Raw genomic sequence first — 227,409 nt, 5'->3', positions numbered from 1 at the left:
CGGCCCGCGGGCCCGGCGGACCGCCCAGTTGCGCCCCTCCGTCCGATCTGGCACATACCAGGTGCGAGACCACTTCTGCATGGCAGATGCCGGTGAATATCGGGCGACAGGCGCGTATCGGCGAGCCCTTCCGGGTATCGACCCTCCGGGTCGCAAGGGGCGGCCCGGGAGGGAACGCCGATGAGCAGCCCTGTCAGACCCGCAGTCCGCTTCCACGGCCGGCTCGAACTGCCGCTGGAGCTGACCGTCGACGAGCTCCGGGCGCTGCCCGCCCACCGTGTCCGGGTCACCTTCGACTGCCTGGGCAGCGGCCCGCAGGAGCACGGCTTCGAGGGCCCCAGGCTCTGGGACGTGCTGCGCGCGGCCCGCCCCCGGGTCGACCTGCGCGGCCGCAGGCAGCGGCTGCGGCTGCTGCTGGACGTGGCCGGTGCCGACGGCCACCGCGCGGTGCTGTCCTGGGCGGAGATCGACCCGGAGTTCGGCGGCCAGCAGGTCCTGCTGGCGACCAGCATCGACGGCACGCCGCTGGACGACGCCGGTCCGCAGCTGGTCGTCCCGGCGGACGTCTGCGGGGCGCGCTACGTCAGCGGCATCACCGAGGTCTGGGTCGGCGAGCCGCAGCACTGACCGCACCGCCCGCCGCCGGTCCGAGGGGCGGGCTCAGGGCAGGTCGACGGCCCGGACGCAGAGCACGTCCGGCAGGTGCGAGGCGACCATCGACCAGGTGTCGCCCTCGTCGGCGCTGGCGAACACCTCGCCGTTGCGGTTGCCGAAGTACACGCCGACCGGGTCCGCGTCGTCGGTGCACAGCGCGTCGCGCAGCACCACCCCGAAGTGCGGCTGGTCCGGCAGACCGGCGGAGAGCGGCTGCCAGGTCTCGCCGGCGTCCCGGGTGCGGAAGACCCGGCACCGGTTGCCGACCGGCAGCCGGGAGAAGTCCGCGTTGAGCGGGAAGAGGTACGCGGTGCCGCCCGTCCGCGGGTGGGCCGCCAGCCCGAAGCCGAAGACGGCGGGCAGCCCGGCGCCCACGTCCGTCCAGCTGGTGCCGTTGTCGTCGCTGCGGTACACCCCGCCGTGGTTCTGCAGGTAGAGCCGGTCGGGGTCGGCGCCGTCCCGGGCGACCTTGTGCACGCACTGGCCGAACTCCGGGAAGTGGTCCGGCAGGAACTCGGCGCGGATGCCGCTGTTGGACGGCGACCACGTCCCGCCGGCGTCCTTCGTCCGGTAGACGCCGCCGGTGGAGACGGCGACGGTCACCGCCTGGGCGTCCCGGGGGTCGGTGAGCACGGTGTGCAGGCCCTGGCCGCCGAAGCCGGCGTTCCACTCGCTGCGCTGCGGGTGGTTCCAGAGCGACTCGACCAGCGCGAAGCTCTCGCCGCGGTCGTCGGAGCGGAACAGGGCCGCGGGCTGCGTCCCCGCGTAGACGGTGTCCGGCGCCTCGTCGCCGGCGGGCTGGAGCTGCCAGACCCGCTCCAGCGAGGTGCCGGTGTGTGCGGGGAACCGCACCGCCGGGGCGGCCGGCTCCTGCCAGGTCGCCCCGAGGTCGTCGGACCACCACACCGACGGGCCCCAGTGACTGGAGTCGGCCCCGGCCAGCAGCCGCACCCGGCCGCCGCGGCGGTCGATCCCCACCGAGTACACGGCGTTCATCGGGAAGTGCGGCCCGGTGAACTCCCAGGTCCTCCGGTCGGCGCTCCGGCCGAGGAAGAGGCCCTTCTGGGTCCCCACGGCCACCAGCAGTTCTGACATCCCTACCACCTGGTCCCGGACGGTCCACGGCCCCCGGGCCAGTCTGCTACCCGGGCGGGGGCCGCGCACGCCACCGCGCCGGGGCCGACGCAGCGTCACCTGCCGTCGCGGTACGCCTCCAGCAGCCGCAGCCAGACCTCGGAGACCGTCGGGAAGGCCGGGACGGCGTGCCAGAGCCGGGCCAGCGGCACCTCGCCGACCACCGCGACCGTGGCGGCGTGCAGCAGTTCGGCGATGCCGGGGCCGACGAAGGTCGCGCCGACCACGACCTCGCGGTCCAGGTCGACCACCATCCGGGCCCGGCCGGTGTACCCGTCGGCGTACAGGCTCGCGCCGGCCACCGCACCGAGGTCCTGGTCGACGGCGCGCACCCGCAGCCCGGCCCGTTCGGCCGCGGCCAGGGTCAGCCCGACCGAGGCGGCCTCCGGGTCGGTGAACACCACCTGCGGCGGGCCCGCCGGGTCGGCGCTGGCCGCGTGCACGCCCCAGCGGGCGGTGTCGGGCCGCTCGCCGCGGGCCCGGGCGGCGATCGCGGCGCCCGCGATCCGCGCCTGGTACTTGCCCTGGTGGGTCAGCAGCGCCCGGTGGTTGAGGTCGCCCGCCGCGTACAGCCAGCCGCCGGGCACGTCCGCCACCAGGCAGTCCTCGCCGACCGCGGGCCAGGAGCCCGGCTCCAGCCCGACGCTCTCCAGCCCGAGATCGGCGGTCTGCGGGCGCCGCCCGGTCGCGTACAGCACCTCGTCGGCGACGATCTCGTCGCCGTCGTCGAGGGTGAGCCGGACCTTGCCGGACCGGCCGGCGGCGACCACCTCGGTGAACCGGCGGATCTCCACGCCGGCCGCGGCGAGCCCGTCCGCGACCAGCTCGCCCGCGAACGGCTCCATCCGGCCGAGCAGGTGCCCGCCGCGGACCAGCAGGACGACCTCGCTGCCGAGCGAGCGCCAGGCCGCCGCCATCTCCACCGCCACCACGCCGCCGCCGACCACCGCGAGCCGCCGCGGCACCATGGTCGCGCCGGTGGCCTCCCGGTTGGTCCACGGGCGGGCGTCGGCGAGCCCGGGGTGTCGGGCAGGTCCGGCACGCTGCCGGTGCACAGCGCCACCGCGTGACGGGCCGTCAGGGTGCGGCCGTCGTCGACCCGGACGGTCCGTTCGCCCACCAGTCGGCCGTGCCCGCGGACGAGCTCGATGCCCGCCCCGCGCAGCCAGGCGACCTGGTCGTCGTCCTTCCAGTGGTCGGCGAAGGCGTCCCGCCGGGCCAGCACGGCCGCCGCGTCCAGCGTGTCGCCGACCTCGATCCCGGGCACCGCCCGGGCGTGGGCGGCCGCCGCGCCCGGGCGCAGCAGCGCCTTGCTCGGCATGCACGCCCAGTAGGAGCACTCGCCGCCGACCAGCTGCTGTTCCACCAGCACCGTGCGCAGCCCCGCCGCGGCCGTCCGGTCGGCGAGGTTCTCGCCGGTCGGGCCGCCGCCGACCACCACCACGTCGTACTCGTCCGCCGCGTACCCGTCCGTTGCGCCCACCCTCGTCCTCGCTCTCCGCCGCCGCCGTGTCCCGGCCCATCCTCGCGGGTGGCCGGGCGCGGCGGCGGGGCTTTCGGGGGCGTGTCGGGCCGGTCAGAGCACCGCCGGTGCCGGCTCGTCGCCGAGCGGCCGTTGCGGATCGGGGTCGCGCATCAGCCGCTGCGGGCGGCGCAGCAGCAGGTAGCCGAGACCGGCCAGGCCCACCACGCCGGTGCCCAGCAGGGCGGCCCAGACCTGGTACCAGGGCGCGCCGGGCGGTGCCAGCACGGCCCGCGGCCAGCAGATGTTGACCACCTCCAGGCCCGTCCAGAGCACAGCGAGCACGTTCAGCGGGGTGCCCCACCGCCCGTACGAGACCTCGCCGGCCGGGCGCCAGGTGCCGCGCAGCCGGGCGGTCAGCGACACGGCGGTGAGCAGGAAGAACGGCACGAAGGTGGCGGCCGTGCCGAAGGTGATCAGCGACCCCATCGCGGCCGACCGCAGGCCGAGCGGCAGCGCGGCGCAGCTGACCAGGGTGGCGGCGACCAGGCCGCCGATCGGGGCCTGGTGCCGGTTGACCTTCCGCACCTGGGCGGAGAACGGGAACACGCCGTCGCGCGCCAGCGAGTACAGGCCGCGGGCGGCGCCGCCCTGGGAGGCCATCAGGCAGGCGGTGAAGCTGACGAGCACGACCAGCACGAAGGGCTTGGCGGACCAGTCGCCGAAGCCCGCGGTGACCGCGGTGGTGACCGGGTCGAGGTCCTCGCCGGAGACCACCTTCGCCGGGTCCGGGTGGGCGAGCCCGACCGAGACGGCGTTGAGGATCACCACCGCGCCGACGCCCAGCAGCGACCAGCGCATCGCCCGGGGCACCTGGCGGGCGGCGTCCTTGGTCTCCTCGGCGGTGGAGACGCAGGCGTCGAAGCCGATGAACGCCCAGCCGCCGACCGCGACCACGGCCAGGAAGGACATCGCCGGCGTGCTGCCGGTCGCCGCCGGCGCGCCGAGGGTGTCGGTGAGCAGCCCGAAGCCGTGCTGCCGGAAGAACAGCAGCAGCGCCAGCCCGACCAGGACGGAGGCGACGGCCTCGGCGGCGATCCCGAGCGAGACGAACCACCGCAGCAGGGTGATCCCGTACGCGTTGACCAGGGTGCAGGCCAGCAGGAAGCCCACCGCCGTCAGGACCAGCTCCGCCGGGCCGGGCACGGCACCGAACAGGGCGAAGAACCACGGCGCGGCCAGGTAGGCGACGGTGGTGTTGGCGAACATCACGGCGAACTGCCACAGCCAGCCGGTCATCCAGGCGAAGGACGGCCCGGCGAGGCGGCGGCTCCACTGGTAGGCGCCGCCGGCCAGCGGCCACTGGGAGGCGAGTTCGGAGTAGACGCAGACCACCAGCAGCTGGCCGAGCAGGCAGACCGGCAGGGCCCACACCCAGGCGCCGCCGTCCACGCTGGTGCCGACCTGGGCGACCGCGTACAGGCCGACCACGGGCGAGACGACGGCGAATCCCATCGCGATGTTGCCGAGCACCCCGAGGCTGCGGCGCAGCTCCTGCCGGTAGCCGAGGGCCGCCAGCCGCTCCGCGTCGCCGGATGCCGGGGGTCTGGGTGGGGTGGGGTTCATCAGCGGTCCGCCTTCCCGTCGACTAAAACTAACTTTGTTAGTCCAGGACCGTAGCCGCTGCCCACCGCCGACGGAAGACACCGACACCAGGCTGTAACGTGGCCGCCCGGGCGCACCGCATCCGGCCGGGCGCAGGACGGAGGGCGGCGCCGTGGGGCGACCCGGCAGGGCACTGCTGAGCAGGGCGGCCATCGCGCGCGCGGCCCTCGACGTGGTCGACGAGACCGGCGCCGACGGCCTCACCATGCGGGCCCTCGCCGACCGCCTCGGCGTCAAGGCCGCCTCGCTCTACAACCACGTCGCGAGCAAGGACGAACTCCTCGACGCCCTCGCCGAACTCGTCAACGCCGAGATCGACCTCGGCCCGCTCGACGACCCCGACTGGCGGGCCGGCCTCACCGGCTACCTCCGCGGCTACCGCGGCGTCTTCCTGCGGCACCCGCACACCATCGCGCTGCTCGCCCGCCGCCGGGTCGAGGCCGACCGCCAGCTGCTCACCTACGACGCCCTGCTCGCCGCGCTCGGCCGCGCCGGACTCACCCCCGCGGACGCGGCCGAGGCGGCCGCCGCCCTCGACTACCTCGTGCTCGGCTCCGCCCTGGAGACCTTCACCGCGGGCTTCACCCGCCCGGCGGCCGACTACCGGCCCCGCTACCCCGCCCTCGCCGGCGCCCTGGACGCCTCCGCCGTGCGCGGCCCAGGGCTCGACGACCGGGGCTTCGAGCTGGCCCTCGGCCTGCTCCTCGACGGCCTCGCCGCCCGCGCCCGGAGCACCTGACCGCCGCCGCGCCCGCCCGGCACCCGGAACACGGACGCGCCGCGCCCCGGACGGCCCGTCCGGGGGCGCGGCGCGTCGGCTGCGGCGGCGCGGTCAGGCCTGCGCCTCGGCCTCGGCCTTGGCGCGCGCCTTCGCCACCCCGGCGTGCACCTCCGCCATGTCCAGCGTGCGGGCCTGGCCGATCAGGTCCTCCAGCGCGTTCTCCGGCAGCGCACCGGGCTGGGCGAACACCAGGACACCCTCGCGGATGATCGCCAGGGTCGGGATCGACTGCACGTCGAAGGCGGCGGCCAGCTCCTGCTGCGCCTCCGTGTCCACCTTGGCGAACACGATGTCCTCGTGCCGCTCCGACGCGCGGTCGAAGATCGGCCCGAACATCCGGCACGGACCGCACCACTCGGCCCAGAAGTCGATCAGGACGAAGTCCTTGCCCTCCGGACCGGGAACGATGTCGTCGAAGTTCTCGGTGGTCAGTTCGACCGTGCTCATGGTGTCCTACCTGCCCTTCGGGAGTGGGTCCGGTGGCGTCAACGGACCCGGCGTCGGGGGTATTCCGGACGGCCGCCGGGGCCGCCGCCGGGAAAACACCGCCGGGACTGAGTCGGACGCCCCGCGAATCCGTATCCCCTGGTGCGGGCGCGCCGTACACGCCCGGACCGAACCCACCCCGACCGTCTGGGGGAATCCGCCATGACCGTCTCCCGCCGTGCCGCCCTGTTCGCCGCATCCGGCGCCGCCGTCGCCGCCCTGGTCGCCGGGTGCGGTTCCAGCGGTTCCAGCGGCTCCGGTTCCGCAGCCTCCACCGTCCCGGCCGCGCCGTCGGCCCCGTCCTCCGGGTCGGGCACCGCCACCGGATCGGGGACGGGGCAGAGCACCGGCGCCACCGTCCTGAAGACCGCCTCCTCGGCCTACGGGACGATCGTCACCGACGGCAACGGCTTCACGCTCTACCGCTTCGACCACGACACCGCCTCGCCGCCGGCCTCGAACTGCAACGGCGGCTGCGCCACCCTCTGGCCCCCGGTGGTCGCCACCGGCGGCACCCCCAGCTCAAGGGCATCGACGCCAAGCTGGTCTCCACGGTGACCCGCGCGGACGGCACCAGGCAGGTCACGCTCAACGGCTGGCCGCTCTACCGCTACAGCCAGGACAGCAAGCCCGGCGACACCAAGGGCCAGGGCTTCGGCGGGATCTGGTTCGTGACCGCGCCGAACGGGTCGAAGATCACCGCCGCGGCGAGCCCGTCCGGCGGCTCCTCCGGCGGCTCCTCGGGCGGCGGCTACGGCTACTGACCGGCCCCGCACCGGGGCGGACGACGACAGCAGGGGCCCCGGTGGGAGGGCCCACGGAGCCGGGCCGCCGAACCGGCACTCGACCTGGAGGTGCGTGTGCGCAAGGATGGCGCTGTGACCGAGCATCCGTCCCCGTGGCGGCCGGGAGCCGACGGTCCGCAGCAGCGCGCGGATCCGTCGCGGGCGCCCGACGAGGAACTGATGCGGGCCCTCTACCAGGAACACGCCGGCCCGCTGTTCGGCTTCGTGCTCCATCTGGTCGCGGGCGACCGGCAGCGCGCCGAGGACGTCGTCCAGGAGACGCTGCTCCGGGCCTGGCGCAACATCCACCGCCTCGACCCGACCGCCGGCGGGTCCCTGCGCCCCTGGCTGGTCACCGTCGCCCGGCGGATCGTGATCGACGGCCACCGCAGCAGCCTGGCCCGCCCCCGCGAGGTCGACCCCGCCCCACTGGAACTGCTGCCCGCCGAGGACGAACTCGAGAAGGCCCTGCGGCTGATGACGATCTCCGACGCGCTCGACGACCTGACCGACGCGCACCGCGAGGTCATCGTGGAGACGTACTTCATGGGACGTACCGTCAACGAGGCGGCCGCCGCGCTCGGCATCCCCGGGGACGGTCAGGTCGCGCATCTTCTACGGGCTGCGAGCCCTGAAGATCGCGCTGGAGGAACGAGGAGTGACATCGTGACGCCGCACCACGAGCACGACGGCGCGGACGACCGCGAGGGCCGCGCCGACCCGGGCGTCCCCGACAGCCCGCACGTCGACGTCGGCGCCTACCTCCTCGGCGTCCTCGACCCCGAGGACCACGAGCGCTTCGAACGCCACCTCGTCGCCTGCCCGGCCTGCAACGCCGAGATCGACGAACTCTCCGGTGTCGCACCGCTGCTCGCCGAACTCGCCGGGACGGGTTCGGTGGCCCCCGGGCCGCCGCCCCAGCTCCTGGACCGCCTGGTGGACGAGGTCACCGCCACCCGGCGCCGCCACCGCGTCCGCCGCCTCGCACTGGTCGCGGCCGCCGCCGTGCTGGTGGTCGGCGGCCCGCTGGCCACCCTCGCGGCCACCGGCCACGACCAGCCCAGGCCGCCGGTCGCCGCCGCGCAGTTCACCGCCACCGACCCGGCCACCGGTGTCTCCGCCGCCGTCGGTGTCCAGGGCGAGGCGTGGGGCAGCCGGATCAGCCTCGCCCTGAGCAACGTCCGCGGCCCGCAGACCTGCGACCTGGTCGCCGTCTCCCGGACGGGCGAGCGGCAGACCGTCACCACCTGGTCCATTCCGCCGATCGGCTACGGCACCGAGGCCCTCAACACCAGCGGCGGGGCCGCGTTCCACCCCTCCGACATCGACCACTTCGAGGTCCGGGTGCTCGACGGCGGCAGCCTGCTGGTCTCCGTCCCGGCCCACACCGTCTGACGGCCGGCGCACCGGCGCACCGGCGCACCGGCGCTCGGGCCGGCGGACCGGTTCAGACCGGGGCGAAGACCCTGGCCAGGACGGCCGCGAGCCCGGCCGGGTCGGCCGGCCGGACCCGGGCCGCCAGGTAGCCGTCCGGGCGGATCAGGAACGCCTCGCCGTCACGGGCCGCGTAGGCGGTGCGGAACTCGTCGCGGCCGTCCTGGACAGCGGCGACGGGCAGGCCGTCCAGGACCGCGTCGGCGGGCAGCACGGCGTAGTGGTCCAGTTCGCCGTGGGTGGCCCGGCGGGCGGCGTCGGCGCAGGCGGCGAGCAGGTCGGGGTCGGCGTCCGGGCCCGGGTGCATCAGGAGGGTGTGCCGGGTGCCGCGCAGCAGGTCGAACAGCCGCACCGGGTGGGCGGCCAGGGCCTGGCGCAGCCCCCGCAGTCCGGCGCCCGGTCGCCCGGCTGCACGTCCCCGCCGCTGCCGTCCGGCCCGGTGAGGGGCCCGCCGCGGTAGTTGACCAGCAGCTGGGCCTCGCGCAGCAGCACGGTCTCCAGGCTCTCGCCGTCCGTCCCCACGCCGGCCCGCGCGTGCCGGACGGTCCGCCCCACCACCTCCTCGCCGATCGGGTGGCGCTCGGCGTGGTAGCTGTCGAGCAGGCGGTCGCCGGCCCGGCCGCGGACGGCGAGCGCGAGCTTCCAGCCGAGGTTGTAGGCGTCCTGGATGCCGGTGTTCATGCCCTGGGCGCCGGTCGGCGGGTGGATGTGGGCCGCGTCCCCCGCGACGAACACCCGGCCCGAGCGGTAGCGGTCCACCAGGCGGTGACTGATCCGGAAGACCGACGACCAGCGCAGCGCCGAGGCGGTGGTGGGCTGCGGGGAGAGCCGGTCCAGCACCGCCTGGATGTGCCGCAGCTCCGGGGTGCGGCCCGTCTCCAGGCCGTGTGCGACGCCGTCGCCCGCATCGTCGTCCAGCAGGTCGGGGGCCACGACCATGGACATCCGGTAGCGGCGTACGCCGGGGAGCGGGATGCAGACCAGGATGTCGGGGGCCGCGCCGTCCGGGGCGTGCCGGGTCGACCGGACGCCGTAGCCGGCGGGCAGGTCCCAGTCGACCTCCACGTCGCCCAGCATGTACTGCTCGGTGAAGGCGCCGCCCTCGAAGGCGAGCCCGAGGATCCGCCGCACCCGGCTGTGCGCGCCGTCGCAGCCGACCAGGTAGCGGCAGCGGACGGTCTCCCGGCCGCCGGCGCCCGCCAGCACGGCCTCGACGCCGTCCGGGTCCTGCTCGAAGGAGACCAGCTCGGTGCCGCGCTCCACCCCGGTGCCGTGGCGGGCGAGCAGGTCGGTGAGGAGTTCCTCGGTCGTGTACTGGGGCAGCGCGGCGAACCGGTAGGGGATCCCGGGCGGCAGGTCGAGCTCGATCCGGGGCCCCGGCCGGCCGTCGACGAACATCAGCTGGCCGCGCATCGGCACGGCCGCCGCGAGCGCAGCCCGGGCCAGGCCCATGGTGTCCCAGATCTCCAGGGTCCGCGGCTGCACGCCGACGGCCTTCGCGTAGCGCAGGGGCTCGGCGAGCCGGTCCACGATCCGGCACTCGACGCCCCGCCGCCGGAGCTCGACCGCGGCCGTCAGCCCGACCGGCCCCGCGCCGACCACCAGTACGTCCGTGTCCACCATGCGCGTCTCCCGGGCTCGGGGCTTCCCCTCCAGCCTGCGCAGCCGCACCGGTCGCCGCCACTCGCGCCGGTCGCCGTCACCCGCCCCGGGACCGGCGCCCCGGCGGGCCGGGGCGCCGGCCCGCCTCGGCGGCGACGAGGCGGCGCAGGGTCCGGCCGCAGCGCCGGGCGTACGCCCGCTGGGCGGGCGGGACGAGCGGGCCGGCCAGGCGGGTGTACCAGCGGCCCGGGCGGCTGAAGGCGACGACGGTGAACCAGACCGTGCCGTCGTCGGCGAGCTCGACGGTGAACGACTCCTCGCCGCACTCGGGGTGGCCGGCCAGGGTGCCGTAGGCGAAGCCGGTCAGGGTCGGCCCGTAGGCCGTCCACACCACCTCGCAGGGCGCCGTGATCCGGACGGGGCCGAGGCCGATCGTGCAGGTCACCCGGGTGCCGAGGGCGGCCCGGTCGGCGTCGGCGGTGATCCGGACACCGGCCGCCCGGTGCATCCGCCACGTGGTGACGGCCCGCCCGGCCGCGGCGAGTGCGGCCGGGCCGTGGCCGACCGCGGTGCGGTGGCGCAGGTGGTGGTAGCCGGCCGGCAGTGGGCCGGGGCGGGTGACCGCGCCGACCTCGGGATAGCTGAGGGTCATCGGTGGTCCTCCTGGAGCCGGCGGCGGGTCGAAGGCGCCCGAGGCGGCCACTGCCGACTCTACGGGCAGAAATGAACGTGTTCAATATTTCAGGTGCGCCGACCGCGCCAGGCGCACACTGGGGGAGGAAGGAGGCCACGCCCGCCCCTGCCGGGCCGGCCCGGAACCCCCGGTGCGACCGGTGGCCGGGAACGCGGCGTGGACGCCCGCCATGGCACCGAAACCGCTGATCTGCCCCCGCTGCGGCAGGGAGCAGCGCGTCGTCCCCGGAGGTCCCCAGCGCGCGGCGAAGGTCGTCCACGCCGACACCGGACGCGAGGACTGCGCCGCCGCCGAGGCCGGGGCTCCGGGCACCCCCGGCCGCTGAGCCCCCGCGCCGTCGCCCGTCCGCCCCCGGCCGGGATTGGCGGCGCACCCGCCCGCGGCGCACGCTGGAGAGGAAACCTCAGGAGGTGGCGGCCATGCACACACTGGTCGGATGGCACATCGAGCTGGAGTTCGAGGAGGAGGGCGACCGGACGAAGGCGGTTGCACTGGTCCGCCTCTCCGACGGCTCGGAGGTCCGCTCGCACGGCTACAGCACCCGGCATCACGCCGACAGCCCGCAGCCCAGGGTCGGCGAGGAGGTCGCCGGGGCCAGGGCCCTCAACGACCTCGCGATGCAGCTGCTCACCAAGGCGCACGGCGAACTGAAGGCGGGCGCCGAGCCCACCGGTCCGCTGATGTAGCGGGGCCCGGGGTCAGCCGGCTGCGCCGACCGCGGCCGGCCGGTCCCCGGCGGCCCCGGCCCGCGACCGTTCGGCCCGGCGCACCGCCGGCACCGTCGCCGCCCCCGCCGCCGCGAACACCGCGCCCAGCACCAGCCAGCCGGGCGCGCCGCCGCCGAGCACCAGCCAGGTCAGCAGCAGCGGCCCGACGGTGCGCGCGACGGCCACGCCCGTCCCGAAGAAGCCCTGGTACTGGCCCTGGCGGTCGGCCGGGGCCAGCCCGAAGCCGATCTCCCACGACCCGGCGCCCAGCATCAGCTCGCCCGCCACCTGCAGCGCCGCGGCGACCAGCAGCGCCGCGGCGGCCGCCCACGCGGAGGAGCTCGCCGCCGACACCGCGAACACCGCGCAGGATGCCGTCAGCAGCGCCCCGGCCCGGCGGACGAAGCGGGCCGCCGACGCCAGGCCGGTCACCCGCCGCGCCACCCGGACCTGGCAGAGCACCACGGTCAGCGTGTTCAGCACCAGCAGCGCCGCCGTGAGCCAGTCCGGCGCCGCTGTCCGCTCCACGATCCACAGCGGCACGATCAGCGACAGCAGCGGCATGTAGAGCAGCAGGGCCGTGTTGAGCAGGGCCACCACGGCGTACGGGCGGTCGCGCAGCACCGCCAGCCGGGGCTCGCCCGCGGCCCGGGCGGGCGCCGGGGGCACCGGCGGCAGCCGGACGAGCAGCACCGCCGCGACCAGGAAGCCCAGCACGTCCATCGCCAGCACCGCGCGGTACCCCGCGGGGGTGTCCAGGTGCAGGGCCACGCCGCCGACCGCGGCGCCGACCGCCAGGCCCGCGTTGACCGTCGACTGGAGGTGGGCCCGGATCTCCGTCCGCCGGGCCGGCTCCACCAGGCCGGCCAGCAGCGCCTGCCGGGCCGCCGACAACCCGCTCTGCGCGCAGCCGTACAGCACCGTGCCGACCAGGAACAGCGGGAACGACCCGGCGGCCAGGAAGACCCCGACCGCGGCGGCGGTGCCGACCGCCAGCATCGCGGCCACGCCGCGCGGGCCACGCCGGTCCGCGAGGTGGCCCAGCGGCACGCCGGCCACCGCGCCGACCGCCCAGCCGAGCGTCAGGCCGAGGCCGACGCCGGTCGCCGACAGCCCCACCACCCGGGTGAAGTACAGCGCCGAGCAGACCAGGTAGGCGCCGTCGCCGATCGCGTTGGCGAGCTGCGCGCCGGCCAGGGCCCGCCCCGGGCCCGCCGGCGGGATCAGCCTGCTCGCTGCCATGACGGGCCCCCGGGTGCCGGATGCGGACGGATCAGGTTGCACCCTAGGGCACACCGCCGACACCCGGCAGCCCGGTCCGACGAGCCGTCAGCTCCGGCTCGCCGGACGGATCATCCGGCGAGCTCCGCCAGCGGCACGTCCGGGTCGGCGAGCCGGTCGGCGTCCACCTGCCGCCCCGAGCGGACGAGTTCGCGGATCGGGTCGGTGACGTCCCAGACGTTGACGTTCATCCCGGCCAGCACCCGGCCGCCGGACAGCCAGAACGCGATGAACTCCCGCCCCTCGACGTCCCCGCGGAACACCACCCGGTCGTAGCCGTCCGGCTCGACGTAGCCGGTGTACTCCATGCCGAGGTCGTACTGGTCGGTGAAGAAGTACGGCACCCGGTCGTACACCGCGTCCCGGCCGAGCATCGACCGGGCGGCCGTGGCGGGCTGGTTGAGGGCGTTCGCCCAGTGCTCGACCCGGATCGGGCGGCCGAACAGCGGGTGGAAGGCGTTGGCGACGTCGCCCGCGGCGAACACGTCCGGGTGCGAGGTGCGCAGGTGCTCGTCGGTGCGCACGCCGTTGTCGACGGTGAGTCCGGCCGCCTCGGCGAGCGCGGTGTTCGGGCTGATGCCGACGCCCACCACGACGGCGTCGGCCGGTACGAGCGTGCCGTCGCCGAGCCGGACACCGCCGTCCTCCACGGCCGCGACCTGCACCCCGAACCGCAGGTCCACACCTTTCTGCCGGTGCAGGTCGGCGAAGACCCGGGCGACCTCCCGGCCGAGCACCCGCAGCAGCGGCAGCTCCGCCATCTCCAGCACGGTGACCTCGGCGCCGGCCAGCCGGGCCGCGGCGGCCGTCTCCAGGCCGATCCAGCCCGCACCCACGATCACGATCCGGGCGCCCGGCCGCAGGGCCGAGCGGATCCGCTCGCTGTCGCCGACCCGGCGCAGCGTCAGTACCGACGGGCCGTCGCCGCCCGGCACCGGGAGGCGACGCGGCGAGGCGCCGGTGGTCAGCAGCAGCTTGGCGAAGCCCGTCCGGGTGCCGTCGGCCAGCTCCACGGTGCGGGCCCGCGGGTTGATCGCGGTCACCCGGGTGCCGAGCCGCAGCGTCACGTCGTGCTCCGCGTACCAGGCCGCCGGATGGACGTCGAACTCCGCGCGCGGCGTTTTGCCCTGGAGGTACCCCTTGGAGAGCGGCGGCCGCTCGTAGGGGAGTTCGGTCTCCTCGCCGATCAGCTCGACCGGCCCGCCGTGCCCCTCGGCGCGCAGCGCCTCGGCGGCCTTCGCGCCGGCCAGGCTCGCCCCCACGATGACGTACGGCTGCTCCATGCTCGCTCCTCGCTCGGTCTGCGGCGGCCCCGTCCTCCCGGTGCGGCGGATACCCGCCGCGGAGCCCTCACACACGGGAGCATGCGGCAGCGCGCCCGTCCCGGCGCCGACGACACCCCGGCCGCGGGCCGCGCACCCGCCGCCGCGCGCTGATGCGCCGCGAACCGTCCGACACGCCCTAGGCTGGTGCGGGCCACGAACCGGAAGGAGTCGCTCGCATGGGTGAGCCGAGGGCCAGGGTGCGATGCGTTCCCGCGGTGCCGTGCTGGGTCAGCCTGATGGCACGGGACCTGGACGTCGCGCAGTCCTTCTACGGGCCGCTGCTCGGCTGGACGTTCCAGCCCGGGCCGGACCGCTGGGGCCCCTACCTGTGGGCTGTCGTCGACGGTGTCGAGGTGGCCGGGATCGGTGTGGCGGCGGGCGACTGGCAGCCGCCGGTCGCCTGGACGACGTACTTCGGCACGGACAGCGCCGACCGTGCCGCCGAGGGCGTCCGGGAGCGCGGCGGGACCTCGGCGGTCGGGCCGCTCGCCTTCGACCAGGGGCGCATCGTGCTGGCCGCCGACCCGGCGGGCGCCGCGTTCGGCGTCTGGGAGGGCGAGCCCGGGGTGGAGAACTGGATGAAGGACCCGGGTGCGCCGGTCTGGATCGAGCTGCGCACCCCGGACCCGTTCGCCGCCGCGCTCTTCTACGGCGAGGTCTTCCGCTGGGACGACCAGGACATCGACCACTTCGGGGTGCAGTACGAGCACGAGCGGGTGGTGCTGCGCTCGGAGGGCCGCACCGTGGCCGCCCTGTGCGCGGTGCCCGGGGCCGCACCGCACTGGGAGGTGTTCTTCTCCGTCGCGGACACCGACCGGGCCGTCGAGGAGGCGGTGAAGCTGGGCGGCGGCGTCGCCTCGCCGGCCGAGGACACCCCGTACGGGCGGGCGGCGCGGCTGCGGGACGTCGAGGGCGGCCTGTTCTCGGTGATCGCGCCCACCGCGGGCTTCTGACCCGAGCGGACGGCGGCCGGATCGGCCGGCCGGACCGGACACGCCGAGCAGCGGGCGGCCGGGCCGAATCGGCCGGCCGCCGCGTGGGCGAAGAGGCGTTCCAGGCGGAGCAGGACGTGGCCGGCGGCGCGCCGGTGCGGGAAGAGCGCCTCGATCCGGGCCTCGGTGGCCTGGGCGAGCAGTGTCAGGCACCCCTCGGCGGCGGCCCGGCCACGGATCCGGTGCGGCATCGGGACGGGGGCGACGTCCACCGCGTCGATCTCGCCGGTGAGCCGGGCGTCGCGGGCCAGGACGGTGATCCGGTGCAGCGGCGAGGACTCCTCGACGAGCACGGCCAGCGCCCCGTCGGGGAGGACGGCGCAGCTCACGACCGGGGGATCCCGGGGCGTTCGGCCAGGTCGATGCCGGGCACGTCCAGCACCACGGAGGAGCCGAACTCCAGCAGTGTGCGCAGCCGTTCGGCCGCCGTAGGGGCGCCGTCGGCGGCCCGGGCGGACCTGCGGGCGGCCCGGTTCGCGGTGTCGGACATGCTTCCTCCCTGGTCGGTCAGGTGAGCCCAACCTCATCAGGGGAGCTGTCATCGGGCCGCCGCGGCGGGTCGACGCTCGCCGACGATCCGGCCGTCGGCGAGCTCCACCACCCGGTCCGCGACCTCCATCAGGTTCTGGTCGTGCGTCGCCACCAGCACGGTGACCCCCTCGCTGCGGACCACCGCGCGCAGCAGCTCCATGACGGAGCGTCCGGTCTCGGAGTCCAGCTGCCCGGTCGGCTCGTCCGCGATGATCAGCGACGGCTCGTTGGCCAGCGCCCGGGCGACGGCCACCCGCTGCTGCTGCCCGCCGGAGAGCTCCCCGGGCCGCTGATCGGCATGGCCCGCGAGGCCGACGAGCGCCAGCAGCGTGCGCACCCGCTCCTCCCGCTCCGCCACCGGCGCCCGGCGCATCCGCAGCGGCACCCCCACGTTCTCCGCGGCGGTGAGGATCGGGATCAGCCCGAAGGACTGGAAGACGAAGCCGATCCGGTCCCGCCGCAGGGCCAGCCGGCCGTCCTCGTCCAGGTCGCCCAGGTCCGTGCCGTCCAGCACGATCCGCCCGCCGGAGGGCCGGTCCAGACCGCCGACCAGGTTCAGCAGGGTGGTCTTGCCCGACCCCGACCGGCCCTTCAGCGCCGTCAGCTCGCCGCGCGGGATCTCCAGCGACACCCCGCGCAGCGCGTGCACCGCCCGCGGGCCGCTGCCGAAGCTGCGCCGCACCTCCTCGACGGCCACCATCGGTGCCGCCGGGTCGGCCGGCCCCTGTCGCTGTGTCATGTCGTCCCCTCGTCCCTCGGCCGGCGCGCCCGCCCCGGCCGCACCAGTGTGCTCACCGGCCACCTGGTTCGCGCAAGACCCTTCCCATCGATCAGCCGATCTGACAATATCGTCCGCTATCCGGTGAACCGGTGACACTGCGGCCGGAATCCGGGGGATGTGCGTGATGGGTTTCGTGGTGCGCAGGCTGCGGGGGCGCCTGCCACTGGCCGCTGCCGCGCTGCTCACCGTGCTGACCACCACCTGTGTGCTGACCGCGCTGCTCGTCCTCGCCGACGGCGCCGACCGCACCGGGCTGCGGCGCAGCCTGAACGGTCCCGGCGCCACCCGCGCCGCCGTCCTGGTCACCGGTGACCGGGAGATCGCCACCCGCGCTGCCGACGACACCGCGGTGCAGCGGTTCGCCGACGACCTCTTCGGACCGCTGCCGTCGGCCGTCCGCACGGTGGCCCGCAGCCGTGCGTACGCCCTGCCCGGTGCCCCGGCCGGCCAGGACCCCGACCTCACCCTCCTCGCCGCGCTCGACCGCAGCCGCACCCGGCTCGTCGCCGGCCGCTGGCCCGCACCGGCGGCCGCCGGTGCGACCGTCGAGGCCGCCGCGCCCGAGGCCGCCCTGCGCGGCATGGGACTGACCGCCGGACGGCTGCCCGCCACCCTCGCGCTCACCGACCGCTTCAGCGGCGGCAGCCTCACCGTCCGCGTCACCGGCGTGTACCGGCCGGCCGACCGGGGCGACCCGTACTGGCGGCTCGACCCGCTCGCCGGCCAGGGCGCCCGCAGCCTCGGTTACACCACCTACGGACCCCTGCTCACCGACGACTCCGCGTTCACCGCGGGCCCGGTCGCCCAGGCCGGCCGCAGCTGGCTGATCACCGCCGACTTCTCCGGGATCGACCGCGACCGGGCCGACGCCCTGCGCGGGCGGGCCACCCTGCTGCCCGCCCGGCTCCAGGCCGCCGCCGCCGTCCGGATCGACACCGACCTGCCCGCGCTGCTCGACGAACTGGCCTCGGACGCCCTGGTGTCCCGCTCCACCCTGCTGGTCGGCGCGCTCCAGCTCGCCGTCCTCGCCGCCGCCGTGCTCCTGCTCGTGGTGCACCTGCTGGCCGAGCGGCAGGCCGACGAGAACCGGCTGCTCGCCGCACGCGGCGCCTCCCGCCGCCGGATCGGCGCCTTCACCGCCACCGAGATCGCCCTGCTGGCCCTGCCCGCCGTCGTCCTCGGGCCGCCGCTCACCCCGGCCCTGCTCGCGGTGCTCCGCCGGGCTGCCCCCGCCGCGGGCACCGGCACCGGACTGCCCTGGTTCGCCTGGCCCGCCGCGGCGCTCTGCGCGCTGGCCTGCGTGCTGCTCGCCACCGTCCCCGTGCTGCTGCGTGCCGCCGGGGCCGCCGTGCTGCGCCGGGCCGGCCGCCGCCACGCCGCGATCCCCGCAGCCGCCCGGATCGGCGCGGACGTGGCCCTCGCCGCGCTCGCCGTGGTCACCTACCTCCAACTCGCGGGCCACACCGGGGGGCTCACCCCGGACGCCGGCGGCCGACTCGGCATCGACCCGCTGCTGGTGGTCGCGCCGGCCCTCGCACTCTGCGCGGGCACCGTGGCCGTCCTGCGCGTCCTGCCGCTCGCGGCCCGGCTCGGCGAACGCCTGGCCACCCGCGGCACCGCGCTGGGCCCCGCCCTCACCGGGTGGCAGCTGGCCCGGCGGCCGTCCCGCGCCGTCGGCCCCGTCCTGCTGCTGGTGCTCGCCGTCGCGATGGGCATGCTGGCGCTGGGTCAGCGCGCCTCCTGGGCCGAGTCCCAGCGCGACCAGGCCGACTTCGCCACGGCGGGCGGACTGCGTATATCCGGCTCGACGGCACCGGTGGCCGCCCAGGGCGAGCGGTACACGGCGCTGCCCGGCGGCGACCGGCTCATCCCGGTCGCCCGCACCGAACAGCGGCTGCCGGACGGCAGCGGGGCCGACATCCTGGCCCTGGGCAGCACGGCGGCCGCGCAGCACCTGCGGACGGCGCCGGAAATCCTCGGCGGCCGCACCGCCGCCGAGGTGTTCGGCCCGCTCGCCGCGGCCCCGGTCACCGGCCCGCGGGCCGGCCTCCCGCTGCCCGGACGGCCGCGCCGGATCGAGGTCGACCTCGACGTCCGCGTCCTGTCCGAGCAGCCGCTGGAATCCGGCGACGCCCCGCAGGACGGCCAGGACAACCACCAGGTCGGGGTGGAGCTGCTCGTCCGGGACCGCTTCGGTGCCGATGTCTGGGTCCGGCTGCCGGCCGTCCCCGACGACACCCGACGGACGGTCTCCGCCGACCTCGACGAGCTGACCGGCCCGTCCGGGACGTTCGCCGCCCCGCTGACCGTCGTCGGCGTCGCCGTCGACAGCGGAGCCGTCCCCGACTCCGCGACCGCGCGCCGGGTGACGCTCCACCGGATCGCGGCCGGCGACACCGCGACCGGCCCGGCCACCGCCGCCGCCGTCCCGGACGGCCTCGGCTGGTCCGTCCGCGGCTCCGCGCACCCCGGCGCGACGACCCGGGCCGCCGCGACGGCCGACACCCCGCTGATCCTCGACGCGACCACCCTGGGCGCCGACTCCGCGCGGATCGAACTCGCCCCCGCCGACCGCGCGGGCACCGCGGCCGCCGTTCCCGAGGTGAAGGCCGTCGCGACCCGCGGCTACCTCACCGGGCTCGGCGCCTCGGTCGGCGACCTCGTCCGGGTGCCGTTCGGCACCGGCGACGTCCAGGTGCGGGTCGCGGCCGTGGTGGACGCCCTGCCGACCACCACCCGCGCGGCCCTGGCCGTCGACCTCGCCACCCTCGACCGCTGCCTCGTCGCGGCCGGCGAGCGGGGCTGGGCCCCTCCGAATGGTGGCTGCCGGGCACCGGCCCCGCCGACCCCGTGCCCGGCCGGGCCGCCGAGGCGCTGCGCGGCGACCCGACGGCCACCCAGAGCCTGCAGGTCCGGGACGAGATCGCGGCCGCCCTGCGCGCCGACCCGTACGGCGCCGCCGCGCAGGCCGCACTGGCCGCCCTGGCGCTCGCCGCCGTCGTGCTCGCCGCGATCGGCTTCGCCACCGCGACGGCCGGCTCCGCCGCCGAGCGCGCGGGGAGTTCGCGGTGCTGACCGCGCTCGGCGCACCCCGCCGCGCGCTGACCCGGACCGTGCCCGCGCAGCAGGCGGTACTGGGCGTGCTGGGCCTGACGACCGGTCTCGCCCTCGGCGCCCTGCTCGTCCGGCTGGTCGTCCCGCTCGCCGTGCTGACCCCGCAGGCCCGCCGCCCGGTGCCCGCGGTCGTCGTCCAGCTGCCGCCCGGCCAGGTGGCCGTGCTCGCCGCCGTGGTCTGCCTCGCCCTGCTCGTCCCCGCGGTGCTCACCGGCCGCCGCCACGCCGAGGCCGCCGCCCGGCTCCGCCACCTGGAGGACATGTGACCGAGCGTCACGGCCGCGCCGTCGGCCCGACGCCCTGGGTGCGGGCACGGCTGCGGGCCGCACCGGGGCCGCGCTGCTGGCGGCCGCCCTGGTCTTCGCGACGGCCTTCCTCGCCACCGCGCTGCCGCGCACCCTCGACCGCTCCGCCGACGGGGCGCTGCGTGCGCTCGTCCGCGCCAACGGACCGACCGCCGGTGCGCTCGTCGCCACCGCGACACCGCTGCGCGGCAGCCACGACCTCGCCGCCGACCTCGACACCCTGCGCGCCACGGTGAGCGGACTGGTCGACGACCCGCTGCGGCTCCAACCCGGCCGGACGGTGACCGGCTCCCGCACCCTCGTACCCATGCCGCTGCTCGGCGCCGGACTGCCCCGGCCCGGCGGCGAACCCCCGAGCTCGGCCTCTTCTTCCTCGACGGCGCCGACCGGCACGCCCGGCTCGCCGCCGGGCGCTGGCCGGGCGGTTCCCCTCCGCCGCCGGCCCCGCGGTCGAGGTGGCGCTCGCCGAGCCGACCGCCGCCGTGCTCGGCCTGCACGTCGGCTCGGTGATCGACGGCGGCAGCGTCCTCCAGCAGCAGCGCCTGGCCACCGTGGTCGGCCTCTTCCGGGCCACCGACCCGCAGGACCCGTTCTGGGCCGGCACGGCGTGCCTGACCGCGGCCTGCCCCGTCGCCCGCACCGTCCAGGGCGAGTCCGTGCCGTACTGGCTGACCGGCGCCCTGGTCGGCCGCGGCCGGCTCGCCGCCCTGTCGTGGTGGTCCGACCGGGCCGAGGACTTCGTCCAGCTGCCGCTGGACCCGACGGTGCTGCGGGCCGACCGGACGGCCGCCCTGCAGGGCAGCGTCGGCGCGTTGCTGGCCGGCCCGAAGGCCGACGCGGCCGCCGCCGAGTCCCGCCGCATCGACCTGCACGTCACGTCCGACCTGCCCGCCCTGCTGACGCTGGCCGAGCACCGCCGGGCCGCGGCCGCCCCGCTCACCGCGCTCGGACCGGTCGGCGCCGCCGGGGTCGCGCTCGCCGTGCTCTGCCTGGCAGCCGCCCTGGCCGTCGAGCGCCGTACGGCCGAACTGCACCTGCTGCGCGCCCGTGGCGCCTCCCGCACCGCGCTCGGCCGGCGGCTGCTGGCCGAGGGGGCGGTGACGGTGCTGCCCGCGGCCGCCGTGGCCACCGTCCTGGCGCTGGCCGCGCTCCCCACCCCGCGCTGGGGCGCCGCCGTGGCGGCCGGCGGCGCGGCCGCCGCCGTCGCCCTGCTCGCCCTGCCCGTGCGCGCCCTGCTCGCGCTGCCCGCCGACGCCCGCCGGGGCGCCCGGCAGGAAGCGGCCGCACACCGCTCCGGGCGCCGCCGGGCCGTCGCCGAGGCGGCCGTCGCGGCGGTCACCGTCGGTGCGCTGGTCGCGGCCCGGCGGCGCGGTGTCGCGTCCGGCGCCGGCGTCGATCCGCTGCTCGTCGCCGCGCCCCTGCTGATCGCCCTCTCCGGGGCCCTGCTGCTGGCCCGCTGCTGGCCCGCGCTGGCCGGCCTGGCCGCCCGGCGCGCCGCCCGGGGCCGCGGGCCCATCGCCTTCCTCGGGCTGGCCCGGGCCGCCCGGGGAAGCGGCGGACGGCGCAGGCCGAGCGTCCTGCCGCTGCTCGCCCTGCTGCTGGCGGTCACCACGGCGGGATTCGGCGCCACCGTCCTCACCGCCCTGCACGCCGGACAGCAGCGGGCCGCGCTGACCGCGGTCGGCGCCGACGCGGTGGTCTCCACCCCCGGCGACCCGCTGCCGGCCGGCTTCGCGGACGCCGCCGCCGCCCTGCCCGGCGTCGTCTCCGGGCTCACCGCCTGGCGCGACGGCGACGCCGCGATGGCGACGGCCGACCGCAGCCTCTTCCCGAACGTGACCGTGCTGGTGGTCGACCCCGTCCGCTACGCGGCGCTGGCGGAGAAGTCCGGGACGGGCCGGTTCGACCCGGCGCTGCTCGCCGCCGGCACCGCCGACGGCGCGGTGCCCGTCCTGGTCACCCCCGGGCTCGCCGCCCGCCTCGACGACAGCCCCGCCGGGATCCACCTCGGACCGGGCGAGATCGAGGCCCGGATGGTGGGCGTCATCGACGGCGCCGTCGGCGTCGGCGGCGGCGAGATCGCCGTGCTGCCGGCCGCACCGGCCGCCGCCGCGCTCCCCGCCGTCGGCCACCCCAACCTCTGGTTCGGCACCGGCCGGATCGAGCCCGGCCCGCTGGGCGACCTGCTGCGGCGGCTCGACCCGGCAGCCGGGAGCACGGCCGTCCAGGCGGCCTCGGCCGGCCCGGCGCGCTACCACGTCGCCACCGCCGCGGCGGAGGCGCGGCGGCTCGCCGCCGACCCGGCGCCGCGCGCGGCGGCCCGGCTCTTCGACACCGCGGTGCTCGCCGCCGACGCCTTCGCCCTGCTGGCCGTCCTGCTCACCCTGGTGCGGGCGACACCGGAACGGACGGCGCTGCTCGCCAGGCTGCGCACGATGGGGCTGCGCCCGCGGGCCGGGCTGGCGCTGATCCTCGCGGAGGCGCTGCCGCAGGCCCTCGCCGCCGCGGTGGTGGGTGCCGCCCTGGCCGCGGCCGCCGCCCTGGTCCTCGGCCCGGCCGTCGACCTGGCCGCCATCATCGGTGCGCCCGTGCACGCCACCGTCGCCTTCGCCGCCGGGCCGGTGGCGGTGCAGGCCCTGGCCCTCGCGGCGGCCGCGGCGGCCGCGGTGTTCGCCGAGGCGGCGTACTCGGCCCGACGACAGATCAGCACCGAACTCCGAGCGGGGGACGACCGATGACCAGCGACACGGCCGGCGTGGCACCGAGCTACCAGGACCTGCAGCGGGCCGCGCTGGCCGCGGCGGAGCCCGTCCGGTACGGCGCGGACGCCGCGATCGTCTGCGACCGGCTGGTGCGGATCTTCACCGCCGACCGGGTCGAGGTGCAGGCCCTCCAGGGGCTCGACCTGGTGGTGGACCGCGGCGACCTGGTGGCCCTGGTCGGCGCCTCCGGCAGCGGCAAGTCCACGCTGCTGGCGATCCTCGCCGGGCTCGACGTGCCCACGGCCGGCTCCGCCGCCGTCGGGGGCTGCGACCTGCTCGCGATGAACGCCGGCGAGCGCCTGCGCTACCGCCGCGAGGTGGTCGGGTTCGTGTGGCAGCAGACCGCCCGCAACCTGATGCCGTTCCTGACGTCCGCGCAGAACATCGCCCTGCCGCTGCAACTGCGCGGCGGGCGCCGCGGCCCGGGGGCCAAGCGGCGGCACCGGGCGCGCGTCGCCGAGCTGCTGGAGGCGCTCGGCATCGGTGACCTGGCCGACCGCCGCCCGGCGGAGCTCTCCGGCGGCCAGCAGCAGCGGGTGGCGATCGCGGTGGCGATGGCCAACGATCCGGCCGTGCTGCTCGCCGACGAGCCGACCGGCGAGCTCGACTCCGAGACGGCCGCGGGCATCTTCGAGGCCTTCCGCACCGTCAACCGCGAGCTGGGCACCACGGTGGTGATCGTCACGCACGACCCGATGGTGGCCGGCGAGGTGCGCCGCACGGTGGCCGTCCGGGACGGCCGGACCAGCACCGAGGTGCTGCGGCGGACGGTCACTGCCGAGGACGGCTCGGAGCAGGTCAGCGAGCGGGAGTACGTCGTCCTCGACCGGGCCGGGCGGGTGCAGCTGCCGCCGGCCTTCCTGCGGGCGCTGGGCATGGAGCGCCGGGTCGCGGTCGACCTGGCCGCCGACCACATCGCCGTCCGGGCGGACGACACGGACCGCTAGCGGACCCAGGGACAGGGGCAGGGGGCCGGTCAGGCGGCCGGGCCCCCGAGCATCCGCAGGACCAGGACGCCGTAGCGGCGGCCCAGCTCCTCCGGGGTCTCGGTCGAGCGGTCGGTGTACCAGCGCGCCACGTCGATGCCGAGCGAGGTGACGGCGCGGGCGGCCGTCCGGGCGTCCAGGACGTCGAAGTCGCCGACCGCGACGCCGTGCTCGATGATCCGGCGCACGGTGTCCTCGATCCGGATCCGCAGGCCGGCGACCTCGGCGAAGGCGTCCTCGGGCAGCGCGTACAGCTCGTGGTTGACGATCCGGCCGACCGTGTGGCCGCGGGCGTGCCAGACGGTGAAGTCCTCGACCAGCTGCCGCATCTGGTCGACCGGCCCGGGTGCGGAGGCCTCGGCGCGTTCGACGAGGTCCAGGGTGGCCCGGTGGCCCGTCCGGCTGATCTCGGCGAGCAGGGCGGCCTTGGACGGGAAGTGGATGTACAGCGCCGCCGGGCTCATGCCGGCCGCGGTGGCGATGTCCCTGGTCGTCGTGGCGTGGTAGCCGCGGCGGGCGAAGGACTCCACACCGGCGAGCAGCAGCCGCCGGGCGGTCTCGGTGCGCTCCCCGGACCACAGGTCGGCGGTGGCTTGGTCGGTCATGGCGTCAATCCTCGCAGACGGATCACGGACGGCGGCGCCCGGCTGTTGACAGTGTGGCCCGTCGGCAACATGCTAAGCAAGCGCTTAGTCACCATCCTCGTGCTCGATCCGCGCTCCATCCGTGCTCCACCTGTCGACAGACGTACGGCGAAAGGTTTTGGCGATGACACCCTCGTTCAAGGGCCGGGTGGCCCTGGTCACCGGCGCCAGTCGGGGCATCGGCCTCGGCATCGCGCGGGAGCTCGTCCAGCGCGGCGCGAAGGTCTGCATCACCGCCCGCAACCCCGAGCCGCTCGCCGACGCCGTCCGCGACCTCGGCGGCCCGGAGGTCGCCATCGCGGTCGCCGGCAAGGCCGACGACGCGGCCCACCAGGACGAGGCGGTGAGCCGCACCATGGAGGCCTTCGGCCGGCTCGACTTCCTGGTGAACAACACCGGCATCAACCCCGCCTACGGCCCGGTGCTCGACACCGACCCCGCGGTGGCCGCCAAGATCATGGCCGTCAACGTCCTCGCGCCGCTCGCCTGGACCCGCCGCGCGCACGCGGCCTGGATGGGCGAGCACGGCGGCGCGGTGGTCAACGTGGCCTCCATCGCCGGCATCCGCTCCTCCGCCGGGATCGGCATGTACGGCGTGAGCAAGGCCGCCGTCATCCGCCTCACCATGGAGCTCGCCGCCGACCTCGGCCCCGGCATCCGGGTCAACGCGGTGGCGCCCGCCGTCGTCAAGACCAAGTTCGCCGAGGCGCTCTACGAGGGCCGCGAGGAGAAGGTCGCCCGCGCCTACCCGCTCGGCCGGCTCGGCCTGCCCGAGGACGTCGCCGGCGCGGTCGCCTTCCTGCTCTCCGACGACGCCGCCTGGATCACCGGCCAGAACCTCGTCGTCGACGGCGGCGTGACCCTCGGCGGCGGGCTGTGACCGCCCCCGCGGACAGCGGCCTCGCGGGCCGCGGCGTCGTCGTCACCGGGGCCGGCCGCGGCATCGGCGAGGCCCTGGCCGCGGCCTTCGCCGCCGCCGGCGCCCGGGTCGTCGTGAACGACCTGGACGCCGACGCCGCCAAGGCCGTCGCGGACCGGATCGGCGGCACCGCCGCCCCCGGCGACGCCGCCTCGGCCGAGGGCGTCGCCGACCTGCTCGGCGCTGCCCGCGCCGCGCTCGGCGCCGTCGACGTCTACTGCGCCAACGCCGGCATCGCCCCGATCGGCGGGGCCGACGCCGGCCCGGAGGTGTGGGCCCGGGCCTGGGACGTCAACGTGATGGCGCACGTCCGCGCGGCCGAACAGCTCCTGCCCGACTGGCTGGAGCGGGGCGAGGGCCGCTTCCTCGCCACCGTGTCCGCGGCCGGCCTGCTCACCATGCTCGGCTCTGCGCCGTACGCCGTCAGCAAGCACGGCGCGCTCGCCTTCGCCGAATGGCTCTCCGCCACCTACCGGCACCGCGGGATCCGGGTGCACGCGCTCTGCCCGCAGGGCGTGCGCACCGACATGCTGAAGGTCACCGGCGCGGCCGGCGACGTCCTGCTGCGGCCCACCGCGATCGAGCCCGGGGAGGTGGCCGCGGCCACCCTCCGGGCCATCGCCGAGGAGCGCTTCCTCGTCCTGCCGCACCCCGAGGTCGCCGACTACGCCGCGGCCCGCGCCACCACCCCGGACCGCTGGCTGGCCGGGATGAACCACCTCCAGCAGGCGATCGAGAACTCCCCGGGAGGCACCGCATGAAGGCCTGGCAGGTACGCGAACTCGGCGAGCCCGCCGCAGTGATGGTGCAGGCGGAGACCGACCGTCCGGTCCCCGCGGCCGGACAGCTGCTGGTGAAGGTCCGGGCCGCCGCCGTCAACTTCCCCGACGCGCTGATGTGCCGCGGGCACTACCAGGTCCGGCCGCCGCTGCCGTTCACCCCGGGCGTCGAGCTGTGCGGCGAGGCCGCCGGCGGCGACCGGGCCGGGGAGCGACTGATCGGCACCGCCCTGCTGCCCGCCGGCGCCTTCGCCGAGTACGCCCTGATGGACGCCGGATCGGTCTTCGCCGCCCCCGCCGCCCTCGACGACGCCGAGGCGGCCGCCCTCCACATCGGCTACCAGACGGCCTGGTTCGCCCTGCACCGCCGGGCCCGGCTGCGGGCCGGCGAGACCCTGCTCGTGCACGCCGCGGCGGGCGGCGTCGGCAGCGCCGCCGTCCAGCTCGGCAAGGCCGCGGGGGCGACGGTGATCGGCGTGGTCGGCGGCCCGGCCAAGGCGGCGGCCGCCACCGCGCTCGGCGCGGACCTGGTGATCGACCGGCACAGCGAGGACTTCGTCGCGGCGGTCAAGCAGGCCACCGGCGGCCGCGGTGCGGACGTCGTCTTCGACCCGGTCGGCGGCGACGCCTACACCGGCTCCACCAAGTGCATCGCCTTCGAGGGCCGGATCGTCGTGGTCGGCTTCGCCGGCGGCACCATCCCGGCGCCCGGTCTCAACCACGCCCTGGTGAAGAACTACGCCATCCTGGGCCTGCACTGGGGTCTCTACAACACCCGCGACCCGCAGGCCGTCCGGGACTGCCACACCGAACTCACCGGGCTCGCGGCCAAGGGCGTCGTGAAGCCCCTCATCGGCGAGCACCTGACCCTGGACCGCGCCGCCGAGGCCGTCCAACTGGTCGCCGACGGCGCCTCGATCGGGCGGCTGACGCTGCACCCGTGAACCCTGCCGACGGCCTTCGCCACCGTCCCGCCAGGCACTCGGTGTCCGGCGGACGAGTGGCGGGGGCCGCTGCGCTTGACCGGGAAGCGGATCCCCGCAGACTGAACCCATGACCTCCTCCGCACCCGGCCCGGTTCCGCCCGCGGCCGGCGAATTCGCCCCCGCACCGGCCGCCGACGACAGCCTGGCGGCCGATCTGCGCCGCACCGCCGCGGAGTTCGGGCTCGCTCTTCCCGCGCCGGAGGAGAAGGGGAGCGCAGCGTCGAGTTCCGCGACGCCGACGGCCGTCGGGTGACCGTGATCGCCCTCCGGGCCGAGCCCGGCTACCGGGTGCGCTGTGGCCGGCAGGGTGCCTCGCTCGCCGCGGGAACGACCGAGGACCTGGCCGCCGTGGCCAGGGCCGTTGCGGCCTGGATGGGCGGCGCCGGTCTCGAACGCACCCGGGTGGCGGCCCCGTTCATCCGGTTCAGGCCATGGGCGCTCGACCACGAACGCGAGCCGTTCGACCAGGTCGAACTGGCTTGGAGACACAAGCTCGACCGGTTCCACATGCTTCCGGGACGGCGCCGTCCCCATGTTGAGGCACTCGTGGAGGCGGCGCACGCCCAGCCCGCCCTCCGTCGGCTGATGCCGGTCACCAGCCACTTCGTGCTCTGGTTCTCCACCCGCGTCAACCACCCGTACGAGCGGGTCGGATACGCGATCGATCCGCAGGGCGACGGGCAGTACGTGGTGCGGGACCTCGGCGAGGTCATCGCCTGCACCACCACCCCGGAAGAAGCCGTCGCCCTCGCCGTGGCCGCCCTCCCGGAGGGCACCGGCCCGGCGCACTGACCGGGTCGGTCCGGCGCGCCGTCCTCGCCGAACCCGCCGAGCACCGGCGCCCGGCGCTTTCCGCGGAGCTGTCCTCCGGCGCCCACCGCCGACCCGCAAGCGCCTGTGCCCCGGACGGTCGGACCGCCGGGGCACAGGCAACTGGCATGCCGTCAGCCCGAGACCGGGGCCGGCAGGTCCACCAGGCGGGCCAGGGAGGCGCGGTGGGCGCCCGGGGTGCCGAGCGCGATCTGGTCGGCCTTGGCGCGCTTCAGGTACAGGTGGGCCGGGTGCTCCCAGGTCATGCCGATGCCGCCGTGGAGCTGCACGCACTCCTCCGCGGCCCGCACCGCCAGCGCCCCGCAGTGCGCCTGGGCCAGCGCCACCGCGACCGGCGCGTCCGCGTCGCCCCGGGCCAGCGTGTCCGCCGCGTACCGGGCGGCCGCCCTGGCCCCGACCGTCTCCAGCCACAGGTCGGCCAGCCGGTGCTTGATCGCCTGGAACGAGCCCAGCGGGCGGGCGAACTGGGTCCGCTCCTTCAGGTACGCCACGGTGGTGGCCAGGCACCACTCGGCGATGCCCAACTGCTCGGAGGCCAGCAGCCCGGCACCCGTCAGCAGGGCCCGCTGCAGTGCCGCCTCCGCGTCCGGTCCGGCCGCGAGCAGCCGCCCGGGCACCCCGGCCAGCGTCACGTCCGCCACCGGCCGGGTCAGGTCCAGTGATGTCCGCGGCACCACGCCGAGCCCGGCCGCGCTCGCCTCCACCGCGTACAGCGCGGCCCCCTGCGGGCCGGCCGCCGGGACCAGCAGCACGTCGGCGGCCGAGGCATCGGCGACCGCGGTGATCCGGCCGCCGAGCGTGCCCGCGCCGTCCACCCGGACACCGGCCGGGAACGCCGACCCGGGCGCCGTCGACAGCGGCACCGCCAGCGCCGCCGTGCGCGCTCCCTCCGCCAGGGCGGCCGTCAGCGGGTCCGCCGGGCAGGCCGCGAGCAGTGCGGTGGTCGCCAGCACGACGCTGCCGAGGAACGGCACCGGCGCGACGCTGCGGCCCAACTCCTCCAGGACGACCGCGGTTTCGCGCAGTGAGGCGCCCGCACCGCCGGCCGCCTCGGGGACGTGGAGCCCGGCGGCGCCGAGGTCGGCGGCGAGCTTGCGCCACAGCGCCGGGTCGTACGGGGCCGGGCCCTCGCAGCGGGCCAGCACGGCGGCGGTGGTGCAGTGGTCCGCGAGCAGGGCCCGCACGCTGGCGCGGAGCTCCTCCTCGACCTCGGAGTACAGCAGGTCGGCGGTCATCGCGGCAGCTCCTTCCAGGGCACGTTCTTGTCGGTGCGCGGCTCGCCGGGCAGGCCGAGCACCCGCTCGGCGATGATGTTCCGCAGGATCTCCGAGGTGCCGCCCTCGATGGAGTTGCCCTTGGCCCGCAGGTAGCGGTAGCCGGCCTCGCGGCCGGTGAAGTCGACGTGGTCGGGGCGGCGCATCGTCCAGTCGTCGTACGACAGGCCTTCCTCGCCGAGGAGTTCGACCTCCAGGCCGCTCAACTCCTGGGCGAGGCGGGCGAAGGCGAGCTTCATCGCGGCGCCCTCGGGGCCGGGCTGCCCGACGGTGAGCTGCTGGCGCAGCCGTTCGCCGGTGAGCCGGGCGACCTCGGCCTCCACCCAGCCCTTGAGCAGCCGCTGGTGGAGGTCGTGGGTGCGCAGCTCGGGCCGGGCCCGCCAGGTCTCGGCGACGACGCCGACCATCCCGGCCTCGCGCGGTGCGGCCTGGCCGCCGATGGCGACCCGCTCGTTGTTGAGGGTGGTCTGGGCGACCTGCCAGCCCTCGCCGACCGCGCCGAGCCGGTGCGCGTCGGGGATCCGGACGCCGGTGAGGAAGACCTCGTTGAACTCGGCCTCGCCGGTGATCTGGCGCAGCGGCCGGACGTCGACGCCGGGGTCGGTCATGTCGCAGACGAAGTAGGTGATGCCCTGGTGCTTGGGCACGTCCGGGTCGGTGCGGGCGATCAGGATCGCCCAGCGGGCGGTGTGCGCGCTGGAGGTCCACACCTTCTGGCCGTCCACCACCCAGGTGTCGCCGTCGAGGACGGCCCGGGTGCCGAGGGCGGCGAGGTCGGATCCGGCGCCCGGCTCGGAGAACAGCTGGCACCACACCTCCTCGCCCGTCCACAGCGGCCGCAGGAAGCGCCGCTTCTGCGCATCGGTGCCGTACTTGAGGATCGTGGGGGCGGCCATGCCGAGGCCGATGCCGATCCGCCGGGGGTCGTTGCCGGGGGCGCCGGCGGCGGCCAGTTCGGCGTCGACCACGGCCTGGAGGCTGCGCGGGGCGCCGAGGCCGCCGAGGCCCTCCGGGAAGTGCACCCAGGCGAGGCCTGCGTCGAAGCGGGCCTGCAGGAATGCGAGCCGGTCGGTGTCGGCGGGGTCGTGGGCGGCGAGCAGCGCGGCGGTGCGCTCGCGGAGTTCCGACTCCATGTCAGCTCTCCTTCTGCTGGTAGCGCTTGAGTTCGCGGTGGGCGAGGGACCTGCGGTGGACCTCGTCGGGGCCGTCGGCGAGCCGCAGGGTGCGGTTGCCGGCCCAGAGCTGGGCGAGCGGGGTGTCCTGGCTGACGCCGGCGGCACCGTGCGCCTGGACGGCCTTGTCGAGGATCCACTCGACGGTCTGCGGCACGATGATCTTGATGGCCTGGATCTCGGTGTGCGCGCCGCGGTTGCCGACGGTGTCCATCAGCCAGGCGGTCTTGAGCACCAGGAGGCGGGCCTGCTCGATGCGCACCCGCGACTCGGCGATCCAGTCCTGGACGACGCCCTGGTCGGCGAGCGGGCGGCCGAAGGCGATCCGGTCGGTGACCCGGCGGCACATCAGTTCCAGGGCGCGCTCGGCGATGCCGATCGCCCGCATGCAGTGGTGGATGCGGCCGGGGCCGAGCCGGGCCTGCGCGATGGCGAAGCCGGATCCCTCCTCACCGATGAGGTTCGCCGCCGGCACCCGGACGTCCTCGAAGATCACCTCGGCGTGCCCGCCGTGGTCCTGGTCCTCGTACCCGAAGACGGTCATGCCGCGCTTCACGGTGACGCCGGGGGTGTCGCGCGGGACGAGGATCATCGACTGCTGGCGGTGCTTGGGCGCGTCCGGGTCGGTCTTGCCCATCACGATGAAGATCCGGCAGTTCGGGTTCATCGCACCGGTGATGTACCACTTGCGGCCGTTGACGACGTAGTCGTCGCCGTCCCGCTCGATCCGGGTGGTGATGTTGGCGGCGTCCGAGGAGGCGACGTCCGGTTCGGTCATCGCGAAGGCGGAGCGGATCTCGCCGGCCAGCAGCGGCTCCAGCCACTGCTTGCGCTGCTCCTCGCTGCCGAACTGGTGGAGCACCTCCATGTTCCCGGTGTCCGGGGCGGCGCAGTTGAGGGCGGCGGGGGCGAGCAGGACGGAGCGGCCGGTGATCTCGGCGAGCGGCGCGTACTGGAGGTTGGTGAGCCCGGCGCCCGCGTCGCCGGGCAGGAAGAGGTTCCACAGGCCGCGGTCCCGGGCCGCCGCCTGGAGTCCGGCGACCACCTGCGGGACGGTCCACGGCTCGCGGGCCGGGTCGGCGAGCTGCGCGGCCAGCACCGGCTCGGCCGGGTACACCCGCTCGTCCATGAAGTCGAGCAGTTGGGAGCGGAGTTCCTCGGTGCGGGAGTCGAAGGCGAAGTCCACGGGTCAGCGCTCCTTGAGTGAGGTGAGGCCGAACGAGACGAACAGCGGCACGAGTTCGCCGACCCGGTCGAAGCCGGCGCCGACCGTGCGGCCCTGGGTGAAGCGGTAGTGGATGCCCTCCAGCACGACGGCGAGCTTGAAGGAGGCGAAGCCGACGTACCAGCCGAGGGCGGAGACGTCCCGCCCGGAGCCGGCCGCGTACCGGCCGACCAGTTCGGCGGTGGTGGGGAAGCCGGGGGCGAGGGCGGCGCCGGGCAGCGCGCCGTCGAAGCGGCGGGCGAGCTCGGTGTACATCACGAGCAGGCCGACGTCGGTCAGCGGGTCGCCGAGGGTGGACATCTCCCAGTCGAGCACCGCCCGGATCCGGTCGTCGTCGCCGACCAGGACGTTGTCGAGCCGGTAGTCGCCGTGCACCAGCGCGGGCGCGGGGGAGTCGGGCAGGGTGCGGGCGAGCTGCTCGTGCAGGTCGTCGATGCCGGCCACCTCACGGCTGCGGGAGGCGTCGAGCTGCTTGCCCCAGCGGCGCAGCTGCCGCTCCAGGAAGCCCTCGGGCCGGCCGAAGGCGGCGAGCCCGACCTCGTCGGGGTCGACGGCGTGCAGGTCGACGAGGGTGTCGACGAGGTGGAGGCCGAGGGCGTGCACCCGCTCGGTGCCGAGAGCGGCGAGGGCGGCGGCGTCCCGGTGCGGGGTCCCGTCGACGTGCTCCATCAGGTAGAAGGGCGCGCCGATCACCTCGGTGTCCTCGACCAGCAGCAGCGGCCGGGGTACCGGGACCCGGGTGGGGTGCAGGGCGGCGAGCACGGTGTACTCGCGGGCCATGTCGTGGGCGGTGGCGAGCACGTGGCCGAGCGGCGGGCGGCGCAGCACCCAGCGGGAGGTGCCGTCCTCCAGCAGATACGTCAGGTTTGACCGGCCGCCCTCGAAGAGCCGGGCGTGCAGCGGTCCGGTGACGGTGCCCGGCAGGTCCGCGTCGAGCCGCTCGCGCAGCCGTGCCAGGTCGAGACCGGGTGGGGTCTCGGGGGTGTCGCTCATGGGCCCTCGCCTCGGTAGGAATCTACTGACTAAGCGCTTGCTTAGCTTCGCCGGGAGGGCTGCCGTTGTCAACGGCCGCCGGGCCCCCGCGGGCACGCGGCGAGCCGCCCCGGGGCGGTCGGTGCGCGGGGCGGCTCGTGGTGCCGGGCCGCGCGGTGGCGGGGGCGGCCGCCGCCGACGGCCCGGGCGATCCGGGCGCCGGCCCGGCCCCGGTCGTCGTCCTCCCGGTGCAGCGGGTACGCCCGACGGCTCGACAACCGGAGGGGGACGGTGCCGGGACGGCCGCGAGCCCGGCCGGGTGTGGGTCCGGCCGGGCTCGCGGGGTTTCGGGGGAGGGGAGGGGTCAGTGACCGCCCTCGTCGACGACCTCGACGCCCTCGATGTTCTCGTCGATCAGGTCGGCCGGCAGGGCCACCCGGATCGCCCAGTGGTAGATGCCGACGGAGAACGCGGCGACCAGGGCCATGTCCCACCACATCGGGATGGCGCCGGTGCCGTCACCGAAGCCGCCCTGCCAGGAGATCAGGCCGAGACCCACCAGGTAGACGGGCAGCCACTGCGCCGGGCGCCAGTCGAGGCGCGGCGCGTTCGGCAGGCCCTTGCGGGTGGCGTACGCGGCGTAGCCGCCGAGCAGCAGGTAGCCGATGACGATCGCGATGCCCAGGCGGGCCAGGGTGTGCCAGCCGGTCCAGTAGATGATCAGGCTGGCGACCACGAACGACAGCGGGGCGATGACCTCGCCGAACGGCAGCCGGTAGGAGCGCTCGCGGTTCGGCAGGCGGCGGCGCAGTGCGCCGAAGGCCAGCGGGGCGCCGGCGTACATCAGCACCGAGGCGGAGGTGATGAAGCCGACCAGCTCCTGCCAGCTCGGGAAGGGCAGGAAGCAGATCACGCCGGTGACGAACGAGATGGTCAGGCCGAACCACGGCACGCCGCGCTTGTCGATCCGCTCGAACAGCTGCGGGGCGTAGCCGTTCTTGCTCAGGCCGTAGGAGATGCGCGAGGTGGAGGTGGTGTAGATCAGGCCGGTGCCGCCGGGCGAGACGATGGCGTCGAAGTACAGCACCCAGGCGAGCCAGCCGAGGCCGACCAGGGTGGCGAGGCCGGCGAACGGGCCGCTGATGCCGGGGAAGTCCAGGTTGCCCCAGCCCTTGGCGAAGGCGGTGCCGGGCAGCGCGGCGATGAACACGACCTGCAGCAGGACGTAGATCAGGGTGCCGATGGCGACCGAGCCGAGCACGGCGCGCGGGATGTCGCGCTTGGGGTTGCGGCTCTCGCCGGCCAGCTGGATGGCCTGCTCGAAGCCGAGCAGCGCGAAGATGATGCCGCTGGTGCTGATGGCGGCGAGCACGCCCTTGGCGCCGAACGGCGCGAAGCCGTGCGAGGTGAAGTTGCTGCCGTGGAAGTTGCTGACCGCCAGCACGAAGATGGTGAGCAGCGGGACGAAGATCTTCAGCCAGGTCGCCACCGAGTTGGTGTGGGCGAGGACCCGGACGCCGAGGAAGTTCACCGCGACGAACACGCCCATCAGCAGCACCGCGACCACGAAGCCGCTGGTGGTGAGGGTGCCGTTGTCGTTGAGGAAGCTCTTGGCGAACTCCCAGTGACCGGCGTAGCCGATCATGGCCTCGACCTCGATCGGCGCGACCGTCGCCGCCTGGAGCCAGGAGAACCAGCCGAAGGACATGCCGGCCAGGCCGCCGAAGGCGTAGTGCGGGTAGCGGGCGGTGCCGCCGGCGACCGGGAACATCCCGCCCAGCTCCGCGTGGACGAAGGCGAGCAGCACGATCGCGACCGCGCCGATGCCCCACGAGATGAGGGCCGCCGGGCCGGCGACCATGACGGCGTTCTTCGCGCCGTAGAGCCAGCCGGAGCCGATGATCGAGCCGACGGACGCCCAGAGGAGCCCGATCAGGCCGACTTCGCGGCGGAGCGAGCCGCCGCTCTTGCCGGTGGGAGGGGCGCTCGTGGGGGCGAACTGGTCAACAGAAGCCATGGGTGGAGTGGACCTCTCGGACGAATGGCAGGGGTTGAGAGTTGCCCAAGGCTAGGCGGATGGATTTGTCGAACAGAACCCCATGAATCCGAATAGTTATCTTCGCCCGGCGCGGTCGATCATGAAATATTGTCAAAGTTCACTGATGCCAAGGGAGTTGGCATCTGTGCAGGTCGTCGGGATGTTTTGAGATTTGAGGATCCCTTGAGGAATTCCGTGACCAGGTATCGCCACCCGCCCGACTGCATAGTCATGAGGCGGTCCGGGGATATTTCGGGGATGGATTGTGGATGAGTATGCAGGCATCGAAATTGGTGCAGACCATCATTCAGCGCGGTTCGGGCGCTGCCGATCCGGTCCTGTCCGGTATTACCCGCCGGTCACCTTGTCGCCGAGCGCGTCCACCGCGAACCACTGGTCGATCTGCTCGCCGGACGCGTCGCCCGCCTGGGTGTCCTGGGCGTTGTAGTAGAGCGGGTGACCCTTGTAGAGCACCTGCGAGGCGCCGTCGGTGCGCGGACCCACCCCCAGCAGCCCGTCGTCCACCCCCGTGCCCGCCACCGGGAATCCCGCCGTCGTGAGCGGTGGCCACGCCGCGGCGCAGTCGGCGTAGCAGGTCGACCGGGTCGAGGTGTCGCCGTCGAAGAGGTAGAGGGTGCGGCCCTGGGAGTCGACCAGGATCGGTCCGAGCCCGGCGTCCTCGGCCAGCCCCACCTGGGTGCCGGGCCGCTCCGGGCTCGCGCTCTGCTCGGGGCTCGGGCCCTGGCTCGGACTCGCCGACTCCTGCCGGGGCTCCCCGGGCAGCGGCGCCGGCGTCGGGTCGCCGGGGGCGCAGCCGGCGGCCGTCGCCGCGCACAGCAGGGCGAGCAGGGCGGCGGCGAGGGCGGCGGCCGGGCGGGGCTTGAACATCGCGGACTCCTTCACCGGGCGTGAGCGGTCTGCTACCACTACCGCCCCGCGCCGTCCGCCCGGCCACTCCAGAGGCCCGCCGGTCGGCGGATGGAGTGGCCCGATTGCCCTGGACGGCCCATGCCGGGCCCGCCCGCGGGTCAGTCCGCCGCCGACCACACCGTCCGGTCGCCGCCCCGCCAGCCGACCAGGTCGGGGTCGTCCAGATCGGGTTCGGGCACGCCTGCCCGGCGGATGTACTCCGCGACGTCCTCGGCGCTGCGCGCCTCGCCCACCGGGCGGCCGTAGATCTCCACCTGCCGGTAGGGGCGGTCGCCTGGGGTGGGAGGCCCTACGACGACCGGCGGGTGGAAGATGTCCCCGTCGTCGGCGGCCATGTCCGGTGACGCTGCCATACCTCCAGTGTCACCCGCCGTGGGCCGGACCGGACGGCCGCACCGCCCGGATCCCCCGCCCGGCCCAACCGCTCCGCCCGCCCGGCCGCCGCTCGGCCCTGCCGGCGACCGCCCGCCCGGCCGCCGCTCGGCCCTGCCGGGGGCCACGCCCTGCCGGTCAGGCCCGGGGTTCCGGCGGGGGATCGGTGAACAACGGGGCCCGTCCGAGCGACGGGGGTGCACCGGGCAGTCCGGCCAGCATCCAGTAGTGCCGCACCATGAGCCGGAGGATGCTGCGCACCCGCAGCAGCAGGGCTGCGGCCAGCGGCAGCTCGATCAGCAGCGCGGCGCCCAGGCTCTCCCAGATCTCGTCCGTGCCCCAGGACAGCATCACGTCGAACCAGGCGTCGCAGACCAGCAGGACGGACGCCGCCAGCGCCCACGGCACCATCAGCCGGCGCCGCCGCCAGCCGTACCAGGCGGTCGCCCCGAGGGCCACCAGCAGGCCGAGGTCGAACCCGACCCACGCCAGCCGCCACTGCCGGGCCTCGTAGTGCACCGGCAGGGTCGCCGCCAGATAGCCGATCCACGGGAGCAGTGCCACGCAGCAGACCAGCAGCAGACCCAGGCCGCGCCGCCGCCGGCGGTCGATCAGCCGCAGGGTCTCCTCGCCGAGCAGGGCCCGCCAGCCGACGGGGCCGGGGCCGGGGCCGGGAGTGGGTGCGGGCGCGGGGGTGGGGGCCGGGTGCTCGGTGTGGTCGCGGCCGTCCGGGCCGCCGGGACGGTGCTGCGCCATGGCGTCCTCCCGGTCGCTGGGCCCCTCCGGCATTGTCCCGCCGTCCGGGACGGGCCGCAGGGCCCGTGCCCCCGCCCCGGGGAAGGGGACGGGGGCACGGGCCCTGCGGGTGGTGCCGCTGTCGGTACTGCCGGTCTCAGTGCTGCCAGACGCGCACGTAGTCGACCTGCATGTCGGCGGGGGCGGAGGTCACCGCGGGGGTGGTGCTGTCCACGCCGTTGTTCAGGATCAGGTACTGCGGGGCGGTGGTGATGCCAGTGGTGATCCTGCCCACCTGGACGCCGTCGTAGTAGTAGGTGACGGAGCCCGGCGCCCACTCGGCGCCGTAGGTGTGCCAGCCGGTGAAGTCACCGGAGGCGCAGCTGCCGGGGCCGCCGGCCGGGGAGTGGAAGTGGTAGCAGGCCTGGCCGCCCAGGCCCTCCATGACGTCCATCTCGCCGTCGGCGGGCCAGCTCTGGCCGTCGGTCCAGAAGGCCGGCCAGTTGGAGATCTTGGAGCCGGTCGCCGGCAGGTAGATCCGGGCCTCGAACGCGCCGTAGCTGAACTGCGCCTTGCCGTTGCTCTGCACCATGCCGGAGCGGTACGGGTAGGTCTTGCCGTTGACGGTGGTGGCCTGCTGGACGGCGGTCAGGTGCAGGCTGCCGCCACTGACGGTGGCCTGGGACGGCGCGTAGGCGGCCGACTCGTAGCCGCTGTTCACCGGCGGGGTGGTGCAGGTCGCACAGCCGAGCCAGTTCGCCGTCCACTTCGAGGAGTCGACCGAGGAGCCGTTGAACTCGTCGGCGAACACCGACTTCCAGCTGCCCGCGATGCCGCGCGGACCGCTGCCGGAGCTGCTCGCCGAGGCGGACGCGGACGGCGACGCCGACGCGGACGGGCTCGCCGAGGTCGAGGGGGAGGCGGAGGCGCTGCTGCTCGGCTTCGCCGTGGCGCTCGCCGAGGTGCTCGGCGCCGACGTCGGAGTGGCGCTCGTGGTGGGCGACGCGCTCGTCGGGGCAGCCGTCGCGGACGGGCTCGCGGTGCGGGTCGCCGACGGCGTGCCGGGGGCGGCGGTGGTCGGGGCCGCGCTCGGGGTCGACGGCGCGGAGGCGCTGCTGGACGGCGAGGGGCTGGGGGTCACGGTCGAGCCGTTGGAGACGAACGACCGTGCCGGCGCCAGGTTGTGCCACACGTTCCCGGCCTTGTACGCGACGAAGGCGGTGTAGCTGCCGGCCGGGAAGGTCCGGGCCTGCGGCGCGAACGTCCGCTGTGCGGAGTCCAGCGTCGCCGCGGTGGCGCCGGAGAAGTCGTAGTGGGCGCCGTTCGCGGAACGCACCGCGACGGTGAGCGCCTGGACGGAGGTGGCGCGGGTGGCGTGCAGGACGGCCTTGGCCGTGACCGAGGTGCCGGTGGCCGGCGTGGTCGGCGTCAGCGTCAGGCTGTCCACGACGACCTGGTCGGTGCTCGCGGTCGCGGTGGCCGGTGCGGCCCAGGCGGCGGCGCCGATACCGGTGCCGACGGCGGCCACGGCGAGTCCGAGTGCGGTCAGCCGACGTCCGGAGATCTGTCGGCTGCGACGGTGCTTGGGGTGTCGGGGCATGGCGGCAGGGGGACCTTTCGTACCCCCTCGATGGACGTGGTCCGCCGCTCCGTCGGACGGAGTGGGCGGACCGCTCAGCGCCAGAGCCTGCGCGACGGTCCGCCCACGACGCAAGCCCGCTGCCCGTCCGGGAGGTGGTCCGGACGGCGTGTACACGCCCGAATTCCCTGGCAGGGCTGGGTCGTGACGGGGTTGCTGTGACATCGGGCACAGGCCCGGCGCGACAGGCGGCCAAGTGTGCCCGTAATGCCCGATTTGAGGTAATTGGTCGACCTGTTGGGCGGGTTGGCGGAGGGGCCGGCAGCTGCCCCGGCGGCCCGTGACGCCGGTTCAGCCCGACCGCGGGACCGCACGCGCCCCCTGTGCCGCCCGCGCGCTCCCGTGCACCCGTCCCTGCGCCTGGCCCGTGCACCGGCCCGCACGGTCCCCTTGACCTGCGCCCGGGGGCGGTGCGGAAGTCCCCGCCACCCGGGCGACCAGTCACCCCGCGCGGCCGTGCCGGCCGCCGCCGTCCCCGGGTCAGGCCAGCAGGTTGACGCCCGCCTCGAAGGCCCGGGGCAGCCTGGCCGCCAGCGGCACGATCCGCGGCGCCAGCGCCGGCCGGAGCCGCGCCCACAGCAGCGCACCCGTGAGCAGCCGGTAGCCGCGCGAGGCCCGCCGCCACGCCTGCTCGTACGCCTCGGGCCGGCCCTCGCGCAGGCAGCGCACCAGCTCGCCCGCGCAGGCGAGGGCGACCGACAGGCCCTCGCCGGTGAGGGCGTCCAGGTAGCCGGCGGCGTCGCCGACGAGCAGCGCCCGGCCGGCGACCCGGGCCCGGGACCGTTGCCGCAGCGGGCCGGCGCCGCGCACGGGTGTGCCCGGGCCGCCCGCCAGCCGGGCCGCGAGCAGCGGGAAGGCCGCCAGTTGCTCGTCGAACGGCGCCCGGTCCGAGGTGAGCAGCGCCACCCCGACCAGCTCCGGTCCGAGCGGGGTGACGTACGCCTCGGCCCGTGCCGACCAGTGCACCTCCACGCGGTCGGACCACGGTGCCAGGGGGTAGTGGCGGCGCAGCCCGTACCGGGCGGACGGCCCGGCGGGCGTGGGCAGGTGCAGTCCGAGGGCCCGCCGGGTGGGGGAGTGGAGCCCGTCGGCGACCGCCAGGTGGCGGGCGGTCAGCCCGCCCGCGGTCACCGACTCCGGGCCGAGGCGGACATCGGTGACCCGGGACGGCACGACGGTGACGCCGAGTTCGGCGGCGCGGGCGGCCAGTGCGGCGTGCAGCACGGTGCGCCGCACGCCGAGCCCGCCGCCCCGCCGGAAGGCGGCCTCGGCGCAGCGGCCGGTGGCGGCGTCCAGGTAGCGGATGCCGTGGAAGGGCTGCCCGGCCGGGGCGACCCCCAGTGCGGCCAACTCCCGTACGGCGGGCGGCATCAGGCCCTCGCCGCAGGCCTTGTCCACCGGGCCGGGGCGCGGCTCCGCGACGACCGTCTCCAGCCCGGCGAGAGCGGCGTGCACGGCGGTGGCCAGCCCGGCCGGGCCGCCGCCCACCACCAGCAGGTCGATCACGGCAGCGCCGCCGTGGCCCGGACGAGCGCCGTCTCCTCGCAGCGGATCCGGACGGCCAGCAGGGCGAGGTTCAGGCCGGTGAAGCAGAGCGCGGTGACCCAGGCGGAGTGCACCAGGGGCAGCGCGAAGCCCTCCGTCACCACGGCGACGTAGTTGGGGTGCCGCAGCCACCGGTACGGTCCGCCGGTCACCAGCGGCAGGCCGGGCACGACGATGACACGGGTGTTCCAGCGGCGGCCAAGGGTGGCGATGCACCACCAGCGCAGCCCCTGCGCGCCGAGCGCCAGGGCCAGCATCGGCCAGCCCAGCAGCGGGACGAACGGCCGGTCGGCGACGGCCGGTTCCAGCAGGCAGCCGACGAGCAGGGCGGTGTGCAGCAGTACCATCGGCGGGTAGTGCCCGCGGCCCGACTCGGTGCCGCCGCGGGCCAGGCTCCAGGCGGCGTTGCGGCGGGCGACGACGAGTTCGCCGATCCGCTCGGCGGCGGTCAGCGCGATGAGCAGGGTGTACCAGGGCATCGTCGGATCACCAGCGCAGCAGGACGAGTTCGGAGGCGAAGCCGGGGCCCAGGGCCAGCATCAGGCCGGTCGAGCCCGGAGCCGGGCGCCGTGCGGCCTGGACGTCGCGCAGGATGTGCAGCACGGAGGCGGAGGAGAGGTTGCCGGCCGCCGCCAGCGACCGGCGGCTGGCCGCGAACGCCGCGTCGGGCAGGCCGAGCGCCTCCGAGAGCGCGTCCAGCACCTTCGGGCCGCCGGGGTGGCAGATCCAGGCGTCGACGTCGCCGGGCTTGAGGTCGTGCTCGGCGAGGAAGGCGGCGGTCTCCTCGGCGACGTGCAGCCGGGCGAGTTCGGGCAGGTCGCTGCCGAGCACGATCCGGAAGCCGCGGTCGCCGATGTCCCAGCCGAGCAGGTGCCCGGTGCCCGGGTAGAGCCGGCTGCGGCTGGCGACCACGGTGGGGCCGGGGGCCGTGTCGTGCAGCGGGTGTCCGGCGCCGACGGCGAGCAGCGCACCCGCACCGTCGCCGAACAGCGCGGACGCCACCAGGTTGGCCGGCGAGGCGTCCGAGCGCTGCAGGGTCAGGGAGCAGAGCTCGGTGGAGAGCAGCAGGGCGGCGTGGCCCGGATGCCCGGTCAGGTGGTCGTCCAGGCGGGCGAGCCCGGCCGCGCCGCCCGCGCAGCCGAGGCCGAACACCGGCAGTCGGCGGACGTCCTGGCGCAGGCCCAGCGGCCCCGCGAGCCGGGCCTCCAGCGAGGGGGCGGCGATGCCCGTCACCGAGGTCGAGACGACCAGGTCGATCCCGTCGGCGGTCAGGCCGGAGCCGTCGAGCGCGGCGCGGACGGCCTGTTCGCCCAGGTCGAGGGCGGCCGCGATGAAGGCGTCGTTGGCCCGCCCGAACCCGCCGAGGTCGGCGTACGCCTCCAGCGGGAGCGCCAGGTGGCGGGTGGTCACCCCGGCCCCGGCGTGCAGCCGGTGCAGCACGGCGGGATCGGCGCCCGGCGGCAGGACCAGTCGGGCGAGGGCCTCGGCCAGCTCCTGCTGCCGGTACCGGTGGGGTGGCAGCACCCCGCTCACCGCCACGATTCTGGTCATCCGTTCAGCATAGGGACGAACAGGAGAACCCTCCTCAACGGAACACTCCGGGCGTGCCGTCCGCGACTGCGTCCCGCAGCCGGGCGCCGGCGGGCCCTACCCTGACGCCATGTCGAACGAGCTGACCGGGCCGGGGGCGCGCGTCGCCGCGGGCCGCGGGACACGGGCCGCCGCCGGGGCGCTGCTGGCGAGCTGTCACCCCGCGCCGGCCGCCGCGGTGACGGTGTTCGCGGCCGCGCTGGCGGCGGCCGCCGGGCGGGGCGTGGGCGGCACCCTGCTGACCGCGGCCGCGGTGGCCGCCGGGCAGCTGTCGATCGGCTGGTGCAACGACCGGGCCGACCTGGCCCGGGACGTCGCCGCCGGGCGCCGGGACAAGCCGCTCGTCCGCGGTGACGTGCCGCCCGGGGTGGTGGGCGCGGGCGCCGGCCTGGCACTGCTGGCGGCGGTGCCGTTGTCGCTGGCCTGTGGTGCGGCCGCCGGTGCCGCGCACCTGACGGGGGTCGCGGCGGGGTGGGCGTACGACCTCGGGCTGAAGCGCACGGTGCTGTCCTGGCTGCCGTACGCGGTCGCCTTCGGACTGCTGCCGGCGTTCGTGACGCTGGCGCTGCCGGGCGCCCCGTGGCCGGCCCGGTGGGTGACGGCGGCGGCCGTGCTGCTGGGCTGCGGCGCGCACCTGGCCAACGTGCTGCCGGACATCGCGGACGACCGGGCGGCGGGCGTGCTCGGGCTGCCGCAGCGGCTCGGACGGCGCGCGTCGGCGGCGCTGGCCGCCGGCTGCCTGGCGGCGGCGACCGCCGTCCTGGTGCTCGGCCCGCCGGGCCCGCCGGGTGCGGCCGGGCTCGCCGTGCTGGTGACGGCCGGTGCGGCCGCGGTGCTGGCACCGGCGGCGCCCGGCCGGGTGCCGTTCCTGGCGGCACTGGGGATCGCCGGCCTGGACGTCGCGCTGCTGCTCCTCCGCGGCGCCTCACCGACCGGGTGACGGGGGCTCAGGGCGGCCCGGACACGCGGACGGGGCCCTGCGCGGGCACACCCGGTGCCGGATGAGAGGCTCCTCCCATGGAACAGCGCGTACTCGGCCGCACCGGCCGCCCCGTCTCCGTCGTCGGCCTCGGCACCTGGCAGCTCGGCGCGGACTGGGGTGATGTCCGGGAGGAGGACGCGCTGGCCGTCCTCGACGCCTCGGTCGAGGCCGGGGTGACCCTCTTCGACACCGCCGACGTGTACGGCGACGGCCGCAGCGAGCAGTTGATCGGCCGGTACCTCGGCGGGCGCCCGGACGCCGGCGTGTTCGTCGCCACCAAGTTCGGCCGCCGCACCGAGCAGCGGCCGGAGCACTACAACGTCGCCAACTTCCGTGCCTGGGCGGACCGTTCCCGCAAGAACCTGGGGGTGGACCGGCTCGACCTGGTGCAGCTGCACTGCCCGCCGACCCCGGTCTACTCCTCGGACGAGGTGTTCGACGCGCTGGACACCCTGGTCGCCGAGGAGCGGATCGCCGCGTACGGCGTCAGCGTGGAGACCTGTGCCGAGGCGCTGACCGCGATCGCGCGTCCCGGCACGGCGAGCGTGCAGATCATCCTGAACGCGTTCCGGCTGAAGCCGCTGGAGCGGGTGCTGCCGGCCGCGGCGGCCGCCGGGGTCGGCGTCCTGGCCCGCGTCCCGCTGGCTTCCGGCCTGCTGAGCGGCAAGTACACCGCCGACACCGTCTTCCCGGCCGACGACCACCGCACCTACAACCGGCACGGCGAGGCCTTCGACCAGGGCGAGACCTTCTCGGGCGTGGACTTCGCGACCGGGGTGGAGGCCGCGGTGGAGTTCGCGGCGCTGGCCCCCGAGGGCGTCACCCCGGCCCGCACCGCCCTGCGCTGGATCCTCCAGCAGCCCGGTGTCACCACGGTCATCCCCGGCGCCCGGAACCCGCAGCAGGCCCGCGCCAACGCGGCCGCCGCCTCGCTCCCGCCGCTGCCGCAGGCCACCCTGGCGGCCGTCCGCGACCTCTACGACCGCCGGATCCGGCCGCAGGTGCACGACCGCTGGTGAAGCGGCCCGGCGCAGGCCCCCGACCCAGGCACTGGGGCGCCTCCTTCGGATCTTTCCGGGTGCGCCGGGATCCGAAGGGGAAGCCCTAGGCTGGCACCGGGGCGGCCGTCGGGTGCCGCCCGCCCGGCGAGGAGGCGCAGCCATGACCGAGCCGACGGCCGACCGGCCGCACATGCCCGGGTACGGGATCCTGGCCGCGGACGAGGGCGGCGGGCTGCTGCCCTGGGAGTGGGCGCGGCAGCGGATCACCGACTCGCACGACTACTGGGTGTCGTCCGTCCGCCCGGACGGGCGCCCGCACGTGATGCCCGTGTGGGGTGTCTGGCTGGACGGGTCGGTGTGGTTCAGCACCAGCGTGCAGTCCCGGAAGATCCACAACCTGGCGGAGCATCCGGACTGCGTGGTCACCACCGACGACGCGCGCGACCCGGTGATCGTGGAGGGCCGGGCCGAGGTGGTCGCGGAGCCCGCCGCGATCGCCGCCTTCCTGGCGGCGCTCAACACGAAGTACCAGACCGCGTACGGTGTCGACTTCCTGGACCCGGCGGTGAACGCCGTCGTGGTCGTCCGCCCGGCGCAGGCGATCGGCATGCTGCACACGGACTTCCGAGGGTCGCCGACCCGCTGGCGCTTCCCGGCCGGCGGACTCTGATCCGTCGGCCGGGCCGCGGCCGGGCCGGGTCAGGACTGCGGTGCGTCCGCCGGATCGGCCGCGCTGACCGGCACGTCCGGGCGCCGGAACCACGAGCCCTGGACAGCCCACTGCACCAGCATGAGCAGGAAGCCGAGCACCAGGGCGCCGATGCCGATCACGGTGACACCGCCGGTCTGGCCGAAGATCGGCAGGTCGATCGAGGTGCTGCCGTAGTTCGGGTCGGCGTAGACGTCGAACGCCCCGTAGCAGAAGAAGTACAGCAGCATCAGGCCGCCGAGCAGCGGGGCCACGCCCTTGAAGACGAAGTCCCGGACGCTGCGGGTCAGCACCCTGCGGTAGTACCAGACGCAGGCGAAGCCGGTCAGCCCGTAGTAGAAGGCGATCCCGAGGCCGACCGAGGCGATCGAGTCGGCCAGCACGTTGCCGCTGATCGCGGTGAGCAGCACGTAGAAGGCGATCGAGACGACGCCCATGCCGATCGTCGACCAGGTCGGGGTCAGGTGGCGGCGGTGGACCCGGGCGAACTGGGTCGGGATCGCCTTGTGCGCGGCCATCGAGAAGCTCGTCCGGGCGGTCGGCAGGATCGTGGTCTGGGTGGAGGCCGCGGACGAGGTCAGCACCATGAAGATCAGCAGCTTGCTGAGGAACCCGCCGAATCCGGTCGTGCCGAAGACCGCATCGCCGAGCCCCGACAGCACGTCGCCGGAGTTGTCCTCGTTGCCGAGCCCGATGCCCTTGGTGCCGATGCCCGCGAACGCCTGCGCCGAGACCGACACCAGGGCGTAGATGACCAGCAGCAGCACGGTCGAGATGACCGCCGCCCGGCCGGGGGTGCGGGCCGAGTCGGCCGTCTCCTCGTTCACGGAGACCGCGGTGTCCCAACCCCAGTAGATGAAGACCGCGGCGAGGATGCCGGCGGTGAACGCCGAGGCCGAGGAGATCTCGAACGGGTTGAACCACGACCCGCTGACGTGCACGGCCGTCGACGGTGGGCTCGACCCGTACACCTTGACCAGCGCGGTCACCGACAGCAGCACCAGCATCACGACCTCGACCGCCAGCAGCCAGCGCTGGAGGGCCGCCGAGATCTCGATGCCGACGTAGCAGATCGCCGTCATCACGATGATCCACACCACGCCGGCCAGGGTCGTCCAGGTGCTGGAGTTCGCCAGCGAGTCCAGGCCGACCAGCTTGAATCCGTAGATGCCGGCGATCTGTGCCAGGTTCGCCATCACGATGATGTCGGCGACGATGATGCCCCAGCCGCCCATCCAGCCCGTGCGCGGGCCGAAGGCCCGGGCCGCCCAGGTGAACGTCGTCCCGCAGTCCGGGTCGGAGGCGTTCAACTCCTTGTAGGAGTAGGCGATCAGCAGCATCGGGATGAACGCCAGCATGGTGACGATCGGAGCCTGGAAGCCCACCCCGACGACGATGATCCCCAGCGTGGCGGCCAGGCTGTACGCGGGGGCCGTGGAGGCCAGCCCGATGGCGACGGACGAGACCAGGCCGAGGGCGCCGGTCTTCAAACCCTTCTCGCCGGCGCCCGAGCCGGTCGTCGGGGGTGGGGCGGACGGGGCCGGGCTACTGGGAGGCATCGCCACCTGACCCACCCCCTTCTCTCCTGCCAGGAGACCGTAGTGGGCGCCGCAAAGGGCCTGTTCTGGCCACCATCGTACGCCGCGGGGCCTCGCCCTTCTCGGCGTCAAGTCCGGCTCTCACCTGGGATGACGTCCCGGATTGGGCCGTTCGGCGGCATCCGGGCCGCCCGCCGGCCCCCGCGAGCGGCCGGGCCGGGGCGGCCTGCCGCCGGGCCGCCGGCAGCAGGACCTCGACCTGCCGCCGGGCCGCCGGGACGTCCGGGAGGACCCCGGTCCGGCCGCGTCCGCCCACGTGGGGCGGCCGGAGGAACCGGGCCGGGCCCGGACATCGCCGGGTGCTCCCGCACCCGCCGGTGCCGCCGCCCGGAACGCCGTCCGGTCGTCGTGGCGGCGGCCGGCGGTGGTCCCGGACATCGCCCGTCCGGCCCCGGACACGCCGTCCCGCCGTGACTCGGCCGTTCGGTGCGGTGCGGCTGCGCTGGACGGGGCCGGTGGTCAGCCGCGGCGCGGCTCACCCCGGTACGTGCCGAAGTACCAGTGGTTGCCCTCCGGGTCCCGGGCGGCGAAGTCCCGGGAGCCGTAGTCCGTCTCGTGCAGGGCGTCGGTGACGACGGCGCCCGCCGCCACCGCCCGCGCGTGCACCCCGTCCGGGTCCGCCGTCACCACATAGGCGCTGAACAGGCCCGGCGGCGTCGGGCCGCCCTGTGCGGGCCCGTCCTCGCGGACGGACCCCAGCATCACCCCGCCGCCCTCCGGCCAGGCCAGCTCCGCGTGGCGCACCAGCTCGTCGTCGCCGTACACCGCGGTCTCCTCGAAGCCGAAGGCCTCCACCAGGAACGCGATCAGTGCCCGTGCGTCGTTCGCCCGCAGCGTCGGCCACACCTGCGGCCGCGGTGCCTCGGCGTCCTGTTGTGCCGCGCTCATCCTGCCCACCTCCGAACCGTCCGGGCGGCCCCGGTCCGGCCGCTCCCACCGTCAGAGTGCCCCGGCCGGCGCCGCCGCGGCTTGGACGAATCGGAACTCCTCCGCCAACCACACGCTCGGCGCAACGCCCGCCAGCGCCCGGAAGTCGCGGGCCAGGTGTGCCTGGTCGAAGTAGCCGCACTCCGCGGCGAGCTCCGCCAGCCGCCCGCCCCCGGCCGCCGCCCGGCGGCGCGCCCGGTCGAAGCGGACGACCCGTGCCGCCTCCTTCGGCGACAAGCCGGTCTCCCGGCGGAAGCGTGCCGCCAGGTGCCGTTCGCTCCACCCCACCTCGGCGGCCAGCGCCGACACCGGCACCCGGCCCCCGAGCGCCGCAGCCGCCGCCACGCCTCCCGGACCTCCGGCGGCACCTCCGGGCCCGGCCGGGCCGCCCGGGCGAGCAGCCCGTCCAGCACCGCGAACCGGGACGGCCAGTCCGCCGCCGCCAGCATCCGCTCCCGGATTTCCGCCGCCAGCGGCCCGAGCAGCGTCTCCGCCGGCACGTCCAGCCCGGCCAGCTCGCCGGCCGGCAGCCCGAGCAGCGCCCGCGCCGCCAGCGGATCCAGCCCCACCTGCACCCCGGACTGCCGGCCCGGGTGGGTGATCAGCGCCGGCACCGTGTGCAGCCCGCCCACCAGCGCCCGGTACGTCGCCGGACCCCGGCCGGACTCCGGGTGCATCGCCACCGTCAGCGGGTCGTCCAGGGTGAAGATCAGGGTCAGGTACGGCGACGGCAGGCCGCGGTGCCGCCCGGGCGGCAGACCCGCCTGGCGGTACCCCGAGTACCAGGCCGCGTACCCGGCCATCGGGCCCGCGGGCCGCACCCGTGCGCTCTCGTCGACGACGTCCGGCCCGTCCACACCAGCCAGTATCGTCCGGCTGTGGCGCCGCACACATCCGGGCGCCGGATGTCACACCCCGGGCCCCCGCCGGACTCTTGGATGGCAGCAACCGCGACAGGAGGCGCCACGATGACCGACCCCGGCGACACCGCACCCGCCGGCGGCCCCGGGACACCCCGGAGTCCGCGACCCGGCTCTTCACCGACCACCGTGAGCTGCTGTTCTCCATCGTCTACAACATGCTCGGCAGCGTCGCCGACACCGAGGACGTGCTCCAGGAGACCTGGCTCGCCTGGGCCGGCCGCGAGAGCGGCCCCGACCGGGCGCCGATCGAGATCCCGCGGGCCTACCTGGTGCGGATCGCGGTGAACAAGGCGATCGCCCGGCGCACCGCCCTCAGCCGCCGCCGCGAGAGCTACGTCGGCCCCTGGCTGCCGGAGCCCCTGGTCAGCGGCCTCGACCGGGCCGACGCGCCGGAGAGCACCGCCGACCTCGCCGAGCGCGCCGAGTCGGTGTCCATGGCCCTGCTGGTCGTCCTGGAGACGCTCGCCCCGCTGGAGCGGGCGGTGTTCGTCCTGCACGAGGTGTTCGGGTACCCGCACACCGAGATCGCCGGGATCCTCGGCCGTACACCCGCCGCGGTGCGGCAGCTCGCCCACCGCGCCCGGGAGCACGTGCACGCCCGGCGCCCCCGCTACCGCGCCGACCCGCACCTGCGCCGCCAGGTCACCGAGCGGTTCGCGGCCGCCGTCGGCGGCGGCGACCTGAACGCCCTGATGGAGCTGCTGGCACCGGAGGTCACCCTCTGGGCGGACGGCGGCGGCAAGGCGGTCGCGGCGGGGCTGCGCCCCGTGCACGGCCGGGAACGCGTCGCCCGCCTGCTGCTGACCGGGCCGCGCCGGGCCGGTGCCCAGCTGGAGGTCCGCTGGGCGTGGGCCAACGGCGACCCGTCGGCGCTGCTGTTCCGCGGCGACACGCCGTTCGGCGTCCTCGTCGTGGAGCTGACCCCGGACGGCGGCCGGGTGGCCGGCATCTACTTCGTGACCAACCCCGACAAGCTCGCCCACGTCGGCTGAACCACCGCGTCGTCCCCGCCCGTCGCGCCCGGGCCCGCTCCGGCATGCCCGCCGGCGGCCCGGCCGGGCGGACCCGCACCACCCACCGCCCGTGCCGAAGGAGAGAGACCATGATCCTCGTGACCGGAGCGACCGGCCTGGTCGGCCGCCCGCTCGTGACCGCCCTGGCCGCCGAGGGCCGCGCCGTCCGCGCGGTGACCCGCGACCCGGCCGCCGCCGCCCTGCCCGGCGGGGTCGAGACCGTCCACGGCGACCCGTCCCGTCCGGACACCCTCGCCGGCGCCCTGGAGGGCGTCACCGCATTCTTCCTGCACCCCCGGGCCGCCGGCGACGCCGCCGCCGAACTCGTCGCCCTCGCCCGCGACCGGGGCGTGCGCCGGGTGGTCGCCCTGGCCGCCCTCAACATCGACGAGGCCCTGGACGACCAGCCGTCCCGGCACCGCGGCGACCGCAACAAGGAGGCGGAGCAGGCCGCCGCCGGCAGCGGCCTGGAGTGGGCCAGCCTGCGCTCCGGCACGTTCGCCGCCAGCAGCCTGCACGCCTGGGGCGCCCAGATCCGGGCCGGCGATGTCGTCCGCGGCCCGTACCCGGAGTTCGCCGAGGCACCGATCCACGAGCGGGATCTCGCGGCCGTCGCCGCCCGCGCCCTGGTCGCGGACCGGCCGCTCGGCCGCCTCGACCTCACCGGGCCGCACTCCCTCACTCACGCCCGGATGGTCGAGGTGATCGGCGAGGTGCTCGGCCGCCCGCTGGCCTACCGGGGCGTGCCGCCCGAGGCCGCCGCCGAGGGCCTCGTCCGGCAGGGCGCGGGCGAGCCTTTCGTCGCCGCCCTGATGGCCCGCTACCGACGCGAGCTCGGCCGGCCCGCCCCCGTCACCGACACCGTCCGGCGGGTGCTCGGCCGGCCGGCCCGCGACTACGCGACCTGGGTCGCCGACCACGCCGACGCCTTCTCGGCCCGGCCGGCCGCCGCGGCCTGACCGCCCCCGACCATCCGTTCGATCCTCCGGAGGAGGAAGCCGTGAAACTCACCGTGTTCGCCGCGACCGGCGGCATCGGCCGCCAGATCCTGGACCAGGCGCTCGCCGCCGGCCATGAGACCACTGCCGTCGTCCGCAATCCCGCCCGCCTGGCCGTGGACGGGCAGCCGCCGGACGCCGCCCGCATCGTCACCGCCGACCTCGCGGCCGCCGACCCGGCGGTCCTCGAAGCCGCGGTGGAGGGCGCCGACGCGGTGCTGTCCGGGCTGGGCGCCCGGTCCACCGCCGAGGCCGGCGTCGCCCAGCGGGGCACCCGGGCCATGATCCGCGCCATGCAGGCCACCGGCGTCCGCCGGCTCGTCGTGGTCAGCGCCGCACCCGTCGGCACCGTGCCCACCCCGGCCCGTCCGGCCCCGCCCCGGCACGACCCCGGCGACGGTTTCGTCATGCGGCACGTGCTCAACCCGATGATCAAGACGATCCTCCGCGCGCACTACGCCGACCTCGCGCTGATGGAGGAGGCCGTGCTGGCGAGCGGACTCGACTGGACGGTCGTCCGCCCGCCCAAGCTCACCGACCGGCCGCCGACCGGCGTGTACCGCACGGCCGTCGGGCGCAACGTCCGCGGTGGCTGGTCCGTCCCGCGGGCCGACGTCGCCCACCACATGCTCCAGGTGCTCGACGAGCCGCAGACCGTGCGGCGGATCGTCTCCATCGCCGCCTGACCGATCGGTCCCGTGCTGGACGATTCGCCGGTGCGTCCGGGCTGGGGGCACCTCCCGGCCGAAGGCTGGGGAGACGCCCGGCGTCGTACGCGCGGCGGGAGTTGTCGGACAAGCCCTGGTGCCGTGCTCCGTCGGCGCGATCCCGATCCGTCCGCGGGTCGGCGACCGCGCCGTCGGCCCGCCCGGCCTCCCCGGTCGCCGCCCGGCCTCAGAAAGTGTTGGGTAAGCGGGGGACTACTCGGTTTTGAGGTCGTCGGCGAGGCGGCGGGCTGCTTCGGTCTCGATGGGGCCGCGCGGTTCGATCTCCTCGCCGGCGAGGCGAGCGGCCATGAGCCGGATCATCGCAACCTTGATCATCGCCTCGGCGTGCGCGGTCTTGCGTTCGTAGTCCCGTGCCAACCGTCTGCACCGCCCCAGCCAGGAGAAAGTCCGCTCCACCACCCACCTGCGGGGCAGCACCCGGAAGCCTTTCACATCGGCGTTCCGCGGCACCGCGACGATCTCCAGGTTCTCGTGCTCCGCCGCCCAGCCGACCAGGCTGGCATCGACGACATTGACGTAGCCGCCGTCGACCCAGACCAGCCCGACCTGCGGAAACAGGTTCCGGATCCCGGCAAGGACCAGCTTCGCGCCCGCCCGGTCCTGCACCGAGGCCGAGTGCACGACCGCCCGCAGCACGAGTCCACAGGTGTCCACCAGCAGGTGCCGCTTGCGGCCACGCACACGCTTGCCCGCGTCGTAGCCGATCGCCTGCCCGCCCTGGTGACTGCGAGCCGACTGCGAGTCCAGCACCGCCGCCGACGGCTGCGGATCCCGGCCGTCCGCCAGCCGGACCCGCTCGCGCAGCGCGTCGTGGACCCGGTCCCAGGTCCCGTCCGCCGTCCAGGCACGAAACCACCGATAGGCCGCGTCCCACGGCGCCAGGTCATGCGGCACCAGCCGCCAGGCACAACCGCTGACCAGCACGTACAGCACGGTGTCCACAATCAGCCTGCGCGGGAACTTCAACGGACGGCCACCCCGACGCAGGTCCCGCTCCGGCAGCAACGGCTCGATCACCGCCCACTGAGCATCCGTCAACGACGATTCATAGGACGGCTTACACGAACAGACACACATGGCGGCGATCTTCGCGGACACCTCGCCCGCGAAGATCACAACCCATGCATCACTCCATGCAGCTGATCAATTACCCAACACTTTCTCAGGCGGACCGGGCCGGACGCAGCGCCCGCCGCGGCGGCGGCACCACCGCAGGGGTCGCCGCCCGGCCCGCCCCGGCCGCGGCAGGCACCGCCAGCCCGGCCCGGACGGCCGCCTGCGCCGCCCGCGCCAGCTCCCGGCGGCCGCCGTGGCGTCCGGCCGGGATCGCCGGAAGCAGCACCAGCTCGGCCACCAGGCCGCGGCTGGCCACCACCCGGCCCAGCGACGGCAGCAGACCGTCGTCGCCCACGAACGCCGCCACCGTGGTCGGCGCGCCGTCCGCCGCGGTGTACCGGATCGCCACCGGCTCCACCGCCGCACCCGACCGGACGGCCGCCTCGAACAGCGCCGGACGGAAGCGCCCGCCGCCCCGGCCGCACCAGGTGCTGCCCTCCGGGAAGACCGCCACCCGCTCGCCCCGGCCGAGCGACGCCGCGACCTCGGCGACGGTGCCCGGCAGCGCCCGCAGGCCGTCCCGGTCCAGGAACACCGTGCCGCCCCGGGCCGCCAGCGGGCCCAGCAGCGGCCACCGCCGCACCTCCGCCTTGGCGAGCATCCGGCCCGGCCGCACGGCCGCCACCAGCAGGATGTCCAGCCAGGACACGTGGTTGGCCGCCAGCAGCGCCCCGCCCGTCCGCCCCGCCGGGGCTCCCGGGCCGTCACCCGTCACCCGGAGCCGGACACCGAGCGAGCCCAGCAACAGCCGGGCCCACAGCCGCACCGCCGCCTCCCGCGACCGGGGACGGAGGGCCCGCACGAGCGGCATCAGCGCCACGCCCGCCACCAGCAGGGCTGCGCACCCCGCGCAGCGGGCCGCCCGCACCGCCGGGCCGACCGCCGGGCCGGGGGCGGCCACGCAGTCCTCCGGGGTGCACGGCGCCGTCGGGAGCCAGACGCTCACGGCTGCGCCCCCGCCGACAGGAAGTGCCGCAGGTAGCGCGGGTCGGTCCGCTCCAGCGACAGCAGCACGTACAGGTCGGCCACCGAGAAGTCCGGGTCGTACGCCGGCTCGCCGCACACCCACGCACCGAGCCGCAGGTAGCCGCGGAGCAGCGGCGGCATCGCCGTCCGGCCGGTGTGCTGCGGCCGGACGACGCCGGAGTGGTCCCACGGGCGCAGCGGACGCACCCGGTACTCCGGCGGCGAGAGGTGCCTGGCCGCGACCGTGTCCCACACGCCGGCGGCTGTCGTGCCGCCGTTCGTGAGCGGCACCGAGCAGCAGCCGGCCACCCAGGTGTTGCCGGTCTGCGCCAGGTAGCGGGCGATGCCGCCCCACATCAGGTTGATCACCGCGCCGTCCCCCCGGTGGTCGGGGTGGATGCAGGAGCGCCCGACCTCGACCAGGCCCGGCCGCAGGCCGGCCAGCGCCGACAGGTCGAACTCGGTGTCCGAGTACAGCCGTCCGGCCCGCTGCGCCGCCTGCGGCCCGAGCAGCCGGTAGGTGCCGACCACCTCCTCCGTACGGGTGTCCCGGACGAGCAGGTGGTCGCAGAACGCGTCGAACGGGTCGGCGTCCAGGCCCGGCAGCGCGCTGTCCAGCACGGCGCCCATCTCCCGGGCGAAGACCGCGTACCGCAGCCGCTGGGCGGCCCGGACGTCGGCCTCGTCGCGGGCCAGCGCCACGGTGTAGGCGGGGGGTGAGGCAGGGGCGTGGATCGTACGGGCGGGGGCAGTGGTCATGGCGGACTCTCCGTGGTCGTGGACGGGCCGGGCGCGGGTCGCCGCACCCGGCCCGGGCGGCGGCCGTCAGGCTCATGACGGGTCACCCGTATGTGTTCCGCTTCAGACCGGCGGCGAGGTGACCGTCCGACGGAGCGCAGATGTGGACCGGCTGAACGCCTGGCGCGCGCCCTCTCCCGGGCGTCCCGGCGGCCCCGCGCGCCCCTTGCGCGGCCCCGCGGGGCCGGGGCGCGCGCCCCGACGGGTAGCGGCCGCCCGCAGCGGGGAAGGACAGCGGTGCGGCCGGTCGGGGGCGGGGCGTGCCCGTCCGCGGCCGCGAGGGAGGACCGTTCCGTGCACAGTGATCTCCGCCGGCGCCGGGAGGCGCTGGAGAACGCGTGGTCCCGCTGGGTGCCCGGCCGTCCGTCCGGGCCCGGGCCCGGGGCGGGGGCGGGGACGGCGCTCCGCCCCGAGGTCGCCGACTCCTGGCAGCGTTCGCTGCCCACCGTCGACCCCGGCCGCACCTTCGCGCCGGTCGCCGAGGGCGGCGCCCCCGACCCCCGCTGGGCCCGCTCCCCGCTGCACGACCCCGTCGGCCGGCTCGCCGCCGACCTGCGCAGCATCGCCGAGGACGCCGGCTTCGTGGCCGCCGTCACCGACGAGAGCGGCACCATCCTGTGGACCTGCGGCGGCCGGGTCATGCAACGCCAGGCCGAGCGGGTCAACTTCGCCCCCGGCGGCCGCTGGGACGAGTCGGCGATGGGCACCAACGCGCTCTCGCTGGCGCTGCGCACCGGCCGCCCGAGCACGGTGTTCTCCGCCGAGCACCTGGTCTCCGCCCTGCACGGCTGGGTCTGCTACGGCGCGCCGATCCGCCGCCCGGACGGCCGGATCCTGGGCGTCCTCGACCTCTCCACCACCTGGGACCGCTCGCACCCGCTGGCGCTCTCCACCGTCCGGGCGCTGGCCTCCGCCGTCGAGGCCGGGCTGCCGCCGGAACACCCGGCGCCCGCCGGGGGACTGCGGCTGCGCTGTCTGGGGCGCGCGGCCGCCTCGCGCGCCGGGCTGCCGCTGCGCCTCCCGCCCCGCAGGCTGGAGATCCTCACCCTGCTCGCACTGGAGCCGGACGGCTTCACCGCCGACCGGCTGCACACCGCCCTCTACGGCGACCGGCCGGTGTCCGCGGCCACCGTCAAGGCCGAACTCTCCCACCTGCGGCGGGCCCTGGGCGGGGCCGTCGCCGCCCGCCGCTACCGGCTCACCGAACCCGTCGACTGCGACGCCGTCGCCGTGCTCCGGGCCCTGGGACGCGGCGACACCGCCGGCGCGCTCCGGCACTGGACCGGCCCGCTGCTGCCGCAGTCCGAGGCGCCGGGCATCGTCGAGCACCGCGTCTGCCTGGAGGTCGCCGTCCGCTCCGCGGTGCTCGCCGCCGCCGACCCCGGGCCGGCCCTGCGCTACGGCGAACTCGCCCCGTACGACGCCGAGGTGCACGAACACGCGCTGTGCGTCCTGCCGTCCGCGGACGCGCGCCGGGCGATCGCCCTGGGCCGGCTGCACGCCGCCCGGCGGGACTGACGCGCCCCCGCCCGCGTGTCGCCAACCTTTCACCAACCCGAAGGGGTGAGAGTGACCTGCGTCATGGCGGTGGACGGCCGCGTGACGCCCCCGAACGCGCCTTTCGACGAGGAGAGTCGCCATGGTCTACGCCCAGCCCGGAACCGAAGGCAGCATCGTCAGCTTCGCCCAGCGCTACGACAACTTCATCGGCGGCAAGTGGGTCGCCCCGGTGGACGGACGCTACTTCGACAATCCCTCGCCGGTGACCGGCGCGACGTTCTGCCAGGTCGCCCGCTCCTCCGCGGCCGACGTCGAACTCGCCCTGGACGCCGCGCACAACGCCGCCGACGCGTGGGGCCGCACCTCGGTCACCGAGCGGGCGGGCATCCTCAACCGGATCGCCGACCGGATCGAGCAGAACCTCGAGAAGCTCGCCGTCGCCGAGACCTGGGAGAACGGCAAGCCCGTCCGCGAGACGCTGGCGGCCGACCTGCCGCTCGCCGTCGACCACTTCCGGTACTTCGCGGGCGTGGTGCGGGCCCAGGAGGGCAGCATCGCGCAGATCGACGACGACACCGTCGCCTACCACTTCCACGAGCCGCTCGGCGTGGTCGGCCAGATCATCCCGTGGAACTTCCCCATCCTGATGGCCACCTGGAAGCTCGCCCCGGCCCTCGCGGCCGGCAACTGCGTGGTGCTCAAGCCCGCCGAGCAGACCCCGGTGTCGATCCTGCTGCTGGTCGAACTCATCGCCGACCTGCTGCCGCCCGGCGTCCTCAACGTGGTCAACGGCTTCGGCGTGGAGGCCGGCAAGCCGCTCGCGTCCAGCCCCCGGGTCGCCAAGATCGCCTTCACCGGCGAGACCACCACCGGCCGGCTGATCATGCAGTACGCCAGCGAGAACATCATCCCGGTCTCCCTGGAGCTCGGCGGCAAGAGCCCGAACATCTTCCTGCCCGACGTCACCGCCGCCGACGACGACTACCTCGACAAGGCCGTCGAGGGCTTCGTGATGTTCGCCCTGAACCAGGGCGAGGTCTGCACCTGCCCGTCCCGCGCGCTCGTCCACGCGTCCATCTACGACGAGTTCATGGCCCGCTGCATCGCCCGCACCGAGGCCATCGTCTCCGGGAACCCGCTCGACCCCGCCACCATGATCGGCGCCCAGGCCAGCAACGACCAGTACGAGAAGATCCTCTCCTACCTGGACATCGGCCGCCAGGAGGGCGCCGAGGTCCTCACCGGCGGCAACCCCCGTACGGTGCCCGGCCTGGAGGGCGGCTACTACATCGAGCCGACGATCTTCCGCGGCACCAACGACATGCGGATCTTCCAGGAGGAGATCTTCGGCCCGGTCGTCTCCGTCACCACGTACGAGAACGTCGAGGAGGCGCTGCACATCGCCAACGACACCCTCTACGGGCTCGGCGCGGGCGTCTGGACGCGTGACGGCAATGCCGCCTACCGGCTCGGCCGGGAGATCAAGGCCGGCCGGGTGTGGACGAACTGCTACCACGCGTACCCGGCGCACGCCGCCTTCGGCGGGTACAAGAAGTCCGGCATCGGGCGCGAGACCCACAAGATGATGCTCGACCACTACCAGCAGACCAAGAACCTCCTGGTCAGCTACTCCGCGCAGAAGCTCGGCTTCTTCTGATGCCCGTCGCGCGGGTCGAACTGACCCCGGCTGCCGAGGAGTTGCTCGGGAAGCTGGCGGCGCTGAACGGGCCGGTGATGTTCCACCAGTCCGGCGGGTGCTGCGACGGCAGCGCCCCGATGTGCTACCCGCGCGGCGAGTTCCGGGTCGGCGCCGCCGATGTCCTGCTCGCCCGGCTGCCGGTCGGCGACACGCCGTTCTGGATGAGCGCCGACCAGTACGCGTACTGGCGGCACACCCACCTGACGGTCGACGTCGTCCCCGGGCGGGGCAGCGGCTTCTCACTGGAGGCCCCGGAGGGCGTCCGCTTCCTGATCCGCTCCCGGCTGTTCACCGATGCGGAGAGCGGGGCGCTGGCCGCCGAGGGCCCGCCGCGCACCGGGGCCGACGAGCTGTAGCGGCCCGTCGGAAGGGGCCCGCACGGCCCGGGCGTCCGCGACCCGTTCGGACGCCCGGCCGTGCGGCTGCCGCCCGGCCCGGCCCAAGGTGGGGAGCGGACGGGTTCGCACCGGCCCGTCCCACCGACCGCAGGAGGACCCGATGGGCGCAGGAGCCGGACAGGCCGGCGACGACATGGCGGCCGGCCGGACCAACCGCAGTCAGGAACGGACGGTCCTCCTCGCGACCGGCGACGACCCCGCCGGCTACCAGGAGGACTTCGTCCTCAAGATCGCCACCGTCGGCGACCACGTGCCGACCGCCAACCCCGAGGGCGTCGACGCCCTGCACGCCACCGGCACCGTCGCCTTCCCGACCGGCGGTGCCGCCGGCACGATCCCCGCCGGCAACGGCGTGGTGGCCCGCGGCATGAACGGCCTGGTCGGCTACGTCCACGCGGTGGCCCGGGACCGCACCGACGAGCAGCAGACCCAGGCCGGCGTGCTCGGCGTGGGCGGCAGCGGCTCGCCGGGCCTGTTCGGCCGCGGCGGGAGCGGCGTGCTCGGCTACGCCGACGGCACCTCCCGCGATCCCGCCTTCGAGGCCGTCGAGCCGGGCGGCGTGGTCGGGCTCGCCGACACCGGCACCGGGGTCCGCGGCAAGGGCGACACCGGCGTCTCGGGCGAGGGCGACGCGGGCGCCGGGGTCATCGGCCGCAGCAGCCTCGGCCCCGGCGTGGCCGGCATCGGTGACCAGGGCATCGGCGTGCTCGGCGAGAGTTCCGGTGGGCAGGGCGTGTTCGGGCTGTCGAAGACCGACAACGGCGGCGCGTTCCAGTCCGAGGCGTGGGCCCAGGTCTGGCTGATGCCCCGCGAGGCCGAACCGCTGCCGCCGGCCGTGCCGCACACCCCGGACGCCGTCCCGATCGACGAGCGCCACCCCGGCCCCGCGCTCCCCAGGAACGGGCGGGCCGGCGAACTCACCGCCCTGGTCGACCGGGACGGCCGCTGCACGCTCTGGTTCTGCACCGGCCCCGCACCCTCCGGCCATGCCCGCTGGGCCCAACTCCTCGTCGGCACCGCGGTCGAGGGCCGCGCCTGAGCGGAGCACCGGCCGTCCCGCCGCGGCGCGGACGCCGTTGCGGCACCGGTCACGGCGCGGTGAAGGCGTCCAGGCCCTTCAGGCTGAGACGGGCGTAGTGGTCGAGGCCGTGCCGCCGCGCGAGGTCGAGCGTCTCCTGCCAGTACCGCCTGGCCGCCGCCCGGTCGCCGTGCTCGAAGTGGGTGCGCGCGAGGGCTTCCAGGGTGTCCGCGATCCCGCCGTGGCTGCCCAGCTCCCGGCGGATCTCCAGGGCCTCGGCCAGCACCTCCAGGGCCTCCTGCGGCCGGCCCAGGCCGCGCAGCGAGTCCCCGAGATTGGTCAGCGAGATGGCCAGGTACGGGCGGGACCCGAGCGCCCGCCACCCGGCGACGGCCGAACGGTAGGCCCGCTCGGCCCCCACGAGGTCGCCGGCCCCGAAGAGCACGCCGCCGAGCGTGGCCAGATCGGTCGCGGTGGGCTGGGCACTGCTCATCCGCGCCGCGAGCTCGGCCGCCTGCTCGGCGTAGAGCCGGGCCTGTTCCACGTCGCCGTTCTGCTGATGGGCGTTGGCGAGGTTCCCCAGGACGGTCTTCTGGGCCGCCGTCTCGTCGACGGCCCGGAAGCACTCCAGCGCCGTCCGCAGGTGCTCCAGGCTGAGCTCGTTGCGCTGGGCCAGACCGTGCGCGACACCGAGGCGGCCGTGCAGCCAGCCCTGCCCGAGCACGTCCCCGCCGCTGGTCGCCGCGGCCAGCGCCTCCGTCAGGCACTCGGCCCACTCGCCGTTCCACCAGTAGGTCAGCCCGTAGCCGAACAGCGCGGCCGCCAGCCGCCAGGCGATGTCGGGCCGCGACAGCTCCGCGGCCCGCCGGACGGCGGCCCGGATGACGGGCAGCTCCTCGACGCACCAGTCGAGCGCCGCGTCCCCGTCCGCGAACTCGGGCAGCTCGAAGTCCTCCGCGTCGTCGAGCGGCGGGATCGGCAGCGCCTGCGGCGTCACCCGGCGGTTCGCCGCCGAGACGGCGGCCGCGTACCAGCCCAGCAGGCGCAGCTGCGCGGCCGTCCGGGCCTCCTCGGGCTCCTCCGCGCGGGCGCACTCGGCCGCGAACTCGCCGAGCAGGTCGTGGAACCGGTACCGCCCGGGTGCGGCGACGTCCAGCAGATGCGAGTCGACCAGCGCGTCGAGCACGTCCAGCGTGTCGTCGACCGGCGCGCCGATCAGCGCGGCCGCCGACTGGGCACTGTGGCGGTACGCCGGCCACAGCCCCAGCAGCCGGAACGCCTGGGCCGCCTCCCGCTCCAGCGGCCGGGCACCGGCCTGCAGCGAGCTGTAGCTGAACGAGAAGGCGTCGCGGACGGCCAGGTGGTCGACGGCCAGGGCCCGGAGCCGGTCCGTCCGCCCCAGCCGCCGGGCCAGCTCGCCCAGCTCCCACGCGGGCCGGTGGGCCAGCCGGCTGCCCGCGATCCGCAGCGCCAGCGGCAGCCCGGCGCAGGCGGTCATGATCCGCCCGGCCGCCGCCGGGTCGGCCGCCACCCGGTCCTCCCCGCACATCGCCTCCAGGAGGCTGCGCTGCTCGTCCGGGCTGAGCGGCCCGAGCGGGATCCGGGTGGAGCACGGCAGGCTCGGGAGCTTGTGGCGGCTCGTCACCACCACCGCGGACCGGCCGCTGCCGGGCAGCAGCGGCAGGACCTGCCGGGCGTCCCGGGCGTTGTCCAGCACCACGAGCAGCCGGCGTTCGGCGAGCAGCGCCCGGTACGCGGCGGCCCGGTCGTCGGTGTGCTCCGGCACGGACGGCCCGGGCACGCCGAGGTCGGTCAGGAAGCGGCCGAGCAGGTCGTGCGGCGTCCGCGCCTCGGAGAGCCCGTACCCCTGCAGGTCGGCGTGGAGCTGCCCGTCCGGATAGTCCTCCCGGACGGTGTGGGCACCGTGCAGCACCAGCGAGGTCTTGCCGACCCCGCCCATGCCGGTGACGATCACGACGCGCGCCGCCGCACCCGGTTCGCCGGGCCGCAGGTACAGCGCGAGGGCGTCCAGCTCGCGCTGCCGCCCGGTGAAGTCGCCCGGCGCCACCGGGAGCTGGGCCGGTGCGGGGGCCGCCGCGGGCGCATCGTCCGCGACCCCGGCGCCGGGAGCGGCCACGGCCGCCCCCGGCGGCGTCGCCCGGGGAGCCGTCCGCGTCGAGCACCTCCTGGTGCGCACGCCGGACGGCCTCGCCCGGCTCGATCCCGAGTTCGTCCACCAGCGTGCGGCGCAGCGAGCGGTAGGCGGCCAGCGCGTCCGCCCGGCGACCGGCGCGGTGCAGCGCCAGGACCAGCTGCCGGTGGAAGGACTCCCGCAGCGGGTGCTCCGCCGCGAGCAGCGACAGCTCGGCGGCCAGACCCTCGTGCCGGCCCAGTTCGAGCTCCGCGTCGAACCGCCACTCGAACGCCTGCAGCCGGAGTTCCGCGAGCCGGGCGGCCTCCGGTGAGCCGTCCGGGAGCGGCAGGTCGCCCGCACCCCCGCCGCGCCACAGTGCCAGCGCGGCGGCACTCTCCCGCAGGACATGCGGCCACTCCCGGTCCGCGTGCGCGGCCCTGGCCCTGCGGAGGTGCGCCGCGAAGACGGCACTGTCGAGCTCCTCCTCCGCGACCCGCAGCAGGTACCCGGACGCGGTGGACTCCAGCCGGTCCTCCAGTCGCGGGCCGAGGCTCCGCCTCAGCCGGGCGAGGTGGTTGTGGAGCGAGGCGCCGGCGGTACGTGGCGGGTGCTCACCCCACACCACGGCCACCAGGGCCTCGGCGGTGACCGGGCGGTCCGGGTTCACCAGCAGGTGCGCCAGGAGCGAGCGGTGCGTGGGGCTGGTGACCGGCCGCGCCTCGACACCGTCGTGGACGGTCAGCGGACCGAGCAGGCCGAACAGGACTGGCATGGGCTCCCCAGCTCGGAATTCTCTGTTGGCGGCATGTTAGTTCGCTGTGGCCGACGGCCTGCAGGCTGGTCCGCAGGACGCCACACGCCGCACCCGCCCGGGCGCGGCCCACCACGGGAGGAACACCGATGACACGTCGATCCGACGGCCGGCCGGCAGCAGCACGCACCGACACCGGGTGGGGCTAGAGATTGTGGGCCGGTGGGTGGCGCGGGCCGGCCCCGGGACGGGGGCCGCCGCCCCCTGTCCGGAATCGCCGGGCGGGGTTAGCCTGCTCCGCATGGCACCACGGCCCCTCGTGCCCGTCGTCCTGCACGGCCGGTATGTCCGGCTGGAACCGCTGACCACGGCGCACGTCCCCGATCTGCACCTTGCCGGCAGCCGCGACGACGGTCTCTGGCAGTGGCTTCCCGTGGTCACGCCCTACACCCTCGGCGAGATGCACATGCTGGTCGAGCAGCGGCTGGCCCAGCAGTCCGCCGGCGGGGCGGTGCTCTTCGCGATCATCCCCGCGGGAACCAACCGGGCCGCCGGATGGATCGCGTACACGGACATCTCGGTCGTCGACGAGCGCCTGGACATCGGCTGGCACTGGGCCGCACGCTCCACCTGGGAGACCCCGGTGGCGGTCGAGACCCACCTCCTGCTGCTCCACCATGCCTTCGAGAACCTGGGCTTCGGCCGCGTCCAGTGGCAGATCGACCACCTGGACGTCCGCTCCCAGCTGACGCTCTCCGGTCTCGGCGCCGTCCGGGAGGGCCCCTGCGCCGCCACGCCCGGCGCTCCGACGGCACCTGGCGGGACACCCTCGTTTACGCCGTGCTCGCCACCGAGTGGCGCAACGGCACGACCGGCGGGCTCATCTGAGCGCCGCCGGCCGTGTCCGTGTCCGTGCCCGTACCCGCTACGCGGTGGCGGGCCCGGGGCGCTCCTGGACGGGACGGTCACGATCGCCTCGCTCTTCACGAGCCACGCGACACCGAACGCGAATACCGACACCGCCTCGCCCAGGTAGGTCAGGGTCAGCGGGAAGTCCCAGGCGAAGTGCAGCACACCGGCCGCGGCGATCACCACGATGGAGCCGACGATGACCCAACCGCACACCCGGTAGACCCAGTTGTGGACGCGCGCGTCCTGGCGCTCGCGGGGATCCCGGGTATCGCGGAACAGTCGCAGGCAGAAGAACGCGAGCACGCCGAACAGCCCGGCGGCGAAGCAGAGATGCAGGACGCCGAGGGTCGTCTGCGTGCCGCTCGGATGCGGCGTGAGGGAGCTCGGCGGGAGGGTGGGGAAGAGGGCCACCAGGATCGCGAACACACCGGCCAGCGTGCTCAGCCGGTCCTCGCGCCGGTCGTGGCGGTAGCAGATCAGGAAGACCCCGATCGCACACAGACTGCCGACGAAGACGTTGCGCATGTGCGTGTAGTACGACGCGCTCATGGAAGCGAGCAGCACGAACCGCGCCGAGGTGATGCTGTTCCCGACCAGGAGGACGATCGGCAGGAGAGAGCCGATGACGCCGACGCCGAAGCGGAGGCGCTGCACGGTCTGCGGATCCTGATCCGGAAGGTCGATGGGCTCGATTGGGTCGATCGTGGAGTCACGGTGGGTCATGGGACGCCCCCTCAGCCACCCGAAATGCTCAGTACCTCCCGATTTTCCCGTTGCCGCACATCCCGAAACCGCGTCGGCCGCAGGCCCGGTGCCCGTGGGCACGGGCAGGGCCTGGACACCTCGCCGGGCTCGGCCTAGCATCCGGACCACCCGATCGATCCGTTGCCACCGAGAGGCTGCACCGTGCACCCCTTCCGCAAGGCCGTCGAGGCCCGCGACATGGACGCGGTCGCCGCGCTGCTGGCCGACGACGTCGTCTTCACCAGCCCGGTCGCGTTCAAGCCCTACCCGGGCAAGGCCATCACCGCCGCGATCCTGCGCGGCGTGCTGCGGGTCTTCGAGGACTTCACCTACGTCCGCGAGATCGGCGAGGAGGACGGCCGCGACCACGCCTTGGTCTTCACCGCGACGGTCGGCGGCAAGGCCGTCCAGGGCTGCGACTTCCTGCACCTCGACGAGGACGGCCGGATCGACGAACTCACCGTCATGGTCCGACCCCTGTCCGCCGCCCAGGCCCTCGCCGAGGCGATGGGCGCCCAGTTCGACCGCATCGCCCGGGAGGCGGCGGGGAGTGAGCCGGCCGGCCGGCCGTGCCGGGAGTCCGTGAACGACAGGAGCGGCGGCGGCCCGAGGGCCGCCGCCGCTCCCGATCACCTTCGGCGCTCGGCTAGTTCACGTCGAAGTAGTAGTAATAGGTGTCGTACACCTTCCCGTGCGCATCGGTCGCGTAGGCGTAGAGGATGTGCGGGCCGCTCGCGTCCGGGGCCCAGGACACCTGGGCCGTGCCGGTCGCGTCCGGGGTGACGGTCGTCTCCGGATTCCAGTCGAACGAGTAGGTGTAGGACGCCACGTCCGGCACCTTGGGCGCGAAGGTGAAGACGCCGGTGACCCCGACGCCGCCGGCGCTCGCGGGAGTGTCCGTCTCCTCCGCGTAGATGTCGGACGTGACGGTCGGCGTGGTGTCGACGGTGGCGAACCAGCGGTACGGATTGCTCACCCAGCCGTTCGTGCTGTGGCTGCGCACCTCGACCTGGGTGGTGCTGTTCAGCGTGATCGCCACCGACGCCGTGCCGTCCGCGGCGGCGGCCACGGTCTGCGCCGCGCCGTAGCCCACCTGCACGGTGTAACTGTCCACCGGCTGGACGGCGGCGTTCGGCGCCAGGTGGAGCGTGACGGGCACCCCGACGCGCGGGCTGGGCGTGTCGGGCGTCACGACGGGCGAGGTGTCGCGGACGTAGAAGCGGTAGGTCGTGACGGCCGAGGAGGCGAACGCCCGGTCGAAGCTGCGGACCGAGAGGGTCTGCGGGCCCGAGTCGGGCGGAATCAGGGTGACCGAGGCGGAACCGCCGGGCGTGGCGGTGCGGACGAAGCCGGGCCCGGCGAACGGGTCGGTCCACTGCGGCACGCCGTAGGGGCCGATGTTCGTCCCGACGACGCCGAGGCCGGGGCCCCACGCGTACTGGTAGGCCGCCACGTCCGACACGCCGTTCGCCGTGAAGGTGAACTCGGCGGGGGTGCCCCCGGCGCTCCACTCGTCCGGCGGGTAGTTCGGCGCCGTCACCACGGGCGCCGCGGACGGCCGGACGGCGTCGACGTGGAAGTAGCAGGGCTTGGACCAGGCCGAGGTGTCGGTGCCGTCGCCGCCCTGAACCTGCCAGGCGTACGTCCCCCCGTCGGCGAGGACACCCGCCGGAACGTGCGTGCTGCGCACCCAGCCACTGACCATGCTGCTCTCGGTGAACTCCGTGCGCCGGTCACGGTGGCCCACGGGCCAGACGGCGAAGCGTCCGGTGAGCGTGCTGTCACCGGAGCCGGCATCGGCGTCGTGGAGCATGGCCGAGAGCTCCGGCGTCAGTTCGCCCATGGACGGGTACGGCTTCGCGGTGGCGCACGGCTGGTTGTCGTTGAAGAGCTGGGTGGGCGCCCCGGGCGGGGTGTTGTACGTCGCGTACAGCCGGACCCCGCGCGAGCCGCTGAGCCGGCGGCCCAGCGAGACGTTCCCCTCGTCGGACGCGGGCAGCCGCAGTTCGACCGACAGCGTGGTCTTCTTCGCGGCGGCGGCCGCTGCGGCCGCGCTCGTCAGGTCGAGCTGCAGGTAGGACGCCGGGCAGGTCTCGCTGCCGCCGACGGTGCCCAGCAGCTGCTTCTCGGCCGGGGCGTTGCGCCAGGTGAGGGGGCCGGCCTTCGTCCCCGTCTGCCAGACCTCGATGGCGCGCTGCGCACAGGAGTCCGCCTGGGACTCACCGAAGGAGAGGCGGGCGCTCAGCACGTGCGCGGCCGCGAATCCGGCCAGGTCGAAGGTCGCGTAGACCCGGGACGTGTGCGTGGTGCCCGAGTCGTCGAGCCAGGCGCCGAGGGGAAGGTCCCCGGAGGTGACCGGGTGGGCCGTCGTGGGCGCCTGCGCATCGGTGTAGGCCAGGGCAACCTGGGGGGCCTGCGCGACCACGGAAGCCGCCGCCGCGGGCGAGGCGGGTACCAGCACGCCCACCGACCCCAGTGCAGCCGCCGCGGTGCAGGCCGCGGCAGTGCGTATGCCCAATCGTCGTCTCAAAGCAGAGAACTCCTCTCCAGGCCCCGGAGGGCGCCGTCATCGGCGGCCACCCTAGCGTCAGGGCGTGTGCGGAGCACGGGAATTGTTCGTGGGTCGGCGAGGGGCCCCGACGTGCCGTCGGACGAGCCCCGGGCGCCGTCAGCGGTGGTCGGAGGCGCGTCGGCGCCTCGTCCGCCGGCCGACGAGCACGGCCGCTGCGGCGGCCGCGGCCGACAGGACCGTGCTGCCGGTGCCCCCGCCGCCGGCCGCGGCGCCGCCCGTCGCCGAGGCGTCGATCGTGGATCCCGTCGGGTCCGGGGCCGGCGCCGGGCCGCCGGAGGGCACGGCGGTCGCGGAGCCGGAGGCGGTGGGCGCGGGTGAGCCGGTGGGGGCGGGTGAGCCGGGCGCGGTGGCCGTCGGGGCGGTCGGCCCGCCCGTACCGGGGGTGCCGGGGCCGCCGGGCGTTCCCGGGGCGGCCGGGCCGGTCGTCGTGCGCGGCGGCGTGATGTCGAACGACGACACGACGTCGTTCTGTCCGGTGTTCAGCGTGCACGGCACGTCGACCCTGCCCGGGCCGGTGACCTTGCCGTTCGCGTCCTCCGGGACGAGGTGCAGGGTGAAGTTGCCGGCGGTGATCCGGGCGGTGCCCGGTCGGGTGAAGGTGAGGGTGGGTGCCGTGCCGGTCGCCGGGATGTCGAAGGAGCCGGAGGCCGGGATGCTCGTCCTGGTGATGGTGAGGTGCACGGGGACGCCGATCCTGCCCTGGGGTGCGGCGATGTCGGTCTCGGCGTCCAGGGTGCCCTCCATGATGCGCACGCCGAGGAGGTAGCGCAGTCCGAAGGTGAAGGTCGCGTCCACCGTGGCCGCCGCGTGGATGGCGAACCGCGGGCTGGACTCGCCGACCGCGAGCGAGGTGGGGATGTCGGTGGATATGCGCGCGGTGATGGGCTGTCCGCCGATCGTCGGGAACGTGCAGGTGTACTGCAGCGTCGGCGAGGCGGGCTGTGCGGCCGCGGGCCCGGCCCCGAGGACACCCGCGATGCCGCTCGCGGCCCCCCATGCCGTCGCGACCCGGAGCGCGGTCCTCGCCCTCCGGCTTTCCCCGTGGCTGGCACTCATGGTCCACCTTCCCCTTGCGCGTCTGCGGTGCCCGAACGACTCATGCGGCCTGTGCCCGGTCCTCGCCGCCCGGCGATCCCCGTCGGCGGGGCTCGTGGCGTTCCTGGTAGGTCCGGCTCAGGTGGCTCTGGATCCGGGCGTGCCGGAACTGGTACACCGCGCCGGCCTGGCGGAGCACACCCCGCCGGTGGGCGTCGTCCAGGAAGGCGATCAGGGCCCACGGCAGTCGTCCGGTGAGCGGCAGCCAGATCCGGGACAGGGCCACCCACTGGCCCCAGGCGGTGAGGCTGAGCCCGTAGCCAAGCCCGGCTCCGAAGGCGGATTCGAGTCCGAACACGGTGCCGACCTCCAGTCCGCGCAGCGGCCCGTACGCGATGGCGTTGAGGCTTCCGACCTCGAGTCCGATCACGAGCGCCCAGACGACGAGGTGGAAGGCCACGTTCCGGCGGTCCAGGTCCAGCAGATCGGCGGGGCTGACGACCGTTTCGGTTCTGATGGGAGCTTCGAGCAGGGCTATCAGGCCGAACACGAGCCCGGTCGCGAGAGCGATCGCGGGGAGGAACAGCAGCGCGGTCGTGAGTCCGTCGCCGCTCTGGCCGTCCCCGAGCCCGAGCGGCTCGACCACGCCCTGGTCGATGACCACCAGCATGGCCATGGCCGCCAGCCCGCCGCCCAGTCCGACCATGAACCGGGCGCGGACCTTCCCCGGCGTCCGCCCGGCGCCGCCGGAGAGCCTGATGCGCACCGGCGACGGTCTGAAGGCCTCGCGCGCGGACGCGTGCCAGTACACGAGGCCGAAGAGCAGCCCGGCGGCGATCCCGTGCAGGAGCCCGACCACGAGTCCGCGCACGATCGCGAACCCGAGCCCGTGCGAGGTCGCGACCAGGTCCACCGGCACGTTCCCGACGGCGGTCGTGACGCCGAAGGCCAGCCCCGCCAGGAACCCGACGACGAGGGTGCGCGAGGAACGGCGCATGCTGGTGCCCAGTTCCCACCAGGCGAGGTCCTGTCGCTCCCGGTCGAGCCGGGCCAGGTGATGGGCGAGGTAGCCGAGCCACCGCTGGGCGCGCTCCGGGTCCCACTGCGGGCGGTGGGGGCGGCCGTTGTCGGGCCGTTCGGGGGCCCGGGGCCGGTAGACGGTGGGGACGAAGCCCGCGAGGAGGTGTTCCTCGATGGCGTGCGCGTCGGGGAACCGGGTGGTGTCCAGGAGTTCGCCCGGTGTGCGTTCGGGGTCGTCGCTGTACATCGTCCGGGCGAGGGCGATCATCAGCGGGGTGCTCAGTGCGGCGGCGAGGTGCGCGCCCCCGGCGCTCTCCGCGAGCTGCGCCTCGTCCAGGACGGCGTCCCAGGTGGCGCCTGTGCCGTCGGCGCCGCGGGGGCCGGGGAACGCCGGATCGGTGCGGGGCAGGTAGTTGCGCAGGTCGTCGAGGGTCAGGTCGCGCAGTTCGAGGACGACGGCCGAGGCGAGCGGCGCGTGGGTGGCCCGGACGGCACCGGCGAACTCGTCGTGACGACTGGTCAGGACGAGCGGCAGCGCGGAGCGGTTGAGCGCGTCGAGCGCCTCGCCGCGCAGGCCCTCCGCGATCTCGTCGAATCCGTCGAGAACCGGCAGGACGAGATCGTCGTCGAGGAGGTCCGCGGCGAGCGACTTCCCGCTCGGGACCCGGCGGGCCAGGTGCGGGTGGTCGCGCAGCAGCCGGTCGATCAGCCAGTCGCGCAGGGCGACGGCGGACGGGTCCCAGGAGCCGAGGCTGAAGATCACCGGCACCCGCTCGGAGCGTGCCCGGGCGTCCAGCAGGTCGAGGGTGAACCGGATCGCCAGGATCGACTTGCCCGAACCGGCACGGCCCAGGACCACCAGCCGCCCCGACCGGATCCGCCGGTAGACCTCGGCCACCCGGCGCAGGTCCCCGCTCAGGTCCTCCTCGGACGAGGCGTCACCCGGGGCCAGGCGCTGGGTGTTCTCCGACCGGTCGGACACCTCCGCCGGCGCCCGCCGCCACCGCACCGGCAGGGCGAAGGGGTGGTGCACCCGGTGCTGGGCCTCCTCGCGCCGCCACCGCCGCCTGCTCTCCCGGGCCAACTCGTCGGCGGCGTCGGCGAGCGGGCCGTACGCCCGGGACGCTGCGGACGGGGCGGACGGGGCGGACGGGGCGGACGGGGCCTCGGGCGGCTCCGGCGCTGGTAACTCCCCGGCGCCGTCGAGTGCCGTCAGCCGCTGCCGGTCCTCGGGGCCGGCGCCCAGCGCGTCCGCGAGCCGTGCGACCGTTCCGAGCCGGTGGTCGAAGGGCTTGTCGTTCTCGATCCGGCCGATCGTGCGCTCGCCCAGCTCGGCGCGCTCGGCCAACTGAAACTGCGTCATGCCGGCCTGCTTGCGCAGCCGGCGGACCAACTCCCCGAGCGATTCCCCCACAGCCCGGCCCTTCTCCCCGTGATCCGGAACAGGCGTGAGCCTACCCTGACAACTGGTCATCCATGACCAGTGCTTTGACCTGTGCACTTCCCCGCGGGGACGCCAGCATCAGCGGTGCGGGCCACTCGTTCCTGCGGCCCCGGCGGTCCCGTCCGCGGCCCCGGCGGCGACGCCCGCACCGTCCGTGCAGGGAAGTGAAGGAGGCGAATTTCTGATGGCGGAGACGAAGGGCGTCCTGCTGCCGGCCTACGTGGTGGCCGACGAATCGGGCTCGATGGCGCCGTACCGGAGCGAACTGGGAGGCGGCGTGGCGTCCCTGTGCGAGGGGCTGCGCGCGGAGCCGATGATCGCGGCCAAGCTCCGGCTGGCCGTGCTCGGCTTCGCCGACGACGTACAGGTCCGGCTCGCGGTGGCCGACATGCGCACCGAGACCGGCGTGCCCCAGGTGGCGATCCGCGGAGTGACCAACTACCGGGCCGTCTTCGACGACCTGCTGCAGCGGATCCCCTCGGACGTGCAGTGGCTGCGCGGCGAGGGCTGGAAGGTGCACCGCCCGGTGGTCTTCTTCCTCAGCGACGGCCAGCCCACCGACGGATCCGCGTGGCGCGCGCCGCACGCCGCCCTGACCGACCGGCGCCGGACCCCGGCCGCCCCGAACATCATCGCCTGCGGCATCGGCGACGCCCGGGCGCAGACCATGGTCGAGGTCGCCACCAGCCCCCAGTTCGCCTTCGTCGCCAAGTCCGGTGCCGACGTGGGCCGGGCGATCTCGGAGTTCTTCCACTCGCTCACCGCGAGCCTGGTGGCCTCGGGTCAGGCCCTGAACTCGTCCGATCCGCACCTGGTCGTGAACCGCCCGGACCAGTTCACCATGGCCATCGACGAGGTCGGCCTGTGACGCCGGCCCACCGGGGGACGGGGCCCACCCGGCACCCGCACCCGGCCCGCCCGTGCCGCCACCGCCGCTCCTTCCCCCGACCCCGGCCCTCCCCACGGCCCCGCCCCCGGCGGTGTCCGGGCCGGGTGCGGCGCCGTGGCGGCGGATCGCGGTGGGCGTCCCGGGCATGGAGTTCGAGGCCCGCCCGCCCAGCCAGTACGCCTTCGACTTCCCCGACAGCGAGTGCGACGGCTGGTCCACGGACGCCCTCACCCTCCGGTTCGCCTCGGTGCGCGGCGCCAAGCACCGCTACTACCGCCAGCCGCGGCAGGACGCGGCCCGAGCGGCCGTGCACGAGGCCACCGACAGCATCGTGTTCGCCGTCGCCGACGGCGTCTCCAGTGCCTCCGAGTCGCACCAGGGCGCCGTCGAGGCCTGCCGGGCCGCCGTCGAGCGGATCCTGCACCTGCTCGACCGGACACCGGGCCCCCTCGACCCCGCCGACGTCGCCGCACACGCCGCCGAACGGCTGCGGCAGCTCGCGCAGTGGCGGCTCGGCGTCACGGAGCCCGGGCCCGCCGACGTGGCCCGGCTGTACGCGACCACCCTGGTCGCCGGCGCGGTGCGTCCCACCGCCGGGGGCCTGGACGTCGAGCTCTTCCGGATCGGCGACTCCGGCGCCTGGATCCTCGACCGGGCCACCGGCGGCTACCGGCCGCTGTTCGACTCGAAGACCGGATCGGACACCCTGCTGGTCACCAACGAGGTCTCCCCGCTGCCGCGGATCCCCGACCGGCTCGAAACGGCCACCGCACGGCTGGAGGCGGCCGGGGCACTGCTGGTCGGCACGGACGGCTTCGGCGACCCGCTCGGCGAGGGCGACGGCCGGGTCGGTGCGCTGTTCGCCCACTGCCTCGGCGCCCCGCCGCCACCGCTGTGGCTCGGGCACGTACTGGACTTCACCCGGGAGACATTCGACGACGACCGCACCCTGCTGGCCCTCTGGCCCCGGAGCGAGGCGGAACCGCGGTGAGCAGCGAACCCGCGGCGCCGGTCGACGTCGCCGCCCTGGCCCTGGGGCACCGACTCGGTCAGGGCGGCCAGGGCACCGTCCACCAGGTGCTCAACAAGCGCATCAACGAGGGCGCCGCCGACGGCGACTGGGAAGTGGTCTACAAGGAGTACGGCCCCGCCGTCCTGCCCGCTGTCGACGCCGCCGCGCTCGCCGCCCTGGCGGCCCTGCCCGGCACCCTCGGCGGAGCACAGGCGCGCTGGCTGTGCGAGAAGACCGCATGGCCGGCCGCCGTGGTCCGGCGTCAGGGGCAGCCCTGCGGGTTCCTGATGCGCGCGGTGCCCGACCGCTTCCACTTCATGCTCCGGACGCTGACCGGCGCGAAGACCGGCTCCCGGCGGCTGGCCAGCATGGAGTACCTCCTCAACGACGACACGTACATCGCCGGGATCGGACTGGCCGTCAGCGACCGGCACCGGCTGCTCCTGCTCGCCGACCTGGCCACCACGCTGGACCGGCTCCACCGGATCGGGGTCGCCGTCGGCGACGTCTCCCCGAAGAACCTGCTCTTCGGCCTGGCGCCCGAGCCCGCGTGCTTCCTGATCGACTGCGACGCCGTGCGCCTGCACGGCGCGACGGTGCTGCCGCAGGCCGAGACCCCCGACTGGCAGGTCCCCGCAGGTGAGGAGCGGGCCACCCGGGCGAGCGACGTCCTCAAACTGGCTCTGCTCGCCGTTCGGATCTTTGCCCGCGACCAGACCGCCACCGAGCCCACCGCCCTGTCCGCCGTCAGTCCCGCGCTCGGCGACCTGGCCCGCGCCTCGCTCGACCCCGACCCGGCACGACGGCCGACACCCGCCGCGTGGGCCGAGCGACTTGCCGCGGCTGCGGTCGGCGCGTCCGCCAGGACCGCGCCGAGCGCCTCCCGGCAGCCGAGACGGTCCCCTGCCCGACCGGGCCCCGGCCGGCCGCCCGCCACCCCGGGGACGCCGACACCGTCCGCCACCGCGGCGGCCAAGGCCGGCAAGGTGCTCGGGGCGGTCGCCGCCGCCCTGGTCCTGCTGCTGGTTGTCGTGAGCAACCAGCACTCCTCCCGGGCCGACGCCTCCGGGGCGATCGGCGGCCGGCCGGCCGTCCTCGACACCTCGGGATCCTTCCACGGCCTGCCGTGGACCCCGGCCCCCGATCCGGTGACGACCACCGTCGACCCGGACACCCCGACGCCGACACCCACACCCACACCGACGCCGACACCCACACCCACACCGACGCCGACACCCACGCCGACGCCGACGCCGACCGACCCCGTCGCCACCGCGCGGGTCGGCGACTGCTTCCACGACAGCGGGACCGGCGGCCACGCCGAACTCTCCGCCAGCGACTGCGTCCCCGGGGCGTTCGAGGTCGTGCGGATCAATGCCGGCAGCACCGACCTGAACAGTTGCGACGGCGTCGCCAACAGCGACGAGAGCGTTTCGTCCAGCCTGTACAACCGCGTCCTGTGCCTCAGCTACCGGAGCTCCGGCGGCACTTCCTACCATGCCCGCCAGGGCGACTGCGTCTTCGGGGCCGCCGGCGCCGACGCGTGGTCGACCCAGGCCTGCCAGACCGGCAACTTCAAGGTCCTGGCGGTCTACCGCGGCACCTCCGACCACTCCAAGTGCGACAGCTGGCCGCACGACAACTCCTGGCGCACCATGCCCGCCGCCGGGCACCCCGGGCTCGACGTCCTGCTGTGCCTGTCCATGAACTTCCCGGACGACGCGGGCTACGCCACGGTCAACGAGTGCCTGTTCAAGTCGGGCTCCACCTTCACCAACGTCGGCAGCTGCAGCAGGTCCAACGTCTACGTCACCGGGCGCACCAGCACCCCCGACGACCCCGCCTTCTGCGGCACCAGCGGCTCCACCTACTGGCGATCCGCCGACTACCCCGCCTACGGCTACACCGTCTGCTGGCGCTGGCGCTGACCCCGGGTGCCCGCAGCGGACAACCCTCCATCGGAACAAGAGAGTCGAGGAACTGACATGGCATACCGCTACCGGTGCGGCGAGTGCGGCTTCAAGACCTCCTGGGGCACCCAGTCCCAGGGCGAGCAGCAGCAGATCGCGCACTACGCCGACCGGCACGCCGGCATCGTCCCCGGCGGCCAGGTGGAGACCAACACCAAGAACCCGGACGGCGGCAGCGGCTGCCTCGCCTTCGTCGTCGTCGCGATCCTGCTCCTCCTGCTCGCCTCCTCGTGCCACCACTGACGCCCGTCCGACACCACGGCCGAGGCACCGCCGACGGACCGCAGCGCCGGCCGGCCCACCACGACAAGGAGCACGGCATGTCCAAGCACTACTGGGGTCCGGGCCCGGCGGCCCCGGCGCCCCCACCTGGCAGCAGACCCCGAGGGCGGTGCCGCCGCAGTTCGCCCGGCCCGGCCCCGCGGCACCGCCCGCGCGCAACGCGGCGCCCGGCACCCCGGCACAGCCCGCCCCCGTCCACGGCACGCCGCCCCCGCCCCCGCCGCAGCCGGCGGCGGGGGCCCCGCAACCGTCGCGTCCGCAGACTCCCCGCGCACGCCGAGCCGTTCGGGCCCTGCGTCACTGGCGGCTGCTGTCGGCCGCGGTGGTGCCCTGCCTCGTGCTGGCCGGCGTCGGATGGTGGGTCTGGCCGCGTCAGCCGGCAGCCATTGCGCCGCGCATCGTCGCGGGAACCGTCCAGGCGGACATCCTCCCGCCCGAGGCTGTCAGCCGACTGGCCGGGGCGACGCTCGTCCCCGGCCCCCGGTCGGACCGGCCGCACGCCGCGATCGAGGTGTCCCCGGCGGACTGCGCCGTGGCCGTGGGACCGGCCACCCAGTCGGTCTACGGCCGCGCGTGGACGGCGTTCCTGTCGGCGACCTACCAGGACGCCGGGAGCAGCGGCGCCTACACCGTGAACCAGGTCGTCGGGGTGTTCCCGGACGGGGCGAAGGCCGGCGCGGCCCTCCGGACGCTCACCGCCGGTCTCGGCCGCTGTCCGTCCTCGACGCGCACCGACCAGGCCGGCCGGACCACAACCTGGGCCTACGCGGCCTACCCGGCCACCCCCGTCGCCGTCGTCTGGACCGCGACCCAGAACACCGTTGCGGGATGGGCCTGTTACCACCAGGCACGGGTGAAGGGCGCGGCGCTGATCGAGGTCGCCGTCTGCGAGGCGGGCGACGGTCGGCCGACCGCCTCGAAGCTCGCCGACGCGCTCGCCGGGCAGGTGAGCGCATGACCGGGCGGAAGCGGCGGAGGGCCGCTCGCCCGGGGCGGGGCGCGCTGCGGATCGCCTGCGTGCTCCTGGCGGCGGCCCTGGCGCCGGTCGCGGGTCCGGCGGCGCGAGCGCGTGCGGACACCGGGGTCGCGGCCGTCGCGGCCCGGCCCGGCACGGTCACCGCACTGTCACCCCCTGCGGACATCGAGGCGGCCTCCGCGGCCTTGGTCCGGGAGGTCGAGGACTACAACCGGCGCGAGGCGGAGACGGCCCGGCAGGCCGCGAAGCTGGTCGCGGAAGCGGAGCAGATCACCAAGGAGTCCGCGGCCTGGAACAAGGAAGCCGACACGTACAACGGCAAGGACTCCGCGGTGGGCAAGGAGATCGACGCCTTCAACGCCCGTTCGAGGGATCTGGATGCGAGGATCGCCGCCCACAACGGCAGACAGAGCACCTTCGAACTGCCCAGGGAGGCCGCCGCGTCCGCCGCGTACCGCGCCGAGGCGGACGCGCTCAACGCCGAGAAGGCGGCGCTCGAAGCCGAGCAGAGCACCATCCGGGGCGAGCAGTCCCAGCTCGACGAGGAGGAGGCCCGGCTCGGCGCCGGGAAGGAGCGGCTCACCTCCGCCATGACGGCGCACAACGCGCAGGTGAGCGCCCTGCAGCGGGATGAGCAGCAACTGGAGTCCCGGGGGAGGGACTTGCTCCAGCAGATGGCCACGGCCGTGCAGAGCCTCGCGGACAATCCGCCGGACGCGGCGGCGGCCATGGACCAGGGCGGTGACGCGGCCGGCCCGCCGCAGCAGTCCGACCGGTCGGCGGGCCAGGGGGCCGACGACCCCGCCGAGGGCGGCGACAGCGCGTCGAGGCTGCCGCAGCAGGCCGCACTGCGGGCCTATGCGGAGCGCACCGGCGCCACGGTCGACATGCGGCCGGGGACGGCGTTCCTCTCGCCCGGCGCCATCGCCGCGCTCCCCGCCTCCCAGGCGGCGCCGCTCACCAGCCCGGCCGTCAGCTACGACGGGCTGGTCCGCAACGGGAACGGGACGTACACGGCACTGGAGGTGCAGACCCCGGGGGCCGCGAGTCCGGCCCGTGCGGCCCTGACGGCCGCCACCGGGCGGGGAGGACGACCACGGTCACGATCCGCGGCAAGAAGTACGTCATCGCCCATGTCACTCCCGTCCCGGCGGTCGCCGTCCCCGCACCGGCGGCCGGTGCCACGCCGTCCCCGACCTCCGGCGGCAAGGCCGACTGCGTGGCCCATCCCCGCGGGGTCGTCAGCGGCGGCGGATGGATCCTCAACACGTCCGAGAACGTGGACCACGTCAACAAGGAGATATCCCCCCGGGGAGGGCCCGGCACCCGGGCCGGCGAGGCCCAGGCCTGCCTGGCCGCCCCCTCGGCACGGACGGGACCGAGGCCGGGGGCGACATCACCGGCTGGCAGGACGCGACCGCGAAGGCGCCCGCGGGATCCCTCGCCCGGTGCCACCTGATCGCCCGGCAACTCGGCGGGAAGGGCGACAGGCAGTCCTGGTCGAACCTCTTCCCGTGCCGGCAGCTCGGGGCGAACATCACCAGCTACGGCATGCGGCCCTACGAGACACTGGTGGCGAAGGCGGTGCAGCGGGTCGGCGCCTATGCGGCCCTGCCCGCGGGCGCGGCGGTGAAGTACGTGGTGAACCCCTCTACAAGGACGACACCAGCACCATTCCGTGGGCCGTCTCGATGACGGCCATGATCCAGCTGCCCGACGGAGCGACCTGGCCGCTCTTCTTCGCGGACACCGTCGAGAACGTGCCGGAAGGCGGCGGAGCCAACCTTGGGAACTGAGAACCGCAACGGCGCGCGGGGCGGTGCGTCCCGCACCACCCCGCCGCGGCCGGCCGACATCGCGGCGGTCTTCCCCGGCTGGCGCCGCTGGCCCGCGCGGCGACCCGGCTGCACCCGCGGCCCGGGTCGCCGTCCCGGCAGGACAGCTCCGTCGGGGGCCACTGCTCTGGCCGGCCGACGAGCCGTGGCCGCACTGCGACTGCCCGCATCGGGTATCGCCCCTGCTGCCGCCGACTTCGCCGGGGAGGTGCGGCTGCAGCGGGAGGTCCGAGCCGGCGCCCGGGGCCGGCCGCCGGGCGACACGGGGTGGCCTCTGCGGATGGTGCCCGCGACGGCCGGGGCCGGGGCCGGCCGTCCTCCGGCCGGACCGGTCGCCATGCTGGCCCTCGCCCAGCTGTACGTGCGCGACGTGCCCGCCCTCCGGCCGCCCGGCCGGGCGGACCTGCTCCAGGTGCTGTGGTGCCCGTTCGACCACCGACCGACGGGCCTTCCGAGGACGGCGCTGTTCTGGCGGTCCGTCACCGCTGTCGCCGAGATCCTCACCGCGCCCCCGGAGCCGGCCGCCGTCCAGTACGACGACTACGTGCCCGAGCCGTGCCTGCTCGCCCCGGAGCAGGTCACCGAGTACCCCGTGGCGGCGGAACTCGAGCCGGACCTGCGCGCGGAGGTCCGCGCGTGGAGCGCCCGGCAGGCCGTCGCCGCGGCGCCGGGCAGCACCGGTGCCGGGGGAGGTGACGACGCCTACTACGACCGCGAGCTGGCCGTCTCCCCCGGCTGGAAGGTCGGTGGCCTGCCCTCCTGGAGCGCCACCGACCCGCGGCCGCTCCACTGCTGCGCGTGCGGCAGCCGGATGCAGCCGATGCTGACCGTCGCCTCCTACGAGTGGCAGCCGAACGGCCCCGGCTGGATCCCGTACGAGGACCGGGCCGCCGCCGCGGCGCCCACCGGCTACCCCGCTCCCGCGACCCCCACCATGATCGGCCTCGCCGGCGGCTGCAACCAGCAGATCTACGCCTGCCCCGCGTCGCCGGACCATCCGCACGCCGAGCTCCTGCAGTAGCGGCGTCCGGCCGGGATACCGCCCGGGGCACGGATCGTGACCGTGAGGGTCCGCCGGTTCACCGGCGGACCCTCACGGCTCGTCGGGGTCAGAGCCCGGCTTCGAGGACCTCCTGGAGGCGCTTGGTGCGCTCCTCGACGTGGTGGGTGTTGGTGTCCGACTTGTGGTCGAACGTCAGCACGCCGTCGGTGAAGGAGATCCCGGTCGGGCTGAAGTACTCACCCGTGTTCCTGACGACGACCTTCGAGACCCCCTCGCGGAGCGCGTCCTTGCCCATGTCATCGGCGCCGACCGCGCTCAACGCGTCCACCAGCGGCTGGAAGTACACCTGGGGGAAGTACTCGGCGTAGCTGTCGGCGTAGTCGGGGACGGCCAGCTCCTGCCACTCCACCTCGATCGGCACGTCGAACCCTGCCGCCGCGTCGATCCGGGACTTCCAGCCCGGGTAGTCGTCGTTCTTGAACCGCTCGACGCTGCGGCGTTCCGCCAGGCCCATACGAAGCCTCCAAATTGTCCGTTGTGGTTCTGCTGCTCGAAGCAGAGCGCTGATGTCCTCGACGCGCCCGCCCGGCAGCGTGCGGGGCGAGCAGGGCCATGGGCCGGGTCGAGTTCTTCGCTCGCGGTGATCCTTTCCGGTCGGAGGGAGGGCCGGCATCCGTAGGATCACGGAAATCCCCTACGCAGCACCCGGCTCGGTGGCGTCACCGCTCAGGCGGCGTCCAGGAGGCCGAGGGCACTGGTCAGCCCGGACCGTGACGTGACGTGGAGCTTGCGGAAGATGCGGGTCAGATGGCCTTCGACGGTCTTGACGGAGATGAAGAGCTCGGTGGCGATGGCACGGTTGCTCCGGCCGCGGCCGACGAGCTCGGCGATGCGGCGTTCCTGTTCCGACAACGCGGGGTGGGCGGGGGCACGCAGGCCGGGGCGGGGGCGGTGACCGCCGATCCGCCGCTGGGCATGGACGGCGAGGACACCGAGATGGGCTGCTCCGCAGGCGTCGGCGAGCTGCTTCGCCCGACCGACGGCGAGCGCGGCCTCGTCGAGCCGGTGGCCGTCGGCGAGGCTGCGGCCGAGCAGCAGGCGGGCCCGGGCCTCGGCGGGGAGAGGCCGGCGGCGGCGAACAGGTCGGCTGCGGAGCGGCAGAGTTCGGCTGCGGCGTCGGGGTCGTCCGTCCGCACGCAGGCCTGGGCGAGTGCGGCGTAGCCGCGCTGGCCCGGCAGTTCCACGGCCTCGGCCGCCTCGGTGGCGGCCGCGGCCCAGTGCCGGGCCGCGGCACGGTCGCCCCGGGTCGCCTCGGCCCGGGCGGCAGTACTGCACCACGCGGCCCGCAGGGCGGGCAGGGGCACCGGACGGCCCGGTTCGGCCACGGCGCGGACGAGGTCCAGGCAGTCGTCGGGGTGGCCCTGCGCCAGGCGCAGCTCGGCCAGCAGGCCGGCGGACGCCTCCCAGAGCCGGCCGCGACGGCCGACGGTACGAAGGGCCTGCTCGACGGTTCCGGCCGCCGAGGCGGGTCCGGTCCGCAGGGCGGCCGCCGCGGCCCGCAGGGTCAGTGCGAAGACGACGAGGTTCGGCAGGGCGAGCCGGCGTGCCGTCTCCTCGGCGGTGCCGGCCGAGGCCGCGCCGCCCTCCAGCTCACCGGTCGCCTGCCGCGCGTACGACTGGCACAGCAGCAGATGGGGCAGCAGATGGGTCTGTTCGGTCCGCCGGGCGACCTCGACGGCGCGGGTGGTGTGGCGCACGGCATCGTGGTGGCGCTCGGACAGCGCTTCGGCCCAGCCCAGCTGGGCGGCCCCGTCGAGGCAGGCCGCCAGCTCCCGGTCCGTCATGGCGCCGAAGGAGGCGGCCGCTTCGGCCGCGAGCGTCCGGGCCGGCTCCTGGCGTCCGGTGTACGCGGTGCCCAGGGCGCGGCAGGCGGCGACCGCGCTGCGTGTCCTGCGATCGGACGTGCTCGGCCCGAGTGCGTCCAGCAGGCCCTCGGCCTCGTCGAATCTGCCCTGCGCCGTGCGCACGATGGCGAGTTGCAGCCGGAGCGGGTCGGCTCGGGAGTCGGACTGCGGCCAGCAGGCCAGTTCACGTTCCAGCACGCGGCCGTTCGACCCCGGGGTGAGGGTGCGTTCGACCGCCGAACCGGCCGCCACCAGCGGCACCCGCAGCTCGGGCCGGTCGGGTGGCACCAGGTCGAGGGCCTGACCCAGGCTGTCGCGGCACCCCGTCAGGTCACCGGTCATCGCGACGGCTTCGGCCAGCCCCAGCAGCAGGCCGACCCTGAGCGGGAGCACCGGCCCGGAGCAGTCCGTGGCGGACAGCCGCAGCGCGGCGCGCAGCCACCTGGCGGTGGTGCCGGGGGAGCGGTGGCGGGCGGCCGCGGCCGCCTCGACCAGGACCGCGACGGCCGCGCCGTCCCCGGGGCGAGCCGAGTGCGCGAGGTGGGGAGCGCGTTCCAGCGGGCCGGCCCCGCTGTCGCGCAGGGCCAGGTCGGCGCGGCGGTGCGCGGCCAGGGCCCAGCCCGGTGGGGTGTCCCTGGACACCGCCTCGCGCAGCACGGCGTGGCGTGACCGCAGCAGCCGGTGCCCGTCCGACGGCGGCCCGGTCGGGTCGGCGGCTCGGACCAGGTCGAGGGCCGACAGTCCGTCGAGGGCGTCCAGGGCCCGCTGGTCGGGGAGGTCGGCCACCGCCGCGAGGAGCTGCGGGTCGAAGGGGTCGCCGAGCACGGCGGCGGCGCGCAGCACCGCGAGTTCGTCGCCGGAAAGCACCGCGGTCTCCCGGATCAGGGCGGTCCGGACGGTCGCCGGCAGGCCGGCGGCGGCGTTCTGGTCCAGTTCGCCCAGCAGGTTCAGGTAGAGCGGGTTGCCCTCGCCGGCCGTGCAGAGCCGGTCCCGGTCGTCGGAGGTGTACTCGGGGCCGAGCACGGTCTCGCAGGCGGCCCAGTCCAGCGGCGCGAGCGGGAGGCGGAGGACCCGGTAGTGCGCGGCCGGGTGCTGGAGTGCGGCCAGGAGCCGTGCCGGGGACTGCCGCGGCCGGTGGGCGCAGGCGAGGAGCAGCGGGGTGCCGGGCGCGGTGCGCAGCAGGTCGTGCAGCGGGTCGAGCACGGATGCGTCGGCCCGGTGCAGGTCGTCCAGGCAGAGCAGGACCGCGCGGCCGCGGCCGGCCGCTGCAAGGGGCCGGGCGGGGTCCGGGTGCGGCCGGTGACGCCCGGGGTCCTCCGGCGCCGGGGTCCGGAGCAGGTCCAGCACGAGCGGGTCCCGCCGTTCGAAGGCTCCGGAGCAGTCGGCGGGGACGGTCAGCCCCTCGGCCCGGGCGAGCCTTTCGAGTTCGGCGAGCAGCGTGGACTTGCCCAGGCCGGGATCGCCGCTGATCTCGACGACGGTGGACGCCCCGTCGGCGCAGGCGGTGACGGCTGATCGCAGGACCGACATCTCGTGCTTCCGGCCGGTCGGCGGCGGGTGCTGTTCCCTCATGGGCATCCCCTCTGACGTGCTGAGGCCTCGTGGGTCCGATCGTCGGCCACGGCCCGCCGCGGCAGCTTCCGTGGAACTACGCGAGCCCCTTACGCAACTGCCGGGACCGAGGGTGGAACGAGGGTCGCACCCTCATGCTCGTCCCCCCGGTCCGCTGCCAGATTGGCCGTCAAGGTCGCTGCCGAGCGGCAGGTCGTCGGATGGGGTAGTCACGTGCATGACTTTCGCTTGCAGTGGGTGGTGGAGTCGGTGCTCGCCGAGCACGGGCTGGAGGGCTGGGCGTTCGCCGAGGACGAGGTCTGGTGCCGGGTGACACCGGCCGGCGAAGGGGGCGTCGACCGGATCCAGGGGTGGAAGCTGCACGTCTCCGCGACGCGGCTGTCCGCGCCGGAGGTGCTGCACCGGGTCGCCGACGTGCTGGTCCCGCGCGGTGTCCCGTTCAAGTTCTCCCGGAGCATCCGGATGGTCGAGGAGATGACCGGCGAGCGCTACGACCGGGCCCAGTGCGGCAAGGTCATCGCCGTCTACCCGTCCGACGAGGACGAGTTCCGCGAACTCGCCACCGCGCTCGACAAGGCCACGGCGGGGCTGCCCGGGCCGGCCATCCTGTCCGACCGGCCGGTGCGGCCCGGCAGCCTGGTGCAGTACCGGTTCGGGGCGTTCCGGGGCGTTCCGGTCCTCACCGACGACGGGGTGTTCGAGATCCGGGTCGCCGGTCCGGACGGAATCCCGGTCGAGGACGTGCGCAAGCCGTGGTTCTGCCCGCCGTCCTGGGCGGAACTGCCGTACCCCGCCCCGTCGAAGAAGGCCCAGGCGGGCGCGCTGCTCGCCGACCGGTTCGAGGTGCGCCAGGCGATCCGCCACTCCGCCCGCGGCGGCGTGTACCGGGCGCTGGACCACCGGACCGGCGAAGAGGTCGTCGTCAAGCAGGCCCGGGCCTTCGTGGGCGGGCGGCTGAACGGCGAGGACTGTCGCGGCGGCCTGCGCAACGAGTGGCAGGCCCTGAAGACGCTGGCCGGCATCGGGCCCGAGCCGGTGGACCTCTTCGACCTCGACGGCCACACCTTCCTGGTGGAGTCCCTGATCCCCGGGGACACCCTGGCCCAGTGGCTCGACCAGCAGGTCGCGGAGGGCGAGGGACAGGGCGGCCTGGCGCCGGCCCGACTGCTGGACATGGCACGGAAGCTGACCGAGCTGCTGGCCGAGGTCCACGCGCGGGGCCTGGTCTTCCAGGACTTCACCCCGCTCAACATCATGGTGACCCCGGACGGCGGGCTGAAGCTGATCGACCCGGAGATGGCGCGGGTGCCCGGTGAATGGGGGGTCCGGGGCCACACGGTCGGCTTCGCCGCCCTGGAGGTCGTGCGCAACCCCGGCGAGGGCTGGGTGCCGCAGCAGACGGCCGACCTGTTCTCGCTGGGCGCGGTGCTGCAGTTCCTCGCGGTGGGGACGGCGCCGGTGTTCGGGCAGGACGACCCCCGGCCGCTCTCCGTGCACGACCGCCTCGACGCTGTGCTCCGGGCGGCCGGCGTGCGCAGCGCCGCGGCACGGATGATCGCGCCGGCGGTGCGCGGCCTGACGGCCGACGACCCCGCGCAGCGCTGGTCGTTCGACCGGCTCCGGGAGTTCCTCGCCACCTGCACGGTGCCGGACGCCGTGGTCGTGGCCGACGGGGTGCTGCCGCTGCGGACCGGCTGTCCGACACCGACCGGCAGCGCTTCACCGACGACGGTCTCGCCCACCTCCTGGCGACCATGGCCGCCCCCGGCGACGACGACCGGCGGCTGTGGCCGAGCACCGACTTCGGCGAGGGCACCGACGCCTGCAACGTCCAGCACGGCTCGGCCGGCGTCCTGGGCCTGCTCACCCTGGCCGACCGTCACCTGCGGCGGGAGGACCTGCGCGCGGCCGTCGCCCGGGCGGCGGACTGGACCGCTCGGCGCCGCGACAAAACTCCCCGGCTGATGCCCGGCCTGTACTTCGGGCGCTCCGGCACCGCCTGGGCGCTCCACGACGCGGCCCGCCACCTCGGTGACGAGGAGTTGGCGCAGCAGGCGGTCGAGCTGGGCCTGTCCGTCCCGGTGGAGTGGCCCAACCCGGACGTCTGCCACGGCGTCGCCGGCTCCGTGCTGGCCCAGCTCCACCTGTGGCGCGGCACCGGTCGCGGCGAGTTCCTGGAGCGGGCGACCAGGGGCGGCGACGCCCTGCTGGCGGCTGCCGAGCCCGGCGACGGCCGACTCTACTGGCCCGTCCCCAAGAGCATGGACTCCCTGCTGGCGGGCATCAACCACCTCGGCTTCGCCCACGGCGTCGCCGGAGTCGGGTACACCCTGCTGGCGACCGCGCAGGCCACCGGCGACCAGCGGTACCTGGAGGCCGCCGTGGCCGCCGGGAACACCCTGGCCTTCGAGGCCGAGCGCGGCCCGTCGGGGGCGTACTGGCGCAACGACCGCAGCGACGAGCCCGGCACGGGCATGCGCTTCCACTGGTGCAGTGGTTCCTCCGGGGTCGGCACCTTCCTGCTGCGACTGTGGCAGGCCACCGGCGACGCCGAGTACCTGCGCCTGACGGAGCAGGCCGCGCAGGCCGTCCACCGGGCCCGGTGGTTCTCGGGAACGGCGGCCTGCCACGGTCTGGCCGGCAACGGCGAGTTCCTGCTCGATCTCGCGGACGCCGTCGGCGGCCCGTACCGGGGTGGGCCGAGGAGCTGGCCGCCTCGATGGTGCTGCGCCACGGTGTCCACGGCGAGCGGCTGGTGATCCCCGACGAGTCCTCGCAGGGCGTGGCAGCCGACTACAACGTCGGCCTGAGCGGCGCGGTGGGCTTCCTGCTGCGCCTGGCGCACGGCGGGGGCCGGCCCTGGATGGTCGACGGGACGGCGGAGCAGGCGGCCGACGGCGCCCGGCGCTCGATGCAGCTGGTGACGCGGTGACGACCCCCTGGCAGGGGTACATCGACGACACCACCGTGACGTCGAGGATCAGCTTCCGGTTCTCCGCCGCCGGCACCCGGGCCGCCTGCCTGGCCGCCACCGAGTCCGGCCGGCACCGGGCCGAGAGCTGGAGCCTGCGGCAGGACGGGCCGGTCCTGGACTTCTCCGCCGAGCTGACCTGCGACCCCGCCTACACCATGGTCCTCCCGCTGGACGGCGGACGGCTGTTGGTCTCCCGGCACGGCTCCGAGGACACCCAGTCCCTGGATCTGCTCCACGACGACGGGCGGCTCACCGCCCTGGGCAGCACGCGGCACGCACCGCTCGCCCTGCTGGCCCTACCGGTGGAGGCCCCCGGCCTGGCCCTGGCCTGGTCGGGTCGCGGAGCCGATCCGGGTGCGGCGGACGAGGGGACGACGGTGTACCGGGTGACCACCGGAACCCCGTGGCTCCAGGAGCTGGTCCGCCTGCCGGGGCCGGTCCAGGACGTGACGATCTGCGGCTCGCGGATCCTGTTCGCCGTGGAGGCGGCGTCCGGCCGGGTGCGCCTGCTGGTCGATCCCCGCGACGGGACCGCCGTCCCGGTGACGTTCCTAGACGACACCTCCCGGGTGCTGGCCGGCACCGAGCAGCACCTGCTGGTCGCCCTGCGGGGTCCGCAGGGACCGGCGCTCGCCCGGGCGGACCTCACCGACGGGAGCATCCGCGCGCTCGAGCCGGACACTCCCCCGCGGGGGTCGTCCACCCGCTGGCGCTGGATCCGACCGGGACGTATGCGGCCGTCCTGGAGACCGCCGGCGCACGTTCGGAGCTCAGCTGCTGGAACACCGAGACCGGGGCGGTGCGGCGGATCGTGGTGCCGGAGGGCGAGATCCTCCCGCTCGCGGCCTGGACCCCCGCCGGGCTCTGGCTGCCGCACTCCGACCCCCGACGGCCCCGGACCATGGCCTGGCTGCCACCGGGCTCGCCGGACCTGCGGGTACCCACCGCACCGGTGGGGCCCTGGCGGCCCGGCCGGGTGGAGTCCTTCCCGGGGGCGCAGGGGCCGGTCGAGGCCGTGGTCTACGGGCCGGACTGGCGCACCAGCCCCCTGGTCGTGGTCACCCTGCACGGCGGCCCGACCAGCCGTTGGACGCTCGGCTTCAACCCGCTGTTCCAGCTCCTCGCGGCGGCCGGCATCGCGGTCGTGGCACCCAACCAGCGCGGCAGTACCGGCTACGGGGCCGAGCACACGCTCGCCCTGGTCGGAGCCTGGGGCGTGCCCGACCTCGCCGACGTGTCGGCCGTCGGGGCGTTCGTCCGGGCCTGCCGCGCGCCGGGACTGGAGCGCCCCGCCGTGCTCGGCGTCAGCTACGGCGGCTACCTGGCACTGCTGGCCGCCGCCACCCGACCGGACCTGTGGTCCGCCTGCGTGGCCGTCGCCCCGTTCCTGTCCGGACCAAGGCTGCACGCCGAGGGCTTCGTGACGGTGCGCGGCATGGTGGAGCGCCTCGACGGGCTCACCGAGGCGACCGACGCCCTCGGGCCGCGCGACGTGACCCGGTTCGCGGCTGACCTGCGGGCCCGGCTGCTGCTGGTCCACGGGGCCCGCGACGAGTCCACGCCGGTGGCCCACTCCCGGGAGCTGGTGTGCCAGTTGGCCGGCCTCGGCCGCCGTGAGGGCACGGACTTCCGCTATCTCGAACCCCCTGACCGCGGCCATGCCGTTCTCGGTGCGTCCGTCCGGGACCCGGTCGCCGCCCTGGTGGCCCGGTTCCTCGCCGACGGCGAGCCGGCCGCCCGACCCGCCCGCGTACCCGCCCACGAAAGGAGGTGATGACCCATGGACTTCGACATCGAGGCCCTGCAGGAGCTCGTCGCGCAGGAGGAGCAGGCGGTCGGCGCTTGCGACTGGACCTGCAACAAGACCTGTCGCCTGACGATCTGCCCGGCGACCTGCGCGGCCACCGATGGCTGACGGCCCCCTCGGGCCGAGTCCACCGGAAGGAGGTGATCATTCATGGACTTCGACATCGAGGCCCTGCAGGAGCTCGTCGTGCAGGAGGAGCAGGCCGTCGGCGCCTGCAGCCCGAGCTGCATCAGAACCTGCGGCCTGACCCTGTGCCCGCAGACCGCCGCGACGATCGGCAACTGACGGTTCGTCCGGCCCGACTGCCAGCCCCTTGAGAGGAGGTGATCATTCATGGACTTCGACCTCGAGGCCCTCCAGCTGCTCGTCCCGCAGGAGGCGCAGGCCGCCGCCGGCTGCGTGCGGACCTGCTCCCCGACGATATGCCCGCGCACCTGCACGACCACCGGCGAGTGACAGTCGCTGTCACCCGTACCGACTCGATCCACAATCCGGAAGGACATGCCATGGAGTTCGACATCGAGGCTCTGCAGGAGCTCGTCGCGCAGGAGGAGCAGGCGGTCGGAGCGTGCGCCGTGAGCTGTGGCAGGAGCTGCCGCCTGACGGTGTGCCCGGCCACCTGCCAGATCACCAACGACTGACAGCCCTTCGGCCCGCGTACCAGCCCCTCGAGAGGAGGTGATCATTCATGGACTTCGACCTCGACGCCCTCCAGCTGCTCGTCCCGCAGGAGGCGCAGACCACCGCTGCCTGCAACAAGAGCTGCCAGCCGACGGTGTGCACGTTCACCTGCCGTGTCACCGATGCGTGACAGCCGCTGTCACCCGCACGACACGATCCGCATCCCGAAAGGACGTCGTATGGAAATCGACCTGGACGCCCTGCAGGAGCTCCCCGCGCAGGAGGAGCAGGCCAACTACTGCAGGTTCTCCTGCAACATCTCGATGAAGTGTCCGTCCTCCTGCTTCCAGAGCGGCGGCCAGTAGGGCCTTGCCGGTACTCGGCAGGACCCACCCACACCAGAAGGGACACCGCATGGAACTCGATGCGCTGGACGCTCTGCAGGAGCTTCCCGCCGAACAGGAGCAGGCCGGCTGGTGCAGGGCGACCTGTTCCGGCACCTGCCCCGCGACCTGCCCGGTCACCGGTGTCTGACGACCCGTCCGACACCTCGACCACCCCTGCCGACCTGCGAACCGAACCGAGGAGGTGACCACTCATGGAACTCGACCTGGACGCACTGCAGGAACTGCCCGCCGACGAGGAGTTGGCCGGCGCTTGCGGGTACAGCTGCTCCGTCAGCTGCCCGTCCACCTGCCACTCGACGGGCGTCTGACGCCCCGCCCCGAGACGCACCGCCGGCCGAAGGGACGACCGTGACCGTCTGATCGGCACCCGGCAGGCCCCTGCCGGTCCGCGGTGTGCGAAACCGCGGTGCCGGAGCGACTCGGCTCCGGCACCGCGGCCGCTCGGTGCAAGCGGCCGACCGCCTGCCCGAGCACCGGAAGGTCGTGCCTCGCCCGTACCCCTGTCCCCCCGGAGGTCCCATGCCTGCCACACCCGGTGGCCGACTGCTGGCCGCCACCGCGGTCCGCCTGCGCACACGCCTGGTCCTGCTCGCCGTCGCACTCGGCATCCAGGTGGGCGCGGGGCTGGCCCTCCCGGTCCTGCTCGCCCGGGCCGTGGACGCCGTCCTGCGGCACGGCGACACCCTTGGGCCGGTCGCCGCGCTTGCGGCCGCGCTGGCCGCCGGTGCGATCGGCGAGACCGCCATGCTGCAGCTCTCGGTGTCCACCGGTGCCCACGGAACCGCCTGGATCCGGATGCGGACGGTACGCCGGTTGCTCGGGCTGGGGCCGCGTTCGCCCTTCCCGGCCGGGGAGGCGGTGACGCAGGTGGTCCAGGCCGCCCCCAGGCGGCCAACCTGCCCGCCCAGGCGGTCGAATCCGCCGTCTCGACCGTCGGGTCGGCCGTGGCACTGGTCGCGCTGTGGACCGTCGACTGGCGGGCCGGCCTGGTCTTCACCCTGCTGTTCCCGCTCACCGCCCTGGTGGCCCGCAGGTTCATCACCGAGGCCGGCGATGCCGAGGCCCGCTACCTGGCCGCCCAGACCGGCATGGCGACCCTGCTGGTGAACGCGCTGGCCGGCGCCCGCACCATCCGCGCGGTCGGCACCCTGGCCGTCGAGACCGAACGCGTGGTCGCCCCGCTCCCGGAGCTGTCCGCCGCAGGCCACGCGATCTGGCGCATCCAGCGGGACGTCGTGTGGAAGATCGGGCTGCTGATGCCGCTGACGCAGGTCCTGGTCCTGGCCACCGCCGGACCGGACCTGGTCGCCGGACGCATCAGCCCCGGCAGCCTGCTGGCCGTCACCGGCTACCTGACCCTGGCCTCGGGCCTGCTCGACCAGGTCGACGTGTTCCTGGGCCTGGCGAGCGCCCGCGCCGGCGCGTCCCGGCTCGGCGAGATCCTGGACCGGCCCGTCATCGAGGGCGGACCGCTGCGCACACCGCCACCCAGCGGGGCCCTGTCACTGCGCGGCGTCACCGTTCGACGCTCCGGCACCGCGGTCCTGGACCGGCTCGATCTGGACATCCCCGACGGAAAGTCGGTGGCCCTGGTCGGCGCGACCGGATCCGGCAAGAGCCTGCTGGCCGCGCTGCCGGGCCGGCTGGCCGACCCGGACCAGGGGAGGTGCTGCTGGGCGGGGTGCCCGTCGCGGACCTGGCCCTGCACACCCTGCACGGCGCCGTCGCCTACGCCTTCGAACGCCCCGCACTGGCAGGCGGCACCCTGCACGAGGCGATCGCCTTCGGACGCCCCGACCTCCCGCGCCGCACGGTCGAGGACGCCGCCCGCGCCGCGCAGGCCGACCACTTCGTGCGCTGCCTGCCCGACGGCTACGACACCCCCCGGGCCTCGCGCCGATGTCCGGGGGACAGCTCCAGCGCATCGGGCTGGCCCGCGCCCTGGCCCGCCCGGCCCTGCTGCACGTGCTGGACGACGCCACGTCCGGCCTGGACACGGCGACCGAGACCCTGGTGAGCGAGGCCGTCACCGAGCGGCTCGGCGGCAGCACCCGTCTGATCGTCACCCACCGCCCCGGCACCGCCGCCCGCTGCGACCTGGTGGCCTGGCTGCACAACGGACGCATCCGCGCCCTCGGCCCGCACGTCGCGCTCTGGGCGGACCCGGCCTACCGGGCCCTGTTCGCCCACGCCGACGAACCCACCGGCCCCACCGACGACGACCTCCACGGCAAGGAGCAGCGATGCACAGCCGACCGCTGACCGGCGCGGCACCCGAACCGGCCGACCCCGAACCGGCCGCCGCCGCACCACGCCCCAGGAGGACACCGCGCCTGGGCCTGACCCCGACCGCGGCGACGCTGCTCACCGACGGCCTGCACGGGAGCCGGCGAGCACTGCTGCGCATCGCCGCGCTGTCCGCGGTCGAGGCAGCCCCGGCACTCGCCTCCGGCTGGGTCACCGCCGCCGCTCTCGACCACGGATTCCTGGCCCACCGCCCCGGCACCGGACTGGCCTGGCTCGGCATCCTCGCCCTGCTGTACCTGGTACGCGCATGCGCCGAGCGCGCCATGTTCGACTCACTGGCCGCCGTCGTGGAACCGCTGCGCGACCACCTCACCCGCCGGGTCGTGCACAACACCCTGCGCCAGGCGACCGAGCTGGGCCGCGACCCGGGCACGGCGAGCGTGTCCCGGCTCAGCAGCCAGATCGACGCCACCCGCGGCCTGCTCGCGTCACTGCTGCGCACGGCGCGCCCACTGGCGGCCACCCTCCTCGCGGCCCTGGTCGGACTGGCCGGACTCGACCCGCTCCTGGCGCTCCTGGTACTGGTCCCGCTCACCGCGGCGCTGGCGCTCTTCGCCCGGTCCATGCGCCGCCTGACCGCACTGCGCCGGGACACCCTGCTCGCCTCGGAGGAGGTGGCGCACCAGATCGGCGCGGTCCTCGGCGCCGCCCGCGACATCACCTCCTCGGGGCCGAGGAGCACGCGGCCGCGCTCGTCCAGGCGGAGTCGGACCGGGCCCGCCGCGCCCTGCTGCGCGTGGGCCGCGCCGTCACCCTGCGCATCCCGGTGGTGCTGCTCGGCGGGTACGTCCCGCTGCTGGGCCTGCTGCTGCTCGGCCCCCACCTGGTCGACGGCCGCACGATCACCGTCGGCGCCCTGATCGGCGCGGCCCTCTACGTGGCACAGTCCGTCGTCCCGGCGCTGCAGCTGCTGACCGGCACGGTCGGCGGGTACTGGAGCCAGCTCGGTGTGCTGCTGCACCGCCTCGGCGAGGTCGCGCCGCAACGCTCGGCGCCCGCCCGACGGGAACCACCCCGGACGTCGCCCGACGGCTGCGCCGAGCCCTCGCCGACGCCGGACCTGACCGTCGACCGGTTGTGCTTCGCCTACGGCGTCGGCGCGGCGCCGGTCCTGCGGGACCTGAGCCTGACCGTTCCGTACGGCGACCATCTGGTGATCACCGGAGCCAGCGGCATCGGGAAGTCCACCCTCGCGTCCCTGCTCGCGGGCCTGCACGAGCCGACCCGCGGCGAGGTCGCGTTCGCCGGCCGCCGGGTCACCGCGCTGCCGCAGCACACCCGCACCCGGCTGGTCGTCCTCGTCCCCCAGGAGGCGTACGTGTTCCCCGGCACGGTGAGGGACAACCTCCGCTACCTGGCCCCGCTCGCCGATGACGCCGCCGTCGTCCACGCCGCCCGGTGCGTCGGGCTCCATCCCCTGCTCACCCGGCTCGGCGGCCTCGACGCGCAGGTGGGCGACCCGGCCGACCTCTCCAGCGGGGAACGCCAACTCCTGGCGCTGGTCCGCACCTACCTCTCACCCGCACCGGTCGTCATCCTCGACGAGGCCACCGCGCACCTGGACCCGGTCGCCGAGGAGCGGGCCGAACGGGCCTTCCGGGCCCGCCCCGGCACGCTCATCGTGATCGCCCACCGCGCCGGCTCCGCTGCCCGCGCCCGACGGATCCTCCACCTCGACGGCGACACGCACCGGCTGACGACCCGTGAGCTACCACCCGCCCTGGCGCGGGCCGCCGCCCCGTCCTGAGTGGGCACACGGCTACTCCTGGGACCGCCGGGCACCGGCGGCCAGCCGCGCGAGCAGGCCGGCCGCGTCGGCGGTCAGGCGCGCCGAGCCGCACTGGTCGGCCAGCACCGCGGCCCGCCGCAGCCAACCGCCCACCGCGTCGGTCCGCCCCGCGTCCAGGGACACCGCCGCCGCCATGAGCAGGGTGCGGACCAGCTCGATGCGGTCACCGGCGTCCGCGAAGTCCGCGATCGCGTCCGGGGCGCAGCGCAGGGCGCCGTCGGCGTCCCCGCGCACCGCATGGGCCCGCATGCGTGCGCGCAGGGCGAAGCCCCGCCGGCCCACCGAGGGAAGCTGTGCGACGCTCTCCTCGGCGAGCCGCGCCCAGCGCCCGGCGGCGGCCGCGTCGCCGTCTGCGGCTGCCGCCTGCGCCAGCAGGTCGCACCAACGGGGCCTGCGCCACGCGGTCAGCCTGGGCAGCTCCGCCCCGCCCGCGACGTCCAGCAGCTGCCATCCGGCGCGGACCGGGTCGCCGGTGTGCAGCACGAACTCGGCGTGGGCACAGCGGACGGAGACCGCCCACGAGGTCAGCGTGCTGCCGACAGCCGCCCTGGCGCGTTCGGCCGTGGCGGCCGCCTCCTCCAGGTCGCCGGGGCCGTCCCGCCAGAGCAGCGTCTCGGCCCGGAGTGTCATCAGGACCGCCTCGACCGAAACGTCGCCGATCCGTCTGACGTGCTGCTCGGCCTCGTCCAGCGTGGCCAGCGCACCGGACAGGTTCCCCGCACGCAGCCGGGCGTTGCCCAGGACGGTCAGCATCTGCGGATGGATGTAGGTCTGCCCGGTGCGCCGGGACAGGTCCGCACCACGGGCGAGATGGCGCTCGGAGTCGGCCAGCCGTCCCATCATCCCCTCCGCGATGCCTACCTGGAACGCGGCTTCCAGGTAGGCCACGAGCATCGTGTCGGGAACGGTGTCCAGGATGTCGGTGGCCCTGGCCAGCGTCGCCAGCGCACTGGTCTGGTCCCCGGAGAACAGGTGGCCCAGTGCCGCCTTGCCCAGGGCGTTGGCCTCGCCGACCTGGTCGAGGTGTTCACGCGCCAGCCGGGCGGCGGTCTCGGCGTGCTGCCGGGACGTCTCGAAGTCCTGTACGTCGTAGGCGTGGTCGGCCAGTTCCGCGTGCAGGGCCGCGGCGGTGGCCGAGTCGTCGTCGGTCAGGGCGGCGAGCCCGGCGCGGGCGAGGGCGCCGGCCTCGGTGGACCGGCCCATGCGACGCTCGATCCGGCTGGAGTCGGCGAGCGCGGTCGCACCGCCGGCCGGGCCGCCGGGTATCTCCGAACGCAGCGCCTCCAGCAGCGCCCGGCCCTCCGAAGGGTCCCCGGTCAGCAACCGGGCCCGCGCGAGCAGGACCTTCGCCTCGTACCAGTGCTCCCCGCCTTCCTGCAGCAGCGACAGTGCGGCCTGCAGGTGGCCCGCTGCCACGACCGGAGCGGAGTAGAGCATGCCACGGGCCGCCGCTATCAGGGTCGTCGCGTGTTCGGGTCGCCAAGGGTCCGCGGCCCGCGCGACGTGGTGGGCACGCTCCGCGATCGGTGCCGCCCGCCGGGCGAGTTCGGCCTCGGCGCGCTGGTGCAGGGCGAGGCGGCGGCTGGGCTCCAGCCGCTCGTAGACGACGTCGGCGACCGCTCGGTGACGCAGGGACAGCCGCGGCGCGGGCTCGGCCGGGCGGACCAAATCGAGCCGGGTCAGGGCGTCCAGTGCGGCCATGGCCGCCGGCAGGTCCAAGTCCGCTACGGCGGCGAGGAGTTCCGGGTGGAACGAATCGCCGAGGACCGCTGCGACCTGGACAACCGTCAGTGACACGGCGTCGAGACCGTCGAGTTCGCCGAGGATCGCCGTCCCGGCATCGGCCGCCGTCCCACCATCGGCGGCCAGTACCTTGAGGTACTGCGGGTTGCCCCCGGCCAGGCCGTGCAGCTCCTCCAGGTCCGGCCGGTCGCCGAGCAGTTCGCGGGTCTGTTCCGGGGAGAGCGGTCCGAGGTTCCACACCTCCAAGAGCCCGGCGGACGACGCACGGGCGAGCACCGCCGCGAGCGGGGACGAGAGCCGGCGCTGCCGATAGGCCATCAGGCACAGCACCGGACCCGTGACGGTGGCCGCCAACAGCCGCTCCACGTCGTCGATCCGCGCGGGTGCGAGATCGTGCAGGTCGTCCACCACCGCCATGACGGCGGAGCGGTCGCCGGTGCGCGCCGCCCGCTCGTGGACGTCCGCGATGTCGGGTCCTGCGGGCAGCGGAGGCAGCGGCGGGTGCGCGCCGTGCGCGGCGAGCACGGGGACGCCCTGGGCGCGAGCGTGCGCAGAGGCCGTCCACAGCAGGGAGCTCTTTCCGATGCCCGGCTCGCCGACCAGCACGACCGCCCGGCCGACGCCCGCCTTGAGGTCCTCCAACGCCCTGGTCAGCGAGTCGAGTTCGGCGTCCCGGCCGAGAAGCCGGGGCGTGTCGGCCACGGCCCGCGGCGGCGCGGGCGACAGCTCGCCGGCTTCGGGGCCGTCAGCCCGCAGCGGATCCTCGGGGGCAGGCCGGGGCACCTTCAGGTACGCCTGTTGCGGCCCGGTGTTGCGGCTCACGATGACGGCCAGCGCGGCGCGACTGGAGACGCCGGTCTTGCGGTAGATCCGGGCGATGTGGGATTCGACGGTCCGTGGGCTGAGCACGAGCTTGTCGGCGATCGCGACGCTGGTCAGGCCCTCCGCGACCAGTTCGGCCACCTCCCGTTCGCGGCCGGTCAGGGAGACCAGCTCGCCCGCCGGTTCGGCCGGGGCGGCGAAGACCGCCGGCCGGATGCTTTCGGCGAGGCCCGTGAGCAGGCGCGCCCCTCCCTCCGAGGCCAGACGCGCTCCTCGGTGCCACATCTCGGCCGCACCGGTGCTGTCGCCCGTCGCCCGCACGTGCGGGGCGGCGAGGAGCAGTGACTGTGCTTCGCGGAGCGTCGCCCGGGACCGGACGCTCTGCTCCGCCGCTGCCGTGAACATCCGGGCTGCTGCGGCCGAGTCGCCGTGGTACGCGGCGATCCGGCCGAGGCTGCGCTGCGCCGCGCCGTGCTGGGCCGGCAGACCGAGTTGCTCGGCCTCCTTGCGGGCACGCTCCGCCCAGCGCACGGCGGCGTCGGTGTCGCCGACGGCGAGGGCGGCGCCGCTGAGCAGCTCCAGACAGTTGGGGCGCGTCGTGGGTTGCAGCCGGCGCAGGTCGCTTCCGCCGCCGGCCCGCAGCAGGATGTCCGTTGCCCGGTGCGGATCGCCGGCATCGAGTGCGGCGGAGGCGAGCATGCACCGGGCCAGGGTCGCCCACCAGTGGTCGTTGCTGCCCGCCGCGGCCGCGGCCTCCTCCGCGACGGCCAGTGCGTCCGGCGGTGCCGGTCGGCAGGCCTGCTGCAGGATCTGGGACTGGAACGCCAGGGTGAAGGCGAGCAGCTCGTCACTGCCCACCGCGCGTGCCAGCGGCTCGGCCTCCTCGGCCAGTTCCAGCGCGCTGGTGATCCGGCAGGTGCTGAAATGGGTGTAGGCCTTCGCGGTGAGGAACTGCGGTACCAGATAGGCCTGTCCGGTGCGCCGGGCGATCTCCAGCCCGCGGTCCAGGTGGCTTTCGGCACCGACGTAGTCCTCCAGGAACGCCTCGGCCCAGCCCAGCGTGCACAGCGATTCGCACAGCTCGGCGAGATCGGAGTCGGCCAGGGTCTGCGCGAGTGCGGCTGCTGATGCGGCAACGGTGCGGGCCGTGCCCATCTCGCCCTCGTAGGCCTCGCCCAGGGCGATCCGAGCCAGGGCACCCAGTTCGCCGATCGCGTCGCCCAGCGAACGCGCCGCGACCAGAACCTCGTTGATGTCGGCACGGGCCTGCGGATAGCGGGCGGCGGACAGGATGCAGGAGCACAGTTCGAGGCCGATCCGGACCGCGTGAGGCGCGGACGGTCCGGGGAGCGGGCCAGTTCACGGCGGAGCATCGCCTCGGCTTCCTGGTGCCGCCCGAGCTGCCGCTCCAATTGGCCACGCAGCGTGGCTGCGGCGGCGCGGATCTCGTCGTAGCGGTCCGGGGCCGGCATGTCCATCACCTGCTGCAGGAGGTCCCGGCCCGCCAGCAGTCCGCCGCTCACGCCGAGTGCGCGGGCTCTGAGGAGCGTCAGTTCGCGTCGGGTGGCGAGGTGTTCCGAGCCGTCCGGCAGCAGTCCCAGGACGACGCCGAGCCAGTGCGCGGAGGCGGCCGGAGCGGTCGCGGCGCTCTGCTCGGCGGCCGCGACGAGGACACCGGCCGCCTGCGGATCCCAGTAGGTCACCGACCGCTCGACATGGTAGGCCCGCTCGATGACGGTGGCTCCGGCGGCGGCGATCTCTGCCGAGGCCCGGCGGTGGAAGTCCTCCCGCAGCCACGGGTCGATGTTCTCGTGGATGAGCTCCCGGACCAGCGGATGGCGCAGTGCCAGCCGTCCGCCGTGTCCTCGCCGCAGAAGATCGCGCTGCATCAGCCCCTGCAGTGCGTGGATGACCTCCTCGGAGCCGGACCCGGTCAGTAGACCGATCATCCTCGGGGTGGTCCGGTCCCCCAGGACGGCGGCTGCCTCCAGGACCCGGCGTTCCACCGGGCTCAGGGGTGCCAGCTCGTCCAGCAGCAGCGCGCCGAGCCCGACCGGCGGGCCGCCCGGTTCTCCCGACACCGCTCGGCCCGCGAGGGGGAGGTGCGCCCTGGTGCCTTGCGGGCGTCGCGGTGGGCCTGGAGGAGGGCGAGGAAGTACAGCGGGTTGCCGTCGCTCGCCGCGTACAGCTCCGAAGCCTGCGGCAGCGGAAGATCTGCGGCCAGGCCTTCGACGCAGTCACGTTCGGCCAGGGGGCCCAGGGCGATCCGGAGCACGACCCCGGAGTCCACGCCACGCGTGAGCGACGTGGTCAGTAAGGGCGGAGTCTGCCGACCCCGGCGCGCGACGACCAGGAGGAGCGGAGAGCGCACGGGATGGCGTACCAGGTGGTCCACCAACTCCAGCGACACCGGGTCCGCCCAGTGCAGATCGTCCAGTACCACGGCGAGCCCGTGCGGGCCGAGCCGGCCCAGCAGGGCCGCAGTGGCCTGGTGCAGGGCGAACCGGTTGCCGCCCCCGGGGCGGCCGGCGTGTCGGCGACGCCCCGCAGGGCCGGCGACAACTCCGCCAGCGCGGGGAAACGGCGCAGCACCACGGGGCTGAGGTCGGCGAAAGCATCGGCGAACGGCCGGAACGGACTGTGCTGTTCGTACTCGGTGGCCTGCCCGCTCAGCACGGTCATCCCCCGACTGCGGATCCGCGCACCGAACTGCGCCAGCAGTCGGCTCTTGCCGATCCCGGCCTCACCCGTGACGTCGACGACGGCCGGTCCGCCGCCCTTGAGCTGATCCAACACCGTGTCCAGCAGACCGACTTCGGCAGCTCTGCCGACGAACGGCACCTGACCGGCGCGCTCCTGTCGTCCGCCGTACGCCTCGACCACGGGTGGCTCCCTTCAGACGGATCCTCCGCAAGGCCCAGGGCGCCGCATTGCGAGGGTGCCGAAGCCTCGGATCTTTGACACGGGTTCTGTGGCTGGCAGCAGCGTAGTTGATGGTCCCGTCACCGGAACGCGTCCCCGAGGCCGAGCGCCCAGGAAGCGGACGAGCTGACTCTGACGGATAGTCAGGGAGATGAGTACCGGAGATCGAACCCCTGGCGCCGTCAGTGCCGGTCGCCCGCCTGATGTGCGAGCGCGGCCTGGCCGGCCGGCACCTGCGGCGCACGGTGCGGACCACGGTCGCGGGCCGCAGCGCGCCCCCGGCGCCGGACCTCACGCACAACGCAAAATGCAGGTCAGGATTGCTCCTGACCTGCATTCCCTCGCCGACAATGTCGGCGAATAGGTGGTGTCCGAGGGGGACTTGAACCCCCACGCCCGATAAAGGGCACTAGCACCTCAAGCTAGCGCGTCTGCCATTCCGCCACCCGGACCGGGTGTGTTGCCTGGGGTTTCCGTTTCCTTCGCCCCCTGGCGACAGAGAGAACACTACCAGGCTGCGGGACTGCTTCTCACCTGCGTTTCTACCGCCGGACGGGGGTATCACCGGACGTTGTGGGGTCAATGGGTATGGATCACCGCAGATCGGGCATGCGGAGGGAAGCGCCGGACGGCGCGGCGGACGGGCTGGAGGCATCGTGCTGGGGCGACGGAGGGCGGAGGTCGGGCAGGCGGCGCCTGAGCGCGGGCTGCGACGGAGTTTCGGGGTGCTGGTCGGGCTGGGCGTCCTGCTGGTGGGTGTGGCGGTGGTGGGGCTGCTGTACACCGCGTTCGCGACGCTCACCGGCATGCTGCTGTTCGGCTGGCTGCTGCTGATCGGCGGGGCCGTGGGCCTGGTGCACGCCGTGCTGGGCCGGAAGGGGAACTTCTTCTGGCTGGGTGCGGCGGTGGCGGCGCTGAACATCGCCGCGGGCGTGGTGCTGGTGGTCCGGCCGGAGGCGGATCCGGAGGGGCTGACGCTGTTCGCGGCGCTGCTGTTCCTGAGCGCCGGCACGTTCCGGCTGGTGGGCGGCCTCGCCGTGCGCGGTCCGCAGGTCGGCTGGACGCTGCTGCTCGGCGCCCTCGACCTGCTGCTGGGCGTGCTGGTGCTCGCGCAGTGGCCCAGCGGCTCCCGGTACACGCTCGGGCTGTACTTCTCGCTCTGGCTGCTCTTCGACGGGCTGGGCCTGATCGCCGTCGGCGCGGGCGGCCGGCAGGTGATCGGGATGGTCGGTGAGGCCCGCGCCGCGGCGGAGGCCGACGTGGCCGCGCAGGCCGGCACCGCGCCGTACGGATCCGACGGGCCGGGCCGGCAGGGCGGGGCGAGCGGGTCGAACGGATCGGTCGGGCCCGAGGGGCCGGGCGCGGCCGGCGGGCCCTCCGTGGAGGCCGTGGAGGCCGACCGTGCTGATCTGGGAAAACCGCCTGCGGGCTGATCGATCCGCTGGTACAACGAATCGTGACCGGACTCGATCGGTCCGATTGCGTGCGCATGTGGTCGGAAGAGTTCACCCGCAGCCAAGTTCCAGTCCCTTCACCAGGGCCGGACGGGTGCTCTCCTAGCCTCTGTGGACCAAGGGAGCCTTGAGCGGAACGCCCGATTCCCGACATGCCGCCGGCCGGCGGCGCCCCGTGCGTGCGGCTGGACGGACGAGCCTCCCGTCAATGTGCGAAGGGTGGCGTGACGTGGAACAGACCAGCGGGGCTGCCGAGACGACGGCGCGGAGGCCGGGGCCCAGACGCCCGGGCGACGCGCCCGAGCCCGGTGTGTGGCGGTTCGTGGCGGCGGCCGAGGAGGCGTCGGTGCCGCAGACCCGCCATGCGGTGCGCGACCGCCTGCTCGCCCAGGGCATGGCCGGCGAGCGGTACCAGGAGATGATCGACGATCTGCTGCTGATCGTCTCGGAGCTGGTGAGCAACGCGGTCACCCACGCCGCCGTGGTCTCCCCGCACCTGGCCACCGAGCTGGCGATCGGCGACGGCTGGGTGCGGATCTCGGTCGAGGATGCCCATCCGTACCGGCCGAAGGCGCTGGAGAGCGACCTCGGGAAGTTGGGCGGCCGCGGTCTGCTGCTGGTCAAGAGCATCACCCTGCAGGCGGGTGGCGTCTGCGACGTCGAGCGCACGGGCGAGGGCGGCAAGGTGGTCTGGGCCTCGCTGCCGATCCCGGCCCCCGGGTGCCGGCGCCGGACGACCGCGCCTGGCACCTCTGAAGCCGTCGATCACCTCGCCCCGGGCGGCCCCCGTCGTCGGAGCCGCCCGCAGCCGTCCCGCGCCGCGGCCGTTGTGCCCGCAGCCGTCTGGTGCTCGTTGCCGGGCCGCTACCAGTCGCGTCCGCCGGTGATCTCGCGGATCCCCGGCAGCGCGGCCTCGAAGACTGTCCGGAACCACACCGAGAAGGGGCGGTCCTCCTGGAGCTGCTTGAGCTCCTGGGCCGTGACGAACCGGGTGTCGGCGACCTCGGCCGGGTCGGGCGCGGGCTCGGCGGTGACCAGGCCGACGAACAGGTGGTTCCACTCGCGCTCGATCAGGCCGGAGGCCTCGTCCGGCAGGTCGTAGCGGACCGTCCCGGCCTCGCACAGCAGCGCGGGCGCGACACCCAGCTCCTCGGCGGTGCGGCGGGCGGCGGCCACGAACGGCTGCTCGCCGGGGTACGGGTGCCCGCAGCAGGTGTTCGACCACACACCGGGGGAGTGGTACTTGCCGAGGGCGCGCTGCTGGAGCAGCAGCCGGCCGTGCTGGTCGAAGAGGAACACCGAGAACGCCCGGTGGAGCCGGCCGGGCTGCTGGTGGGCCCAGTGCTTCTCGGCGGTGCCGATGGTCACGCCCTCGTCGTCAACGAGCTCCAGGAGGATCTCCCCTCCCGGGAGGGGCTGCGCGGCACCGAGACCGGAGTCGTTCTCCGTGGTGTCCGTGCGGCTGGTCGACGAGGTGTCGGGCATGGGGTCCCCTTCGCAAGTGGCGTCGGGGCCCAAGTCTGCCCCATGTCGCGGACCGCTGTCGGAGCGACGCACGCCGGGCCCGGGAAGAGGCAAATGATCAGCCGATATGTTCGATCGGTGATCGAGTTCGTTGCGAAGTCTTCACGTTGTGTCCGTTCGATGATCGGACATCTGCCCGATATCCGCCGGTCAGCGGCTTGAAGGCGGGGCGGCTGTCCGGAATGATGATCCGACGGCCCGACCGTGGCTCCCGCCCGTCGGTTCCGTCACCCCTGACTGCATCCGCTGTCCGCATCCGCGCTGCCCGCCGCCCCGGCCGCCTGCCCGCGCGGCCCGGGACCGCCCGTTTTCGGGGGTAAATGGACCGTCCGGTAGCCTCAACCGGTGCGCCGGGCCCCGCAGCCGCGGCGCAGTCATATGACATCCCGTCCCACCGCACTCCGTTGTGGCCGGACCGCACACCACGCCAGGGAGTGAGTCCCGCTGTCCACTGTGATCGTGACCGGCTCCGAGCCGGCCGCCGCCTACGAGGCCGCAGGCCCGCTCCAGCTCGCCGGGACGGGGGCCGCGGGCTCCACCGGACCGGGCACCACCGCCACCGCCACCGTGCCGATCCCCGCGCAGGCCGGACCCGGCCGCCGCACCGCGACGGCCCCGGCCGGCGGTCTGGCCGCCGACCTGGCCGCGCTGGGCTTCGACCGCGTCCTGCACGCCCGTGACGCCGCCGAGCTCGCGGAGCTGCTCACCGCCGAGCGGGCCGAGCGGATCGCGGTGCTGGACGCGGCGTTCGTCGGCCACCGCCACGCGCTGCGGCTCGCTCTCGTCGACCCCCGCTTCCCGGCCGGTGCCGTGCCCGGCGCGGTCGCCGTCGCAGGCGCCCCCGCCCGCGAGGCCCTGCTGGCCGCCGCCCTCGACCTGGCCGCCGACGGGCCCGCCGGCCACGGCCGGCCGCTGCCCGACGCGCTGGCCGACGCCCTCCCGCGCAGCGGCGTCGCCGTCCAGCGTCCGGAGCTCGGCACCCTGGTCGCCACCGTGCCCGGCACCGAGGCCGAGCAGGCCGCCGCCCGCGCCGCCGTCGCCGCGGTGGACGAGGAGGCCGTCCGGCTGCGCCGCGCGGTGAAGGGCCGGGACGGCTTCTTCACCACGTTCTGCGTCAGCCCCTACTCGCGCTACCTGGCCCGCTGGTGCGCCCGCCGCGGCCTCACCCCGAACCAGGTCACCACCGCCTCCCTGGTCACCGCGCTCGCCGCGGCCGCCAGCGCGGCCACCGCGACCCGCCTCGGCTTCGTCGGCGCCGGCCTCCTGCTGCTGTTCTCCTTCGTGCTCGACTGCACCGACGGCCAGCTCGCCCGCTACTCCCTGCAGTACTCCACGGTCGGCGCCTGGCTGGACGCCACCTTCGACCGCGCCAAGGAGTACTCCTTCTACGCGGGCCTGGCGATCGCGGCCGGCCGCAGCGGCGACCACGTGTGGGCGCTGGCGCTCGCCGCGATGGTGCTGATGACCTTCCGGCACAGCGTCGACTTCGCCTTCATGGCCGCCGACCAGGAGACCGCCCGCAACCCGGTCACCGCCGGCACCAAGACCCAGACCGGGAACACCAGCCCCACCGCGCAGCTGTCCAACCGTCTCGACCGGCTCGGCTGGACGGTCTGGGCCCGCCGGATCGTGGTGCTGCCGATCGGCGAGCGCTGGGCCCTGATAGCCCTGCTCACGGCCGTCACCACCCCCGCACCACCCTCACCGTGCTGCTCGTCGGCTGCGCGCTGGCCTGCTGCTACACCACCGCCGGGCGCGTACTGCGCTCGGTCAACCGCCGCCGCCCGCGCACCGACCAGGCCGCCCGCGAGGTGGCGATCCTGGCCGACGGCGGCCCGCTCGCCGAACTGCTCGCCCCGCTGCTGCGCCCCGTCGCCCGCCGGCTGCCCGCGCTCGCCGTCCCGGTGCTGGCCGCGCTCGCCGCGGTCGGCCTGCCGGCCGCCGTCTACGAGCTCGGCGGCACCTGGGCCTCGGTCGGCGCGGCCGCCGGGTACGTCCTGCTGAGTTCGCTGGTGCTGGCCCGCCGGCTGAACGGCGCGCTGGACTGGCTGGCCCCCGCGTTCTTCCGGGCCGGCGAGTACCTGACGGTGCTCGCGCTCGTCCTGCGCCTGGACACCGCCGCCCTCCCGGCCGCGTTCGGGCTGGTCGGAGCGGTCGCCTACCATCACTACGACACGGTGTACCGCCTCCGCGGCGGCACCGGCGCGCCGGCCCGCTGGCTGGTTCGCGCGACCGGCGGACAGGAGGGACGGGCGCTGCTCGTCACCCTCTGCGCCGTCCTCGTGTACGGCGCGGCCCCCACCGGGGCCGTCGGTCACGAGGGGCCCGGAGCGGCCGCCCTGCAGGGCGTCCTGGTGGCGCTCGCCGCCGTCCTGGCCCTGGTCGTCGTCGCCGAGTCCATCCACTTCTGGGTGTTCGGCGACGCCACGGCAGAACACGATGAATCAGGAGACACCGCATGATCGGCCTCGTCCTGGCTGCCGGTGCCGGCCGCCGGCTCCGCCCCTACACCGACACCCTGCCCAAGGCGCTGGTGCCGGTCGACGGGGACCGGACCGTCCTCGACCTCACCCTCGGCAACTTCGCCGAGGTGGGCCTGCGCGAGGCCGCGATCGTGGTCGGCTACCGCAAGGAGGCCGTGTACGACCGCAAGGACGCGCTGGAGCAGAAGTACGGCGTCAAGCTCACCCTGGTCGAGAACGACAAGGCCGAGGAGTGGAACAACGCCTACTCCCTGTGGTGCGCCCGTGAGCTGTTCGGCGAGGGCCTGCTGCTCGCCAACGGCGACACCGTGCACCCGTCCTCCGTGCAGCGCACCATGCTGGACGGCAACGACCGGCTGACCAAGGAGGGCGCCGCCCCCGGCATCCTGCTCGCCCTGGACACCGTCAAGAAGCTCGCCGACGAGGAGATGAAGGTCGTCGTCGACCCCGCCCTCGGCATGCGCCGGATCACCAAGCTGATGGACCCGTCCGAGGCCACCGGCGAGTACATCGGCGTCACGATCATCAACCCGTCCGCCAAGGACGCCCTCGCCGACGCCCTGCGGGCCACCTTCGAGCGCGACCCGCAGCTGTACTACGAGGACGGCTACCAGGAGATGGTCGACCGCGGCCTGCGGATCGACGTGCAGCCGATCGGCGAGGTCTCCTGGGTCGAGGTCGACAACCACGACGACCTCGCCCGCGCCCGGGAGATCGCGTGCCAGTACTGACCCGTCTGCTGCCCTCGCCGGTGTTCGTCGAGATCCGTCCGGGCGCGCTCGACGCGCTCGGCGGGATCCTCGCCGACCAGCGGCTGTCCGCCTCCGGGCGGATAGCGGTGGCGATCAGCGGCGGCTCCGGCGCGGTGCTCCGGGAGCGGCTCGAACCGCTGCTCCCGGGCGCCGCCTGGTACGAGGTCGCGGACGGCACCCTGGACAGCGCGGTGCGCCTCACCGACCAGATGCGCGGCGGCCACTACGACGCGATCGTCGGGCTCGGCGGCGGCAAGATCATCGACGTGGCGAAGTACGCCGCCGCCCGGGTCGGCCTGCCGCTGGTCGCGGTCGCCACCAACCTGGCCCACGACGGCATCTGCTCGCCGGTCTCCACGCTCGACAACGACGCCGGCCGCGGCTCGTACGGGGTGCCCAGCCCGATCGGGATCGTGGTCGACCTGGACGTCATCCGCAAGGCGCCGCAGCGCTTCGTCGCGGCCGGCATCGGCGACGTCGTCTCCAACATCTCGGCCTGCGCCGACTGGGAGCTCTCGCACCGGATCACCGGCGAACCGGTCGACGGCCTGGCCGTCGCGATGGCCCGCTCGGCCGGCGAGAACCTGCTGCGCCACCCCGGGTCGCTGGAGGACGAGGACCTCCTGCTGGCCCTCGCGGAGGCCCTGGTACTGTCCGGCATCGCGATGAACATCGCTGGCAGCACCCGGCCCTCGTCGGGTGCCTGCCACGAGATCTCGCACGCCCTGGACGTGCTGTACCCCAAGCGGTCCGCCCAGCACGGCGAACAGTGCGGCCTCGGCGCAGCGTTCGCCAGCTTCCTGCGGGGCGAGCGCGAGCTGTCCGGCCTGATCGTGGAACGCCTGGCGTCCCACGGCCTGCCGGTGACCGCAGACCAGATCGGCTTCACCGAGGCGGAGTTCACCGAGGCGGTGCACTACGCCCCGAACACCCGCCCGGGTCGCTTCACGATCCTGGAACACCTCGACCTCTCCCCATCCGACATCAGGGACGCGTACGCCGACTATGTCCAATCAGTCCACCGCTGACCGCCCCCCGGTCGACCTGACCCGCCGGCCCTCGATCGAGGAGCTGCGCGCCGTCATCCACCCGGAGGGCATGCTCCAGCGCCGCAGCGCGGAGCACTGGGCCGGCCGCCTGTACATGCGGAAGATCTCGCTGCGGATCACCCGTGTGCTGAGCACCGCCACCTGGATCACGCCCAACGGGCTGACCTACCTGATGATGTTCACCGGCATCCTGGCCGGTGCCGCGCTGGTGATCCCGGGCCTGGCCGGCGCCGTGCTCGGCGCGCTGCTGATCCAGGTCTACCTGCTGCTCGACTGCGTCGACGGGGAGGTCGCCCGCTGGCGCCGGCAGACCTCGCTCACCGGCGTCTACCTCGACCGGGTCGGCCACTACATGTCCGAGGCGGCGCTGCTCACCGGTCTCGGCCTGCGCGCCACCGACCTGTTCCACCAGGAGGGCGCCTCGTCCGCCTGGCAGTGGGCGTTCCTGGGCACGCTGGCCGCGCTGGGCGCGATCCTGATCAAGTCGGAGACCGACCTGGTCGACGTCGCCCGGGCCCGGAGCGGGATGACCGCCGTCGAGGACAGCGCCTCGGTGCCGCGCTCGGCCGGTGTCGCCAAGGCCCGCAAGGCCGCCTCGCTGCTGAAGTTCCACCGGCTGGTGGGCGCCGTCGAGGCCTCGCTGTTCATCCTCGCCGCGGGCATCGCGGACGCCGTCCACGGCGGCCTGTGGTTCACCCGCCTCGCGGTGGTGGTGCTCGCCGCGATCGCCGTGCCGCAGACCGTCCTGCACCTGCTCAGCATCGTGCTCTCCAGCAGGCTGCGATGAGCGGCGACCTGCGGCTGGGCGCGGTCGTCATCACCATGGGCAACCGGCCGGCCGAGCTGAACGCGCTGATCGACTCGGTGCTGGGCCAGGAGGGCCCGGCGGTCGAGCTCGCGGTGGTCGGCAACGGCGCCCCGCTGCCGCCGCTGCCCGCCGGGGTGCGCACGGTGGAGCTGCCGGAGAACCTCGGCATCCCGGGCGGCCGCAACGTCGGCATCGAGCTGTTCGGCCCGGACGGCCGGGACGTCGACGTGGTGCTGTTCCTGGACGACGACGGCCTGCTGCCCGGCAAGGACTCCGCCCGGCTGCTGCGCGAGGCGTTCGCGGCCGACCCGGGGCTCGGCATCGTCTCCTTCCGCATCGCGGACCCGGAGACCGGTGTCACCGCCCGCCGGCACGTCCCCCGGCTGCGCGCCAGCGACCCGCTGCGCTCCTCCCGGGTGACGACCTTCCTGGGCGGCGCCTGCGCGGTGCGCACGGCGGTGTTCCCGAAGGCCGGGCAGCTGCCCGCGGAGTTCTTCTACGCGCACGAGGAGACCGACCTCGCCTGGCGCGCCCTGGACGCCGGCTGGTCGATCGACTACCGGGCCGACGTGGTGCTGCACCACCCCACGACCTCCCCGGCCCGGCACGCCACCTACTTCCACAACGTGGCCCGCAACCGGGTGTGGCTGGCCCGGCGGAACCTTCCGGCCCCGCTGGTGCCTCTCTATCTGGGGACGTGGTTCCTGCTCACCCTGGCGCGCCGTCCCTCCGGCGACGCGTTCAAGGCCTGGGTGGGCGGTTTCAAGGCCGGCTGGCGCGAACCCTGCGGTCCGCGGCGGCCGATGCGATGGCGTACTGTATGGCGATTGACCAGGTTGGGTCGGCCGCCCGTTATCTGATGGCAGGAGCCGGCAGCCCCACTGCCGGTCGGAATATTCACCGTGATCCCTGTGGATCAACCCCCGGACCGCCCTGCGGAACGGACTTCCGATCCCGTGAAGGACGAATGTGTCGACAGTGAGTGACCAGGTCAACCTCTCCACTCCGTTGGGGGCTGACGCGGGTCTGACCCCCAAGGAGCTGGCCGTCAAGTACGGCCTGACGGTCAGCGGTGCCCGTCCCACCCTGCCCGCGTACATCCGGCAGCTGTGGGCCAGGCGGCACTTCATCGTGGCGTTCGCCACCGCCCGCCTGGTGGCGCAGTACACGACCGCCAAGCTCGGTCAGCTGTGGCAGGTGATGACCCCGCTGCTGAACTGCGCGGTCTACTTCCTGGTCTTCGGCGTCATGATGAAGACCCGCGGCGGCATCCCCGAGTACCTGCCGTGGCTGTGCATCGGCGTCTTCGTCTTCCAGTTCTCGCAGAGCGCCATCCAGTCGGGCACCCGGTCGATCTCCGACAGCCTGGGCCTGATCCGCGCGCTGCACTTCCCGCGCGCCTGCCTCCCGGTCGCGTTCACCGTCATCCAGCTCCAGCAGCTGCTGATCTCGATGGTCGTGCTGGTGGGCATCGTGACGGCGAGCGGCCAGATGCCGAGCATGTCCTGGCTGCTGATCATCCCGACGCTGATCCTGCAGTGCCTGTTCAACACCGGCCTGGCGCTGATCATGGCCCGGATCGGCTCCAAGACCTCGGACATCTCGCAGCTGATGCCGTTCCTGCTGCGTACCTGGATGTACATCTCCGGCGTCATGTACAGCATCCAGGGCGCCATCGCGAACTGGCCGCCGCTGGCCAAGACCCTGCTGTCGTGGAATCCGGCCTCGATCTACATGGACCTGATGCGGTTCGCGTTCATGCCGACGACCTTCAGCAAGCACTACTACCCGCACCGCCACCTGACGCTGCCGAACCACGTCTGGGCGATCGCCCTCGCCTGGGCGGTCGGCGCCTTCGTGGTCGGTTTCGTGTTCTTCTGGCGCGCCGAGGAGGAGTACGGCCGTGGCTGACACCATTTCCACCCCCGTTCGAGGAGCCGACGCCGTCATGGGCCAAGCGACCAGCGACACCCGTGTGCCCACCGTGGTCGCCGACGACGTGCACATCGTCTACAAGGTGCACGGTGCCGGTGCCGGCAAGGGCAGCGCGACGTCGGCGCTCAGCCGGATCGTCTCCCGCCGGAAGTCGCCGGCCATCCGCGAGGTGCACGCCGTCCGCGGCATCAGCTTCACCGCCTACAAGGGCGAGGCGGTCGGCCTGATCGGCTCCAACGGCTCGGGCAAGTCGACCATGCTGGCGGCGATCGCGGGCCTGCTGCCGACCGAGCGCGGCGGCATCTACACGAACGGCCAGCCCTCGCTGCTGGGCGTCAACGCGGCGCTGATGAACGACCTCACCGGCGAGCGCAACGTCGTGCTCGGCTGCCTGGCGATGGGCATGTCCCCCGCCGAGGTGAAGGCGCGCTACCAGGACATCGTCGACTTCTCGGGCATCAACGAGAAGGGCGACTTCATCTCGCTGCCGATGCGCACGTACTCCTCCGGCATGGCGGCCCGTCTGCGGTTCTCCATCGCCGCGGCGAAGACGCACGACGTGCTGCTGATCGACGAGGCGCTGGCCACCGGTGACCAGCGCTTCCAGCGCCGCTCCGAGGCCCGGATCCGCGAGCTGCGCAAGGAGGCCGGCACGGTCTTCCTGGTCAGCCACAACAACAACGCGATCCGCGACACCTGTGAGCGCACGATCTGGATCGAGAAGGGTGAGCTCATCATGGACGGGCACACCGACGAGGTCGTCCGCGCGTACGAGAAGCACAACCAGGGCTGATCGCAGCCCGTGACGGGGCCGGTGTCCGGGGTCAGCCCGGGCGCCGGCCCTGTGCCGTGCGGCGGTCCGGGGATGCCCTGACCGGGTGCGGGAGGCGTGTCCGAGGCGGACGCGGCGGCGGCGCCGGTGTAGAACGGGGGAGTGACGGCAGTGGCGGCTTCGGCCAAATCAGACAATAGGACAGACGGCATTCGGGTGAACGGCGACCTGGTGGACGACACCCAGACGGACGGCACCACCCTGGACAAGGCCGACCTCGAGAACTTCCCGGTCGCACCGGCCTTCCTGCCCGCCGCCTGGCGCACCGACCTGATGGCGGTGTACGGCTTCGCCCGGCTGGTGGACGACGCGGGCGACGGCGACCTGGCCGAGCCGGAGCGCGTCGCCGCCCTGCTCGGCGCCGACCCGGCCACCGCCGCCGACCCCGACCCGACGCCCTTCCGGCTGGCCCTGCTGGACGCCCTGGAGCGCGACCTCGACCGCGCTTTCGAACGCGCCCTCGACGGCGGCGCCGAAGAGCCCCGGCACCCGCTGATACGCGCCCTCGTCCCCCTGGTGCAGCGGCAGCCGGTCACCCCCGAGCCCTTCCGCCGGCTGATCGAGGCCAACCGGGTCGACCAGACCGTCGCGCGGTACGCCACCCACGACGACCTGGTCGGCTACTGCACGCTCTCCGCCGACCCGGTCGGCCGCCTGGTGCTGGCCCTGGCCGGCGTCGCCACCCCCGAGCGGATCGCCCTCTCCGACGCGATCTGCACCGGACTGCAGATCGTCGAACACCTCCAGGACGTCGCCGAGGACCTCGGACGCGGCCGGATCTACCTGCCCGCCGAGGACCTCGCGCGCTTCGGCGTGACCGAGGCCGACCTGGCCGCGCCCACCGCCTCGCCGGCGGTGCGTGAACTGATCGCTCACGAGGCCGACCGGGCCCGGACCCTGCTGGACCGCGGCGCGCCGCTGGTGGGTACGGTTCACGGAAGGCTACGGCTGCTGCTCGCGGGCTTCACCGCAGGCGGGTACGCGGCCCTGTCGGCCGTCGAGGCCGCCGGGTACGACGTGCTGGCGCAGCAGGCGAAGCCGGACAAGCGCCGCCTCGCACTGCGGGCGGCGGCACTCTTCGCGAAGGGAAGGTGAGCGCCCGCGTGGCGGCATCACCACTGGCGTCGGCGCCGGTCATGGCGGCCTACCGGTACTGCGAGGCCGTGACCGGCCTCCAGGCCCGCAACTTCAGCTACGGCATCCGGCTGCTCCCGGAGCCCAAGCGGCTGGCCATGTCCGCCCTCTACGCACTGGCGCGCAGGGTGGACGACATCGGCGACGGCGAGCTGTCCCCCGAGCGCAAGGCCGAGCAGCTCGGCCGCACCCGCGCCCTGTTGGACGAGGTCCGGACGGGATCGGTCGGCGAGGACGACACCGACCCGATCAAGGTCGCCCTGGCCGACGCGGCCCGGCGCTTCCCGATCCCGATCGGCGGCTTCGACGAGCTGATCGACGGCGTCGAGATGGACCTCAAGGGCGTGGAGTACCGGACGTTCGACGAGCTCAAGGTCTACTGCCGCTGCGTCGCCGGCTCGATCGGCCGGCTCTCGCTGGGCGTGTACGGCTGCGACGACCCCGAGCTCGGCGCCCAGTACGCCGACACCCTCGGCCTCGCCCTGCAGCTCACCAACATCCTCCGCGACCTGCGCGAGGACGCCGCCAACGGCCGCACCTACCTGCCCACCGAGGACCTCGTCCGGTTCGGCTGCGAGGAGGGCTTCGGCGCCGCGACGCCGGCCGCCGGAGCGGACTTCGCCGGGCTGGTCGCCTTCGAGGCGCAGCGGGCCCAGGCCGCGTTCGAGGAGGGCCTGCGGCTGCTCCCGATGCTGGACCGCCGCAGCCGGGCCTGCACCGCGGCGATGGCCGGCATCTACCACCGGCTGCTCGGCCGGATCGCCGCGGAGCCGCAGTCGGTGCTGCGCGGGCGCGTCTCGCTGCCGGGTTGGGAGAAGGCCTACGTGGCGCTGTCCGGGCTCGCCGGAGGGCGTTCTTGATTCTTTCGCCAGTTATGTCACGCTGTGTCAACAGGGAATCACAGGCGAGTGCCATGGTGTTGTCGGAGAACGAACGACCGGAGACCGGCAGGGGGTGCGGAGCATGACGGCAGGGGCACGGACGCCGGCTGAGCGCCCTGCCGCCGTGGTCGTCGGCGGCGGCCTGGCGGGCATCACGGCCGCCCTGCGGCTGGCCGAGGCCGACCACCGGGTGACGCTGCTGGAGACCCGGCCGCGCCTCGGCGGCCTGGCCTTCTCCTTCCGCCGCGGCGACCTCACGGTCGACAACGGCCAGCACGTCTTCCTGCGCTGCTGCACCGCCTACCGCGGTCTGATCGACCGGCTGGGCGCGGGCCGGATGGTTGATCTTCAGCCCCGGCTCGACGTGCCGGTACTGAGCGTCACCGCCGACGGCCGGCGCACCTTCGGCCGGCTGCGCCGGGCCGGGCTGCCCGTCCCGCTGCACCTGGCCGCCAGCCTCGCCGGGTACCCGCATCTGGGCCCGGCCGACCGGCTGCGCGTGGTGCGCGCCGCGCTCGCCCTGAAGGCCCTCGACCTGGCCGACCCGGCGCTGGACGAGCTGTCCTTCGGCGAGTGGCTGCGCCGCAACGGCCAGACGCCGGCGACGGTCGCCGCGCTGTGGGACCTGGTCGGCGTCGCCACCCTGAACGCGACCGCCGAGCAGACCTCGCTGGCGCTGGCCGCGATGGTCTTCAAGACCGGCCTGCTCTCCGACCCGGGCGCCTCCGACATCGGCATGGCGAACGTGCCGCTCGGCGCGATCCACCACGACGCCGCCCTGGCCGAGCTGGAGCGCGCCGGTGTGCAGGTCCGGCTGCGCACCCGCGCCGTCGAGCTGAAGAGCGCCGAGCGGCACGCCGTCCGGCTGGAGGGCGGCGAGCTGCTCACCGCCGACACCGTGGTGCTCGCCGGCGCCCAGGACGCCGCCGCCGCGCTGCTGCCGCCCGGCGCGATCCCCGGCGAGCACCGCCTGGCGGAGCTCGGCACCGCGCCGATCCTCAACGTGCACGTGGTCTACGACCGCACGCTGCTGAAGCAGCCGTTCTTCGCCGCACTGGACTCCCCGGTGCAGTGGGTGTTCGACCGGACGCCGCACTCGGGCCTGGCGGTGCCCGGCGCCCAGTACCTGGCGCTCTCCCAGTCGGCCGTGCAGGCGGAGATCGACCTGCCGGTCGCCGAGCTGCGCGAGCGCTACCTGCCGGAGCTCGCACGGCTGATTCCGGGGGCCCGCGAGGCGCGGGTGCTGGACTTCTTCGTCACCCGGGAGCGGACGGCCACGTTCGACCCGGCGCCGGGGACGGCCGCGCTGCGGCCGGCGGCCCCGACGGGCGTGCCCGGCCTTCTGCTGGCAGGGTCGTGGACGGCCACCGGGTGGCCCGCGACCATGGAGAGCGCGGTGCGCAGCGGTCACGCCGCGGCCGACGCCGCGCTCGCCGGCACCGGTCGGCGGCTGCCCGTCGACCGGGGCGACGGGCGGTGGCCGCGATGACGGCCCGCCCGGTCACCACTGAGATCGCACCAGGCCTGCCGGCGGTTCCGGCCGGGCCTTCGCATGGAGAGGGAACGTTCGTGGAGGCTCGCACCCAGGCCGCCGGTTCGGTGCAGGACACCCCGTCGGTGCTCGACCTGCTGGCGCGCGGCCGGACCATGTGCACCCCGTCGTTGCGCGCGGCCGTCGCCCGTCTGGCCGCACCGATGGACACCGTCGGGGCGTACCACTTCGGCTGGATCGACCGGGCCGGCAACCCGGCGGCGGGGGACGGCGGCAAGGCCGTGCGGCCTGCGCTGGCCCTGCTGTCGGCGGAGGCGGTCGGCGCATCCGCCGAGGTCGGAGTGCCCGGCGGGGTCTCCGTTGAACTGGTGCACAACTTCTCGCTGCTCCATGATGATCTGATGGACGGTGACGAGACCCGGCGCCACCGGGCCACCGCGTGGACGGTCTTCGGACCGGCCCAGGCGATCCTGGTCGGCGACGCCCTGGCGACGCTGGGGACGGAGGTGCTGCTGGACGCCGCGGTCACGGGCGGGGCGAGCGCCGTGGACGCCGCGCGCGCCGTCCGGCTCATCACCACGGCCACCCGCGGGCTGATCGACGGGCAGGCGATGGACGTCGAGTTCGAGAAGCGCGACGTCGTCACCGTCGAGGAGTGCCTGGAGATGGAGGGCGGCAAGACCGGAGCGCTGCTCGCCGCCTCCGCCGCCATCGGCGCGGTGCTGGCCGGCGCGGACGACCGGGTGTCCGGGGCGCTCCAGCGCTACGGCCACCACCTGGGCCTGGCCTTCCAGGCCGTCGACGACCTGCTCGGCATCTGGGGCGCCACCGAGGTCACCGGCAAGCCGCACTGGGGCGACCTGCGCCAGCGCAAGAAGTCCCTGCCGGTCTGTGCCGCGCTGGCCGAGGGGGCACGGCGTCCCGCCGGCTCGCCGACGAGCTGGCGGACCCCAAGGGCCGGGGCGAGGAGAGCGAGGAGCAGCTCGCCGCCCGCGCCGCCCTGATCGAGGAGGCCGGCGGCCGCGCCTGGACTCAGGACGAGGCCCGCCGCCAGCACCAGACCGCCCTCGCCGCACTGGACGAGGTGCCGATGACCGACGCGGTGCGCGAGCACTTCGTCGCACTCGCCGAATTCGTGGTGGTACGAGAGAGGTGACGTGAATTGACAGCAACCGCGGGCGGCCGGCTCGACCCCGAGTACGATTCCGAGCCGGTCGCGGTGGGCGACCGCCCCGCGGCACCTGAACGGGTGGCAACCCGCCAGGTGCCCGTCCCGGACGGCCCCGTCCCGCCCCCGACGCCGTACGGCCCACCGACGGCTCAGCCGCGGTAGGACGATCGGACGATGTGCCCGTCGAGGCGGTGCTCGCCAGGGCCACTGCCCACCTGCTGTCACTGCAGAACCCGGACGGTTGGTGGAAGGGCGACCTCGAGACCAACGTCACCATGGACGCCGAGGACCTTTTACTGCGGGAGTTCCTGGGCGTCCGCACCGCGGACCAGACCCGGGCCACGGCAGCCTGGATCCGTTCACAGCAACGAGAGGACGGCACCTGGGCGACCTTCCACGGCGGGCCGCCCGAACTCTCCACCACCGTCGAGGCGTACGTCGCCCTGCGACTCGCCGGGGACGACCCCGGCGCCCCCCACATGCAGGCAGCCGCCCGGTACGTCCGGGAGGCCGGCGGCATCGCCGCCACCCGGGTCTTCACCCGGATCTGGCTCGCGCTCTTCGGCTGGTGGCCGTGGGAGAGACTCCCCGAGCTCCCACCCGAGATCCTCTTCCTGCCCAGCTGGGCCCCGCTCAACATCTACGCCTTCGGCCAGTGGGCCCGGCAGACCATCGTGCCGCTCACCGTCGTCTCGGCCCACCGCCCCGTCCGGCCCGGCCCCTTCGCGCTCACCGAGCTCCACGCCGACCCGGCAGACCCGTACCCCGCCCGTCCGCTGGCCCCCGCCGCGACCTGGGACGGCATGTTCCAGCGCCTCGACCGGCTGATGCACCAGTACCACCGCTTCGCGGTCAAGCCGCTGCGCCGGGTCGCGCTCGCCCGGGCCGGCCGGTGGATCGTCGACCGGCAGGAGGCCGACGGCTGCTGGGGCGGCATCCAGCCGCCCGCCGTGTACTCGCTGATCGCCCTCCACCTGCTCGGCTACCAGCTCGACCACCCGGTGATGAAGGCCGGCCTCGACGCGTTCGACGGCTTCACCGTGCAGACCGAGGACGGCCGCCGCTGGCTGGAGGCCTGCCAGTCCCCGGTCTGGGACACCTGTCTGGCCACCGTCGCGCTGCGCGACGCCGGCCTCCCGGGCGACCACCCGGCGCTGGTGCGGGCCGCCGACTGGATGCTCGGCGAGGAGATCACCACCCCCGGAGACTGGTCGGTCAAGCGGCCCAAGCTCGCCCCGGGCGGCTGGGCGTTCGAGTTCCAGAACGACACCTACCCCGACATCGACGACACCGCCGAGGTGGTGCTCGCCCTGCGCCGGGTCGCCCACCCGGAGCCCGAGCGGATGGCGGCCGCCGTCCGGCGCGGCGTCGAGTGGAACCTCGGCATGCAGTCCCGCAACGGCGCCTGGGGCGCCTTCGACGTCGACAACACCAGCCCGTTCCCGAACAAGCTGCCGTTCTGCGACTTCGGCGAGGTCATCGACCCGCCGTCGGCGGACGTCACCGCCCATGTCGTCGAGATGCTCGCCGAGGTCGGCCGGGCCCGCGACCCGCGCACCCTGCGCGGCATCGCCTGGCTGCTGGAGAACCAGGAGGCCGACGGATCCTGGTTCGGCCGCTGGGGCACCAACTACATCTACGGCACCGGCTCGGTGCTGCCCGCCCTGGTCGCCGCCGGGCTTGAGCGGGACCACCCGGCGATCCGCCGCTCCGTCCGCTGGCTGGAGAGCCGGCAGAACCCGGACGGCGGCTGGGGCGAGGACATGCGCTCCTACGAGGACCCAGCCACCTGGGCCGGCCGGGGCGACTCCACCGCCTCGCAGACCGCGTGGGCCCTGATGGCCCTGCTCGCCGCCGGGGAGGGCCCCGACGGAGCCGGGGCCGAGAGCGTCGAGCGCGGCGTGCGCTGGCTGGCCCGCACCCAGCGGCCGGACGGCACCTGGGACGAACCCCAGTTCACCGGGACGGGCTTCCCCTGGGACTTCTCGATCAACTACCACCTGTACCGCCTGGTCTTCCCGGTGACGGCGCTCGGCCGGTACGTGACCGGGCGGCCGCTCGGTGCGGGGGGCGGTGACCGGTGAACGGGCAGCAGCACCGGGCAGCCGAAACGTCACTGCCCGACCGATCGAACGGAGGAACGGCATGACGGGCGGTCCCCTGCTGGTGCTGTGCGCGCTCGGCCCCGAGGCCTGGGCGCTGCGCGGTGGTGACTGGGCCGGCGGCGTCGGCGGCCCGCCGGTGCTGGTGCGGACGGGGATCGGGCGCCGGCGCGCCGGCCGCAGCGTCCGCACGGTGCTCGCCCGCGGCGGGTACGGCGCCCTGGTCGTCGCCGGCTTCGGCGCGTCCGTGGCCCCCGGAGTCCGTCCCGGCGACGTGGTGGTGGCCGACGCCGTCCGCGACACCGAGGGCCGGCAGTTCGGCCTCGACACCGCACGGTCGATGGCCAAGGCCCTCCAGGCGCACGGCCTGACCACGCACATCGGCCTGCACCACACCGCCGACCACGTCGTCCGCGGCGCCGAGCGGCAGGCCCTGCACCTGCGCGGCGCCCTGGCCGTCGACATGGAGGCCGCCGGGGTCCTCGCGGCCCGGGCCGACACCCGACCCGACCTGCCCGCCGCCGTGCTGCGGGTCGTGGTCGACACCCCGGAGCACGAGCTGCTCCGGCCGGGCACCCTGCCGGCCGGTTTCCGGGCGTGGCGGACGCTGCGCGCGGCCGTCCCGGCGCTCACCGAATGGCACCGGCTGGCCGCAGCAGCGGTCGCCGACCAGGCCGGCCATGCCGACCTCGCACAGTCCGAGCCCCACCCACAGCCCTCGACGCTCCCCCAGGAGGCGAGTTAGCCATGGCCATGCCGCTGCGCCAGTCCCTTCGCGTCAGCACCTACCTGTTGCAGCAGAAGCTCAAGCGCCGCGAGAAGTTCCCGCTCATCGTCGAGCTGGAGCCGCTGTACGCGTGCAACCTGGCCTGTGAGGGGTGTGGCAAGATCCAGCATCCGGCCGGGGTGCTGAAGCAGAGAATGCCCGTGGCCCAGGCGGTCGGCGCCGTCCTGGAGTCCGGCGCGCCGATGGTCTCCATCGCCGGCGGCGAGCCGCTGATGCACCCGCAGATCGACGAGATCGTCCGCCAGCTGGTCGGCCGGCGCAAGTACGTCTTCCTCTGCACCAACGCCCTGCTGATGCGCAAGAAGCTGGACAGATTCACCCCTTCGCCGTATTTCACCTTCACCGTCCACATCGACGGCCTCCGCGAGCGGCACGACGCGTCGGTGGCCAAGGAGGGCACCTTCGACGAGGCGGTGGAGGCGATCAAGGAGGCCAAGCGCCGCGGCTTCCGGGTCACCACCAACTCGACGTTCTTCAACACCGACACCCCGCAGACGATCATCGAGGTGCTCGACTACCTCAACGACGAACTGAAGGTCGACGAGATGATGATCTCGCCGGCCTACGCCTACGAGAAGGCCCCGACCAGGAGCACTTCCTCGGCGTCGCGCAGACCCGCGAGCTGTTCCGCAAGGCCTTCGCCGGCGGCAACCGCAGGCGCTGGCGGCTCAACCACAGCCCGCTCTTCCTGGACTTCCTCGAAGGCAAGATCGACTTCGAGTGCACCGCCTGGGGCATCCCCAACTACTCGCTGTTCGGCTGGCAGCGGCCCTGCTACCTGATGGCCGACGGCTACGTCCCCACCTACCGGGAGCTCATCGAGAAGACCGACTGGGACAAGTACGGCCGCGGCAAGGACCCGCGCTGCGAGAACTGCATGGCGCACTGCGGCTACGAGCCCACCGCCGTCCTCGCCACCATGGGCTCGCTCAAGGAGTCGCTGCGCGCCGCCCGCGAGACGCTCGGCTCCGGACGCGTCAACTGACCGCCCCGTCCGGTGCGCGCCCACGGGCGCGCACCGGACGCGGACAACAGGCGCGCCGTCCCCGGCGGCCGCACCCTGGACACAGACGGTCATCGCCCTCCTTCGAGCCGCGAGGTGAAGCCATGTCACTCCTGTCCACCATCACGGGGCCGGCCGACCTCAGACGGCTGCCCGACGACGACCTGCCGGTGCTGGCCGACGAGATCCGCGACTTCCTGATCGACGCCGTCACGCGCACCGGCGGCCACCTCGGCCCCAACCTCGGCGTCGTCGAGCTCACCATCGCGCTCCACCGGGTCTTCGACTCACCGCACGACCGCATCCTCTGGGACACCGGCCACCAGGCGTACGTCCACAAGCTGCTCACCGGCCGCCAGGACTTCTCCCGGCTGCGCGGCAAGGGCGGCCTGTCCGGCTACCCCTCGCGCGCCGAGTCCGAGCACGACCTCATCGAGAACTCGCACGCCTCCACCGCGCTCGGCTACGCCGACGGCATCGCCAAGGCCAACCAGCTGCTCGGCGCCGACCGGCACACCGTCGCCGTCGTCGGCGACGGCGCCCTCACCGGCGGCATGGCCTGGGAGGCCCTCAACAACATCGCCGAGGCCCAGGACCGCCCGCTCGTCATCGTCGTCAACGACAACGAGCGCTCCTACGCCCGCACCATCGGCGGCCTCGCCCACCACCTCGCCACCCTGCGCACCACCCGCGGCTACGAGCGCTTCCTCGCCTGGGGCAAGGAGGCGCTGCAGCGCACCCCGATCGTCGGCCAGCCCATCTTCGGCGCCCTGCACGGCGCCAAGAAGGGCTTCAAGGACGCCTTCGCCCCGCAGGGCATGTTCGAGGACCTCGGGCTCAAGTACATCGGTCCGATCGACGGCCACGACATCGCCGCCATGGAACAGGCGCTGGGCCGCGCCCGGCATTTCGGCGGCCCGGTGATCGTCCACTGCATCACCCGCAAGGGCCGCGGCTACCGGCCCGCCGAGCAGGACGAGGCCGACCGCTTCCACGCGGTCGGCGCCATGGACCCGTACACCTGCCTGCCGGTGTCGCCCTCGGCCGGGCAGTCCTGGACGTCCGTCTTCGGCGCCGAGATGGTCGAACTCGGCAGCGACCGGCCGGACGTCGTCGCCGTCACCGCCGCCATGCTGCAGCCGGTCGGCCTCGCCGACTTCGCCGCCGCGCACCCCGACCGGACCTTCGACGTCGGCATCGCCGAGCAGCACGCCGTCGCCAGCGCCGCGGGCCTGGCCACCGGCGGTCTGCACCCGGTCGTCGCGGTCTACGCGACCTTCCTCAACCGGGCGTTCGACCAGGTCCTGATGGACGTCGCCCTGCACCGGCTCGGCGTCACCTTCGTGCTCGACCGGGCCGGCGTCACCGGCAACGACGGCGCCTCCCACAACGGCATGTGGGACATGTCGATCCTCCAGGTCGTCCCCGGGCTGCGGCTCGCCGCCCCGCGCGACGCCGAGCAGCTGCGCACCCAGCTCCGCGAAGCCGTCGAGATCACCGACGGGCCGACCGTGCTGCGCTTCCCCAAGGGCGAACTCGGGCCCGCCGTCCCCGCCCTGCAGCGGATCGGCGCCGTGGACGTGCTCCAGCGCACCGGGCCCGCGCCGGAGATCCTGCTCGTCGCCGTCGGCGCGATGGCCCCGGCCTGCCTGGATGCCGCCGCCCTGCTGCTCGCCGACGGCTTCTCCGCCACCGTCGTCGACCCGCGCTGGGTCCGTCCGGTGGACCCGTCCCTGGTCGAACTCGCCGCCGCCCACCGCCTGGTGGTGACGGTGGAGGACAACGGCCGGACGGGCGGCGTCGGTTCGGCGATCGCCCAGGCACTGCGCGACGCGGACGTGGACGTCCCGCTGCGCGATCTCGGCATCCCGCAGGAGTTCCTGGCCCACGCCGGGCGGGGAGAGATCCTGGAGGAGATCGGTCTCACCGGCACCGGCGTCGCCGCCCAGACGGCCGCCTTCGCCAAGCAGTTGCTGACGATCAGAGGAGCGAACCCGCACAATGCCGGCTGACCGTCCCACCCCGGGACTCGACCTCGCCGCGCTGCTCGCCGACCGCGGCGCCGAACGGTACGAGCTGCACGCGCGTCATCTCAACCCGCAGCTGCCGCGAATGCTGCGCACCATCGGCTTCGACCGGACGTACGAGCGGGCCCGGGGGCCGTACTTCTACGACGCCGAGGGCAACGAGTACCTGGACATGCTCGCCGGGTTCGGGATCTTCGCGCTCGGCCGGCACCACCCGGTGGTGCGGGCCGCCGTCCAGCAGGTGATGGACCTCGACCTGCCCGACCTCACCCGGTTCGACTGCGCCCCGCTGCCCGGCCTGCTCGCCGAGCAGCTCCTCGCCCTCGCGCCCGGCATGGACAGGGTGTTCTTCGGCAACAGCGGCACCGAGGCCGTCGAGACGGCACTCAAGTTCGCCCGGTACGCCACCGGCAGGCGCCGGATCCTCTACTGCGACCACGCCTTCCACGGTCTGACCACCGGCTCGCTCTCGGTCAACGGCGAGAGCGGCTTCCGCAAGGGATTCGATCCACTGCTGCCGGACACCGCCATCCCGCTCGGCGATCTCGCAGCGCTGGAGCGCGAGTTGAAGAAGGGCGACGTCGCGGGCCTGATCGTGGAGCCGATCCAGGGCAAGGGCGTGCACGAGGCCCCGCCCGGCTGGCTGCGCGCCGCCCAGGACCTGCTGCACGCCCACAAGGCACTGCTGATCTGCGACGAGGTGCAGACCGGCGTCGGCCGCACCGGCGACTTCTTCGCCTACCAGCACGAGGACGGCGTCCGCCCCGACCTGGTCTGCGCGGCCAAGGCGCTCTCCGGCGGCTACATCCCGATCGGCGCCACCCTCGGCAAGGGCTGGATCTTCGAGAAGGTCTACTCCTCGATGGACCGGGTGCTCGTCCACTCGGCGAGCTTCGGCTCCAACGCCCAGGCGATGGCCGCGGGGCTCGCCACCCTGCACGTCATGCGGGAGGAGCGGGTGGTGGAGAACGCCCGCCGGATCGGCGACCTGCTCCGGCTGCGGCTGGCGGCGCTGATGGACAAGTACGAGCTGCTCGCCGATGTCCGCGGGCGCGGGCTGATGATCGGGATCGAGTTCGGCCGGCCCCGGTCGCTGAAGCTGCGCACCGGCTGGACGGCCCTGCAGGCAGCCCGCAAGGGGCTGTTCGCGCAGATGGTGGTGGTGCCGCTGCTCCAGCGCCACCGGATCCTCACCCAGGTCTCCGGCGACCACCTGGAGGTCATCAAGCTCATCCCGCCGCTCATCATCACCGAGCGGGACGTGGACCGCTTCACGGAGGCCTTCACCGAGGTGATGGACGACGCCCACCGCGGCAGCGGCCTGATGTGGGACTTCGGCCGCACCCTGGTCAAGCAGGCGGTCGCCAACCGCTGACCGGCGGCGGGGCCGGGAGCGCGGCTGTCGGTGCGGGCCGTTCGGCGGCGGGGCGCGGGCGGGCCGTGCCCGGGGAACGGCCCGCCCGGGGCTCAGCGCGGTGGCTCGATCCCGGTGAAGGGGCCGCCCAGCAGCCGTGCGTCCACGCCGTCGGGCGGCAGCTCGCCGTGCTCGGCGATGATCTCGGCGGCGTACTCCTCGGCGTCGTCCCGCGGCTCGTAGCCGAGGGCCCGGGCCGGGGCGAGGTCCCACCAGCCGCGGGTGTTGGCGCTGATGCCGTTCACCACGACGTGGCCCGTCACCGGCGCGGTGAGCGCGGCGTGCACCAGGCGGGCGCAGTCGGCCGGGCTCAGCCAGGTGGAGAGCATCCGGGTGGTGGTCGGCCGGGGGAAGCACGAACCGATCCGCACCGAGACGGTGGTGACGCCGTACTTGTCGGCGTAGAGCTGCGCCAGCCCCTCGCCGAACACCTTGGACAGGCCGTAGTAGGTGTCGGGACGGGGCGGGATCGCGGTGCCGATCAGCCCTGCGCCGCCCGGCCCGCGGCCCTCCAGCGGGGTGAATCCGACGGCGTGGTTGGAGCTGGCGAACACCACCCGCGGCACGCCCTCCTGCCGGACGGCCTCGTAGACGTGGTACGCGCCCTCGATGTTCGCGCCGAGGATGGCTTGGAAGGTGTCCTCCTGCGAGATCCCGCCGAGGTGGACGACCGCGTCCACGCCGCGGACGGCCTCCCGGACGGCGTCGGCGTCCCGCAGGTCGAAGACCAGCGCGTCGGGTTCGTTCGGGACGGCGACGAGGTCGGCGCAGCGCAGCCGGTGGTCGAACGCCGGGAGCAGGTGGCGCAGCATGCTGCCGACACCGCCGGCGGCGCCGGTGAGCAGGATGGTCTGGGGCATCGTCAGTCCGTGGTGGTCGTGGAGCACGTGGCATGGCGCGTTGCGGCGTTGGTCGGCGGCGGTCGCGCCGGGACCCGTGTCGTCCGGAGGCCCGGACCCTGCCATGGTCGTTCATCGCAGGGACGATCCGGTGCAGGTGGGACGGCACGGCGTCGAAGTCGGTGTGCACCGGCGGTCCCGCGGACGTCGTCGTGGGTGGTGTTGCGGCTTTCGCCGTGGGCGCCGTCACGGGCGGCAACGGACGAGCCCCACCGGTCGGCCGGTGGGGCTCGCTTCCGCAGCGTTGCCGGTGTGCGCTCAGCGGGCTCCGGGGCAGAGCCCGGCCTGCACGGCGGCCAGGATCCGCTCGGACTTCTCCGGCCCGAAGCCCTGCGGGTGGTCGGGCGAGGTGAAGGTCTGCTGGGTGAGTCGGAGCAGCCGGTCGTGGTCCTTCGGGTAGTGGTAGACGGCCTGGCACTGGGTGCGGGCGGAGGCGACGGCCTTGGCGGGATCCTTGGCGATCGCCGGGTCGATGGCGTTCAGGGCGGCCACCAGCTTCGCGGTGGCGGCGGCGTCCGGCAGCGGCGGGAGCCCGGCGTCGCTGGGCTGCGCGGGCTTGGGGCCGGTCGGTGCGGCGTCGGTCGGGGTCGCGGCACCGGATGCCGTGGCGCTCGCCGCGGCGGAGGGGGCGGTGCCGGCGGCGGGGGCCGTGTCCGAGCCGGAGCCGCCGGAGCTCGAACAGGAGGCGAGGCCGAGGACGGCGGCCGCCATGACGGCCACGGTGAGGGTACGTGTGCGCATCCGCACAGCCTGTCAGGTCCGCGGCGACCTGGGGAGAGGTGTGACAGGGTCGTGACACCCGCAGCCCCGTCCCACCCTGGACGGTCACCACCTGCCGGTCACCACCTGCCGGTCACCGCCTGCCGGTCACAGCTCGGTGCGGCGCCGCCGGACCACCACCCAGAGGTCGACCGCCGCCAGCAGGGTCAGCACGCCGCAGCAGACCGCGAACACCACCAGCGTGCCGCGGCCCGGTACGTCGGAGGACGTGCTGCGGGATGCCCAGAGCGCGAAGCCGGTGGTCATCAGCGCGAACACGGGCAGGAACAGCACCGACAACAGGAACCGCAGCTTGAGGTCACTGCGCGCAGTGACCGGCTCGGTGCCGCTGCGCCAGTACCGGGGTGTCCTGGCCGGGCGTATGCCGCTCACCTCCTGCCCTCGCGGGCTCCCTTCCAGGGTAGGACCGGCCGGCCGCCGCCGGGCGGATCGGCACGGTTCGGCTGGTGGCCACGGTGCGGCGGGAGGCGCCGGCCCTGGGGTGGTGCGGCGGGAGGGGTCAGCCCTGCGGTGGTGGGGCGGATTCCGGCCGGGTGGCGGCGGGCCCGCGGTACAGGGCGACGATCCACCGGTCGACCGCGTCCACGAGCGGTTCGGCGAACGGCAGGGCGAGCAGGACGAGCAGCCCGGCCGCCCAGCCCGCTACCACGTCCGACACCCAGTGCGTCCCGAGGTAGACGGTGGTCAGGCCGATCGAGACGGCCGTCAGACCGGCCAGCAGGGTGCCCGTTCGCCGCCACCGTACCGCCAGGTACGCCAGCACGCCCCAGGTCACCACCGCGTTGGCGGTGTGCCCGGACGGGAAGATCGTCCCGCCGGCGAACAGCTCCGGCGAGTCGATGACGTGCGCGTAGTGCGGCCCCAGCCGGCCGGTGAGGATCTTGATGCCGCCGACCGTGACGTTGAGGAGCAGCAGGGCCGTCCCCATCACCAGCAGCGGCCGGACGGTGCGGTCGCGGTACGAGCGCCAGCCGAGCCAGAGGCAGGCGATGATCGCGGACGGACCGCGCTGCCCGGCGACGATCCACACGTCCAGCAGCGGCTGGATCTCGGGCCAGCGCTTGTACGGCTTCAGCAGTTCGAGCGACCAGTCGAGCCGGACCAGCGGGGTGTCCACCAGCACGCCGGCCACGACCACGGCGTAGACCAGGGCCGTGACGGCGATCAGCGGTACGCGCCACCGGCTGCTGCCCGGCCGCGTCGGCCGCACCGCCGGGGCGGTTGCGGCGGCCGCGGCGGTCGGGGCGGGGGTGTCGTCGCAGGGTCGGGTGGAGGCTCGCACGCACCGACCCTACCTGCCGTCGTCCGGCGGCCGGTCCGGGTCCCGGTCCAGCGGCCGGATCGCCGGGGCGGCCGGGATGTGCGGGGATGTCCGGGGCCTGCCGGCAGACGCCGGGAGGCCCCGCGCGGGATGCGGGGCCTCCGGGTGCTGCGCGGGCGAGGATCAGGGGAGCAGGCGCTCCACGGCGACCGCGCCGTACTTCTGGAGGTCCTGCCGCGCCTTCTCGATCAGGGCCGGCGTCGGCGTGCGGCCGGAGGCCATCACGAGGTCCTCGGGGTCGACCGGGTGTTCCGAGCCGGTGTGCAGCAGGTGGTCCGGGGTGGGCATGGATCGGCTGTCGATGGACTCGCTCATCAGGGCCTCCGGTGGGTTGGAGCGTCGGCCGGGCCGCGGGGCCCGACCGGTTCCGGATCCGTCGCCCGGCACGGACGACGGAGGTCTGCTACCGAGTGTGTACCTACTCCGGCCCTGATCGCACGGCGAACCTCCGGTGAGGTCGGTATCCTCCCGGCCCCCGACCTCCGGCGGGCTCAGTCGAGCGGGCCGCCGGCGACGTAGACCACCTGGCCCGAGACGAAGCCGGCACCCTCGCTGGCCAGGAACGAGATGGTGTGCGCGATGTCCTCGGGGGTGCCGACCCGGTTGACCGGGATCTGCGTGGCGGCCGCCTGCTTGAAGGCCTCGAACTCCATGCCGACCCGGGCCGCGGTCGCCGCGGTCATGTCGGTGGCGATGAAGCCGGGCGCGACCACGTTGGCGGTGATGCCGAACTTGCCGAGCTCGATCGCCAGGGTCTTGGTGAAGCCCTGGAGGCCGGCCTTGGCGGCGGAGTAGTTGGCCTGGCCGCGGTTGCCCTGCGCCGAGGAGGAGGAGAGGTTGACGATGCGTCCGAAACCGGCGTCCACCATGTGCTTCTGCACCGCACGGGTCATCAGGAACGCCCCCTTGAGGTGCACGTTCATGACGGTGTCCCAGTCCGACTCGGACATCTTGAACAGCAGGTTGTCGCGGAGCACGCCCGCGTTGTTGACGAGGACGACCGGCGTGCCCAGCTCGGCGGCGATCCGGTCGACCGCGGCCTGCACCTGTGCGGCGTCGGACACGTCGGCGCCCACCGCGAGCGCGCGGCCGCCCGCCGCGGCGATCGCGTCGACGGTCTGCTTGCCCGCGGACTCCTCCAGGTCGACCACGGCCACGGCGTACCCGTCGGCGGCCAGCCGGAGCGCGGTGGCCGCACCGATGCCGCGGGCCGCGCCCGTGACGATCGCGACCCGGGGGAGGTGGACTGCTCGGTCATGCTCGTACTCGTCTCTCTCGGTGGTGAACGGGCGGCGCGACCCGGGGTGGCGTCCGACACGCCGGTGCCCGGCCGGCGAGGTCCGGCGGAAAGGTGGTACACAGCGTGCTGCGCCGTCACCCTACCGACGAGTAGCCTCGTGGACCAGGGTGCAGAGCCGCAGGTGACGGAGGGTGAGGGAGTTGCCGCGGCCGGACGGGTGAAAGCGAACATGTCGTGGGCCCGACAGATGGCGGAAATATGCCAACTTTGCCGAACATGCGACTACTATCCGCCCCTGCCTGCCGGGGCGCCGCGACCGTTTGTATAGTGTGCGCCAGCAGCCACCGGCTGCACGGCTGGCGCGCCCTCCCATGCAGCAGGACGCTTACTCGCCGTTACTGCCCCGCTCGGGTGTCCCACACACACCGAGCGTGACACCGGGACGGATTTCATGGTGCTGGGGGAGATCCCGACAACCCGCGTGGCCAGTCGACTGCAGCAGTCGCCCGGCCACCTCATCCGCGTGGCCCAGCAGGTGCACACCCGCTTGTGGTCCGAGCACGTCGGAGCCGATCTTACGGCTCCGCAGTTCGCAGTCCTCCTGACGCTCGCCCTCGAACCCGGCGCCGACCAGCGCACGGTGGGCGAACGGGCGTCGCTGGACAAGGCGACGATGGCCGAAATGGTCGCGCGGCTCGTCCGCCGCGGCCTCGTACTGCGCCGGCGCGATCCTGCCGACGGCCGGCGCAAACTGCTGGCCCTCTCGCAGAACGGCGCTCAGGCCGTCCGGGAGGCCACCGGAGGCGTCGTCCGCGTGCAGCGGACGCTCTTCGAACCGCTCAGCCCCGACGAACAGATCGAGATCGTCCGGGTGATGGCCAAGATAGCCCGGCTCGAACCGGCCGCGGTCGCCGCACTGACCGACGCCCGGCCGCTGCTCGACGCGCAGCGCGCGATCGGCTACCTCATCAGGGTGGCCCAGCAGGTGCACACCAAGCTGTGGTCGGAGAAGGTCGGCGCCGACCTCACCGCTCCGCAGTACGCCGTGCTCGACGCCCTGGAGGCCGAGCCGGGCGCCGACCAGCGCACCGTCGGCGAACTCGCGTCGCTGGACAAGGCGACGATGGCCGAAATGGTCAGTCGGCTCGTCCGTCGCGGCCTGGTGCTGCGCCGCCGCGACCCTCGGACGGCCGCCGGAACCTGCTGTCGCTCTCGCCCGCCGGGCAGGAGCTGCTGCACCGGTCCGCCGCGGGGGTCCGCGAGGTCCAGGAGATGCTGCTCTCGCCGCTGGAGCCGGAGGAGCACGCGTCGGCGCTGGCGCTGCTCGCGAAGACCGGCCGCCTGTAGCGGAGAAGCCTGTGCGAACCTGCCGGATGTAACGATTCGGCAGTCCGTGGCAAGGGCCCGGGGCCGTCACCTGTGCGGGGTGACGGACCCGGGCCCTTGTGCTTGTCCGATCATTCCCGTCGCGCGCCGCGCGGGGGCCGGACAAGCCCTCGTGCCGTCGGCGGCCCTCCGGCCGCGTGGCGACGCGTCAGTTCCAGTCGAAGCCCTGCGGGTCCGGGCCGATCCGGCCGCCGTTGTCGAGCCCGGCGATCGCGGCGAGGTCCTCGGCGTCCAGCTCGAAGCCGACGACGTCGAGGTTCTCCCGGATCCGCGACGGGGTGACCGACTTCGGAATGGCGATCACACCGCTCTGCAGGTGCCAGCGGAGCACGACCTGCGCCGCGGTGCGGCCGTGCTTCTCGGCGATCCGCGTGAGGACGGCCTCGCCGAGCAGGGTCTTGCCCTGGCCCAGCGGGCTCCACGCCTCGGTGGCGATGCCATGCTCGGCGTGGAAGGCGCGCAGCTCGTGCTGCGGGAAGTAGGGGTGCAGCTCGACCTGGTTGAGGACGGGCACGAGCGCGCTCTCCTCGACCAGCACCTTGAGCTGCTGCGGACCGAAGTTGGAAACGCCCACCGACTTCGCACGGCCGTCCGCGGCCAGCTCCTCGAAGGCCTTCCAGATGTTGCCGAACGAGCCGTGCATCGGGCGCGGCCAGTGGATCAGGTACAGGTCGACGTAGTCCAGGCCCAGCTTGCCGAGCGACTCGTCGAACGCGCGCAGCACCGCGTCGCGGCCCTGCTGCCCGGACCAGTCCACGGTGCCCGAGTTCCACAGCTTGGTGGTGACGAACAGCTCCTCGCGGGCGACACCCGAGTCGGCGATCGCCTTGCCGGTGCCCGCCTCGTTCTCGTAGACCGCGGCGGTGTCGATGGAGCGGTAGCCCGCCTCGATGGCGGCACCGACGGCCGGGGCCGCCTCGTCGTCCGGGACCTGCCAGACGCCGAAGCCGAGCTGCGGGATGACCGCGCCGTTGTTGAGCGTGACGGTGGGGATGGTGCTCACGGGAAGGGGTGCCCTCCTGGTTGTCCAGTGCTTCCGGATTCGGCCAACGGGGGGAACAACGGATCATTCCCGGTCGGGTCGAATTCCCCGGAACCGGTGAATCCTCGGGCCGTCATGGCCGGAATCCCGCGGTCGGCGCGGAAAACCTGTTGCGCCCGTCACACCGGCCCGGGACGCTCGGTGACCATGACCTCCTGATCCGTGTACCCCCGTGCCCCGCCCCGGCCGCCGCGCTGCGGCGCCGCCCGGGGCGCTCATCCGCACCTCACGCCCGGGCCGCACCGTATGCCGGGGCCCCGCGCCGCGCCCGCGATCCGGGCCGAGCGCCCCGACCTGCCCGCACCATCCGTAACGGAGCGTCATGCCGCTCACCACCCTGCCGCTACCCGATCCCGGCAGCCCCGATCTCTCCTCGCCGCTCGCCTTCCTCCGATGGCTCGGCCGCAGCCAGCGGCGCGGCCAAGTCCTCGCCACCTGCTGGTGCGTCCTGGAGATGGGCTGCATGGCCGCCCTGCCCGTGGCCGTCGGCCGCGGTGTCCAGGCGGCGGTCGACCACGACACCGGCGGCATCTGGCGGGCCGGCGCACTCGCCGTCGTGCTCGCGGCCCTGCAGTCCGTCGGCACGGTGCTGCTGCACCGCCAGGCGGTGTGGAACTGGATCACCGCCGCCGCCCACGTCCGCCAGCTGGTCGCCCGGCAGGCGTCCCGGCTCGGCGGCGGCCTGTCCAGCCGGATCGCGACCGGTGAGATCGTGGCGGTCGGCAGCGGCGACGTCGAGAAGATCGGCTGGTACGTCGAGCTGCTCGCCCGGGTCCGCGGCGCGGTCCTGGTCTGGCTCGGCGTGAGCGCGGTCGTGCTCGTCCGCCATCCGCTGCTGGGCACCGTCGTGCTGCTCGGCGTGCCGGTGCTCGCGGCCTCGGTCTGGCCGCTGCTCGGCCCCTTCGAACGGCGGTACGCGGAGCAGCGCGCCCTCGGCGGCAAGGCCACCGAGCTGGCCGCCGACACCGTCGCCGGTCTGCGGGTGCTGCGCGGCATCGGCGGCGAGGAGCTCTTCCTGGAGCGCTACCGCGCCGCCTCGCAGCAGGTCCGCGGCGCGGCCGTCCGGGCCGCCCGGATCTGGTCCCTCATGCAGGCCCAGCAGATCCTGCTGCCCGGCCTCTTCGTCGTCGTCGTCACCTGGTACGGCGCCGAACTTGCCGCCGACGGCCGGCTCGGCATCGGTGAGCTGATCGCGGTGTACGGTGCCACGGCCTTCCTGGCGGCGCCGCTGCGGATCCTCGGCGAGGCCGCGCACGCCTGGTCGGTCGCCCGGGTCTCGGCCGGCCGCGCCACCCGGGTGCTGGCCCTGACCCGCACCGCCGCCGACGCCACCCTCGACGCCGTCCTGAGCCGTCCGGAGCGCGCCGACCTGCACGACCCGGCGACCGGGCTGACCGCACGGGCGGGCCGTCTCACCGCGGTGGTGTGCGGAGACCCGGACGTGGCGGGCCGGCTCGCCGCCCGGCTCGGCGGCCACGTGCCGCTCGCCGAGGGCGAGCAGCCGCAGCCCGCCGTCCGGCTGGGCGGCACGCCACTGGACAGCGTCCCGCTGACGGAGGCCCGCGCCGCCGTGCTCGTCCACGACAAGGAGCCGGTGCTGCTCTCCGGCACTCTCGCCGAGCTTCTCGACGTCCCCGGCGCCGGCCGGATCGAGATCGCCGACGCGCTCGCCGCCGCCCGCGCCGACGACGTCCTGGACGCCCTGGTCGACGGCTCCCCGGAGTGCGCCGGCGACGCGATGCGCGCCCGGATCACCGAGCGGGGCCGCTCGCTCTCCGGCGGCCAGCGCCAACGCCTCGCGCTCGCCCGGTCGTTGGTCGCCGACCCGCCGGTTCTCGTGATGGACGAGCCGACCAGCGCGGTGGACGCGCACACCGAGACCCGGATCGCGGCCGGACTGCGCAAGCTGCGCGGCGACCGGACGACCGTCGTCTTCGCCACCAGCCCGCTGCTGCTCGACCAGGCCGACACCGTCGTCCTGCTGCGCGACGGCCGGGTCACGGCGACCGGCACCCACCGCGAGCTGCTCACCGGTGATCCGCACTACCGCGCCGTGGTCACCCGCGGCGAGGACGCGGACGCCACCGACGCCACCGGTCCCGCCGGCCGTGCCGACGCCGCCGACAGCACTGTCCCCGCAGATTCCGCGGCCGCCGCGCCGCGCACCCCGAAGGAGGCGGCATGCCGCTCGTCAGAGGGATGAAGCCCCCGCCGTCCAGGAGCAGGGCCCGACCACCATGCTGCCGGTGGCCGGCCCCGCCACCGTCCGCAGCTACGTCCGGATGCTGGCCCGCCGGCACCGGCGCGGCTTCGCCACCGTGATCGCCCTGCACTCCACCGCCACGCTCGCCGGCCTGGTCGGCCCGTGGGTGCTCGGCAGCCTCGTCGACTCGCTCTCGGCGGGCGACGCCCGGGGCCGGATCCTCCCCGCCGTCGGCTGGTACCTCGGAGCGCTGCTCGTCCAGTCCGTCTTCATCGGCCTGTCGCGGCTGCGCGGCAGCATCCTGGGGGAGGAGGTGCTGGCCGACCTCCGGGAGGACTTCCTCGTCCGGTCGGTGGCCCTGCCGCCCGGCGTGCTCGAACGCGCCGGCACCGGCGACCTGGTCTCCCGCGGCACCACCGACATCGACCGGCTCGCCAAGTCCGTCCGCGAGGCGGTGCCCGAGCTCGCCGTCGCCGTCGTCTCGGTGGTCCTGGTGCTCGGCGCGCTGGTGCTGACCTCGCCGCTGCTCGCCGTCACCTCGCTGATCGGCCTGCCGCTGCTGCTGGTCAGCTCGCGCTGGTACTTCCGGCGCGCCCCGCATTCGTACCGGGCCGAGTCGGCGGGGTACGCGGCGGTCAACACCGTGCTCGCCGAGACGGTCGACGCCGGTCGTACGGTCGAGGCGCTGCGCCTGGGCGACGAGCGGGTCCGGCTGACCGACCGCAAGATCGGCGAGTGGGTCGCCTGGGAGCGGTACACCCTCTGGCTGCGCTCCGTGTGGTTCCCCACCGTCGACGCGACGTACGCGCTCGCGGTGCTCGGCACCCTCACCCTGGGCGGCGTCTTCGCCGTCCGCGGCTGGATCGGCGTCGGCCAGCTGACCACCGGAGTGCTGTACGCCCAGGCGCTGGTCCACCCGGTGGACATGATCCTGCGCTGGTACGACGAACTGCAGATCGGTCAGGCCTCGCTGGCCAGGCTGGTCGGTGTCCGCGAGGTCGCCGACCCGGAGACCGACCCCGAGAGCCGCCCCGACGGGCGCCGGCTGCACGCCGACGACGTCCGGTTCGGCTACCGCGAGGGCTCCGACGTCCTGCACGGGATCAGCCTGGACGTCGCGCCGGGCAGCCGGGTCGCCCTGGTCGGCCCGTCCGGCGCGGGCAAGTCCACGCTGGGTCGGCTGCTCGCCGGCATCTACGCGCCGGGCCGCGGCCGGGTCACGCTCGGCGGGGCCGCCCTGGCGGCGATGCCGGCCGAGCGGGTCCGGTCCGAGGTGGCCCTGGTCAACCAGGAGCACCACGTCTTCGTCGGTACCCTCCGCGACAACCTCCGGCTCGCCCGGCCGGATGCCGACGACACCCACCTGCGGGAGGCCCTGGCCGCCGTCGACGCCGACGGGTGGGCGGACGCCCTCCCGGAGGGGCTCGACACCGAGGTCGGCTCCGGAGGCGCCGCGCTGACCCCGGCCCAGGCCCAGCAGTTGGCGCTCGCCCGCCTGGTGCTGGCCGACCCGCACACCCTGGTGCTGGACGAGGCGACCTCGCTGCTCGACCCGCGCGCCGCCCGTCACCTGGAGCGCTCGCTCTCCCGGGTGCTGGCCGGCCGCACCGTGATCGCCATTGCTCACCGGCTGCACACGGCGCACGACGCGGACGTGATCGCGGTCGTGGAGCAGGGCCGGATCAGCGAGTACGGCAGCCACCCCGACCTGGTGGCGGCCGAGGGGCCGTACGCGGCGCTGTGGCGCTCCTGGCGCGACGAACGCTGAATCGCGGCCGGCTGCGCGGCTGCTGCCCCTCCTTCACTGCTGCCGCTGCACCCCGGGATCCGTGTGGTCCCGCGGGTGCAGCGCCGGGGCCGTCCGACGCCGCAGTCGATGGCCCAGGGGCAGACAAATAGCGCGTATCCGTACGAATCGGAGCAGACTGAAGAGGTGACCAAGACTTCTGGCGACACCACCACCGGCGCTTCGGACGCCAAGTCGGGCAGGAGATTGCGGGGGTCCCGATCAGGGTGATCGGGATCGGCATCCTGGTCGTCCTGGCGGTGTGGTTCCTGCTCGCGAACCTCGACAGTGTGAAGATCCAGTTCTGGATCTTCTCGGTGACCGCGCCGCTGTGGATCGTTCTGCTGGGCACGCTGATCGTGGGCGGCATCTTCGGCTACGCCTTCAAGGGCCGCCGGGTCAACCGTCGCAGGTAGTCGCCGCGCCCGCTCCGCTCCGGCACCCGTGGGCCCGCCCTCGCTCCGGCGCCCGTAGGGCCGGCACGGGAGCGACCGCCGAGGTCCGTGGGGCGGCCGTGGCCCCAAAGGATCGGCGAAGCAACGGCCCGCTGCCCCAACCTCCGCTTATGATTCGACGGTGTTCGACTCACGGCACATCAGGACCTTCCACCAGGTGGTGGCCTCCGGCTCCTACTCCGCGGCCGCCCGCGTCCTCGGTTACACCCAGCCCGCCATCACCCAGCAGATGAAGGCGCTGGAACGCTCGGTCGGCGTCCCGCTGTTCATCCGCGCCGGACGTGGACTGCGGCTCACCGAGGCCGGGGAGGCGCTCGCCCGCCACGCCGCGACCATCCTGGACAGTCTCACCACCGCCCAGCAGCAACTCGGCGCCCTGGCCCGGCTGCGCTCCGGTCGGGTGCGGGTCTGTGCCTTCCCCAGCGCCAACGCGACCCTCGTCCCGGCGGCCACGGCCCGGCTGCTCGCCGACCATCCGGGCATCCGGGTCGAGCTGCTGGAAGCCGAACCACCGGACTCCGTCGACCGGTTGCTGCGCGGCGAGTGCGACATCGCGCTCGCCTTCCAGTACCCCGGCATGAGCACCGAGCTGCCGCCCGAACTGGTCGAGACACCGCTGCTGGAGGACCGGCTCACCGTGCTGCTGCCGGTCGGTCACCCGCTCGCCCGCCGCCACGCCGTACGGCTGGCCGACCTCGCCGACGAGCGCTGGATCGCCGGCTGCCCGCGCTGCCGGGCCAATCTCCTGCAGATCTGCGCCGACGAGGGCTACACCCCGGACGTGGTGTTCACCACCGACGACAACCTCGCCGTGCAGAGCCTCGTCGCCGCGGGCGTCGGGATCGCCCTGATGCCCGCCCTGGTGCTCTCCTTCCTGTGCCATGCCAAGGTCACCGGACGCCTGGTCGAACCCCACCAGCGGAGGCGCGTCCTCGCCTACGTCCTGCGCGAGCACCTCCGGATCCCGGCCACCGCACTCGTCCTCGACGAGCTGCGCCGAGCGGCCGGGGCCCGCTCCGGCTGCTGACCCCCGGGCCCCGCCCCCGTCCCCGCCGGCGCGCGATGTATAAGGAATGATGGGGGAAGGCCCAACAGACCGTCGTTGGACGTGACGGGACGCCCGGGCGGACGCTGCGGCCATGACGACCACCACCAGCGTCACACCCACGGATGCCCGCTGCACGCCCCGCATGCGGTCGCTTCTCGCCGGGATCCGCGCCGACGTGGCCCGGGGCCTGCCACCGGGCGACACCTCTGCCCTGGTCGGCGAGCGGCTCGCCGGCCACCTCGGTGCCACCGACCTGCTGGCCGCCGCCCACTGCGAGGGCGACCCGAACTCCTACCGGCAGCACGTGCTGCACGCCGAGCCGGACGGATCGTTCTCGCTGGCCGCGCTGGTCTGGCTGCCGGGCCAGCACACCCCGATCCACGACCACGTCTCCTGGTGCGTCGCCGGTGTGCACCGCGGCCGGGAGCACGAGGTCCGCTTCGCACTCCTCCCGGACGACGACGGGGCCCGCCTCGTCGTCACCGGCGAGGCCGTCAATGCCCAGGGCTCGGTCTCGGCCTTCGCACCGCCGGGCGACATCCACCTCGTCCGCAACCCCGGACCGGGCGCGGCGATCTCGCTGCACGTCTACGGCGCCGACCTGGCGCGCCTCACCACCAGCATCCGCCGGGTCTACCGGCTGCCCCTCCATCGGCCGCCCCTCCACCGGAGGTGAGCGCCGATGGCACTCACCCTGCGCGCCACTGCCCGGTCGGTGGGCCCACCGGGCCTGCACCGGAACGGCCCAGGGCTGCTGCTCGCCGCGGTCGGCACCGCCGCGGCGTGGGGCGTGCACGCCGTGCTCCCCGCCGTCCCGAGGCTGACGGCCGCCGTGGTGCTGGGGGTCGCCGCCGCCCACCTGCCCGGGGCACGCCCGTTCGTCCGCGGCCGGGCGCGGGCCGGCCTCGCGCTGGCCGGGCGCCGGCTGATGCGGGCCGGCATCGTGCTGCTCGGCCTGGCCCTGGGCGGTTCGGACCTGCTGGGCCTTGGCTGGGCCACCCTCGCGATGGTGCTCGCCGTGGTCGCCGCGACCTTCGGCGGCACCCTCTGGCTCGGCCGCCGGCTCGGGCTGCCGGGCCACCAGCCGCTGCTGGTCGCCACCGGTTACTCGATCTGCGGGGCCTCCGCGATCGGTGCGGTCGGTGAGGCCGCCGGCAGCGCCGAGGAGGACGTCGCGGCGTCGGCGGCCCTGGTCACCCTCTGCGGCACGCTCGCGATCGCCGTCCTGCCGGCACTCCGCCACCCGCTCGGCCTGGACGCGGCCGGGTTCGGACAGTGGGTCGGTGCGAGCGTCCACGATGTCGGCCAGGTGGTCGCCGCTGCCCAGACCGCCGGGCCGGAGGCCCTTCGGGAGGCGGTCGTCGTCAAGCTGCTCCGGGTGCTGATGCTCGCCCCGCTGGTCGCCGGCGTGGCCGTGACGTCCGGCCGCCGAGCGTCCGGCCGATACCCGTCCGGCCGCCGGGCCTCCGGCCGCCGCGTATCCGGCCCGCGCGCGTCCGGCCGGTACCCGTCCGGTCGGGACGCGTCGCGTCGGCGGCCGCCGGTGGTGCCGCTGTTCGTGGCGGGCTTCCTCTCCGCCGTGGCGCTGCGCAGTACCGGCCTGGTGCCCGAGGAGATGCTGACCGGAGCGCAGCAGTTGCGCGAACTCGTGCTCGCGGCAGCCCTGTTCGGTCTCGGCAGCGCTGTCGACCTGCCGACGCTGGGCCGCACCGGCGGACGGATCGCCGTTCTCGGTCTCGCATCCTGGGCGATGGTCGGCGGCGTGTCCTATATCGGTGTCCTGCTCACCCGGTGAGCGTTACAGTCGGATCGATCGGACCGGAACGACCGCGAGGTGCCGCACGATGACCCAGCTCCCCGTCAGGGACGCCGCTCCCGCGCCCGTCACCCTGGACCGGCGCGAAGGCCCCTACGGGGAGGTGGCGCTCCGTCGGCGGGGCGAGCACCTGGAGATCATCGCCAACGGGTGCTTCCTGATGGACACCGCGGACGGCCGATCCGAGCGGCTGCTCGTGCAGGCCGCGCTCGACCTGCTCCCGTCGTCCTCCCGGCCGTCGGTGCTGATCGGCGGCCTGGGGGTCGGGTTCTCGCTGGCGTACGCCGCCGCCGAGCCGCGCTGGGGTGCCATCGCGGTCGCCGAGCGGGAGTCCGCGGTCATCGACTGGCACCGGACCGGCCCGCTGGCCGAGTTCTCCGCCGGCGCGCTGGACGACCCCCGGGTGCGGGTCCTGCACACCGACCTGGTCGCCCATCTCGCCGGGCCCGGCCCGTCGTACGACGCGCTCTGCCTCGACATCGACAACGGGCCGGACTGGACGGTCGACGACGCCAACGACGGCCTGTACGGGCCGGGCGGCCTGGCTGCCGCACACCGCCGGCTCAACCCCGGCGGGGTGCTCGCGGTGTGGAGCGCGCAGCCGTCCACCGCCTTCGAACAGGCCTTGCGGGCGGCCTCGTTCACCGAGGTGCACACGGTGGAGATCGAGGTCGCGCGCGGCGTGCCGGATGCGGTCCATCTGGCACGCCGCGCCTGACCCGGCCGGAGGGGTTACCGCAGGCCGGCGTCCACGGCGGCCATCAGCTCGCCGCTGCTCGTGTCACCGTCGAACGACCAGACCATGGCGCCGGCCAGCCCCTGTGCCTTGATCCACGCCGTCTTGCGGGCGATCTCCGTCGGGTCGTCGTAGGTGTAGAGGACGGACCCGTTGTAGATGTACGCGAAGCCCGCGACCGGGTCCCGGTAGACGGTGTAACCGCCGCTCGTGGCCATGTCCTTGAGCTTGTGGTAGTCCTCGTACCCGGCCTCGTACGTGCCGGGCGCGGGCCCGGTCGAGGTCTGGAAGAGGCCGTTGGTGGTGCCACGCGGCACGCCCGTCCAGCCGCGGCCGTAGAACGGGATGCCGAGGGTCAGCTTGCTCTTCGGCGCACCGCCCGCCACGTACGCGTTGATGGCGATCTCCGAGCTGAATCGCTGGTTGGCGGGGCTGGGGTCACCGGCGGGCAGCGAGATCGCCGACTGCTGGTTGGTGGTGGTCTCCCAGGCGCCGTGGTAGTCGTAGCCCTGGATGGTGGCGAAGTCGAACGCCCCGAACAGGCCCGGGATGTCGATGCCCGCCGAGATCTTCGCCGGGTCGGCCGGCAGGAAGGCGCTCAGCGTGTAGTGCTTGCCGGTGGTGGCGCCGAGCGCGTCCAGCTGGCGGCGGAACTCCTGGGCCAGCAGGGTGTAGTTGGCCTTGTCGGCGGGCTTGAAGATGTTGCCGAGGTGGCCGTCGGAGTTGGGCCACTCCCAGTCCAGGTCGATGCCGTCGAAGATGCCCGCCGCGGAGCCGGCGCCGCCGCGGCCGTCGATCACCGGCAGGTTGCCCTTGATGTACATGTCGATGCAGGAGCTGACCAGGGCCTTCCGCGAGGCGTCGGTGGACGCCGCGTCGGAGAACCACTTGCTGTACGACCAGCCGCCGATGGAGATCTGGATCTTCAGGTTCGGGTGCTTGGCCTTCAGCTGCTTGAGCTGGTTGAAGTTGCCCGCCAGCGGCTGGTCCCAGGTGTCGGTGGTGCCGGCCACCGAGGTGCCCGCGTCCCAGCCCTTGCCGAAGTCGGCCCAGGCGTCACCGGCGCCGTCACCGGCGTTCGGGTCGGAGTCGGTGCCCGCCGCCTTGTTGGTGATGAAGCACTGCTTGCTGGTCGGGTCGATGTTGGCGAACGCGTAGTTCAGCGTGGTGAGCTTGGCCGCGCTGCCGGAGGTCTCCAGCTGTTTGACGCTGTAGCCGCGGGCGTAGATCGACCACTGGGTGAAGTACCCGATCTTGAGCGCGCTGCCGCCGCCCCCACCGGTCTGGGTACGGGCGGTCACCGCCGCGGAGGCGGGCGAGGTGTTCCCTGCGGCGTCCCTGGCCTTCACGGTGAAACCGTACGACGTGTCGGCGGCCAGCCCGGCCACCGTGGCGGAGGTGCCGGTCACGGTGGCCGCGACGGCGCTGCCGTTGTAGACGTCGTAGGCGGTGACGCCGACGTTGTCGGTTGCCGCGCCCCAGGTCAGCGAGACCGAGCTCGACGTGGTGCCGGTGACGGTCGGGGTCCCGGGCGCGGTGGGCGGCTGGGTGTCCACCAGCGGGGTGGGCACCGTCACCGAGACGGGGCCGGCCGGGGCGGACCGGTTGCCCGCCGCGTCGAAGGCGACGACCGTGAAGCTGTGCGTCCCGGCGGCGAGCCCGGTGACGGTGGCGGAGGTGCCGGTCACGGTGGCCCGCTTGGTGGCGCCCTCCATGACGTCGTAGCCGGCCACGCCGACGTTGTCGGTCGACGCCGACCAGGAGAGTGCGGCGCCGTTGCTGCCGCTGAGGGCACCGGTGAGGCCACCGGGCGCGGTCGGCGCCGAGGTGTCGCTGCCGCCGCCGCTGCCGTCGCACGGCTTCCCGTTGAGCTTGCAGTTGGCGAGCGGTGTGTAGGCGCCCGAATAGGCGATGTTGAAGCCGAAGTTGTAGGAGGCGCCCGCCGCGATGTCGGGCTGCCAGCTCGGGTTCTTGACCGTGACGTGCGACGCGGCGACCGAGTAGACGGCGTTCCAGAGCGAGGAGACGCTGTTGCCGGCCGGGAGGTCGAACTCCAGCGTCCAGCCGTTGATCGCGGTGGCCGACCCGTTGGTGATGGTGTAGCTGCCGCCGTAACCCGTGCCCCAGTCCTGGTCCTTGGCGAACGAGGCGGTTGCGGTGGCGGCATGGGCCGAGACGGCGGGCAGTGCCACCGCGAGGAAGGGGGCGAGCAGGGTCCCTGCGGCGAGCAGGGGCAGGCGGAACCGACGTCTGCGCATGGGTGAGCTCCTGTCCGGGAGCGCCGGGCCGCGGGCGGCCGGGGCTCCCCTACCTGTGGGGAGGTGCCAGGTGCAGGGCTCGGCCGCGACCGGGCACGGCGGAGCCGGGGACCCGGGCCGTCGGGTTGCGCAGGGTCCTGTGCATTGGAGGGTAGGGACCGCGGCGCGCGCTGGCAATAGGTCTGGACCACGGACCGGGGTCGGTCGGTGACGCGGGGTGCCGGCCCGCCGGGCGGTGCCCGGCGGCTGTCGTCGGTACCGGCTACTGCGGAAGTCGCAGTCCTGCGACGAGGACTGCGACCAGCCGGCGCGCGTCGTAGCAGGGGTTGTCGTACCCGCCGATGCAGAGGTTGCCGACGGCGCGCATGAGTTCGTACCCGGCCAGGTCGGAACGGGATTCGCCGGTCGCGGCTGCCGCGTCGAGCAGTTGGTCGCAGACGGGGACCAGTCGGTCGAGGAACCAGGCGTGCAGCGCGGCGAAGTCGGTGTTGTCGGCCTGGAGCACGGTCGCGAGGCCGTGCTTGGTGACCATGAAGTCGACGAAGAGGTCGATCCACTTCCCCAGTGCGGCGTACGGCGTTGGCCCGGCGGCGAGGAGTGCCGGACCGGCCGCGGCGCAGGCGTCGACCTGGTGCCGGTACACGGCGATGATCAGATCCGACCGGGTCGGGAAGTGCCGGTAGATGGTGCCCGTCCCGACGCCGGCCTCGGCCGCGATGTCGCGCACCGGGGCCTCGACGCCCGACCGGACGAAGATCGCGGCGGCCGCTTCGAGCAGCGCCTCCTGGTTGCGCTGGGCGTCCGCCCGCTTGGGGCGGCCCGCGGGCGCCGCGCCCGGGCCGCTGTTGCCGTCGTTCACCGCACTGTCCTTCCGGTCCGCCCTTGCAAAGCGGAACTGTGTTCCGTATCGTTTTCGGAACGGGGTTCCGTTTATTCATGATGCCAGAGCGGCAGGCCGACGGCCAAGCCGCGCATCCTCCGTGCCCCACCCACGACAGGGGAGACACCACCATGCAGTACCGCACTTTGGGCCGCACCGGCGTGCAGGTCAGCACCCTCGCCCTCGGCGCCATGAACTTCGGCGCGATCGGACGCACCACCCAGGACGAGGCCACCGCGATCGTCGACGCCGCCCTCGACGCCGGGATCAACCTCATCGACACCGCCGACATGTACGGCAGCGGCGAGTCGGAGGAGATGGTCGGCAAGGCCATCGCCGGCCGCCGCGACGACCTCGTGCTGGCCACCAAGGCCGGTCTGCCGATCGGCGACGAGCGCAACCACCGCGGCAGCTCACGCCGTTGGCTGGTCACCGAGCTGGACAACAGCCTGCGCCGCCTCGGTGTCGACCATGTCGACCTCTACCAGATCCACCGCTGGGACCCGACCACCGCCGACGAGGAGACGCTGTCGGCCCTGACCGACCTGCAGCGCGCGGGAAAGATCCGCTACTTCGGCTCCTCGACCTTCCCCGCCCACCGCCTTGTGCAGGCGCAGTGGGCCGCCCGCGCCAACCACCTGGGCCGTTATGTCACCGAACAGCCCAGCTACTCGATCCTGCAGCGGGGGATCGAGGCCCATGTCCTGCCGGTGACCGAGGAGTACGGGCTCGGGGTGCTGGCGTGGAGCCCACTGGCCTCGGGCTGGCTGTCGGGCGCCGTCCGCGCGGGCAGGGAGCTCACCGGCAACCGCTCGAAGGTCGTACCGGAGCGCTTCGACACCGCCGTCCCGGCCAACCGGGCCAGGCTCGACGCGGTCGAGCAGCTCGTCCAGGTCGCCGACGGGGCCGGACTGACGCTGATCCAGCTCGCCCTCGGCTTCGTGACCGCGCACCCGGCGGTGACCGCCGCGATCATCGGCCCCCGAACGCCGGAGCACCTGCAGGCGCAGCTCGCCGCCGCGGACACCGTGCTCCCGGCCGACGTCCTCGACGCGATCGACGCGATCGTGGCGCCCGGCACCGACCTCGCCGCACACGAGAAGTTCGACACCCCGCCCGCCCTGCTCGACCCGGCGCTGCGCCGCCGCTGATCGGACCCCGCCGATCGACCGCCGTTGATCGCATGCCGCTGATCAACGGCCGTCCCGTGCCTCAACCCGCCGTCAGGTGCTCCTCGAAGAGCGCGCGCTGCTCCGCCAGGTAGGCGGCATCGCCGAGGTACTGCCGGTGGTGGCCGGCGGCGAGATGGCTCGCGAAGGCCGCGCTGCTGGCAGCGGCCTGCTCATGCATGAAGTCCACCAGCGCGTGCAGCCGGGCCGTCACCGCGTCGACCAGCCCGGCGCGTGCCTCGGCGTCCAGCCCGTACCGGTCGCAGAACAACCGGGTGCGCCGGGCCTGTTCGTCGGCGGTACCGAAGCCGTCCGCGTTGCCGGGGGCGGTGATCGGCGCCCAGCGGTACACCGCGTACGCCACGTCCCACAGGCGTGGCCCGGGGTGGGCGGTGTCGAAGTCGATGATGCCGACCGCCCGGTGGCCGTCGAGCACGCAGTTGTGCGGGGCGAAGTCGCCGTGGCAGACCACCTCGGCGGGCGTCCGGGCGGGGAGCATCCAGCCCGTGGCCGCGGTCAGCGCGGATCCCGCGGTCGCGTCGTGGAAGGCGCGCAGCAGCCCGGCCGCGCCCAGCAGGGCCTGGACGGACGCCGCGGCCGGTGTGGCGGGGTAGTTGCTCACCTCCCCGGGCAGGAAGTCGAGGATCTCGAAGCCGTCCGCCGTGACGTCCCGCACCGAGGGCGCCGCCGTGAAGCCCTGTTCCCGCAGGTGCCGCAACAGGGCGTGCACCTGCGGCGACCACGGTCCGGTGGGGCGCCGTACGGTCGTGCCGATCCGAACGACCTCGTTCACGCCGCCGCCGGCCAGCACCTCGCGGTCCGTCCCGCGCACGCTGCCTCCTCCTGCCGGGGGCCCGGCCTCCGTCGATGTGTCGACATGCCGTCATCCGGCCGGGTGGTGGCGGTGCGAGCCGGTGCTCGCACCGCCACCACGGCCCGGTGCAGCGGGTTCAGCCGAAGGGGTTGTAGGCCGGGGGCTCCTCCGCGGCCGGTGCCGGTGCGGCGGGGGCCGCGGGTGCGCCGGTGGTCGGGGCCGGGGGCGCGAACGGGTTGAAGTCCGGCGGCGGGATCCGCACGGGGGTGCCCTTGCCGGATCCGGCCGGGGCCTCCTCGGCCGGCGCGGCAGCCGCCGGCGCGGTCGGGGCCGGCGGTGCGAACGGGTTGAAGTCCGGCGGCGGGATCCGCACGGGGGTGCCCTTGCCGGGGCCGGGCGGAGCCTCCGCAGCCGGGGTCGCGGGCGCGGCCGCGGGTGGCGGCGGCGCGCTCACGGGGGCCGCCGGGCGGGCCGGCGGTGCGCCGGTGACCGTACCGAACGGATCCTGCGGCTCGTTCGACACCACCGTGCCGAAGGGGTCGGCCACCGCGGGGGCGGCCGGTGCCGGAACGGCGGCGACGGGTGCCGGTACGGCGGGGGCCGCGGGGGCGCCGGCGGTCGGGGCCGGGGGCGCGAACGGGTCGAAGTCCGGCGGCGGGACCCGGACGGGGGTGCCCTTGCCCGCACCGGGAGCCTGCCCGTCGGCCGGTGCGGCGGGCGCCGGAACGGTCGCCACCGGCGCGGTCGGGGCCGGCGGCGCGAACGGGTTGAAGTCCGGTGGCGGGATCCGGACGGGGGTGCCCTTGGGCCCCTCCGGAGCAGCCGTCGCGGCAGCAGCGGGCACAGGGGCGGGAGCGGCGGGCGGCGCGGGGGCCACGGGAGGGGCGACCGGTGCCGGGGCTGCCGGTGCCGGGGCCCACAGGTCGGCGGCCGGGGCCGCCGGGGCGGGCTCGGCCACCGCGGGCTGCACGGGAGCCGGTGCCTGCAGCGGTGCGGCAGCCGGAGCCGGAGCCGGAGCCGCGACCGGGGCCTGGGCCGGAACCGGCGCGGGGGCAGCGGTCACGCCGTCCCAGCCGAGCTGCACACTCTGCAGGACCTCCGCGAAGACGCCCGCGTAGAGCTCCCAGTCGTCGGCCTGCACGGTGCCGAGCTGGAGCGTGAGGGCGGTGCTGCCGTCGGGCAGCGGCAGCACGGCCTGGACGACCGAGCTGACCGCCCGGCGGTCCTGCCCGTCGGCGGCGAGGTGGCCGGGCACCGCCAGGGCGCGCGGCTCGACCAGCAGCGCGGCGGGGCCGGCCGGCAGGAGCACCGTCCAGACCTCGGCGTGCGGACGGGCGTCCGCCAGCCGGTGCGCCAGTTCGTCCGCCGGGCCCTGGGCGGGCGCCAGCGAGACCACCAGGGAGGCGTGGCTCGTCCGGTCGCCGGCACGGAGGGCGGACAGCCCGGCGAACACCACGCCGGCGGCCGTCGCCTCGTCGGCGAGCGCGGCGGCCAGCACCGACCAGTCGCGGCGCACCGCGCTGCCGCCGCCGGCGAACATCTCCTCGGCCACCTCGGCGAGGTGCTCGGCCACGGCGGCGCCGCCGCCGCGCGCTGTCAGCGGGTGGAAGACCGACGGCACCACGAGCCGTGCCTCGACGCCAGAGCCGGTGGAGAGCTCCTCCGGCTCCAGCGTCGGCCGGGCCGAGGCGAGTGCGGCGAGTGCGGCCGTGAACGGCGGGCGGAGCCCGGAGTCCCCGGGCTCCGGCACCACCGGGAGCCGGAACCGCCCGGCCGCGGACCCGCCGCCCGACGGGGCCTCCGGTCCGACCGGCACCCCGCGCACCGCACCCGCGCCGTACCGCGCGGTGAGCGCCTGCTCGGCCCCGGCCGCGGACTCGGTACGCCGGGTGGTACCGCCCTCGACCACGGTCCCGAGTCCACGGACCGTCAGCACCCCAGGGCCCCCGCCCGCGCCGAGCCGCAGCCCGAACAGCGCCTCGGCGGACGGGTGGGCGTCGCGCCGGAAGGCCGTGAGGGCGTCCAGCGGATAGTGCGTGGCGTGTTCGTCCAGCAACGCCTCGGCCAGTACGTCGAGTGTCGCCGCGATCCGCTCCGCGCCTGCGAAGCCGTCGAGTGTCATGGCGCCGAGCCCCCTCGCTCCCCGTGGAAAAATCCGTCCACTTTCTATCAGAAGCCGTGGCCGGCGCGGGCAGCCGGACCTCCGCCCCTCAGCCGTCCGTGACCGTCCGCCTGTGCGTGACCGCTCAGCCTTCCGGGACCGCCAGCCGGGCGAGGGTGTCCGCGATGCCGGGCACCGACAGCAGCCCGGCCAGCCCGCGGACCAGCCCGCCGGAGGGCCCGCCCGGCTGCTCCTCGGCGAAGAACCCGGCGAACTCCACGGCGAGTTCCGGCTCCCGGGAGGCGGTCAGGGCCAGCGCCGCGACCAGTTCCTGCACCAGCTGCACCTGCAACTCGGCGCGGGGAAGGGCCCGTTCGGACAGCCAGTCGAGGGAGGAGATCTCCGCGTTGGCGATCCAGGCCCGGACGGTGCGCCGCACCCCGGGGCTGGTCTTCGGCAGCGAGAGGTGCAGCAGGATCTGCTCCTGCGCCGCGCGCCGGACTTCGTCGATGACCGCGTTGGTGTCCGGGCTGGCCGCCACCGAGCCGCCGCGCAGCAGGGCGGCGAAGCCGGGCCCGTGGCTCTCCACGAAGTCCAGGTAGCGGTCCATGACGCGCAGCAGCCGCTCGGACAGCGGCCCCTCGGCCGGCTCCTCGAACCGCGCGGCCAGCTCCTGGCCGGCCCGCCGCAGCGACTCCTCGTAGATCGCCTGCTTGCCGGGGAAGTAGTGGTAGACCAGCGGCCGGGACGCGCCGGCCGCCGCGGCGATGTCGTCGATCGACACCTCCTCGGGCGGCCGCCGGCTGAACAGCTCCAGCGCCACCGCGATCAGCTGCTCCCGGCGCTCGTCGACGCTGAGCCGGCGCCGCGGCGCCTTCTCGGCACGGTTGGGCGCATCATCCGACCGGGGCGCCGGGGACGGCGTACGGGAAACCATGGCGCCACCCTAAGTCCTGGTGGGGACAGGACGGGAGCCCGGGCGGACGGCCCCTGGCCGCGGCCGCCGCCGGGCGCCACACTGTCCGGATGATCTCCGGCCGTTCCGACGACGGACCCTGGCCGCCCCGGCTCCCGGAGCTGTATCCCGAGGTGGCCGAAGCGGGCAGCCCGGCCGTGGCGCTGCAGCGGGCGTGCGCCGGCCTCGGGGCGGTGCCGGAGGCCGAGCCCGGGGAGATGGGACCGGTGGTGCAACCGCCGGGGCACGGCCGGTACCGCGTCAGGGTGTTCCACTCCTCCCTGGTGCTCGCGGAGACCGACGGCGTGGCGGAGGCCGTCGCCGTGGTCATGGACCACCTCCCGGCGGACCTGGGCCCCGCGATCGTCGGGGACGCCCGCGGCCCCGGCCTCGGCCTCGGACCGTGCGCGGCCCGCCCCCGTTCATGACGAAAGTCTGACGTCCGCCGGTCGGCCCTGGTCAGCGGCGCCGCGGAGTGGTCGAATCGAGGGGTGAACGAAACCTCCGGTACGCCGGTCGGGCGGCGCGTCGTGCTCGGGATGCTGGGCCTCGGGGCGGCCGGGATCGCCGCCGGGCCGTACCTCCAGCGCGGCGTCGAAGCGGTGACCAGCAAGGACCCGACCGGCTTGGCCGACCTGCTGCCCGGCGGTGGCGGGTTCCGCTACTACTCGGTGGTGGCCTCGGTGCCCGAGCGCGGCCCCGCGAACTACACACTGACCGTCGACGGCCTGGTCGACCGCCCCGGCACCTACCGGCTGGCGGACCTGATGGCGATGGAGCAGACCCGGATCGTCCACGACGTCCAGTGCGTCACTGGCTGGCGGGTGCCGAGCACCCCGTTCGAGGGCGTCCGGCTGTCCCGGCTCCTGGAGGCCGCGGGCGTCAAGGACGGTGCCGCCGCCGTCCGGTTCACCTGCTTCGACGGCGCGTACACCGAGAGCCTCACGCTCGACCAGGCCCGCCGGGACGACGTCCTGGTCGCCCTGCGGATGCAGGACCGCTCGATCGGCCACGCGCACGGTGGGCCGGTGCGGCTGTACGTCGCGCCGATGTACTTCTACAAGTCGGCGAAGTGGCTGTCGGGCATCACCGTCACGTCCTCCGTCAAGCCCGGTTACTGGGAGGACTACGGCTATGACGTCGACGCCTGGGTCGGTCGGTCCAACGGACGCGACGATGCCCCCACGAGCTGACGGCGGGCGGCTGCCCCGGTTCGTCCGGGCGGAGCGCTGGGTGCACCGGGCCACCTCCACCCTGATGATGATCTGCCTGGTCACGGCCCTGATGCTGTACTACGGGCCGGTGTCCGAGCTGGTCGGGCGCCGTCGGCTGGTCGTCGTCGTGCACGAGTGGTGCGGGCTGATGCTGCCGGTGCCGCTGCTGCTCGGCCTGGTCTCGCGGGCGCTGCGCGCCGACCTGGGCCGGCTGAACCGCTTCACGGCCGCCGACCGCCAGTGGCTGCGCGCCGTGCGCCGGCGCTCCTTCCGCCGCCCGGCCGGCAAGTTCAACGCCGGGCAGAAGCTGTACGCGTCGTGGATCGCCGGCGCGGCGCTGGTGATGATCGGCACCGGGCTGCTGATGTGGTTCACCCACCTCGCGCCGCTGGTGTGGCGCACCGGCGCGACCTTCGTCCACGACTGGCTCGCCGCGGCGGTCGCGGTCGTGGTGGGTGGTCACATCTGGATGGCCGTGCGCGACCCGGAGGCCCGGCGCGGCATGCGCACCGGCCGGGTGGATCCGCTGTGGGCGGCCCGCGAGCATCCGGACTGGGATCCTCATCCGGACCGGGATCCTCAGGAGCCGGAGAACTCCAGGTAGCGGCGGTAGGCCTCGCGGCCGTCCGGCACGAAGTCCCACTCCGCGAGCCGCTCGGTCAGCTCGTCGGCGGTCAGCCAGCCGTGCCAGGCGACCTCCTCGACCTGCGGGGAGACCGGGCCGTCCCAGCGGGCCTCGTGCATGTCGCAGAACCAGGACAGCCCGTCCTGCTCGAACAGGAACCGGAACAGCGGGACGGGCTCGATCCCGCTGACCCCGAGCTCCTCCTCGGCCTCCCGGACGGCGGCGTGCGCGTAGGTCTCGCCCGAACCCACCACCCCGCCGACGAAGCAGTCGTACGCGCCCGGCGCGAACAGCTTGGTGTCGGTGCGGCGGTGCACGAAGATCCGGTCCGCGGCGTCCCGCACCAGGATGAAGACGCAGCGGTGGGTCAACCCCTGCCGGTACACCTCGCCGCGCGGCGCGGTGCCGATCACCCGGTCCTGTGCGTCGACCACGTCCAGCAGTTCCTCAGCGGGGTTCGTCATGGTCCACCACGCTACCGACTCGGCGTCCCCGCGATCACCCGGATATCGTTCGAACGGGTAAGCGGTGGAGGCGGCGGAGGCGAGGCGGCGGTCGGTGGCAGCGGTGGAGATCTGGGGCGAGACGGCGGAGGGCTTCGAGCCCGTCCGGGAGGCGTTCGCACGCAACTTCCGCGAGTACGGCGAGCTCGGCGCGGCGTTCGCGCTCTACGCCGACGGGCGCAAGGTGGTCGACCTGTGGGGCGGCGACGCGCGCCCCGAGGTCGGCGGGCGGCCCGCGCCCGCGGTGCCGTGGACGGCGGACACCGCGCAGGTGCTGCGCTCGGTCACCAAGGGCCTGACCGCGGCCGCCGCACTGCACCTGGTCGAACACGGCGCGCTCGACCTGGACGCCCCGGTCTCCTCCTACTGGCCGGAGTTCGCGGCCGAGGGTAAGGGCCGCATCCCCGTCCGCTGGCTGCTCTCGCACCAGGCCGGACTGCCGGTGTTGGACGTCCCGCTGCGTCTGGAGGACCTGCTGACCTGGGAGCCCGCCGCAGCCGCCGTCGCCGCGCAGGCGCCCGCCTGGGAGCCGGGCACCGCGCACGGCTACCACCCGTACACCTTCGGCTGGCTGGTCGGCGAGGTGGTGCGCCGGGCGAGCGGCCGCAGCGTCGGCCACTACCTGGCGGAGGAGATCGCCCGGCCGCTCGGCCTGGACCTGTGGATCGGGCTGCCGGCCGGCGCCGGGCCGCGGGTCGGCCGACTGGTCGACCTGCCCGCACCGGAGGCCGCCCAGGCCGGTCCGAACGGCATGAAGGTCCGCCCGAAGGCGTCCGTCGTCCGCGCCTACCAGGACCACAACTCGCTGACCGCCCGGGCCTTCGCCGCGGTGCGGGCCACGGTCGACCTCAACGACCCGGCGGTGCAGGCCGCCGAGGTGCCGGGGGCGGGCGGCATCGGCACGGCCCGCTCGGTGGCGCGCTTCTACGCGGCGCTGATCGGCGCCGCGGACCGGCACGGCGGCGCCCCGGGCGAGCGACTGCCCGCACTGCTGGGCCCGGCGGTGCTGAAGGAGGCGATGGGCCCCGCGGTCTGCGGCCCGGACAAGGTGCTGATCGTCAACACCGTGTTCGGCCAAGGCTTCTTCCGGCACGGCGCCACCTCGCCGATGGCCTCCCCGGCGAGCTTCGGCCACCCCGGCCGGGGCGGCTCGCTGGGCTTCGCCGACCCGGAGCTCGGCATCGGCTTCGGGTACGTCACCAACGGCATGCAGCCGGGCGTGACCGGCGACATCCGCTCCCGCACACTGATCGCGGCCGTCCGGGCCTGCCTGGACGCCTGACCCCGCCGGACGCCCGACCCGCCGGACGCCCGACCCGCCGGGGCGCGGGCGTCCGACCGGATCCGGATCAGCCCTCGCCGCCCGTCAGGCCTCGCCGCCCGTCAGGCCTCGCCGCCCGTCGGGCCTGGGCACCCCGTCAGGCCTTGGCGCCCAGCCCGCGGTCGCGCAGCCACTCCAGCTGGCGCCGCTGCTGCGAGGACCGGCCGCCCGCGTGGTCGGCGAACCGCCACACCTCGATGTCCTTGTGGCCGGCGTAGCGGTGGTAGGAGGCGAACACCGTGGACGGTGGGCAGACCGGGTCCATCAGGCCGACGCTGAACAGCGCGGGAGCGCTCGCCCGGGATGCCAGGTGCAGGCCGTCGAAGTGGGCGAGCGTGGCGAACGTCCGCTCGACCTGCTCGCGGCTGTGCAGCCCCAGGTACTCGGCGATCTCCGGGTACGGGCCGACCCCGGCGATCTCCACGGCGCGCCGGAAGTGCTGCAGGAACGGCACGTCGACCAGGGCCGCGGCCACCAGGCCGTCCGCCAGCGCGGCCGTGGCGAGCGCCAGCCCGCCGCCCTGGCTGGCGCCGGCCACCACCACCCGGTCGGCGTCCACCTGCGGCAGGCCGCGCACGAAGTCCACCGCCCGGACGGCGTCCGTGTACAGCCGCCGGTAGTAGTACCGCTCGGGGACTCCACGCCGCGGGTCATCAGCCCGGCGAACCACTGCGGGTCGCCCGGGTGCGGGTCCGGGGTGTCGTGGCCCTGTCCGCGGGTGTCCATCACCAGGTACGCGTAGCCGGCCGACGGGAACAGCAGCCGCTCCAGCGGCAGCCCCCGGCCCTGGCTGTACCCGAGGTACTCGACCACCGCGGGCAGCGGGCCCGCCGCGCCGCGCGGCACCAGCAGCCAGCCCGCGACCGGCTCGCCGCCGTATCCGGGGAAGCGCACGTCCGACACCTCGAAGGCCGGCAGCAGCGCATCGGCCACCGGGGTGACCGACGGCTCGCCGCCGAGCGCCCGGGCCCGGGCCAGGGTGTCCGCCCAGAAGGCGTCCAGGCCCTCGGGGGCGGCCGGCTCGGGCCGGTACTCCAGCAGGTCCTCGTACGGCAGGTCGGTCAGCGGCACGGTCACTCCTCGCATCGGTGCGCGGTCGGGGCGCGGCGGCGCCCGACCCCGGCTTGTGCTACCCCGTCGGGGTCAGATCAGGCCTCGGCGGGCCGCCCAGACGGCGGCCTGCAGGGGTGCGGACGCCGATCCGGTCGCACAGGACGCGGATCCGCCGGCGCAGTGTCCGGCTGGAGGTGGACAGCCGGCGGGCGACGGCGTCCAGCGGCAGCCCCTCGGCGAGCAGCAGCAGCAGTTGGTGCTCCTCGGGTGCCAGCAGCCCGGCGGCCGGGCGCCGGGTCTGCGGCACGGGTTGCGGGCACGGCGCGTGGTGCGGTGCGACGGGCCGGCCCGCGGGCGTGCGCCCGCGGTTCAGGGTGGTGGTCGCGTGCATGGTGGCCTCCTCGGCGGGCAGGGGATGGTCGGCCGGCTCAGATCGGCAGCCGGGCGTCGTCGCGCAGGTAGAGCGGGATCCGGTCGATCGGGGCCTCGGCGGTCACCGTGGTGCCGCCCGGGTGCACGGCGCCCGTCCGGGCGTCCCGCCAGGTGGCGCCGGCCGGCAGGTACACCGACCGCTCCCGGGCGCCGGCCTCGGTGACCGGGGCGACCAGCAGGTCGGGTCCCAGCAGGAAGGCGTCCTCGACCTGCCAGGCGGCCCCGTCCTCGGGGAACTCCAGGAACAGCGGCCGCATCGGCGGGACGCCGGTCCGCGCGGTGTGCCGCATCTGCTCCTGCAGGTAGGGGCGCAGCCGTTCGCGCAGCCGCAGGTGCTCGGTGAGGATCCCGTACGCCTGCTCGCCGTAGGACCAGACCTCGTTGGGGCCGCCGGTCATGCCGGGGCCGAGCCGCATCCACGGCTCGCGGTAGCCGTGCAGCCGGAACAGCGGGCAGAAGGTGCCGTACTGGAACCAGCGGATCATCACCTCGCGGTACGCCGGGTCGTCCGGGTCGCCGCCGTGGAAGCCGCCGATGTCGGTCGTCCACCAGGGGATGCCGGAGAGCATGACGTTCAGCCCGGCCTTGATCTGGTCGCGCAGGGTGGCGAAGTCGGTGCCGATGTCGCCGGACCACAGCGCCGCGCCGTAGCGCTGGGCGCCGGCCCAGGACGACCGGTTGAGGGTGACGACCTCGGGGTCGCCGGCGGCGAGCATGCCCTCGTGGAAGGCACGGGCGTTCTCGCGGGGGTAGAGGTTGCCGACCTCCGGGCCGGGCCCGGCGTGGTAGCGCAGGTTGGCCTGGTGGCCGGGGTTGATCTCGGGCTCGCAGGCGTCCAGCCAGAACGTCCTGATGCCGTGCGCGAGGTAGTTGCGCTCGATGCGGTCCCACAGGAAGGCCCGGGCCTCGGGGTTGGTGGCGTCGTAGAAGGCGACCTGGACGGTGGAGTCGACGCCCTTGTCGGGCCATTCGGCGTGCGCCATCGGCCCGTACTCGGTGCCGATCAGCAGGCCGCGGCGCTCGAGTTCGGCGTGGTTCTCGCTGAGCGGGCTGACGGAGGGCCAGACGGAGACCATCAGGCGCACGCCCATGTCGGCCAGCTCCCGCACCATCGCGGTGGGATCGGGCCACTCGGCGGGGTCCAGGCGCCAGTCGCCGAGGTGGGTCCAGTGGAAGAAGTCGTTGACGATGACCGAGAGCGGCAGGCCACGGCGCTTGTACTCGCGGGCGACGTCCAGCAGTTCGTCCTGGGTGCGGTAGCGCAGCTTGCACTGCCAGAAGCCGGTCGCCCAGGCGGGCATCTCGGGGAGTGGCCGGTCGCGTCGGCGTACCGGGCGAGGGTCTCGGCGGGGGCGCCGGCGGTGATCCAGTAGTCGAACTGGCGGGCGCTGTCGGCGACCCAGCGAGTGCCGTTGACGGCGAGTTCGACCCGGCCGATCGCCGGATTGTTCCACAGCAGCAGGTAGCCGCGGTCGGACAGCAGCACCGGGATGGACACCTCGGCGTTGCGCTGCACCAGGTCGACGGTGGCGCCCTTCTGGTCGAACAGGCCGTGCTGGTGCTGGCCGAGGCCGTAGAGCCGCTCGCCGTCGTACGCGGCGAACCGCTGCTCCAGGCGGTGGTAGCCGTTGCCGGTCGGGGTGTACAGCCGGGCTCCGGGCCACCAGAAGTGCGCGGGCTGCTCGGAGAGCAGTTCGCTGCCGTCGGCGCGCAGGAATCGCACGATGCCGCGGTCGGTGACCTCGGCGGTGATCCGCCCGTTGACGATCCGGCCGACGGAGCCCTCGGCCTTGACCACGGCCTCGCTCGGCGGCGCCTCGTCGAGCAGTGCCCCCGGCAGGTCGTGGGCCAGCCGCCCGCCGCGCACCGCCCGCACCCGGATCGCGTCCGCCCCCCAGGGTTCCAGGCGCAGGGTCTCCAGGTGGCCGTGCCACTCCAGGGCGCCGTCGTGCTCGCGCAGCACACCGGGGGCCTCGGGCTTCTCCGGCGGGGGGATGGGCTGGGGGTGGGTCACGGGACTGCTCCTGACGTCGCGCGCGGGCAGCGCGGGGCGCGCCGGCGGCCGGTCGCCGCCGCCGGCGGGCGGATCGGTGGGGGTGCGGGTGCGCGGTGGCGCGCCCGGTGGCCCGGGGGATCGGCGATGCGCGCGAGCGGCCCGGTGGTGCGGGGGCTGGTGCCTGGGGAAACGAACTGACGATGCGTCAGGAGCGGTGCGGGGCAGGTCCGCTGCTCTCCCGCACGGTGAGGGCCGGGCTCAGCAGGGTGAGTCCGGAGGTGTCCGCGCCGTCGGCCTGCGCCATCACGAGCTCGACGGCGCGGCGGCCCATCTCCTGGGCAGGGATGGAGACCGAGGTCAGCTGCGGGGCGGAGTTCAGGGCGACCTCGTCGGGACAGATCGCCACGATGGACACGTCCTCCGGGACGGCCCGGCCCAACTGGCGCAGGCCGGCGAGCAGGTGGGGCAGCGCGGCCTCGTTCTGCACCACGAAGCCGGTGGTGTGCGGCCGTTCCTGGAGGATCCGGGAGAGGGTGCCGCCGGCCGCCTCGTGGCCGACCCCGCAGGGGCGGTGCAGGAAGCTCAGGCCGCGGGCCTGGGCCTGCTGGCGGAAGCCGGCCAGGGTGCGCTCGGCGAAGCCGGTGTGCCGCCGGTAGACCGACTCGGCGGCGCCGATGAGCGCCACCTCGCGGTGCCCGAGGTCGGCCAGGTGGTCGGCGGCCAGCGCCCCGGTGGCCTCGAAGTCGAGGTCCACGCAGGTCAGTCCGGCCGGGTCGGCGGGCAGCCCGATCAGGGCGGCCGCGGCGCCGGTCTGCCGCAGCAGCGGGATCCGCTCGTCCTCCAGTTCGACGTCCATCAGGATCATCGCGTCGGCGAGCCCGCTGGCCGCTATCCGCTTGACCGCGGACGGCCCCTCCTCGCTGGTGAGCAGCAGGACGTCGTGGGAGTAGCGACGGGCAGTGGTGGTGATGGCGATCGCGATCTCCATCATCACCGGGACGAACATGTCGGTGCGCAGCGGGATCATCAGCGCGATGACGTTCGACCGGTTGCTCGCCAGGGCCCGGGCCCCCGCGTGCGGGTGGTAGCCGAGCTCGGCGATGCTGCGCTCCACTCGCAGCCGGGTGTCCTGCGAGATGGACCGCTTGCCGCTGATGACGTACGAGACCGTGCTCGGGGACACCCCGGCGTGCCGGGCGACCTGGGCGAGCGTGACCATCTGGTGCTCCATCTCGCGACACTGTCGGGCGCCGGAGGTGAAGCGCTTCGACAATGTCTGCTGTGCGGCTCGATGCTGTCCTGCCGGGAGAGCTTAGAGAGGCAGATGGACTGTGTCCAGACCCGGTGTCGAAGCGCTTCACCAATCCGTCCGAGAGGCGTCCCGAGCCGTCAGGCCTGGCCGGTCTCGAAGCGGCTGACGCGCGCGCCGTCGACGGTGAACCGCCAGGCGGTCTTCATCTCGCCCCAGGTGTCGTTGCGGTAGTTGGCGATCAGTGCCAGTCCGCCGTCCTTCTCGGCCTGGACGTCCATGTGGCCGCGCGAGGAGAAGATCTCCCGGTCGGCCCAGGCCGCCAGCGGACGGTCCGACCCGTCGTCGGACATCGTGGCATCGGTCGTCAGGGCGGCGAAGAACGCCGTCGGATCGCCGTCGTTGATGGCGCCCACCAGGGCCCGGACGGCGGGGTTGGACAGTTTCGCGACGGGGATGGTCATCGGAGTGCTCCTCGTTCCACGGCACGGTGCCGTGCCTCCCAGAGACCACGGCCCGGCGCCGTCCGCCAGCGGCCGTGCGCCGTCCGCGCCCCGCCTCCGCGGCGGACGACCGGCGCCGTGCTTTGATCACCTTCGAGGGAGCCGCCGCACGGAAGGGAGCCCTGGATGGGGCCGGCCGAACTGATCGTCCTGGCGTTCCCGCAGGAGACCATCACGGCCGAGGCCGCCCGGGTGCTCGGGACTCTGCGCACCGCCGGCGACATCAGGGTCGTCGACTCGCTGGTGGTCGCCCGGGGCGCCGACGGCGAGGTCGGCTACACGGAGGTCGGGGAGGTGGAGCACCTGCGCGGCGTGGCTGCGGCGGGCGGCCACGACCTGCCGCTGATCGGCCCGGAGGACGCCAGGGAGGCCGGCGGGCTGCTGGAGCCCGGCACGGTGGCGGTCCTCGTGCTGATCGAGCACCTGTGGGCCCGGGCCGCCGAGGAGGCGCTGCGCGCCGTCGGCGGGCGGATCGTCTCCGGGGTGCGGATCCCGCCGGAGCGGATCGAGGCCGCGCTGCGGGCCGCCCGCCAGCGCGGCGCGGACGGCTGACGGCCGCGGGCCGCCCACCCCGGCCGATCGGCGGGGCGGCTGCGGGCCGAACGGGTGGTGGCGCCGGGGTGGCCGCCCGGTGGCGGCGCCGGGCGGCCCGGCGGGCCGGGGGCCGGGCGGGCCCGCGGCGGGCAGGTGCACGGCCCGGCGTGACGGTGGCGACGCGCGCCCGTCGGAAATCCCCGCCCCGGCGCGGCTCGGGCTCTGGCCCTCCCGGGCGCCGTCCGCTACGGTGGGTGCATCACCGGTCACCCGGTGCGGTAGCGGCCCGTCCGTCGCTCCCAGTGGAGGTAGCCGGCCAGCCATGCGGTGATGCCGTCCGCGTAGCGCCGGGCGATCGCGCGCTGCTCGTCGTCCAGCTCCAACTCCTCGTAGGCGTGCGGGAGTCGGGTGAGCAGGTCGGCGCAGGTGTCCACCATCAGCTGGGCCTCGGCGAGGACGACGGCGCCGGCCTCCTCGACCGGGCAGCCGCGCTCGCGCTGGACGATCATCACCAGGTTGTAGACGTCCCCGCGCGGTGCCTCCAGCGGGTAGGACCGGACGTCATTGCTGAACGACGGTATGTCCGCGGCCAGTTGCCGCAGGCGTCTGAGTGTCGGATGGTGCAGGACGGCGGCCGGGACGGTGAAGCCGCCCAGTCTCTCCACCATGTCGAAGATGGTCTCCATGGCGGCCGTGCCCCGACGGAGCATCAGATAACTGTCGCGGTCCGGGATCCGGCCGTCGAGGCGGCCGCCGGCCTCGGCCGGGTGGCTGGCGAAGTACCACTCCCAGTTCGCCGCTGCGCGGGCCCGCCAGCGGGCCGGCATCCCGGCGGTGGAGCGCCGCCAGATGTCGGCGAAGGCCCGTTCCACGTCCGAGGTGCCGTCCGGCAGTGCGCCGTGCAGGACGTCGATGAGCCGGTCGCAGATCCGCGTCACCTCGGCGGGGCGGCGGCCCAGTGCCGAGTCGAACTGGTCGTCGAAGAGGAAGTAGAACCCCAGCAGGTCGGCGGCCAGGGCGAGTTCGTCCGGTCCGGCGGCGGGGTAGCTGAGTGCTGCGAGCTCCGCGACCTCCCAGTGGGCGTACGCGGTCTCGTCGGCCACGGCCGCCAGCTTGCGGTGCCGGTCGAGCCAGGTGCGGTGGTGGAGCGCGGCGAGGGAGTGGTGGGGGCTTCGCTGGTGGGGGAAGGGAAGGGCGAGTGAGGTGTCGTCGGACATCGTGCTCCCAGCGCTGTGGCTGTCGGTTCGGTGCTGTGCCGGTGCGTTGCGCGGTACCTCGATGCGTGCATGAGTGAATGATCAACTCTGCGGTACGGGCCCGAAGGGTATCCCATCGGATCATCACATGGCATGCGTATCAGGGCATTTGCCCTTGGCACCCCCGGCCAACCCTCCGTTCCCGTCCCGGCCTGCGCGAATGCCGCCCGCGGCCGCTGTCGCGGCGCTACTGTCGGGAACGGAACAACGATCGGAAGAGGCGGAGGGTGCGGCGGTGTCGGCAGATCAGCACGCGCGGAGCGGACAGACGCAGGGGAAGACACCGCCGGAGGGCCCGCTGCGCGAACGCGACGCCGAACTCGACGCCGCCGACCACGCCGTCTCCCGGCTCTGCCACAAGTTCGCGGCCGGCGGCACCGAGATCGGCGAGGTGCTGCTCTTCTCCGGCCCCGGAGGCATGGGCAAGACCTCGCTCCTCGACCAGGTCCGGCGCCTCGCGGGCCTGCGCCCCCGGTGCACCGTGCTGTTCGCACGCGGCGGCGAACGCCAGCGCAACGAGCCCTTCCATGTCCTGCGCCAGCTCCTGCAGCCTGTCCTCGGCGCCCTCTCCGAGAGCGAGCGCAACGAGGTCTTCGGCAGCTGGTACGGCATCGTCGGCCCCGCCATCGGCCTCGTCCCGCCGTCCGACGAACTCGAACCCCTCGACCCCCAGGGCGTCCGGGACGGCCTGGACTTCGTCTTCACCCAGCTCGCCCCGCGGCTCGCCCCGCTCGTCCTCGTCGTCGACGACCTGCACTGGGCCGACCAGGAGTCGCTGAGCTGGCTGGCCGCCTTCGCCGTCCGCTCCCGCGAGCTGCCGGTCCTCCTCGTCCTCGCCTACCGCGACGAGTTCGACTACCCGGCGCTCACCTTCCGCCAGCAGATCGAGTCCATCGCCAAGTACCGGCACGAGCTGCGCCGCCTCACCCCCGACACCGTCGCCGACCTCGTCCGCGCCGAGCTCGGGCGCAGCGCGGACGACGCGTTCTGCCGGCAGGTCTGGGCCGTCACCGGCGGCATCCCGTTCGACATCGGCGCCCTGCTGCGCGAGGTCCGCGACCAGGGGCTGGAGCCGAGCGAGGAGAACGCCCGGGAGCTGCACGACCTCGCCGCCGCCGCCCGCGGCGAGACCCTCCAGCACTGGCTCGACAAGCTCGGCCCGACCACCCTGCACTTCGCCTGGGCCTGCGCGCTGCTCGGCACCGACATCCGGCAGCCGCTGGCCGCCACCATCGCCGGACAGGGCCCCGACCAGGCCGACGACTCGGTGCGCAAGCTCCGCAAGCAGCGGGTCCTCACCAGCCAGCCCAACGGCCGCCTGGAGTTCGTCCACCCGCTGATCGGCACCTCGATCTACCTCACCATGCCGGCCGGCACCAAGACCGCCATGCACGGCATGGCGGCCGCGGCCATCGAGAACGCCGGCGGCACCCTGCTCGCCGCCTCCCGGCACCTGCTGGAGGTGCACTGCGAGGGCGACGACTCGATCGTCCGCAAGCTCCGCAAGGCCGCCCAGGAACACCTGGCGATCGGCGCCCCGGACGCCGCCAAGCGCTGCCTGGAGCGCGCCCTCAAGGAGCCGCCGGACGACGACGTCAAGGCCGAGGTCATCTACGAGCTCGGCTGCTCCGCGCTGCTCACCGACCCGGTGGCCACCGTCAACCAGCTCCGGCTCGCCCTGGAGATGGACCCCGGCCTGCGCGAGGAGTTGCGGGTCGACGCCACCTTCCGGCTCTCCGAGGCTCTCGCGCGCTCCGGCGAACTCACGGAGGCCGCCGACGTCTGCCAGGAGGAGGCCGAGCGCACCGCCGCCGGCCCCGGCCGGCTCCGCCTCCAGGCCGCCCACTTCATGTGGGCCGCCTTCCAGCGCGACGAGGCGGACGGCCCCGCCCGCTCGCAGCGGCTGAAGGAGCTCTCCGAGTCGCTCACCGGCCGGGGCAGCGCCGAGCTGGCCGTCCTCGCCATGCGGGCCTGGGACCTCACCCTGCGCGGCGAGCCCGCCGTGCACGCCCTCGAACTCGCCGACAAGGCCCTGGTCGCCGGCAGGCTGCCCACCGACCTCGGCTGGACGGGCACCACCTGGGGCTTCGAACTCCCCGCCCTGATCGGCCTCACCCTCACCTACACCGACGAACTCGCCCGCGCCGAGAAGCTGTTCTCCGATGCCATCATGGAGTTCGAGGTCGCCGGCTGGAGCGGCGCCCACCGCGGCTTCGCCTACTTCCTCATGGGCCTCGTCCGCTTCCGGCGCGGATTCCTGCTGGAGGCCGAGGACTTCCTCCGCCGCGGCCTGCGGATCTCCGAGCGCATCGCCCCCGACCTACCGCTCCAGTGGGACATCGTCGGCGTCCTCGCCGACACCCTGCTCGCCCGCGGCCGGGTCGACGAGGCCTGGGAGCTCGCCGAGCAGTACCGCTTCGCGCCGCCCTACCACGCCACCGCGATGGTGCTGCCCGACGCGCCCACCCTCTACGGCAAGTTGCTGCTCGCCCGGGGCCGCCGGGCGGAGGCGGTCGACGAGCTGACCCGGGTCGGCGAGCAGCTCGACGGCCGCGGCTGGCACAACACCGTCTGGGCGTCCTGGGCCGGCCACCTCGCCGTCGCCGTCGCACCCGACGACCCGGACGGCGCCCGCAAGTACGCCGAGACGGCCGTCGACCGGGCCCGCGAGTTCGGCACGCCCTCCGCGGTCGGCGCCGCGCTCCGCCTGCAGGCCGCCGTCCACGAGGGCCCGCGCGCCATCGAACTCCTGGAGGAGGCGGTGGCCGTCCTCGGCCAGTCCCCGGCCGGCCACGAGCACGCGCACGCCCTGGTCGACCTCGGCGCCGCGCTGCGCCGCAGCGGCCGGCTGACGGACGCCGAGGAGTACCTGTACCAGGCCATCGAGCTGGCGCAGAGCTGCGGCGCGGACGGCCTGCTGGCCCGCGCCCGCCACGAACTCGACCTCTCCAACTCCCGGCCGAACCGGCTGCGGACGCTCTCCAAGGACGCGCTCAGCCCGGCCGAGTGGGACGTCGCCCAGCTGGCCGTCCAGGGCCTGCCCCCGCAGCGGATCTCCGACCGGCTCAAAGTCCCGCCGAGCCTGGTGCACCGCAGGCTGGCCGCCGTGCACCGCAAGGCGGGCACCGGCCCCGAGGGCCTGGCCGCCGCGCTGGGGCTGCCCGAGCAGGCGCCGGAGGCATCCGACGAGCAGACGGCGGCCACCGAGGGCGAGGCGGCCGACCGGGAGGGCTGACGGGCCGTCGGCCGGCGGCTGGCCGACCGGGGCGCACCGGCCGGGACTCCGCCGTCGGAGGCCCCCGTCCGGCTAGGCTGCTCCCGGGCGACAAGATCGCCCAGAAGCGAACAGGTCTCGGAGTGAGGCGGCTCCGGTCGCCGGGTGAGGAGCGGTCCATGTCGGCAGAGGCCACCGAGGTCGGCCGGGAGCCCTTCGAGCCGAGCGGCGCCGGTGCGGCGATCGAGCGCTGGACGCTCCGCAACGGCGCGCTGGAGGCGAGCGTCCTGACGCTGGGCGCCACGCTGCACACCCTCACCGCGCCGGACCGCTCCGGCATGCCGGCCCAGATCCTGCTCTCGACCGACGAGCTGCCGCTGATCCTCGGCGCGGCCCGGCACTTCGGCACCACCGTCGGGCGCTACGCCAACCGGATCGCCGACTGCCGGGTCACCGTCGACGGCGAGGAGCACGCGCTGGCGCCGACCGGCAACGGCGTCACCCTGCACGGCGGACCGGACGGCTTCGCGCACCGGGTCTGGACGGCCGAGGAGATCCCCGGCGGTGTCCGGCTGTCCCTGCACAGCCCGGACGGCGACCAGGGCTTCCCGGGGCGATGGACGTGACCGTCTCCTACCGGCTGTCCGACGACGCGGTGACGATCGACTACCACGCCGTCACCACCAGGCCGACGGTCGTCAACCTCACCAACCACGCGTACATCAACCTGGCCGGGGAGGAGCGGCGACGTCCTCGGGCACCTGCTCACCGTCGACGCCGACCACTACACCCCGGTGGACGCCCGGCAGATCCCGCTCGGCCCGTACGAGCCGGTGGCGGGCACGCCGTTCGACTTCACCACGGCCCGTCCGATCGGCAAGGGCGTCGCGGACGACCACCCGCAGATCAGGGCGGCCCACGGGTACGACCACAACTGGGTGCTGCGCGACCGGCCGGCCGACGGCCCGCCGGTGCGGGCCGCCCTGCTGGAGGACCCGGAGAGCGGGCGCACCCTGGAGGTGCTGACCACCGAGCCGGGGATCCAGGTCTACACCGCCAACGGGTTCCACGGCGCCGTCACGGGCGCCCGCGGGGTGGCGTACGGCCCGTACGCGGGCGTCGCGCTGGAGACCCAGCACCACCCGGACTCGCCGCACCACCCGCAGTACCCGTCGACGGTGCTGCGGCCGGGCGAGGAGTTCCGCTCGACGACCGTGCTGCGGCTCGGCACCGTCTGACGCGGCTTGCCGCAAGCACCGCAAACGGCCCGGGCCGGTGGGGAGACCCCGCCGGCCCGGGCCGTTCGCGTGCCCGGACGATCCGCGGCGTCGCCGCGGTGCGGGCAGATGGGGCGATTCCGGGCACGACGCGTGCGGGCAACCCCAGGACACGCGGACGTAACGATCCGGGAGTGCGTTGCAGAAAGTTGCTGCAAGGGCTTTCACGCAGCTTTCGCCGCTGTTACGTTCCTCAACAAGCCCGGAGGCGGTGACGCAACCGGGCCGCAGGGCCAGTGTATGCGGCCCTCTCCCCTCTCTTTCCTGGGCACCCACCCCCACCTTTCCTAGGAGTTCACATGCGGCGTGGCATCGCGGCCTCCGCACTCGTTGCGGCCCTTGCGGTCTCTCTTGCGGCCTGCGGCAGCAGCGGCTCCGGCTCGGACGCCAAGGGCGCCGCCGGTCCGGTCACCATCACCTACTGGGACACGTCGAACGCCACCAACGAGGCGCCGACCTACCAGGAGCTGGCGAAGAAGTTCGAGGCCGCCAACCCGAACATCAAGGTCAACTTCGTCAACGTGCCGTTCGACCAGGCGCAGAACAAGCTCCAGACCGCGATGGGTGCCAAGGGTGCCCCGGACGCATTCCGCTCCGAGGTCGGCTGGACCTCGGCGTTCGCCAAGGCCGGCTTCCTGGAGCCGCTCGACGGCACCCCGGCCCTCGCCGACGCCTCCGCCTTCCAGGCCAGCCTGATCCAGCAGGCCAAGTTCTCCGGCAAGACCTACGGCGTGCCGCTGGTCACCGACACCCTCGGCCTGATGTACAACAAGGCGCTCTTCGCCAAGGCCGGCATCACGAAGGCCCCCACCACCTGGGACGAGCTCAAGGCCGACGCCGCGCTGGTCAAGGACAAGGCCGGCGCCGACGGCTTCTGGATGCGCGCGGGCGACGGCTACTACGCCATGCCGTTCCTGTACGGCGAGGGCACCAACATGGTCGACGCCGCCGGCAAGAAGATCACCATCAACTCGCCGGAGGCCGCCAAGGCCATCGCCACCTACCAGTCGATGTTCACCTCGCCCGGCACCGTCAAGGCCGACGTGACCACCGACTCGTACGCGCACATGATGGACGCCTTCAACAACGGCAAGGTCGCCGCGATCATCCAGGGCCCCTGGGAGATCACCAACGTCTACAAGGGCTCTGCCTTCGCGGACAAGGCCAACCTGGGTATCGCCCCCGTTCCGGCCGGCTCCACCGGCAAGTCCGGCGCCCCGACCGGTGGCCACAACATCTCGGTCTACGCCGGCTCGGACGCCGCCCACAAGGCCGCCGCGGAGAAGTTCGCCGCCTTCATGACCTCCGCCGAGAGCCAGACCACTCTCGCGCTGAAGAACTCCACCCTGCCGACCCGCTCCGACGCCTACACCGCCGACGTCAAGGGCAACCTGGGCATCGCCGGCTTCCAGGCGATCCTCGGCTCCGCCCAGCCGCGGCCCGAGCTGCCCGAGTACGCCTCGCTGTTCGGCTCGATCGGCACCAACCTGGGCAAGATCGTCCAGGGCCAGGAGAGCGCCCAGGCCGGCCTGGACGCCACTTCGCTCGACTACGCGAAGCTGCTCCCCGGCTTCAGCAAGTAGCACCTCCGGCCGCCCGGCCCGCCTCCACGAGGCGGGCCGGGCGGCCTCCCGGCCATCGGTCATCCCCGTACGAACAGCAGTCGCCGAAGCGAGGCGGCGGCGGATCTCCCGAGAAGGTGTCAACAATGGCAGTCGCCGTGCAGGGCGCTCCCAGCCAGGGCAGCCGCGAGCGCGAACCGCGCCCCGGCCTCGTGCAACGCCTCAAGCTCTCGTACAGCAAGTACTGGTACGCCTACGCGATGATCGCGCCGGTCATCCTGGTACTCGGAACGCTGGTCGGCTACCCGCTCGTCAAGGGGATCTACTACACCCTGACCGACGCGAACAGCCTCAACGTCGGTCGCCAGATCGGCGTCAACCACATCCCGGACTCGTTCAAGTTCGTCGGCCTGCACAACTACGCCGACATCCTCTGGGGCCCCGGCTCGTACGACCGGTTCTGGTCGCACTTCGTCTGGACGATCGTCTGGACGGCAGCCTGCGTCACCCTCCACTACAGCATCGGCCTGGGCCTCGCCCTGCTGATGAACCGGAAGCTCCGCGGGCGTGCCGCCTACCGCATGCTGCTCATCCTGCCGTGGGCCGTGCCGACCTTCGTCACCATCTTCTCCTGGCGGCTGATGCTCGCCGACCACGGCGTGGTCAACAACATCCTCGGCTTCCTGCACCTGCCCGAGCCGTCCTGGCTGAGCGACCCCACCGCCGCCCGCTTCGCCGTGATCGGCGTCAACACCTGGTGCGGCGTGCCGTTCATGATGGTCTCGCTGCTCGGCGGCCTCCAGTCCATCCCGTCGGAGCTCTACGAGGCCGCCGAGATGGACGGCGCCAGCCCCTGGCAGCGCTTCCGCCACGTCACCCTGCCCGGCCTGCGCAGCGTCAGCAGCACCGTCGTCCTGCTCGGCATCATCTGGACCTTCAACCAGTTCGCCGTCATCTACCTGCTGCTCGGCAACGGTGTCCAGGACGCCCAGATCCTCGTCACCTGGGCCTACTACCTGGGCTTCGGCCAGCAGCCCCGTGACTTCGCCGGGTCGGCGACCTACGGCGTGCTGCTGCTGTCGATCCTGGTCGTCTTCACCACCTTCTACCGCCGCTGGCTCGCCCGGAACGAGCAGGCCGCGTGAGCGCGCCGACCAGCCCAGCGCACCCCACCGACCACGACGAGGCAGGCACGCACATGAGCATCACCGCCGACCTTCCGAACACCACCGCCGAGGCCGCTGCACCGGCCCGGCCCGCGAAGACCCGGCTGCGCGGCGAAGGCAGCCGCGCCGGCACCGCCCTCGCCCACGGCGCGCTCGTCGTGGCCGGCCTGATCGCGGTGTTCCCGGTGCTGTGGATCGCCTACATCTCGCTCGGGCCGGACAAGACCGACTACCTGCACCCGGACAAGATCTTCGGCAAGGCGACGCTCTCGAACTACGCCTTCGTGTTCCAGCACACCGACTTCCTCGTCTGGTTCGGGAACTCGGCGCTGATCGCCGCCGGCACCACCCTGGTCGGCGTCGCGGTGGCGGCCACCACCGGATACGCGGTCTCCCGGATGCGATTCCCCGGCCACAAGCAGCTGATGTTCACGCTGCTGCTCACCCAGGCCTTCCCGATCGCCATCGTGATCGTTCCGATGTACACGATCCTCTCCAGCCTCGGTCTGCTGGACAACTACCTCGGTCTGATCCTCACGTACTCCGGCACCATCGTCCCGTACTGCGCATGGCTGCTGAAGGGCTACTTCGACACCATTCCGGTGGAGATCGACGAGGCCGGGCGGGTCGACGGGCTCTCCCCGTTCGGCACCTTCTGGCGCCTCATCGTGCCGCTGGCCCGGCCGGGCCTGGCCGTGGCCGCCTTCTACTCCTTCCTCACGGCCTGGGCCGAGGTGCCGTTCGCGACCACCTTCATGCTCAGCTCCGACAAGTACACCCTCGCGGTCGGCCTGCAGTCCTACATCAGCGAGCACGACGCCCAGTGGCACCTGATGGCCGCCACCGCGGTGCTGATCGCCATCCCGGCCGCTGCGGTGTTCTACCTGGTGCAGCGCCACCTGGTGACCGGCCTGACCGCCGGTGCCGCGAAGTCCTGACGCGACGTCAGACAGCCTCTGATTCCGCCTGTTGCCGCGACCCGGCCGCCGCTGACCCCGGCGGCCGGGACGACACCCAATCCCCAAGGGATGACAGTTCATGACCCAGAACCTGGCCGACTCCGTCCGGTCCGCCGCCGTGCCCGCTCCCGCCACCTGCGCCCGGGAGACGAACACCGGTGAGCCCAGAGGCTGGTGGCGGAACGCGGTCATCTACCAGGTGTACCCGCGGAGTTTCGCCGACGCCAACGGCGACGGCATGGGCGACCTGCCGGGCATCCGCAGCCGCCTGCCCTACCTGCGCGACCTCGGCGTCGACGCGGTCTGGCTCTCGCCGTTCTACGCCTCCCCGCAGGCCGACGCCGGCTACGACGTCGCCGACTACCGCGCGGTGGACCCGATGTTCGGCACCCTGCTGGACGCCGACGGCCTGATCCGGGACGCCCACGGGCTGGGCCTGCGGATCATCGTCGACCTGGTGCCCAACCACTCCTCCGACCAGCACGAGTGGTTCCAGCGCGCGCTGCGCGAGGGCCCTGCGTCCCCTCTGCGCGAGCGCTACCACTTCCGCCCCGGCAAGGGTGAGAACGGCGAACTGCCGCCGAACGACTGGGAGTCCATCTTCGGCGGCCCCGCCTGGACCCGCACCGTCGACCCGGACGGCACCCCGGGCGACTGGTACCTGCACCTGTTCGCCCCGGAGCAGCCCGACTTCAACTGGGAGAACCGGGCCGTCGCCGACGAGTTCCGCTCGATCCTGCGCTTCTGGCTGGACATGGGCGTCGACGGCTTCCGGATCGACGTCGCGCACGGCATGGTCAAGGCGCCCGGCCTGCCCGACCTCGGCTCCCACGACCAGCTCAAGCTGCTCGGCAACGACGTCATGCCGTTCTTCGACCAGGACGGCGTCCACGAGATCTACCGCGACTGGCGCAAGATCCTCGACGAGTACCCCGGTCAGCGGATCGGAGTCGCCGAGGCCTGGACCCCGACCGTCCAGCGCACCGCCAACTACGTCCGGCCCGACGAGCTGCACCAGGCCTTCAACTTCCAGTACCTGGGCACCTCCTGGGAGGCCGGCGCACTGCGCGAGGTGATCGACCTCTCGCTCGACTCGATGCGCCCGGTCGAGGCCCCCACCACCTGGGTGCTCTCCAACCACGACGTCACCCGGCACGCCACCCGGTTCGCCAACGAGCCCGGCCTCGGCACCCAGATCCGGACGGCGGGCGACCGCGAGCTCGGCCTGCGCCGCGCCCGCGCCGCCTCGCTGCTGATGCTGGCGCTGCCCGGTTCCGCCTACATCTACCAGGGCGAGGAGCTCGGCCTCCCGGACGTCACCGACCTCCCCGACGAGGTCCGCCAGGACCCGTCGTTCTTCCGGGCCGAGGGCCAGGACGGCTTCCGCGACGGCTGCCGCGTCCCGATCCCGTGGTCCGGCACCGAGGCCCCGTACGGCTTCGGCCCGACCGCGGGCGGCCCCAGCTGGCTGCCGCAGCCCGCCGAGTGGGCCGGCCTGAGCGTGGAGGTCCAGACCGGTGACCCCACGTCCACCCTGGAGCTCTACCGCTCGGCGCTGGCCGTCCGGCGGGAGCACCCGGCGCTCGGCGCCGGCACCGAGGTGGCCTGGCTGGACGCCCCCGAGGGCGTGCTCGCCTTCCGGCGCGACAGCGCAGAGGGCGCGTTCGTCTGCACCGCGAACACCACCGGCGCGCCGGTTCGCATCCCCGCTCCGGGACGTATGCTGCTCTCCTCCGCCGAGGCAGAGGCGGTCGACGGCGACATTCTGCTGGCTGCGGACAGCACCGTATGGTGGGCGGTCTGAGATGGTTGCAATAGGCTCTGGGATCGTGACTACAGCGCGACTCTCGGACATCGCGGCGCAGGCGGGGGTCAGCGAAGCCACCGTCAGCCGCGTCCTCAACGGCAAGGCCGGTGTCTCCGCGACCACCCGGCAGACCGTACTGGCCGCCCTCGACGTGCTCGGGTACGAACGCCCGACGCGGCTGCGGCAGCGCAGTGCGGGGCTGATCGGCCTGATCACCCCGGAGCTCAGCAACCCCATCTTCCCCGCGCTCGCCCAGGTGATCGAACAGGTGCTGAGCCGGCACGGCTTCACGCCGGTGCTGTGCACCCAGACCCCGGGCGGTTCCACCGAGGACGAGCTGGTGGAGATGCTGGTCGAGCGCGGAGTCGCCGGCATCGTCTTCGTCTCCGGCCTGCACGCCGACACCACGGCCGACCACGACCGCTACAACAAGCTGATCGGCCGTCAGGTCCCGTTCGTCATGATCAACGGCTACAGCGAGAAGATCGCCGCGCCGTTCATCTCGCCGGACGACCGGGCCGCCATGTGGATGGCCGTCCAGCACCTCGTCGAGCTCGGGCACACCCGGATCGGCCTCGCGGTCGGCCAGAAGCGGTACGTCCCGGTGCTCCGCAAGATCGAGGGCTTCACCGCCGCGGTGCAGGACCTGCTCGGCCTCAGCGCCGAGGAGGCCGACGGGTACGTCCACCACACCCTGTTCAGCGTGGAGGGCGGCCATGCCGCGGCGGGCGCCCTGCTCGACAAGGGCTGCACCGCGATCGTCTGCGGCAGCGACATGATGGCGCTCGGCGCGATCCGGGCGGCCCGCCAGCGCGGGCTCACGGTGCCGCAGGACGTCTCGGTCGTCGGGTTCGACGACTCGCCGCTGATAGCGTTCACCGAGCCGCCGCTGACCACGATCCGCCAGCCCGTGGAGGCGATGGCCACGGCCGCGGTCGACGCCCTGCTGGAGGAGGTCGGCGGCAACCCCGCGCAGCGCGCGGAGTTCATGTTCCAGCCGGAGCTCGTGATGCGCGGCTCCACGGCGGCCGGCGGACGCTGACCGCCGACTGCATCGAACACCGAAGGGGCCCAGGAGAGGTGAACTCTCCTGGGCCCCTTCGGTGTTCGATGCACGACGTGCACGTCGTGCATGCCTCGTCGTGCCGTGCCCGTCCGTCCCCGTCGGGTTCCGTCCGGCGGTGCTCCGGTCGTGCGTCCGGTCAGCCGTCCTCGGCGACCCGCCGCGGCGGCTGCGTCCGCTGGGCGTCGGCGGCCTCTCCGGTCCGGGCCTCGGTGCGCCGCCCGCGCGCCAGGTAGTCGCGGACGACCACCTCGACCGCGTCCTGCGGATTGCCCGCGCCGGACAGCAGCATCACCTCGATCGCCAGGTCGGCATCCAGGGTGACGGTGACCTTCGCCATGCTGACTCCCGCGGGTCGGTGGGGGCTTCAGCCTACCCGGGCAGGCCGAAGCCCCCGGTGCCGAGCGGCCAGCTCCGGGGGCGACGGTGGAACGGTTGACCCGACCCGTGGTGGGATCAGATACGGCCGGCGAAGTCCGGCGCCCAGTTGGCGATGGTCTGGGTGCGGACACCGGCGCTGGGGTTGGCGGCCTCGACGTACTTGCCGTCGCCGACGTACATGCCGACGTGGTACACACCGGAGTTGGCGCCGTTGTTGGACCAGAACAGCAGGTCGCCCGGCTGCAGGTTGTCCAGCGACACGTGGGTGGAGAAGTCGGCCTGGTCGGCGGCGACACGCGGGATCGCGATGCCGGCCGCCTTGTAGGCCGCCTGGGTCAGGCCGGAGCAGTCCCAGCCACCGTTGCCGGTGCCGCCGTAGATGTACGCCTGGCCGACCTTCGACAGGGCGAAGTTGACCGCGGCGGCCTTCGAGCCGGTGACGGCCGAGGCCTTGGTGGCGGTGGTGGCGGCCGCCGGGGCGGCGGTGGTGGCCGGCTTGGCCGCGGTCTGCGCGGAGCCGCTCTGCGCGGTGGCGGAGCCGCCCAGCGACAGCTTCTGGCCCGGGTAGATCGAGTCGGGGCCCTCGGTGAGGACCGACTTGTTCAGGTCGTACAGGTGCTGCCAGCCGCCCTGGACGTGGTTGCTGTCGGCGATGCGGGACAGCCAGTCGCCGGCCTTCACCGTGTAGGTGCCGCCGTGGTTCCAGGAACGGTGCTGCTGCCAGGACTTGCCGCTCTGGGCGGGCTTGGCGTCCTGCGAGGCGGTGGAGCCGCTGCTCTGGGCGGGGGCGGCCGGGGCGGCCGGGGCGGCGGGGGCCGCGGCGGCCGGAGCCGGGGTGGTCGAGGCCGAGCCGCCGGGGTTGACCGCCGGGGCGGGGCCGCCCTTGGTCAGGCCGGCCTGGACGGAGCAGACGGGCCAGGCGCCGGGGCCCTGGTCGGCCAGCACCTTCTCGGCGATGGTGATCTGCTGGTCCTTGGTGGCCTGGTTCGCCTGCGGGGCGTAGGTGTGGCCGCCGTAGGCCGCCCAGGTGCTGGAGGTGAACTGGAGGCCGCCGTAGAAGCCGTTGCCGGTGTTGATCGACCAGTTGCCGGAGGACTCGCACTGGGCGACCTTGTCCCAGGTCGCGACCGAGGCGGCGTTGGCGGTGCCGGCGGTGAGGCACGGGATCGACAGACCGATGCCGACCACGCCCGTGGTGGCGAGCAGTCGGCGGGTGCGCTTGGAGTTGATGGACAGCATGAAACAGCGTTCCTCTCCCACGCCTGCGAGGTGAGCTGTCGGATTCGGGCTGGAGTTGCCCGGCCGCACGTACGGGCACGTCGAGACGGACGTGTCCGGTTGTGCGGCTTCACCCCAAGCCGAGGGCCGGTCCATGACCGGCCCTGGGCGACTTACCTGGTTCCCCCGCCCCTGCCGAAGTGCGTATCGCTTTGCCAGTCGGCCCGCCGGCAGGACTCGGCGTTCGGGTCGACTGGGTCCGTGTGACCACGAACGTGGGAGGACATTAGACAGACTTAAGTTCAAACCGCAAATATGTGTGACGGCGATCACAGGTGATCTTGATTTAATTCAAGATCGATTGTTCCCGGCGATTCCGGTCGCGTTCGGCCCTTTTCGCGCAATCCCCTTGAATGGAAAGCGGCTTGTTTATGCTTCAGGCGGCGGGGCCGCACCGGGCCCCGGGGGAGGGCTCGCCGATCATGGAACACCGTGCCACGCCGCCCGAACGGGTGCCAGGGCCACAGGTCCCGCGCTCCGCCGTCGACCGGCGCCGCCTGCTCGGCTGGCTCGCCGTCCCGGTCGTCCTCGCTGCCGTCGGAGGCGAGGAGTTGCTCCGGCGCGAGCTGGTGGCCGACGCCTCGCCGGGGCCCACCGCGCCGCCGCTGAGCGGGCCCTCGACGGCCGCCGAAGGGCACGTGCACAGCGCCGCGCCGCCGGAGGCCCCGCGCCCTCCCCGATCGACCTGACCGGCCGGCACTGGTCGGACGCGGCGGGCTGGGGCGGTGCGGTGCCCGGCCCCGGAGTGCGGTCACGATCGCCGACCGGGTGCTGCTCGACACCGACGCCGCGGTCGGGTCGCTGTTGATCGAGCCGGGCGGCTCGCTGGTGTTCGCCCCGGAGCGCAGCCTGACCCTTGCGTCCGCGGGCAATGTCGAGGTCCGCGGCACCCTGGCGCTCTCGCCGGCCGGGGCGGCCGTGCACGCCCTGCGCTTTCCGTCCGTGGACGAACGGAAGTTCCGGGGCGGCGGCATGACGATCGCAAACACGGACACCGGCCTCTGGGTCACCGGGGCCGGCTACCTCCGGCTGGACGGCGCCGCCAAGACCGCCTGGGTCCGCGCGGCGGCCGCACTGGGACCGGGCGACGCCACCCTCACGCTGGCCGCCGCACCCGCGGGCTGGCAGGCCGGCGACGAGCTCGCCGTCACCCCGAGCGGACCCCCGACGGCGACGACTTCTCCACCCGATACGATCTGTGCACGATCAGCCGGATCGACGGCCGGACGGTCACCCTGACCGCTCCGCTGGCGTACGCCCACCCGCGGGTCGCGGTGGGTGCCGGCCTCACGCTGGGCGCCGAAGTGCTCAACCTCACCCGCAGCGTGCGGATCGAGGGCACCGAGCGCGGCCGCGCCCACGTCCACGTGACGAGCTCGCGGCGCGCCGACGTCCGGCACGCCGCGCTGCGCTGGCTCGGCCCGCGGCAGCCCGGCAAGGACACCTTCGCCGGTGCCCCGGTCACCGAGCCGGTGCTCGGCCGCTACGGGCTGCACTTCCACATGCTCGGGGACGCCGGCCGCGGCACGGTCGTGGAGGGCGTCGTCGTCCGCGACACGGGCAGCCACGCGTTCGTCCCGCACGCCAGCCACGGCATCACCTTCCGCAGCTGCATCAGCCACCGGACGTGGGAGGACGCCTACTGGTGGGACGGCCCGCTGGACACCCGGACCCCTCAGGCGCCGTCCGACGACATCACCTACGACTCCTGCGTCGCGTCCCTGACGACCTACGAGCCCGCTCCCCGGGGCTACCGGCTGACCGGCTTCTCGCTGGGCGCCGGCACCGGCGGCACCGCCCGGGACTGCGTCGCGGTCGGCGTCCAGGGCGCCACCGGGGCGTCCGGCTACGAATGGCCGGAGACCAGCGAGGGCATCTGGACGTTCGAGCGCTGCCTGGCCCACAACAACGCCCAGAACGGCATCTTCGTCTGGCTCAACGCCCAGCACCACCACAGCGTGGGCCAGTTCGTGGCCTACCACAACGGCGGCTGGGGCATCGAGCACGGCGCCTACCTGAACGACTTCGACTACACCGCGAGCGTCCTCTACGGGAACGGCGCCGGTGGCCTGGTGGTGCACGCCCTCGGGCGCGACTCCGGCACCGTCGTCGACGGCCTGCTGATCGACGCCGCGGGCCGGTCCGACTTCGCCATCGCCACCGCCAAGCACCAGCTGGCCGGCGAGACCGTGACGATCAGCCGGTGCCGCCTGACCGGGTACCGCAAGGCCGGCGTCGGCTTCCGGGCCACCGCGGACGGCCACCCGGACGACATCGCCGTACTGGACTGCTCGTTCGGCGGCAACGAGGTCTGGCTCGACCCCGAGTCCCCGCCGCCCACCCGGATCGTGCTGCGGCGGGCGGGCGACCGGCAGGCCGTCCGGCTCACCAGGGGCGGGCCGGGCACGGCCGAGCCGCAGTGGAACGCCTCCGCCGCCCCGGTGGCCGTGGACACCCCGCCCCGGGCGCTCGCCGCCCCTCCGTGGCGCTCAAGGACATCGCGGCGGTCACCGACCGCCTGAAGACCTGACGGACCGCCAGGGGTCCGCTGCAGGGCATCGGCCACGCCGCCGAGGGAGATGCGCCCGCGGGGCGCTGGAGAGAGCTGCTGGGGGAGGACCGCTGGGCGGCATGGGGGAGAGCCGTCGGGCGGGAACGCCGAAGAGCCCCGGCGCTCGCCGGGGCCCTTCGGCACGGTTCCTACGGCTCGACGGTCACTGCTCGGCCCGGTGCTCCCCGGTGGCCTCGCCGTGCTCGTCCTGCTCCTCGTACTCCGCCGGGGCAGGCAGCGCCGCCAGGTAGGTGGAGGCGATCAGCTGACCGACCGTCGGGTAGGCGCCGAGCGGGGCGGCGCTCGGGCAGCCGGTCTCCTCCGCGGCGGTCGCCAGCAGCTCGGAGTCGGCCTCCGGGCCGATCACCAGCGGGGCGAGCGCGGGGCGCTCGGAGCCGGTGGCCTTCAGGTGGTCGACCGCGGCGGCGACCGAGCCCGGGACGTCCAGGGCGGCGGCCACGACCGGCACCGCGAGGCGGGCCGCCAGCAGCACACCGGTGATCCCGGCGGCGGCTGCCGCGTCCTCGCCGCCGACAGTGGTCAGGACCACGCCGTCCGCGGCGGTCGCGATCGCGAACAGCCGCGCCCGGTCGGCGCGGGCCAGCCCGGCCTCGGACAGCCGGACGTGGACGGCCTCCGCCAGCAGCGGGTGCGGGCCCAGGGGGTCGGTGACCTCGGCGCCCGCGGCGGCCGCGACCTCGTACAGCTCCGTCAGGAAGCCGTGCGGGCCGGACACCAGCGGGACGACGACAGGGGCGGGCGCGCCGTTGCCGGCGGCCATGGCCAGGAGATCGGCGACGGTCGGCGCATCGGCGGACTCGTCGGCCAGGTAGCCGGCGGCGATCTCGATGCCCGGCTGCTCGCCGCGCACGATGGACAGCAGCTCGTCGACGAGCGGCCGGGCCTCGGGGCCGGCGGTGGCCGGCACGGCCAGCAGCAGGGCCGGGGAGCCCGACGGGATCTCGGGACGCTCGGGACGGCGGTGGCGCCCCCGCGCACGGGAGCCTGGCGTACGGACGGGCAGTGGCGCGCCCGGGATGGCTGCGGTGCTCATGGCGGAGATCGTAGGACATTGCGGCGGTCGGGCGGCAGCCGGATCCCGCCACGGACTGCTCCCGGCCCTCCAAAACGGGACATAGTTCGCGAAGTCACGTTGATCCGGTGGCACGGGTGAGTGATGCGGCTCACAGTGGCGGTTGTGACTGCGCGTGAGTTCGCATCCGGCCCGCGAAGATCAACAACGCGCAGGCCGATCCGCACGCACGGTGATCATTTACGGGGTCATGCGCCCTGGTATGTCCGTCTTTGTCGTCCGAACGGTCCCCTCGATGGGTGCGGGATCCGTACCAAATGCACGCGCAATGTCCTGTGCTGATGCACGTGCACCCGAGCTATCATCACGTCAAGTGAGGCAGTCGCCGATTACTCGGGGAGAGATGATGAGCGAGACCTACAACGGCATGGCGGCCACGGAACTCGACGGTGTGGTCTGGCAGAAGAGTCTGCACAGCAACTCGCAGGGCAACTGCGTGGAGTTCGCCGCTCTCCCCGGGGGTGACGTCGCGATGCGCAACTCGCGCTTCCCCGAAGGTCCTGCCCTGATCTACACGCGTGCGGAGATAACCGCGATGCTGCTTGGTGCGAAGGACGGGGAGTTCGACCACCTGGCGGGCTGACTGCCTGTCGGAACAACGTCTTTGGGGCCGTCGTGGGGACCGACCGCGGCGGCCCTGGTGCGTCCGGGTCCCGCCGGGTGAAGCGGCGGGCGGAAGGCGGACGAAGAGCGACGGGAGGCGGGCGGAAGGCCGAAAGGCCGGCCGGGCGTCGACGGCGCTGTGCGGTCGGGGGTGCTGCGCCGTCGGCAGCGCTGAGTGTCGGCGGGACTGCCGCGCGCAGAAGGGCCGGGGCCGGGCCGATTCCACCCGGCGGCTCGGTGGTGGAGGTGGCCTCGGTTGTCCGGGCTCCGGGGGCCGGGTCTCCGGGTGGGGGAGACGGGATGCGGAGTGGACCGTCCGGTCAGACCGCCCGCCGGTGCCGACCTGCGGTCGGCTCCTCGGGCGTGGCGTCGAAGAGGGCCCAGACGACCTTCCCCGCGCCGGCCAGCGGATGCCAGCCCCACGAGGTGCTGAAGGAGTCCACCAGGTGCAGCCCCCGGCCGGACTCCGCGACGAAGTCGGCCTCGCGGGCAACCGGCCCCTGGCTGCTGGGGTCGCTCACGGCACAGACCACCTGGGGCGAGCGGTGCACCAGGCTGATGCGGATCGGGGTGCGGTAGTCCGCCGGGTGGGTGCGGCCCGGCTGGGCGGGCACCTGACAGAGCCGGTCGCCCGGACCGTCGGCGGACGCGCCTATCGCGTGCCGGAGCGCGTTGGTGACGAGCTCCGAGGCAACCAGGGCGACATCGTCGAAGAGTGCGCCGAGCCCCCAGCCCTGCAGGGTCGATCTCGCGAAGTCGCGGGCGGACCGAACGGCTTCGAGTCGAGGAGTGAGCGTGCAACTGGCCACGAAGGGATCGACAGCGATGGCCGTACCGGTGCCCATGAAGAGCTCCTCCCATAAGGGGGCGGACACGGCTGGACCCACCCGGGTCATGCCGGTCACCTCCGACTCGCTCGGCCGCTCGGCCGCGCGACCCACCGCCCGCACGCGCACACGAACTCCCGGCCGCACAGGGGGCGGCCGGGAGGGTGTGCGGTGTCGCGCGTGGGGTCGACGCGGTGTCCGCGGGGTTGTCAGGTCCGTGCAGGTGCACGTGCACCATGGTCCTCTGCGCTCACTGCAGATGCAAGAGTCGATTCACGTGCAGCCGCACGATTGGCATATGCAAGACCCAGATGCACGTGCAAGATGGTGGATGTGATGCAGAACTGGTAGATCGTTGCGCCACTAAGGGCACCGAGAGTTCCCAACTGATGGCAGACTGTGCGCTGTTTGACCCGAGGTGGAGGTTTCCGACCGCATGACCACAGTTCAGCCCGGTGGGGGCTCGATGGTGCGCCGTATCCTCCTCGGCTCCCAACTGCGCCGCCTGCGCGAGGGCCGCGGCATCACCCGCGAGGACGCCGGCTACACCATCCGCGCGTCCGAGTCCAAGATCAGTCGCATGGAGCTCGGCCGCGTCTCCTTCAAGGAGCGGGACGTCGCCGACCTGCTCAGCCTCTACGGCGTCGTCGACCCCGAGGAGCGCGAGGCGCTGCTCGGGCTCGTCCGGGAGGCCAACAAGTCCGGTTGGTGGCACAGCTTCAACGACGTGCTGCCCGGCTGGTTCCAGACCTACGTCGGCCTGGAGGAGGCCGCCGCGCTGATCCGCACGTACGAAGTGCAGTTCATCCCCGGGCTGTTGCAGTCCGAGGAGTACGCGCGCGCCGTCTTCGGTCAGAGTCGGCCCGTGATCAACGACGTCGAACTGGAGCGCCGCGTGGGCCTGCGGGCGCAGCGGCAGAAGGTGCTGACGGACGGTCAGGGGCCGCGGTTGTGGGCGGTCATCGACGAGGCCGCCCTGCGCCGGCCGGTCGGCGGGCCGAAGGTGATGCGCGGACAGGTCCAGCACCTGATCGACATGGCCGAGCAGCCCAACGTCGTCGTCCAGGTGATGCCGTTCCGCTTCGGCGCCCACGCCGGTGAGAGCGGCGCCTTCTCCATCCTGCGGTTCCCCGAGCAGGACCTCGCCGACGTCGTGTACCTGGAGCAGCTCACCACGGCGCTCTACCTGGACAAGCGCGACGACGTGGACGCCTACATCCAGGTCATGGAGCGGCTCTGCGTGGACAGTCTCACCCCGGACCGCACGGTCGAACTCCTCGCGTCCATCCTCAAGGACGGCTGACCCTCCGCGTCCGGCCCGCGCCCCCGGGAGCCGCGGCGCCCCGAGGAGCCTTGCCCCCTGCCCGTCGGCGTGGGGCGTCAGGAGCGCTCCAGGGGCGGTGTGCGCTCCGGTGCCCGTGGCTGCGGCGGTGAGCCCAGCTCCCACGCAAGCCCGTAGCGGGCGAAGAGGTCGGCCCGGATCGGTGCCAGCGGCACCGAGGCCCCCGGGAGCAGTACGCCTATGCAGCCGCCCATCAGGGCGCTGCGGAGCACCGCGTGCTCGGCGATCGGATCCGGCGCTCCCCAGTCCGACAGCAGCCCCCGCAGGATCGCACCGAGCTGCTGCTGCTCCGGATCCTGGACGAACGCGCCGACGTCCGGGTCGAGGATCAGCGCCAGGTGGGACCGCATCACCCGCGGGTGCTCCATGGCGAGGCCCAGGACGGCGTCGATCGCCCGGGCCAGCCGGGCCTCCGGACAGGCGTCGGGCGGCAGTTCGGCGAGCGCCGCCGCGAGCTCCAGGTGCATCAGGCGATGCGTCGCCGACTGCATCAGAAGTCGTTTGCCGTCGAAGTAGTAGGAGACCAGACCGCGCGCCAACCCGGCATGTTCGGCTATGTCGCCGAGCGTCGTCCCCGCATATCCGCGCTGGTCGACGAGCTCCACGGTGGCGCGCATGATCCGACGGCGGGACCGGCGTCTCATCTCCTCATTGACCGATTCCCCGCGAGGTGCCATCGTGTCTGCTCCGTACGTTGACTGGCTCCCGGCCAATATACTGGCCGAGCCGCCTGCCACGTGGCCGTACCCGAAAGCTCGGGCGGCCGGCAGCAGGGCGTGCGGGTGCGGCCCGGTTCCACCAACACGGGGGTTTGGTGGAACCGGGCCGTCCGCGCGCGCCGGGGCACGGGGTCGCGGTGGTGGCTCAGCGCCCCGTCAGCACCCTCCCTTCGGTGGTCGCCCCCGCCGCCGTGGTGCTCTGCGGGAGCCCGACAGCCCGGACGGTACCCGCCGGGGAGCCGTCGAGGTCGATGGCGCCGGCTGTAGTGGCTGCGGTGGTCGTGCCGGCGGTGGCGACGCCTGCGGTCGTGGCGGCGGTGGTGCCGGGGGTGGTGGCAATGTTGTGCGCCTTGGACGCCCGGCGCCGCTCCAGCACCCAGCCGTAAGCGGCCACGAGCAGGCCGGCCAGCGCGACCCCGGTCACCAGCACCAGCGCGGGCCGGTACCCGTCCAGTTGGCCCCGCGGACTCTGGTCGCCGCCACTGCCCGCGGTGATCACCGCGGTCACCGCGGCCAGCACGATCGCGCTGCCGATCTGCATCGCCGTGTTGACCAGCCCCGAGGCCAGGCCCTGTTCGTCGTCGGAAACACCGCTGGTGGCCGCGATGTTGGCGGACGGGAAGGCCAGGGCGAAGCCGAGGCCGAGCAGCACCATGCTGGGCAGGACCAGGGCGACGTAGCCCGAGTGCTCGCCGAGCCGCAGGAACAGGGTGTAGCCGGCAGTGAGGAACAGCAGGCCGAGCGGCAGCAGTCGGGCGGTGCCGAAGCGGTCCACCACGGCTCCCATCCGGGTGGCCGAGAGGGCCACCAGCGCGCCGGTCGGCAGGAAGCCGAGCGCCATCTCCAGCGCGGACCATCCGAGCAGTCGCTGCAGGTACAGCGTGGCGATGAACTGGAAGCCCGCGTACGACCCGAAGAGGGCGAAGGCGGTGATGTCCGCGCGGCTGACGCCGCCGTTGCGGAAGATCCCGAGCCGGACCAGCGGGTGCGCGGTGCGCGACTCGATCACCAGGAAGAGCGCCATCAGGACCGCCACGACGAGGAGCGAGCCCAGCGTCCGGGCGCTCGCCCAGCCGACGCTCTGCGCCTGCGTCACGGTGTAGACGAGCAGGAGCAGGGAGCCGGTGCCGGTGACGGCCCCCGCGAGGTCGTAGCCGCCCCTGCCCCGCTCGGGGGCGGGCTGCCGGGGCAGCAGGCGCACGGCGAAGGCCAGGGCCAGCAGTGCGACGGGGACGGGCATCAGGAATGTCCACCGCCATCCGGCGGAGGTCAGCAGGCCGCTCAGGACGAGGCCGAGCGAGAACCCGCTGGCGCCGCAGGTGGTGTAGATGGAGAGCGCCCGGTTGCGGGCCGGGCCCTCCGCGAAGGTCGTCGTGATGATGGACAGGCCGGCCGGTGCGGTGAAGGCGGCACTGACCCCCTTGAGGAAGCGCGTGGCGATCAGCAGGCCGCCGTCGTCGACCAGCCCCCGAGGAGCGAGGCCCCGGCGAAGACCGCGAGGGCGGCCAGGAACACCCGGCGGCGCCCCAGCAGGTCCGCCGCGCGGCCGCCGAGCAGCAGCAGCCCGCCGTACCCGAGGACGTAGCCGCTGACCACCCACTGGAGCGCGGTGGTGGAGAGGTGGAGGTCGGTGCCGATGGAGGGCAGGGCCACGCCCACCATCGAGACGTCGAGGGCGTCGAGGAAGAGTGCTGCGCAGAGGACGACGAGGGTGCCCCACAGGCGTGGACTCCAGCCCCCGGTCGTCGACGGATCGTCAGATGCGGTCGTCATGGTCCGAGACTACATGCGTATGCATTCAATGCAAGGAGATTTAATGCTCCCGCATTAAATGAGCGGACATGTGCTAGCCTGGTGCCGTGGCTGAACCAGACATCGCTCCGGAATCGGCGCTCGTGTTCGAGTGGCGTGACGTGCTGGCGCGGCATGCCGCCGTGTCGTGTGCACTGGATCGCGCCCTGGGCGAGCAGTACGGCCTGGGCATGAGCGAGTTCGAGGTGCTCGAGCGGCTGTGGGAGAGCGAGGCGGAGTCCGGCCCCGGCAAGCTCCGGGTGCAGGACGTCGGCCAGACGGTGCACCTCAGCCAGAGCGCCCTCTCCCGGCTGATCGGGCGTCTGGAGAAGGCCGGTCTGGTCGAGCGCGCGATGTGCGAACTCGACCGGCGCGGCATCTTCGTGGCGCTCACCGACGACGGGCGCGCCCGCTATCTGGAGGCCCGGCCGCTGCACCGCGAGGTGCTCGGCCGCACCCTGGGCTGACGCCGCCCGGCCGCGACCGCAGGCACCTCCGGCGCGTCTGCCGGGGTCCGTCCGTCCGGCGGGGCTTGCCGCGGCCTGCCCGCAGTGGTCTACCTACAACGGCATGCCCGCAACGGCCTGCCTACAGCAGTGCGCCGATTCCCGGCGCCAGCGCGATCAGCACGGCCGCGGTCGGTGCGATGAGCGCCGCCAGCGTCAACCGCAGCCGGTGGTGGACGGGCAGGCGCGGCTCCCCGGCGAGCAGTCGGTCGACGCGCCGCGGCGCCTGGGCGAGCTGCTGGGGCGGGCACGAACCGAACACGCCGCGCCCGGTATTGATCTCCGCCAGGGCGAGTGCGGTGGTGATCCGCCCGTGCTTGCGCGCCGCCCTGTCGTCCGCCGCCAGCTCGACCAGCTCGCCCACCTGGTCACGGAAGGCGGAGAACACCCCCACCCCGGGGAATCCGGTGGCGAGCGCCTCGGCGCACTGGGCGAGCCAGTGGTGCCGGGCCCGGACGTGGCCGCGTTCGTGGCTGAGCACCGCGGCCAGCTCACGGTCGGTCAGCTGCTGGAGCGCCCCCGTGGTGACCACCAGGCGGGACTTCGCGCCGGGCAGCGACCACGCCTCCGGGCGGACGTTCTCCAGCACCACAAGGCGTTCGCCGGCGCGCCGCGACGTCGTCAGGCCGGCGGGCAGCTCCGGTGCGCGGTGGTCGAGTTGGGCCTGCCGGGCGCCGCGCAGCGCGCGCGCCGAGCGGACTTCGCGGGTCAGGGCGACGGCGGTCTGGAGGCCGCCGAGCGCGAGGAGGGTCGCGGTCAGCCGCCCCCACCCCTCGGCGCCGGCCAGTCCGTACGCGGCCTCCACACCGTGCGGCGCGCCCGTGAACACCAGAGCCCGGAGTGCCGGGAGCGCGGCGGTGCAGGCGAGGAGCAGACCGAGGCCGCAGCAGAGCAGAACGGCTACCACCAGGCACTGCCAGGCGAGCAGGGCCAGCACCGGTTCTCGCTCGGCCCAGCGGGCCCGGGCCAGCCGGCCCGGCGCCATCGTGGCGAGCAGCAGTCCGAGCAGCAGCAGGCTCAGCAGGGCCGTCATGGCAGGGGCTCCCCCGAGGAGGGATCAGGAGCGCGACAGTGCGCTGCCCCCAACCTATGCGCCCGACGCCGCCTGCGAGAAGGCTTTGCCCGGCCAGTGACCAACGACACCCCGTCAGAGCGTCAACAGCATGGCGAACATTCCGATCCCCATCCCCACCCGGCATGCCCGCACCGCGCCGCCGGCCAGTCCGCCGACGGCCCGCCGGCCCGGCGACCGGTCTCCTGACCGGAGCGCACCCACCGGGCTGCCGCCCGCCGCGGGCACCCCCGCCATGGCAGCCGTGAGCGGACGCCGGCCGTCGCCCGGTGCCGAGAGCATCCGGCTGCCCGCCCAGAGCGAGTAGCCACCGAAGTAGAGCAGGAGGGACCCGGTCAGCACCGGCAGCCCGGCCGGTGCGCCGTGGTGGTGGTGTCCGGGCGCGGACGCCATCGCCAGCGCCATGTAGGCCATGGCGCATGCGCCGACCCCGTGGTGCATCCGGTGGGCGCGACCCCCGTGCGCTCCCACCGCTCCCACCGCTCCCACCAGCAGGTACCCGCCCAGCACGGCGAAGAACCAGCCCCAGAGCACCCCCGGGAGCACCGCCATGCCGGCCATCCCCAGCCCCATGGCCGCCTCGGCGGCGTCCGATGCCCGGTGTTCCCCGCGGCACGCGGGGTCGCGCAGCCGCACCACGCACAGCCCCGCCGAGCCGACGGCCAGCCCCGCCAGCAACCAGGTGACGACGGCCGGTCCGTGCATCGGCGTCCCCTCTCGACCGGTGCGTACCGGCCCGCAGAGCGGGCCGTACGTCCACGATCACCGATCGGGCGGACGGACAGCAGGGCGCGCAGGGGGCGCACGGTGGTGCCGCAGCGGCTGCTCGGGCGCGCGGGACGCCCGCGCCGCCGGTGGCCGGTGCTTCCTCGGCGGCCCGGTGTCGCACGTCGACAGGGTGGCGGGTCGGTCGGGGTCGGACAGGACGGGGCAGAACCGGGCGGGGCAGTGCGGGGAGGGCAGGGCAGCGAAGGAGCGGCCGGGCAGCCCCCGCCCTGCCCGGGTGGCGGAGCGGCGGGGTGCGCGGGATGGTCGGCGTACGGCACGGTTCCGCGCCCGGAGCCGGGGCGGCAGGCAGCTGACCGGTCCCGGTCCGGACACGGGCCTGGACAGGGGCCGGTTCACGGCGCCGTCCGCGGCAGGGTCCTCAGCCCCGGTTCCGGTGCGGCGGGCGGCCCCAACGGCCCCTCGTACGACGGATCCTGCGGTCTGCGGGCTCATTCGCCGCAGGATTGCCCGGCTGACCCCCTTGAACAGAAGAACCTTTCGTATCTATGGTGTCATTGTCGAAACATCTCCTGTCGAAGTGAGTCTCAGATGCAGAATCTTTCGCCGACGCTCGCCGCAGCTGGCGATGCTTCCGCCTCTCCGGCCGGCCACCAGGCCTGGCTGCGCCTGAAGGACGCCGTCGAGGCCCTCCGCCCGCTGCAGTCCAAGGACGGCTCCATCGACCTGGCCGCGGTGCAGCGGCACACCGTCGACCCGCTGGTCGCGGACGTCCTCTCCGCGGTCGAGGAGCTCACCCCGCTCTTCCCGCACGACGCCGCCTACCTCACGGCTGTCCTCGCCGACCTGCGCAAGTGGGCCGACACCGGCTACCGCGAGCCCGACTTCCTCGACTCGCTGCTGGCGTTCCAGCCGGCCGAGCAGCGTGAGGACGGCCTGGAGCACCTCGTCGTCTTCCCGATGTACACCCAGAACGGCAACCCGAACCGCAACCTCGAGGCCGTCCTGCTGAAGGTCGTCTGGCCCGACTGGCTGGCGGAGCTGGAGCGCACGCGCTTCGACAACCCGATGTTCGTGCCGATCACCTTCACCGACTTCACGGCCGGCTACGACACCAACTCCGCGGTGCTCTTCCCGGAGACGGTGGCCGTCCGCAAGGCGCCGGAACGTTTCACCTGGGGCGGCATCTTCTGCGACCGCGAGGCCGCGCGCTTCCGCGCCGTCTCCACCTCCGCCGTCGAGCTGCTCGGCCTGGAGATCCCCGCCGACGCGACCGGCCTCCTGGAGGACCAGGACCGCGCCCAGCAGACCTTCGTCCTGTGGGACCTCGTCCACGACCGGACCCACAGCCACGGCGACCTGCCGTTCGACCCCTTCATGATCAAGCAGCGCAGCCCGTTCTGGATGTACGGCCTGGAGGAGCTCCGCTGCGACCTCACCGCCTTCAAGGAGGCGGTGAAGCTGGAGGCCGAGGGCTACAAGCAGGGCCGCGACGTCCAGTACGCGATCCTCTTCGACCGGATGTTCCGCTTCCCGGTCAGCGGTGACCGCGTCCGCAACTACGACGGCATGGGCGGCCAGCTGCTCTTCGCCTACCTGCACAAGCACGACGCGCTGCGCTGGCGGGACAACCGGCTCTCCATCGACTGGAACCGGGTCGCCGAGGTCACCAACCAGCTCTGCGGCGAGATCGAGACCCTCTACCGGGACGGCATCGACCGCCCGAAGACGGCCCACTGGATCGCCGCCTACCAGCTGGTCTCCCGCTACCTCACCCCCACCCGGCCTCCACCTGGGCCAAGGGCTCCGAGGCGCTGCCGCTCGACATCGCCGACGGCAAGGCCCTCAACAAGGCGCTGTGCGACGCGGTCATGCCCGATGAGTTCCCGCTCAGCATGTTCTACGAGGCCCTCGCCAAGAAGCTCGGCGGCGTCATCGCCGCCACCACCGGCATCACCGGCGCCGGTATCCAGGGAATCGCCGCGTGACGCCGCAGGCTCCGGCCGGCCCGCTCACGGGCAAGGTCGTCGCCGTCGCCGGCGCCACCGGCCCGGCCGGCCGCGCGACCCTGCGCCGCCTCGCCGCGGACGGTGCCACCGTCGTCGCCGCGGGCACCGATGCGCGCCGCCTGGACGCCGTGCTCGACGCGACCCGTGCCGCCGTGCGCGGTGCCGCGGTGAGCGGCCAGGTCATCGACCTCCTCGACCCGCAGGAGGTCCACGACTGGGCGGACCACCTGGAGGCCGAACACGGCCACGTCGACGGCGTGTTCCACCTGGTCGGCGGCTGGCGCGGCAGCAAGTCCTTCTTCGAGACCCGTATAGACGACTGGGACTGGCTGCAGGACCGCGTCGTCCGCACGCTCCAGCACACCTCGCTGGCCTTCCAGCCGGCGCTCGTGCGCGCGGAGGCCGGCCGGTACGCGATGATCTCCGCGACCGCGGCGCACAAGCCGACCGCGGGTGGCGCGGCCTACGCCGCGGCGAAGGCGGCCACCGAGGCCTGGACGCTGTCGATGGCGAACTCCTTCGTGAAGGAGACCACCGCGGCCGACGGCGTCCCCACCGCGGCAGCTGCCATCCTGGTGATCAAGGCACTGGTCACCGCGGAGATGCGGGCCGAGAAGCCGGACGCGAAGTTCGCCGGCTTCACCGATACCGTCGACCTGGCCGACACCCTCGCGGGCCTCTGGGCCCGCCCCGCAGCTGAACTGAACGGACAGCACCTGTGGCTCACAGCCCGATGAACGCCGCCGACGTCCACACCGACGCGGTCCGGCACCACGACCCCGCCGTCCGCGGCTTCGCGAGCGACAACTACGCGGGCGTGCACCCGGAGATCCTGGCCGCGATCGCGCTGGCCAACGGCGGCCACCAGGTCGCCTACGGCGAGGACGACTACACCGCGCACCTCCAGGACGTCTTCCGGCGGCACTTCGGCGAGAAGGCCGAGGCCTTCCCGGTCTTCAACGGCACCGGTGCCAACGTGGTCGCCCTGCAGGCACTGCTGCCCCGATGGGGTGCGGTCGTCGCGGCCGAGACCGCCCACATCAACGTGGACGAGTGCGGCGCCCCGGAGAAGGTCGCCGGCATCAAGATCCACACGGTTCCCACGCCGGACGGCAAGCTCACCCCCGAGCTCATCGACCGCCAGGCCTGGGGCTGGGACGACGAGCACCGCGCGCAGCCGCTCGCGGTCTCGCTGACCCAGAGCACCGAGCTCGGCACGCTGTACACGGCCGACGAGATCAAGGCCATCTGCGACCACGCGCACGAGCACGGCATGCTCGTCCACGTCGACGGATCGCGCCTCGCGAACGCGGCGGCGAGCCTGGACCGCCCGTTCCGCGAGTTCACCACGGACGCCGGCGTCGACATCCTGTCGTTCGGCGGCACCAAGAACGGCCTGCTGCTCGGCGAGGTCGTGGTCGTGCTGAACCCGGAGCGCGTCCGCAACCTCAAGTACCTGCGCAAGATGTCGATGCAGCTCGCCTCCAAGATGCGCTTCGTCTCCGTGCAGTTCGAGGCCCTCCTCTCCGGCGACCTGTGGCTGCGCAACGCGGGGCACGCGAACGCGATGGCCAAGCGCCTGGAGACGGCCGTCCGCGGCATCGAGGGCGTGACGGTCGTCCGCCCGGTGCAGGCCAACGCCGTCTTCGCGCTGCTCCCGCGCGAGGTCAGTGAGCGGCTCCAGAAGCGCTACCGCTTCTACTTCTGGGACGAGCACACCGGCGAGGTGCGCTGGATGGCCGCTTTCGACACCACCGAGGCCGACATCGACGCCTTCGCGACCGCGATCGCGGAGGAGATGGGCCGCGCCTGACAGCGGGCCCGGCATCACCGGAGGAGCCCCGGCACGGAACCCGTGCCGGGGCTCCTCGCGCTCCCGCGCCCTGTGCCGGCCCGGCTTCGGAGGCCCCGGGCGAGGGGCCGGCCGGGTCGTTTGCATCCGCCCGGCGTTGGGCGTAGTGTTCACTGGTCGCTCGGCTGGGAGCACCGGACACGCATCTGCGCGGACGGTCCCGGGGCGGCCAATCCCTTGAAACACCACTTCCCGGTTCCGTGGCTGGGTCGCGTTTTGTCGCGTCCCTGTGCGAATTCGGCGTGGGCGTTTATATGGATTGCGGTCGGATTCGCCTTTCGGGGCGGGGATCGGCTAAGGTTTGAAACGTCGGAAGGGGCCGCGAGGCGCCGGAAGGCAAGTGGTTCGAAAGCAAGTCGGGAAAGAGCACGAGCTCGGATCTGATAAGCTGGGAACACGAAAGAGCGAAACGCCCGGAGGGTCCGCTGGAAGGCGGTCCGAAGGAAGTGTCCGTTCCTTGAGAACTCAACAGCGTGCCAAAAGTCAACGCCAGATATGTTGACATCCCCGGCCCCGGATTTTCTGGGGTTGGAGATTCCTTTTGAAGTAACAAACACAGCGAGGACGCAGTGCGCGGGGTTCACCTCATTCCGGTGACCGCCGTGCCGCTCAACGCGGGTGTGAACCCGATTACGGGTAATCATTCACGGAGAGTTTGATCCTGGCTCAGGACGAACGCTGGCGGCGTGCTTAACACATGCAAGTCGAACGGTGAAGCCCTTCGGGGTGGATCAGTGGCGAACGGGTGAGTAACACGTGGGAAATCTGCCCTGCACTCTGGGACAAGCCTTGGAAACGAGGTCTAATACCGGATATGACCTGCTCCTGCATGGGGGTGGGTGGAAAGCTCCGGCGGTGCAGGATGATCCCGCGGCCTATCAGCTTGTTGGTGGGGTAATGGCCTACCAAGGCGACGACGGGTAGCCGGCCTGAGAGGGCGACCGGCCACACTGGGACTGAGACACGGCCCAGACTCCTACGGGAGGCAGCAGTGGGGAATATTGCACAATGGGCGAAAGCCTGATGCAGCGACGCCGCGTGAGGGATGACGGCCTTCGGGTTGTAAACCTCTTTCAGCAGGGAAGAAGCGCAAGTGACGGTACCTGCAGAAGAAGCACCGGCTAACTACGTGCCAGCAGCCGCGGTAATACGTAGGGTGCGAGCGTTGTCCGGAATTATTGGGCGTAAAGAGCTCGTAGGCGGCCTGTCGCGTCGGATGTGAAAGCCCGGGGCTTAACCCCGGGTCTGCATTCGATACGGGCAGGCTAGAGTGTGGTAGGGGAGATCGGAATTCCTGGTGTAGCGGTGAAATGCGCAGATATCAGGAGGAACACCGGTGGCGAAGGCGGATCTCTGGGCCATTACTGACGCTGAGGAGCGAAAGCGTGGGGAGCGAACAGGATTAGATACCCTGGTAGTCCACGCCGTAAACGTTGGGAACTAGGTGTTGGCGACATTCCACGTCGTCGGTGCCGCAGCTAACGCATTAAGTTCCCCGCCTGGGGAGTACGGCCGCAAGGCTAAAACTCAAAGGAATTGACGGGGGCCCGCACAAGCAGCGGAGCATGTGGCTTAATTCGACGCAACGCGAAGAACCTTACCAAGGCTTGACATACACCGGAAACGGCCAGAGATGGTCGCCCCCTTGTGGTCGGTGTACAGGTGGTGCATGGTTGTCGTCAGCTCGTGTCGTGAGATGTTGGGTTAAGTCCCGCAACGAGCGCAACCCTTGTTCTGTGTTGCCAGCATGCCTTTCGGGGTGATGGGGACTCACAGGAGACTGCCGGGGTCAACTCGGAGGAAGGTGGGGACGACGTCAAATCATCATGCCCCTTATGTCTTGGGCTGCACACGTGCTACAATGGCCGGTACAAAGGGCTGCGATGCCGCGAGGCGGAGCGAATCCCAAAAAGCCGGTCTCAGTTCGGATTGGGGTCTGCAACTCGACCCCATGAAGTTGGAGTTGCTAGTAATCGCAGATCAGCATGCTGCGGTGAATACGTTCCCGGGCCTTGTACACACCGCCCGTCACGTCACGAAAGTCGGTAACACCCGAAGCCGGTGGCCTAACCCTTGGGAGGGAGCCGTCGAAGGTGGGACCAGCGATTGGGACGAAGTCGTAACAAGGTAGCCGTACCGGAAGGTGCGGCTGGATCACCTCCTTTCTAAGGAGCACATGGCCGGTTGCGAGCGAATGTCTCGCACGGTTGCTCATGGGTGGAACGTTGACTATTCGGCACATCGAGTATGGGTCTGTCAGTACTGCTCCTCCGGGGGCGTGGAACGCGGGGACCGCTTGGTGGGTCGGGCACGCTGTTGGGTCCTGAGGGAACGATTTTTTCGTTCGCCTCTGGGATGCCGGCCTCACTTGACGCACTGTTTCGGTGTGGAGGGTGGGTGTCTGGTCGTTGTTTGAGAACTGCACAGTGGACGCGAGCATCTGTGGCCAAGTTTTTAAGGGCGCACGGTGGATGCCTTGGCACCAGGAACCGATGAAGGACGTGGGAGGCCGCGATAGGCCCCGGGGAGCTGTCAACCGAGCTTTGATCCGGGGGTGTCCGAATGGGGAAACCCGGCAGTCGTCATGGGCTGTCACCCATACCTGAACACATAGGGTATGTGGAGGGAACGCGGGGAAGTGAAACATCTCAGTACCCGCAGGAAGAGAAAACAACCGTGATTCCGGGAGTAGTGGCGAGCGAAACCGGATGAGGCTAAACCTGATACGTGTGAGACCCGGCAGGGGTTGCGTATGAGGGGTCGTGGGAAAGTTCTTCAGTCGTCTGCCGGCGGCTGGGTGAGTCAGAAACCGTTGGTGTAGTCGAAGGACATGCGAAAGGTCCGGCGTAGAGGGTAAGACCCCCGTAGACGAAACATCAGCGGCTCACTTGAGCTTCTCCCAAGTAGCACGGAGCCCGAGAAATTCCGTGTGAATCTGGCGGGACCACCCGCTAAGCCTAAATATTCCCTGGTGACCGATAGCGGATAGTACCGTGAGGGAATGGTGAAAAGTACCGCGGGAGCGGAGTGAAATAGTACCTGAAACCGTGTGCCTACAAGCCGTGGGGGCAGTCTTCGGACTGTGACTGCGTGCCTTTTGAAGAATGAGCCTGCGAGTTTGCGGTGTGTAGCGAGGTTAACCCGTGTGGGGTAGCCGTAGCGAAAGCGAGTCCGAATAGGGCGTTACAGTTGCATGCCCAAGACCCGAAGCGGAGTGATCTAGCCATGGGCAGGTTGAAGCGCGGGTAAGACCGTGTGGAGGACCGAACCCACCAGGGTTGAAAACCTGGGGGATGACCTGTGGTTAGGGGTGAAAGGCCAATCAAACTCCGTGATAGCTGGTTCTCCCCGAAATGCATTTAGGTGCAGCGTCGTGTGTTTCTTGCCGGAGGTAGAGCACTGGATAGGCGATGGGCCTCACCGGGTTACTGACCTTAGCCAAACTCCGAATGCCGGTAAGTGAGAGCACGGCAGTGAGACTGTGGGGGATAAGCTCCATGGTCGAGAGGGAAACAGCCCAGAACACCGACTAAGGTCCCTAAGCGTGTGCTAAGTGGAAAAGGATGTGGAGTCGCAGAGACAACCAGGAGGTTGGCTTAGAAGCAGCCACCCTTGAAAGAGTGCGTAATAGCTCACTGGTCAAGTGATTCCGCGCCGACAATGTAGCGGGGCTCAAGTACACCACCGAAGTCGTGTCATTCACAGAATACGCCCAACGGCGCTGTGGATGGGTAGGGGAGCGTCGTGTGCCGGGTGAAGCAGCGGAGGAATCCAGTTGTGGACGGTTCACGAGTGAGAATGCAGGCATGAGTAGCGATACAAGAGTGGGAAACTCTTGCGCCGATTGACCAAGGGTTCCTGGGTCAAGCTGATCTGCCCAGGGTAAGTCGGGACCTAAGGCGAGGCCGACAGGCGTAGTCGATGGACAACGGGTTGATATTCCCGTACCCGCTTTGAAGCGCCAACGTCGAACCTCTTGATGCTAAGCCCGTGAAGCCGGCCTGGAGTCTTCGGACGAAGGGACGTGGTGGAGCCGGTGACCCAACAGGGTAGTAGGTGAGCGATGGGGTGACGCAGGAAGGTAGTCCAGCCCGGGCGGTGGTAGTCCCGGGGTAAGGGTGTAGGACGAACGGTAGGCAAATCCGCCGTTCACATAGTCTGAGACCTGATGCCGAGCCGATTGTGGTGAAGTGGATGATCCTATGCTGTCGAGAAAAGCCTCTAGCGAGTTTCATGGCGGCCCGTACCCCAAACCGACTCAGGTGGTCAGGTAGAGAATACCGAGGCGTTCGGGTGAACTGTGGTTAAGGAACTCGGCAAAATGCCCCCGTAACTTCGGGAGAAGGGGGGCCAGTCCTGGTGATGACATTTACTGTCTGAGCTGGGGTTGGCCGCAGAGACCAGCGAGAAGCGACTGTTTACTAAAAACACAGGTCCGTGCGAAGCCGTAAGGCGATGTATACGGACTGACGCCTGCCCGGTGCTGGAACGTTAAGGGGACCGGTTAGTCTAGTTTCGACTAGGCGAAGCTGAGAACTTAAGCGCCAGTAAACGGCGGTGGTAACTATAACCATCCTAAGGTAGCGAAATTCCTTGTCGGGTAAGTTCCGACCTGCACGAATGGCGTAACGACTTCTCGACTGTCTCAACCACAGGCCCGGTGAAATTGCATTACGAGTAAAGATGCTCGTTTCGCGCAGCAGGACGGAAAGACCCCGGGACCTTTACTATAGCTTGATATTGGTGTTCGGTTCGGCTTGTGTAGGATAGGTGGGAGGCTTTGAAGCCGTGACGCCAGTCATGGTGGAGCCATCGTTGAAATACCACTCTGGTCGTGCTGGATGTCTAACCTGGGTCCGTGATCCGGATCAGGGACAGTGTCTGGTGGGTAGTTTAACTGGGGCGGTTGCCTCCTAAAGAGTAACGGAGGCGCCCAAAGGTTCCCTCAGCCTGGTTGGCAATCAGGTGTTGAGTGTAAGTGCACAAGGGAGCTTGACTGTGAGACTGACGGGTCGAGCAGGTACGAAAGTAGGGACTAGTGATCCGGCGGTGGCTTGTGGAAGCGCCGTCGCTCAACGGATAAAAGGTACCCCGGGGATAACAGGCTGATCTTCCCCAAGAGTCCATATCGACGGGATGGTTTGGCACCTCGATGTCGGCTCGTCGCATCCTGGGGCTGGAGTAGGTCCCAAGGGTTGGGCTGTTCGCCCATTAAAGCGGTACGCGAGCTGGGTTTAGAACGTCGTGAGACAGTTCGGTCCCTATCCGCTGTGCGCGTAGGAGTGTTGAGAAGGGCTGTCCCTAGTACGAGAGGACCGGGACGGACGAACCTCTGGTGTGCCAGTTGTCCTGCCAAGGGCATGGCTGGTTGGCTACGTTCGGGAGGGATAACCGCTGAAAGCATCTAAGCGGGAAGCCTGCTTCGAGATGAGCACTCCCACCTCCTTGAGAGGGTAAGGCTCCCAGTAGACGACTGGGTTGATAGGCCGGATATGGAAGCCCAGTAATGGGTGGAGTTGACCGGTACTAATAGGCCGAGGGCTTGTCCTCAGTTGCTCGCGTCCACTGTGTTGTTCTGAAACAACGACCCCGACCCCGGTTCTTTTCGGGTGTGTCGGTGGCGGACAGTTTCATAGTGTTTCGGTGGTCATAGCACGAGGGAAACGCCCGGTCACATTCCGAACCCGGAAGCTAAGCCTCGTAGCGCCGATGGTACTGCAGGGGGACCCTGTGGGAGAGTAGGACGCCGCCGAACAATCATTCTGAAAGCCCCTCCAGGCCACGCCTGGAGGGGCTTTCTGCATTTCCGGACCGGAAATGTGCTGGACGGGCCGACGGAGGCTCTGACACGGTCCTGCTGTGAACGAGTCCACGGAGTCCGACAAGTCCGACGAGGCCGCCGAGGCCGTCCGGTTCGACGACACGGGGGCGTTCCTCGGGCTGGCACCGCGACCGACGTCGACGTCCGTTCTGCTGGCCGAGGCCGCCGCTCGGCGGGGGCTGGCGGTCGAGACGCTCCCGACGTCCCGGCGGGGGAGCGCCCACTACTACGGCGGGCCGCTGTTCGGCGCAGGCCAGGTCGACGCGCTCGGGCTGGCCCTGCTGGAGCCGGCCGACGACTGGCTGACCTCGCTGCCGGAGGCATTCCGCGGGCGGGAGATCCGCGATTCCACGCTCGGTGAGGCCCGCCGGTCCACCCGGCCGGCCTTCGTGAAGCCGCCGAGCGACAAGGGATTCCCGGCCGCCGTGTATGCCGACGGTGGCCGGCTGCCGCCGCTCCGGGAGCTGTCACCGGACACGCCGGTGCAGACGTCCGAGGTCGTGACCTGGGTGGCGGAGTACCGGCTCTTCGTGCTGGACGGCACGGTACGGACGGGAAGCCGGTACGCGCGATTCGGCCGACTCGATGTGGCTCCGCTCGGTGGCGGGCGGCACGAGAGGGCGGTCCGTGGCTTTGCGACGGAGCTGCTGGCGGAGTGCGGTGCGGGACTGCCCAGCGCGGTGGTCGTCGACGTCGGGTTGCTGACCAGGGCGGACGGGGCCGACGAGACATGGGCCGTGGTCGAGGCGAACATGGCGTGGTTCAGCCACAGTTATGCCGCCGACCCGGACGGCGTGCTCGACGTCGTCCTGAGGTCCGCCGGCCCACGGGACCGGCTCGCCGACCGTGACCGGCCGTTCTGTCGGCACCTGATGAGCACCGTGGGCCCCCGAGCACCGTGGACGGCCCGAGCAGCGTGGGCCACTCGAGCGCCGTGGACGGCCCGAGCACCGTGGGCCGACGGATCTGACGGGCCCGGCCCGTTGGGAGCCGAGCCCGGACGGGACCTCGTGGCGCGGCCGGGTCAGCGGCCGGCGCGGCTCTCGGCCTTCGCGGCGGCCTCGGCCTCGTCCGCCGCCTCGGCGGCCTCCGGCGTGGGGGCCGTTCCACCGAGGTGGGCGGGGAGCCACCAGGAGTCCTCGGGACCGGCGGGCTGGACGGGGTAGTCGCGCTGGGCGCGGTCGAGCATCTCGCTCATGGCCGCGCGCAGGCGGCGGGTCACCATCACCGGCTTGTCCTGCGGGGTGAGCTCGATCGGCTCGCCGATCATGATGGTCACCGGGACGTGGCGCTTGGTGAGGCTCTTCGGGCGGCCCTTGGTCCAGAGCTGCTGGGTGCCCCAGAGGATCACCGGAAGGAGCGGGGTGCCGGACTCGGCAGCCATCCGGGCGGCACCGGTCTTGAACTTCTTGAGCATGAAGGAGCGGCTGATGGTGGCCTCGGGGAAGACGCCGACGATCTCGCCCTCGCTCAGTGCCTTCACGGCGGCGTCGTAGGCGGGCTGGCCGTCGGAGCGGTCGACCGGGATGTGCCGCATGCCGCGCATCAGCGGGCCGGAGATGCGGTGGCGGAAGACGTCGTCCTTGGCCATGAAGCGGGTCAGGCGCTTGTTGCCGCGCCACGGACCGAGGCCGGCGAAGATGAAGTCCAGGTAGCTGATGTGATTGCTCACCAGTACGGCGCCCCCGGTGGCGGGGACGTGCTCGGCGCCGACGACCGAGATCTTCACGTCGAGCGCCTTGAAGGCGGCCAGCGCCGTCCGGATCACCGGCGGGTACACGAACTCAGCCACGGTCAGCCCTACTTCCCTTCGGGCCTGCCGCCCGGTCCGGTGGTCCCGGGGCGGGCGGGCCGACCGGCGAGGGCGCGGCACGCCGCGGCCGCCACGGGTGTTTCAGCCCGATGATCCCCCGAAGTCGTACCTGCTGTCACCTGGCGGCGTCCGTGGCGGGTCCGGGGGAAGGGGAGTCGTATGTCACGTGAGACCTGCGTCTCACTGTGCAACCGTGCAGGCAGGACCGCCCTGTGCCCGGAGCGGGACGCACCGTGACATCTCCGGACGGCTCGCGACGGCTCGCGACGGCTCCGCCGGGCCGGGTCGACCGGCCCGGCGGGCGGCTCAGGCGCGGGCGCCGACCCGGGCCCCGCCGCGCCGCAGCAGCAGGTACATCTCGCAGCCGAGGCAGTACCCGAACGCGGCGTTGAGGAAGGCCGCGGCGAGGGCGAAGGCGGTGGCCAGCATGCCGAGCCAGGTGGTGCCCGTCAGATAGCCGACGGTCCCGACCAGGGCGAACGCGAGCCCGACGGCCTGCGCGAAGCGCGGCGGGCGGGCGTCCTCCAGCTCCGACGGCGGACCGAGCCGCGGGCGGACGAAGGTGCGGTACAGCACGCCGTACGGGGAGCGGCCGAGGCCGGCGAAGGCGCCGACGGCGAAGACCGCCGCCTGGACGGCGAGCAGGACGCCGCTGCCGGACACCAGGACGGCGGCGAGCACCAGCGAGGTGAGGACTGCGGCGAAGCGGGGGCCGCGCGGATCGATGGACACGTCAGGGGACGCGGTGGTGGACACGGAGGACTCCTGGGCGCAGGGCTGGGGGTGACCGGTGTGCTCGCCCGCGGGGCGAGGGGTCAGCGACAGCGCGAGGCCGTGGCCCGGCACAGGTCGACCACGCGGCGGGTGGTCAGCCGGGGCAGCCGGGGCGGGGTCAGGTCCACGCTGTCAGCTTACGGGGCGCTGCCGTGCGGGGTCGAGCCCGGGGAGGGTGCGGGGCAGGGCGCGGTGGGGCAGGGGAGCGGGTGTCCGGCCGGCCGGTGGCCGGGGCACACTGGAACGATGACCGGCGTGGTGGTGTGCGGTGTGGTGCTGGTGCTGGCGACCGTCTTCGGGCTGGTGCGGGCACGGCGGGACGGGAGGCTGCGGGTGCGGGCGAAGGACGACGCGGTACGGCTGTCCGCGGCCGAGCTGGGCCGCCCGCTCGGCGACCGGGCCACGCTGGTGCAGTTCTCCACCGCGTTCTGCCAGCCGTGCCGGGCGACCCGCCGGGTGCTCGGCGAGGTGGCGGGGATGGTCGACGGGGTGGAGCACGTGGAGGTCGACGCGGAGGCGGAGCTCGAGCTCGTCCGGCGACTGGACATCCTGCGGACCCCGACCGTGCTGGTGCTGGACGCCACCGGTCGGGTGATTCGGCGGGCCGCCGGTCAGCCGCGCCGGGCGGACGTGATCTCCGCGCTGGGCGAGGCGGTCTGAGGCGTCCTCGCGTCGCGCCGGGAGCGAGCCCCCGCGGCCCGGTGGGCTCGGCCGATCTTGGTCGGCGTTGTCAAGACCGTCAATCTCACAGCTGATCTGCCGCCCGGTCAGGTGGTGGCGGACGCGGGCTGGGGCAGGATGGGCGCAGACGGCGGTGCAGCCGTCCCGGAGCCGGTCCGCGCCTGGGCGCGAGGGTGGTGCCGGGGCGCTCGGCCGGGGCTCGGCAGCGCTAAGCTACTGGCCAGTAGTCCGACCGGACCACTGACGAGTATGCTGCCAGGACGTTCCGGTCGGGCTCGGGAATACGCGGCCCGCGTGGGCCTGGAGAGTGGCGTTCCGCCCACCTGCACCGCCGCAGCCGCCGGACAGGACCAGTACAGGAGACAGGCCGTGAGCTTGAGGATCGTTGTCTGTGTGAAGTACGTGCCCGATGCGACCGGTGACCGTCGCTTCGCGGATGACACCACCACCGATCGGGAGGGTGTGGACGGCCTTCTGTCGGAGCTGGACGAGTACGGCGTGGAGCAGGCGTTGCGGATCGCGGAGGCGTCCGGGGATGCCGAGGTGACCGTGCTGACGGTGGGTCCCGACGATGCGAAGGACGCGCTGCGCAAGGCGTTGTCGATGGGTGCCGACAAGGCCGTGCACGTGAACGACGACGACATCCACGGCTCGGACGTGATCGGCACGTCGGCGGTGGTGGCGAAGGCGCTGGAGAAGACCGGGTTCGACCTGGTGGTGTGCGGGATGGCGTCGACGGACGGCACGATGGGTGTGCTGCCGGCGCTGCTGGCGGAGCGGCTGGGTGTGCCGCAGGCGACCCTGCTGTCCGAGGTGTCGGTGGAGGGCGGTGTGGTCCGGGGCCGTCGTGACGGCGACGCGGCGACCGAGCTGGTCGAGGCCGGGCTGCCGGCGGTGGTGTCGGTGACCGACCAGTCGGGCGAGGCCCGCTACCCCTCCTTCAAGGGCATCATGGCCGCGAAGAAGAAGCCGGTGCAGGCCTGGGACCTGGACGACCTGGGCATCGACGCGGACGAGGTCGGTCTGGGGGTTCCTGGACGAAGGTCGAGGACGTCACCGCCCGCCCGGCCCGCACCGCGGGCACCGTCGTCAAGGACGAGGGCGAGGGCGGCAAGCAGCTGGCCGCCTACCTCGCCGCGCAGAAGTTCATCTGACCCGCCCACCGCGCATCCCACGATCGATCAGGAGCAACAAACCATGGCTGAGATCCTGGTTCTCGTGGACCACGCCGACGGTGTGGTCCGCAAGCCGGCCCTCGAACTGCTGACCCTGGCGCGCCGGATCGGCGAGCCCGCCGCGGTCGTCCTGGGCGCCGGCGACGCCGCCGCGGCGATCGCCGCCAAGGCCGCCGAGTACGGTGCCGCCACCGTGTACGTCGCCGACGGCCCCGAGTTCACCGGGCACCTCGTCGTGCCCAAGGTCGACGCGCTCACCCAGATCGCCCGGGCGAACGACGCCGCCGCCGTCCTGGTCACCTCCTCCGGCGAGGGCAAGGAGATCGCCGCCCGCGTCGCGCTGCGGCTGGGCTCGGGCATCATCACCGACGCCGTCGACCTGGAGCAGGGCGCCGCCGGCCCGGTCGCCACCCAGTCGGTGTTCGCCGCCTCCTTCCAGGTGAAGTCGACCGTCACCACCGGCGCCCCGGTCATCACCGTCAAGCCGAACTCCACCGCCCCGGAGGCGGCCCCGGCCGCCGGCACCGTGCAGACGGTGACGGTGGAGTTCACCGGGAACGCCGCCACGGTCGTCTCCCGCACCGCGCGCGTCTCCTCCGGCCGCCCGGAGCTGACCGAGGCCGCGATCGTGGTCTCCGGTGGGCGCGGTGTCGGCGCGGCCGAGGGCTTCGGCGTGGTCGAGGACCTCGCGGACGCGCTCGGCGCGGCCGTCGGCGCCTCCCGGGCCGCGGTCGACGCCGGCTGGTACCCGCACACCAACCAGGTCGGCCAGACCGGCAAGCAGGTCTCCCCGCAGCTGTACGTCGCCGCGGGCATCTCCGGCGCCATCCAGCACCGCGCCGGCATGCAGACCTCCAAGACCATCGTCGCGGTCAACAAGGACCCCGAGGCCCCGATCTTCGAACTCGTCGACTACGGCGTGGTCGGCGACCTCTTCACCGTCCTCCCCCAGCTCACCGCCGAGGTGAAGACCCGCAAGGGCTGACCTCCGCAGCGCTCGGCAGGGCGCGGTTCCCGGTTCCCGGGGCCGCGCCCTTCGGCGTTCCCGGCCGCCCGGGCAGGTCGGGCAACCCGGCGGCCTGCGCCGCGTAGAGTCCGGCCCATGGGACTGCTGACGGCACTTGAGGGCGGGTACGGCGACCACGGCGACGCGGTGGTGGTCGACGGGCGGGCGATGTCATGGGAGGACCTGCTCGGCGCGGCCGGTGCCGTCGCCGACCGGGTGGCCGGCGCCGGAGCGCTCGCGGTGCTCGCCCGGCCCGCCGCGGAGACGGTCGTCGCCGTGGTGGGCGGCCTGCTGGCGGGTGTGCCGGTGGTGCCGCTGCCACCCGACTCCGGGCCCAAGGAGCGGGCCCACATCCTCCGGGACTCCGGCGCCCGGCTGCTGGCCGTACCCGCAGGGGAGAACGGCGGCACCGCGGAAGACGGCGCTGTCGGGGTGGACGGGGTCGAACCGCTCCCCGTCGACCTGGCGGCGCGCGGGGGCGCGCACCACCCGGAGCCCGCGCCGGAGCGGCCCGCGTTCGTGCTGTACACCTCCGGCACCACCGGTGCGCCGAAGGGCGCCGTGCTCCCGCGCGCCGCCGTCGCGGCCGGCCTCGACGGGCTGGCCGCCGCCTGGCAGTGGACGGCGGAGGACACGCTCGTCCACGGGCTGCCGCTCTTCCACGTGCACGGACTCGTGCTGGGCGTCCTCGGGGCGCTGCGCACCGGCAGCCGCCTGGTGCACACCGGGCGGCCCACGCCCGGCGCGTACGCGGGCGCGCGGGGCAGTCTGTACTTCGGTGTGCCGACCGTCTGGTCCCGGATCGCCGCCGACACCGAGGCCGCGCGGGCGCTGGGCGGCGCCCGGCTGCTGGTCTCCGGCAGTGCGCCGCTCCCGGTGCCCGTCTTCGAGCGGATCGCGGCGCTCACCGGGCACGCCCCGATCGAGCGGTACGGGATGACCGAGTCGCTGATCACCGTCTCCACCCGGGCGGACGGGGAGCGCCGCCCGGGCAGCGTCGGGCTGCCGCTGGACGGCGTGCGGACCCGTCTGGTCGGCGAGGACGGGGCCGCGGTGCCGTACGACGGGGAGAGCGTGGGCGAGCTCCAGGTCGCCGGGCCGACGCTGTTCGCGGGCTATCTCAACCGCCCGGACGCCGACGCCGAGGCGTGGACGGCGGACGGCTGGTTCCGCACCGGCGACGTGGCGGTCATCGGTCCGGACGGCTTCCACCGGATCGTCGGCCGGGCCTCGGTCGACCTGATCAAGAGCGGCGGCTACCGGATCGGCGCGGGGGAGGTCGAGGCCGCGCTGCGCGACCACCCGGCGGTGGCGGACGCCGCCGTGGTCGGCGCCCCGGACGACGACCTGGGGCAGGCCGTGGTCGCCTACGTCGTCCCCGAGGGGCCGGTCAGCGGCGATCAGCTGACCGCCTTCGTGGCGGAGCGGCTCTCGGTGCACAAGCGTCCCCGCCGGGTGGTGATCGTGGACGAACTGCCCCGCAATGCCATGGGCAAGGTGCTCAAGAAGCAGCTGCTCGACCTCGGCTGAGCGGCCCCCGCCGGGCGGCCGGGCATGTGCCGGGTGGCCGGACGGCGACGGTGCGTCCGTCCGCCAGGTATGGGGACCGTGCCGGTACGGGTACCACCGGGTTGGCGCGGGGCCGTTCGACCGACCCCCGCCGCCCGGTGCGAGGGGCGCCGGGGCGGAACGACGGCAGGGGTAGTAGTCGTGATCGTCTGGGTCAATGGCACGTTCGGGGCGGGCAAGACGACCGCCTGTCGGGAACTGGTGGAACTACTGCCCGGCAGCCTGCTCTACGACCCCGAGCAGACCGGTGCCGAGCTGTGCCGGATGCTGCCGGCGGACCGGCTGGCCCCGGTCGCCGACTTCCAGGAGCTGCCCTCCTGGCGGCGGCTGGTGCCGGAGGTCGCCGCGGCGCTGCTGACGGAGGTGCCCGGCCCGCTCGTGGTGCCGATGACACTGCTCCGGGAGGACTACCGGGACGAGATATTCGGCGGGCTGGCCGCCCGCGGACTCGCCGTCCACCACTTCGTGCTGGACCCGGAGGAAACGATCCTGCAGGACCGCATCAGCGCCCGCGTCACGCACCCCGGCGACCCGGGCCGCAGCGAGGACGTCCGCACCTGGTGCCGCGACCACGTGCCCGCCTACCGCGCCGCCAGACGGTGGCTCGCCCGCGACGCCCACCTGGTCGACAACAGCCGCCTCACCCCCGCCCAGACCGCCCGCACACTGGCCCGGCTGGTCGCGGACGGCACCGCGCGCTGCCCCATCGTGCAGAGCGCAGACCCGACCGGCGACACCGTGGCCGCCGCCGTCCTGCTCTTCGACGAGCAGGACAGGGTCCTGCTCGTCGACCCCGTCTACAAGCCCGCCTGGGAGTTCCCCGGCGGAGTCGTCGAACGCGGCGAGGCACCCACCGACGCCGCCCTGCGCGAGACCGCCGAGGAGCTCGGCCTGCACCTCGACGCCCCGGCCCTGCGCCTGCTCGCCGTCGACTGGGAACCGCGGACCGGGCCGCGCCGCGGCGGCCTGCGCCTGGTCTACGACGGCGGCCGGCTCGGCACCGAGGAGCAGCAGCGGCTGCGCCTCCAGGCCGAGGAACTGCGCAGCTGGCGCTTCGTCACCCTGGAGGAGGCCGCCGGACTGCTGCCGGCAGCCCGGTTGCGGCGGCTGGCCGCCGCCCTCGACGCCCGCGAGCGCGGTGAACTGCGCTATCTGGAGGCGGGCCTGCCCGCGGCGCTCGGCGGGGCCAAGACCGGCTGACCGGTCTGCCGCCCGCCGTCCCCGTCCGGCCCGGTGATCCGTACCGGACGGGGACGGGTCGCCGGGTCGCCGGGCTCAGCGCAGCACCGCCTCCAGCAGGTCGCCGCCCAACCGGGCGCTCGCCGACAGGTCCAGCTCGTACAGCACGTAGCGGCCGCGGCGGCGGGTCGTCAGCAGGCCGGCCCTGCGCAGGACGGCCAGGTGGCGGGAGACCTCGGGGGCGGACAGCTGCCAGGCGTCGGCGAGCTCGCCGGTGGTGTGCGGGCCGCGGGCGAGGGTGCGGGCCAGCCGGAGCCGCAGCGGATGGGCGAGCGCCTCCAGCCGCTGCTGCACGACGGCCAGCGACAGTGCCTCCCCGACGCCCGGCTCGGCCATCGGGTACTGCACGACCGGCTGCCAGCCGCGGGCGTGCACCGCCACCAGGTGCGGGTGCCCGAACGCGGTCGGGACGAAGGTGATTCCGCCGGCCTCGGTGGCGCTGGTCGCGTTGTCCTGGAGCTTGTCGATGACGATCCGCCGCCGACCCCGGCCGTCGTCCGCCACGGTGACGGCGGGTGAGACGGCCGCCAGCGCCTCGGCGAGGCCGTGCCGGGCCAGCAGATCGGCCTTGCGCCGGGCGTCGGCGGCCAGCCCCGGCAGCACCCGCCGCCAGGCGTCCGCGAAGAACGCCTGCTCGCAGTCCTCCAGCAGGCGCCGCACCAGGGCCCGTACGGCCCCCGGATCGGCGAGCAGCCGATCCGCGAACGCCGCCTGGCGCGGGCCCCGCGCCAGGGCCAGGTCGCGGGCGCGGGCCCGCGCCCGCGGGTCGGTGAGCGGGGAGCCGGCCGGTCGGTGCGTGAGCCGGGACGAGCCGCAGGTGGTGACCAGCGCGGCGGCCGCCCACTGCTCGTCGTCGAGCCGGTCGACGGCGTCGAGTTCCCCGGCCAGGCCCGCCGCGGGCCGGGCGGGGACGAGGAAGTCGGCCCGCGAGGAACGCCACAGGAAGTCGGCCTCCAGCAGGCGCTCCGCGAGCTCCGCGGGCAGGCCCGCCAGGGTGGCGGTCGCCCAGCCGTGCAGCGCGGGGTGGTGCGCCGGTTCGGCGAGGACGTGCAGCATCGCGGTCAGCTCGGCCAGCGGGGACGGCGCGAACAGCAGCCGCTCTGCGGGCAGGCCGGTGACGTCGACGGTGAGGCTCATGCCGAGGATCCTGCCACCGCCGCGGCGCGGCTCCCGCGCCGGTTGACGAGGGCCGTCAATCGGCGGGACCTGCACCCTCCGGCCCGCGGAGTCTGACCGGCATGACCACGCTTCAGCAACGGCCCGCCCATGACCGCCCGGCCGCCCATGACCGCCCGGCCGCCCGCCGGGCCGACCCGAACTCCGCCGCAGCCGGTGGCCGGCGGTGGCGGGTGCCCCGCCCGGTGCTGTTCCCCGTGGCCGTCGGCGGCCGCCGCTACGCCGCGGCCCTGCTGGTCGACGCCCTGGGAACGGGCCTGCTGCGCCCGTTCCTGCTGCTGTACGGGGTGGGCGTGCTCGGGCTGAGCCCCGCCACGGCCGGGCTCGCCCTGTCGGCGGGCCTGCTGGCCGGGCTGGCGGCGCTCGGGCCGGCCGGCCGCTGGATCGACCGCGGCGCGCGGAGCCTGCCGGTCGCGGCCACCCTGCTGGTCCGTGCGGTGGGGGCGGGGGTCCTGCTGACGGTGGGCGGCGCGGCCGGCTTCACGGTGGCGGCGGTCCTGCTGGGCGTCGGCAGCCAGTGCTGGCCGACCGCGCACGCGGCCGTGGTCGCGGCGCTGACCGAGGGCCGGACCCGCGACGCCGCGCTGGCGGCGGGCCGGTCGCTGCGGAACGCGGGCCTGGGTGTGGGCGCGCTGATCGCGACCGCGGCGGTCGCCGGCGGCACCGGCAGCCTGCGGGTGCTGGCCGCCGTCACGGGGGCCGCCTGCCTGGCCGCGGCGGTGCTCGTCCGCTCGCTCCGGCTGACCGTCCCGCCGGTGGCGGCGCCTGCGGGGCGGACACCGCGGCGGGCGGGCGGCGGGCCGGCACCGGCCGGGGGCCTCGGCCTGGCGCTGGCCAACCTGCCGTTCGCGTTCTGCTTCGACGTGCTGGAGGTGGCGCTGCCGGCGCTGCTGGTGACCTGCCTGCACGTCAGCCCGGCCTGGTCGTCGGGGATCTTCGTCGGCAACACGGTGCTGGTGATCGCCACCCAGCTGGCCGTGGTGCTGTGGCTGGGCCGGCGCTCCCGGCGGTCCGTCCTGGCGGCGTCGGGCGCCGTCCTCGCCGTCGCCTACCTGGGGTTCTGGGCGGCCGGAGGGCTCGGTGGCACGGCCGGTGCGGCGGGCGTGGCCGCGGTGTCGGTGCTCTACACCGCGGGCGAGATCCTCTACACCGGCACCGGGACGGCACTGGTGGTGGCGGCCGCGCCGGACGGCGGTCTCGGCCGGGCGCTGGCCCGCTGGGAGCTGTCCACCGGGCTGGGCCGGGCGGCGGCCCCGGCGGCGCTGACCGCGCTGCTCGCGGCCGGACCCGGGATGCTCTGGGGTGTGCTCGCGACGGCGACCGCCCTCGGGGCGGCGGCCGTCCGGCGCTTCGCCCCGCGGGTGTGAGGCGTCGGGCCCGCCGCGGAACCCTTCCGCGCGGTGGCGAGTTGAACCGGCGCAGTCGACAGGTGGAGGGGACGAGTGGGGTTGTTGACGTGCGGCCACGACGCACCGGGGTATGGGCCGCCGCTCTGCGCGCACCTGCGCGCGGCGGACGGCCGGCCACCCGTGCACACGATCCGCTGGACGGGGGCCGGGACGGCCGCCGACCGGCTCTGCGGGGCGTGCGCGCAGCTCGTGGCGGACGGCGCGGCGGTCGCCACCGGCGTGGTCTGCGAGGCGTGCTTCGACGACGCCGACGGCGACTGCACGGGGGTGGTGGGGGCGCCCGAGGTCCGTGAGCGGCCGGTCGGGCTCGACCGCACCGTCCGCGCCACCGCGCTGCCGGAGGACCCGGTACCGGTCGTGGACCTGGCCGGGCTGCCCGGTCCCGGCACGGTGTGGCTGCTGCTGCACGAGGACGGCCGGCTCGTCCGCTGGGACAGCGAGGGCGGCGGCCGGCGGGAGGTGGCGCGTGCGCGGGTCGCTCCGGACGCGGCGGCCGAACCCTGGGCGGGCCATGTCCAGCGGCGGCGTCTGCACACCTCCCCGGACGGCCGGTTCGCCGCTGTGGTGATCGACCACGGTTCCACCGGCGAGGTCCTCGACCTGACGACCGGTGCCCGCACGATGACCCTGGACGGTGGCACCTACCACGCGGAGACCGTGCCGTTCGCGCTCGCGTTCACCGAGTACCGCGGCCGCCCGGTGGTGATCCACCGGACGGACTGGAACCGGCTCGACGCCTCGGACCCGGAGACCGGTCGGCTGCTGACGGCCCGGGAGTTCGAACCGGCCGCGCCGGGCGAACGGCCCGCGCACGACCTGGACTTCTTCCACGGCGCGCTGCACGTCTCGACCGAGGGCGAGTACATCGCCGACGACGGGTGGTTCTGGTCGCCCGAGGGCGTGTGCACGACCTGGAGCCTGCCGGCCTGGCTCGGCTCCGACGTCCACGAGTCGGAGGACGGGCAGAGCCTGGCGACCGCCGCGCAGGCGTCCTACCACTGGAACCGGCCGGTCGTCTGGCTGGACGACCGCCGGGTGGCGATCGGCGGGCTCGGCGACGACGACGAACGGATGGCCCCCGGGGTCCGGATCGTCGACGCGGGCCGGTCGGAACCGACGGGGTCGGGCAGCAGGAGTGCGGTCGGCGCCGTGGAGTTCGGTGGCCCCGACGGGCCGCTGTTCGCGGCGGACGGGCTGCTGTTCTCGGCGGGCCCGGACGGGCTGGACGTGTGGGACCCGTCGGACGGGGCGCGGCTCGGCAGGGTGCCCGGCTTCCGCCCGGTGCATCACCACCGTCCGGCGGGTGAGCTCGTCCGGATCGACGGCGGGCGGTTGCTGCGCTGGCGGACTCCGGGGCCGGCGGCGGGCCGACGCCGCACGGGCGCGGGGCCGCGGTGACGGGCAGGATGGGGCTGTGCCGTTCACGTTGAGCCATGTCGCGGCCGTGCTGCCGCTGCTGGGCCGGCCGGGCGGGCGGTGGGCGGCGTCCGGGCTGGTCGCCGGGTCGATGGCGCCCGACGTGCCGTTCTTCGCCGAGTCGCTGCTGCCGGGGGTCTACGGCCGGGGTGCGCTGACGCACCGATGGTGGGCGGTGCCGACCGTCGACGTGCTGGTCGCCGGCGCGATGGCGGCGGCCTGGCACGGGCTGCTGCGCGGGCCGCTGACGGCCCTGCTGCCGGAGCCCGGGCCCGCACCCTCCGGTGCCGAGGGCGGGCCCGGCCTGTTCTGGGCCGCCGCGGCGCTCGGCGCAGCCACCCATGTGGCCTGGGACTCCTTCACCCACCCGGGGCGGGCCGGGGTGCGGGCGGTGCCGGTGCTGGCCCGGCCGGTGGCGGGGGTGCCGCTGTGCACGGTGCTCCAGTACGGCACGTCCGTCCTGGGGTTGGCGGTCCTGGCCGGGCGGGTGTGCCGGCGTCCGCTGCCGGTCCGCCGGGGCCGGCCCGCGGCCGTGGCGGCCGTGCTGGCGGGCTCGGCCGGACTCGGCGCCGCCCACCGGCTGGCCCGGCGCGAACGCGGGGCGATCGACGAAGCCTGTTTCGGTGCCGGGGCGGGCCTGGTGGTGGGCGCGGCCGGCTGGGCGGCCGGCGTGCGGGTGGCCGCCGCCGTCCGCCGGGCCGCGGTGCGACGGGGGTGACGGCCGTGGCTGTGGCGCCGTCAGGTGTCTCCCGATGACGGGATACGGGCGTTTTGCCCGGTTGCCCGCCGGGTCGGCGGCGCGGCCGCGGCGCGCAACCGCGTCGTCCCTGGTGGCGGCGGTGGTCGGCGGGTCTAGGATGGGCGATCGTGACTGACTCCGGTAGCTTCCTCGAACAGGACCTCGCCGACCCGGCCGCCGGGCCCGACCCGCTGGACGGCGTCTGGGACGTGGTCGTGGTCGGTGCCGGCCCGGCCGGCTCGTCGGCCGCCCACGCCGCGGCGGTGCAGGGGCGCCGGGTGCTGCTCCTCGACAAGGTCGAGCACCCCCGGTACAAGACCTGCGGCGGCGGCATCATCGGCCCGTCCCGGGACTCCCTGCCCCCCGACTTCAAGCTCCCGCTGCAGGACCGCATCCACGCGGTGACCTTCGCGCTGGGCGGCCGCTTCACCCGCACCCGGCGCTCGAAGCCGATGCTCTTCGGGCTGGTCAACCGGGACGAGTTCGACCTGCGCCTGGTGCAGTCCGCCGAGCAGGCCGGCGCGGTGCTGGTCACCGGCGTGACGGCGACCGGTGTCGAGCAGCAGGAGGACGACGCCGCGACGGTGTTCGTCACGACCTCGGACGGGCGCCGGATCGAGGCCCGCGCGGTGGTCGGCGCGGACGGCTCGGCCAGCCGGATCGGGCGGCACGTGGGCGTCACCTTCGACCAGATCGACCTCGGCCTGGAGGCGGAGATCCCGGTGCCCGAGGAGGTCTCCCGGGCCTGGGCCGGCCGGATCCACCTCGACTGGGGGCCGCTGCCGGGTTCGTACGGCTGGGTGTTCCCGAAGACCGACTCGGGCACGCTGACGGTCGGCGTCATCTCGGCGCGCGGTGACGGCGAGCGGACGAAGCAGTACCTGGCGGACTACATCCGGCAGCTGGGGCTGTCGGGCTTCGAACCAGCGGTCGAGTCGGGGCACCTGACGCGCTGCCGGGCGGAGGACTCGCCGCTCTCCCGCGGGCGGGTGCTGGTCGCCGGTGACGCGGCCGGTCTGCTGGAGCCGTGGACGCGCGAGGGCATCTCGTACGCGCTGCGCTCGGGCCGGCTGGCCGGTGAGTGGGCGGCGAAGGTCGCCGAGGCGGGCGGCAGCGCGGACGTGCGTCGGCAGGCGCTGAACTACGCCTTCGCGATCAAGGCCGGGCTGGGTGTGGAGATGCGGGCCGGCAAGGTCATGCTGGGCGCGTTCGAGCGCCGGCCGCACCTGTTCCACGCGGCGGTCTGCCTGGTCAACCCGGCGTGGCGGGCGTTCGCCCGGACGACGCAGGGGCACACCACCTTCGCGCAGGTCATGCGGCAGCACCGGGCCGCACGCAAGCTGGCCTCGGTCGCCGGCCGCTGACCGACCCGGTCCCGACGCCCACCGCTCCCGATGCCGACCGGGCGCGCCCCGAGGGCGCGCCCGGCCGCGGCCGCTACTTCAGCCCGGTGTCGAGGGCGCTGATCAGGGTGCCGCTCGGGGTGTCCCCGGACATCTCCCAGATCATCGCGCCCAGCAGGCCCTTGGACTTCAGGTACGCGGTCTTCTGCGCGATCGACCAGGGGTCGTCGAACGTCCACCACTGCCCGCCCGCGCCGGTGTAGGCGTAGGTGGAGACCGACTGCGCGTCGTGGTAGACGGTGAGGCCGGGCACCGAGGTGATCAGGTTGTTGTAGCCGCGGGTGCCGGCCTCCTCGGCGAACTGCCCCGGTGCCGCCCCGCCGGCCGCCTGCCACTCGCCGTGCGCCCCGCCGTCGGTGACGGTCTGCCAGCCCCGGCCGTAGAACGGCAGCCCGATGGTGAGCTTGCGCGGGTTGACCCCGGCGTCCAGGTAGGTCTGCACGGCCGAGTCCACCGAGAAGTGGAAGCCGTACGGGTCCTGGGCGTCGGCGTAGAGGTTGGCCTGGTCGCCGGTGCGGTTCGGCTCCCAGGAGTTGTCGCTGCCGGCGCCGTGGAAGTCGTAGCCCTGGACGTTGGCGATGTCGAGGGACTGGAAGATCTTCGACAGGTCCCAGCCCTGGCCGATCTTGACCGGGTCGGCCGGGGTGAACGCGGTGAGCAGCCGGTGCGGGCCGCCGAGGGCGTCCAGCTGGGTGCGGAACTCGGCCAGCAGCGCGGTCAGGTCGGCCTTGTCGTTCGCCGACCAGTGGTTCCCGGCGTGGCCGTCGGGCGAGCCCGGCCACTCCCAGTCGAGGTCGATGCCGTCGAAGATCCCGGCGGCGGTGCCGGGGCCGCCCGCGCCGTTGTAGAGCGGCAGGTTGCCCTTGATCCAGACGTCGATGCAGGAGGCGACGAACTTCTTCCGGGAGGCGTCGGTGGCGGCGACGTCCGAGAAGTACGTGGAGTACGTCCACCCGCCGAGCGAGACGACCACCTTGAGGTTCGGGTACTTGGCCTTGAGCTTCTTCAGCTGGTTGAGGTTGCCGCGCAGTGGTGCCCAGCCGTCGTCCGCCACCCCGTCGACCGACTGGGCGGCGCTGAACGGCCGGGAGTAGTCGGCGTCCGCGTCGCCGGCGCCGGTGCCCTGGGCCGGGTCCTGCGGGTCGGCGGTGGTGCCCTTGGTGACACCGGCCAGGCAGGTCAGGTTGGTCGGGTCGATGTTCTCGAAGGCGTAGTTGACCACGTCGAGCTTGGCGGCGCTGCCCGAGGTGTCGAGGTTCTTGACGAAGTACTGCCGGCCGTAGATGCCCCACTGGGTGAAGTAGCCGACCCGGGCGTACTTGCCCGCGCCGACCAGGTCGGCGGTGGTGACGGCGAGGGTGCGGAGGCGGGTGACGCGTTGTCGGCGGCGTCGCGGGCCCGGACGCCGAAGGTGTACGCGGTGGCGGGGGAGAGGCCGGTGACGGTGGCGGCGGTGCCGGTGACGGTCTGCACGAGGGCGGCGCCCTGGTAGACGTCGTAGGCGGCGACCCGCTGGTTGTCGGTGGCGGCCGTCCAGGCCAGGGCCACGCTGCCGGACGTGACGGCCGTGCTGTGCAGCGCGGTCGGTGCGGTGGGCGGCACGGTGTCGCTCGCCGGGTCGACCGTCCGGGCGGTCACGGCGGGGCCGGCCGGCCCGGTGTTGCCCCGGCTGTCCCGGGCCCGCACGGTCAGCGTGTAGGCGGTGGCGGGGGTGAGCCCGGTCAGGGTGGTGCCGGTGCCGGTGGCGGTGCCGAGCACGGTGCTGCCGGCCAGCACGTCGTAGGAGGCGACCGGGAAGTCGCCGCCGGCGGCGGCCGGCCAGCTCAGGGCGACGGTGTGCGCCGTGGTGTCGGTGACCTGCGGGGTGCCGGGCGCTCCGGGCGGCACGTCGGCGGTGCCGTCGCACTTGTCGCCGTTGATCCGGCAGCCGGTCGGGGCGGCGATCGGACCGGTGGCCACGAACCAGAAGCTGTACGGCTCGGTGGTGGCGTGCGGCTGGACGGTGCCGTTGTAGTACGCGTTGACGGCGGTGACGTGCCGGCCGGTGACGGTGGCCTGGCCGTTGTAGCTGCTGCCGAGGGTGACGCCGGCGGGCAGGTCGAAGTCGAGGGTCCAGCCGGTGACGGCGGTCGCGTTGTCGTTGCGGACAACGAAGGTGCCCTTCCACCAGGAGCCGTTGTCGGCACTGGTGAAGGTGGCGGTGAGCCGTCCTGCGGCGTGCGCGGGAGCGGCGGCGAGCAGGGCGAGCGGCAGTGCGAGCGCGGCGAGCAGGGCCAGCATCCTGGCTCTGACCGGCCGCGGTGACCGGTGGCGCATGGTGGTCTCCCTGTGTGGTGTGGGGGTGCCGTACAGGGGTGCCGGGGAGCCTGCCGGAACTGTAGGTGGACTGGACCACTGCGGTCAACAGGTCCATACCAAAAGGGAGTTGATGATCTATCAGTCAGAGCGGGCCGGCCGGCCGGCCGGCCCGGCCGGCTACCGGGTCAGCTCGTCGCCGAGCGGACTGCGCGCATACAGCACCACCCGGCCGTGCCGGGCCCGGCTCACCAGCCGGGTGGCGGCGAGCACGGACAGGTGCTGGCTGACCGCGCCCGGGGTGACGCCGAGGCGCCGGGCGAGCTCGGTGGTGCTGGTGGGCTCGTCCAGCATGGCCAGCAGCCGGGCCTTCGGCGCGCCGACGAGCCGCTCCAGCGCCTGCGAGGTCGGCGGCGGCGCGCTCGGGCCGGCCATCGTGGCCCGGCCGCGCACCGGGTAGGTGATCACCGGCGGGTGGTCGTCGCTGATGGTGGTGATCGCGCCCCGGGCGAAGAACGTCGGTGTGAAGACCAGCCCCCGGCCGTCCACCGCGATGTCGGCATCCGGCTTGCCCCAGTCCCGGCGGATCGTCAGCACGCCGTCGCCCCACAGCAGCCGGCCGTCGAGGTCGGAGAAGAGCGCGCCGGCGCCGCGCTCGGCCAGCACCCGCGAGCGGTGCACGATGTCGGCGTGCAGCACCGAGCGGGCCCGCGGCCACCACAGCGGCTCCAGGCAGTCCTGCCAGTAGGAGCGCAGGGCCTCCGCGATGCGCTCCAGCAGCCGGGCCGGATCGGCCAGCCCCCGCGCCAGCACGGGTGGCAGTCCGCGGTCGTGCGGCAGGAAGGTCCGCTCCAGCTCGATCCGCAGCCGGTGCGGCGGCAGGGCGCGGACGACCGCCAGCTCCGCGTGGAAGTCCGGGAACGGCGTGGCCGGCCGCGGCGTGAGGAAGTCCGGCACGTAGCGGTTGGCCCCGGCGACCAGCGAGCGCAGCAGCTCGGCGCCCTCCAGGGCCTCGAAGGCCGGGCGCAGGCGCTCGAAGTCCGCCGTCTGGTGCACGTACACCCCTGGATGCGTCCACATCCGCAGACCGAGCACCGCCTCCTGCAACGGCGAGCAGGCGAACGACGCGGATGCCAGATCCTCCAGTCCGAGCCGGAAGTGGTGCACGCAGACCCCCATTCGTCAGCCCCAGCCTAAATGAGTTCCGGTGCCCGTTCGGATGCGGTCTGATCGGCGCATGACCACCACCTCTTCGGGGGCGTCGACGACGTCCCGGGCTCCGTCACGCCTGCTGCACCCCGATCCGGTGATCCGCCGGCTGGCCGCGATCACCCTGGTGAACACCCTCGGCAACGGGCTGTTCATGACCCTCGGCGCGCTCTACTTCACCCGCATCCTCGGCTTCGGCGCCGCCCGGGTCGGTCTCGGACTGACCGCGGCCGGCCTGTGCGGCGTGCTGATCGGCGTCCCCGCCGGCCGGGTCGCCGACCGCTGGGGCACGAAGCCCGTGCTGGTCGCGCTGGTCGCCCTGGAGGCCGTCGGAACCGCCTGCTACCCGCTGGTCGGGAACTTCACCGCGTTCGTCCTGCTCGCCTGCGCGGTCACCGCAGCCGACCGCGGCTCGGCCACCGTCCGCAACGCCCTCTACGCCGAGGTGCTGCCCGCCGACCGGCGGGTGGCCGGCCGGGCCTACCTGCGGGTCGTCACCAACGTCGGCATCGGCGTCGGCACCGGCCTCGCCGCCCTCGCCCTCCAGGCCGACAACCGCGGCGCCTACACCGCCGCGATCCTGGCCGACGTCGCCACCTTCGCCGTCGTCACGGTCATGTACGCCCTGCTGCCCACCCCCGGCCGCCCCCGCACGACCCGGCGGCCCCCGCCGCCCGCCGCACGGGCTCCGCGCTGCGCAACCGGCCCTACCTGGCCGTCGCCGCCCTCAGCGGCCTCCTCGGCCTGCAGTTCGCCGTGATCGAGGTCGGCGTGCCGCTGTGGATCGTGCAGCACACCGACGCCCCGCGCGTGATGGTCTCCGCCTGCCTGATCGTCAACACCGTCCTGGTCGTCGCCCTCCAGGTCCGGGCCACCCGCGGCACCGAGGAGCCCGCCGCCGCGGCGCGGATCTTCCGCCGCGGCGGACTGCTCGTCACGGTGTCCTGCCTGGCGTTCGCCTGCGCCCACGGCCTGCCCGTCTGGCTCGCGGTGGTGTGCCTGCTGGCCGGCTCCGTCCTGCAGGCCCTGGGCGAGGTGCTCGGGCAGGCCGCGGGCTGGGCGCTCGGCTACGACCTCGCCGAGGAGGGTGCCCACGGCGAGTACCAGGGCGTCTTCAACACCGGCTTCTCGGCCGCCATGATGCTCGGCCCCGCGCTCGTCACCTCCGCGGTCATCGGCCACGGCCCGGTCGGCTGGGTGGCGATCGCCGCGCTGTTCGCCGCCGCCAGCCTCGCGATGGTGCCCACCGTCGGCCGGGCGCTGGCCCGCCGGGCCGCCGCCGACGTCCCGGTACGGCCGGTCGCCACGACGGCAGCCTGACCACCCCGAGGCGCGCGCAGGTGCGGCCGGTCGCCGCGAGGGCTACCGGACGACCTCGGGGACGGCGCGCACGTACGGCCGGTCCGCCACCGGCAGGGCCCCGGCCGGGCCGGCGGCGCGGAGGACGACATCCAGCAGCCCGTCCGGGTCGCCCGCGTAACCACCGCTCGCCCAGGCCGGGTTGGCCTCTACCACCGCCAGGCGGCCGGTGTCCAGCCGGCCGACGTCCACCACCACCGCGCTCGGCAGGCCACCCGCGGCCAGGACCCGGGCGGCGAACGCAGGCACCTGCGGGTCGACCTCCGCGGACACCGCGAGGCCGCCGTCCACCGCGTACCGGCTCACCGCCCGCACCGACCCGTCCAGCACGAAGAGCCGGTACTCGACGGCGAACACCACCGGCTCACTGACCAGCACCGGGGTGTCGCGGTCCAGCACGTCCGGGCCGGGCAGCGCGGAGCCGTCCGGGACGACCCGGGCCGGGAACAGCTTGTCGCCCGGCGGCTTCACGAACGCCGGGCGGGTCAGCCGCCGGGCCTCGTCCAGCGTGGTGTGCTCCACCCGCCGGCCCAGCAGCTCCGCGGGGAGCCCGGCCAGCCAGCCGTCCGGCGGCTCCAGCGGCGCCACACCGAGCCGGCCCGCGACCGCGTCCGCGAACAGCGGGCCGCCGTAGAGGTGGGCCGGGCCGAGCCCGGCCAGCTCCTCCGGCACGTCCCAGCGCTGCGCGGTGTGGGCGCGCAGGCCGCGGCGGCGGGCGGCGGTCAGCAGGGCCAGGCCGGTCTCGTTGATCCGGGGCGCGAGGAGCAGGAGGGACATGGCCACCGATGCTGGTGCACGGCCACCGGCCTCGGCCAGCGGTTTTCCGGGGTGGCACTGGCCGACCGACCGGTCGGCGTGAAAAAGTCCTCTCCGAGCCCTCCGACCCACCCTCAGCCGGAAAGCAGGCCAGCCGCGATGACCAGCGAGAGCCCTCTCGTCCGCATCACCACCGCCGACGCGGTCACCACGCTCGAACTCGACTCCCCGCACAACCGCAACGCCCTCTCCACCCGCCTGATGGCCGAGCTCGCCCGGGGCCTTACCGAGGCCGCCGCCGACCCGGCGGTGCGTGCCGTCGTGCTCGGCCACACCGGCAAGGTGTTCTGCGCGGGCGCGGACCTCTCCGAGGCCACCGGCAGCGACCCCACGGTCGGCCCGCGCGGACTGGTCGACATCCAGCGGGCCATCGTCGACTGCCCCAAGCCGGTGATCGCCGCCATCGACGGCCACGCCCGGGCCGGCGGCCTGGGCCTGCTCGGTGCGGCCGACATCGCGGTGGCCGGCCCGGCCTCGACGTTCGCGTTCACCGAGGTCCGGCTCGGTCTGGCGCCCGCCGTCATCTCGCTGCCGCTGCGCCCCCGGCTCGACCCGCGCGCGGCGTCCCGCTACTACCTGACCGGCGAGACCTTCGGTCCCGCCGAGGCGGCCCGGATCGGCCTGCTCACCGAGGCCGCCGAGGACGTCGCCGCGACCCTGAAGGCGCTGCTGGACGCCGTCCGCCTCGGCTCGCCGCAGGGCCTCGCGGAGTCCAAGCGGCTGGCCAACGCCGCCGTGGCCGAGTCCTTCGAGCGCGACGCCGACGAGCGGGTCGCCCAGTCCGCGCGGCTGTTCGGCTCCGACGAGGCGCAGCAGGGCATGCGGGCCTTCCTGGAGCGCCGCCCGGCGCCGTGGGCGCAGTGACGGAACCGACGCAGTGACGGAACTGACGCAGTGACGGGGTGACGCCGTCCGGGCGGCGCGGCGCCGGTGCCGGGGCCCGTCCGGACGGGCCGTCAGCTCCAGCGCACGTGTGCCGTCTCCCGCCACAGGTCCAGCAGCGAGAGGTCGCCGGACGCCTGCACGGCGTCCGGCGCGAGCCGGTTCCACAGCAGCAGGTAGAGGTCGGCCGCCGGCCCGGTGACGGTGCAGTCCGCCGCCGCGCCGGCGGCACCCTGCGCGACCTGCACCGGGTCCGCGGAGACCGTCACCAGCCAGGCCCGGGACCGGTCGGCGGGCCGCACCAGCAGCGTCCGCGGCCGCTCGCTGCGCAGCTTCGCCCGCGGCCGGACCAGGAAGCCGTTCAGCAGCTCGTCGATGCCGTCCTCGGCCAGCGCGGCCCCGACCCCGGCAGTGGCCCGGCCCGCGGCGGACTCGGCGTCCACCCGGTGCACCGCGGTCTCGTGCGCCTGCCGCCGGGCCCAGAACGCGAGCGGGGACGGTGCCGGCAGGAAGCTCCAGCACGCCAGGTCGGCCGGCGCCCGCTCCAGCGTCCCCACCAGGGCCCGGTGCCCGGCGCGGAACCAGGCCGCGAGGTCGGCGTCGTCCGGGGCGGGGCCCCAGGCGGCCTGCTCGCCGGCAGCGTCCAGCGGCTTCTCCAGGCTGTCCCGGACATGGGCGGCCGCCCACCGGTGCACCTGCCCGGTGTGCAGCAGCAGGTCGCGCAGCCGCCAGCCGGGACAGGTCGGTACGGCGGCGTCCAGCGGGGTGCCGGCGGCCGCCTCGGCCAGCAGGTCGCCCTCGCGGTGCAGCGCCTCGATGTGCGCGGAGATCTCCATGCGCCGAGTCTGCCAGCGGCCGGTGTGACGTTGATCGCCCGGGGAGCCCCGCGCGGCCCGGCGGCCGCTACGGTGATCGCATGCCGATCGCCCGTTCCCTCCTAGACTCCGCCCGCACCCGGGGCCGCCGCGCGGCCGGCCGTGTGGTCCACCGGGCCTGGCGGTGGGTGCAGGAGACCGGCGCGGTCACCAACCGCAACCCCGGTCCGTACCGATTCGGCGAGCTCGGCGACGGCACCAAGCTGGCCTTCCCGCTCGGTGCGGTGTTCAACGAGCAGTGGATCACCATCGGGCCGTTCTCGATCATCGGAGAGCGGGTCACCATCTCCGCCGGCTTCCTGCCCGGCCTGGACCTCGGGCCCGAGCCGATCGTCCGGATCGGCGGCGGCTGCGTGATCGGCCGCGGCAGCCACATCGTCGGCCACCAGTCGATCGTGCTCGGCGACGACGTCTGGACGGGCCCCAACGTCTACATCACCGACCAGGCGCACGAGTACCGCGACACCGATCTGCCGATCGGCAAGCAGTGGCCGCGCAACGAGCCGGTCGAGATCGGCGCCGGCTCGTGGATCGGCACCGGCGCGGTGATCCTGCCCGGCGCCCGGATCGGCCGCAACGTCGTGGTCGCCGCCGGCTCCGTCGTCCGCGGCGACATCCCCGACCACAGCGTGGTCGCCGGTGCCCCCGCCAAGGTCGTCCGCAGCTGGACGGCCGAGGACGGCTGGCAGCCGCCGCTGCGCCACGACGCCCCGCAGCCCGTCCCGGAGGGCGTCACCGCCGAACAGCTGCGCGCCCTGGTCGGCTGGGACCTGCGGATCCCCGGCCAGGAGTGACCCGGCGCGGGGCCCGGCCGCCGCCCGGCCGCCCCGCTGTGGGAGGACGGGCCCGTGAACGCCTCCCTGATCGCCCGTCACCTCACCGCTGCCGTCGTCCTGCTGCTCACCGGAGCGGCGGCCACCGCCTGCGGCAGCATCGCCGCCGACGTCCGGGCCGGCTCCCGGGTCGATGCCGGGCCGCGCGCCGGCTTCTCGCCGGCCCTGCGGGGGGCCGTCAGGGGCTGACCGCCAGCACCAGGTAGGCGGCGAGGACCGCGAGGTGCACGGCGCCCTGGAGGGGTGTCGCCCGGCGTGGGATGACGGTCAGGGTGCCGACGGCGACGGTCAGCGCGAGCAGCACCATGTGGGTGGGCCCGAGCCCCAGGACGAGCGGCCCGCTCAGCCAGACCGAGGCCACCGCGACGGCCGGGATGGTGAGCCCGATGCTGGCGAGCGCCGACCCGAGGGCCAGGTTGAGACTGGTCTGCACCCGGTTGGCGCGGGCGGCGCGCAGGGCGGCGATGCTCTCCGGCAGCAGGACGAGCAGGGCGATCACCACGCCGACCACGGACGACGGCAGGCCGGCGTCGGCGACCGCCGACTCGATGGTCGGCGACACGCCCTTGGCCAGCCCGACCACCGAGACCAGGGCCACGGCGAGCAGCCCGAGGCTCGTCAGCGTCGCGCGCACGGTGGGGAGTTCGCCGTGGTCGTCGCTCTCCAGCAGGTCGCCCTCGGCGGTCACCGGCAGGAAGTACTCGCGGTGGCGCAGTGTCTGGGTGGTGACGAACAGTCCGTACAGGCCGAGCGAGGCGACGGCCGCGAAGGTCAGCTGGGCAGTGGAGAACTCGGGGCCCGGCTTGCTGGTGGTGAACGTCGGCAGGACCAGGCTGAGCGTGGCCAGGGTGGCGATGGTGGCGAACGCCGCGCCGGTGCCCTCCGCGTTGAACACCGCCACCCGGTGGCGCAGCGCGGCGATCACGATCGACAGGCCGAGGATGCCGTTGCAGGTGATCATGGCGGCGGCGAACACGGTGTCCCGGGCCAGGGTGGCGTTCTTGATCGGCGCGTCGGCCATCAGCGTCACGATCAGCGCCACCTCGATGACGGTCACCGCCACCGCCAGCACCAGGGACCCGAAGGGTTCGCCGACCCGGTGGGCGATCACCTCCGCGTGGTGCACCGCCGCCAGCACCGCGCCGGCCAGGAACACAGCGACGACCGCGACGACGGCACCCGGCAGCGACCTGCCCCAGGTCAGGGCGAGCAGCACCAGGGCCAGCAGGGGCACGATGACGGTCCATCGGAGCAGGCCCGGTCGGCCGAGGGCGGCGCGGATGCGGTCGATCATCCGTCGAGCTTCGCAGAGCGCGCCCCCGACGCCCGGGCGACGCCACCGGAGTGTCGGCCGGTCGGTCACTGCGGTCAGTGCGGGCGGCCCGGGCGGCCCGGGCGGGTCAGTGCGGTGCGGCCGTCCACGCGTCGCCGACCATCCGGTCCAGGTCGGACCGTTCCGCCCGCCAGCCCAGTTCACGGGTGATCCGTTCGGTGTCGGCGACCAGCCGGGTGCCTCCGGTTGCGCGGGCCGCCGCACCACCGGCACCGGACGTCCCGTCACCCGCTCCACGGCCGCCACGACCTCCCGCATGCTCGCCGGGCTCGCCCCGACGTTGTAGCAGCGGAAGCCGTCGTGGGCCGCGAGCAGCGGCCCGGCGTCCAGCGCCCGCCGGTAGGCCTCGGCGACGTCGTCGACGTGGACGAAGTCGCGGACGAGTCCGCCGTCCCCGTTCAGCTCCAGGTGCGGATGGCGTCCGGCCGCGACGGCCAGCGCCCGCGGGACGATCCGGGCCTCGTCGGTGTCGCCCGGTCCGACCACGTTGAAGCAGCGCAGCGCCACCGCCGACACCCGGCCGGCCGCCGCATGCTCCCCGAGCAGTTCCTCGGCGGCCAGCTTCGACGCCCCGTACGGGTTGCCCGGCGCCGGCGGTGTCCGTTCGCCGATCGGCTGTGCGGCCGGCGATCCGTACACCGCGGCCGTGGAGGCGAACACCACCAACGGGCCGTCACCGCCACGGGCCCGGACGGCGTCCAGCAGGGCGGCCGTGCCGCCGAGATTCACGGCGCCGTGGTCCTCGGGACGGGCCGCGGACTCCCGCCCGCGGGTCAGCGCCGCCAGGTGGCAGACCGCGTCCACGCCGGTCAGGGCCGGTAGCAGCGCGGCGGCGTCCCGGACGTCCGCCTGCCACACCCGGGCCACCGGCAGGCCGTCCGCACCGGCACCCGTCCGGCGCAGCGCCCACACCTCGTGTCCCGCCGACGCCAGCCGCCGGACCACCGCCCGGCCGACGAAACCGGACGCACCGGTCACCAGGACCCGCATCGCGCCACCCCCGTCGTCCGCGTCCGGCCCGCGCCGTCACGACCGCCCATGATGCCCGGGCGGCGCCGCAACCGCCCACCCGTGGCGGGCGGGCGGCCGCCGACGCCCCCTGGACCACCCGTCGGCCGACCGGTTGAATCGCGGCCGTGACCACCATCGACCCGGCCGGCACGGACGCCGGCACAACGACGGACTCCGGCACGGATTGCGGTACCGACACCGACACCGACGCCGGCGAGCGCCTCGGCGAGGGCTTCGGCGAGGGCTCCGGCCGTCCGGCGGCCGAGGATCCGGCCCTCCGACTGCCGGACGGCCGCGTGCTCCGCTACCGCCTGCACGGCCCCGAGGACGGCATGCCGCTGCTCATGCTGGGCGGCACCCCCGACACCCGGCTGCTGCGGCCCGCCACCCGCGCCCGGCTCGCCGCGGCCGGCATCCGTGCGGTGACCGTGGACCGGCCCGGCTACGGCGGTTCCACCCGGCGGCCCGGCCGCGGCGTGGCCGACACCGTCGATGCCCTGCGCCGGGTCGCCGACAGCCTCGGCTGGCAGCGGTTCGCGGTCTCCGGCTTCTCCGGCGGCGGCCCGTACGCCCTGGGCTGCGCCGCCCTGCTGCCGGATCGGGTGACCCGCTGCGCGGTGCTCTCCGGTGTGGCCCCGGCCGACGCGGACGGCCTCGACTTCCACGCCGGGATGTCGGCGCAGAGCGTGGCGGAGTTCCGGCACGCCGCGCAGGGCGAACAGGTGCTGCGCCCGTTCCTCCAGCGGTACGGCCGGGAGGTCGAACAGGCGCTGGCCGAGCTGCCAGGCGACCCGGAGCGCCCGGCCAGGCTGCGCGCGATGTGGCGGGACGGCCTGGACGGCTGGGTGGACGACCATCTCGCGCTGGCGCGTCCGTGGGGCTTCGATCCGGCGGACGTCACCGTGCCCGTGGCCGTCCTGCACGGCACCGCGGACTCCTCCTGCCCGCCCGCGCACGCCCGGTGGCTGCTCGCCAGGATCCGCGGCGCCGAGCCCCGCCCGTACCGCGGCGGCCACGAACCCCGGAGGAGGTCGAGGCAGAGGCCCTGGGGTGGCTGCGCGGGCCGGAGTTCCGCCGAGGGCGCTGACGCGACGACCGTCGGTGTCAGCCGCGGGCCGGGCGGCCGACCACCAGGGCCAGGACGCCGGCCAGGGCGGCGGCCGCGGCCACACTGGTGAGGGCGAGCGGCAGGCTCACGGCGTCGGCGAGGAAGCCGATCACCGGCGGGCCGATCAGCATGCCCGCGTAGCCGAGGGCGGAGGCCGTGGCGACGCCCTGCGGGCCGCCCGCCGCGCCCGCCCGGCCGATCGCCAGCGGGAAGATGTTCGCCAGGCCCAGGCCGACCAGGACGAACCCGCCGAGCACCGCCGGTACGGCCGGCACCAGCGCCGCGACCAGCATGCCCGCCGCTGCCGTCGTGCCGCCGAAGAGCATCACCCGGGTCGCGCCGATCCGGATCGACAGCCAGGTGCCGCTCACCCGTCCCGCCGTCATCGCGAAGGCGAAGGCCGCGTAGCCGGCGGCGGCCATGCCGGCGCTCGCGTGGACGTCGTCGGTCAGGTGCAGGGTCGCCCAGTCCGCGAGCGCCCCCTCGCCGTACGCGGTGCACAGGGCGGTCAGGCCGAGGAGGACGACCAGCAGCCGGGTGTGCCCGCCGGCGCCGCGGCCGTTCACCGCGGCCGGTGCGGCCGCGCGGACGGCGGGGGCGGTGGTCCCGCCGCCGCGCAGCAGCACGGCGCCGGCGAGGGCGGTCACCACCAGTCCGAGCGCACCGCCGAGGGCGAGCGCCCAGGCCGCGCTGAGCGTGCCCGCCAGCAGGCCGCCGACGGCCGCGCCGAGCAGGCCGCCGAGGCTGTACCCGGCGTGGAAGCTCGGCATCACGGGGCGCCGCAGCTCGGCCACCAGGTCGACGGCGGCGCTGTTCATGCTGACGTTGGCGGCGCCGTAGCCGATGCCGAACAGGAGCAGCACGGCGCCGAGCGCCGCGACGGAGTGGGTGTGCGCGGGCAGCGGGACGGCGAGGCTGAGCAGGGCCACCGAGGCGACCGTGACCCGGCGGCTGCCGTACCGCAGGCAGAGCCGCCCGACCAGGGCCATGGTGGCGACCGCGCCGGCCGAGATGCAGAGCAGGGCCAGGCCGAGGGCACTGTGCGAGGCGTGCACCTGGGCCCGGATGTCGGGGATCCGGACCACCCAGGCCGCGAACAGGAAGCCGTCGACGGCGAAGAAGGCGGTCAGGGCGAGCCGGGCCGCCGACCAGGCGCGCGGAGCGTCTGCGGGTGCCGCACGGGTGGAGCGGCGGCCGGCGGGTGCGGCCTCGACGGAGGGGCGGACGGCGGCGTCGGTGGTGCGGTCGGCGACGGAGGATCGGGCATCGGTTTTGTTTACTAGCGGCACAAAGTAAGAATAGGGGAGTGCCCACCTCACCCACAAGTGCGCAGTTCCCGTCCGGTGCCCGGAACCCGGCCGAGCCGCGACGCAGCGCGCCCGACCGCGGCCGCACCCTGCTCGGACCGGCGCTGGCCCTCGTCCACACCGGCCTGGCGCCCACCCGGTCCGCGCTCACCAGCGCCCTCGACGTCACCCGGGCCACCGCCGGTGCCGTCACCGGCGAACTCGAGGCCCTCGGGCTGATCACCGTCGACTCCCGGCCGGCGGGCGGCGGCCGCGGCCGGCCGTCCCACCGGCTCGCGATCGACCCGGCCGGGCCGGTGGTCGTCGCCGCGCAGATCCACGCAGACGGCCTGAGCGTGGCCCTGGCCGGGCTCGGCGGCCGACTGGAGACACCCCGCTACCTCCCGCTGCCGGACGCCACCGACCCCGTCCGGATGCTGCGCGCCGTCGCCGAGGCGGGTGCGGCTCTCGCCCGCGCCTCCACCCGGCGGTGCCTCGGCATGGCGCTCGCCCTGCCCAACCCGGTGACCGAACCGGACGGCACCGCCCTCGCCGCGCTCCACTTCGCCTGGCCCAGCGGCACGCCCGTCGCGGACCTCTTCGACCAGGAGGTCCGGCGCGCCGACTTCGGCCCCCGGGCCCGGACGCCCGTGCCCGCCGCCGTCGCCAACGACGCCAACCTCGCCGCCCTCGCCGAGCACCGGCACGGCGCCGGCCGCGGCGCCCGCCACCTGCTGCTCGTCACCTCGGGGCACCGCGGAGTCGGTGGCGCGCTCGTCATCGACGGGCATCTGCACACCGGCAGTTCCGGACTCGCCCTGGAGGTCGGCCATCTGACGGTCGACCCGCTCGGCCGGCCCTGTCCCTGTGGCAACCGCGGCTGCCTGAACTCCGAGACCGACCCGGAGGCCCTGTTCATCGCCGCCGAGCGCATCCCCGACCCGGCCGGCCCGCTGCTCGGCCAGGCCCGCCTGCTCGCCCGCTCCGCCGCCACCGACCGGGTGGCCGAACGGGCCGTCGAGCACGTCGTGGACCGGCTCGGCCTCGGCCTCGCCGGGCTGGTCAACATCCTCAACCCGGACCGCATCGTGCTCAGCGGCCTCCACCTCGACCTGCTCGCCGCCGCCCCCGAGCGGCTGGCCGCCGTGGTCGCCGACCGCTGCCTGTGGGGGCGCAGCGGGCGGGTGCCGATCGTGCCCGCCCAGGTCGACCACGCGGGGCTGGTCGGCGCGGCGGAACTCGCCTGGGAGCCCTACCTGCAGGACCCGCAGCTGGTGCCCACCGGCCGGCTCGCCGAGGGCAGGCCGACGTAGGTCCGCTGCCGTCCGGCCCCCGGGGCATGCCTGCGCGGCTTCCTGCCGTGGGGGTACGGGGGCTGCGGGGTCGCTACGGGGTCCGCGGGGTCGCTACGGGGTCGCTACGGGGTCTGCGGGGGCGCTACGGGGTCGCCGTCCGGTCCCAGTGCAGGCTGCGGGCGGTGGCCAGGAAGTGCCCGACGAGCGGGCTCCCGTCGTCCGTGCGCCAGGCCATGGCGACCGTGGAGCGGGCGGTGTCCGGGGTGATCCGGCGGTAGGCGACCCCCGCAGCCGGACGGCGCGCACACCGGCCGGGGCCAGCGACACCCCGAGGCCCGCCGCGACCAGGGCGGCCACCGTCTGCCACTCCACCGCACGCTGGACGACCCGCGGCTCGAACCCGGCCGCGCGGCAGACGCCGAGGATCCGGTCGTGGACGGTGGGCCCGCACGCCCGGGGCAGCAGGACGAACGGCTGGTCCGCCAGGGCGGCGACCGGAACGGTGCGGCCGACCGCCAGCGGATGGCCTGCCGGCAGCACGGCCACGAACCGCTCGCTGAGCAGGGGCTCCACGGCCAGGCCGGGCTCCACCGGCGGCTCGCGCAGGAGGCCGACGTCGAGGGCCCGTTCGTGCAGCGCGGAGACCTGCGGGGCCGTGGTCATCTCCCGGATGTCCAGGTCCACGGCCGGGTACCGGGCGCGGAACGCGGTCAGCAGGCCGGGCAGCAGGGTCGGCGCCAGCGAGGCGGCGAAACCGATCCGCAGCCGGCCCGCGAGCCCGTCGCCGACCCGGCGTGCCGCCGCCAGTCCGTCGGCGATCTCACCGAGCGCGCGGCGGGCCGCGGGCAGCAGCTCGCGGCCCGCGGGGGTGAGCGAGATCCGGCCGGGCCCGCGGACGAACAGCGGGTGGCCGACTCTCGCTTCGAGCCGTCGGATCTGCTGGCTCAGCGGCGGCTGGGCGATCCCCAGCCGGTCGGCGGCGTGCCCGAAGTGGAGCTCCTCCGCGAGCACGGCGAAGGCGTGCAGCTGGTGCAGCGCGAGTTCGGGGCGGTCCGTGCCGCCGGAGCCGGTGATGTTCCCCGTGACGTCCGAGCCCTTCATACGGCCAGGGATATCACGGCTGCGGCTCCGCGCTATTGGACGTATCGGCGACCGCTGCCTACCGTCGCGGCATGACCCAGTACCTGCCGTCCCCCGAGGGCCAGTCGCCCGTTCACGGCATCAACCGCCCTGCTGCCGCGACGGCCGCGGCTGTTGCTGTGCCCGCCCCCGGTGCCGCGTCGCCCGTGCGGCGGGCGATCCTCGGCGGTTCGGTGTTCGAGGAGCGGATCGGCTACGCGCGCGCCGTCGTCGACGGCGACCGGGTGCACGTGTCCGGCACCACCGGGTTCGACTACGCCACGATGGCGATCTCCGACGACGTCGTCGATCAGGCCGAGCAGTGCCTGCGCACCATTGGCGCCGCACTGGCGGAGGCCGGCTGCACCTTCGCCGATGTCGTCCGGGTGCGCTACCTGCTGCCCGACCGCGCGGACTTCGAACCGTGCTGGCCCGTCCTCCGGGCTCGCTTCGGCGATGTCCGCCCGGCCGCGACGATGATGGTCTGCGGCCTCGCCGATCCCCGAATGAAGATCGAGATCGAGGTGGACGCCCGCCGCCCCGCCGACGCGTCGGAGCCCGGGCGCCCCTGCTGACGGGGGCCCGGGCTCCGGTCCGGGCCCCGCCGGACGTCGGGGTCACGCGGAAGCGCTCGGTCTGCTCTGAATCGCTCGGGTCACGCGGAATCGCTCGGGTCACGCGGAAGTGCTCGGGTCACGCGGAGTAGCTCAGGCGGCCCACGGTGCGGCGGCGCAGCAGCCGCAGCAGCGGGGCCGTTCGATCGGTGGGCGGCTCACCGCTGCGGGCGAGGCTGGCGAGGCGGTCGGCCTCGTGGCCGCGCAGCTGCACCGGGGCGCCGATGCCACGGTCACGGTCACGCTCGCCGGTGAGCTCGACGAGGGCTGCGACGAGCACGGAGTAGTCGCTCATTCTGAGTTCCTTTCGTGGGATTTCCTCTGTCCACAAGGATGACGGCCTGTCATGACAAAGGTTTTGCAGGCGGGTCTCGTTCCGATGGCCGAATGGCGAACGAACGTTTCCGATCCGTGACCGGACGGGCGACGGTGTTACGGACGCCGTGCGCCCGAACGGAGGTCGCGGCGCCGGACCCGACGGGCCCGGGAATCCGCTGCCGATGCGGCGCGTTCAGCCGATCATGACCCTTGCACCCGGCACCGAGATCCTGCGCTACGCCGCCTTCACCGCTGACCCGGCGGGCGGCAACCCGGCCGGCGTGGTTCCCGACGCGGCGGGCCTGGACGACGCCGAGCAGCTCGCCATCGCGGCCCGGCTCGGATACTCGGAGACCGCCTTCCTCCGCCCGATCGGGGACCGTGCCTATGCGGTCCGGTACTTCAGCCCGCTCGCCGAGGTCCCGTTCTGCGGCCACGCCACCATCGCCTCGGCGGTCGCGCTCGGCGAGCGGCTCGGCCCCGGTGGGCTCCGCTTCGAGACGAAGGCGGGCACCGTCCCGGTAGAGGTCGTCGCCGGAGGGGACGGTGTGCTGTCGGCGACCCTCACCAGCGTCGAGCCGTCGGTCGAACCGGTCGCCGACGCCGATGTCACCGAGGCACTGGACGCCCTCGGCTGGAGCCGTACCGATCTGGACCAGGCCCTGCCGCCGCGGATCGCCTTCGCGGGCGCCCGCCACCTGGTGCTCGCCACCGCGACCCGCGAGCGCCTCGCCGACCTCGCCTACGACTTCGACCGGCTCACCCGCTTCATGACCGGTCTCGACCTCACCACCCTGCAGCTCGTGCACCGCACGGCGCCGGACGTCTTCCACGTCCGCGACCCGTTCCCGGTCGGCGGCGTCGTCGAGGATCCGGCCACCGGCGCCGCGGCCGCCGCCTTCGGCGCCTACCTGCGCGAGATCGACGGCGTGCGGGACGCCGAACTCACCCTGCACCAGGGCGAGGACCTCGGACGCCCCGGCACCCTGCGGGTCCGCATCGACCCCGCCGACCGGCTGATCCGGGTGAGCGGCGCAGCGGTGCGGATCCCTCGCCGTAACCCGACCCGTAACCCCGACCCGTCCTCCTGAGCCGTCCTCCTGAGCCGTCGTCCTGAGCCGCGACCCCGAGCCGGCGGGGCATGCTGAACGGGGAGCGGGACCGGGCCGCGCGGTGGTGGCCCGGGCCCGCGTACTCCCGGGGAGTAGGCGCGCCCACCCCGGCAGGCTGACGCCCCGGTGCAGGTCCGGCCGTTAGCCTTCCCGGCATGACCGAAGAACGCCCGTCCGGGCAGGCCCCGTGGCAGCCCCCTGGGTCCGCGCGGCCAAGGCGGACTGGCCGGTGGCGTCCTCGGTGCTGGTCGCGGCCGTCCAGGTGGCCGGCACCACGGCGGCCTCCCGTCACCAGGGCGGGCGCGTCCCGCTCGACGCCTTCGGCTACCTGCTGCTCCTGCTCGGCCCCGCCCTGCTGGTGCTGCGCCGCCGCCGCCCGGTGGCGGTGGCGGTGGGCACGACGGCCGTCACCGCGGCCTACCTGTTCGCCGGCTACCCGTACGGACCGGCCTTCCTCAGCCTGGTGGTGGCGGTCTGTGTCGCCGTCCAGCTGGGCCACCGCCGGGTCGCCTGGGCGTGCGCGGGCTCCTTCTACGCCGCCCACCTGCTGATCTCCTACGTCATGCCGCAGTCCTGGCTGCGCGGGTCGGGGCATCAGCAGAACGGCTGGCAGGAGCTCGGCATCGCCGCCTGGCTGCTGCTGGTGATGGCGGCCGCCGAGATCCTGCGGTTCCGCCGCGAGCGGATCGACGCGGTCAGGGCCGCCGCCGCCCAGGCCCAGCGCCGCCGGGTGGACGAGGAGCGGCTGCGGATGGCACGCGAACTGCACGACATCCTGGCCCACAGCATCTCGCTGATCCACGTCCAGGCCGGTGTCGGGCTGGAACTGCTGGACTCCCGCCCCGAGCAGGCCCGGACGGCGCTGACCACGATCAAGGCGGCCAGCAAGGAGGCGCTCGGCGAGGTCAGGCAGGTGCTCGGCACCCTGCGCGGTCCGGACGCGGCGGCCCCGCTCAGCCCCGCACCCGGCCTCGCCCGGCTGGACGAACTGGCGGCGCAGGCCGGACAGGCCGGTCTCGCGGTCTCCGTACGGTCGACCGGGACGGCACGGGCCCCCGCCCCGGTCCTCGACCTGACGGCGTTCCGGATCGTCCAGGAGGCGCTGACCAACGTGATCCGCCACTCGGCGGCGCGCCGCGCGGAGGTGGTGCTGGAGTGGACGGCCGACGCCCTGACGGTGACGGTGGACGACCCGGGTCCGGCCGGCCGGGCGGCTCCGGGTGGACCGGTGGTCGGGGGACACGACGGGACGGCGAGCGGCGGTCCGGACGCCGGGGCCGAGGGGGCGGTGGGCCCGTCGGCTCCGGCGCGGGTCTGCTCGGGATGCGGGAGCGGGTGGCGGCGGTCGGCGGCACACTGGCGGCCGGGCCCGACGGGGAGGGCGGTTTCCGGGTGCGGGCCCGGCTGCCGCTGGGCGGGAGCGGGGCCGCCCGGTGAGCGTGTCGGCGCGCGCGGTCGGTGGGGCGAAGGGCGAGGCTGCGCCCGTTGCGCTCCGTGCCGCGCGTACGGGGGAGAGCGCTGCCGACGGGGGAGAGGGCCGTGGGGGCAGAGTGCTGAGGAGCGAGCGATGATCAGGGTGCTGCTGGCGGACGACCAGGCTCTCGTCCGGGCCGGCTTCCGGGCGCTGCTCGACGCCCAGCCCGACATCGAGGTGGTGGGTGAGGCCGACGACGGTGAGCAGGCTGTCGCGCTCGCCGTCGAACTGCGCCCCGACGTCGTCCTGATGGACATCCGGATGCCCCGGCTGGACGGTCTGGAGGCCACCCGCCGGATCGGCGCGGACCCGTCCCTGGCGGGCCTTCGTGTGGTCGTCCTGACCACCTTCGAGCTCGACGAGTACGTCTTCGAGGCGCTGCGCGGCGGCGCCGCGGGCTTCCTGGTGAAGGACACCGAACCGGCCGAACTCCTCCGGGCCGTCCGGGTGGCGGCGGCCGGGGACGCCCTGCTCTCGCCGGGCGTGACCCGGCGGCTGATCGGCGAGTTCGCGGCCCGCTCCAAGGCGCCGCAGCCGGGAGGCCTGGACGTCCTCACCGAGCGGGAACGGGAGGTGCTGGCGCTGGTCGGGCTCGGCCTCTCGAACGAGGACATCGCGCGACGCCTGGTGGTCAGCCCGCTCACCGCCAAGACCCATGTCAGCCGGGCCATGATCAAGCTCGGGGCCCGCGACCGGGCCCAACTGGTCGTCCTGGCCTACGAGTCGGGATTGGTCAGGCCCGGCTGGCTGGGCTGAGCGCAGAGCCGGGCGGAGGTGCCCCGACTCACGGGGTCCGACTCACGGGGTCCGGGGCTCGAGGTCCGGGGCTCGGGGGCGCGGGGGCTCGGGGGTGCGGGGGCCTGCAGCAGGTGGAGGAAGCACCACCTCGAAGACGGGTGCTGGGGGTATGGGCGTTGTGCGCCGGGCGGAGTTGACTTCTCGTCATGCGAATCATCCGCCGCTGCGCGGCTCTCGGTGCCACCCTCGTTCTTCTCCTGCTCGCCTCGACGGTCCTGGCCAGGGCCGCCCACCTGTTGCCCCTGCACCTGTTCCCCGCCAGGCCGCTGCCCGTCCGTCCGTTGCCCGGCAGACCAGTGCCCGCTGACGAACCTGCCGTCCCCGGGCCCGCGCCCCGTCTCCGCGCGGGCCCCGGTGGGCCACGGGCCGCTCCCACCGGGCCCCCACCGGCGCCCGATCCCATGCCTGATCCCGCCCGATTCCGCACCCCTGCCTCCGGGCCGCTCCGGGCCTGCTGGGCGGCCCCGTCCGGCGGGCCAGGGGCGGCCCGCGGGGCCGTCCGGTCCGGCGGCCGCAGGGCAGGCGTGCGTCCTACCGACGGAGGCGGTCGGATGCCCTGCGCGCGGCACCCGCCCGGGCCCGCCCGGCCGGTTGACGGTCGGTTGCCGACGGGGCGTCAGGGTGCCGTCAGTAGGACTGGAGCTCGATCAGCGTGCCCTCCGGATCGCGCAGGTGCGCGGTACGCAGCGCAGGCCCCCACGCCGGACGATCGGTCGGCGCAGCCACGGAGATGGCGCCGTGGCGCAGGCAGAGCGCATGGCCGACCTCCACGTCGTCGACCCGGCAGACGAACATCACGCCCCTGCCGTCGCCTTGACCTCCGTCCTCGTCGCCTGCCCTGAGGCCGGAGCCGACGGCGTCGGGGCCCATGACATCCGGGCCGAGCGCACCGGCCATCGCGGCGCGATCGAACAGGGCAAGCACGCCCTGTCCGTCGACGTCCCAGTGGGCGTACGGGCCGTCGGCATCGCCCTTCATCAGCTGGGCACCCGTCAACTCCGGGAGGACGGCCTCGTAGAAGCGGAAGGTCTCGGCGAATCTGCTGACGAGCAGGCGGGGGTGAAGGGCGTCCACGGCGGCATCCTCCAAATTAGTGGGTGTGCACCCACTATAGGTCCGGACCGACAATACGCACCTACACTTCCGGGTATGGAATCCCCCGAAGCCGCCCCGCCCAGCCTGGTTTGCCTGACCACCTATCTGCTCTCCCGGACGGGCAAGGCGGCCCGCGGGCGCCTGACCGAGCGCCTCGCGGCCCGGGGGCTCCGGCTGTGGCACATGGCCGTCCTCGCAGCGCTCACCGACTTCGGCCCCCACGTGCAGCGGGCCCTGGCCACCCGGTTGTCGGTGGACCCGAGCGACATCGCCAAGGTGGTCGACGAACTCGCCGCCGCCGGATGGGTCGGGCGCACCCGCGATCCGGCCGACCGCCGCCGCGTCCGGGTCACCGTCACCCCGGAGGGCCGTACCGCGTTGGCCGCACTCCGGTCGGACGCCGAGGCCGTCCAGGACGATCTCCTCGCCCCGCTCGACGACGCCGAGCGCGACCAGCTCACCGCGCTGCTGCGCCGCGTCTTCGACCACGTCCAGGCCGGCCCAGCCCCCGACCTCGGCCCGGCCCCCGACCCAGGCCCGAACCCCACCCCTGGCTGACCCCGGCGGCCTCCTCGTACTCCGCCGGGAGTAGGGCCGATGCCGCTGGCCGGACGACGCGCAGGGGCGTGCTCCGGCGGCAGGCTCTCAGTGTCGCGAAGTGGGCGACACCGACGACACCGAGGAGATGGACGTCATGGACACCCTGCTGGCGAACGCGGACGGGCACTGGCCCGGGCCCTGGATCCTGCTCGTCCCGCTGTTCTGGGCGGCGGCGGTGGTCCTGGTGGTACTGATCCTCCGCCGGACGGTGTGGCGGCGCGGCCCGTGGTCCCACGGCTGCGGTCCGGGTCAGGGCGGCCAGGGCCCGCTGGCCACGCTCGGTGACCGGTACGCCCGCGGCGAGATCGACGTCGAGGAGTACCGGGCACGCCGTTCCGTGCTGACCGAGCACCTCCGGCAGCCGCAGACCGGCGGTGGCAAGTGAGCGTCGTCGTGGAGTTGCACGCCGCCGCCCGGGTGGCCGATGCCGTGAAGGTGTACGGCATCGGCGAGACCCGGGTGCGGGCGCTGGACCACGTGTCGGTGGAGTTCCCGGCCGGCAGGTTCACCGCGATCATGGGGCCTTCCGGCTCCGGCAAGTCGACGCTGATGCACTGCGCCGCCGGTCTGGACACGCTCACCGCGGGCAGTGCCTTCATCGGCGGCACCGAGCTGGGCAGCCTGAACGACCGGAGACTGACGGAGCTTCGGCGCGAGCGGATCGGCTTCGTGTTCCAGTCGTTCAACCTGGTGCCGACACTCACCGTCCGGGAGAACATCACCCTGCCGCTCGACCTCGCCGGTGCCGCACCCGACGGCCCGTGGATCGACGCGCTGATCGACGTCGTCGGGCTCGGCGACCGGCTGCGGCACCGCCCGGCGGAGCTCTCCGGCGGGCAGCAGCAGCGCGTCGCCGTCGCGCGGGCCCTGGCCGGGCGCCCCCAGGTCGTGTTCGCGGACGAGCCGACCGGCAATCTCGACTCCCGCTCCGGTGCCGAAGTCCTCGGTCTGCTCCGGCGGGCCGTGGACACCATGGGCCAGGCGGTGGTGATGGTCACCCATGACCCGACGGCGGCCGCTCATGCCGACGAGGTGCTGTTCCTCGCCGACGGGCGTCTCGTCGACAGCATGCGCGAACCCACCGCGGATCGCGTGCTCGACCGGATGAAGGCCTTCGACACCCGCGACACCCGCGCCGACGTGGACACCCGCGTCGACATGGAAGCCCGCGACACCCGCGACACCCGCGCTCCGCTGACTGCAGGCACCGACGAGGGGAGCGGCCGGGCATGAACACCACCCTGCGCATCGGCCTCCGTTCGGCCCGCGCCCACCGTCGCCGGTTGTTCGGCACGGCACTGGCCGTCCTGCTCGGCGTTGCCTTCCTGACCGGCACCATGGTGCTCGGCGACACCCTGCGGGCCAACTTCGACACCCTGTTCGCCGACGCCAACGCCGGGACGGGCGCCGTGGTCCGCAGCGCCGACGTGCTGGACGCCCAGGGCGTGCCCGGCGGCGTCCGCGCGCCCGTCGAAGCGGCGCTCGCCGACCGGCTGCGCACCGTGCCGGGGGTGAGCGCCACCGAGGCGTCCGTCCAGGGCGCGGGGCAGCTGGTCGGTCACGACGGCAAGCCGGTCGGCGGCCAGGGCCCGCCGACCCTCGCAGGGAACTGGCTCACCGACCCCGTCCTCAACCCGTACCGGCTGTCGGAGGGCCGGGCGCCCGCCGCGCCCGGCGAGGCCGTGATCAACCGTGGCGCGGCCAGGGCCGGCGGGCTCCACCTCGGCGACACCACCGTGCTGCGCACGCCCGACCCGGTGCGGATCACCGTGGTCGGCATCGCGACCTTCGGCGCGGACGCCGACGGCATGGGTCCGTCCACCTTCACCGGGCTGACCCTGGCCGATGCCGAACGCCACCTCACCCCGAAGGGCCATGGTCAGGCGTCCGCGATCCGGGTGCGGTCCGACTCCCTGAGCCAGGCTCAGCTGGTCGACCGGATCGTCCCTCAGTTGCCGTCGGGTGTGCAGGCGCTCACCGGTCGGGCGGCCACGGCCGAATCGACGGCGGACGTCTCCGGGCGCTTCCTGACCATGTTCACCACGCTGCTGCTGGTGTTCGCCGGTATCGCGCTGCTGGTGGCGACCTTCACCATCCACAACACCTTCGCCATCGTGGTCGCGCAGCGGACGCGGGAGAGCGCCCTGCTGCGGGCGCTGGGCGCCAGTCGGCGGCAAGTCCTGCTCGGCACGCTGGCCGAGGCGGCGATGGTCGCGGTGGCGGCCTCGGCAGCCGGTCTGCTCGGCGGTGTCGGCGTTGCGGCCGGCCTGAAGGCGCTGTTCGCGGCGCTCGGCTTCTCGTTGCCGACCGGCGGCATGGTGGTCGCGGCGGCATCGATCGCCCTGCCGCTCGCCGTCGGGGTCCTGGTCACCCTCGGCTCCGCGCTGGTCCCCGCCGTGCGGGCCGGCCGCACGGCTCCGCTCGCCGCTCTGCGCGAGACGGCGGTGGACGGTGCGGCGAGCGGCCGCGGCGGCCGGGTACGGGCGGTGCTGGGTGCCGTCCTGCTCGTCGGCGGCGTCCCCTTGGCAGCGGTCGGCGCGACCCGCGGCGGGTCCGGTGGCCCTTCGGTGCTGCTCACCGCCGTCGGCGCGGTCGCGGCGCTGGCCGGCACGGTGGTGCTGGGGCCGGTGGCCGCGGTGCCGGTGGTCCGCGTCCTCGGGGCGCCGCTGCCCCGGCTGCGCGGGGTCGGCGGAGTCCTGGCCCGGCGCAACGCCGCCCGCAATCCGAGCCGGACGGCGGCGACGGCCACCGCCCTGATGGTGGGGGTCGCGGTGGTCACCCTGTTCACCGTCTTCGGCGCCTCGATCCGGGCCACCCTCGACGACACGGTCAACCGCTCCTTCGCCGGTGATCTGGCGGTGACGGCGCCCTCGTTCGGCGCCGGCGGCAGCGGCGTCAGCCCGGGGCTCGCCGACGCCGTCCGGGCGCTGCCCGAGGTGCGGCAGGCCGTGGGGCTCGGCAAGGGGGTCGCCCGGATCGACGGCCACGGGCGGCAGTTGGACGTCACCGACCCGTCCCGCCTCGCCGGCGTGGTCGCGCTCGGCCGGGTGGACGGCTCGCTGGCGGCGCTCGGCACCGACGGCCTCGCGGTGTCCCGCACCGAGGCCGCCGCCCGCGGGTGGCATCTGGGCAGCACCGTCCCGGTGACCTTCGCCGACGGCACCGCCGGTTTCACCGTTCGCGCGCTGTACGAGGGCGGCGGTGTGGCGGGCGACTACCTGATGACCCGCCAGGCCTGGGCGCCGCACCGGGGCCAGGACAGCGACACCCTGGTCGCGGTCGCCCTGAAGCCCGGCGTGTCACCCGCCGCGGGCCGGGCCGCGGTCGAGCGGGTGGCCGCCGGCTTCGGCAGCCCGCAGGTCCAGGACCGGGCCGAGTACGCGGCGAGCGCCGCCGGCGGCGTCGACATCATGCTGTCCGTGGTGTACGCGCTGCTCGCCCTGGCGGTGCTGATCGCACTGCTCGGCATCGCCAACACGCTGACCCTGGCGGTCCACGAGCGCACCCGTGAGCTCGGTCTGCTGCGGGCGGTGGGCCAGACCCGCGGCCAGCTGCGGTCGATGGTGCGCTGGGAGTCGGTGCTGGTGGCGGCGTTCGGCACGGTGGGCGGACTCGGGCTGGGCGCCTTCCTCGGCTGGGCGCTCGTCCGCGCGTCGGACAGCGCGGGAGACGGCTCGTTCGCGCTGCCGGCCGGCCGGCTCGCCGTGGTGCTGATCGCCGGCCTGGTGGCGGGCGCCGTCGCGGGCCTCCGTCCGGCCGGGCGGGCGGCGCGGCTCGACGTCCTCCGGGCGATCGCGGCGGACTGACCGCCGTTCGGGCAGCGCGTGGGCCCACGGGCCCCGGCCGCACACCGGTTCGGGGCCCGATAAGGGTTCACTGGAGGCTTCGTAACAGTCACTTATCGTAGGCGACTGTTACACTCGGTGGAGGTGGCCGGACCCGGACAAGGGATCGGACCGGACAAGGGAGAAGAGCGATGGCCCTGCACACCGTCGACGTGGACCGCAGTGACCGCGCCTATCGCGACTGGCTCAAGGAGGCCGTCCGCAAGGTCCAGGCGGACGCGAACCGCTCCGCCGACACGCACCTGCTGCGCTTCCCGCTGCCCGAGGACTGGGGCATCGACCTCTACCTCAAGGACGAGTCCACCCACCCCACCGGCAGCCTCAAGCACCGCCTCGCCCGGTCGCTCTTCCTCTACGGCCTGTGCAACGGCTGGATCAGACCGGGCAAGCCCGTCATCGAGGCCTCCAGCGGCTCCACGGCCGTCTCCGAGGCGTACTTCGCCAAGCTGATCGGCGTCCCGTTCGTCGCGGTGATGGCCAGGACCACCAGCCAGGCCAAGATCGATCTGATCGAGTTCCACGGCGGCCGATGTCACCTCGTCGACAACCCGTGCGAGGTGTACGAGGTCTCCGCCAGGCTGGCCGAGGAGACCGGCGGGCACTACATGGACCAGTTCACCTACGCCGAGCGGGCCACCGACTGGCGGGGCAACAACAACATCGCCGAGTCGATCTTCGCGCAGCTGCGGCTGGAGCCGCACCCGGAGCCCGCCTGGATCGTGGCGACCGCCGGCACCGGCGGCACCTCGGCCACCATCGCCCGGTACGTGCACTACATGCAGTACGACACCAGCATCTGTGTCGCCGACCCGGAGAACTCCTGCTTCTTCCAGGGCTGGGTGGAGCACGACCCGGCGGCGGTCTGCGCCAGCGGTTCGCGGATCGAGGGCATCGGCCGTCCGCGGATGGAGCCCAGCTTCGTGCCGGGTGCCGTCGACCGGATGATGAAAGTCCCGGATGCCGCCTCGATCGCCGCGATCCGCGTCCTGGAACACGTCCTCGGACGGAAGGTCGGCGCCTCCACCGGCACCGGTCTGTGGAGCGCGCTGCGGATCGTCGCCGAGATGCGCGCCGCGGGCGAGCGCGGCAGCGTGGTCACGCTGATCTGCGACCCGGGCGACCGCTACCTGGACAAGTACCACGCGGACTCCTGGCTGGCCGACCAGGGCATCGACATCGCCCCCTACCGGGCCGAGCTGGAGGACTTCCTCGACGGCGCCCGGCTCACCCTGACCTGACATCAGCCGCCCGCCCGCACGCTCGCCCCGCACGCTCCGGCCTCACCCGCCGCGCGCCTGCCCCGCCCGCTCCGGCCTCACCTGCCCGCTCCGGCTGCCGCCGGGGCGGGCGCGGTCGTCCCGCGGCAGAAAACCGATGGTGCCCTTCTGGCCCCCCTTGTACGGTGTACGAGAAATTGTACGCCGTACAGGAAAGAACAGGGGCGGGCATGTCACAGGTCGAGCGGAGGCCGGATCGATGGGTGATCCTCGCCGTCATCTGTCTCGCACAGCTCACGGTGGTGCTGGACAACACCATCCTCAACGTCGCCGTCCCCTCGCTCACCGAGGAGCTCGGCGCCACCACCGCGCAGACCCAGTGGGTCATCGGCGCGTACTCGCTGGCCCAGGCCGGCCTGCTGATCGCGGCCGGCGGCCTCGCCGACCGCTACGGCCGCAAGAAGGTGCAGCTGCTCGGACTCGCCGTGTTCGGCGCGGGCTCGCTGGCCGCGGCGCTGGCCACCGGGCCGGGCGGGCTCATCGCCGCACGGGCCGGCATGGGCGTCGGCGGCAGCCTGCTGCTCGCCACCAGCCTCGCCATCGTGGTCCGGACCTTCGACGCCGAGGAGCAGCCGAAGGCGATCGCCGCCTGGACGGCGGTCGCCTCGCTCGGCGTCGCACTCGGCCCGGTGGTCGGCGGCGTGCTGCTCGCGCACTTCTGGTGGGGGTCGGTGTTCCTCGTCAACCTCCCCGTCGCCGCGCTGGCGCTGGTTGCGGTGGCCCGACTGGTCCCCGAGTCCAAGGACCCGCGGGGCGACCGCCCCGATCTGCTCGGCGCGGCCCTGTCCACCGCGGGCCTGGTGGGCCTGGTGTACGCGGTGATCCAGGGCCCCGGCAGCGGCTGGACGGCCCCGCGGACCATGCTGGCAGGCGGCGTCGGGCTGCTCCTGCTGCTGGCTTTCGCGCTCTGGGAGCGCCGCATCGAGCACCCGCTGCTCGACCCGGCGTTCTTCCGCAACCCGCGGTTCCGCGGCGCGGTCTCCGGTGGCGTGCTGGTCAGTTTCGGCATGGGCGGCTCGCTGTTCCTGCTCACCCAACACCTCCAGTTCGTCCTCGGCTACGGCCCGCTCGCCGCCGGTGTGCGCACCGCGCCGATGGCGTTGACCGTGGTCGTCCTCAACCTCACCGGCACCGGCATGCGGCTGACCATGCGGTTGCGGCCACCGGTCGCCATCGCCACCGGGCTCGGCCTGCTCGCGGCCGGCCTCGCCGCGATCGCCGTGCTCGGACGCCACGGCTCCTACCCGGGGATCCTGCTCGGCCTCGTCCTGATGGGGGCCGGCGTGGCCTGCGCGCAACCTGCCATGGCGGGTGCGGTGATGACCTCGATCCCGCCGGAGCGGGCCGGCATCGGGTCGGGACTGATGGGCACCCTCGGCGAGCTCGGCAACTCGCTCGGCGTCGCCGTGCTCGGCGCGGTGCTGACCGCCGGCTTCGCGTCGGCGCTGCCGTCCGGGCTG

Annotated in this window: 184 protein-coding genes, 1 tRNA gene, 3 rRNA genes, 28 pseudogenes and 1 riboswitch (1 of these 217 cut by a window edge); of the genes and pseudogenes, 133 read left to right on the top strand and 83 right to left on the bottom strand. The window is 74.1% G+C overall.

The window, feature by feature from the left end; all coding sequences use genetic code 11:
* Positions 1-180 precede the first annotated feature (180 nt).
* Entirely contained in the window at positions 181-627 is a 447-nt protein-coding gene (locus tag ABEB13_RS10975) for a molybdopterin-dependent oxidoreductase (protein WP_345705354.1), read from the top strand.
* A gap of 33 nt (positions 628-660) precedes the next feature.
* Here the strand turns inward: ABEB13_RS10975 and ABEB13_RS10970 are convergent, their stop codons facing one another.
* The 3 genes and pseudogenes from ABEB13_RS10970 to ABEB13_RS10960 all read right to left on the bottom strand — a co-directional run bounded on the left by ABEB13_RS10970 (position 661) and on the right by ABEB13_RS10960 (position 4,876).
* A complete protein-coding gene (locus tag ABEB13_RS10970) occupies positions 661-1,749 on the bottom strand; it encodes a WD40/YVTN/BNR-like repeat-containing protein (RefSeq protein WP_345705353.1) in 1,089 nt (362 codons plus the stop codon).
* 95 nt (positions 1,750-1,844) lie between these two features.
* A pseudogene (locus tag ABEB13_RS10965) lies at positions 1,845-3,271 on the bottom strand (dihydrolipoyl dehydrogenase family protein).
* 93 nt (positions 3,272-3,364) lie between these two features.
* Positions 3,365-4,876, bottom strand: a complete 1,512-nt coding sequence (locus ABEB13_RS10960; RefSeq protein WP_345705352.1) for an APC family permease — start codon at positions 4,874-4,876, stop codon at positions 3,365-3,367.
* A gap of 151 nt (positions 4,877-5,027) precedes the next feature.
* On the opposite strand from ABEB13_RS10960, the gene ABEB13_RS10955 reads away from it, so the two are divergent.
* The gene (locus tag ABEB13_RS10955) at positions 5,028-5,654 is read left to right on the top strand and encodes a TetR/AcrR family transcriptional regulator C-terminal domain-containing protein (protein WP_345705351.1); all 627 of its coding nucleotides are present in this window, start codon (positions 5,028-5,030) and stop codon (positions 5,652-5,654) included.
* Between the two features lie 93 nt (positions 5,655-5,747).
* On the opposite strand, the gene trxA is transcribed toward ABEB13_RS10955, so the two are convergent.
* The gene (trxA, locus tag ABEB13_RS10950; protein WP_345705350.1) at positions 5,748-6,143 is read right to left on the bottom strand and encodes a thioredoxin; all 396 of its coding nucleotides are present in this window, start codon (positions 6,141-6,143) and stop codon (positions 5,748-5,750) included.
* Positions 6,144-6,344: 201 nt separating this feature from the next.
* On the opposite strand from trxA, the gene ABEB13_RS10945 reads away from it, so the two are divergent.
* The 4 genes and pseudogenes from ABEB13_RS10945 to ABEB13_RS10930 all read left to right on the top strand — a co-directional run bounded on the left by ABEB13_RS10945 (position 6,345) and on the right by ABEB13_RS10930 (position 8,362).
* Positions 6,345-6,740, top strand: a complete 396-nt coding sequence (locus ABEB13_RS10945; protein WP_345705349.1) for a COG4315 family predicted lipoprotein — start codon at positions 6,345-6,347, stop codon at positions 6,738-6,740.
* Positions 6,737-6,946 (top strand): COG4315 family predicted lipoprotein, encoded by a 210-nt coding sequence (locus ABEB13_RS10940; protein ID WP_345705348.1) that lies wholly within the window; start codon positions 6,737-6,739, stop codon positions 6,944-6,946. The genes ABEB13_RS10945 and ABEB13_RS10940 overlap by 4 nt, the downstream gene beginning before the upstream one ends.
* 201 nt (positions 6,947-7,147) lie before the next feature.
* Positions 7,148-7,637 (top strand): annotated as a pseudogene (locus ABEB13_RS10935) (sigma-70 family RNA polymerase sigma factor).
* Entirely contained in the window at positions 7,634-8,362 is a 729-nt protein-coding gene (locus ABEB13_RS10930; protein WP_345705347.1) for an anti-sigma factor family protein, read from the top strand. Before ABEB13_RS10935 ends, ABEB13_RS10930 begins: the two are co-directional and overlap by 4 nt.
* 52 nt (positions 8,363-8,414) lie before the next feature.
* Here ABEB13_RS10930 and ABEB13_RS10925 read toward each other — a convergent pair.
* A pseudogene (locus tag ABEB13_RS10925) lies at positions 8,415-10,024 on the bottom strand (FAD-dependent monooxygenase).
* Positions 10,025-10,100: 76 nt separating this feature from the next.
* Positions 10,101-10,655 (bottom strand): DUF1990 domain-containing protein, encoded by a 555-nt coding sequence (locus ABEB13_RS10920; RefSeq protein WP_345705346.1) that lies wholly within the window; start codon positions 10,653-10,655, stop codon positions 10,101-10,103.
* A gap of 211 nt (positions 10,656-10,866) precedes the next feature.
* On the opposite strand from ABEB13_RS10920, the gene ABEB13_RS10915 reads away from it, so the two are divergent.
* Positions 10,867-11,022, top strand: coding sequence for a hypothetical protein (locus ABEB13_RS10915; protein ID WP_345705345.1), 156 nt, complete (start codon positions 10,867-10,869; stop codon positions 11,020-11,022).
* A gap of 94 nt (positions 11,023-11,116) precedes the next feature.
* A complete protein-coding gene (locus ABEB13_RS10910; protein ID WP_345705344.1) occupies positions 11,117-11,383 on the top strand; it encodes a DUF1876 domain-containing protein in 267 nt (88 codons plus the stop codon).
* 12 nt (positions 11,384-11,395) lie between these two features.
* Here the strand turns inward: ABEB13_RS10910 and ABEB13_RS10905 are convergent, their stop codons facing one another.
* Together ABEB13_RS10905 and ABEB13_RS10900 are read right to left on the bottom strand one after the other, a co-directional pair.
* Entirely contained in the window at positions 11,396-12,646 is a 1,251-nt protein-coding gene (locus ABEB13_RS10905) for an MFS transporter (protein WP_345705343.1), read from the bottom strand.
* A 110-nt stretch (positions 12,647-12,756) separates the two neighbouring features.
* The gene (locus ABEB13_RS10900) at positions 12,757-13,968 is read right to left on the bottom strand and encodes an NAD(P)/FAD-dependent oxidoreductase (RefSeq protein WP_345705342.1); all 1,212 of its coding nucleotides are present in this window, start codon (positions 13,966-13,968) and stop codon (positions 12,757-12,759) included.
* A gap of 278 nt (positions 13,969-14,246) precedes the next feature.
* Between ABEB13_RS10900 and ABEB13_RS10895 the strand changes: the two genes are divergently transcribed.
* Positions 14,247-14,963, top strand: a complete 717-nt coding sequence (locus ABEB13_RS10895; protein ID WP_345705341.1) for a VOC family protein — start codon at positions 14,247-14,249, stop codon at positions 14,961-14,963.
* A gap of 364 nt (positions 14,964-15,327) precedes the next feature.
* Here the strand turns inward: ABEB13_RS10895 and ABEB13_RS10890 are convergent, their stop codons facing one another.
* The gene (locus ABEB13_RS10890) at positions 15,328-15,492 is read right to left on the bottom strand and encodes a hypothetical protein (protein WP_345705340.1); all 165 of its coding nucleotides are present in this window, start codon (positions 15,490-15,492) and stop codon (positions 15,328-15,330) included.
* A 48-nt stretch (positions 15,493-15,540) separates the two neighbouring features.
* The gene (locus ABEB13_RS10885; protein ID WP_345705339.1) at positions 15,541-16,272 is read right to left on the bottom strand and encodes an ABC transporter ATP-binding protein; all 732 of its coding nucleotides are present in this window, start codon (positions 16,270-16,272) and stop codon (positions 15,541-15,543) included.
* A 157-nt stretch (positions 16,273-16,429) separates the two neighbouring features.
* Here ABEB13_RS10885 and ABEB13_RS40475 point away from each other — a divergent pair.
* The 4 genes and pseudogenes from ABEB13_RS40475 to ABEB13_RS10870 form a co-directional block, all read left to right on the top strand.
* Positions 16,430-17,641: pseudogene (locus tag ABEB13_RS40475) on the top strand (FtsX-like permease family protein); the annotation flags it as partial.
* 1,489 nt (positions 17,642-19,130) lie between these two features.
* On the top strand, positions 19,131-19,694 hold the full coding sequence (locus ABEB13_RS40470; protein ID WP_425559961.1) for an FtsX-like permease family protein: 564 nt from the start codon (positions 19,131-19,133) through the stop codon (positions 19,692-19,694).
* A gap of 494 nt (positions 19,695-20,188) precedes the next feature.
* Complete coding sequence (locus tag ABEB13_RS10875; RefSeq protein WP_345705337.1) at positions 20,189-22,471, top strand: hypothetical protein; 2,283 nt, start codon at positions 20,189-20,191, stop codon at positions 22,469-22,471.
* Positions 22,468-23,442, top strand: a complete 975-nt coding sequence (locus ABEB13_RS10870; RefSeq protein ID WP_345705336.1) for an ABC transporter ATP-binding protein — start codon at positions 22,468-22,470, stop codon at positions 23,440-23,442. The genes ABEB13_RS10875 and ABEB13_RS10870 overlap by 4 nt, the downstream gene beginning before the upstream one ends.
* A 29-nt stretch (positions 23,443-23,471) precedes the next feature.
* Here ABEB13_RS10870 and ABEB13_RS10865 read toward each other — a convergent pair whose 3' ends face one another.
* Positions 23,472-24,086 carry a TetR/AcrR family transcriptional regulator gene (locus tag ABEB13_RS10865; protein ID WP_345705335.1) on the bottom strand — a complete coding sequence of 205 codons (615 nt, stop codon included), beginning with the start codon at positions 24,084-24,086 and terminating at the stop codon, positions 23,472-23,474.
* A gap of 163 nt (positions 24,087-24,249) precedes the next feature.
* Between ABEB13_RS10865 and ABEB13_RS10860 the strand changes: the two genes are divergently transcribed.
* From ABEB13_RS10860 to ABEB13_RS10840, 5 genes are all read left to right on the top strand, one after another.
* Positions 24,250-25,005, top strand: coding sequence for an SDR family oxidoreductase (locus tag ABEB13_RS10860; RefSeq protein ID WP_100890958.1), 756 nt, complete (start codon positions 24,250-24,252; stop codon positions 25,003-25,005).
* Positions 25,002-25,805, top strand: coding sequence for an SDR family oxidoreductase (locus ABEB13_RS10855; RefSeq protein WP_345705334.1), 804 nt, complete (start codon positions 25,002-25,004; stop codon positions 25,803-25,805). Before ABEB13_RS10860 ends, ABEB13_RS10855 begins: the two co-directional genes overlap by 4 nt.
* Complete coding sequence (locus ABEB13_RS10850) at positions 25,802-26,767, top strand: NADPH:quinone oxidoreductase family protein (RefSeq protein ID WP_345705333.1); 966 nt, start codon at positions 25,802-25,804, stop codon at positions 26,765-26,767. The genes ABEB13_RS10855 and ABEB13_RS10850 overlap by 4 nt, the downstream gene beginning before the upstream one ends.
* Before the next feature lie 109 nt (positions 26,768-26,876).
* Entirely contained in the window at positions 26,877-27,062 is a 186-nt protein-coding gene (locus tag ABEB13_RS10845; RefSeq protein WP_345705332.1) for a hypothetical protein, read from the top strand.
* Entirely contained in the window at positions 27,059-27,601 is a 543-nt protein-coding gene (locus tag ABEB13_RS10840) for a DUF6193 family natural product biosynthesis protein (RefSeq protein ID WP_345705331.1), read from the top strand. Before ABEB13_RS10845 ends, ABEB13_RS10840 begins: the two co-directional genes overlap by 4 nt.
* Before the next feature lie 152 nt (positions 27,602-27,753).
* Here ABEB13_RS10840 and ABEB13_RS10835 read toward each other — a convergent pair whose 3' ends face one another.
* The 12 genes from ABEB13_RS10835 to ABEB13_RS10780 all read right to left on the bottom strand — a co-directional run bounded on the left by ABEB13_RS10835 (position 27,754) and on the right by ABEB13_RS10780 (position 41,093).
* A complete protein-coding gene (locus ABEB13_RS10835; protein ID WP_345705330.1) occupies positions 27,754-28,875 on the bottom strand; it encodes an acyl-CoA dehydrogenase family protein in 1,122 nt (373 codons plus the stop codon).
* The gene (locus tag ABEB13_RS10830) at positions 28,872-30,047 is read right to left on the bottom strand and encodes an acyl-CoA dehydrogenase family protein (protein ID WP_345705329.1); all 1,176 of its coding nucleotides are present in this window, start codon (positions 30,045-30,047) and stop codon (positions 28,872-28,874) included. Before ABEB13_RS10830 ends, ABEB13_RS10835 begins: the two co-directional genes overlap by 4 nt.
* 1 nt (position 30,048) lies before the next feature.
* Complete coding sequence (locus ABEB13_RS10825; protein ID WP_345705328.1) at positions 30,049-31,272, bottom strand: acyl-CoA dehydrogenase family protein; 1,224 nt, start codon at positions 31,270-31,272, stop codon at positions 30,049-30,051.
* A gap of 3 nt (positions 31,273-31,275) precedes the next feature.
* The gene (locus ABEB13_RS10820; protein ID WP_345705327.1) at positions 31,276-32,304 is read right to left on the bottom strand and encodes a phosphotransferase family protein; all 1,029 of its coding nucleotides are present in this window, start codon (positions 32,302-32,304) and stop codon (positions 31,276-31,278) included.
* A 343-nt stretch (positions 32,305-32,647) separates the two neighbouring features.
* Positions 32,648-34,300, bottom strand: coding sequence for an APC family permease (locus ABEB13_RS10815; RefSeq protein WP_345705326.1), 1,653 nt, complete (start codon positions 34,298-34,300; stop codon positions 32,648-32,650).
* 369 nt (positions 34,301-34,669) lie between these two features.
* Positions 34,670-35,209, bottom strand: coding sequence for a COG4315 family predicted lipoprotein (locus ABEB13_RS10810; RefSeq protein WP_345705325.1), 540 nt, complete (start codon positions 35,207-35,209; stop codon positions 34,670-34,672).
* A gap of 140 nt (positions 35,210-35,349) precedes the next feature.
* On the bottom strand, positions 35,350-35,604 hold the full coding sequence (locus ABEB13_RS10805) for a hypothetical protein (protein ID WP_345705324.1): 255 nt from the start codon (positions 35,602-35,604) through the stop codon (positions 35,350-35,352).
* A 157-nt stretch (positions 35,605-35,761) separates the two neighbouring features.
* Entirely contained in the window at positions 35,762-36,379 is a 618-nt protein-coding gene (locus ABEB13_RS10800; protein ID WP_345705323.1) for a hypothetical protein, read from the bottom strand.
* 136 nt (positions 36,380-36,515) lie between these two features.
* On the bottom strand, positions 36,516-37,958 hold the full coding sequence (locus ABEB13_RS10795; protein ID WP_345705322.1) for a glycoside hydrolase family 16 protein: 1,443 nt from the start codon (positions 37,956-37,958) through the stop codon (positions 36,516-36,518).
* 519 nt (positions 37,959-38,477) lie between these two features.
* The gene (locus tag ABEB13_RS10790; RefSeq protein ID WP_345705321.1) at positions 38,478-39,503 is read right to left on the bottom strand and encodes an NAD(P)/FAD-dependent oxidoreductase; all 1,026 of its coding nucleotides are present in this window, start codon (positions 39,501-39,503) and stop codon (positions 38,478-38,480) included.
* Complete coding sequence (locus tag ABEB13_RS10785) at positions 39,500-40,021, bottom strand: isoprenylcysteine carboxyl methyltransferase family protein (protein ID WP_345705320.1); 522 nt, start codon at positions 40,019-40,021, stop codon at positions 39,500-39,502. The genes ABEB13_RS10790 and ABEB13_RS10785 overlap by 4 nt, the downstream gene beginning before the upstream one ends.
* 7 nt (positions 40,022-40,028) lie before the next feature.
* Entirely contained in the window at positions 40,029-41,093 is a 1,065-nt protein-coding gene (locus ABEB13_RS10780) for a type III polyketide synthase (RefSeq protein ID WP_345705319.1), read from the bottom strand.
* A gap of 109 nt (positions 41,094-41,202) precedes the next feature.
* On the opposite strand from ABEB13_RS10780, the gene ABEB13_RS10775 reads away from it, so the two are divergent.
* The 3 genes from ABEB13_RS10775 (at position 41,203) to ABEB13_RS10765 (ending at position 43,785) form a co-directional block, all read left to right on the top strand.
* Complete coding sequence (locus ABEB13_RS10775) at positions 41,203-42,072, top strand: UbiA family prenyltransferase (RefSeq protein WP_345705318.1); 870 nt, start codon at positions 41,203-41,205, stop codon at positions 42,070-42,072.
* A gap of 77 nt (positions 42,073-42,149) precedes the next feature.
* Positions 42,150-43,133 (top strand): aldo/keto reductase, encoded by a 984-nt coding sequence (locus ABEB13_RS10770; protein WP_345705317.1) that lies wholly within the window; start codon positions 42,150-42,152, stop codon positions 43,131-43,133.
* 142 nt (positions 43,134-43,275) lie between these two features.
* A complete protein-coding gene (locus ABEB13_RS10765) occupies positions 43,276-43,785 on the top strand; it encodes a pyridoxamine 5'-phosphate oxidase family protein (protein WP_345705316.1) in 510 nt (169 codons plus the stop codon).
* Between the two features lie 29 nt (positions 43,786-43,814).
* Here ABEB13_RS10765 and ABEB13_RS10760 read toward each other — a convergent pair whose 3' ends face one another.
* From ABEB13_RS10760 to ABEB13_RS10745, 4 genes and pseudogenes are all read right to left on the bottom strand, one after another.
* Positions 43,815-45,314 carry an APC family permease gene (locus ABEB13_RS10760; protein ID WP_345705315.1) on the bottom strand — a complete coding sequence of 500 codons (1,500 nt, stop codon included), beginning with the start codon at positions 45,312-45,314 and terminating at the stop codon, positions 43,815-43,817.
* A 567-nt stretch (positions 45,315-45,881) separates the two neighbouring features.
* A complete protein-coding gene (locus ABEB13_RS10755; RefSeq protein WP_345705314.1) occupies positions 45,882-46,310 on the bottom strand; it encodes a VOC family protein in 429 nt (142 codons plus the stop codon).
* 51 nt (positions 46,311-46,361) lie between these two features.
* Entirely contained in the window at positions 46,362-46,694 is a 333-nt protein-coding gene (locus ABEB13_RS10750; RefSeq protein WP_345705313.1) for a helix-turn-helix domain-containing protein, read from the bottom strand.
* 212 nt (positions 46,695-46,906) lie between these two features.
* A pseudogene (locus ABEB13_RS10745) lies at positions 46,907-47,152 on the bottom strand (AraC family transcriptional regulator); the annotation flags it as partial.
* A 251-nt stretch (positions 47,153-47,403) separates the two neighbouring features.
* On the opposite strand from ABEB13_RS10745, the gene ABEB13_RS10740 reads away from it, so the two are divergent.
* From ABEB13_RS10740 to ABEB13_RS10730, 3 genes are all read left to right on the top strand, one after another.
* Positions 47,404-48,264 (top strand): sigma-70 family RNA polymerase sigma factor, encoded by an 861-nt coding sequence (locus tag ABEB13_RS10740; RefSeq protein WP_425559960.1) that lies wholly within the window; start codon positions 47,404-47,406, stop codon positions 48,262-48,264.
* Between the two features lie 110 nt (positions 48,265-48,374).
* Positions 48,375-49,244 (top strand): NAD(P)H-binding protein, encoded by an 870-nt coding sequence (locus tag ABEB13_RS10735; protein ID WP_345705311.1) that lies wholly within the window; start codon positions 48,375-48,377, stop codon positions 49,242-49,244.
* A gap of 41 nt (positions 49,245-49,285) precedes the next feature.
* On the top strand, positions 49,286-49,969 hold the full coding sequence (locus ABEB13_RS10730) for an NAD(P)-dependent oxidoreductase (protein WP_345705310.1): 684 nt from the start codon (positions 49,286-49,288) through the stop codon (positions 49,967-49,969).
* Between the two features lie 234 nt (positions 49,970-50,203).
* Here ABEB13_RS10730 and ABEB13_RS10725 read toward each other — a convergent pair whose 3' ends face one another.
* The 3 genes from ABEB13_RS10725 to ABEB13_RS10715 all read right to left on the bottom strand — a co-directional run bounded on the left by ABEB13_RS10725 (position 50,204) and on the right by ABEB13_RS10715 (position 52,852).
* Positions 50,204-51,088, bottom strand: coding sequence for an IS5 family transposase (locus tag ABEB13_RS10725; protein ID WP_345709548.1), 885 nt, complete (start codon positions 51,086-51,088; stop codon positions 50,204-50,206).
* Positions 51,089-51,173: 85 nt separating this feature from the next.
* Positions 51,174-52,073, bottom strand: coding sequence for a lysophospholipid acyltransferase family protein (locus ABEB13_RS10720; RefSeq protein WP_345705309.1), 900 nt, complete (start codon positions 52,071-52,073; stop codon positions 51,174-51,176).
* Positions 52,070-52,852 (bottom strand): GNAT family N-acetyltransferase, encoded by a 783-nt coding sequence (locus tag ABEB13_RS10715; protein ID WP_345705308.1) that lies wholly within the window; start codon positions 52,850-52,852, stop codon positions 52,070-52,072. The genes ABEB13_RS10720 and ABEB13_RS10715 overlap by 4 nt, the downstream gene beginning before the upstream one ends.
* Positions 52,853-53,185: 333 nt before the next feature.
* On the opposite strand from ABEB13_RS10715, the gene ABEB13_RS10710 reads away from it, so the two are divergent.
* The 4 genes from ABEB13_RS10710 (at position 53,186) to ABEB13_RS10695 (ending at position 57,527) form a co-directional block, all read left to right on the top strand.
* Positions 53,186-54,409: a GAF domain-containing protein gene (locus ABEB13_RS10710; RefSeq protein WP_345705307.1), complete on the top strand. Its 1,224-nt coding sequence runs from the start codon at positions 53,186-53,188 to the stop codon at positions 54,407-54,409.
* A gap of 121 nt (positions 54,410-54,530) precedes the next feature.
* Positions 54,531-56,048, top strand: coding sequence for an aldehyde dehydrogenase (gene adh / locus ABEB13_RS10705; protein ID WP_100890982.1), 1,518 nt, complete (start codon positions 54,531-54,533; stop codon positions 56,046-56,048).
* Entirely contained in the window at positions 56,048-56,446 is a 399-nt protein-coding gene (locus tag ABEB13_RS10700) for a DUF779 domain-containing protein (RefSeq protein ID WP_345705306.1), read from the top strand. The genes adh and ABEB13_RS10700 overlap by 1 nt, the downstream gene beginning before the upstream one ends.
* 142 nt (positions 56,447-56,588) lie before the next feature.
* Complete coding sequence (locus ABEB13_RS10695) at positions 56,589-57,527, top strand: hypothetical protein (RefSeq protein WP_345705305.1); 939 nt, start codon at positions 56,589-56,591, stop codon at positions 57,525-57,527.
* A gap of 49 nt (positions 57,528-57,576) precedes the next feature.
* Here ABEB13_RS10695 and ABEB13_RS10690 read toward each other — a convergent pair whose 3' ends face one another.
* Both ABEB13_RS10690 and ABEB13_RS40465 read right to left on the bottom strand, forming a co-directional pair.
* Entirely contained in the window at positions 57,577-59,643 is a 2,067-nt protein-coding gene (locus ABEB13_RS10690; protein WP_345705304.1) for an ATP-binding protein, read from the bottom strand.
* Between the two features lie 100 nt (positions 59,644-59,743).
* Positions 59,744-60,412 (bottom strand): annotated as a pseudogene (locus ABEB13_RS40465) (AfsR/SARP family transcriptional regulator); the annotation flags it as partial.
* Between the two features lie 280 nt (positions 60,413-60,692).
* Here ABEB13_RS40465 and ABEB13_RS10680 point away from each other — a divergent pair.
* Positions 60,693-61,427 (top strand): GNAT family N-acetyltransferase, encoded by a 735-nt coding sequence (locus ABEB13_RS10680; protein WP_345705302.1) that lies wholly within the window; start codon positions 60,693-60,695, stop codon positions 61,425-61,427.
* 782 nt (positions 61,428-62,209) lie between these two features.
* Positions 62,210-62,593 (top strand): annotated as a pseudogene (locus ABEB13_RS10675) (nuclear transport factor 2 family protein); the annotation flags it as partial.
* Between the two features lie 100 nt (positions 62,594-62,693).
* Here ABEB13_RS10675 and ABEB13_RS10670 read toward each other — a convergent pair.
* The 3 genes from ABEB13_RS10670 to ABEB13_RS10660 form a co-directional block, all read right to left on the bottom strand.
* Complete coding sequence (locus tag ABEB13_RS10670; protein ID WP_345705301.1) at positions 62,694-64,514, bottom strand: DNRLRE domain-containing protein; 1,821 nt, start codon at positions 64,512-64,514, stop codon at positions 62,694-62,696.
* A 201-nt stretch (positions 64,515-64,715) separates the two neighbouring features.
* The gene (locus tag ABEB13_RS10665) at positions 64,716-65,675 is read right to left on the bottom strand and encodes a DUF6801 domain-containing protein (protein WP_345705300.1); all 960 of its coding nucleotides are present in this window, start codon (positions 65,673-65,675) and stop codon (positions 64,716-64,718) included.
* Between the two features lie 40 nt (positions 65,676-65,715).
* The gene (locus ABEB13_RS10660) at positions 65,716-68,148 is read right to left on the bottom strand and encodes a helix-turn-helix transcriptional regulator (protein ID WP_345705299.1); all 2,433 of its coding nucleotides are present in this window, start codon (positions 68,146-68,148) and stop codon (positions 65,716-65,718) included.
* A 154-nt stretch (positions 68,149-68,302) separates the two neighbouring features.
* Between ABEB13_RS10660 and ABEB13_RS10655 the strand changes: the two genes are divergently transcribed.
* From ABEB13_RS10655 to ABEB13_RS10625, 7 genes are all read left to right on the top strand, one after another.
* A complete protein-coding gene (locus ABEB13_RS10655; RefSeq protein ID WP_345705298.1) occupies positions 68,303-68,986 on the top strand; it encodes a vWA domain-containing protein in 684 nt (227 codons plus the stop codon).
* A gap of 166 nt (positions 68,987-69,152) precedes the next feature.
* Positions 69,153-69,998 (top strand): protein phosphatase 2C domain-containing protein, encoded by an 846-nt coding sequence (locus tag ABEB13_RS10650; RefSeq protein ID WP_345705297.1) that lies wholly within the window; start codon positions 69,153-69,155, stop codon positions 69,996-69,998.
* On the top strand, positions 69,995-71,947 hold the full coding sequence (locus tag ABEB13_RS10645) for a hypothetical protein (protein WP_345705296.1): 1,953 nt from the start codon (positions 69,995-69,997) through the stop codon (positions 71,945-71,947). Before ABEB13_RS10650 ends, ABEB13_RS10645 begins: the two co-directional genes overlap by 4 nt.
* A 57-nt stretch (positions 71,948-72,004) precedes the next feature.
* Entirely contained in the window at positions 72,005-72,232 is a 228-nt protein-coding gene (locus ABEB13_RS10640) for a hypothetical protein (protein WP_345705295.1), read from the top strand.
* A gap of 376 nt (positions 72,233-72,608) precedes the next feature.
* Positions 72,609-73,229, top strand: coding sequence for a sensor domain-containing protein (locus tag ABEB13_RS10635; protein WP_345705294.1), 621 nt, complete (start codon positions 72,609-72,611; stop codon positions 73,227-73,229).
* Complete coding sequence (locus ABEB13_RS10630; RefSeq protein ID WP_345705293.1) at positions 73,226-75,043, top strand: hypothetical protein; 1,818 nt, start codon at positions 73,226-73,228, stop codon at positions 75,041-75,043. The genes ABEB13_RS10635 and ABEB13_RS10630 overlap by 4 nt, the downstream gene beginning before the upstream one ends.
* A 319-nt stretch (positions 75,044-75,362) precedes the next feature.
* The gene (locus ABEB13_RS10625; protein WP_345705292.1) at positions 75,363-76,103 is read left to right on the top strand and encodes a non-ribosomal peptide synthetase; all 741 of its coding nucleotides are present in this window, start codon (positions 75,363-75,365) and stop codon (positions 76,101-76,103) included.
* Positions 76,104-76,191: 88 nt separating this feature from the next.
* Here ABEB13_RS10625 and ABEB13_RS10620 read toward each other — a convergent pair whose 3' ends face one another.
* The 3 genes and pseudogenes from ABEB13_RS10620 to ABEB13_RS10610 all read right to left on the bottom strand — a co-directional run.
* Complete coding sequence (locus tag ABEB13_RS10620; protein ID WP_345705291.1) at positions 76,192-76,599, bottom strand: hypothetical protein; 408 nt, start codon at positions 76,597-76,599, stop codon at positions 76,192-76,194.
* Between the two features lie 212 nt (positions 76,600-76,811).
* Positions 76,812-77,420, bottom strand: a complete 609-nt coding sequence (locus tag ABEB13_RS10615) for a helix-turn-helix transcriptional regulator (RefSeq protein WP_345709624.1) — start codon at positions 77,418-77,420, stop codon at positions 76,812-76,814.
* A 1,730-nt stretch (positions 77,421-79,150) separates the two neighbouring features.
* A pseudogene (locus ABEB13_RS10610) lies at positions 79,151-79,561 on the bottom strand (ATP-binding protein); the annotation flags it as partial.
* Between the two features lie 213 nt (positions 79,562-79,774).
* On the opposite strand from ABEB13_RS10610, the gene ABEB13_RS10605 reads away from it, so the two are divergent.
* The 17 genes and pseudogenes from ABEB13_RS10605 (at position 79,775) to ABEB13_RS10530 (ending at position 89,424) form a co-directional block, all read left to right on the top strand.
* Positions 79,775-81,526 carry a class III lanthionine synthetase LanKC N-terminal domain-containing protein gene (locus ABEB13_RS10605; RefSeq protein ID WP_345705290.1) on the top strand — a complete coding sequence of 584 codons (1,752 nt, stop codon included), beginning with the start codon at positions 79,775-79,777 and terminating at the stop codon, positions 81,524-81,526.
* Complete coding sequence (locus ABEB13_RS10600; protein WP_345709623.1) at positions 81,415-82,320, top strand: lanthionine synthetase LanC family protein; 906 nt, start codon at positions 81,415-81,417, stop codon at positions 82,318-82,320. Before ABEB13_RS10605 ends, ABEB13_RS10600 begins: the two co-directional genes overlap by 112 nt.
* The gene (locus ABEB13_RS10595; RefSeq protein ID WP_345705289.1) at positions 82,281-82,493 is read left to right on the top strand and encodes a hypothetical protein; all 213 of its coding nucleotides are present in this window, start codon (positions 82,281-82,283) and stop codon (positions 82,491-82,493) included. The genes ABEB13_RS10600 and ABEB13_RS10595 overlap by 40 nt, the downstream gene beginning before the upstream one ends.
* An 841-nt stretch (positions 82,494-83,334) precedes the next feature.
* Entirely contained in the window at positions 83,335-84,309 is a 975-nt protein-coding gene (locus ABEB13_RS10590; RefSeq protein ID WP_345705288.1) for an alpha/beta hydrolase family protein, read from the top strand.
* 6 nt (positions 84,310-84,315) lie between these two features.
* The gene (locus ABEB13_RS10585) at positions 84,316-84,450 is read left to right on the top strand and encodes an ALQxL family class IV lanthipeptide (protein ID WP_345705287.1); all 135 of its coding nucleotides are present in this window, start codon (positions 84,316-84,318) and stop codon (positions 84,448-84,450) included.
* A 42-nt stretch (positions 84,451-84,492) separates the two neighbouring features.
* Positions 84,493-84,627: an ALQxL family class IV lanthipeptide gene (locus ABEB13_RS10580; protein ID WP_345705286.1), complete on the top strand. Its 135-nt coding sequence runs from the start codon at positions 84,493-84,495 to the stop codon at positions 84,625-84,627.
* A 48-nt stretch (positions 84,628-84,675) separates the two neighbouring features.
* The gene (locus ABEB13_RS10575; protein ID WP_345705285.1) at positions 84,676-84,798 is read left to right on the top strand and encodes an ALQxL family class IV lanthipeptide; all 123 of its coding nucleotides are present in this window, start codon (positions 84,676-84,678) and stop codon (positions 84,796-84,798) included.
* Positions 84,799-84,848: 50 nt separating this feature from the next.
* On the top strand, positions 84,849-84,983 hold the full coding sequence (locus ABEB13_RS10570; protein WP_345705284.1) for an ALQxL family class IV lanthipeptide: 135 nt from the start codon (positions 84,849-84,851) through the stop codon (positions 84,981-84,983).
* A gap of 47 nt (positions 84,984-85,030) precedes the next feature.
* Positions 85,031-85,153, top strand: coding sequence for an ALQxL family class IV lanthipeptide (locus ABEB13_RS10565; protein WP_345705283.1), 123 nt, complete (start codon positions 85,031-85,033; stop codon positions 85,151-85,153).
* A gap of 49 nt (positions 85,154-85,202) precedes the next feature.
* Entirely contained in the window at positions 85,203-85,328 is a 126-nt protein-coding gene (locus tag ABEB13_RS10560; protein ID WP_345705282.1) for an ALQxL family class IV lanthipeptide, read from the top strand.
* Between the two features lie 233 nt (positions 85,329-85,561).
* Positions 85,562-85,678, top strand: a complete 117-nt coding sequence (locus ABEB13_RS10555) for an ALQxL family class IV lanthipeptide (protein WP_345705281.1) — start codon at positions 85,562-85,564, stop codon at positions 85,676-85,678.
* Between the two features lie 211 nt (positions 85,679-85,889).
* A complete protein-coding gene (locus tag ABEB13_RS10550; RefSeq protein ID WP_345705280.1) occupies positions 85,890-86,477 on the top strand; it encodes a hypothetical protein in 588 nt (195 codons plus the stop codon).
* Positions 86,369-86,677: pseudogene (locus ABEB13_RS40460) on the top strand (hypothetical protein); the annotation flags it as partial. The gene ABEB13_RS10550 and the pseudogene ABEB13_RS40460, both read left to right, overlap by 109 nt.
* A 374-nt stretch (positions 86,678-87,051) precedes the next feature.
* Positions 87,052-87,387 (top strand): hypothetical protein, encoded by a 336-nt coding sequence (locus tag ABEB13_RS10545; protein ID WP_345705279.1) that lies wholly within the window; start codon positions 87,052-87,054, stop codon positions 87,385-87,387.
* On the top strand, positions 87,270-87,632 hold the full coding sequence (locus tag ABEB13_RS10540) for a hypothetical protein (RefSeq protein WP_345705278.1): 363 nt from the start codon (positions 87,270-87,272) through the stop codon (positions 87,630-87,632). Before ABEB13_RS10545 ends, ABEB13_RS10540 begins: the two co-directional genes overlap by 118 nt.
* A complete protein-coding gene (locus tag ABEB13_RS10535; RefSeq protein ID WP_345705277.1) occupies positions 87,614-88,537 on the top strand; it encodes an ABC transporter ATP-binding protein in 924 nt (307 codons plus the stop codon). The genes ABEB13_RS10540 and ABEB13_RS10535 overlap by 19 nt, the downstream gene beginning before the upstream one ends.
* On the top strand, positions 88,444-89,424 hold the full coding sequence (locus ABEB13_RS10530) for an ATP-binding cassette domain-containing protein (RefSeq protein ID WP_345709622.1): 981 nt from the start codon (positions 88,444-88,446) through the stop codon (positions 89,422-89,424). Before ABEB13_RS10535 ends, ABEB13_RS10530 begins: the two co-directional genes overlap by 94 nt.
* A gap of 12 nt (positions 89,425-89,436) precedes the next feature.
* On the opposite strand, the gene ABEB13_RS10525 is transcribed toward ABEB13_RS10530, so the two are convergent.
* Positions 89,437-93,186: a LuxR C-terminal-related transcriptional regulator gene (locus ABEB13_RS10525; RefSeq protein ID WP_345705276.1), complete on the bottom strand. Its 3,750-nt coding sequence runs from the start codon at positions 93,184-93,186 to the stop codon at positions 89,437-89,439.
* A 233-nt stretch (positions 93,187-93,419) separates the two neighbouring features.
* On the opposite strand from ABEB13_RS10525, the gene ABEB13_RS10520 reads away from it, so the two are divergent.
* Positions 93,420-93,971: a hypothetical protein gene (locus ABEB13_RS10520; protein ID WP_345705275.1), complete on the top strand. Its 552-nt coding sequence runs from the start codon at positions 93,420-93,422 to the stop codon at positions 93,969-93,971.
* A 71-nt stretch (positions 93,972-94,042) separates the two neighbouring features.
* Here ABEB13_RS10520 and ABEB13_RS10515 read toward each other — a convergent pair whose 3' ends face one another.
* From ABEB13_RS10515 to ABEB13_RS10505, 3 genes and pseudogenes are all read right to left on the bottom strand, one after another.
* A complete protein-coding gene (locus ABEB13_RS10515) occupies positions 94,043-94,306 on the bottom strand; it encodes a hypothetical protein (RefSeq protein ID WP_345705274.1) in 264 nt (87 codons plus the stop codon).
* Positions 94,307-94,438: 132 nt separating this feature from the next.
* Positions 94,439-94,827: pseudogene (locus ABEB13_RS10510) on the bottom strand (ATP-binding protein); the annotation flags it as partial.
* 491 nt (positions 94,828-95,318) lie between these two features.
* A tRNA-Leu gene (locus ABEB13_RS10505) sits at positions 95,319-95,405 on the bottom strand.
* A 207-nt stretch (positions 95,406-95,612) separates the two neighbouring features.
* Between ABEB13_RS10505 and ABEB13_RS10500 the strand changes: the two are divergent.
* Together ABEB13_RS10500 and ABEB13_RS10495 are read left to right on the top strand one after the other, a co-directional pair.
* Positions 95,613-96,188, top strand: a pseudogene (locus ABEB13_RS10500) (DUF308 domain-containing protein); the annotation flags it as partial.
* A 427-nt stretch (positions 96,189-96,615) separates the two neighbouring features.
* Positions 96,616-97,116 (top strand): annotated as a pseudogene (locus ABEB13_RS10495) (ATP-binding protein); the annotation flags it as partial.
* 155 nt (positions 97,117-97,271) lie between these two features.
* Here the strand turns inward: ABEB13_RS10495 and idi are convergent.
* Positions 97,272-97,892 (bottom strand): isopentenyl-diphosphate Delta-isomerase, encoded by a 621-nt coding sequence (gene idi, locus ABEB13_RS10490; protein WP_345705272.1) that lies wholly within the window; start codon positions 97,890-97,892, stop codon positions 97,272-97,274.
* 678 nt (positions 97,893-98,570) lie between these two features.
* Here idi and ABEB13_RS10485 point away from each other — a divergent pair.
* The 16 genes and pseudogenes from ABEB13_RS10485 to ABEB13_RS10410 all read left to right on the top strand — a co-directional run bounded on the left by ABEB13_RS10485 (position 98,571) and on the right by ABEB13_RS10410 (position 117,762).
* Positions 98,571-100,393: pseudogene (locus ABEB13_RS10485) on the top strand (DUF5941 domain-containing protein).
* The gene (locus tag ABEB13_RS10480; protein ID WP_345705271.1) at positions 100,390-101,145 is read left to right on the top strand and encodes a phosphocholine cytidylyltransferase family protein; all 756 of its coding nucleotides are present in this window, start codon (positions 100,390-100,392) and stop codon (positions 101,143-101,145) included. The pseudogene ABEB13_RS10485 and the gene ABEB13_RS10480 overlap by 4 nt, the downstream one beginning before the upstream one ends.
* Positions 101,133-102,194: an iron-containing alcohol dehydrogenase family protein gene (locus ABEB13_RS10475; protein WP_100891074.1), complete on the top strand. Its 1,062-nt coding sequence runs from the start codon at positions 101,133-101,135 to the stop codon at positions 102,192-102,194. Before ABEB13_RS10480 ends, ABEB13_RS10475 begins: the two co-directional genes overlap by 13 nt.
* Positions 102,195-102,264: 70 nt before the next feature.
* Positions 102,265-103,002 carry a CDP-alcohol phosphatidyltransferase family protein gene (locus ABEB13_RS10470; RefSeq protein ID WP_345709621.1) on the top strand — a complete coding sequence of 246 codons (738 nt, stop codon included), beginning with the start codon at positions 102,265-102,267 and terminating at the stop codon, positions 103,000-103,002.
* Between the two features lie 8 nt (positions 103,003-103,010).
* A complete protein-coding gene (locus ABEB13_RS10465) occupies positions 103,011-103,883 on the top strand; it encodes a glycosyltransferase family 2 protein (protein WP_198524358.1) in 873 nt (290 codons plus the stop codon).
* Positions 103,884-103,992: 109 nt separating this feature from the next.
* Positions 103,993-104,934 (top strand): ABC transporter permease, encoded by a 942-nt coding sequence (locus ABEB13_RS10460; protein ID WP_380231186.1) that lies wholly within the window; start codon positions 103,993-103,995, stop codon positions 104,932-104,934.
* A gap of 37 nt (positions 104,935-104,971) precedes the next feature.
* A complete protein-coding gene (locus tag ABEB13_RS10455) occupies positions 104,972-105,751 on the top strand; it encodes an ABC transporter ATP-binding protein (protein ID WP_100891077.1) in 780 nt (259 codons plus the stop codon).
* 195 nt (positions 105,752-105,946) lie between these two features.
* Positions 105,947-106,885, top strand: a complete 939-nt coding sequence (hpnC, locus tag ABEB13_RS10450; RefSeq protein ID WP_345705269.1) for a squalene synthase HpnC — start codon at positions 105,947-105,949, stop codon at positions 106,883-106,885.
* A gap of 41 nt (positions 106,886-106,926) precedes the next feature.
* A complete protein-coding gene (hpnD, locus tag ABEB13_RS10445; RefSeq protein WP_345709620.1) occupies positions 106,927-107,784 on the top strand; it encodes a presqualene diphosphate synthase HpnD in 858 nt (285 codons plus the stop codon).
* Positions 107,785-107,887: 103 nt separating this feature from the next.
* Complete coding sequence (hpnE, locus tag ABEB13_RS10440) at positions 107,888-109,294, top strand: hydroxysqualene dehydroxylase HpnE (RefSeq protein ID WP_345705268.1); 1,407 nt, start codon at positions 107,888-107,890, stop codon at positions 109,292-109,294.
* 158 nt (positions 109,295-109,452) lie between these two features.
* Positions 109,453-110,453: pseudogene (locus ABEB13_RS10435) on the top strand (polyprenyl synthetase family protein).
* Between the two features lie 191 nt (positions 110,454-110,644).
* Positions 110,645-112,552 carry a squalene--hopene cyclase gene (gene shc / locus ABEB13_RS10430; RefSeq protein ID WP_345705267.1) on the top strand — a complete coding sequence of 636 codons (1,908 nt, stop codon included), beginning with the start codon at positions 110,645-110,647 and terminating at the stop codon, positions 112,550-112,552.
* Between the two features lie 61 nt (positions 112,553-112,613).
* The gene (locus ABEB13_RS10425) at positions 112,614-113,315 is read left to right on the top strand and encodes a phosphorylase family protein (RefSeq protein ID WP_345705266.1); all 702 of its coding nucleotides are present in this window, start codon (positions 112,614-112,616) and stop codon (positions 113,313-113,315) included.
* 2 nt (positions 113,316-113,317) lie between these two features.
* A pseudogene (gene hpnH / locus ABEB13_RS10420) lies at positions 113,318-114,342 on the top strand (adenosyl-hopene transferase HpnH).
* Positions 114,343-114,464: 122 nt separating this feature from the next.
* A complete protein-coding gene (gene dxs / locus ABEB13_RS10415; protein WP_345705265.1) occupies positions 114,465-116,372 on the top strand; it encodes a 1-deoxy-D-xylulose-5-phosphate synthase in 1,908 nt (635 codons plus the stop codon).
* The gene (locus ABEB13_RS10410) at positions 116,362-117,762 is read left to right on the top strand and encodes an aspartate aminotransferase family protein (RefSeq protein WP_345705264.1); all 1,401 of its coding nucleotides are present in this window, start codon (positions 116,362-116,364) and stop codon (positions 117,760-117,762) included. Before dxs ends, ABEB13_RS10410 begins: the two co-directional genes overlap by 11 nt.
* Before the next feature lie 92 nt (positions 117,763-117,854).
* Here the strand turns inward: ABEB13_RS10410 and ABEB13_RS10405 are convergent, their stop codons facing one another.
* From ABEB13_RS10405 to fabG, 6 genes are all read right to left on the bottom strand, one after another.
* Positions 117,855-118,667 (bottom strand): NAD-dependent epimerase/dehydratase family protein, encoded by an 813-nt coding sequence (locus tag ABEB13_RS10405; protein WP_345709619.1) that lies wholly within the window; start codon positions 118,665-118,667, stop codon positions 117,855-117,857.
* 291 nt (positions 118,668-118,958) lie between these two features.
* Positions 118,959-119,441: a hypothetical protein gene (locus ABEB13_RS10400; protein WP_345705263.1), complete on the bottom strand. Its 483-nt coding sequence runs from the start codon at positions 119,439-119,441 to the stop codon at positions 118,959-118,961.
* A gap of 126 nt (positions 119,442-119,567) precedes the next feature.
* Positions 119,568-119,852, bottom strand: coding sequence for a DUF6343 family protein (locus ABEB13_RS10395; protein ID WP_345705262.1), 285 nt, complete (start codon positions 119,850-119,852; stop codon positions 119,568-119,570).
* Positions 119,853-119,979: 127 nt separating this feature from the next.
* Positions 119,980-120,762 (bottom strand): phosphatase PAP2 family protein, encoded by a 783-nt coding sequence (locus ABEB13_RS10390; RefSeq protein WP_345705261.1) that lies wholly within the window; start codon positions 120,760-120,762, stop codon positions 119,980-119,982.
* A gap of 162 nt (positions 120,763-120,924) precedes the next feature.
* Positions 120,925-121,116: a hypothetical protein gene (locus ABEB13_RS10385; protein ID WP_100891087.1), complete on the bottom strand. Its 192-nt coding sequence runs from the start codon at positions 121,114-121,116 to the stop codon at positions 120,925-120,927.
* A gap of 176 nt (positions 121,117-121,292) precedes the next feature.
* Positions 121,293-122,027, bottom strand: a complete 735-nt coding sequence (gene fabG, locus ABEB13_RS10380; protein WP_345709618.1) for a 3-oxoacyl-ACP reductase FabG — start codon at positions 122,025-122,027, stop codon at positions 121,293-121,295.
* Between the two features lie 465 nt (positions 122,028-122,492).
* On the opposite strand from fabG, the pseudogene ABEB13_RS10375 reads away from it, so the two are divergent.
* Positions 122,493-123,215, top strand: a pseudogene (locus tag ABEB13_RS10375) (MarR family winged helix-turn-helix transcriptional regulator); the annotation flags it as partial.
* Between the two features lie 360 nt (positions 123,216-123,575).
* On the opposite strand, the gene ABEB13_RS10370 reads toward ABEB13_RS10375, so the two are convergent.
* Positions 123,576-124,430: an aldo/keto reductase gene (locus ABEB13_RS10370; protein WP_345705260.1), complete on the bottom strand. Its 855-nt coding sequence runs from the start codon at positions 124,428-124,430 to the stop codon at positions 123,576-123,578.
* A gap of 361 nt (positions 124,431-124,791) precedes the next feature.
* On the opposite strand from ABEB13_RS10370, the gene ABEB13_RS10365 reads away from it, so the two are divergent.
* The 7 genes from ABEB13_RS10365 (at position 124,792) to ABEB13_RS10335 (ending at position 132,495) form a co-directional block, all read left to right on the top strand.
* Positions 124,792-126,672 carry an ABC transporter transmembrane domain-containing protein gene (locus tag ABEB13_RS10365; RefSeq protein ID WP_345705259.1) on the top strand — a complete coding sequence of 627 codons (1,881 nt, stop codon included), beginning with the start codon at positions 124,792-124,794 and terminating at the stop codon, positions 126,670-126,672.
* 34 nt (positions 126,673-126,706) lie between these two features.
* Positions 126,707-128,440, top strand: a complete 1,734-nt coding sequence (locus ABEB13_RS10360; protein ID WP_345705258.1) for an ABC transporter ATP-binding protein — start codon at positions 126,707-126,709, stop codon at positions 128,438-128,440.
* Positions 128,441-128,685: 245 nt separating this feature from the next.
* Positions 128,686-128,874 carry a LapA family protein gene (locus ABEB13_RS10355; RefSeq protein ID WP_345705257.1) on the top strand — a complete coding sequence of 63 codons (189 nt, stop codon included), beginning with the start codon at positions 128,686-128,688 and terminating at the stop codon, positions 128,872-128,874.
* Between the two features lie 160 nt (positions 128,875-129,034).
* The gene (locus tag ABEB13_RS10350; RefSeq protein ID WP_345705256.1) at positions 129,035-129,940 is read left to right on the top strand and encodes a LysR family transcriptional regulator; all 906 of its coding nucleotides are present in this window, start codon (positions 129,035-129,037) and stop codon (positions 129,938-129,940) included.
* Positions 129,941-130,052: 112 nt separating this feature from the next.
* Positions 130,053-130,637: a cysteine dioxygenase family protein gene (locus tag ABEB13_RS10345; RefSeq protein WP_345705255.1), complete on the top strand. Its 585-nt coding sequence runs from the start codon at positions 130,053-130,055 to the stop codon at positions 130,635-130,637.
* A 6-nt stretch (positions 130,638-130,643) separates the two neighbouring features.
* Entirely contained in the window at positions 130,644-131,756 is a 1,113-nt protein-coding gene (locus ABEB13_RS10340; protein WP_345705254.1) for a YeiH family protein, read from the top strand.
* Positions 131,757-131,805: 49 nt separating this feature from the next.
* Positions 131,806-132,495 (top strand): spermidine synthase family protein, encoded by a 690-nt coding sequence (locus ABEB13_RS10335; protein WP_345705253.1) that lies wholly within the window; start codon positions 131,806-131,808, stop codon positions 132,493-132,495.
* 14 nt (positions 132,496-132,509) lie between these two features.
* Here ABEB13_RS10335 and ABEB13_RS10330 read toward each other — a convergent pair whose 3' ends face one another.
* Positions 132,510-134,771 carry a glycosyl hydrolase family 18 protein gene (locus ABEB13_RS10330; protein ID WP_345705252.1) on the bottom strand — a complete coding sequence of 754 codons (2,262 nt, stop codon included), beginning with the start codon at positions 134,769-134,771 and terminating at the stop codon, positions 132,510-132,512.
* Positions 134,772-135,033: 262 nt separating this feature from the next.
* A complete protein-coding gene (locus ABEB13_RS10325; protein ID WP_345705251.1) occupies positions 135,034-135,630 on the bottom strand; it encodes a TetR/AcrR family transcriptional regulator in 597 nt (198 codons plus the stop codon).
* 152 nt (positions 135,631-135,782) lie between these two features.
* On the opposite strand from ABEB13_RS10325, the gene ABEB13_RS10320 reads away from it, so the two are divergent.
* Positions 135,783-136,802 (top strand): aldo/keto reductase, encoded by a 1,020-nt coding sequence (locus tag ABEB13_RS10320; protein WP_345705250.1) that lies wholly within the window; start codon positions 135,783-135,785, stop codon positions 136,800-136,802.
* A 61-nt stretch (positions 136,803-136,863) separates the two neighbouring features.
* Here the strand turns inward: ABEB13_RS10320 and ABEB13_RS10315 are convergent, their stop codons facing one another.
* The 3 genes from ABEB13_RS10315 to ABEB13_RS10305 all read right to left on the bottom strand — a co-directional run bounded on the left by ABEB13_RS10315 (position 136,864) and on the right by ABEB13_RS10305 (position 140,672).
* A complete protein-coding gene (locus ABEB13_RS10315) occupies positions 136,864-137,652 on the bottom strand; it encodes a phosphotransferase enzyme family protein (RefSeq protein WP_345705249.1) in 789 nt (262 codons plus the stop codon).
* A gap of 118 nt (positions 137,653-137,770) precedes the next feature.
* A complete protein-coding gene (locus tag ABEB13_RS10310; protein ID WP_345705248.1) occupies positions 137,771-139,756 on the bottom strand; it encodes a hypothetical protein in 1,986 nt (661 codons plus the stop codon).
* 124 nt (positions 139,757-139,880) lie between these two features.
* Positions 139,881-140,672 carry a TetR/AcrR family transcriptional regulator gene (locus ABEB13_RS10305; protein WP_345705247.1) on the bottom strand — a complete coding sequence of 264 codons (792 nt, stop codon included), beginning with the start codon at positions 140,670-140,672 and terminating at the stop codon, positions 139,881-139,883.
* A gap of 89 nt (positions 140,673-140,761) precedes the next feature.
* Between ABEB13_RS10305 and ABEB13_RS10300 the strand changes: the two genes are divergently transcribed.
* The 3 genes from ABEB13_RS10300 to ABEB13_RS10290 all read left to right on the top strand — a co-directional run bounded on the left by ABEB13_RS10300 (position 140,762) and on the right by ABEB13_RS10290 (position 142,508).
* Positions 140,762-141,118 (top strand): DUF6193 family natural product biosynthesis protein, encoded by a 357-nt coding sequence (locus tag ABEB13_RS10300; RefSeq protein WP_345705246.1) that lies wholly within the window; start codon positions 140,762-140,764, stop codon positions 141,116-141,118.
* Positions 141,119-141,229: 111 nt separating this feature from the next.
* Complete coding sequence (locus tag ABEB13_RS10295) at positions 141,230-141,883, top strand: molybdopterin-dependent oxidoreductase (RefSeq protein WP_345709617.1); 654 nt, start codon at positions 141,230-141,232, stop codon at positions 141,881-141,883.
* Entirely contained in the window at positions 141,867-142,508 is a 642-nt protein-coding gene (locus ABEB13_RS10290) for a cytochrome b/b6 domain-containing protein (RefSeq protein WP_345705245.1), read from the top strand. The genes ABEB13_RS10295 and ABEB13_RS10290 overlap by 17 nt, the downstream gene beginning before the upstream one ends.
* On the opposite strand, the gene ABEB13_RS10285 is transcribed toward ABEB13_RS10290, so the two are convergent.
* The gene (locus tag ABEB13_RS10285) at positions 142,484-142,993 is read right to left on the bottom strand and encodes an NUDIX hydrolase (protein ID WP_345705244.1); all 510 of its coding nucleotides are present in this window, start codon (positions 142,991-142,993) and stop codon (positions 142,484-142,486) included. The two genes, ABEB13_RS10290 and ABEB13_RS10285, sit on opposite strands and share 25 nt — an antisense overlap.
* Before the next feature lie 94 nt (positions 142,994-143,087).
* Here ABEB13_RS10285 and ABEB13_RS10280 point away from each other — a divergent pair, with 94 nt between their 5' ends.
* On the top strand, positions 143,088-144,314 hold the full coding sequence (locus ABEB13_RS10280) for a serine hydrolase domain-containing protein (protein ID WP_345705243.1): 1,227 nt from the start codon (positions 143,088-143,090) through the stop codon (positions 144,312-144,314).
* Positions 144,315-144,450: 136 nt separating this feature from the next.
* Here the strand turns inward: ABEB13_RS10280 and ABEB13_RS10275 are convergent.
* The 5 genes and pseudogenes from ABEB13_RS10275 to ABEB13_RS10255 form a co-directional block, all read right to left on the bottom strand.
* A pseudogene (locus ABEB13_RS10275) lies at positions 144,451-145,424 on the bottom strand (acetylxylan esterase).
* Positions 145,425-145,482: 58 nt separating this feature from the next.
* On the bottom strand, positions 145,483-145,797 hold the full coding sequence (locus ABEB13_RS10270; protein WP_345705242.1) for a DNA-binding response regulator: 315 nt from the start codon (positions 145,795-145,797) through the stop codon (positions 145,483-145,485).
* 37 nt (positions 145,798-145,834) lie between these two features.
* A pseudogene (locus ABEB13_RS10265) lies at positions 145,835-147,852 on the bottom strand (glycoside hydrolase family 31 protein).
* Positions 147,853-148,039: 187 nt separating this feature from the next.
* Positions 148,040-149,065, bottom strand: a complete 1,026-nt coding sequence (locus ABEB13_RS10260; RefSeq protein ID WP_345705241.1) for a LacI family DNA-binding transcriptional regulator — start codon at positions 149,063-149,065, stop codon at positions 148,040-148,042.
* Positions 149,066-149,223: 158 nt separating this feature from the next.
* On the bottom strand, positions 149,224-149,547 hold the full coding sequence (locus ABEB13_RS10255; protein ID WP_100891106.1) for a hypothetical protein: 324 nt from the start codon (positions 149,545-149,547) through the stop codon (positions 149,224-149,226).
* Between the two features lie 165 nt (positions 149,548-149,712).
* On the opposite strand from ABEB13_RS10255, the gene ABEB13_RS10250 reads away from it, so the two are divergent.
* The gene (locus ABEB13_RS10250) at positions 149,713-150,138 is read left to right on the top strand and encodes a DUF6325 family protein (protein WP_345705240.1); all 426 of its coding nucleotides are present in this window, start codon (positions 149,713-149,715) and stop codon (positions 150,136-150,138) included.
* A gap of 248 nt (positions 150,139-150,386) precedes the next feature.
* On the opposite strand, the gene ABEB13_RS10245 is transcribed toward ABEB13_RS10250, so the two are convergent.
* The gene (locus ABEB13_RS10245) at positions 150,387-151,337 is read right to left on the bottom strand and encodes a terpene synthase family protein (protein WP_345705239.1); all 951 of its coding nucleotides are present in this window, start codon (positions 151,335-151,337) and stop codon (positions 150,387-150,389) included.
* A gap of 274 nt (positions 151,338-151,611) precedes the next feature.
* Here ABEB13_RS10245 and ABEB13_RS10240 point away from each other — a divergent pair, with 274 nt between their 5' ends.
* The 8 genes and pseudogenes from ABEB13_RS10240 (at position 151,612) to ABEB13_RS10200 (ending at position 162,403) form a co-directional block, all read left to right on the top strand.
* Entirely contained in the window at positions 151,612-154,611 is a 3,000-nt protein-coding gene (locus ABEB13_RS10240; protein WP_345705238.1) for an ATP-binding protein, read from the top strand.
* A 158-nt stretch (positions 154,612-154,769) separates the two neighbouring features.
* A pseudogene (locus ABEB13_RS10235) lies at positions 154,770-155,269 on the top strand (aldose epimerase family protein); the annotation flags it as partial.
* A 73-nt stretch (positions 155,270-155,342) separates the two neighbouring features.
* Positions 155,343-155,828 (top strand): annotated as a pseudogene (locus ABEB13_RS10225) (aldose epimerase family protein); the annotation flags it as partial.
* Between the two features lie 338 nt (positions 155,829-156,166).
* Entirely contained in the window at positions 156,167-157,450 is a 1,284-nt protein-coding gene (locus ABEB13_RS10220; protein WP_345705235.1) for an extracellular solute-binding protein, read from the top strand.
* Positions 157,451-157,575: 125 nt separating this feature from the next.
* A complete protein-coding gene (locus ABEB13_RS10215; RefSeq protein WP_345705234.1) occupies positions 157,576-158,574 on the top strand; it encodes a carbohydrate ABC transporter permease in 999 nt (332 codons plus the stop codon).
* Between the two features lie 53 nt (positions 158,575-158,627).
* Complete coding sequence (locus ABEB13_RS10210; protein ID WP_345709616.1) at positions 158,628-159,533, top strand: sugar ABC transporter permease; 906 nt, start codon at positions 158,628-158,630, stop codon at positions 159,531-159,533.
* Positions 159,534-159,633: 100 nt separating this feature from the next.
* Entirely contained in the window at positions 159,634-161,358 is a 1,725-nt protein-coding gene (locus ABEB13_RS10205; protein WP_345705233.1) for a glycoside hydrolase family 13 protein, read from the top strand.
* Between the two features lies 1 nt (position 161,359).
* Entirely contained in the window at positions 161,360-162,403 is a 1,044-nt protein-coding gene (locus ABEB13_RS10200) for a LacI family DNA-binding transcriptional regulator (protein WP_198524163.1), read from the top strand.
* A gap of 160 nt (positions 162,404-162,563) precedes the next feature.
* On the opposite strand, the gene ABEB13_RS10195 is transcribed toward ABEB13_RS10200, so the two are convergent.
* Positions 162,564-162,764, bottom strand: a complete 201-nt coding sequence (locus ABEB13_RS10195) for a hypothetical protein (protein ID WP_100891113.1) — start codon at positions 162,762-162,764, stop codon at positions 162,564-162,566.
* Between the two features lie 116 nt (positions 162,765-162,880).
* Positions 162,881-164,044: a transglycosylase family protein gene (locus ABEB13_RS10190; RefSeq protein ID WP_345705232.1), complete on the bottom strand. Its 1,164-nt coding sequence runs from the start codon at positions 164,042-164,044 to the stop codon at positions 162,881-162,883.
* A 5-nt stretch (positions 164,045-164,049) separates the two neighbouring features.
* A riboswitch (cyclic di-AMP (ydaO/yuaA leader) is annotated at positions 164,050-164,238 on the bottom strand.
* A 267-nt stretch (positions 164,239-164,505) separates the two neighbouring features.
* On the opposite strand from ABEB13_RS10190, the gene ABEB13_RS10185 reads away from it, so the two are divergent.
* The 3 genes from ABEB13_RS10185 to ABEB13_RS10175 all read left to right on the top strand — a co-directional run bounded on the left by ABEB13_RS10185 (position 164,506) and on the right by ABEB13_RS10175 (position 166,605).
* Entirely contained in the window at positions 164,506-164,772 is a 267-nt protein-coding gene (locus ABEB13_RS10185) for a hypothetical protein (protein ID WP_345705231.1), read from the top strand.
* Between the two features lie 79 nt (positions 164,773-164,851).
* Complete coding sequence (locus ABEB13_RS10180; RefSeq protein ID WP_345705230.1) at positions 164,852-165,322, top strand: hypothetical protein; 471 nt, start codon at positions 164,852-164,854, stop codon at positions 165,320-165,322.
* A gap of 65 nt (positions 165,323-165,387) precedes the next feature.
* Positions 165,388-166,605, top strand: a complete 1,218-nt coding sequence (locus tag ABEB13_RS10175; RefSeq protein WP_345705229.1) for a hypothetical protein — start codon at positions 165,388-165,390, stop codon at positions 166,603-166,605.
* A 192-nt stretch (positions 166,606-166,797) separates the two neighbouring features.
* Here ABEB13_RS10175 and ABEB13_RS10170 read toward each other — a convergent pair whose 3' ends face one another.
* Complete coding sequence (locus tag ABEB13_RS10170; RefSeq protein ID WP_345705228.1) at positions 166,798-167,688, bottom strand: sirohydrochlorin chelatase; 891 nt, start codon at positions 167,686-167,688, stop codon at positions 166,798-166,800.
* 382 nt (positions 167,689-168,070) lie between these two features.
* Between ABEB13_RS10170 and ABEB13_RS10165 the strand changes: the two genes are divergently transcribed.
* Entirely contained in the window at positions 168,071-168,310 is a 240-nt protein-coding gene (locus ABEB13_RS10165; protein ID WP_345705227.1) for a DUF397 domain-containing protein, read from the top strand.
* Positions 168,311-168,650: 340 nt separating this feature from the next.
* On the opposite strand, the gene ABEB13_RS10160 is transcribed toward ABEB13_RS10165, so the two are convergent.
* The gene (locus ABEB13_RS10160) at positions 168,651-169,175 is read right to left on the bottom strand and encodes an ATP-binding protein (RefSeq protein WP_345705226.1); all 525 of its coding nucleotides are present in this window, start codon (positions 169,173-169,175) and stop codon (positions 168,651-168,653) included.
* Positions 169,176-169,593: 418 nt separating this feature from the next.
* On the opposite strand from ABEB13_RS10160, the gene ABEB13_RS10155 reads away from it, so the two are divergent.
* Entirely contained in the window at positions 169,594-170,460 is an 867-nt protein-coding gene (locus ABEB13_RS10155) for a helix-turn-helix domain-containing protein (protein WP_100891116.1), read from the top strand.
* A 77-nt stretch (positions 170,461-170,537) separates the two neighbouring features.
* Here ABEB13_RS10155 and ABEB13_RS10150 read toward each other — a convergent pair whose 3' ends face one another.
* Both ABEB13_RS10150 and ABEB13_RS10145 read right to left on the bottom strand, forming a co-directional pair.
* The gene (locus ABEB13_RS10150) at positions 170,538-171,116 is read right to left on the bottom strand and encodes a TetR/AcrR family transcriptional regulator (RefSeq protein ID WP_345705225.1); all 579 of its coding nucleotides are present in this window, start codon (positions 171,114-171,116) and stop codon (positions 170,538-170,540) included.
* Positions 171,117-171,570: 454 nt separating this feature from the next.
* Positions 171,571-172,991: pseudogene (locus ABEB13_RS10145) on the bottom strand (MFS transporter); the annotation flags it as partial.
* Between the two features lie 86 nt (positions 172,992-173,077).
* Here ABEB13_RS10145 and ABEB13_RS10140 point away from each other — a divergent pair.
* Positions 173,078-173,476 (top strand): MarR family winged helix-turn-helix transcriptional regulator, encoded by a 399-nt coding sequence (locus tag ABEB13_RS10140; RefSeq protein WP_345705224.1) that lies wholly within the window; start codon positions 173,078-173,080, stop codon positions 173,474-173,476.
* Positions 173,477-173,597: 121 nt separating this feature from the next.
* Here the strand turns inward: ABEB13_RS10140 and ABEB13_RS10135 are convergent, their stop codons facing one another.
* Both ABEB13_RS10135 and ABEB13_RS10130 read right to left on the bottom strand, forming a co-directional pair.
* On the bottom strand, positions 173,598-174,548 hold the full coding sequence (locus tag ABEB13_RS10135) for a M56 family metallopeptidase (RefSeq protein WP_345705223.1): 951 nt from the start codon (positions 174,546-174,548) through the stop codon (positions 173,598-173,600).
* 114 nt (positions 174,549-174,662) lie between these two features.
* A complete protein-coding gene (locus ABEB13_RS10130) occupies positions 174,663-175,292 on the bottom strand; it encodes a DUF5134 domain-containing protein (RefSeq protein ID WP_345705222.1) in 630 nt (209 codons plus the stop codon).
* 612 nt (positions 175,293-175,904) lie between these two features.
* On the opposite strand from ABEB13_RS10130, the pseudogene ABEB13_RS10125 reads away from it, so the two are divergent.
* The 7 genes and pseudogenes from ABEB13_RS10125 to ABEB13_RS10095 form a co-directional block, all read left to right on the top strand.
* Positions 175,905-177,301: pseudogene (locus tag ABEB13_RS10125) on the top strand (DUF6421 family protein).
* The gene (locus ABEB13_RS10120; RefSeq protein ID WP_345705221.1) at positions 177,298-178,059 is read left to right on the top strand and encodes an SDR family oxidoreductase; all 762 of its coding nucleotides are present in this window, start codon (positions 177,298-177,300) and stop codon (positions 178,057-178,059) included. The pseudogene ABEB13_RS10125 and the gene ABEB13_RS10120 overlap by 4 nt, the downstream one beginning before the upstream one ends.
* Complete coding sequence (locus ABEB13_RS10115) at positions 178,056-179,135, top strand: threonine aldolase family protein (protein WP_345709615.1); 1,080 nt, start codon at positions 178,056-178,058, stop codon at positions 179,133-179,135. The genes ABEB13_RS10120 and ABEB13_RS10115 overlap by 4 nt, the downstream gene beginning before the upstream one ends.
* A 682-nt stretch (positions 179,136-179,817) precedes the next feature.
* Positions 179,818-181,339, top strand: a 16S ribosomal RNA gene (locus ABEB13_RS10110).
* 279 nt (positions 181,340-181,618) lie between these two features.
* Positions 181,619-184,724 (top strand): 23S ribosomal RNA (locus tag ABEB13_RS10105).
* An 89-nt stretch (positions 184,725-184,813) separates the two neighbouring features.
* A 5S ribosomal RNA gene (rrf, locus tag ABEB13_RS10100) occupies positions 184,814-184,929 on the top strand.
* Together the 16S, 23S and 5S rRNA genes form the textbook arrangement of a ribosomal RNA operon.
* Positions 184,930-185,144: 215 nt before the next feature.
* A pseudogene (locus ABEB13_RS10095) lies at positions 185,145-185,861 on the top strand (ATP-grasp domain-containing protein); the annotation flags it as partial.
* A 158-nt stretch (positions 185,862-186,019) separates the two neighbouring features.
* Here the strand turns inward: ABEB13_RS10095 and ABEB13_RS10090 are convergent.
* Both ABEB13_RS10090 and ABEB13_RS10085 read right to left on the bottom strand, forming a co-directional pair.
* Positions 186,020-186,787 (bottom strand): lysophospholipid acyltransferase family protein, encoded by a 768-nt coding sequence (locus ABEB13_RS10090; RefSeq protein ID WP_345705220.1) that lies wholly within the window; start codon positions 186,785-186,787, stop codon positions 186,020-186,022.
* Between the two features lie 327 nt (positions 186,788-187,114).
* Positions 187,115-187,540: a DUF4395 domain-containing protein gene (locus ABEB13_RS10085; protein WP_345709614.1), complete on the bottom strand. Its 426-nt coding sequence runs from the start codon at positions 187,538-187,540 to the stop codon at positions 187,115-187,117.
* A gap of 288 nt (positions 187,541-187,828) precedes the next feature.
* Here ABEB13_RS10085 and ABEB13_RS10080 point away from each other — a divergent pair, with 288 nt between their 5' ends.
* From ABEB13_RS10080 to ABEB13_RS10060, 5 genes and pseudogenes are all read left to right on the top strand, one after another.
* A complete protein-coding gene (locus tag ABEB13_RS10080; RefSeq protein WP_345705219.1) occupies positions 187,829-188,242 on the top strand; it encodes a TlpA family protein disulfide reductase in 414 nt (137 codons plus the stop codon).
* Positions 188,243-188,632: 390 nt separating this feature from the next.
* Positions 188,633-189,417, top strand: a pseudogene (locus ABEB13_RS10075) (electron transfer flavoprotein subunit beta/FixA family protein).
* A 43-nt stretch (positions 189,418-189,460) separates the two neighbouring features.
* Complete coding sequence (locus ABEB13_RS10070) at positions 189,461-190,423, top strand: electron transfer flavoprotein subunit alpha/FixB family protein (RefSeq protein WP_345705218.1); 963 nt, start codon at positions 189,461-189,463, stop codon at positions 190,421-190,423.
* Between the two features lie 117 nt (positions 190,424-190,540).
* The gene (locus ABEB13_RS10065) at positions 190,541-191,974 is read left to right on the top strand and encodes an acyl-CoA synthetase (protein ID WP_345705217.1); all 1,434 of its coding nucleotides are present in this window, start codon (positions 190,541-190,543) and stop codon (positions 191,972-191,974) included.
* A 180-nt stretch (positions 191,975-192,154) separates the two neighbouring features.
* A complete protein-coding gene (locus tag ABEB13_RS10060; RefSeq protein WP_345705216.1) occupies positions 192,155-193,213 on the top strand; it encodes an NUDIX hydrolase in 1,059 nt (352 codons plus the stop codon).
* Between the two features lie 75 nt (positions 193,214-193,288).
* On the opposite strand, the gene ABEB13_RS10055 is transcribed toward ABEB13_RS10060, so the two are convergent.
* Positions 193,289-194,389, bottom strand: coding sequence for a DUF5937 family protein (locus tag ABEB13_RS10055; protein ID WP_345705215.1), 1,101 nt, complete (start codon positions 194,387-194,389; stop codon positions 193,289-193,291).
* A 101-nt stretch (positions 194,390-194,490) separates the two neighbouring features.
* On the opposite strand from ABEB13_RS10055, the gene ABEB13_RS10050 reads away from it, so the two are divergent.
* From ABEB13_RS10050 to ABEB13_RS10035, 4 genes are all read left to right on the top strand, one after another.
* Positions 194,491-195,795: an MFS transporter gene (locus tag ABEB13_RS10050; RefSeq protein ID WP_345705214.1), complete on the top strand. Its 1,305-nt coding sequence runs from the start codon at positions 194,491-194,493 to the stop codon at positions 195,793-195,795.
* Between the two features lie 162 nt (positions 195,796-195,957).
* Positions 195,958-197,235, top strand: coding sequence for a hypothetical protein (locus ABEB13_RS10045; RefSeq protein WP_345705213.1), 1,278 nt, complete (start codon positions 195,958-195,960; stop codon positions 197,233-197,235).
* Positions 197,236-197,251: 16 nt separating this feature from the next.
* Entirely contained in the window at positions 197,252-197,971 is a 720-nt protein-coding gene (locus ABEB13_RS10040) for a DUF4184 family protein (RefSeq protein ID WP_345705212.1), read from the top strand.
* 149 nt (positions 197,972-198,120) lie between these two features.
* A complete protein-coding gene (locus ABEB13_RS10035; RefSeq protein ID WP_380231238.1) occupies positions 198,121-199,356 on the top strand; it encodes a geranylgeranyl reductase family protein in 1,236 nt (411 codons plus the stop codon).
* Positions 199,357-199,429: 73 nt separating this feature from the next.
* On the opposite strand, the pseudogene ABEB13_RS10030 reads toward ABEB13_RS10035, so the two are convergent.
* Both ABEB13_RS10030 and ABEB13_RS10025 read right to left on the bottom strand, forming a co-directional pair.
* Positions 199,430-201,711: pseudogene (locus ABEB13_RS10030) on the bottom strand (glycosyl hydrolase family 18 protein).
* A gap of 159 nt (positions 201,712-201,870) precedes the next feature.
* Complete coding sequence (locus ABEB13_RS10025) at positions 201,871-202,857, bottom strand: ArsR/SmtB family transcription factor (RefSeq protein ID WP_345705211.1); 987 nt, start codon at positions 202,855-202,857, stop codon at positions 201,871-201,873.
* A 52-nt stretch (positions 202,858-202,909) separates the two neighbouring features.
* On the opposite strand from ABEB13_RS10025, the pseudogene ABEB13_RS40455 reads away from it, so the two are divergent.
* Positions 202,910-204,219: pseudogene (locus ABEB13_RS40455) on the top strand (MFS transporter).
* Positions 204,220-204,261: 42 nt separating this feature from the next.
* Here ABEB13_RS40455 and ABEB13_RS10010 read toward each other — a convergent pair.
* A complete protein-coding gene (locus tag ABEB13_RS10010) occupies positions 204,262-205,035 on the bottom strand; it encodes an ATP-grasp domain-containing protein (RefSeq protein ID WP_345705209.1) in 774 nt (257 codons plus the stop codon).
* 138 nt (positions 205,036-205,173) lie between these two features.
* Here ABEB13_RS10010 and ABEB13_RS10005 point away from each other — a divergent pair, with 138 nt between their 5' ends.
* Positions 205,174-205,938, top strand: coding sequence for an enoyl-CoA hydratase family protein (locus tag ABEB13_RS10005; RefSeq protein WP_345705208.1), 765 nt, complete (start codon positions 205,174-205,176; stop codon positions 205,936-205,938).
* 92 nt (positions 205,939-206,030) lie between these two features.
* Here ABEB13_RS10005 and ABEB13_RS10000 read toward each other — a convergent pair whose 3' ends face one another.
* Entirely contained in the window at positions 206,031-206,792 is a 762-nt protein-coding gene (locus tag ABEB13_RS10000; protein ID WP_345705207.1) for a maleylpyruvate isomerase family mycothiol-dependent enzyme, read from the bottom strand.
* An 80-nt stretch (positions 206,793-206,872) separates the two neighbouring features.
* Between ABEB13_RS10000 and ABEB13_RS09995 the strand changes: the two genes are divergently transcribed.
* Both ABEB13_RS09995 and ABEB13_RS09990 read left to right on the top strand, forming a co-directional pair.
* A complete protein-coding gene (locus tag ABEB13_RS09995; RefSeq protein ID WP_345705206.1) occupies positions 206,873-207,625 on the top strand; it encodes an acyltransferase in 753 nt (250 codons plus the stop codon).
* Between the two features lie 54 nt (positions 207,626-207,679).
* A complete protein-coding gene (locus tag ABEB13_RS09990; protein ID WP_345705205.1) occupies positions 207,680-207,853 on the top strand; it encodes a hypothetical protein in 174 nt (57 codons plus the stop codon).
* Here the strand turns inward: ABEB13_RS09990 and ABEB13_RS09985 are convergent.
* Positions 207,843-208,958, bottom strand: coding sequence for a calcium:cation antiporter (locus tag ABEB13_RS09985; protein WP_345709611.1), 1,116 nt, complete (start codon positions 208,956-208,958; stop codon positions 207,843-207,845). The genes ABEB13_RS09990 and ABEB13_RS09985 overlap by 11 nt on opposite strands.
* A gap of 372 nt (positions 208,959-209,330) precedes the next feature.
* Positions 209,331-209,987 (bottom strand): annotated as a pseudogene (locus tag ABEB13_RS09980) (NAD-dependent epimerase/dehydratase family protein); the annotation flags it as partial.
* A gap of 146 nt (positions 209,988-210,133) precedes the next feature.
* Here ABEB13_RS09980 and ABEB13_RS09975 point away from each other — a divergent pair.
* On the top strand, positions 210,134-211,186 hold the full coding sequence (locus ABEB13_RS09975) for an alpha/beta fold hydrolase (RefSeq protein WP_345705204.1): 1,053 nt from the start codon (positions 210,134-210,136) through the stop codon (positions 211,184-211,186).
* Here ABEB13_RS09975 and ABEB13_RS09970 read toward each other — a convergent pair.
* Entirely contained in the window at positions 211,113-212,405 is a 1,293-nt protein-coding gene (locus tag ABEB13_RS09970) for an MFS transporter (protein WP_345705203.1), read from the bottom strand. The genes ABEB13_RS09975 and ABEB13_RS09970 overlap by 74 nt on opposite strands.
* A gap of 17 nt (positions 212,406-212,422) precedes the next feature.
* Here ABEB13_RS09970 and ABEB13_RS09965 point away from each other — a divergent pair, with 17 nt between their 5' ends.
* Entirely contained in the window at positions 212,423-213,715 is a 1,293-nt protein-coding gene (locus ABEB13_RS09965; protein ID WP_380231245.1) for an ROK family protein, read from the top strand.
* Positions 213,716-213,808: 93 nt separating this feature from the next.
* Here the strand turns inward: ABEB13_RS09965 and ABEB13_RS09960 are convergent, their stop codons facing one another.
* On the bottom strand, positions 213,809-214,798 hold the full coding sequence (locus ABEB13_RS09960; RefSeq protein ID WP_345705202.1) for a LysR family transcriptional regulator: 990 nt from the start codon (positions 214,796-214,798) through the stop codon (positions 213,809-213,811).
* 71 nt (positions 214,799-214,869) lie between these two features.
* On the opposite strand from ABEB13_RS09960, the gene ABEB13_RS09955 reads away from it, so the two are divergent.
* Positions 214,870-215,391, top strand: a complete 522-nt coding sequence (locus tag ABEB13_RS09955) for a RidA family protein (protein WP_345705201.1) — start codon at positions 214,870-214,872, stop codon at positions 215,389-215,391.
* Positions 215,392-215,509: 118 nt separating this feature from the next.
* Here ABEB13_RS09955 and ABEB13_RS09950 read toward each other — a convergent pair whose 3' ends face one another.
* Positions 215,510-215,725, bottom strand: a complete 216-nt coding sequence (locus ABEB13_RS09950; protein ID WP_345705200.1) for a hypothetical protein — start codon at positions 215,723-215,725, stop codon at positions 215,510-215,512.
* A gap of 226 nt (positions 215,726-215,951) precedes the next feature.
* On the opposite strand from ABEB13_RS09950, the gene ABEB13_RS09945 reads away from it, so the two are divergent.
* The 3 genes and pseudogenes from ABEB13_RS09945 to ABEB13_RS09935 all read left to right on the top strand — a co-directional run bounded on the left by ABEB13_RS09945 (position 215,952) and on the right by ABEB13_RS09935 (position 219,090).
* Entirely contained in the window at positions 215,952-216,839 is an 888-nt protein-coding gene (locus ABEB13_RS09945) for a PhzF family phenazine biosynthesis protein (RefSeq protein ID WP_345705199.1), read from the top strand.
* Positions 216,840-217,422: 583 nt separating this feature from the next.
* A pseudogene (locus ABEB13_RS09940) lies at positions 217,423-217,740 on the top strand (histidine kinase); the annotation flags it as partial.
* A gap of 687 nt (positions 217,741-218,427) precedes the next feature.
* Complete coding sequence (locus ABEB13_RS09935) at positions 218,428-219,090, top strand: response regulator (protein ID WP_100891155.1); 663 nt, start codon at positions 218,428-218,430, stop codon at positions 219,088-219,090.
* 669 nt (positions 219,091-219,759) lie between these two features.
* Here the strand turns inward: ABEB13_RS09935 and ABEB13_RS09930 are convergent.
* Positions 219,760-220,206: a VOC family protein gene (locus tag ABEB13_RS09930; protein WP_345705198.1), complete on the bottom strand. Its 447-nt coding sequence runs from the start codon at positions 220,204-220,206 to the stop codon at positions 219,760-219,762.
* A 75-nt stretch (positions 220,207-220,281) separates the two neighbouring features.
* On the opposite strand from ABEB13_RS09930, the gene ABEB13_RS09925 reads away from it, so the two are divergent.
* From ABEB13_RS09925 to ABEB13_RS09900, 6 genes are all read left to right on the top strand, one after another.
* Positions 220,282-220,785, top strand: coding sequence for a MarR family winged helix-turn-helix transcriptional regulator (locus tag ABEB13_RS09925; protein WP_345705197.1), 504 nt, complete (start codon positions 220,282-220,284; stop codon positions 220,783-220,785).
* Between the two features lie 100 nt (positions 220,786-220,885).
* Positions 220,886-221,212, top strand: coding sequence for an SHOCT domain-containing protein (locus tag ABEB13_RS09920; protein ID WP_380231250.1), 327 nt, complete (start codon positions 220,886-220,888; stop codon positions 221,210-221,212).
* Positions 221,209-222,060 carry an ABC transporter ATP-binding protein gene (locus ABEB13_RS09915; protein ID WP_345705196.1) on the top strand — a complete coding sequence of 284 codons (852 nt, stop codon included), beginning with the start codon at positions 221,209-221,211 and terminating at the stop codon, positions 222,058-222,060. The genes ABEB13_RS09920 and ABEB13_RS09915 overlap by 4 nt, the downstream gene beginning before the upstream one ends.
* Positions 222,057-224,633 (top strand): ABC transporter permease, encoded by a 2,577-nt coding sequence (locus ABEB13_RS09910; protein ID WP_345705195.1) that lies wholly within the window; start codon positions 222,057-222,059, stop codon positions 224,631-224,633. Before ABEB13_RS09915 ends, ABEB13_RS09910 begins: the two co-directional genes overlap by 4 nt.
* A 170-nt stretch (positions 224,634-224,803) precedes the next feature.
* On the top strand, positions 224,804-225,910 hold the full coding sequence (locus tag ABEB13_RS09905; protein WP_345705194.1) for a PLP-dependent cysteine synthase family protein: 1,107 nt from the start codon (positions 224,804-224,806) through the stop codon (positions 225,908-225,910).
* Positions 225,911-226,119: 209 nt separating this feature from the next.
* A protein-coding gene (locus tag ABEB13_RS09900) for an MFS transporter (RefSeq protein WP_345705193.1) crosses the window boundary here: on the top strand, positions 226,120-227,409 show its 5' portion. 231 nt of this gene lie beyond the right edge of the window; only the first 1,290 of its 1,521 coding nucleotides appear in the window; its start codon is at positions 226,120-226,122; the stop codon falls past the right edge of the window.

The sequence above is a fragment of the Kitasatospora paranensis genome, from assembly GCF_039544005.1.
Lineage (GTDB): Bacteria > Actinomycetota > Actinomycetes > Streptomycetales > Streptomycetaceae > Kitasatospora > Kitasatospora paranensis.
This window is presented reverse-complemented; position numbering and strand designations above follow the sequence as displayed.

What these genes read in the sequence shown, in the direction of transcription:
- ABEB13_RS10305 (WP_345705247.1), bottom strand. Translation starts at nt 140,672, where the DNA reads ATGGTTTCCCGTACGCCGTCCCCGGCGCCCCGGTCGGATGATGCGCCC.
- ABEB13_RS10055 (WP_345705215.1), bottom strand. Translation starts at nt 194,389, where the DNA reads ATGAGCCTCACCGTCGACGTCACCGGCCTGCCCGCAGAGCGGCTGCTG.
- ABEB13_RS10755 (WP_345705314.1), bottom strand. Translation starts at nt 46,310, where the DNA reads ATGAGCGCGGCACAACAGGACGCCGAGGCACCGCGGCCGCAGGTGTGG.
- ABEB13_RS10205 (WP_345705233.1), top strand. Translation starts at nt 159,634, where the DNA reads ATGACCCAGAACCTGGCCGACTCCGTCCGGTCCGCCGCCGTGCCCGCT.
- ABEB13_RS10830 (WP_345705329.1), bottom strand. Translation starts at nt 30,047, where the DNA reads ATGGAGTCGGAACTCCGCGAGCGCACCGCCGCGCTGCTCGCCGCCCAC.
- ABEB13_RS10555 (WP_345705281.1), top strand. Translation starts at nt 85,562, where the DNA reads ATGGAACTCGACCTGGACGCACTGCAGGAACTGCCCGCCGACGAGGAG.
- ABEB13_RS10650 (WP_345705297.1), top strand. Translation starts at nt 69,153, where the DNA reads ATGGAGTTCGAGGCCCGCCCGCCCAGCCAGTACGCCTTCGACTTCCCC.
- ABEB13_RS10625 (WP_345705292.1), top strand. Translation starts at nt 75,363, where the DNA reads ATGGTGCCCGCGACGGCCGGGGCCGGGGCCGGCCGTCCTCCGGCCGGA.
- ABEB13_RS10905 (WP_345705343.1), bottom strand. Translation starts at nt 12,646, where the DNA reads ATGGCAGCGAGCAGGCTGATCCCGCCGGCGGGCCCGGGGCGGGCCCTG.
- ABEB13_RS10795 (WP_345705322.1), bottom strand. Translation starts at nt 37,958, where the DNA reads ATGCCCCGACACCCCAAGCACCGTCGCAGCCGACAGATCTCCGGACGT.
- ABEB13_RS10155 (WP_100891116.1), top strand. Translation starts at nt 169,594, where the DNA reads ATGACCACAGTTCAGCCCGGTGGGGGCTCGATGGTGCGCCGTATCCTC.
- ABEB13_RS10010 (WP_345705209.1), bottom strand. Translation starts at nt 205,035, where the DNA reads ATGTCCCTCCTGCTCCTCGCGCCCCGGATCAACGAGACCGGCCTGGCC.
- ABEB13_RS10660 (WP_345705299.1), bottom strand. Translation starts at nt 68,148, where the DNA reads ATGACCAGTTGTCAGGGTAGGCTCACGCCTGTTCCGGATCACGGGGAG.
- ABEB13_RS10560 (WP_345705282.1), top strand. Translation starts at nt 85,203, where the DNA reads ATGGAAATCGACCTGGACGCCCTGCAGGAGCTCCCCGCGCAGGAGGAG.
- ABEB13_RS40470 (WP_425559961.1), top strand. Translation starts at nt 19,131, where the DNA reads ATGGTGGCTGCCGGGCACCGGCCCCGCCGACCCCGTGCCCGGCCGGGC.
- ABEB13_RS10920 (WP_345705346.1), bottom strand. Translation starts at nt 10,655, where the DNA reads ATGACCCTCAGCTATCCCGAGGTCGGCGCGGTCACCCGCCCCGGCCCA.
- ABEB13_RS10480 (WP_345705271.1), top strand. Translation starts at nt 100,390, where the DNA reads ATGATCGGCCTCGTCCTGGCTGCCGGTGCCGGCCGCCGGCTCCGCCCC.
- ABEB13_RS10335 (WP_345705253.1), top strand. Translation starts at nt 131,806, where the DNA reads ATGACCCAGCTCCCCGTCAGGGACGCCGCTCCCGCGCCCGTCACCCTG.
- ABEB13_RS10595 (WP_345705289.1), top strand. Translation starts at nt 82,281, where the DNA reads ATGGTGCTGCGCCACGGTGTCCACGGCGAGCGGCTGGTGATCCCCGAC.
- ABEB13_RS10665 (WP_345705300.1), bottom strand. Translation starts at nt 65,675, where the DNA reads ATGAGTGCCAGCCACGGGGAAAGCCGGAGGGCGAGGACCGCGCTCCGG.
- ABEB13_RS10425 (WP_345705266.1), top strand. Translation starts at nt 112,614, where the DNA reads ATGACGGGCGGTCCCCTGCTGGTGCTGTGCGCGCTCGGCCCCGAGGCC.
- ABEB13_RS10865 (WP_345705335.1), bottom strand. Translation starts at nt 24,086, where the DNA reads ATGACCGACCAAGCCACCGCCGACCTGTGGTCCGGGGAGCGCACCGAG.
- ABEB13_RS10050 (WP_345705214.1), top strand. Translation starts at nt 194,491, where the DNA reads ATGACCACGCTTCAGCAACGGCCCGCCCATGACCGCCCGGCCGCCCAT.
- ABEB13_RS10780 (WP_345705319.1), bottom strand. Translation starts at nt 41,093, where the DNA reads ATGACCAGAATCGTGGCGGTGAGCGGGGTGCTGCCACCCCACCGGTAC.
- ABEB13_RS10680 (WP_345705302.1), top strand. Translation starts at nt 60,693, where the DNA reads ATGGCACCACGGCCCCTCGTGCCCGTCGTCCTGCACGGCCGGTATGTC.
- ABEB13_RS10620 (WP_345705291.1), bottom strand. Translation starts at nt 76,599, where the DNA reads ATGGGCCTGGCGGAACGCCGCAGCGTCGAGCGGTTCAAGAACGACGAC.
- ABEB13_RS10455 (WP_100891077.1), top strand. Translation starts at nt 104,972, where the DNA reads ATGGGCCAAGCGACCAGCGACACCCGTGTGCCCACCGTGGTCGCCGAC.
- ABEB13_RS10700 (WP_345705306.1), top strand. Translation starts at nt 56,048, where the DNA reads ATGCCCGTCGCGCGGGTCGAACTGACCCCGGCTGCCGAGGAGTTGCTC.
- ABEB13_RS10185 (WP_345705231.1), top strand. Translation starts at nt 164,506, where the DNA reads ATGGAACACCGTGCCACGCCGCCCGAACGGGTGCCAGGGCCACAGGTC.
- ABEB13_RS10400 (WP_345705263.1), bottom strand. Translation starts at nt 119,441, where the DNA reads ATGCGCACACGTACCCTCACCGTGGCCGTCATGGCGGCCGCCGTCCTC.
- ABEB13_RS10850 (WP_345705333.1), top strand. Translation starts at nt 25,802, where the DNA reads ATGAAGGCCTGGCAGGTACGCGAACTCGGCGAGCCCGCCGCAGTGATG.
- ABEB13_RS10250 (WP_345705240.1), top strand. Translation starts at nt 149,713, where the DNA reads ATGGGGCCGGCCGAACTGATCGTCCTGGCGTTCCCGCAGGAGACCATC.
- ABEB13_RS10770 (WP_345705317.1), top strand. Translation starts at nt 42,150, where the DNA reads ATGGAACAGCGCGTACTCGGCCGCACCGGCCGCCCCGTCTCCGTCGTC.
- ABEB13_RS10630 (WP_345705293.1), top strand. Translation starts at nt 73,226, where the DNA reads ATGACCGGGCGGAAGCGGCGGAGGGCCGCTCGCCCGGGGCGGGGCGCG.
- idi (WP_345705272.1), bottom strand. Translation starts at nt 97,892, where the DNA reads ATGCCCGACACCTCGTCGACCAGCCGCACGGACACCACGGAGAACGAC.
- adh (WP_100890982.1), top strand. Translation starts at nt 54,531, where the DNA reads ATGGTCTACGCCCAGCCCGGAACCGAAGGCAGCATCGTCAGCTTCGCC.
- ABEB13_RS10575 (WP_345705285.1), top strand. Translation starts at nt 84,676, where the DNA reads ATGGACTTCGACCTCGAGGCCCTCCAGCTGCTCGTCCCGCAGGAGGCG.
- ABEB13_RS10945 (WP_345705349.1), top strand. Translation starts at nt 6,345, where the DNA reads ATGACCGTCTCCCGCCGTGCCGCCCTGTTCGCCGCATCCGGCGCCGCC.
- ABEB13_RS10270 (WP_345705242.1), bottom strand. Translation starts at nt 145,797, where the DNA reads ATGCACGCGACCACCACCCTGAACCGCGGGCGCACGCCCGCGGGCCGG.
- ABEB13_RS10360 (WP_345705258.1), top strand. Translation starts at nt 126,707, where the DNA reads ATGCTGCCGGTGGCCGGCCCCGCCACCGTCCGCAGCTACGTCCGGATG.
- ABEB13_RS10190 (WP_345705232.1), bottom strand. Translation starts at nt 164,044, where the DNA reads ATGCTGTCCATCAACTCCAAGCGCACCCGCCGACTGCTCGCCACCACG.
- ABEB13_RS10255 (WP_100891106.1), bottom strand. Translation starts at nt 149,547, where the DNA reads ATGACCATCCCCGTCGCGAAACTGTCCAACCCCGCCGTCCGGGCCCTG.
- ABEB13_RS10805 (WP_345705324.1), bottom strand. Translation starts at nt 35,604, where the DNA reads ATGGCAGCGTCACCGGACATGGCCGCCGACGACGGGGACATCTTCCAC.
- ABEB13_RS10365 (WP_345705259.1), top strand. Translation starts at nt 124,792, where the DNA reads ATGCCGCTCACCACCCTGCCGCTACCCGATCCCGGCAGCCCCGATCTC.
- ABEB13_RS10165 (WP_345705227.1), top strand. Translation starts at nt 168,071, where the DNA reads ATGATGAGCGAGACCTACAACGGCATGGCGGCCACGGAACTCGACGGT.
- ABEB13_RS10550 (WP_345705280.1), top strand. Translation starts at nt 85,890, where the DNA reads ATGCCTGCCACACCCGGTGGCCGACTGCTGGCCGCCACCGCGGTCCGC.
- ABEB13_RS10005 (WP_345705208.1), top strand. Translation starts at nt 205,174, where the DNA reads ATGACCAGCGAGAGCCCTCTCGTCCGCATCACCACCGCCGACGCGGTC.
- ABEB13_RS10580 (WP_345705286.1), top strand. Translation starts at nt 84,493, where the DNA reads ATGGACTTCGACATCGAGGCCCTGCAGGAGCTCGTCGTGCAGGAGGAG.
- ABEB13_RS10260 (WP_345705241.1), bottom strand. Translation starts at nt 149,065, where the DNA reads ATGGAGCACCAGATGGTCACGCTCGCCCAGGTCGCCCGGCACGCCGGG.
- dxs (WP_345705265.1), top strand. Translation starts at nt 114,465, where the DNA reads ATGTCACTCCTGTCCACCATCACGGGGCCGGCCGACCTCAGACGGCTG.
- ABEB13_RS10835 (WP_345705330.1), bottom strand. Translation starts at nt 28,875, where the DNA reads ATGACCGCCGACCTGCTGTACTCCGAGGTCGAGGAGGAGCTCCGCGCC.
- ABEB13_RS10160 (WP_345705226.1), bottom strand. Translation starts at nt 169,175, where the DNA reads ATGGGCACCGGTACGGCCATCGCTGTCGATCCCTTCGTGGCCAGTTGC.
- ABEB13_RS10785 (WP_345705320.1), bottom strand. Translation starts at nt 40,021, where the DNA reads ATGCCCTGGTACACCCTGCTCATCGCGCTGACCGCCGCCGAGCGGATC.
- ABEB13_RS10765 (WP_345705316.1), top strand. Translation starts at nt 43,276, where the DNA reads ATGACCGAGCCGACGGCCGACCGGCCGCACATGCCCGGGTACGGGATC.
- ABEB13_RS10900 (WP_345705342.1), bottom strand. Translation starts at nt 13,968, where the DNA reads ATGGAGCAGCCGTACGTCATCGTGGGGGCGAGCCTGGCCGGCGCGAAG.
- ABEB13_RS10115 (WP_345709615.1), top strand. Translation starts at nt 178,056, where the DNA reads ATGAACGCCGCCGACGTCCACACCGACGCGGTCCGGCACCACGACCCC.
- ABEB13_RS09950 (WP_345705200.1), bottom strand. Translation starts at nt 215,725, where the DNA reads ATGAGCGACTACTCCGTGCTCGTCGCAGCCCTCGTCGAGCTCACCGGC.
- hpnE (WP_345705268.1), top strand. Translation starts at nt 107,888, where the DNA reads ATGACGGCAGGGGCACGGACGCCGGCTGAGCGCCCTGCCGCCGTGGTC.
- ABEB13_RS10220 (WP_345705235.1), top strand. Translation starts at nt 156,167, where the DNA reads ATGCGGCGTGGCATCGCGGCCTCCGCACTCGTTGCGGCCCTTGCGGTC.
- ABEB13_RS10320 (WP_345705250.1), top strand. Translation starts at nt 135,783, where the DNA reads ATGCAGTACCGCACTTTGGGCCGCACCGGCGTGCAGGTCAGCACCCTC.
- ABEB13_RS10385 (WP_100891087.1), bottom strand. Translation starts at nt 121,116, where the DNA reads ATGAGCGAGTCCATCGACAGCCGATCCATGCCCACCCCGGACCACCTG.
- ABEB13_RS10895 (WP_345705341.1), top strand. Translation starts at nt 14,247, where the DNA reads ATGGCACGGGACCTGGACGTCGCGCAGTCCTTCTACGGGCCGCTGCTC.
- ABEB13_RS10080 (WP_345705219.1), top strand. Translation starts at nt 187,829, where the DNA reads ATGACCGGCGTGGTGGTGTGCGGTGTGGTGCTGGTGCTGGCGACCGTC.
- ABEB13_RS10565 (WP_345705283.1), top strand. Translation starts at nt 85,031, where the DNA reads ATGGACTTCGACCTCGACGCCCTCCAGCTGCTCGTCCCGCAGGAGGCG.
- ABEB13_RS10870 (WP_345705336.1), top strand. Translation starts at nt 22,468, where the DNA reads ATGACCAGCGACACGGCCGGCGTGGCACCGAGCTACCAGGACCTGCAG.
- ABEB13_RS09945 (WP_345705199.1), top strand. Translation starts at nt 215,952, where the DNA reads ATGACCCTTGCACCCGGCACCGAGATCCTGCGCTACGCCGCCTTCACC.
- ABEB13_RS09935 (WP_100891155.1), top strand. Translation starts at nt 218,428, where the DNA reads ATGATCAGGGTGCTGCTGGCGGACGACCAGGCTCTCGTCCGGGCCGGC.
- ABEB13_RS10135 (WP_345705223.1), bottom strand. Translation starts at nt 174,548, where the DNA reads ATGACGGCCCTGCTGAGCCTGCTGCTGCTCGGACTGCTGCTCGCCACG.
- ABEB13_RS09995 (WP_345705206.1), top strand. Translation starts at nt 206,873, where the DNA reads ATGCCGATCGCCCGTTCCCTCCTAGACTCCGCCCGCACCCGGGGCCGC.
- ABEB13_RS10775 (WP_345705318.1), top strand. Translation starts at nt 41,203, where the DNA reads ATGTCGAACGAGCTGACCGGGCCGGGGGCGCGCGTCGCCGCGGGCCGC.
- ABEB13_RS10330 (WP_345705252.1), bottom strand. Translation starts at nt 134,771, where the DNA reads ATGCGCAGACGTCGGTTCCGCCTGCCCCTGCTCGCCGCAGGGACCCTG.
- ABEB13_RS10970 (WP_345705353.1), bottom strand. Translation starts at nt 1,749, where the DNA reads ATGTCAGAACTGCTGGTGGCCGTGGGGACCCAGAAGGGCCTCTTCCTC.
- hpnD (WP_345709620.1), top strand. Translation starts at nt 106,927, where the DNA reads ATGGCGGCCTACCGGTACTGCGAGGCCGTGACCGGCCTCCAGGCCCGC.
- ABEB13_RS10000 (WP_345705207.1), bottom strand. Translation starts at nt 206,792, where the DNA reads ATGGAGATCTCCGCGCACATCGAGGCGCTGCACCGCGAGGGCGACCTG.
- ABEB13_RS10170 (WP_345705228.1), bottom strand. Translation starts at nt 167,688, where the DNA reads ATGAGCACCGCAGCCATCCCGGGCGCGCCACTGCCCGTCCGTACGCCA.
- ABEB13_RS10195 (WP_100891113.1), bottom strand. Translation starts at nt 162,764, where the DNA reads ATGGCGAAGGTCACCGTCACCCTGGATGCCGACCTGGCGATCGAGGTG.
- ABEB13_RS10815 (WP_345705326.1), bottom strand. Translation starts at nt 34,300, where the DNA reads ATGGCTTCTGTTGACCAGTTCGCCCCCACGAGCGCCCCTCCCACCGGC.
- ABEB13_RS09925 (WP_345705197.1), top strand. Translation starts at nt 220,282, where the DNA reads ATGGAATCCCCCGAAGCCGCCCCGCCCAGCCTGGTTTGCCTGACCACC.
- ABEB13_RS10295 (WP_345709617.1), top strand. Translation starts at nt 141,230, where the DNA reads ATGCTGGGCCTCGGGGCGGCCGGGATCGCCGCCGGGCCGTACCTCCAG.
- ABEB13_RS09985 (WP_345709611.1), bottom strand. Translation starts at nt 208,958, where the DNA reads ATGATCGACCGCATCCGCGCCGCCCTCGGCCGACCGGGCCTGCTCCGA.
- ABEB13_RS10585 (WP_345705287.1), top strand. Translation starts at nt 84,316, where the DNA reads ATGGACTTCGACATCGAGGCCCTGCAGGAGCTCGTCGCGCAGGAGGAG.
- ABEB13_RS10070 (WP_345705218.1), top strand. Translation starts at nt 189,461, where the DNA reads ATGGCTGAGATCCTGGTTCTCGTGGACCACGCCGACGGTGTGGTCCGC.
- ABEB13_RS10310 (WP_345705248.1), bottom strand. Translation starts at nt 139,756, where the DNA reads ATGACACTCGACGGCTTCGCAGGCGCGGAGCGGATCGCGGCGACACTC.
- ABEB13_RS09910 (WP_345705195.1), top strand. Translation starts at nt 222,057, where the DNA reads ATGAACACCACCCTGCGCATCGGCCTCCGTTCGGCCCGCGCCCACCGT.
- ABEB13_RS10345 (WP_345705255.1), top strand. Translation starts at nt 130,053, where the DNA reads ATGACGACCACCACCAGCGTCACACCCACGGATGCCCGCTGCACGCCC.
- ABEB13_RS10570 (WP_345705284.1), top strand. Translation starts at nt 84,849, where the DNA reads ATGGAGTTCGACATCGAGGCTCTGCAGGAGCTCGTCGCGCAGGAGGAG.
- ABEB13_RS10285 (WP_345705244.1), bottom strand. Translation starts at nt 142,993, where the DNA reads ATGACGAACCCCGCTGAGGAACTGCTGGACGTGGTCGACGCACAGGAC.
- ABEB13_RS10800 (WP_345705323.1), bottom strand. Translation starts at nt 36,379, where the DNA reads ATGGCGCAGCACCGTCCCGGCGGCCCGGACGGCCGCGACCACACCGAG.
- ABEB13_RS10715 (WP_345705308.1), bottom strand. Translation starts at nt 52,852, where the DNA reads ATGACCACTGCCCCCGCCCGTACGATCCACGCCCCTGCCTCACCCCCC.
- ABEB13_RS10130 (WP_345705222.1), bottom strand. Translation starts at nt 175,292, where the DNA reads ATGCACGGACCGGCCGTCGTCACCTGGTTGCTGGCGGGGCTGGCCGTC.
- ABEB13_RS10810 (WP_345705325.1), bottom strand. Translation starts at nt 35,209, where the DNA reads ATGTTCAAGCCCCGCCCGGCCGCCGCCCTCGCCGCCGCCCTGCTCGCC.
- ABEB13_RS10845 (WP_345705332.1), top strand. Translation starts at nt 26,877, where the DNA reads ATGACCTCCTCCGCACCCGGCCCGGTTCCGCCCGCGGCCGGCGAATTC.
- trxA (WP_345705350.1), bottom strand. Translation starts at nt 6,143, where the DNA reads ATGAGCACGGTCGAACTGACCACCGAGAACTTCGACGACATCGTTCCC.
- ABEB13_RS10470 (WP_345709621.1), top strand. Translation starts at nt 102,265, where the DNA reads ATGCTCCAGCGCCGCAGCGCGGAGCACTGGGCCGGCCGCCTGTACATG.
- ABEB13_RS10300 (WP_345705246.1), top strand. Translation starts at nt 140,762, where the DNA reads ATGATCTCCGGCCGTTCCGACGACGGACCCTGGCCGCCCCGGCTCCCG.
- ABEB13_RS10525 (WP_345705276.1), bottom strand. Translation starts at nt 93,186, where the DNA reads ATGGGCACGGCCCGCACCGTTGCCGCATCAGCAGCCGCACTCGCGCAG.
- ABEB13_RS10860 (WP_100890958.1), top strand. Translation starts at nt 24,250, where the DNA reads ATGACACCCTCGTTCAAGGGCCGGGTGGCCCTGGTCACCGGCGCCAGT.
- ABEB13_RS10915 (WP_345705345.1), top strand. Translation starts at nt 10,867, where the DNA reads ATGGCACCGAAACCGCTGATCTGCCCCCGCTGCGGCAGGGAGCAGCGC.
- ABEB13_RS10535 (WP_345705277.1), top strand. Translation starts at nt 87,614, where the DNA reads ATGCACAGCCGACCGCTGACCGGCGCGGCACCCGAACCGGCCGACCCC.
- ABEB13_RS10540 (WP_345705278.1), top strand. Translation starts at nt 87,270, where the DNA reads ATGTCCGGGGGACAGCTCCAGCGCATCGGGCTGGCCCGCGCCCTGGCC.
- ABEB13_RS10695 (WP_345705305.1), top strand. Translation starts at nt 56,589, where the DNA reads ATGGGCGCAGGAGCCGGACAGGCCGGCGACGACATGGCGGCCGGCCGG.
- ABEB13_RS10290 (WP_345705245.1), top strand. Translation starts at nt 141,867, where the DNA reads ATGCCCCCACGAGCTGACGGCGGGCGGCTGCCCCGGTTCGTCCGGGCG.
- ABEB13_RS10210 (WP_345709616.1), top strand. Translation starts at nt 158,628, where the DNA reads ATGAGCATCACCGCCGACCTTCCGAACACCACCGCCGAGGCCGCTGCA.
- ABEB13_RS10910 (WP_345705344.1), top strand. Translation starts at nt 11,117, where the DNA reads ATGCACACACTGGTCGGATGGCACATCGAGCTGGAGTTCGAGGAGGAG.
- ABEB13_RS10655 (WP_345705298.1), top strand. Translation starts at nt 68,303, where the DNA reads ATGGCGGAGACGAAGGGCGTCCTGCTGCCGGCCTACGTGGTGGCCGAC.
- ABEB13_RS10065 (WP_345705217.1), top strand. Translation starts at nt 190,541, where the DNA reads ATGGGACTGCTGACGGCACTTGAGGGCGGGTACGGCGACCACGGCGAC.
- ABEB13_RS10975 (WP_345705354.1), top strand. Translation starts at nt 181, where the DNA reads ATGAGCAGCCCTGTCAGACCCGCAGTCCGCTTCCACGGCCGGCTCGAA.
- ABEB13_RS10215 (WP_345705234.1), top strand. Translation starts at nt 157,576, where the DNA reads ATGGCAGTCGCCGTGCAGGGCGCTCCCAGCCAGGGCAGCCGCGAGCGC.
- ABEB13_RS09905 (WP_345705194.1), top strand. Translation starts at nt 224,804, where the DNA reads ATGGCCCTGCACACCGTCGACGTGGACCGCAGTGACCGCGCCTATCGC.
- ABEB13_RS10885 (WP_345705339.1), bottom strand. Translation starts at nt 16,272, where the DNA reads ATGACACAGCGACAGGGGCCGGCCGACCCGGCGGCACCGATGGTGGCC.
- ABEB13_RS09960 (WP_345705202.1), bottom strand. Translation starts at nt 214,798, where the DNA reads ATGAAGGGCTCGGACGTCACGGGGAACATCACCGGCTCCGGCGGCACG.
- ABEB13_RS10200 (WP_198524163.1), top strand. Translation starts at nt 161,360, where the DNA reads ATGGTTGCAATAGGCTCTGGGATCGTGACTACAGCGCGACTCTCGGAC.
- ABEB13_RS10640 (WP_345705295.1), top strand. Translation starts at nt 72,005, where the DNA reads ATGGCATACCGCTACCGGTGCGGCGAGTGCGGCTTCAAGACCTCCTGG.
- ABEB13_RS10725 (WP_345709548.1), bottom strand. Translation starts at nt 51,088, where the DNA reads ATGTGTGTCTGTTCGTGTAAGCCGTCCTATGAATCGTCGTTGACGGAT.
- ABEB13_RS10960 (WP_345705352.1), bottom strand. Translation starts at nt 4,876, where the DNA reads ATGAACCCCACCCCACCCAGACCCCCGGCATCCGGCGACGCGGAGCGG.
- ABEB13_RS10820 (WP_345705327.1), bottom strand. Translation starts at nt 32,304, where the DNA reads ATGAGCGACACCCCCGAGACCCCACCCGGTCTCGACCTGGCACGGCTG.
- ABEB13_RS10890 (WP_345705340.1), bottom strand. Translation starts at nt 15,492, where the DNA reads ATGTCCGACACCGCGAACCGGGCCGCCCGCAGGTCCGCCCGGGCCGCC.
- ABEB13_RS10150 (WP_345705225.1), bottom strand. Translation starts at nt 171,116, where the DNA reads ATGCGCGCCACCGTGGAGCTCGTCGACCAGCGCGGATATGCGGGGACG.
- ABEB13_RS10410 (WP_345705264.1), top strand. Translation starts at nt 116,362, where the DNA reads ATGCCGGCTGACCGTCCCACCCCGGGACTCGACCTCGCCGCGCTGCTC.
- ABEB13_RS10735 (WP_345705311.1), top strand. Translation starts at nt 48,375, where the DNA reads ATGATCCTCGTGACCGGAGCGACCGGCCTGGTCGGCCGCCCGCTCGTG.
- ABEB13_RS10340 (WP_345705254.1), top strand. Translation starts at nt 130,644, where the DNA reads ATGGCACTCACCCTGCGCGCCACTGCCCGGTCGGTGGGCCCACCGGGC.
- ABEB13_RS10245 (WP_345705239.1), bottom strand. Translation starts at nt 151,337, where the DNA reads ATGTCCGACGACACCTCACTCGCCCTTCCCTTCCCCCACCAGCGAAGC.
- ABEB13_RS09955 (WP_345705201.1), top strand. Translation starts at nt 214,870, where the DNA reads ATGACCCAGTACCTGCCGTCCCCCGAGGGCCAGTCGCCCGTTCACGGC.